A 230,686-nucleotide genomic window follows, 5' to 3' on the forward strand; every position below is an offset into this window, starting at 1 on the left:
AAAAACTGGCAGTATGGCCGTGACGGTGGTACCTGCAAAACGGTTAGCATTTCTGGCCGCCAGTAGCTATCTTGGGAGATAATCATTTTGTTCACGTTATGTTCAATTATCCCGGCCGGCTGATACTATGTTCCGCAGTATTACTCGCATCTTGTCATCAAACACCCGAAAAAAATTACGACACCTGGACCGTCTATAACGGCAGCAAAGAAGGACTCAAGTATTCTTCCCTTAACCAGGTAGATACGTCCAACGTTCAATTGTTGAAGCCCGTATGGGAGTATCATGCAGGCGATGCAGATACGATCAGTTCTTCGCAGATCCAATGTAACCCGATCGTCGTGAACGGCGTATTGTATGCCGTATCTCCACAACTTAAATTACTCGCACTGGATGCCGCTACCGGTAAGGAAAAGTGGGTATTTAATCCGTATAAGGATGCCGATGCTTCGTCTGTACACGCTTTGCGGGGTGTGAGTTATTGGGAGGAAGGGGAGGATAAGCGGGTGTTTTTTACGGCGGGCCCTCATCTCTTCGCCATCAATGCCAATACCGGTGCGCCCATCAACGCCTTTGCAGATAGTGGCCGCCTGCCTTTACACAGCGATTTGGGAGAAGCGGCGCGTGATCTGTTCGTCGTCACTACATCTCCCGGCATGATTTATAAAGATATGATCATCATTGGTTCGCGCGTGTCCGAGGAAGCCGATGCCGCACCGGGACACATCCGCAGCTACGACGTTCGCAGCGGTAAACTGCGCTGGATTTTTCACACTATTCCGCAGCCGGGTGAGGAAGGCTTCTCTGACTGGAAAGATCCGGAAGCGTATAAGTTTATCGGCGGCGCCAATGCCTGGTCGGGCTTTAGCCTGGATGAGGAACGAGGGATTCTTTTTGCGCCTACCGGTTCGGCCTCTTTCGACTTTTACGGTGGCAAACGCAAAGGCGCTAATCTTTATGCGGACTGCCTCTTAGCCCTGGATGCCAACACCGGTAAACGCCTCTGGCACTTCCAGGATATTCATCATAACATCTGGGACCGCGACCTGCCAGCGCCACCAGCGTTAGTAACGGTTAAGCATGATGGAAAAAAGATAGATGCCGTGGCGCAGGTGACCAAAGCGGGTTTCGTGTTTTTGCTAGATCGTGAAACCGGCAAACCGCTATTCCCCGTAGAGGAGCGCCCGGTGCCCGATACGGGTTTGTTGCCCGGCGAGGAGGCTTGGCCTACACAACCCTTCCCGGTGAAGCCAGCGCCGTTTACGCGCCATCACATGACTGAAAAAGATTTTAATTATTTACTGCCTGATTCTTCATTAGCGGAGGTGCGTAACCGTTGGTCGACGTTGCGTAAAGGACATATATTCATGCCTCCTTCCCGCGAGGGCACGCTCGTATTTCCGGGCTTCGATGGCGGCGCAGAATGGGGCGGGCCTGCAGTCGATCCTACGACGGGCATCCTGTACATCAATGCGAACGAGATGCCCTGGGTACTCACCATGGTAGATGCTAAAGAGAAGCCGTCCGGTAAAAAGGAAACGAACCTTGCCGCCGGCAAACGCCTGTATCATCAGAACTGTATGACCTGTCATGGTCCGGAAAGGCAGGGTGGTGGCAATTATCCGTCGCTTATCAATATAAAGGATAAATATACCGTGCCGCAATTCGTAGACCTGGTGAATAACGGTCGTCGCATGATGCCCGGCTTCAAACATCTGCCTGCAGAAGAAAAAGAAGCCATTGCCAGCTACCTGTTGGAAGTGAAATCGCAGCAGGGGCTGGTGTACAACGGTCCGCAGCAGCCCGCCGATACCTCGCGCGATTTGCCGTACAGCAGTACGGGTTATAATAAGTTCTTAACGAAAGATAAGTTGCCTGCGATCAGTCCGCCCTGGGGCACCTTAAACGCCATCAACCTCAACACTGGTGAATTTGTATGGCGCGACACCCTCGGCGTAGACCCGCACTTTGCTGATCGTGGTATTAAAACCGGTACGGAGAACTATGGCGCCCCGGTGGTAACAGCAGGCGGCCTGTTGTTCATCGCCGCCACGCGCGACGCAAAGATCCGTGCCTTTCATAAAGCCACCGGTAAACTGTTATGGGAAGCGCAACTGCCCGCTGCCGGCTACGCTACGCCCGCTGTGTACTCGGTAAATGGCAAACAATACCTGGTCATCGCTTGTGGCGGCGGTAAACTCGGTACTAAGTCCGGTGACAGCTACATTGCATTCGCACTGCCCTGATGTTCGTGAACGTGATGGCTTGTCCGAAACCGGACGGGCGATGTGTCGTAAATGAACGGGATGAGTTGCTAAGTGGTTGGTTTTGAGTACCTATTTGGATGGCATCATCCTTGAAATGTAAAGGCATCTCATCGGAAAGAATTAAAAGTGTTAAAAATTAAATTGTTGGAGGATGCTTCGGGCATCCTCTTTTTTTATTCAACATCCCAATCAAACACTTTCGCCTCCGCCTTCGTCTTCGATTGCTGCGCAAGGTCATATAGCTCCTTTGTCTTAACCGGCTGCTGTTTCGCTACGTTTTGTTGTTCACCCAAATCATAGCGCAGGTTGTACAGCTCCACTATTTCGGGTTCGCCTTTCTGTTTGATGCGTACCAGTTTCCAGTCGCCTTGCACCACGGCTTCCTTGTACACCTTTTCGTAAAACTGCCAGTATAAATGGTGATGCTGTTCCTGCTGCGGTTTGCCGGCAATGGCTTGCGTGAACGACAATCCATCGGTACCGCCGGGCACGCGGGCGCCGGAAAGAGCGCAGAAGGTGGGCAGGATGTCCCAGAAGGCCCAGATGTCGTTGCGAACAGCGCCTGCGGGTACTTTACCAGGGGCACGAACGAGTAAGGGTACACGAATACCGCCTTCGTACAGGTCGCGTTTAATGCCACGTAAAGGGCCATTGCTGTTAAAGTATTCAGGATCGGCGCCGCCTTCTTTGTGCGGGCCGTTATCGCTGGTGAAAAAGATGTACGTGTTATCGTCGAGTCCGAGCTCTTTTACCTGGGCCAGGATGCGGGCCACGTCTTCGTCGAGGCGGCTGATCATACCGGCAAATGCGGCGCGTGGTTGCGGTTGTGAGCGATAGCTGGCAGTGGGCGCAGCAACAAAAGGCGTTTCAGGACCGAACTTGCTGCTGCCATCGGGGTTCAGCCATCTTTGGATATAAGACTGCGGAACATGTAACTCTGCATGCGGAATGGTCAGCGGCAGGTACAGGAAGAAGGGTTTGTCTTTATTGCTTTTGATAAAACCCAATGCTTTCTGCATGATGAGATCATCGGTGTATTGCGTGCTGTCGATCGTTACGGGCACGCTTTTGCCTTGTTGAATTTCCACCAGGCTGCCCGTATAGTAACGATGCGCGAGTGTTTGGTTTAAATAGCCGTAAAAGGCATCAAATCCGTGCTTTTCGGGGGCGCCGCTGGTGTTCTCTTCTCCAAGTCCCCATTTGCCAAACATGCCCGTTGTATAGCCGTTGTTGCGTAACCGGGTGGCGATGGTGGTATCCTGCGCTCGCAAAGCTTCGCGACTGTTGCCGCGGATATAGGCATGGCCCATATGTTTGCCGGTCATTAACGCGCAACGACTGGGTGCGCAAACAGTATTACCTGCGTAGAAGCGGGTGAACTTCGTGCCTTCTTTCGCCAGCCGGTCGATGTTCGGCGTAGGTACTTTATGTGAAGGATTGTAGGAAGTCAGGTTGCCATAACCCAGGTCATCTGCAATGATGAAGATGATGTTGGGCTTTTTATGTTGTTGTGCATTTACGGCTGGTGCACAAAAGGCCAAAATCGCGGTGAAGAGAAGTAGTTTCAGGTTCATGAGGTCCGTTTTTCAATGCGCGGTAGCCCTGAAGATATATAATTCCAGGGGCAAATAAAAGGGCCGGGAGAACCCGGCCCTCGTGATTTTTAACCTTTCACTAAAACTAATCGGAATTTATGAGTACTACTTTTTAAGCTTGTAAACTTCGCTTCCTGCCAGCAGGAAACAGCCCAGACCAAAATCTTCGAAGTCGGGAATTTTGTCGTAGGCTACAGGCTGCCCGTCCTTAGGCTCTTTACCTGTACTCTGTACCCAACCCAGCTTACCGTCGGGATGCACGCAGTCTTTCAGCACAGCGCTCCAGGCTTTGGCAATAACGGGCAGGTAAGTCTTTTTGTCGATGATATTATTATTGATGCCCCAGGCCATGCCGTATACGAACAGCGATGTGCCGGTCAGCTCTTTGCCACCAAAGTTGTTTGCATCGTGCAGGCTCGCATTCCAGAAGCCATCTTCACGTTGCAACGGCATCAGGGCCTGCAGCATGTCTTTGTAATCAGTGAGGTATTCCTGGTAATGAGGATCAGACTCCGGCAATTCATTTAATACACGCGCCAGCGCAGCTACTACCCAGCCGTTGCCGCGGCTCCAGTAGCAGTCTTCGCCATTGGGTTCTTTGTAAGGCGGATCAAAATCTTTATCGCGCCACCAGAGTTTATCGGCGGGATTGTACAAGCCGTTTTCCCCATGTTTGTATTTCGTGTAGGCATACATCTCGTACATCTTACGGAAGTAGCCGGTATCCTTTGTTTCAACGCCCAGCTTTGTTAGCACGGGCATGGTCATTTGCAATGCATCGATCCACCACCAGGCGTCCACATTATCGGAGTTCTTTACTCTTTCCAGGCAGGCCTGTATGTCGCGGATGCGCTCAGGTTTACGATCTATGCGGTACAGATCGATGTAGGTTTGTCCGCAAGCCTGGTTGTCGGCATTATTGGTTTGCGTACCGCCCCAGAGGCCCCATTTATGATGCTCGCCCCATTGTACGGCGTAGTCATAATAAGCTTTCTTTTTATCCACGTTGTACAGGGCCATCAGTCCTTCGTAATACACGGCGCGCGTCCATAAGTTGCTGGGGCGTTCTTTCTTCACGAAAGTTACCTTACCCGGATCGGGCCACTTGTTCGCGAAGTATTGGTTAGTGAGGCGCAACGCCTTCAACGTCGCTTTTTTACCGGGAAGCGATTGTGCCGTGACGGTTACGGCAAGCATCATCGACAGCAGTGTATATGCAAGTTTTTTCATCGTTATTTTTCTTTCAGGTAATTGCTCAGTGAGCAGTCAGACAATTTTTTGATACCGTTCGCAACCACCTGTGCGTTCAGTTCCGCACCGGCCTTGCTGGTGTGGGTATGGTCGCCGTGAAACAGCGCTTTGACTTTCTCTTCTCCCAAACCCTGGTATTCATCAGCAATAAGGTTGTTAAGGTCTACAAAGGGTACACCTTCTGCAGTCGCGATCTCTTTCGCCCATTTGCCATAATCTTCGTTGCCGCGTTTTACTTTACCGTCTTTCCAGTTGTCGCGTGGAACAGGAGAACATACGATTGGCGTCGCGCCTTTCGACTTCGCATCGCGGATGTATTTGCGGAGGTAGTGGCCGTAGCTGTAAACGGTTTCGTGCTGCTTGCGGATCGGGTTGTAAATGTCTTTGCTTTCATTGCCGATGCCGCGAATGCTACCACGTGCACGAGCGGTGTCGTCGAGCGGACCCGCATCATTATGTCCGAACTGCATCATCACATAATCGCCCGGCTTAAGGGCTTCCAGCACCTTATCCCAGCGGCCTTCTGTAATAAACGTACGGCTGCTGCGACCACCGATCGCGTGGTTCTTAATTGCGATACGGGCCGTGTCGAAGTAAGGTGCTACCAGGCTGCCCCAGCCCCACTGGCCGTTGCCGCCGGAACCATCGCCGTTACGCACGGTGGAATCGCCTATAATGTAAAGCGTAGGTTTCGGCGCCATCCACATAAAGGAGGAAGCGACGAGCAGGATAGTGAGCAGTAAAAATGATCTCCTCGTATTCATATCAAAAACTATTTTTTCTTTTTCGTGTTGATAAGCTGGATGTTCGGCTTCGGTGGTGCCGGCATACCCTCGCCCATATGGAAGCCGGTATGCGGCGGCTGGTTATAGGCCACGTTCTGCCACGCAATGCTCAGGCGATATTGCGGATCATGCATCAGCGTATAGAATTTCCTGTCGGTCGGAATGTTGGTGGAGAAGATGCGTAACTCGTTGTTGTCTGTGGTACGATAAATCACCTCCTCGCGCCAGTCGCCGAGTATGTCGGCGGACAATACCGGGTTTGATTTTGTACCGTTGTTCTTAACGCAGTTAAACTTCGCCGCATCCAGCAGGGAAACAGTTTTACTGTTGATGTAATCCCATTTCTGTACATCGGTGCCGTTAAGTATTTCGCTTAACACATCGCCGTCCCAGTAAATACCCATGTTACAGGCCGGTGTGCGATCGGCGATCTTATTGCCTTTTGCATCGAACATCCCGGTAATGCCTGCTCCCGCTACCCAGCATTCGTAGCCCGGGTAACGCGGATCAATGTCCAGCGCCAGTCCGCGGCCGGGGCCTTCGCCATCATCGCCTGCTTTAATACTTGGTTTTTTCCAGAGGATCTCGCCGGTGCGGGCGTCGCGGAAGCTACAGCCGGCATCGTCGAAACGTTCCTGGATGTCGAATACTTCCAGCCCGGGGTGAGACGGATCGAGGTCGGTTACATGCAGCGCATCACCGTGACCAAGACCGGTAGAATACAGGCCGGTGCCGTTATCGTCGAGCGTCATGGCCCCAAAAATGATCTCGTCTTTTCCGTCATTATCTACATCTGCCACGGTAAGATTGTGGTTACCCTGACCGCGATACGCACGGTTCTTTCCACTGGCATCGTCGCTATCAAAAGTCCACACCTGCGTAAGTTTGCCATCCCGCCAGTTCCAGGCGGAGAGTACGGAACGCGTGTAATAACCGCGCGTCATCACCAGGCTCGGACGTTTACCGTCGAGGTAGGCCACACAGGCCAGGAAGCGGTCCATACGGTTGCCATATCCATCTCCCCAAATGCTTTTCAATTCTTCCGTAGTAGGGTTTAAGGAAGATGGGTGGCGTGCAGGAATGTAGTCTGTAGTCGCCAAAGCCGCGCCGGTAAGGCCGTCGAAGATGGTTAGGTATTCTGGTCCGGCCAGGATGTAACCTTTTTCATTGCGGTAATCTTTGGTAGAATCGCCGACTACCTTGCCTTTGCCATCGATCGTGCCGTCGGCTGTCTTCATGGCTATTTCCGCACGACCGTCGCCATCGAGGTCGTACACCATGAACTGCGTGTAATGTGCACCATCACGAATATTTTTACCCAGATTGATCGTCCATAGCAGTTTACCTTCCAGCGTGTAAGCCTGGAAGATAGGCGGGTCCGTAATGCCGGCTTGTGAGTTATCTTTCGCACGGCCCGTCTGATGCAGGACGATCTCGTATTTGCCATCTCCATCCAGGTCACCTACCGAGCCATCGTTCGGCGCGTAGCCTGCTGGCGTTTGCAGCGGAATGGAAAGGTAACGCTCCTTCTTCGTGCGAAATGTACCTTCCGCGGTGCCACGTTGTCTTAACTGGTAAGTATACAACTCGCCCGGCACGGCGGTCGTATCCAGCAAAGACGTTACGTTGGTAATGGGTGATTTGTTCAGTTTCTTAAATGCATTGCTGGATTCCATGCTGCGATATACATCGAACCCGATACCCGGATCGTCTGTGCCAAACAACCGCCAGCTGACAAAATAGCCTTTGTCTGCGGGCACGGCGATCAGTCCACGGTCCAGTTTTTCCATCTGCCTTTGTGCAGATGCTGGTGCCATGCAAGCCAGTAAAGCCGGTATTATCAGTAGTTTCTTCATGCCTTTGTGTTAATTTCTTAAAAGTGTGGCTGCCATCAGCCCGATTACCACATCATTTGTTATCGCGCGCAGCGTCACGGATTGCAGCGTTTTATCTGCCTGTAAAGGCATGTCCAATACCGTAGCTGCGCCACCTTGTACCGCGCGGGTAGAGAAGCCTTTGATCGCATCGTATTTTGGCGGATTGGTAGCAAATACACCTTCTTTCAGGTACAGCCTTTCCGGTGCCGGCGCGCCGGTAGTGAAGGCATAGCCATCGGTAAGATAGTTTTGCTCGATGGGCCACCAGTTCTCCGGGTTGCGCAGTTCCAGTGTATCTTTCGAGCCATCGGTATAATTCACTTCTACTACGCCGTTGCACATCCTGCTTTGCATCGGATTGGTGGAACCTGCCATCAGTAACCATACATGGGACGCTTTGCCTGTTAACGGCACCGTTGCCTGGTCGGGATAGTTATCCCACATCGATGTAAAGAGAACATTGCTTTTTAGTGTATCCGAAGGCGTTTGAAACGGTATGCCTTTAGTTGTTTTAACCTGGTTGTTACTGCCGGCGGCTTTCCGTAATCCACTGTCATCGATGTTCGCCGTGGCGTTTGGATAACACCAGTTGCCGATGCCCTGCGTAGGCAGCTGCAAGGTAGGCACAGCAGGCCTCGGCGAGAGATAACGTTGTTTGAATATGTTGCCCACTTTATCGTTAAAAGGGATCGAAACAGATTCGAATACAGATCGTTCATTGATGTTCGTTGCGATAAGTGGTTTGCTCACTGCGGCCACGTCGAAGTTGACAGGCTGCCACCAGGTAAAGCGGCCTTGTTTCAGTTGGATAAAGAAAGTTTTATTGCCGGTTCCTTTCGTTTGCGCTGTGAATTTACGCGCCTGTTGTTGTGGCGCTTCCAGGCATGATTGAGGATCGTACACTTTCAGGATATCTGCGGTGCGGGTATTCAACGCGGATTGATTGAATACTGGCACTTCCGGCTGTTGGCCTTTCCATTGTACTACTACGCTATACACCTTTGCCGGTGCTGCATTGATCACCAATAACGGGCGGCCGACGGTTGTTGTATGTATGGTTGCCTTGGCGGGTTTGCCATTTACGATTATCGATTCCCAGTCGTCTTTGAAAGCAGGAACCACCAGTTCCAGTTCCAAACTTCTGCCAAAGGTGGGTGTGATCGTATATGTTTCAGTATTGTTATTTCTTTTAAAGCTGAAGCTTACATCCGGTACTTGCAGCGAGGCGTCGTTCCACTCAGCGGGCAGTCCAGGCTGAACGCGCAGACGGTTATTTAACAGGTCGGGCTGTATGCCGAACAGGCCTTCTACCAGTGCACGCGCCGCCATGCCTACAGGGTCTGCAAAGTCGCGGTACAACTCTCCGCGCACGGCATCGTAAAATGATAACTGTTGAAAATTGCCCGGGGAAGCACCGAGGTACATACTTTCCAGCAGCGAGCTACGGAACAGCGAAAACGCATCTTCCGCACGATTGCCCTGCCAGTACGCCAATGCCGCATGCAGGTTCTCCGCCAACGCTACGTTATTGATCGACCAGGTGTAAGGTTGCCAGTTCGTGGTGCTTACGAGTTGCAGGTTGTTTTCATTCCACCCGGTAGCTTTCACCGGTATGTGCGGCAGTTGCGAACGAATGTACTGGAGGCTTTGCCAGGACTGGAAAGCATCCGGAAGTTGAGCATCCAATGCATGGTAGATCGTCCAGATGCCGGGCGTGGTGTGTACAAGCTGATTCCCTAACAGGTCTTTATACTCGGCATACCATCCTTTGTCGGACAGCCACAATTGTTTGCTTACGGCCGCTGCGATGTGCGTCGCTTCCTTTTCGTAAGGCGTCGCATCTTCACCAATCAGTTTCGCGAGTTGCGCTACGGTTTTATTTGCGCGATAGTTATAAGCTGAGGTATGTGTAACGCCGCCGCCGCTGTATTGCAATGCATCGCTGGCCCAAATGGCTGCGTATGCGTCATACAGGCCGTCATTATCGGCGTCGAAGTTGCGTTTTTCCCAGGCCAGGTGGCGCTTCAGCAGCGGCCATTGCTGGCGAAGGTAGGCGGTGTCGCCCGTCCAGTTAAAGTGGTTCAGTAACTGGTCTACAAACACCAGGTTCATATCGTAGTGATGCGCCCTGATGTCGCCATTCGGATTGCGGCAGATGTAGCCATCGCTGAATAATGCGTTGCCTACTTTCTCCTGCTGCCTGGCCAGGTTAAGGGCCGTATCGGCTACCACGCCTGTTACCGGTGGAGTAGTGATCTGCGATAACGCGTAACTGGAGAAGTGTTGCCTTGCCCGGTCGTGCCAACCTAGCGGATCGGCCACGTAAGCCCCGCGCCAGGCGTTGAGGCGCATGCGCCAGGCAACTGCCCCGTGCAGGTAGGTAGGCGCTTCCCAGATGGCGTCGCCGGCTACGCTGAGGGCGCCGCCCAGGGTGTTCAGGTATTTATCAGGTGTTTGCAGCTTAACCCTGGCAACCAGTTTTTGCCTTGCCGCTTCGGCTGCTTTGAACAGCGTTGGTAACGGCTGACTGATCTCTCCGGTGGTCAGTAGAAGGTATTGATCGTTCGTGCTGGCGGCGAATTTACCGGTTACGATGGGCGCCGCAGCGGCGTTATTTGTGTATATCGCATCCGGCGTAGTGAAGCTGGCGTCGGAGGTTCTTACCGGGCCGGGCATCTGTCCGTTGATGCGTTTACCGTTGGGGATGGTCAGTGTAAAACGATTACCGTTCAGTGTGTACTGATTGTCTTTACAGTTAGCCGCATGCAGGTAAAATACAGATTCCGGATCGGCACCGATATCACCGTCACGGCTAAACTTTTTACCGGTAGCGCCACCATAAGCCCACACGATTTCTACACCGTTAGTTACATTTTTAAAGTTCGTTCTGATGATCAGTCCTTCTGCATCGGCGAGCGCCAGTACCTGCAGTTGCACGCTGCCATTGCCTAACATCGGATCGGTGATCTCGTACAGCATCGCACCAGGGCGGTAAGTAGCTTTGATGTGTTGCGCTTCGGTGAGCCATTTGGTGCCGGCTTTTCCCATCAACCCTAATCTCAAATTGCCGCCCATGCCCGGGAGGTATAATGCAAATTCGGGCAGGTCGCCTGCTTCGGCCCTGAAGCCGGTATTGGTGCCGTACAGCGCCCGGTTAAAGCGTAGCTTCCCGTTCGTGCATACAAAGTCACTGCCCTCCGGCAGGTAGTGTACACTGCGGGGTTTATTATGCCACAGCGCCGGTTCCTGTGCCTGCAGCGTTCCGCAGGCGCAGCTTACCAGCAAAGTGACCAGATATCTTTTGGATCCCCTCATCTAAAACATCTTTTTTAATCCTTCCCATTTTACTTTCCAGCTACCGTCCTTCGGGAAGCCGATGTTCGTTCCTTTATCGGCATCTACACCGGCGCACATCATCGCGATGGCGCTTAGCAGTCCGCCGTTGCCAGGCAGGTAAATGGTCAGTCTTCCATCCTGGTAATTATGTCCGTTCTTTAAGTAAGTATTAGTGCGGATGGGCATCAATAATGCATCGATGGCCTTCGCCGGCTCGTGCAGCCTGGCGGCGGTCATGGCGGTTAAAGGGAAGTCCCAGCCCCAGGTATCGTCCCATTTCCAGATCTTCCAAACGAGTTGCAGGGTATTGCGCATCACGGTTGTATCGAGGCCATGGGCCGCAGGAATGGTGCTGTAAGCGCCCAGTACCGCCGGGTGGTCGGCGAGGTAACGTTCGTTGGTATAACAGTCTGGCGTGCTTTCAGTAGCCAGGTATACGCCGTTTTGTTGTGGCAGCGGCGCCAGTTTCTGCATCACCTCATCCCACTTCGGATGCCTTGGCAGACCGTCGCGTACGCGCCATTGCTGGGCTACGTCTAATGCCCAGTGCCAGTAAGCCAGTTCGTAGGTCGGGTTAAAGGTGCTCATGGCATCAAAACATTCCTGTGCGGGTATTAATCCGCGGCCGAGGATGTAATGCTTTTTATTGGCATCGTAAGCGGGGTAGGAGGCCATGAAGTCTGCCGTAGCATACAACAACTCTTTGTATTTATCCAGTACAGCTTTACCCGGTTTGTGGCGGTACAGCAGTTCGGCCATGTAGATGAAGTGTGGCTGCTGCCATATCAGGAACGACCCCACGGAGGAAGGTGATTCATTTCCCTCATGGTCCACCATCTTCTGCCATCTTAACCCATCGAAGTGCTGGCGCTGTGCCTGCGCTTTCGCTAAAGGTGCCGCTTTAAAATACCAGTCGAGACTGCGCTCCATCAGTTCCGGGCGGCCCCACAACGCGAAGTGTACCGCATGCCACCAGTGCATTTCCAGGTGGGGTTTGCCATACCAGCTGTTATAGGTCAGACCCGTTTCCTGCGGCGGATAAGGGCCCGAGCATTGCAGTTTGGTAAGGTATTGCGATAAGATGATCCTTCTTTCCAGTTCGTTGGCACGTTTGTCTTTGCTGCCGCTCAGGTCCACGGCACCGCCAGACTGCCAGAAGGCCTTCCAGCCTGCACGGCTGCTCTGTTCGGACTGCACATACGCAGGAACGACATCACTGCCCGCCGGCGAGAACATCGCTGTACATTCAAACTGCGGCACGTTGCCCGGCCTCAGAAACAGTTTGTTATTCTCCATCTGCAACGCGGCAGATTGCTTCCAGCCCAGTGTAATATGATAAATGCTGGTGTCAAGTGTTACTTTCAGATCGGCGCTGGTCGCTTTGGTGCTCAGTTCCACCTGGTGTTTGGGAGAGGCGAAGGTGTTGCCCACATCCTTAAACTGACCGTTCGGGTTAGGTACTTGTACTTGTATCTGCAACCGCTGCAAAGCCAGCAGGGGCGAGGTAACTTTAAAAGATACGGCATCGTGCTGCTGGTGGCCATAGGTGCTTACCTGTACGGGCTGCCCTTCCACGGTAAACGCGCTGCGCAATTCTCCCGTCCACATATCCAGCTGCTGGTTGATGTTCTTTATATCACTGATCCCCGCACGACTCCCATCTGCTTTTAAGATCACTAAAGCTACATTCCCTAACTGCAAACGGTGTGGGTTTACGCGAAAATAGTCTACGGCTTTTCTGTTGCGCTCTGGTTCTTTGATCTGTACCGCGTAGGGTATCGTTCTGCCTTCCAATTTGTACTCACGTAAGGTTTCGTCGAAGCGGTACTGCTCTGTGTTCGGGTAACTGTGCCAGCCCCATACGGACTGGGTGCCCAGGGGTACGCCATTGGCATATTCATCCGGAAAAGATTGAAACCCGGTAACGTCGGCAGTAAAGGCGAAGTTGCCGTTGCCAACAGTGAGGGATGCAAGGGTGTCTGCTTCGGTAAGACGTACGTTATGTCGGCGTACCAGGGCTTCGCGGTTAATGCGTTGCGCACTGGCTGCCAGGAAGCTGCAGGTACATAGTATCAGTAATGTGGTTCTCATGCGTGTACTTACTTGTTGGCCGGTGTTAAGGCACAGGCTGCAACATTTCCTTCCCGGTGGCTTTGTCCTGCATGACGGAAACAGGCGTTAATGTTACGTCCGAGAGTAGTCCTGCTGGTGCCGGTTGCCAGTTGGCTGCTGTAAACAGGCCGTCGGCTCCCCGGTTCTCCGCTTTCTTTGAAGGAAAGTTGGTGTTATAGAAATTCTTATAGTTGATGCCTTTCTTCTCCATATCGATAATGCGGTTGCGCATCCCATTGGTCACCACGATCTCCAGCTGGTTGTCGCCTTTTAAGGCGGTTACCGGTATGGTCAGTTTGTAGGTTGGACCTAACACTTTACCGATGCTTTTGCCGTTCAATATCACTTCCGCACTTTCCGATACTTTGCCCAGGTCTAACACCCAGGCCGTTGCAGTGGCCGGACCATCAGGCTTTTCGAAACGGGTGGTGTATTTCGCCGTACCCGAGAATTGTTTAACGCCTTCCTGGTCTGAGTCTGTCCACGCTTTGGGTGCCGACAGTGTAGCCGTTGCCGGTAATGCGGGGCCGCCTTCCAGGAACTGTAGCTGCCAGCTGCCTGCAATATTTTGCGGCGCGCCCACCGCCTGCACATAAGGGTACACGCTGCCCGTCACTGCCACATTCCCTGTTTTAAGAATGCAGCTTTCTCCCACCTCAAGTTGCAGCATTATTTGCATTTTCCCGTCCTGCCCCGTCCGGGTGCTGGCCAAACCAGCGCGTTCCTGCATAGGATCGAACAGTATGTTGTATTTGCCCGCTGCGGCAGGTGTAACGTAACCGTTAAAGCGGCTGGTACCGGTGTTGGTGATGAAGTATACGGTGCCTTCACTGGTAGCGCGTCTTACGAATTGCAGTCCTTGCAAACTTTCACTCCGTACGCGACCAGCTTCCAGTAACGCATCTATATCATTTCCGAGGATGATGCGGCCCTTGCCATATTTGGCTATGCCGTTTGCATCATACCGTATCTTCTCTTTTAAAGCTTTTAATTTAGTTTGATTGCTTTGGGCGTTGTGCAGTCCGGGCACATCGGCAGGCATGTTTTTGTAGAACAGCAGTGTTGCACCATTATTGGCCTGCTCCAGCAACTTCTCGAAGGTGACCAGGGGAATGTGCTGTACGTCTGCGAGTAAGATCGCCTGGTACTTACCGCCCGCTGACTGCAAATTGTTCTTTAGCGACAGCAGCTGTTTATCGGACACGAGGTCGAAGGTGTAGCCATGGGTAAGCATCTCTTCACCGGCATGCTGAAAGGCGGTTTTTTCAAAACCTTCCATCCCGTCGAAATGATGTAACATGTCCCGTCCCGGCTGGCAGTTCCTGTCATGGAAGGGGAAGTATAACAACACGTCATTGTCCGCGCGCCCTTGCTGTAAAAAGCTCTGGCAATGGGCTACATACTTGTTCAGTGCATCGAAGTCACGCCAGAAGGGATTGGAGGGCGTGAAGTGTACGGCCGCATAAAACAACCATCCCGGCCACGGACTATCGGTTGGCGAGTAGTTCGTGCCGTGATAAAAGATGTGGTTCACACCGCCGATAAAGTATTTGTCGACGGATTGTTTTACGTCGCCTAACGTAGACAGGAAGTGGTCGTCCAGCCAGGTGGCTGCTTCTGCGGAAGCTAATTGTTTGCCGGCGAAGCTGGCGGCGGAAGTCGCGAACTTGAAACGTAAGATGTCGGTACCTTCTGTTTCCGGGATGTCGATCGCCTCGTACAGGTCTAGTATGTTCGACGGTGATCCGTGGCTCTGGTTACGAATGAGTTTTTGTTTGGATTTTGCCCATCCATGCCAGGGCTGTGTGAACTTCTCCAGCAACAGTTCAGAAACGGTCATACGGTAATCGTACAAAACACGTGTATGCTTATCCGTCCCATCCTTCGCGAATAACGCCGGTAATTGTTGTTGCAGGTCGTAGCCGCGGCGCTGTTTAAATTCGGCGAAGAAGCCGGGCGTCCAGTTGGACTGACCACGCGCATCGTCCACTTCGTAAGAGTCATTGAAGAAGCTGCGCAGACCCGCCAGGCTGTGGCCTTTAAAGGCGGTGTCGAAGTGCCCCAGGTAATGTTGAATGGCGGGCAGCGAGAAGTGGTCGATGGCCATGCCTTCGCCGCCTGGCGCGGCACGTTCTACCATCTTACCATGCCAGCCCTGGAACAATGCGTACAGGGTTACGTCGCCGGTTGGCGTCCAGTTCAGTTTACCATTTGCGTCCACTTTGCCGGTGATGTCGGTGACGGCACCTTTGGCATCGTAGGCCAGCAGCGCTACTAACGGCAACGGTTTGCGAAAACGTACCTGGTCGATCGCCAGCTCCTGCAGGTTGGTGTTAGCGCTGATGGGCTCTAATACCTGCGGCGTTTGCGCAAACGGTTTATTGTTGGCGGAGCGGAAAATGGGTTCCTGTATAAACTGCACCGGCTCGCTGAGAGGCGTGCCGGCTTTTAGTGTGTAAGTTTTATAAGTGACATATTTACTCGCATCTGCATCCGTGACCCAGGGCCCGCCAAAGGGCCAGCCGGTGCCGGTGGCCATATCAATGCCCAGTCCCAATCGTTTGCCTTCCTGTAAGGTATAGTCCAGCATGTGCATCCAGCGGTCGGAAAGAAAAGGGATAAATAGTTTTTCCTGTCCTTTCACACCGTAAATCGGTGTTACTTCCAATCCGCCGAGGCCGGCCTGTTTATACTTTTCCATAGCGGAGGTTAAACCGCTTTCGGTCACCGCACTGCCTTCCCACCACCAGCGGGTCCAGGGTTTGGCGGTTTGTGTGATCGCCGGCCATTTCACCTGGGCCGAAGTCGTATTAGCAGCAAGCAGTGCGCATATGCACAGATGGTTCCATTTCAACATGTCGATAAGATACAGTTTAATCTTCTATAGATCGAATGGCAGATACCAATTCGCTTTGTTCATCAGTTTAGCTCTTACAGCGCCGGCATCCGCAACGCCGTCCTTTTGCAATTTTGCGTAGATCTTGTCGGCCAGGAAGCTCGGGTCGTTACGGCGTAATGCCACACGTAACAGGTCGGGCCAGCGGGTGCCTTCAAAGCCATCTTCCAGTGCTGTTTCTTTAATCAGATCGGTTTCGATGGTCATCAGGCTGTCTGCTGCAGGCACCGTGGTATTGACAACATTTGCTCTCGCCCTGATCCCGTTGTTACGGTACCAGTCTGCACGGAAGTAAGGTACACCGTTACTGCCGCTGTTGCGGGCGTCAAAGTTAAATGGGTAGGGTTCTGCCAGGCTGTTTTGATAGTTTGTCATGTCGGTAACACCACTTGGTGCGCCATAAGCATGGCCAATGCCCTGGTTCATTAATCCCCAGGCCAGCCGGTGTTTTCCTGCACGGTTAGCAGCTTCCGAGAAACGAAGGTGCAGGTGTGTCTGGCGGAACAGGAACCATTTGCTATCGCGCTGCAACAGGTTAAACGGTTGCTGCGTTTGCCAGCTCAGGTAGTTATACAGGTATTTCATTACCACGGGCTGACCACCGACATTCTGCCAGCTAAGCAGTCCGCGGGCGTCATAGGGCAAACCTGCTGCACCAGTCGTAGTCGCCGGTCGTTGCTGCTCATTGGCCCACATATCGATCGCCGCCTGCGAAGGTTTGATCAGGTAATCGCCACCGATGGGAGAGAACAGCTTCACAAACGGGTTGCCGGGTTTAAATTTGTTATCGAACGGCAAGGCCCATATCCATTCCCTGCGGAAGCCTTCTGTGTTCATGGCCTGCTCAAAGGTTACGCGCCAGCCGGTATTCCATACCAGGGAGGTCGCATCGCCTGCGCGGGAGTAGCTGATGTAATGGTCGTTGTCGTTATTCGAATCCCATCCTAACTTATACATCTGGTAGTAGGCGCCGCCGGGAGAGCCCACTGTAGCAGTTTCCATCACTTCCCTATACCAGGTGGCCGACTTAACATAGTTACCTTTCCAGAGATGCAGGTCGCCCAGCAACACTTTTTTGTTGATGAACCATTTATTGGTCGGGTAGCCGTCAACGCTGATGTTCAAGGTCGATCCGGTAGGGTATTCAGCTTTGGACGGCAATGCTTCTGTAAAGTTGATCAGCGAGTCCAGCAGCGCGTCGAATGGTACACGGGGAAAGTTCTTCTGGTCTTTGATCGCATCTACATTCTCCAATGCACTGGTCACATAAGGTATGTCACCGTAGTGAATGCCCAGTTGCAGGTACAGGAAGGAGCGGAGCGCGCCTACGTCTGAGTAGCGCTGATCATATTCTGCTTCATCCAGCTTTTTATCGCGGCGCATGATGTTGAAGTTTTTCAATACATCATTACAGTTGATGATCAGTTCATAGAACGGGCGCGGACTTGCATATGGATTACCAGGTGTTACACTGTGTGTGCTCATCTGGCGGAGATGCTGGTTCGCGTTGATGGTATAGTTCATCATGTCTGCACGCAATTCGTTCAGCACAATGTATTGCTCCGCCAGCAACTGGAACTTGCCGTAGAGGCCCACGATGGCCGCATCCGCATCATATACGTCGCGATACATCTGGCTGATGTCCAGTTGATCTTTAGGTGGTACGTCGAAAATCTTTTTGCACGATACGGAACCGATGGACAATGCCGTTGCCAGTAATATCGCTTTTATTTTAAGTTGCTTCATGATCGTAGCAATTGTTCTTTAAGTTGATAATGTTACAGCCCTATTCTTACGCCCAGTGTAATGTTACGATACAGCGGATCGAGGCCCATGTCGATGCCTTGTGCAAAGAGGCTCGGGCCTGCGCTGAACTCGGGATCGAAGCCTTTGTATTTGCTGAGCGTAAACAGGTTGTTACCCGTGGCATATACAGAAGCGCTCTTCAGGATCATGTTCTTTAACGGGATGTAGTATTGGAGGGACAGGCTGCGCAGGCGGAAGTAAGATCCGTCTTCTATCCAGCGGTCAGAGAAGCGGCCGTTGCCCATCGGGTCGCCCCAGGTGGCTTTCGGTGCGGCGCCGGTCTGGCCATCGTAGCGCCAGCGGTTGTTTACGCTCAGCAGCTGGTTTTCCACACCTGCTGCAGCCTCCAGGCGGGCACGCGTATAGTTGTAAACGGAGTTGCCTTTGCTGAAGGTAAACAACGCATTCAGCTCAAAGCGGTCCCAGATTACGCGGGTATTAACACCACCGGTGTAATCAGGCGTAGGGTTGCCGATGTTTACGCGGTCGCTGGCATCGATTATACCATCGTTATTTACATCTTCGAAGTGTACGTCGCCTGCAGCGAAGCTGGTAAAGCTGCCATCATTGTTTCTTTTACGCAGGTTAGCGGCATCTGCCTCAGCCTGTGTGCTGAACACGCCGTTTGATTTGTAACCGTAGAACTGCGAAGCAGGGTAACCATCGATGGTGAGCAAGGTAGCGCCAGCATATTCGGTTTCAATACGACCGTTCGGTACGGAGGTAACGCGGTTTTTATAGGTGCTCATATTCACGCCCACATCCCATTTCAATTTGGGACGGTTTACAACGCGTACGTTCAACGCAGCTTCGTAACCGGTAGTTTTCATGCCGCCGTTGTTCGTCAGGATGGTGGCAAAACCGGTGGGAGAAGCGATGTTCTCGTACACCAGCATGTTGCTGGTCCTGTTCTGGAACACGTCTGCACTCAGGCTCACCCGTTCGTTAAACAGGGCCAGGTCCAGACCAGCGTTCAGTTTCTTTACCGTTTCCCATTGCAGTGCGGGGTTGGCGATGCCGTTACGCACCAGGCCCTGCATGCCTAACAGGTTTTGTGAACCGTAGGTCTGTCGGGCAGTGTAGTTGCCGATATCATCGTTGCCGGTAAGACTGTACGTAGCGCGCAGTTTCAGCAGGTCGATGGAAGAAGATTGCATAAAGTCTTCGGAAGAAATGAGCCATGCCGCGCCGATAGAAGGCATTACAGGCCAATGGATACCGCTCATCGCGATGCCATTCTTCGCTTCCCTGCCAAAGCGGGAGGAGCCGTCAGCAGCTACGTTAAACGACAGGAAGTATTTATTCAGGAAGCCGTAATCTGCATTCAGGTAAACGCTCATCCAGTTCCATTCGCCGATGCCGCCGCCAATCTGCCTTAAAGCAGCCAGGCCGTTCTGCACACTCACCAGTTCGTCGGTAGCGGAGTTGTAACCCAGCGCGTAATCCTGTTCTGCCGTGTTTTTCTGGTAACGCAGGCCAAGGTTAGCGCTGATGTTATGAGTGTTGTTGATGTTCTTTTTATAGCTGATGCGGCTGTCGCTGTACATGGAGTAAATGCGTTTCACCTGCGAGCCCAGCCTGTTTCTGGCGATGGCGTTGGAGAGGGTGTCCTTCGCCACACCGGTACTTGGCACAAAGATGTTCTCTCTCACTTTATCGTACATCACACTGAACAAGGTACTCGCGCTCCAGGAATCATCGAAGTCATATTTAAAACCAAAGGAGCCCAGGAAGCGGTAGTAGCGATTGTAAGCCTGCATGTTGTTGATCACTGCCGCAGGGTTGCTGATGCCCAGGGTGTCTTTGTCTGCCAGGTTCGGGCTGCGTACACCTTCCGCGTTTACGACGTGTGTGGTAAGGAATGGTGATTTGATCAGTGATAAATAGATCGGCGCGGTCTGATCCGCAATACCCTGGTCTTTCAGGTTTTGCTCATTGTACGTAAAGGCCAGGTTCGCATAACCGGTAAACTTACGGGTGAAGTTAAACTCGGCGTTAAAGCGGGTATTGTAGCGGGAAAGATCGGTCGTTCTTACAGTACCCTGGTTGTTGGTAGCACCCACGCTCAGGCCGTAAGTAGCGATGTTATCACCCCCGGTTACTTTCAAATAATAGTTGTTGGTCATGCTGCCCTGGAACACCTGGTCCTGCCAGTCGGTATTGTAGTGATAGCTGGCATAGTCCGGGTTCGACGGATTGTCGTTCATATAAGGCAGTGCAGCGATCTCGGTGCTGGTAAGGCCTTTGCTTTGCAGCATTTCGCTGAGGTAAATGCGGTAGTCGGCGGCGTTCATGACAGGCAGCCTTTTAGGTGCGCTGTTATAGCCTGCGAATGCACCAAAACTGATGCGGGTCGCCTGTTCCTTGGCCCTCGACGTCGTAATCAGGATCGCGCCATTCGCACCTTTGGTACCGTAGATAGAAGACGCGTCGCGGATCACCGTAACGTTCTCGATATCCTTCGGATCGATGAGGGCCAGCGGATTCGTATAGTTGTTCGCGATGATGCTCTGTCCGTAATCATTGTTATCGTACAACATATTATCGATCACGATCAACGGCTTGTTGGTCGCATATAAGGAGCTGGCACCGCGCAGGAACAGGTTAGCGCCTGCACCCTGTACGCCCGAGCGGCGGATCGCATTAAGACCGGGTATACGGCCCTGCAGCATCGCATCCGGTGTTTCGGAGTGTTGCACCCAGGGATCTACGTTATATTGCGTGACAGAGGCGGTTACATTGGTTTTAGGTACGTTGCCTGTAGGCAAAGTAACCGTTTCGCTGAAAGACTGGTGACTCACATCCTGCAGGCTTACGCTGATCGACTTGCGGCCTTTCAGCGGCACCTGGCGGGTGTCGTAGCCTTCGCCGCTTACGATCACGGTGGCGCTCAGCGAGGGTACTTTCAGGGAAAACTTACCGTCCGTATCGGTGATGGCGGCGGAAAATTTGTCTACTTCCACACGGATGCCCGCCGCCGGTTTACCGGTGGCCGCGTCTTTTACAACGCCGCTCAAAATCGGCACTCCATCGCGCTCCACTGCCTGCCTGGCCGCGCTCTCCGGTTGGGTCTGCGCTGCCGCAGATCCCGCCGCCAGTACAAATGCAACCACAAGGATCGTCTTCATCGGGAATTTTTTATTGGTATAGTGCATTGATATCAGTTTAAAAAACGGGTTCCAGCCTGATGTAATCACACACCAGCAGGTTTGCGTTTGCGGCGGTGGAGTTAGCTGCTGTTAAGTAAATAGTGAACGATGGTTGATATTGGCTCATAGTAAACTCACCCAGGTATACTTCCGAATAGGTGTTCGGCGTAACGGTCACGTAAGGCAACAACATGGTCGTTGGCTCTCCGATGGATACTTTCTGTGTAAAGTTTACGGTGATAATATTATCGTTCGCCGCTACCCAGTAGGCTTTAAATTTCATGCTGGGCACGTTGTTAATTACATACCCCAGGCTGAACTGCGCTGTACCATGACCATTCGCCACCACATCGCGGAAGGGCAGGCCGGTAAGGGTGTTGATACGATCGCGAACGTACATGTTGCCGCGTTTCTCTGCGGTAATGAAACGCCAGTTTTCTCCCTCTACCCGGTATTGTTTGAACTTTTCCGAAGGTTTCACTTCGGCTTTGGTCATGATGTACACATTGCCGTTGCTGGTTTTGATCGTTTGTTTGATGGTTAGTTTGCTTACTGGCACTTTCACATTGAACTTCGATAACAAGGTGTCCGGCAGGTCGGCGTCGCGGTAGAGGGTGTCGCGGGCGAGGTCTTTTACCACGGTCCATTGTGCGAAGAGGGCGGTACTGTCTGCAGTGCTGCCAGTGGTGTAAGGCAGGAACTTGGCCACTTCCGCGTCCCAGGCAGCATCTTCCAGCACGAACAGGGAGAAGTTTTTACTTTCATCACGCAGATCATACACGTTTTGCCAGAAGAGGTTCGAGCGGATGGAATCGGTGCCGGGTTTGTAAACGGGCATACCGGTATTCGGATCAATGCCGATCTGTTCTGCATTGGTGGCATCAAACACATTACGGAACAGCGACAACAGGTAGGCCTTTTGTTTGGCGGGAATAGCGGCGTTGTTTTCCAGCGTTTGCCAGGCATTGGCGAGCACCGGCAAAGGTTTGTCGATGATCTGCAATACGCCGTTCTTCACTTGTTTGTCGGCAGCTGTAATGGTCGCCTGTTCTATCGTTTTGCCTTGGAAGTTCGCGTACTTGCCGTTCAGGAACGCAATACGGTGCTGCGTGGTGGCCTGTGCCGAATACTGTGATTGCAACGCAATGTGGTTCTCGATAAAACGGTTCAGTTTCGCGGTGTCGCTTACAATGCCCGCATCCAGGTTGGCCAGTGCGTCGTTGGTCGGCGCAAATACGGTAAATGTTTTAGAAGAGGATAATACTTTGTCGTAGCCGGATTTCGCCAGCAGCTCCGCAAACTTGCTCAGCGAAGCTTCGGATTGTATCTGGGCCAGCAGGGTGTTGGACAGGGAAGCATCGTTGAGGGCGTTGTGTTCGTCCCACTTCTCGCAGCCCGTCACGGCGGTGGCGCCCAGTGCGATAGCCAGTAATATTTTATAGATGTTGATGCGCATTGTTCGTTTGTTTTCTAGTTATACTTCTTAGACCCGTCTGTAGCAAACTTCGGCAGCAGCTGGTTGTCGTCAACCGGGATGATGTGGATCATGTCGAGGTAGTTGTTGTTCTGCGTGCCGCTGATCGGGATAATGCGGATCAACTGGCGCTGTGTGGTTTTAAACTCATAAGTACCTACCAGTTTACCTGCGTAGTTAGAGTCGGCTGAGTACGCACGGGTTTCGGTATACTGTTTCCAGCCGATGGCTTCCAGCTCGGTATCGCTGCCTTTCGGACGCAGCTCGGTGAAGTTGAACGTACGTGGCATCAGTTCGCCGTTAACGGTCACCTGGCACAGCTGGTTGGAGCTGGATGACTGTTTACTGCGGGAATAACACATCCATATTTTATACTTGCCTTTTACAATAGGTGGCGTTACCATTTCCCACCAGATCGGGCGGTTGGGCAGGCCCAGTGGCAATTGGTTTACGTCGTTGTTCACGGCATAACGGCCAACGCTGTTGGTGGAGTTGTAGTAGTAGGTAAAGGTATTAGTACCCGCCAGCGGACCCCATCCCCAGTAAATATCTTTCAACGGCTGATCGGCCTCTGTTTGCCTTCTGAAGTCAAAGTTGGCTTTGCGGTAGTTGGCCGGCATCTTCATGATCTCGGTAAAGGTGCTCACGTCCCAGTATACAGCTGTTGGTGGGCGGTACTTAGCGGTAAAGTGACCGCCTGCATCGTGCCAAACGCCATTGCTGGCAGCGTTGTCGCTCACATCGCGGATAAGGGTTACGCCTTTTTCCAGCACGCCGTTGAACATGTCTTCATTCAGAATTACTTCTGAATTGATAAGTTGCGTGCTCACCACTTCCTGCGGTTGCAGGGTCTGGTGGGCAGATGTAGAAATGATATCACCCAGGAACTTCACACCGGTGAGGATGTGATACGCTACATAAATATGCAGACTGTCAGCCGGGTTAGTCGGATTGCCGGTGTTGGAATATTTTGCTTTAAGATCGGCGTAAGAATGAATGCCGCTGTCGGCCAATACCCGGTTGCTTTCTGCGAGCAGTGTCATCCAGCGTTTGCTGGTATCTGCATCCACTGTGTTCAGTCGCTCGTACAAACCGGTTTCTTTGATCGCCTGTACAAAGATGGAGAACTCCGGTTTGGCTTCCAGTTGTTTGGCCAGGGTGGTAGTAGAAGGCTGCAGTACATGGTCTATCTCGTGGATGAAGCCGTTGCCTACACGCACGTTCGATTTGATCACCAGCGCCTGCCTGTTTACGATAAAGCTGGAGCTGCCGCCTTTATTGCTTACACCGGTAATGAGGTATTGACCGTACAAGGTTGGTACCGGCAATTTACCGTCTTTAAAGGAAGTAGTCGTCAGCGTATCCATGATCAGGTGGAACTGTACGATGCTTTTCAATGTTTCAATATTGGCAGCTTCCACGCTGGAGAAGCCCGATTGTGTGAGCCAGGTCTTTACCGCGCTGTTGGTCGGTGCGAAGAAGGTGTAGGCGCCATAGGCATTCAGGAACGCGGAGGTCTCTGTACGGTCCAGCACCTGTTTGAACAGGGAGAAGGAGTCTGGGTATTTTTCCAGGTAGCCAACTATGTTCACATCTCCTGTAGTCTCTATCTTAATCTCCATCTTCTGGCACGATTGCACCACTGCAAAGGAGAGGAGCAGACTAACCGCTACGAGGTATGAAAGTTTATTTTTCATAACAGGGGAATTAATTATTTATAGAAAGGATTTTGTACCAGTAATGTGTTCGATTGTATCTCATACAGGAAGATCGGGAAGTAAAGGCTGTTCTCGTCTCTCAGTGTATTGAAAGCCACCTGCTGCCTTTCCTTCGGGATGCTGATCGATACCATGTCCAACAGGTAGCGGCGGTTCAGGAAGTTGTTACGTTTTGCGTTGCGCAACACATCGTACCAGCGTTTACCTTCAAAAGCAAATTCACGTTGGCGTTCAGCAAGAATAAATTCTTCCATGTTCTCCTGGCTGGTAGAGTCCATAGAAAGACCAACTTCCAGTGCGTTCGCGCGGTTGCGGATGTTCATTACCAGGCGGGAAGCTTCCAGCGGCTGATTCAGCTGGTTGATGGCTTCTGCCTTCATGAGTAATATATCTGCGTAACGATAAAAGATCCAGTGTGCAAAGGATTGTTCCTGTGAGCGCAGCTCGGTGCCGGCATCATTCGCGCCGATGTATTTCCAGATGGTGGCATCGTTGGCGCGGAGGGAGCAGCCGTCGCCGCGTTTGTCTTCCTGCGGTGGAATGTTGGTCGCATCCTGTCCAAACACCATTTCCATCAGGTGCGGAGCGGCGCCCCAGCGGCGGGTGCTGATCAACATCATCGGGTGAAAGCTGTTGGTCTTCTGGGCGCTGAATTGCAGTTCAAAAATGCTCTCGGCAGAATTGCCCCTGTAGTACAACGCATCAAACAGGGAGGTGGTAGTACCCACCAGTCCGAAGTTGCCGGAGTTGATTACCTTGTCGCACTCGTTTGCGCATTGCTGGTATTTTTCACGCCACAGGTACACGTCTGCCAGGATAGCGTTCACCGTATAACGGGTGGCGCGGCCTTTATCGCGGTCGATGTTGCCATAGGTAGTCGGCAGCAACGGCTCGGCAGTAGTGAGATCCAGTTCAATCTGGTTCAATACGCTGTCGGCACTGCTCTTCGCCAATGGCTTAATATCCTCGTCGCTGATGGTAGCCGTGAGTTTTAACGGTACTTCTTTAAAGGTGCGCACCAGGTAAAAGTACATGAGCGCGCGGATGGTACGGGCTTCGCCGATCGCCCTGTCCAGGTGTGCCTGGGTGAAGGTGTTATCGTTCTTCAGCACGCCTGGTGCCAGCTCAATAACGGTATTGCAATAGTTGATGGTTTCGTACAGTGAACGCCAGTTGCTGAAAGCATTGGTGGGCAGGATGTTCCAGTTCACAATATCAAGCTCACTCGAGGTGGCTCTGAAGCCGGGAGTAACCATGTCGGTACGGGCTTCGCCCCAAATGAACAGGTATTCCGGTAAAGGGGGCAGGCCAGTGGTGCCGCTGCCGAGCATGGAGGCGTAAATGCCTGTCACCGCAGCGTCCACCTGTTCTTTCGTTTTCCAGAACTCCTCACGCACGATGCCGTCCTGCGGTTTCAACTCCAGCCACTTGTCGCAGGAGCTGAGGCCGAGCGTTGCCGCCAATAAACATGTATATATCAGTTTGTGCTTCATTTTCGCTTCTTTTTTTGAGTTAGAACCCAGCTACCAGGCCGATGGTGAATATTTTTGCAGGTGGCGTCATCGAGTAATCGTACGCAATCCTGAACGGATCGGAGCCGGTGGCGGTTATCTCGGGGTCCTGACCGGTATAACGGGTAAGGGTAAACAGGTTTTCCGCAGTTACATATGCGCTCAGGTTCTTCATCTTCAGTTTGTTGTTCACGAACTTAGGATCGAAGGTGTAGCGGCCGGTAATGGTACGGAAGCGCACGAAAGAGGCATTCTCCACATAACGATCGCTGCCCAGCCAGTTGTAACCGCCGTTGATCAGCGCACGCGGAATGTCGGTTACGTCGCCTTCTTTGCGCCAGCGGCGTAATACCGCGGTGCTCTGGTTGTCGAAGAAGTACATATTGGTAGTGTTCATCTTCGTACCGTTGATGATGTCGTAACCTAACCTGAAGTTGAAGAAGGTAGAAATAAAGAATTTATTCTTCCATGCGAACGAAGGACCGAAACCGCCCGACAGCTTAGGGTTGCTGTTACCAAGGTATACAACGTCCATATAGTTGATGTTGCCGTCGTGGTTAATGTCTTCATACATCGCGTCGCCCGGCTGGAAGGTGTAATCCAGGGTAGGGTAGCCGAAGCGGGTATATACCACCTGGCCGGTAGGGCCCAGTATCGGTTTGCCATCCGGACCTTTCGCACGGGTAGCTTCTCTGTCGGTGTATACGCCTTTGTAACGGTAACCATAGAACGAACCGAAAGGATTGTCGATCTGTAACAGGCGCATATACTCACCCAGCCTGGTTACATCGCCTTGTGTGCTTGGATAGAACTCGGAGATCTCGCGGATGATGTTTTCGTTACGGGAGATGTTCAGGTTAAAACCGATGTTCCAGTCCTTACGTTTGATTGGTGTGGTCCACATCGCTACTTCCCAACCCTGGTTGTCGAGCGTACCCACGTTCATGTTCACGCCACTGTAACCGTTGTAGGAGCCGATCTGCAGACCGTTAAAGAACAGGTCTTTGGTACGGTTGCGGTATATATCCACATCTGCTCTGAAACGACCGCCCCACATAGAAATGTTACCACCGATGTTGCTGCCGTGAATGGTTTGCCAGCGGAGGTTTTTCAGTTCCATCGTTGCCGGGAATACGCCTGCTTCGCCCAGGTAGCTCCAGTTGTAGGTAGCGTAACGGTTGTAGAAGGTATAGTCGTAACGTGGTGCCTCGCCGCTCTGGCCATAGCTGGCGCGGAAGCTGAGGTCATCCAGTATTTTTATCTTGTTCAGGAAGTTTTCTGCAGACAGCCTCCATCTTACCGAGATGGAAGGGAAGGTGCCGTAACGGTAGTTCGGGCCGAAGCGGGAGTTACCGTCGCCGCGGATCGTTGCGTTCACAATGTATTTCTCTTTCCAATCGTATTGAGCAGTAATTACCGCGCCAATTGCACGTGTTTGCGAAATGCCTGAAGCTGCGTTCAGCTCCTGGTTCTGTGTACGTGAAGGTGCGCTCGGATCAGTAATCAAAGAAGATGCTGTGTTAGAGGTCATCAGCTCCTGGCTTACTGCCTTCGCATCACTGCCAATCACGCTCAGGAAGGTGAGCAGGTGATGGTCCGGATTCTTGAACTGTGGAGTGTATACCAGATCGAACTTGGTAACGATGTTGAATACATCAATGTCGCCGTCGTAAGCACGGTTTACCACTGTTTCTGTATTCGGGCGGCCAGTGGCGATTTGTGGCAGGAAGCTTTTATTTTTCGTGTTGTTGATGTCAAACTGAACGTCCATGGTGGTTTTCAGCACGTCTTTGATGATGTCGTAGTTGAGCTGGAACCTGGGTATCACCCTGTCGCCACCAACGGTATACTTGGCTTTATCGGCCATGGCTACCGGGTTAAAGATACGACTATAAGTACCCTGGATGTTCGATACCGGTGAGAAGTAGTTAGGCGTAAGGTTGCCGTTTTCGTCATATTCAAAAACGCTCATGTTCGGCATCTTAATATACGCCATACCGCGGATCGCACCGTCTTTGTCGCTCAGGTAGCTGCGCTGCAGGTCGCTGTGCGTGTACGCGATGCTGGTGAATATGCGGATCTTTTCAGAAATGTAATAGTCAAGGTTGATACGTGTGCTGATCCTTTTAAGGCCTGTACCCAGTGTGGTACCTTTTTGGTTAAAGAAGCCGGTAGAAGCAAAGTAGCGGGCTTTTTCACCACCACCACTCATGCTGATATTGTGGTCCTGCAGGTTACCTACCTGTGAGATGGCATCAATCCAGTTTACGTTGTTGCTGTAGTTATGGTACCAGTAAGGATCGTTCGGGTCGTAATTGAACTCGCGTACGGTGGTAGTGTTTAATGGCAGGCCGGTACGGTTCATAAACGCCTCGGGGATGAGGGTAGAGTACTGGTCGCCGCTCAGCAAAGGCAGCGCTTCCGGCAGGTAAGACTTGGAGCCTTTAAACGTATACGTAATGGCAGGTTTACCAATGTTGCCACGTTTAGTCGTGATCACCAGTACGCCGTTCGCTGCGCGGGAACCCCATACTGCGGTGGCGGCCGCATCTTTCAGTACGCTGATGTCTTTGATATCTGCCGGTGAAATGTTCAATAACTGTGCATATCCCTGCTCGTCTGCTGCGCCAAAGTTAAAGTCGCCGGGGATCTCTGTTTCCAGGGGCATACCATCTACTACGATCAGTGGGTTACCGGTGCTGCTGATCGATGATACACCACGGATACGGATGTTCATCGCTGCTCCCGGATCGCCGCTCGTAGCAGTAATATCCACACCGCTCAAACGGCCCTGCAATGCCTGGTCAATACTGGCGGCCTGCATCTCTTCCAGTTCTTTCGCATTGATCTTCGCGATCGAGAGGGTGGAGTTACGTTCCTTGATGGGTAGCATACCATTGTTGGTCATACGACCACCCATGATTTCCACCGTGTTAAGGTCCGTGCTGCCGCTCACCATCTGGAAGTTAACGGTGGTGCGGCCTTGCAAGGTTTGTGAGTTGGTACGGTAACCGATGTAGGAGGCGGTGATCTTGTTCTTCAGGTTACTTACGCGTAACACGTAGTTGCCTTCCACATCGGTGGCGGTGCCTTTAATAATACGGCCATCGGCATCAACCTCGGCAACGGATACCCCAATGAGGGCGTCCTTTGTTTTGGAGTCGAGCACCTTCCCTTTAATGAGGGTGCCTTCCGCCGGGGCCTGCGCCTGCGCAGCGGCGGTGTAAATGCCGAGCAGCGCGCATATGCAAGCTATCTTTTTTATAAAATTCAGCATAGCAGAAATGTTATTCTTAATATTTTAAATAGTTGTCGATCAGGTGGATCACGCAACGATTGCTCAGGAAGTTACTTTGTGCCAGTATGATGTTGGATTTGCGGCTATGCGCATCCGTAAGTACCATGGCGTTGCGAACGGAATTGTCTACGAACACGCCACCTGGCTCGCCGGCATTATTGCGGTACAGCGTTTCAAAAGATCCGCTTTCAATACCGTCTGTCGCTACTGTCTTCTTGTTCAGGATGTGATTGTAGATAAACGAGTTCACCTTTTCTTTATCTGCCAGTGATGCCGGGTTAAAGGCCGGTGCGGCAGGTGTGCCTGGCAGTAAGCCATCAGCCACAGCCTGTGAGATCGCTGCATTGTTCGGAACAAATACGGTGTAGAAAGTACCGGCTGCCACGTTCAGGATGTCGCCATTGGCTGCGGTATAAATGCTGGAGTTTCTCAGGAACTGCCAGAAGTAGTTATGCTGAGAGCCAGCGGCCGTGCCCAGTTTCTCAATATGCTTGCCGATAACGGTTTCAGAGAAATTAAGTACGCGGTTGATGTTGTTCGCCGTGCCGTTCTTTGCTGTTTTTTTCCATACGAGGTTGGCAACATTGCTGCTATCCAGGTTGCCAGCCGCCCAAACGGTATTGTTCTGGAATTTCACAAATTCGCCGCCATAGGAGAGGGCTACGCTACCGTTCTGCAGGTCAGCCAGGTCTACACCCGGGATCACATGGAGGTTGATCACACGCAGCAGGCGCACCAGGGCGGAAGAGCCGGTAAGGTGTGAGCCGCCGTTCGTTGGAATATAACGCCATTGCAACGCGGGGTTGTTATCTACTGTAGGATCTACGAAGAAACCGGCTGCGTTAAGGGTCGCGTTATTTATCAGGAAGATGGAAAACTTCTGGTGAATGTTCGAGATCTGGAATTTTAGTTCCTGGTTCAGCAGGCTTGTCATCATCGAGAACTGCGGGTCCAGGTAAGCTTTTCCGTATACGCTGGTGAACACGTTCGCTTCCTGCACTTTATTGGTGCCGTAGAAGAAGCCGTTGCTCAGTATTTTACGGTCCACTACGTCGGTGTTGGCGTTAAAGCGCGCTTCCTCACCCACGTAGTTAAAGGAAGTAGCGAACTGGCTGGGCCATACCGCTGTTTGCCACATGTGTGCGTTTACGAAATCGACTACTACCGGCAGCGGCAGCGACTCCAGGTTGGCGTAGTTTTCAAGCAGCACGCTGTTTAGGTAAGCAGTAAAGGCCGCATTGTTCGGAACAAACATGCTGTAACAGTTCTGCTGACCATCGTTATCCGTCATCTTTAAAAAGTTCTCGTTATTGGGTGAGAATGCGATGTTGGGAGCGTAAATTTTGATATATACGTTTTCGTTACCTCCATGCAGGAGCCTGTAGTTGTTCGTAACGGTCGGGTTGATGGCATACGCCAGCAGGTAACGGTCGAACAGTCTTTTAAATTCGCTGTAGTCGGGATTTTTAGTGATATACTCGTCTATCCCCGGCAGCGCGCTGATCACGTGGTCGATCACGTGAACGATACCGTTTTCCGCTGCAATGTCCTGCTCTGTTACTTTGGCATTTGCCACGTTAAAGCCGGTGTACTGCGTGTTCGGGTAGAAATAGTTATAATCGGCAGCGGTAAGTGTTTTACCTGCCATGAAGTTGGATACGAAGTAAGGTATGTACTTGTTGTTGTAATCTGCATCTACGTAATACGATGTACCGTTGTTGTTACGGTTGCTGGCGATCATTTTAACGGTTTGTCCGTCTGCGTTAACGCCATCATACACACCCTCATAGTACGCAGTACGGCGCCTGAAGGCTACGTTGGGTACCCAACCGGTGTTGGCCTGGTAGTCGCCGAGCCTTTCTCTTTTGAAGGCGTTGTACACCAGGCAGTAGTTAACGATTTTGCGACAGGCTACGCTGTCCATAGCCGCTACGCCGCTAATGTTGTTCTCTTTAAAGTACGTGTCGAAGGCCGAATCAGTGGGCGCAAAGAAGGTCCAGTAGCCGGCGCCGGATAAGGTCCTTTTGTAACCGGCTTTATCAATGGCGGCCAGGAGGGTTTTAAAGTTACCCTTGCTTTCGAGCACCTGGTAAATAGGCGGCTCCAAATTGTCGGGGCGGCCATAATACTCATCCCAGGCCTTCTTTTTACAGCCGGCGGCCAGCATGGTAAGGACAGCGAGTAATACTAATCTGTAAGACAAGTTTCTCATCGTGGATCAAGAAATATTTATTGATGAAATTTTTATCGGTAATATCAGCTGGCAATAACCGCTGTTGGTTCCGGGAATGAAATCCGGCATAATCGCAGTGCCGGAAAGGGATAAAAATGAATATGCATTGTCATCAGTTTTTGCTTTTTCCTGCTACAGTAACTGTCGCGCGAAAATCATAACGTAAGTAATAAGTTTAATAACGTGTTCTTCCTCTCTTATCAGTCTATAACCCTTTACTGTATTGGTTTTTATAATGTCGTCGATTTCAGTTGGTTGTTGGGCATTTCACTTTTTTCAGCCACTCAGTGCGCCAAACATAAAGCTTTTGATGGGCATTTGTTTTAGCATTTACGCAATCGTTTGCGTAGATTTTTTCCTGTGTCTTCCAGCGGTATTTTTTTTATGCTGCATGTCGGTGTGTATGCCTTATTGGGCCTGAGTTTAGGCCGGGATGCATTACCTTCCATGAGAGTAAGTTGACGGCGATTTGATCCTGGTTGCTTTTTGCCACTTTTTACGGACTTTTGTCGCACGCGAAACAAGTCCTATATATACCCATAAATTTATCTCTTTTCGGGGGATGAACTGTCCTGCCCCATCCTGTTATTGCCCAATCAGCGCGGAATTCGGCGTAATCAACTGTCGGAATAACACTTAAACAGGCTGCAGCAGTGCAAATGCAGCCTCCGGTAAATTGAAACAATTTGCCGAATTATTGAAACATATTGCATAGCGCAATACGGATTAAAACGCTTCCTTTATGCACCGGCTGGTTGTTAGGAAATTGCTGATCCACGTTATCAATTCGAATTGCATCGTATATCCGTCCACGCTAACCTTTCCCGGGTACCACATTATCAATCTAACAAAGCAATTTTTAAGATGAAGAAATTCTCGACGATCTTTTTGGCTTGCAGCCTGTTTGCCGCCACTACCGCAATGTCGCAAAAGAAAGAACGCGCCGTTTGGAGTAAAGAAAAAGCGAATACCTGGTATGCTAAGCTGCCATGGCTGGCGGGTGCCGACTACCTTCCTGCCAACGCCATCAACCAGCTGGAGATGTGGCAGGCCGAAAGCTTCGACAGTGCGCAAATCGACAAGGAGCTGGCATGGGCCGAAAGTATTGGTATGAACGTGATGCGTGTATACCTGCACCACCTCGCCTGGCAGGTAGATCCCGCGGGTTTTAAGAAGCGGGTGGCCACTTACCTGGATATTGCGGGTAAACACGGAATCAAGACGGTGTTCGTGCTGTTCGACGATTGCTGGAACAATACTTACAAAGCGGGCAAACAACCGGCTCCTAAACCGGGTATACACAACTCCGGCTGGGTGCAGGACCCCGGCATGCTGGCCTTCATGGACCTGAACTATGTGGCCGGACTGGAGAAATACGTGAAAGATGTATTGCAGTCGTTCCGCAACGACCAGCGCATTCTCCTGTGGGACCTGTACAACGAACCGGGTAACTCGGGCCTGGGTAACCACAGCATGCCGCTGCTGAAACAAACGTTTAGCTGGGGCAGGCAAATAGATCCATCGCAGCCTTTATCTGCCGGTGTTTGGCGCCTCGACCTGAAAGAGCTGAACGAGTTCCAGCTGCAAAACTCGGATGTGATCACTTATCACAACTATCACACGCCCGATGTGCACCAGCGCTGGATCGACTCCTTCCTGGTACAAACCGGTAAACCGCTGATCTGTACAGAATACATGGCCCGCACCCGCGGCAGCCGCTTCGATAATGTGATGCCGATGCTGAAAAAGCAAAAGATTGCTGCCATCAACTGGGGCTTCGTGGCCGGTAAAAGTAATACGATCTACGCCTGGGATACCCCAATGCCTGATGGTGCCGAACCGAAAGTGTGGTTCCACGACATCTTCCGCCAGGATGGTACGCCATTCGACCAGAAAGAAGTAGACCTGATCAAGCAACTCACCGGGAAAAAATAACATCGTGATAAAAAGGATGATGATGTGGGCGCTGATGCTCACCCCTTTCAGCAGTATGGCCCAACAGCCGTTGGCGCCCCTGAAATACGAGCCGCTACCCCTGGGCGCTATTCAACCCCAGGGATGGCTGCTGGACCAGCTGCACATCATGAAGACCGGCGCTACCGGTACGTTGGACGAATATTACTGGAAGGTAAAGAATGATAACGGCTGGTTAGGCGGCAAGGGCGACGGCTGGGAGGAAACGCCTTACTGGCTGGATGGTGCTGTGCCTTTGGCCTACCTGTTAAACGACGCGGGCTTGAAAAAGAAAGTGCAGGCCTACATTGACTGGTCTCTCGTCCACCAGCGCCCTTCCGGCTTTTTTGGTCCGCTCACGAAGAATGAGCGTGCCGGTAAAAAGACGGAAGATGATTGTGCCAATGGCGAAGACTGGTGGCCACGGATGGTGATGCTGAAAGTATTACAGCAGTACTACACCGCTACCAACGACAAACGTGTGCTCCCTTTCATGACCAAATATTTCCGCTACCAGTTGAACAGCCTGAAGACCTGCCCCATCGGCAAGTGGACAGACTGGGCCACGGCGCGCGGAGGTGATAACCTGCACAGCATCTACTGGCTGTATCGCCAAACCGGCGATGCCTTCCTGTTAGAACTGGGCGACCTCGTATACCAGCAAACCACGCCCTGGACACGCTACTTCGGCGAACGTAACTGGGTAATGGAGGCTGCCGCACAACAAAACGGGCAGGCCTGGATGGACCGGCATGGCGTGAACGTAGCCATGGGTATTAAGCTGCCCGCCATCTACCACCAGGCGAAAGGCGGTCATGTTTACCTGGATTCGCTCCGCACCGGTTTCAAAGACATCATGACCCTGCACGGCCTGCCACACGGCATGTTCTCGTCCGACGAGGACCTGCACGGCAATGATCCCCAACAGGGCATAGAACTCTGCGCAACCGTAGAAACGATGTACTCCCTGGAGGAAATACTGTCTATCACCGGCGAGCAGTCCTGGGCCGACGCCATTGAACGCATGACCTTCAATGCGCTGCCCGGGCAGATCACCGACGATTTCATATCGCGGCAATACTTCCAGGTGGCGAACCAGGTACAGGTGACGCGTGGCGTGTTCCAGTTTTCGCTGCCCTTTAACCGGGAAATGAATAACGTGTTTGGTCCATACGCCGGTTACACCTGTTGTACCGCGAACATGCACCAGGGCTGGACGAAATTCACCGCTAACCTGTGGTACGCCACGCCCGATAAAGGACTGGCGGCACTGTTGTACAGCCCGAGTAAAGTAACTGCCAAAGTCGGCAACAACGCCGTACCAGTAACCGTTACCGAACAAACCGATTATCCTTTCGGTGACCGGATCAGCCTGACTGTAAATACCAAACAATCCGTCACCTTCCCGCTCAGCCTGCGGGTGCCTGCCTGGTGTAAACAGGCAGCTGTGCTGGTAAACGGCCAGGCCTACGGCAAAGCCACTGGTGGTAACATGGTACGAATCGAGCGTACCTGGAAAAACAACGACAAAGTAGAACTGCAACTACCGATGGAAGTGACCACCAGCAACTGGGCGAAGAACTCCCGAACAGTTGAACGCGGCCCGCTGGTATATGCGTTAAAGATTGAAGAGGAGTGGCGTAAGGATTCCATTAAGGAAGAAGGCGTTTATTACCAGGTGTTGCCTAAAAGCGACTGGAACTATGGCCTTCCCCGCGAAGTGATCAAAGACCCCGCGAAGTTCCTGGAAGTAAAGACCCGCGCCATGCCTTCCAGGTTCGTATGGAACGCCACCAGTAGTCCCGTCGAAATCGTTACCAAAGGCAAAAAGATACCTGAATGGAAGATCGTCGACGGTGTGGCCAGGCAGCCTGTCACCACCCGCGAGGACGTATACCAGGGCAAAGTAGACCCCACGGAACACCGTATTACCCTGATCCCGTATGGCTGTTCGAAGCTCAGGATCGTGGCGTTTCCGGTGGTGCCGTAAACTATTATATCGTGAATGATGCGCCGGCGTTTCCTGATGGAGCGCCGGCTTTTTTATGCTGTAAATAGAGGTGTGCAAATCGCCCCCTTCAGGGGTGGTGTTCCGACACTGAACCATCACCCAACCATCACTGAACCATCACCCAGCCGTCCGGACAGGCGTTTCCTTCCGCGAGGAATGGTTGTTGACACGCCTGGCCCTGCACTCAAGTTGAAGAGTGCGACGCAACGGGCGCTCCATAGTACTACTATAGCTGATGCCAATACTCATTCATCAAACGCTTGCAGATGTGCCGAAAGGATGATAACTTTTGCCCCCGATAACAAAATTGATACAATGAAGAGATGCGTATTAGCCATGCTGGCACTGCTACCCACGGGCGTGCTGCTGGCCCAGGAACCCATTGTTGCCTCCACCGAACACCTGCAACTGGTGTTTGCGGTAGATAAAGGCAAGGTGTTCCAGACTTATTTCGGCGAACGACTGACCGATCCCAAAGATGTAACCCAGTTACCCAAACGGCACGAAGCGTACATCACTGCCGGTACCGACAACCTGTTCGAGCCCGCCATCCAGGCGCTGCATACGGATGGTAATCCCTCGCTGGACCTGCGTTACGTGCAAACGGAGCGCAAGATAAAAGACGGCGTAAATACCACGATCATCCGTATGAAGGACCCGAAATATCCTTTCGAAGTGGCCCTTCACATCGCTGCCTACATGAAGGAAGACGTGTTTAAGACCTGGACAGAAATCCGCCACCAGGAGAAAGGCGTCGTAAAACTGAGCAACTATGCCTCGGGCATGCTGCATTTCGACCGGCAACATTACTATCTCACCCAGTTCCATGGCGATTGGGCGGAGGAAATGAAGATGCAGGAAGCGGAACTGACGAGCGGCATCAAGGTGTTGGATACCAAACTCGGCACCCGTGCTGCGATGTACCAGTCGCCGTTCTTTATGCTGTCGCTTAACGAGTTGTCGGGCGAAAAGCATGGTGAGGTAATTGCCGGCGCGCTGGCCTGGACGGGCAACTTCCGTTTTGCTTTTGAGCTGGATGAACGCAACTCCCTGCGCGTAATTGCCGGTATTAATCCATATGCTTCCGAATACCCGCTGGCGCCAAATACGACGTTTGAAACGCCCGGTTTCGTGTTTACGTACTCCGCCGCCGGCCGCCAGGGACTGAGCGACCGCCTGCACCGCTGGGTAGCCCGTCACGCTGTGCTGGATGGGGATAAAGAGCGGATGGTGCTGCTTAATAACTGGGAAGCCACGTTCTTCGACTTTAATGAATCTAAGCTGTCGACCCTCTTCGGTGAAGGGCACGACCTGGGTGCTGACCTCTTCCTGCTGGATGATGGCTGGTTTGCCAATAAATATCCCCGCAACAACGACGCTGCCGGCCTGGGCGACTGGGACGTGAACCGTACCAAACTGCCTAACGGCATTGGTCAGCTCGTGAAAACCGCGGAAGGCAAGGGCATTAAGTTCGGCATCTGGCTCGAACCTGAAATGGTGAACCCCAAGAGCGAACTCTATGAAAAACACCCCGACTGGATACTGAAGCTGCCAAACCGCGACGAACACTATTACCGCAACCAGCTTGTGCTCGACCTGGTGAATCCGAAGGTGCAGGATTTCGTGTACGACGTGGTCGATAAAACCCTGCGCGAAAGCCCCGGCATTGCATATATAAAGTGGGATTGCAACCGTATGATCACGAATGCATACTCACCGTACCTGAAAGGAAACCAGGCTACCCTGTACATCGATTACGTACGCGGTTTGTATAAGGTGCTCGACCGCGTGCGCGCCAGGTACCCACATCTACCCATGATGTTATGCTCCGGCGGCGGCGCCCGTGTGGACTTTGGCGCTTTGCCTTACTTCTCCGAGTTCTGGGCCAGCGACAATACAGATGGGGTGGAGCGTGTGTACATGCAATGGGGATACAGCTACTTTTTCCCATCGTTTACCGTTGCCGCACACGTTACGTCCTGGGGTAAACAGTCGCTGAAGTTTCGTACGGACGTGGCGATGATGGGCCGACTGGGTTACGATATTGAGTTGGATAAACTCAGTGAAAAAGAACTGGCGTTCAGCCGCAAAGCCGTTGCCACTTACAAGCAGCTGCAACCCGTGATCGCCCATGGCAGCCTGTACCGCTTAGTTTCTCCCTACGCAGAGAACCGCGCCGTGCTGATGTATGTAAATGAAAATCGCGGTAAGGCCGTGTTATTCGCCTATAACCTGCATACCCGCTACCGTGAAGACCTGCAGCTCGTAAAGCTCGAAGGGCTCGATCCAGCGAAGCGTTACCGCATCCGCGAAGTAAACCTGGAAGGGGAGAAGTCGCGTTTAGGGGTCAACGACAAAGTGTACTCCGGTGATTACCTGATGAAACAGGGCGTGGCCGTATCACCGGGAGAGGCCTTGCAAAGTGCGGTGTTGGAGATTACGGCGGAATGATAAAGCGCCGCCCGGGTGTTTGGGATGCCCGGGCGGTTATCTTTTACGCTCCCGACCTCGCAAACTGCGCCTCCGCCAACGCCCTTATCTCCTTCACTCCCAACACCTTCTGCTCCGATCCCCGTATCACCGAATTGATCATCGCCAACCCCAGTTCACGCAGCGTACCAAAGCCCGCTGGCGCCAGTCGGCGCATCACCGGGAATAACCAGTTGATATATTTATAAATAGCGGTCGCGTTCTTCAATCCGGGTGTCGGTTTCATAAAACCGGGGCGGAAAAGGTACACTTGCCGGAAAGGTAGTTTCGCCACATCATTTTCCGTTTTGCCCTTCACTCTTGCCCACATGCTGCGGCCTTTTTCGGTGCCGTCGGTCCCTGCGCCGGACACATAACAAAAAGTCATATCCGGGTTTTGTTGTGCCAGGATGCCAGCCACATGTAAGGTGAGGATGTAGGTCTTTTGATAGTACTCCGCCTCCTTCATACCGATGGAAGATACGCCCAGGCAGAAGAAGCAGGCGTTATAGTCTTTCAGCTGCGGCGCGATGGGGGTAATATCATAAAAATCTGTATGAATGATTTCTGTGAGTTTTGCATGCGTTATTCCGCACGGACGACGATTAATCACGAGTACTTTTTCCACCTCTGGATGTTGCAGGCATTCGTGTAAAACGCCTTCGCCCACCATACCGGTAGCGCCTGTAATGATCGCGCGAATCTTTGTGTGAATAGGGTTCATAGCTTTAAGTTACGCCGTTCCGGTGGCACGGGCAAATGGCACTTTCTTTGCGGAACTGTTAAAATAATGTCAAGCTCTGAATTCTATGATATCTATCATGTATTTTAGCTTAAATCATCGGTAATTTTACAAATACAATGAAACGGTTAATATCCATATTACTTCTCTTCTTCTATCTGCCACTGAGCTACGGCGCAGGGCTGCAGGTAGTTGGCGGAAAGATTGATGTGGATATTGAAAATACCGGGAGTAAAGAAGAAAAGACTGGCACAGAGATCCTGACGAACGAACACCATGTACAGCAACAGCTGAAAATGGTGAAGAAGACACAATCGCAAGCCGCTGTTAACGAAGTTCCGCGTACGCACGTGGCCTTCGTTAGCACCAGCAACGGATGCACACCAACATCCGTCATCCTCCCGCAATCGCCGCTATACATATGGCATTGCGTTTTCCGTCTATAGTATCCCACTATTACATCCACCACCACACATGCCGCATACCTATACGCGGCGTACGTTTTCAATTTGTTTGACTTTCAAAAATCTTCAACGATGAAAAAAAGAATCTTCGCAGCAGCGATGATCGCTGCTATGTTTGCAGGTACTGCAGTTATGGCCCAGAACGGACTGTATATGACGGGACAGGATTATGTTAAGAAGAATGCCGTGGCCAAAGACAAAATCCAGGCAGAACAGGTATTTAACCGCTCTAAGATCAAAGTAACGAAGAATGGTGAGTCCACACAGCTCGACAAAAGCCAGGTATTCGGTTACCAGGAAAATGGGCAGGATTACCGCTTCTTTAATAACGACGCATATAAAATCATAGATAACGACCAGTTCCTCCTGTACAGCCGCCTGGAGCATATCCAGAACGGTAAAGAGCGCACGAAAGAAACGCGCTACTACTTTAGTACAGAGGCTGGCACCGCCCTGCTTCCGCTCACGAAAGCCAACCTGAAAAAGGCTTTCCCGGATAACAGGTCGTTCCATGACCTGCTGGACCTCCAGTTCCGCAGCGACAAGGAACTCACGGCTTACGATAGCTTCCATAAGCAGTACAAGGTGCAGTCACTGTACCAAACTGCTGCCAATGGTGCGTTACAGGCCATCAACAGGTAACCCACAGTTGTTGTTTTTAGTATAAAAAGCCATAACGGGCTGTTCTTTTGAACGGCCCGTTTTTCTTTTGCACCAGCAGTAGCCCCTTTCTTCAGCCCCCGTTGTGTCACTCACTTCAACGGCAAGTCCCTCATCGCCGTCACGCGTTTCGTCGTACACGCTTCGCCTTTCCCTTCGCCGTCACGCGTTTCGTCGTACACGCTTCGCCATTCCCTTCGCCGTCACGCGTTTCGTCGTACACGCTTCGCCGTCCCCCTTCGCCGTAAGCTCACTTCGTCGTCATTTCTACCGAAGGGATGCAAACATCCGCTCCAGTCTTCGCACTGGTCTTCCCACAATTCTCTTAACTTTACGTTATGGCAAAGGCATTTCTCTTCGACTTTAACGGCACGATGATCAACGATATGGAATATCATACCATCGCCTGGTTTGATATCATCAACAAAGACCTGCAACATCAGCTCTCCCGCGATGCGGTGAAGAAAGAGATGTACGGTAAAAACAACGATGTGCTCATCCGCATTTTTGGTCATGACCACTTTACCGAAGAAGAAATGAACCGCTGGTCGCTGGAAAAGGAACGTCGTTACCTGGAGGCTTATTCCCCTTACGTAGAATGGATTCCCGGCCTGGCACACTTCCTCGATTCGGCCCACCTGAAAGGTATTCCCATGGCGATCGGTTCGGCTACCATTACATCCAATATCCTGTATGTGCTGGAAAAACTCAACGCCGGCGACTACTTCCGCGCAGTCATCAGCGCCGATCATGTGACCTACAGTAAACCGCATCCGGAAACCTTTCTTAAAGCCGCCGAAGCATTAGGTGTCGCGCCCACAGACTGCATTGTGTTCGAGGACAGTCCCAAAGGCGTGGAGGCTGCCGCCGCGGCAGGTATGTATGCCGTGGTGCTTACTACCATGCATGAGGAGGAGGATTTTAGGGGTTTATCGAACATTCTTCGCTTTATCAAAGATTACAACGATCCGTACATCAGGACGTTAGTGGGCGAGTAATACCATCCGCCAAAAAAATACCCTTTTATGCAAACGTTTTACTATTTTAGTCAGGACGGCTATACCTATAGCCTCACCACGTTATGCTGAAGCGCGTTTGAGCATGCTACGAAAAGATCAGCGTCATATTTAGGGAACACTAACATCAGATACTATGAAAGGTCGTAAGCACTACCTGCTCCTATTTGTATGCCTGACAGCGCCCTTGCTGCTGGCAGCCCAGATCACCCCGCGCAACCTGTTGCAGCGCTATTCGCCTGAAACAGTCGCCGCATCACTCATTCCACGCGATAAATGGAAACCATTTCCCAATACGCCCGAAGCCTGGAAAGCACAGCTGCCCGACAGCGTATTGGATCAATTGGTGAAGGCAGGAGAGGGCTGGCTCAAAAAAGACTTTAAACAGATACCGGCTTCCGTGGCTATCGAGTTTACCCGCAATGGCAACCGCAGCCGCTACGAAGCGCTTTCTTTCCCGAAACGTAAACAGCTCTGGGACCTGATGATCGCCGAGTCGATCGAGGGCAAGGGTCGCTTCAGTAACGATATTATGAACGGCGTATGGTCGATCTGTGAAGAAAGCTTCTGGGGCGCAACGGCGCACCTGGGCGGACAGAAAGGTGGTAACGGTCTTGCCAATGTAGAAGATCCCATCGTAGACCTCTTCGCTGCTGAAACAGCCTCCATGCTCGCCTGGACCGACTATTTCGCCGGCGCCGCCATGGAGAAATCTTCTAAGTTCCTACGGCCACGCATCTACTACGAAGTAAACCGCCGCGTACTGAAACCGATGATGACCGCCAAATACGGCTACCTCGGTGGTGGTAATCCCAACGCGGTATTGAACAACTGGGCGCCCTGGGTGATGAGCAACTACCTCACCGCCAGCCTGCTTCTCGATAAAGAAGAAAAACTGCGTACTGATGCCATCGTTCGTTCCATGAAAGTCACCGACCAATACATCAACGGTTTGGGTGCAGATGGTAGCTGCGATGAAGGTCCCAGCTACTGGTTCGCTGCCGGCGCCTGTGTATTCGACGTGCTCAATCTCATGGACGATGCAACGGGGGGTAAAGTAAACATCTACAAAGAAGACATCATCCAGAAGATGGCGTCTTACATCTATAAAACCCACATCCGCGACGACTACTTCATTAACGTAGCCGACGCTCCTGCTAAAATGAAGCCCGATGGTCTTACCCTGTTCCGCCTCGGACAAGCCATGGATGATGAGAAGATGACCGCCTTTGGTGCCTGGGCGTACCAGCGCTACGGCAAAGCCGAAAACAAAAGCGGCAGTGGCAACCAGAACCGCTGGCACTGTATGCGTTACCTCTATAATCTCGGCGCCGTAAAAGCCTGCACCGCCGCAACTGCTGCAGAACCAAACGTAAAAGATGTATGGCTCGCCGACGTACAACTCATGGCCGCCCGTGATGGTGATAAATACTACGTAGCCACCCATGGCGGTCATAACGCTGAAAGCCATAACCACAATGACGTAGGCGATTTCATCGTATACGCTTACGGCCAGCCGCTGATCATTGATGCAGGCCGTGGTACTTACACTGCAAAAACGTTCTCCCCTAACCGTTATGAACTGTGGTTTAACACTTCTCCGTATCATAACCTGCCTACTATCAACGGCATCGAACAACAGGCCGGCCGTAAGTTTGAAGCCACACAGGTAAAATACGAAGGCGGTAAATCACCCGCCCTAAATATGCACCTGGAGAGTGCCTACCCGAAAGAAACCGGCCTCAAAACATGGCAACGCAGCGTAAAACTCGACCGTGGCAAAGGCATCGTCATCGCTGATACTTATAGTGCCGACGCGGCCCTCAAAAGCCTCACCCAGTCCTTCATGACGACTTGCGACATAGAACTGGCAGCCGGTAAAGTCATCTTCACATTGCCCGATGGTAAAAAAGCAGAATTGTCTTACGACAACAACTATTGGACTGCCGCGCAGGAAGACATCGCCCTTAAAACCGCCGAAGACGAAGTCTTCAAAACCGCCTGGGACGGCCGCCCGATCCGGCGCATCCTGCTCACTGCGAAGAAACCCGGTGCGCAAGGTAAATTCACTTACACGATCAGGTAAACGCTTTGGTATAAATTGGAAGGAAAGCAAGCCGTCCGTCCGCGTCAGCGGCGGACGCTTGTGTTTTTAGGAAATAGGACTATTTTTATACTATGCACCCAGTCCTCCCTATACTTTCCGAACGTGCCGGGGGCGCTTGCGCGGAGGAGTTGACTTAGTGCCCCCTTATTACATCGACACATGCCATGGAAAAATTGCCAGTTTTAAACTTTAAGTACCGTGGTAGCTATTATGCTTACCTGGTGTTTTGCACACTAGTTGTGTTGGTCTTGGTGTATAAGGGCATCTTGTTAAAAGGCGACGTTTTTTTTCTAATGCTATCGAGCTGCCTGCTGGTATTTCTTGTCATCGTAACTTACCTGCGAATGTTTGCTGGGGCCGTCCTATCGATTAGTAGCAAAGGTGTGCGATACAAAAAGGTATTTTATCCCTGGGATAAGATCAAGTCGTATCAGGTAGTAAGGGAGCATGACAGGAGGTATCTGCAGGATTTCCTGCTGCTGCGGGTGCATGACAGGCGTGACGATCTGAGGGTTAACCTGGGCGATCTTCGTATACAGGGCTTCATGGAGGATATTATCGCCCCTTACGCCGCGATACACGGCATCCGCTGCCAGTATAAGCCAGATCGTTAATTTTCCTGATTCGGCGGTCATTCTATCAACATATTATTTAACTTGCTCCCGTTTAACAATCGACGGTATGAAGTTCGGCGTGGCCCGGAGCACCTTTGTTGCATTGGCTTTTTTCCTTTTCCCTGTCATTACCTCCGCCCAGGATTCCGGGCGGGTTAAGTTATTAGTGCGTGTTTACGAAGATAACGATGGCATTAAATTCGGTCGCAAGATCGCGGATGGTGGTTATACCAACGGTACGCGGCTGGATGTGTTTTATGTGAATAAACGCAAGCCACATTTCTTCCTCGATAAACTGGCGCCGGGCTTTGGGGGCAATGCGGTATATGCGAGCAGCTGGGGGGCTTTCCAGGTGATGATCACGCCGCTGAGTGTGGGCGAGCCTGCCTATAAACCGGTCGATTATCCTTATAGCGGGGCGCTAACGGTTCACCATTCGATGTATGCTTTTCGTCCGGATAAAAAGGACGGGTTTCAAACGGAGTGGGTATTGGGCGTGATGGGGCCACCTTCGCTCGCGAAGCAAACGCAGAAGATGATCCACGGCTGGTTCAATTTCACCCGGCCGAGGGGCTGGGCATACCAGTACCGCACGGACCTGCTGTTGAACTACAATCTTACTTACGAAAAGCAACTCACGCATGTAGAGAAAGGCTTTGAAGTCATTGCCGGCGGCAAGGTCAATGCAGGTACTATGCTTAACGCGGTGGAAACGCATGTGCTGCTGCGTACGGGCAATATGTCTCCCTACTTCGACGGACTGCTCGACCAGTACGCGCATAAAGAACATGCGCAGTTTTATATCAACGCTAAACCTTCCGTACAATACGTCGTGTACAACAGCCTGCTGCAAGGCGGCCTGTTTTCCGACGATGTATACGTCGAACCCGCAGTGCGCGAGGCGGCTGGCAATGCTGTTCGTCCGCCGATAAGGCGTTGGCTGGCAGATGTAGACATCAGCGCGGTGCTTAGTCTCAAACGATTCGCGGTCAGCTTCTCACAAAAGTTCTCCACGCCGGAGTTTGAAGGACTGCCCGCACAGAATGTAGGTAACATTTCACTTTACCTTGGATTCTGATCCGTTCCCCAAGGGCCGTCCGTAACCAAAGAAACTGCGCCGTGCAGATCACCGTAAGATATCCAAACAAAAAAGGCGGCTCAGTAAACGAGCCGCCTTTTTTGTAAAAAGTTAATTCTCCCCAAACCCTTCTTCCTTCTCTTTTGTATCAATCTTCTGCTGGTTCAGGCGGTAGTTGAGTGTCAGCGTTAACTGCCTGGCCCGCCACTGGAAATCGGAACGCGAGTAATAGGTTTCGGAGTCGGTCATGATGTCGGTAATGGCCCTTCTGCGGCGTGTGTTCAGCAGGTCGCGTACGTTGAAGGTGAGGGTGCCTTTATCTTTAAGAATATCCTGCGCCAGACCTAAGTCGATGGAATACTGGGCGAGGTCTTTACCCTGCGGGGTGATTCTCGGTGCCTGGTAGTTCAGCGACGCCTGGAAGTCCAGGCTCTTAAAGAAGGTCATGCGGGAGGTGGTGCGGTTAGTCATCGTGGTGGTGGTCGCATCCAGGTTTCTGCCCAGGTAACTGCCATTGGAAATGGCGTGGTATACGTTGGCGCTGGTATTAAACTTCCACCAGTCGGCGAGGGTAAGCGAAAGGTTGAACTCTATGCCTATGTCGTCGCGGGTGCTGAGATTGATCGGACGGATGTTCGTGATGCCGGTGGTGCTGTCCAGGTCGTTGTAACGATATACGACGCCGGTTTTATGGCGATAGTACACGCTGGAAAGGATCGAACCTTTGTCCCACTCGAGCAGGTGCCCCGCATCGATAGAATGAGCGTATTCCGGGTCGAGGTTGGGATTACCGACGAAATATACGCGAGGGTCCGAGAAATCGGAAAACGGCGTTAGATCGCGGTAATTCGGACGGTTAATGCGATAGCTGTAACTAAGTTGCAGCGTATTGGCTTTATCCAGCTGGTAAGATAAACTCGTGCTCGGAAATACGTTGAAGTAATTACGGTCGTTGATTTCATTGGTTTTGAGCAAACCGGTGCTGATATCTGACAACTCACCACGTAAACCCAGCTGGTAGGAGAATTTGCCCACCTTACTCCCAAACATCGCATACGCGGCGTAAATGCGCTCCTTGTATTCCATGTTGTTATCGAAGTCGCCCAGTGGCGTCCAGGCGGTATTGTCGAATTCTTCCACGAGGAAGTCGTTCGTTACGGTGCGCAGCGTGCCTTTAAACCCGGCTTCCAGCTTCGCATCTTTACCAAATGGATGGATATAATCTGTTTGCAGCAGTAAGGTTTTTTCCCAGGTGGGATTGTCGGAACGTTGCAGTTCCAACGCAGCACCGTTCAGCACAGGACTGGTGCGATACATCGATTTCTCAATATCGCCGCTGCTCGTCCACTTGGCATCTGCCGTCCATTCTCTTTTATCGTTATTAGCGTATTTCTTGCGGAAACTGAGGCTGGCTTCGGTGTTCTCTTCACGGGCGTCTTCATCGTTCACACGCAGGCTGGAGTTCTTGATCTGCATATCATCCACGAAAAAATCATCGTATCTGAGCCTGTTCACATTTTTCTCTTTACCGCCGGAATATAACACAGAACCCGTAAGCGTAGTGTAGTCGTTCAGGTAATAATCCAATCCCGCCATAATATTAGCGCCCAGGTCCTCACGATCGCGTGTGCTGCGCTGCGTATAATAGTAAGCGGTATCCTTACTGCTGAAGCGGTTCGATGAATTACCGCTACCAGGACCTTTCCTGTTGTTGATGCCGAAGCTGGAGAACAGGTTTACTTTCTCGTTACGGTAGTTAATGCTATAGGCCGCGCCCAGCTGCTGCGGATAACCGAGCGTACCGGTAAAGTTGCCGTTAAAGCCGCGGGTTTTATTTTTCTTCAGGATGATATTGATCACCCCTGTTTCACCTGCTGCGTCGAAGCGGGAGGAGGGATTGGTCACCACTTCGATACGATCGATCATTGCGCCCTGTAAGTTGCGCAGCGCGTCGGTACTCTTAATCCCGGTCAATGCAGAAGGTTTACCATCGATGAGAATACGCACGCCCTGGCTGCCACGCAGCGCCACGTTGCCATCAACATCCACGGTTACGGAAGGCACGTTGGCCAGTACTTCCGAGGCGTTGGCACCAATATTAGCCACATCCTGGCTCACATTGTACACGCGTTTGTCCAGCTCCAGCTCCATGAGTTTTTTCTCACCTACAATTTCTACCTGCGACAATGTTTTGGAACCCACTTTAAGGGTGATGGTACCTACGTTTACATCTTTGTTGAGGTTGATGTTGTTTACGTAGTGATCTTTATAAGACAGTAAACTGATCTTCAGAAAGTATTTGCCAGCGGCCGCTTTGATGCGAAACACGCCTTTTTCATCTGCTACGGCGCCTGTCACCTGGGAGGAGTCCTTACTGCGGAAAAGTACAGCGGTACTAAAAGGCACGGCTGCGCCTGCATTGTCTTTGGTACTGCCTGTCACGGTAAACTGCCCGGTCTGTGCCACCAATAGGGTTGTTGGGAAAAGCAATACTAATAGTGTAATAAATCTGCGCATATCAATAGTCACTTTATAATGTAGGCCAAGCCGAAAGTTACGCAAACACGGGCGGGCAGCCCTTGTAAACTGGTTGAGCGGTAAATTAAAGGCCCCGCAGGAGAGCGGGGCCTTGTCTTGAATGATGTTCTCCGGGAACATACCGATCACAAATAAACAGTCTTTTACGGCAGTGTTGTTAGGTTTACGCTGGGCGCAACACCTGTAGCCGTACGTGTAAAGCTTTGATTATAGCTCACATAGCTCGAAAAGAAGCCGCCATTACGCAGGTAGAATTTACCAGCCTCCAGTCCGCCTGCATAGTCGCGGCGCTGGTCGTTGGTGGCGGTAGCGTCTGCTGTGAAATTGGCGGTGGTAAGTTCTATCCAGGTGCCGCTCGTATTGCGGATCCATTGGTTGCCATATAACGCCCTGCGGCCCTGGTAACCTCTGACGTCGGAGAAACATTCGAGGAAGGAGTGCGTGCCTGTCAGGTAAGTAACGGTGTTCGGCCGCTTCCAGGTGGCCAGGAAACGCCAGGTGCCTGTTTCCGGTGTGTAAATCCAGGACGAAAAGAGGGTGGCGCCGGCGCCGTCTGGTTTTGCCTGGGTGAGGAAGCGGTAGGTGGTGCCGGCCGTCCAGTTAAACAGCAGGTAGCTTTGTCCGCCTGTGCCCTCGCCGCCGAAGGTATTATCTACCACGCCGGTGCCTTTGCGCACGAGGGTAGTGGTCCCTACGCTCGGGTCCCAGATGGAAAACAGTACGCGTCTTTCAGTAGCGCTGTTCACCTGTATACCGAAGTAGCCACCGTTAAAACCATTGGCCATGTAGTAGGAGCCGATCTTGTCTTCGCCAGTAGGTACGGTCAGTTCACTGTACATCCACTCTGCCGTGTTACCACTCGGAACAGGATAGCCCAGGTGTACCGACGGACCTCGTCTCGACCAGTAATAATTCGCTGCATCGTTGGCGTACACCACGTTGCTGGCAGTTGCACCGCCGCTGATGACGATGTCGGACACATCGCCAAAGTAACTGCCGGTTTTACTTACGCCCTGCAGGTCTACTTTGATGTAACCCGCACTGCCAACGGTTACGCTGCCAATAGAATGGGTGGCGTAGTTGCTGCCGGTGATGGTTTTATTGAACACGGTGCCATTCACCGTCACTTTTATATTGCTGCTGCCGCTGGGCGCAACTTTTGCGCGTACCGAGACATTTAAAGTGCCTGTAAGTCCCAGCCGGAAGTATACGCTGGTAATGCTGCCGGCATTGGTCCAGTTACCCAGGCCGTTACCGGTAATTACTTCCCCGCTGCCGCCGGCGATGGTGGTTACAAAGCCGTTGCCGGCGAGGGGTACATTGTAGCTGGCGGCTGGCGGCAACACGGCCGCATCGTCTATCTCCGCTTGCTCATCACGTTCCTTGTTGCACGAAAACAGCAGCGTGCATAACAGGGTCACGCTATATATGAAGGGTAGTTTCATTTCGTTGTTCGTTTAGATGATGAATGTTACATGACGTGTGATCGGACATGGCCCACGAAGAACATGGTTATTTTTCTTTGGCGGTAAATACATTGATTTCCGCCAGGAAAGTGTTCGCCGTAGGGCCTGTGAGTGCAGTCATTTTCAGGTAACGATACGCCGTAGCCGATGACACGGCAAAGCTTTGCGGCGTTTTGGTAGCGCCAACAAAAGCGACGCTGTCGCGCAGCATGGTCCAGGCAGTACCGTCTACGCTGCCTTCCAAACGGAAGCGGGTCATGCCATTGGCGTTATTCTGCCGCGCAGTAATATCCACCGAAACCATTTTGATGGGCGTTTGCATATCGATGCTAAGCCAGTGCGGGTAGCTGGAAGTAACGTCGCAGTATGCGGAATGCCAGAAGGTGTTGATGTTGTTATCCAATACCAATGCTGCGCCGCCGGGCTCGCAGGTGGTTTCCTGGGTAGAGGCGGTAATGGTCCAGGCGGTACGGTCTGCCGCGCCAATGGTGGAGCGGTCTTTGAAAGTAACCGCCTCCGGTTTGCCGCAACCTGCTAAACAGGCGGCGGAAATCAGTATAAAGAGAAAATACTTTTTCATGTTGATGCGGATTAAGGGTTTTGTGTGAGGTTTTTGTTCACCAGGCGCTCGCGGTTCGGGATAAAGAAGATCACGCGGTTGTCAGTGGGTTGAATGGTTTGGTTCACATTGGTGTTAGGCGTGTTATTTAACGCATGTGTACCCGGGTAGTCGCGTACCAGTGGCCTGTTATTGCGAAACAGGTCGTACGGGCGCTGGCCTTCAAAGGCAAATTCCAGTCTTCTCTCTTCCAGTACGACATCGAGCACTGTTTTACCTGCGGCTGCTACGCTGGCCAATGTGTGCAAAGCCGCACCGCTTAATCCCGCACGCTGACGGATCGTATTTACATCATCCAGCGCCATCTGTAACCCTGCGCCGCCAATCTTTGCATTTGCTTCGGCGCGGTTCAGGTACATTTCTGCCAAACGCAGGTACACCGGGGAACTCAGGTTGGTCAGTCCTTCCTGGTAGTTGTATTTGTTGATGTAATACATTGGCGTTCTCGGGTTCAGTTTGGTGTTCAGTGTTACGTTGGCAACGGGCACTGTATAAGGGTATTGCACCACGCCGGTAGTGGTATAAGGCGTAATGAATGCATGCCGCAGATCAGCCGGGTTTTTATCCAGGAAGTTCACATACTGCTGCGAAGCGTAAATCTCTCCCCAGCCTGTAGCACCTTGTCCGCCTTCGCTATAGTACATCGAACCAATGGCATTAAAGTCACGGTTCTCTGTTTTAATGTGACGGATGCAGAAGATCGTTTCTTTGTTATCTTCCGGCACGCCCCTGAAGTAGCTGGTGTACGCGCTGCCCTGCAACAGGTTGTAACGGCCGGAGGTCAGTACTTTATCCGCATACTCGATGGCCTTCGGGTTGTCACCTTTGTAAAGGTACACGCGGCTCAACAGGGCATACGCCACTTCTTTCGAAGCGAAGTTATTGTTCTTCTGCGTGGTCATCAGTTCCGCTGCTTTCTCTAAATCCGCGATCACAAAGTCGTATACCTGCTGCACGGTAGCGCGGCCTGGAAATTCTTCTTTGGTATCTTCCTTCACGATAGGAACTGCTTCGTTGCTGCCGTTACCCTGTGTATACGGGCGGCCGAATACGCGACAAAGATTGAAATACATCATCGCGCGGAGGTACAGGTTTTCTCCTTTTAACTGGCGCAAGGCGGTAGTCGATTCATCCGGCACAAAAGCAATCACGCGGTTGGCGGCATTGATCACGAAGTAAGACTGCTGCCAAACGTTGTATACGTGCGACATGTCCACCAAATGGGTGTAACGATAGGCGTTGGAAAGTGCATCGGATGATGCTTGTCCCTGTGCAATATTATCGCTCGGGTATTCTGACAGGAAGTGGATGCTGCGTACGTAAGTGGGGTTCTTCAATACGGCGTAAGTGCCAATGGAAGCGGATTGTACATCGTCTGCATCGTTCAGCGCTTCTTCTTCCGACTTGGCGGTAGAAGGCTCAAAGTATTTTTTGCAGGAAGCGGCGCCCAGTAACAGCGCGCTGCCTATCAGTATCGTTATTAACGTGTTCTTTTTCATGTTTGCTGTTTTTAGAAGCCAATACTCACACCTAACATAAATTTCTTGCTGATCGGGTATTTCGTGTCGGAGTAACCGCCGGAAACATTTACCTCCGGATCGGTACCGGAAAAGCGCGTGCCCGTCCACAGGTTATCGCCGCTAACAAATACTCTGGCATTGTTGATCCGCGCACGGCGCAGGAAGTCGGCCGGCAGATCGTAAGCCAGCGTTACGTTACGCAGGCGTACATAACTGCCATCTTCCAGGAAGCGGGAAGAAGGTTCGTTAGCTGCCTTGTTACCACCCAGCAAAGGTTTGGGATGCGTAGCAATATCACCTGGTTTGGTCCAGCGGCTCCATCCTTCTGCCAGTACCATCTGGTTGTAGCTGTCGTAAATACCATCAGAATCAAAGAACTGGCGCATGTTGTTCATCACGTAGTTGCCGTACACAAAGTTCATAAAGGCACTTAAGCTGAATCCTTTGTAGGAGAAGGTATTGAGCATACCACCCGTAAATTTCGGGGCAGATGAATTGCCGGTATATTGCAGGGTGGCAGCGTTATAGGAGTTGGTATAGGTGAGATATTGTTTACCGTCAGCATCGGTTACGATCTTCTCCCACAGCGGATCGCCATTGGTAGGATCTACTCCCGCCCATACGCGCATGTACCATTTGTCCATATCCTCGCCCAGGCCCACCGGTTGCGCCGCACCCGGACTCGCAAACTTATCGCCCATATTCAGTTTAGTCACTTTGTTACGGTTAGCGGCCAGGTTAAAGTTGGTTTCCCATTTAAACTCACCCACCAGGTTGCGGGTAACGAGCGTTACTTCCACACCTTTATTGTTGATGGAGCCAATGTTTTCCAGTACCGAAGTGTAACCGCTCGTCAGTGGTAACGGGCGGTACATCAGTAATGACTTCGCACGTTTGTCGTACACATCTACGGTGAGGTTAATGCGGTTGTAGAGGCCTAATTCCAGGCCGAGGTTATTGGCCATGATCTTTTCCCAGGTAAGGTTGGGATTCGCTTTCTGAGAAGGGTAGGAGCCTGTTTGTCCTGCATAACTGGCCGTCTGATCGTACATGTACAGACCGAGCGCCTGGTAATCATCGGCTGGCGGATTGCCTACCGTACCATGGCTTACGCGCAGTTTCAAAAAGCTGATGGCGTTGTTCGTCCGTAAAAAATTCTCCTGGCTCAGTATCCACGAAGCGCCTAACTGGTAAAAGTTACCGCCCGGATTGTTGTTACCGAACTTAGAGGAAACGTCGTGTACGAAGGAGCCAATCAGGAAGTATTTATTGGCAAAGTTGTAATCACCTTGCACCAACGACTTCTGAAAGCTGTATTCGTTACGGCCGCCGGTAGGACTGTTCTTCACTTCCGTAGCGGTGGACATGGCCGTCATGCCTGCAGGTAGTCCGCGACCGGATACGCTGTTCACATCGTACAGCCTTTTCTCTGCTTCCCAAACACCTAAAACAGACAGGTTGTGATCGCCAAAGCTGTTCTCGTAGCGGGCGCGGTTAGAGGTCAGTAGTGTACTGGTAAAGTCAATATCGTTATACAAAACACCCAGGTCCGCAGTGCCTTCTTTGGTACGGCGATCGTTGTAACTCATGCTTTTTGCGTTGCGCAGGGAAGTACGGTTGTAGGAGGAGATCGTGATATGTTTGGTTACGGCGTAATCGAGGTTCAGGTCGCCATTCATATTGAATACGCGGCCGTTGGACTGGTTGTATTGCAGCGAGTACAGGAAGTTGTGCTGATCGCGGCCAAGCCAGCCACCATTGCCGGGGAAACGGATGGAGCCGTCGGTGTTGTAGGGATTGTCCCATGGCAGGTTGATGTACGCGCTGTAAAGCGTGCTGCTGTGATGTGCGTTGTTTTTTGTGTAGATGCCGTTGAGTAACACCGCCATCTTTAATTTATCGGTCAGTTTATGTTCGATGTTCGTACGGAAGTTATACGCCGTTCTGCTGTTTTGCAGCAACACGCCTTCTTCTTTGTACAGGTTGCCCGAAACATAAAACTGCGTTTTATCCGAACCGCCGCTGGCCGACAGGGTGTAGTTCTGCACCAGTGCGTTACGGGTGGCCACGTCGAACCAGTCGGTGTTGGTTTTGAGTACGCTGTCGGCCCGGGTGGTAAAAGTTTGCTGGTAGTCGTACAACTGCTGGGAGTTCATCAGTTTAAAATTACCATTGGTCGCTTTGGCAAACCCCGTGGATGCGCTTACATCGATCCTGGTTTTACCTGCTTTACCCGATTTAGTAGTGATGATGATCACCCCATTTGCTGCACGGGAGCCATATAAGCCGGTAGCTGCCGCATCTTTCAGAACAGTAATAGAGGCCACGTCAGTTGGGTTGTAAGAGCCCCCGATGTTACCGTCTACTACGATCAGCGGAGCGCTGCCCGCCGAAATAGTGCTTTGTCCGCGCACCTGTATGGCGCCTGAAACCGTCGGGTCGCCGGAAGCGCCCGATACTACAACGCCCGCCGCTTTACCCTGCAACATGTTCGTCACACTGTTGGAGGTCACGTCGCGTAACTGGTCGCCGGAAACGGTGCTTACTGCGCTGGAGAGGTACTTTACGTTTTTGGTGGAGTAACCTACGACTGTTACTCCTTCAATATCTTTACTGAATGGTTTAAGCTGGAAGTTGATGGCGGTTTTACCTTTTACCGCTGCTTCCTGCGATGCAAACCCGATATAGGAGATTTCAAGTACGCTGTTTTCGGCGATATTGGCCAGGCTGTAAACGCCGTCGGAGTTGGTAGTCGTACCGCGGCTGGTACCTTTTACCTTGATGGATACCCCCGGTAGCGGGTTACCGGCATCGTCCGTAATACGTCCGCTGATCTTTACATCGGCGGTGTCGGCCAGGTTGATTTTGGGTGTAGCGCGGGAAATGATGATCACCTTGTTTTCGATGCTATAGTCAAGCATTTGTTCTTCCAGTACATCTTTCAGGAACAGCTCCAGCGGCTCGTTCACCGCGTTTACCGTTACGTTGCCCTTGTCGCGCAGTATGCTGCGGTTGTAGAAGAAGGCGTATCCTGTTTGCTTTTTTACGACGTTCAGCACTTTGCTTAACGGCACATTGCTACCCGAAAAGGTAACGCTTTGCGACCAGGTTTTGGCGCTCACGTGCATGCATGCGGCAAATAGTAGAAAGGTGATCAGTTTCATTGTTCTCAGCAACATTTGCAACTGCCGGCGTTCTTTTAGCGATAGTTCCGGCAGTTTTAGTAATTCAGATCTGGTTGTTGGCCAGGCCGCCCGTATATGGGCATGCCGGTCCTGCTTACAAAAAGTGTAAAAGTTCATACTTTTGTAATGGTTTAAGGTGAATGGAATAAGAAATTGTCCTGGAAGACTTTTTTTAAGAAATTGACCATAACCGCGTTCGGGGAGGTGCTGCAAACACTTCCCCGTTTTTGGTTACGCCAACTTGTTTACTTTGCGATCATCAATAAATGGAACATAGATTACATTAAACGTTATAATACGCTCCCTGCCTGCCATAGCGGCGGGATGTCGGTTGCACTGTAATGGTTAATTATTTTGCTAGTCTGCTAACACAATCAGTTTGTTGCCTTCTTCTATCCTGAACTTTATTTCGACTTTGGTTAATATCTTGGTTACCTGCGATAACTGGAGGGTATTGGGTAGCTCTCCGTCAAATATCGTCTCCGGTATTTTTCCCTCATAAATCACTTTCAGATCGTACCACCGGGCGAGTTTACGCATCACTTCGGGCAAGGTCGCACCCTGAAAACTGATCATCCCGTTCTTCCACGCAACTGCTGCATCCATATCTGCATCATTCTTTAGGGAGATATTGTTACCCGCCACGCTTGCCTGCTGCCCGGGACGCAGTACTTTCACCGCACCGCCGCTGCGTACGTTAACGCCACCTGTTAACAGGGTAGTGGTAATGGCCGTTTCATCTTCATAAGCATTGATGTTGAAGCTGGTGCCTGTCACCTCTACCTGCGTATTATTCACAGTAACGATAAACGGCCGCTTTGCATCCCTGGCTACTTCGAAATACACTTCGCCGCTCACCTCTACCAGTCGCTGCTCACCACTGAATACAGTCGGGAAACGCAGCGAGGAAGCCGCATTGAGCCATACCAGCGAGCCGTCGGGCAGTACCAGCTGGAACTGGCGGCCCCGGGGGTGGTCATGGTATTATATACAACTTCGTTTGCTGCCGCTGCATCATACGATACCTGGCCGTTACTGAGCGATACCTGTGTGCCCTGCTGGTTGGCGATTACGCCGTTGTTCAGCGAGTCCAGTACAATCGTTTGCCCGTTCGCCAGGGTGAGTATAGCACCCTGACGGCCAGGCGCTACGTCGTGTGTAGTGGATGCCTGTACAACTGGCTTAACAGGAGGTGGTTGGTTTAGCTGATAACCAAGTGCGCCCGCCAGAACCACTGCAACAGCAGCCGCCGCCCACCAGTAACGACGCATGGAGCGTACTTTAGCTGGCTCACCGCGTCGCAGGATGTTGTTCACCATGGCGTCTTTCGCTTCGGTGTTCAGTGTTTCTTTTACCTGTAACCTTTCCCAGGCCTCCTTCATGAGCGGCGACAGTGCATCGTCCGCGTCGTGCTGCGCCAGTAAGGCATGCAGCTCGTCTTGTTCGGCAGGTGTAGCATCCTGCTGCACCCAGCGTTCAAAAAGGTATCGGAGTCTGTTTTCTGGTATCAGCATAAAATGGTATCGTATATGGAACAACAGGAAATTAGAAAAGGGGCTACCGCTACAAAAGATTTTTTTACAGTAGCAGGAACAGGCAGCAAAGCAGCAGGTGATCGGCCCGCGCAGTCACGTATTCCGCGATAGATTGGTTGGCATATTGCAGGTACTTCTTCACGGTTTCGCGGGAGATGCCCATTTCGCCGGCGATCTCCTGGTACTTACGACCCTGCCGGCGGCTCAGTATCCATACTTTTTGCTGTTGCGGCGGTAATTGCGCGATGGCGCTTTCTATCAATCCCAATACCGGCTCATGGTCCGGCGTGTCGGTGTCTGCAATGTCGGTCTGTAGGGCCTCCCAGGCCTGCTGGCGTTTACGCTGGCGTAGTGCCTTCTTCAGCGCGTTCAGGGCCTGGTTGCGGGAGATGACAAAAAGATAAGCCGGTAAGTTACGGATGCCAGCCAGCGTTTCGCGGGTGGTCCATATCTGCAGGAAGATGTCCTGCACGATTTCTTCTGCGGTTTGCGTACAGCGGGTAAGTTGATAAATGTAGTTGTGCAGCGGATCGGCCCAGGTGTGCAACAACTCACGAAACGCGTGCTCATCTCCCTGGGAGACGCGCAGCAACAGATCCTGGTTATTATCGTGTGCGTTCGACGGCAATTACGTATTCGCGGTTTCTGTAAACATAAATAAAAAGAAGGGGATCGGCGCGGAAAAATTAGTGTATCGATTTACTCGAGACCTACCACAAACTGCTCATCCAATACCAGCTTGCCATCCACCGCGCCTTCGCGGCCCGGCACCACCAAACCTTTGATCTGCGTGGTTTTTCCTTTCGTGACAAGATCGGTTACCTGTTTATCACTCAGTTTTTTACCCAGCACTTCGAACGGCAGTTTAAACCCACATATTTTGAAGTTGGCACAACCGTAAGCCGTGTTGCCTTTCTTGAGCAGGTGCGCTTTACACTTCGGGCAGTTCAGTTCTTCGATGGATACGGTTTTCTTCGGTTCACGGGGTTTGGCTTCTTTTTTAGGCTTCTCTTCCGGCGGCGGTGGCGCAGCAGTGACGGTAATCGTTTTGTAAGCGCTCGTCTTCACTTCCCGCGTAAGGTCCATTACCATCTGGATCAGTTCCTGTTTAAAGGTTTCCATCTGGTATTCCCCTTTCTCGATCTGGCGCAGTTTACGTTCCCATACGCCGGTCAGTTCCGGGCTTTTCAGCAGTTCGGACTGGATCACATCGATGAGGTCCATGCCGGTTTGAGTGGCGTAGATGTTCTTCTTACGCTTTTCGATGTACTTGCGGCGGAACAAGGTTTCAATAATGTTCGCACGCGTAGAGGGGCGGCCAATGCCGTTGTCCTTCAACAGCTCGCGCATCTCTTCATTATCCACCTGTTTACCGGCGGTTTCCATGGCGCGCAGCAGCGAGGCTTCTGTGTAGGGCTTAGGGGGCGTGGTTTTGCCCATATGCACGCGCGGTTTATGCGGACCGCTTTCGCCTACGACGAAAAGCGGCAGTACTTTTTCTTCGTCTTCCTCACCTTCCTTTTTCTCCTTCACATCGTTGGCGTACACCTCTTTCCAGCCCGGCTCCAATATCTGTTTACCCGTTACTTTAAATTCGATCTGCCCCACTTTACCAAGTACCGTCGTATTCGAGATCTTACACTCCGGGTAAAAGGCTGCGATGAAGCGACGGGCCACCAGGTCGTAAATACGTTTCTCCTCCATGGGTAATCCGCCGGGATACACGCCTGTTGGGATGATCGCATGGTGATCGGTTACCTTTTTATCGTCGAATACGGATTTAAGTTTCGGTATCGGTTTGGCGAGAATAGGCGCCGTTAAGGCAGCATACGGCGTAAGGTCGCGCATAATGCCTTCTATCTTCGGATGCAGGTCTTCGGAAAGGTAAGTGGTATCTACCCTGGGATAGGTGACCAGCTTTTTCTCGTAAAGGTTCTGGATGTGTTTGAGCGTTTCATCCGCCGTAAAAGCGAATTTCTTGTTCGCCTCCACCTGCAGCGAGGTAAGGTCAAATAGTCTTGGGTTACCTTCTTTACCTTCTTTTTTCTCGAAGGAAGTGATCTCGAATGGATGTTCCTTCAGGTACGCCAGTCCTTTATTGGCCTTTTCGGCCTGTTTAAGGCGGTCGATCGTAGCGGTGAACTCCGTGTCGCGATATATCGTCTTCAGTTCCCAATACTCCTCCGAAACGAACGCGTTGATCTCCTTTTGCCGCGCGACGATCATCGCGAGGGTAGGGGTTTGCACGCGTCCGATGGAAAGGATTGTTTTGCCTACGGCGAATTTTTTGGTGAAGAGGCGGGTGGCATTCATGCCGAGCAGCCAGTCGCCGATGGCCCTTGCGCTGCCGGCGGCGTACAGGTTGTTGTACTGGTCGGCATCTTTCAGTTTATCAAAACCTTCTTTGATGGCCTGTTCCGTCAGCGACGATATCCATAATCGCTTTACGGGTGCCGTGCATTTTGCTTTCAGGAGCACCCAACGTTGTATGAGTTCTCCTTCCTGGCCGGCGTCACCGCAATTGATCACTTCTTCGCTGCCTGTCACCAGTGTTTCTATCGTCTTAAATTGTTTCTCCACCCCTTTGTTGTCGATCAGTTTAATGCCGAAACTGGGTGGTATCATGGGCAGGTCTTCCAACCGCCAGTAACGCCATTGCTCGGTATAATCATGCGGCTCCTTAAGGGTGCAGAAGTGCCCGAAGGTCCAGGTTACCTGGTAGCCATTGCCTTCATAATACCCGTCCTTGCGCTGTTTAGCGCCGAGTACTTCTGCTATATCTTTGGCTACACTGGGTTTTTCTGCAATACAGACCTTCATCGTTGTTTCATCGTGTTGGGGGCAAATGTCGTAATTTATAGGGATTGAACAAATTGGAATCGCCGTCCTGCGTATTTCTAACGGCGCTGGCGACTGGGGCTGAGACTACACACGTAGGTTACTTCCCTTTGGTCGCAATGACGATGTATGGTGCAAAAAAAATGCCGCCACCCCTAGAGGTGACGGCGGGCGTATTAATCGAAAACAACAACCTTGATTATTTCCACACAGATCCGTTGCGCACTTCCTCAGTGGCTTCTTTCACGATGGTATCCGATGCCTGCAGATCGCCGAATATCTCGACCTTTTTGTCGGCTTCACGGCCTTTCTTGATTGGCACCCATTCTACTTTTTTATTATTCACTTTGATAACGAATACCCCTTCTGAAGAGGTGAGAACGGCGCTGGATGGCACTACGTAGGCACTGTCCGTCGCGGGCAGGGATACCTGCAGTTCGGCGACCATGCCGGGTAACAGCTTTTTATTGGTGTTCGGCACGTCCATTTCTATACGTTGTGAGCGCAGGCGATTGTCCAGCGCGCCGGCGAGGCGGCTTACGTTTGCCGAGAACTTTTGGCCGGGTAAGGACTTCACACTAAAATCGATCTTGCTGTTTTTGTTGATGAATACGGAGTACACTTCCGGTACGGCTACTACCAGGCGTAAGTGGTCCTGCTCCTGTAAGGTGAGCATGGGCTCTTTGGCGTTCGGGCCTACGAAGGCACCTGCACTTACGTTCCTGGACGTGATCACGCCATTGAAGGGTGCACGTATTTCGAGATAGTTACGGTTGTCACTGATCTCCTTCTGTGCGGCCTTAGCTGCCTGTAACTGTGCGTAGTCTGCCTGCTGGCGGGCTTTCGCAATATCCAGGTCGTTAGGCGAAATGGTGCCCGGTGTTTTACTCGTTTCCAGCAGGCGGTCGTAATTGGCTTTGCTGGCGGTATATAAAGCCTGTAAGGCTTGTAAGCGGGAGTCGGCGCCGGATAACTGGGCGCTGATTTCCGGGGCTTCCAGCACGGCCAGTAACTGACCGGCTTTTACTTCACTGCCCACGTCCACGTTCAGTTTCTTTACGAAGCTGCTCACTTTTGCGTACAGGTCCACCTGCTGAAAGGCGATCAGCTCACCGGGCAGGTTGAGAGAAGTGGAGATAGATCCTTTTTCCAGGGTAATGGTTTCTTTTACCGGTTCGGTGGTAACTTCCGCTTTGTTCGCCTTGCTCTCGGACGATCCGCAGCCCACCCATGCCACTGTTGCGGTAATAAGGATGGCAGCCGGTAACATGAATTTCCTACGCATTTGTCTGTGTATTTTTATCTGATAAAGATGAGATGTAATGTGTGCTTTCCTCGTCCGTTGGATCGAGCGAAAGCGATTGGGTAGATGTTTTGCCCTGTACCCACGCAAACACCAGCGGTAACACCACCAGTACGGCAAAGGTAGAGAATATGAGTCCACCGATTACTGCGCGGCCCAGCGGCGAAATCTGGTCGCCGCCTTCGCCGTGACCGATGGCCATAGGTAACATACCCATCAGCATCGCTACGGAGGTCATGATGATCGGGCGTAAACGCAGCGCCGCAGCTTCTCTTGCTGCTGATAACGCGTTGCCGCTATGCTTACGCAGCTGCTCGGCATTCGTGATCAGCAGTACCGCATTCGCAATCGATACACCTACCGACATAATGATACCCATGTAAGACTGCAGGTTCAGCGTAGAACCGGTTAAGGTCAGCATCAGGAGGGAGCCTAATACCACCGCCGGCACCGTTGTAAGTACCACGAACGATACTTTGAACGACTGGAAGTTAGCCGCCAGCATGAGGAAAATTACCACGATGGCTACGAGCAGGCCGTTTTGCAGACTACTGAGCGTATCGTTCAATACCGTGCTTAAACCGATACGGTCGATGAACAAACCACGGGGCAATTCGCCCAATGAGGCCAGTACTTTATCCACGTCGGCACTCGCCGTGCCAAGGTCGGTCTGGTACAGGTTGGCAGTAACGGATAAGTAAGGCACAGCGCCCAGGTTATCGTTCTCGCCATTGATCGTATCCACGCTAATCGTTGCTACGTCACTTAATATCGGGCGGGCCGAATTACGCAATACCGGTATCTCGCCTAGCTGATCTTCTGACGTCATCTGGTTCAAAGGCACTTGTACCTGCACGCTGTAAGGCTGACCGGCTTTCTCGTCTATCCATGTATTCTTTTCTGTATAACGGCTGGAGGAGGTAGAGGCAATCAGCGAGCGGGAAATGTCATTCACATCCACCCCTAACTGTGCCGCCCGTACGCGGTCGATATTAATATTTAGTGCAGGATACTTGATCGGCTGTGCGATTTGTACGTCGCGCATATAATCGATCTGCTTCAGTCCGGCCAGTACCTTATTCGCATATTCAGCATTGATCTTTTTGTTTTTACCGGCGATGCGCACCTCGATCGGGGTGGGAGAGCCCTGGCTCAGTACTTTATCCGTCAATTCTATCGGTTCGAAAGAGAGTTTCACATCGGGCATCGCTTTCTTCACCCTGGCGCGGATCTTATCTTTCAGATCGTCCATGTTATGATGATAGTCCTTCAACGCTACCTGGAACACCGCTTCGTGCGGGCCCGCAGTGAAAGTATAGATAGGCGATACGGAGAACAGCGCCGGGTGCTGACCCACATACACGGAGGAAATAGAAATATGTTCTTTGCCTACTTCTTTTTCCAGTTCATCCAATACCGTAATTACCTTTTGCTCGGTACGTTCCATCCTGGTGCCGTCCGGCGCGCGCAGGCGCAGCTGGAACTGGCTGGAGTTGGTGCGCGGTAACACGTCCTTACCGATCACATTCAGCAACAGTACGGCCAGGCCGCTGATCACCAAAATATACAATACGGTAATTGGTTTACGCAGTGGCATTAGTCTGTCACTAAAGCGCATGAACCGGTTACGGAAGCGTTCGAAGCCACTGATCTTGCCGTCGTTGTTAAAGTCTTCGCGTTCTACCAGTACCTTCTTCTGATCAAATGTATCTTTCTCCGATTCTGATGAAAGGCCGGATGCTGCCAGTACTTCTGCATCCGTAGCACCTTTTTTGTGATGCGATTTCATGATCCAGTTGGCCATTACCGGTACGAACGTTTGTGATAACAGGAAGCTGATCACCATGGAGAAGCCGATCGCCAAAGCCAGCGGCAGGAACAGTGCGCCCGGGATGCCCGTCATCGTAAACGCCGGCGCAAACACCGCGAGTATACAGAACAGGATCAGCAGTTTCGGGAAGGCGATCTCTTTACAGGCGTCCCAAATGGCCAGGGCCTTCGGTTTACCCATATCCAGGTGCTGGTGAATGTTTTCTATCGTTACCGTACTCTCATCCACCAAAATACCAATCGCCAGCGCCAGACCACTTAATGACATGATGTTGATCGTTTGCCCGAAAAGCTTCAGGAACAATACACCGGAAATAATGGAAGTAGGGATCGTTAATATCACGATCAGCGCGGCACGGCGGTCGCCGAGGAATAACAGTACCATGAGGCCGGTCAGCACTGCACCGATCACGCCTTCGCTCACCAGGCTTTTTACGGCGTTGATCACGTATACTGACTGGTCAAATTCATAAGTAAGTGTCACATCTTCCGGCAGTGTACTCTGTATGCGTGGCAATGCCGCTTTCAGGCCTTTTACCACATCCCAGGTAGATGCGTCGCCAGATTTGGCGATGCTCACGTATACCGAACGTTTGCCATTTACCAGGGCGTAACCCGCGGCTACGTCGGCTCCATCCTTTACCGTGGCCACATCCCGCAGGTAAAGGTTTTGTACCCCGCCCTTAAAAATGGGAATGGTCTCAAAATCTTTCAGGTCGCGGATAGTATTGTTCGTAGGTGTAATGTAGTTCTGATCACCGATACGCACGTTACCCGAGGGGGCGGTCTGGTTATTCAGTTTAATCGCTTCCACGATCTGGTCGGGGGTGAGGTTGTGTGCACGCAGCATTTCCGGATCTACGTTGATCTCGATCGTACGCGGACTACCACCGAACGGCGCCGGTGAAAGCAGACCGGGTACGGAAGTAAACATTGCACGTACATAGATGTTGGCGAAGTCCTGCAGTTCGTTGTTACTGCGGGTCGGACTACTCAACACCAGCTGCCCAACCGGAAGCGAAGACGCATCGAAGCGGATCACGAACGGCGGTTGAGAGCCGGGCGGGAACGCCGCCTGTATCCTGTTGGCCAGCGCACTCACTTCCGCTGCCGCCTGTGCCATGTTGGTACCCTCGTAGTACGACAGCTTCATGAGGGTCAACCCCTGCACGTTTTTAGTTTCGATACTCTTGATGCCGTTGGCGAAGAGTAATATGTTTACGTATTGTTTGCCGAAGAAAGCCTCCATCTGGTCGGGCGTGTAGCCGCCGAATGGGTGGGCGATATAGATCACGGGCAGGTTCATTTTCGGCAGGATGTCGATCTTGATGTCCCGCACCGCCGATATACCGAAGAAGAACAATCCTGCCACCAATACCATGATCGATATGGGCTTACGGAGTGCTAGTCGAATTAGGTTCATGGGTCCTTCAGTTAAAATTCATTCGTAAATATGGATAAATTGCCAGTCGATGCCGCTTTGAGTAACAATGCCTGCCATACATTGGCGAAAGCAATGTCTCTGTCTGTCTCCGCGCGGTTAAGCGTGTACAGCGCCTGCGTTACATCCACGATGGTATTCAGTCCGTTCCGGTACAATACCGAACGTTGTGTAAACGCATCGGAAGAGGAGCGTACCTGTAAAGGCGCTTCGTTATATGCCGCCAGCGCGTTCTTCATCTTCACACCGGCAAGGTCTTGCTGGGCCTGTAATTGCTGGTTTACCAGTTCGGCTTCGTAACGCATGCCTTCCGACACCTGGTGTTGTGCGGTTACCTGCTGGCCGGCGCGTAATATGCCGGTGAGGTTCCAGGTGACACCAACGCCGAAAAGGTAGTTGCTGCGACTGGGTTTTACGCCCTCCCAATATTTATGGTTATAGGCAGTTTGATCCGTTGCATACAAGTGACTGAAGCCGGAGGCGCGGGTCTGTATCACGCTAAACAGCGTAAAATTCGGGTACTTTAAGGTGCGGAAGTAATGCTCCTGCTCCTGGCTTACCCGTAAACGGTTCGTGTAAAATTGTAACAATGGGTGTTGGGCAGATACCGAATCTGCGGATACCACATTGCCCGGTATACGCGTGATGAACAACGTGTCGAGTGTAAACTGCTGCTGTGGCGGTATGCCCATCAGGAGTGATAACTGGTTTGCCCGGTCTTGCTCCACGTCCTTAGCGCGGATCAGTGCGATGCGGGCGTTGCTCACTTCTGCGTTGGCGAGGGAGCTGTCGACCCCGGCAATTAAGCCGTTGCGCGCTTTGGTAGCCACTACCAGGCGGAATGTATCGGCGCGGGCCAGGTTGTTTTCCTGTGAGCGGGTGAGGCGCTGGGCGGCCAGCAGGTTGAGGTAAGCAGATACGACGCGCACCTGGTGCTGGAACTGCTCCTGGTCCCTGTCGCTGGCATCTCTTTCTGCAATCCTTTCGGCAGTGGCGATACGTTCGCGTACTTTACCGAAGGTGTAGAAGTCCCAGTTAAGGTTGGCCAGGTACAGCGCGCCGAAGGCCGCATTCCAGTTCTGTTCTGCCAGCGGTAAGCCGGAAGAGGCCACGCCGTAACCGCCGAAGCCGTAAGCCGGACCGTTTTGTCCGTTCACCGTACCATAGTCTTGTTGTGCCGACAGCACAAAATTCGGCAAAGCTTCTTTCCTCGCCTGGTTAACAGAGGCGCGGGAAGCATTGGCGTAGGCGGCTTTTGCTTTAATACTGTTGTAATTCGTAAGGGCCGTTTCTAATGCATCTTTGACCGTGAGGACCTGTGCAAACAATCCTTTTGTGAGGAGAAGAAAGGCTGTGCTAAGGATAAATTTTCTGTAACGCATTCTAATCACATGGCTTAATCCAGTGCGAAATAAATCCATCTGCCTAACTTCTCATAGCTACAAATGACCAATTCAATTCGTCATTATGCGGGCGGCAAAATCCAATTCAAACCGTTACTTTGCACCTATCTAATCGAAAAATACGCTCGTTTTGAAACTGGGTACAAAAAACATCCTGGAGCAAAAGTGGCTGCAGGAGCTGATTATATTGGTTTTTACCTTCGTGTTGTTCTCTATGAACGACTGGGTGCTGATCACCACCTGGGTAAAGTTCTGGAAGGGATGCGTGTACTTTTTAGTACTGTATTCGCATGCCCAGATCAACCGCTTTTTATTGCTGCCGATATTGTTGAAGCAACATAAGCCGCTGGTATATACCCTGTCGGCCATCATACTCGCCCTCATTTTTGCCGGCGTACTACATGGCGTGGCAGATGAATGGCTGTATAAAAACTGCTACCTGTACAAGTCCGTTAAGCAGGACACTTACCTATATCACCTCGCCACCATCGTTGCTACTTTTATTTGTGTGATGGGCCCCGTGTTGTTACTGCGTTACTACCGGGAACAAAAGAAAAAAGGGCAGGAGCAGAAACTGATCGCAGAAATGCAGCTCGATCTTCTACGCAGCCAGCTTAACCCCCACTTCCTTTTTAATACCTTTAATACTTTATACGGCATCAGCCTGCAATTCCCGAAACGCGCCCCCGATCTTATTATGCAGGTATCTACGTTGATGCGTTACCAGCTGGACAGCTCCCAGAAAGAAATGGTACCGCTGAACGAGGAGTTGTCATTCATCGAAAGTTATATCATGCTCGAAAAAGAGCGCATCGGCTATCGCTGCGATATCGGTTATCACCAGGATATAGATGTGGAAGGCGATTATCGCATCGCTCCTATGTTGCTGATCGCGTTCGTGGAGAACGCATTTAAGCACGGCACAGGCGCTATCGACGCGTGTTTTGTGCATATCTTCGCAGAAGTAAAAGACCGGGTGTTTTCTTTCAGGATCGTGAATTCTATCCCGAAAAAGAAAGCAGTCGTACCATCTACCAAAATAGGCATTCGTAATACCATTGAGCGGTTGAATATCCTGTACGCCGGCCAGTATGAGCTGGAAATCGGCGAGCAGGGAGAGGAATATATCGTGGATTTTAAACTCCGGTTATAATGAAGAAGTCGTGTATTATTGTGGATGATGAACCTGCGGCGCATTACGTGTTGATGAGCCACCTCAACCAGGTGCCCGACCTGGAGGTGATCGGACAGTTTTATAACGGCATAGAAGCGCAGCAGTTCCTGGAATTTAACGAGGTAGACCTCATGTTCCTCGACATTAATATGCCTGAAATTACCGGCCTCGATCTGCTCAGGCATTTATCGCATCCCCCTAAAACCGTTTTAACTACCGCTTATTCCGAGTTTGCGCTGGAGAGTTACGACTACGGCGTCATCGACTACCTGATGAAGCCGATCTATTTCCCCCGCTTCCTGCTGAGCGTCGATCGCTTCTTCAGCTACTACAATGTAAGCGACCGTGGCAGCGTGGTGGTAGCTCCCAGTTCCCTCGCCGTAAAAGTCGACGGCGTGATGGTCGACATTGACCTGAATGAATTGCTGTACACCCAAAGCCTCGGCAACTATGTAAAACTGTTTACCCCCAATAAAACCTACCTCGCCTCCATCACCACCAACGACCTCGAACATAGTTTACCTGCTGCGAAGTTCATGCGCATCCACAAATCCTACATCGTATCCATCGACAGGATTGCCGCTTACGGAAAAGACTATGTGCAGATCAATGATTTCAGGATGCCGGTAGGCATTACCTACCGGCAAAAGCTGATGGAAAAGATGAACGGGTAATATTATTTACGCCCTAATACCCTCAACATTTTTACGTGACTAAGCAGCGCTTTAAACAAGTTTGGCTGCTCATGATACGGCAGGCCAAACTCCTGCGCCGTACTGCGTACAATAGGCGAGAGGCGTGCATAGTGCACATGGCAGATATGCGGGAACAGGTGATGTTCTATCTGGTAATTAAGTCCGCCGATAAACCAGGTAAGAAAACGGTTGCGGGGGCTATAGTTGCTGGTGTTTAGTAATTGATGCACCGCCCAGTTGTTTTCCATCTGCTTTTTGCCACCTTTATCGATGACAGGTTCGGCAAAGTCCGAACTCTCCATGATATGCGCCAGCTGGAAGATACTGGCCAGTGACAGGCCCGCAATGACGTGCATTACGACGAATCCCAGTACGACCATCCACCAGGCGAAGCCAGAGAAGAGAATCGGCAATGCGATCACGTATCCGAAATAGAACATTTTGAAGATGCTGAGGTAAGTAAGCGCTACAGGGAGTGTTGTTTTCTGTTTTACCAGCAAATCGTGCCGCTCATAGCGAAGTAACTGGCGGAAGTCTTTGGCTGTCATCCAAAACAGCGTCATAGCCGAATACAGCACCCATGCGTAGATAAATTGCAGGCGGTGGTACGGCTTCAGTTCTGCGCTGGGCGAAAAGCGAAGGAATGTGGTAGGCGTGATGTCTTCGTCCAGCCCGTTTAAATTGGTATAAGTATGGTGTAAAACGTTGTGCTGTATCCTCCAGGTAACGGTGTAACCACCGATCACCTCCAGGATATGACTCATAAAAGCATTCACATTTTTGCGACTCGAATAGGTGCCATGATTAGCATCGTGCATCACGGAAGTGCCGATGCCTACCACACCGAGTCCCATCAGCGCCCACATACCGAGAAATGCCCATACACTGCCGTCTGTAAATCCCAGCACCAGGGCGAGATAAGGTAATATATACAACAGTATCATACAAACCGTTTTTACCCACATGCCGGGATTTGCATACCGGGATATGCCACGATTGGAAAAATACTCATCTACTTTCATCTTAACACGATCGGCAAAAAGGTTAGTGTCCTTGGACGCGAAACGCACGATCTCTTTCTTTTTCCGGATACTCATTTGGATAGCTTTTATTGTTTGTAAAAAGGAACTGAATGGCATGCGATCAGCCATTAACTTTTGGGGTAGGAATAATTATGATTAGTCTCGGGAAGGGAAGAAAAATAATATTCGTACAAGAAATGAAAACACGCTATAAGCGCTACAACTTAAAGGTACGTGAAATAATCGGGATACCCGCCCATTATTTCAGGCGGGCTTATCTGTGTGTGTTAGAAATGGGCTGGTCTAACGACCAGCCCTGCTTCGTTTTACGTCCTGATCTCTATTAAAAAGTTTTCGAAAAGCTGAACCCGAAACTACCGCTGGAATACGTCGGCATAATGAAGGTAGTCGCTGTTGGGTTGTCGCTTTTAAATATCTTGTTCCTGATCTTCGGATAAAGGTAGTAAGCGAGGTCGGTAGAAAGAATACCTACACCTGCGCCAGCCACTACGTCGCTAAACCAGTGTTTATTATTTCGTATACGCATATACCCTGTAGTAGCCGCCACCGCGTAACCTGCGATGCCGTATAAGGGCGATACCTCACTAAATTCCCTTCTTAACAACTCCGCCCCCGCAAACGCGTTGGCCGTATGCCCGCTAGGGAACGAACTGAAATTGGACCCGTCCGGCCGATGTTGCTGCGTGAGCCGCTTAGTCGTGAATACGGTCGCGTTCATAATTGCCATCGACATGCCGAAGATCATCGCCCTGTCGCGCAGGTTGTTCTTTCCTTTCACCCCTGCCACGTCTAGCAAAAAAGCGCCCGCCGCCGGTGTGAACTGCAATACATTATCAATCTTGGTGCGCCTGGGTAGTTCCTCTGTGTAGATTTCCTCTTTCATATGGAAGTCAATATTCCTTAAGCCCCCATCACTGGCCGCCGCTACTGCGCCAAAAACTACCATGGTAGCCGGTACCAGGAACGCTCGCCTGGAAAACGGCTTTTCCGCCGGCGTTTGTTGCATCTTCCACTTGATCGTCGGGCGCAGGATACTGTCGGGCAGTTGGCCGGACTGGCACCTGGCCGCACCGGTTCCGGTGAGTACGAAGAGTATAAGGACTGAAATCGATTTTCCGCTCATATGGTATGTTCGTTCCGATAACGAGGTATAAGTAGTCTGTATTGTTTAATGGAATGTTAAAGTAGAGGCAGGCGTAATGATCCCTGCAAAACGCGACGGTTATATATAAAGGCGACTGGCAGCGCCTGCCTGACGCCTTCCAAATCGCTATATTCAAACGGTAACTAAAGGGCAACGAAAGGGGTAAGCGAACCAAATCCTATTATTTTACGTTAATATAGTATCAAATTGCCCCATTTATGATCAGGAAGAACTTTAATGCCATATCCAGCGGGTGTTCCGGTATTTTCGCCAGGCAGGTGATGCAACGCATTCGCCGTGGCCAGGAGGAAGTGTGTAAGGTACCCGTGCGCCGCCCCGGCCCCGGCACCCCCAGGCAGGCCGAGGCCCGGAAACGTTTCGCGGACGCCAACGAGTATTACCGTAAAGTGCGCCGCCAGCCCGCCCTGAATGCACTGTATGAGCGCTCAAAAACTCAGCGGCTAAGCGTACAAAACCTCTGTGTCGGCGATTATTTTCACGCGCCTGAAATTCTGGAGGTAGATACCAGCACTTATACCGGTATGCCCGGCAACCGCGTGCTTATCCGCGCTACGGATGATTTCTGCGTGAAGTCTGTAAAGGTATCCGTATATGATGCAGAGGGCGTAATGGTAGAAGAAGGAGAGGCCTTTCAACTGGGGGATGCGGAGTACTGGGAATTTACCGCATCGTGCATGAACATTGGCGGCGGGTACTTCATCGTATCGGCAAGCGACTGGCCCGGTAACATCACCAGCATAGAAGTGCCCCTGGCCGCCGCGGTCGCCGAGGTGTTCGCAGCGCCCGCGGAGGATGTTCCACCCGTGAGGATGAAACGTGCGGCTTATCGTTCGAATGCGGTTCGTAATGCGCCGGGGAGGAGGCGGGATAGGGATTGGCAGCCGTTGATAGTGCGGCGGGAATGATCAGGCCACTAATACTCCACAAACGCCTTATCCGCATAACACCATAACCACCGCTCCCCGGGTTCCGCCGAGGCGATCACCGGATGACCGCTGCGGTGAAAGTGTTTCGTGGCGTGTTTCATCGGGGAATCGTCGCAGCAATGTGTTACGCCGCAGGTTTGGCAGGTGCGCAGGTGTACCCAGTCGCTGCCGGTTTTTATACATTCTTCGCATACGCCTTCCTGGCCTACTTTTACTTCGGTGATCGCTTCTATATGATTACAGGGTGCCTGTTGGGCCATAATAGTTATTTTACTTCCGCCAGGAATTTGTGTACAAAACTGATGGCCATCGAGCCTTCGCCTACTGCGGCTGCCACACGGTTCATGGCGCTGGCGCGTACGTCGCCGGCAGCAAAGATGCCCGGGCAGCTGGTCTCCAGCAAGTAAGGATCGCGGTTCTGCTTCCACACGCGGGCGAAGTTGTCGTAGTTCTTTAACTCACGACCGGTTTCGATAAAGCCTTTCGGATCTTTGATGATGTCCATCTTAATCCAGTCGGTAAAGGGTTTAGCACCAATGAAGATGTAGAGGGCACCGGCTCTTTCGGTAGTGGTGTTGCCGGTCTCTATTTCGCGGATCACCAGTTCTTCCAGCCTGTCGGTGCCGCGTGCTTCAATGATTTCGGTCTTAGGCCGTACGACGATATTGTCGGTACCGGCGATCTGGTCGATCAGGTAAGATGACATGGTGCTCGACAAATCATCTTTACGAATAAGGATGTATACGTTCTGCGCGAACTTCGAAAGGTACATCGCTGCCTGTCCGGCGGAGTTGCCGCCGCCTACCACGAACACGTTTTGTCCCTTACAGGCAGTAGCTTCGGTCATAGCGGCACCGTAGTAAATGCCGGCACCGGTGAAGTCGGCGATGCCTTTGGTGTCTAGTTTACGATAGTCTACACCGGTAGTAATCACGATGCTGCGGGTGTTGATTTCCCGATCGTCGTCGAGGATGATCTTGTTATAACCGCCGCTTTGTTTAATGTCTTTTACCGCCTGCGGCGTGATAAATTCTGTACCCAGCCGGGTTGCCTGTGTAATCGCACGGCGGGTAAGTTCAGCACCACTCAGGCCCGTAGGAAAGCCAAGATAGTTCTCGATGCGGGAACTGGTACCTGCCTGTCCGCCCGGGGCACGACGCTCGATGAGCAGTGTTTTTAAGCCTTCGGACGCACCGTATACGCCGGCGGCAAGGCCTGCCGGTCCCGCACCGATGATCACCACATCGTACATGTCATGCTTGATCTGCGGATTCAACCCTACTTTAGCCGCAATGTCGCCAATGGAAGGTTTGCAGAGATAGGAGCCGTCGTCCATGAACACAACGGGCAGACTGTTATTATCCAGTTTATTGAGTTTCAGCAGGCGCTGGCCTTCTTCCGAGTTCTGTATGTCCAGCCACTGGTAGGGGATGAGGTTGCCCGCCAGGAAGTCCTTCACCGCATGCGAATCGCGGGAGAACTGGTAGCCAGTTACTTTGATGCCGCGGAACTCCGGGCGGTACATGCCGCGCCATTCATCGAGCAGCTCGTCGATCACCGGGTATAATTTCTCCTCCGGCGGGTCCCAGGGCTTAATGAGATAGTAGTCCAGCTGTACCTGGTTGATCGCCTTAATGGCCGCTTCGGTGTCTGAATAGGCGGTAAGCAGTACACGTTTCGCATCCGGGTAAAACTTCCGGGCGTGCTCCAGAAAGGTTACGCCGTCCATTTCGGGCATGCGCTGATCGGTGAGGAACAGGGAAACGGTTTCCCCTTTGTTCTTCAGTTCCAGCAGGCTGTCCAGGGCTTCCTGCACGATGGTGGTGCTGAGAATGCGGTATTCTTCGCGGTACTTGTTCTTCAGGTCGCGTACGATGGCGCGCAATACCTGGGCGTCATCGTCTATACAAAATATGATTGGCAGGTTTGTCATGTCTCTTTTTATCCTTTAATGGGAAGGGATACCCAAAAGTTGGTGCGGCCGGGCACCGATTCCACTTTGATGGCTCCCTTATGTTGTTTTACGATCTGGTTCACAATATCAAGCCCCAGGCCGGTGCCTTTACCAATTGATTTGGTGGTAAAGAACGGGTCAAATATACGACGGCTAATTTCAGGAGGAATACCCGGGCCGTTATCAATAATGTGCACTTTGATACAATCGCCGTCACGTTCGGTCTTAATTTCCAGCACGCCCTTGCCGTTCACTTCCATCGCATCCACCGCGTTATCGATCAGGTTCGTCCACACCTGGTTCAGTTCCCCGATCATTGCGTTGATGGGCGGCAGGTCTTTATCGAACGCCTGTACCAGCTGGATGTTGTTTTTACGCAACTTGTACTGCAGCATCGTAAGGGTATTGGTAAGCCCATCGTGAATGTTGCTCTGCTGGCGGGCATTGCCCTGGTCCATGTGGGTAAAGGTTTTTACCGATTGCACCAGTTTGGAGATGCGCTGGGAGGCTTCTTCAATATCTGTCACCATCCTTTCGGTTACCAGGTTTTTGTTGATCCAGTTAAGGATCGCGCTCAGGTCTTTCTCCGAAATATGTTTCTTGAATGTTTCCAGGTGAGTGAGGGTGAACCCGAACTCCACGAAGTTCTCTGCAATGTCCTGCGCATTCTTTACGTTGAACTGCGATAGCCAGTCGTACATATCGTCCTCTTTGCCAGAACGCTCCATCATGGAGAGCGTAGCTTTATGCTGATGATGGCCGATTACCTCGAACATCACGTCCCTTACCAGGTCTACATCCTCGGGCCGCATCTGTACGCTGATCACTTCTTTAAAATACTCCGGCATGGCCTGCAAGTGTTGTTTCAGCGACACAGCACCACGTACCACAGCCGAAGCGGGGTTGTTCAGTTCGTGCGCTAAGCCTGCGGATAGTTTACCCAGTGCGGTCATTTTTTCATTCTGGAGCTGATTGGCCGTCAGGTCTCTCACGCGGTCGGTCATCACATGTACCAGTACCTCCGTCAGTTCAAAACGTTCGCAGATCATCTCCCGTACCTGTGGTAATGGCAGCGACATCAGCTGCGTATCTTCCACAGCCTGACCGCTGGCGAACGTGTGTGTAGCGCGCGAAAAGGGGAGGTAGCCCGTAATCGTGCCCGTACCCCAGGTAGCGATCTCCCGCTGCTGGTTGTCCATGGCAATAAATACGAATATTTTTCCCTTGATGATGATGACCAGCTTATCCAGCGCATCGCCTTTTTTAAAGGCGTAGTCGCCCTGCGGCACGATCCGGTGTTCGCTGTTGTCGATCAGCCACTGCAGCTGCTCGCTGGGTACATTCCTGAGTACGTCTATGTTTTGAAGATGTTCGCTGGTTACAGGTATCATATCGCTTAAAGTTAGTCAATATTCAGGCTAATCGGTAATAGCGGCAACGGTTGCTGTTCAGAAGGCGCGAATTGGGATATAAATTCTATGAAATGTACAAGTACAAACAAAGTGCGGGCGCGCATCATTGCACGCCCGCACGGCTCATATATCGATCATCACTGCACTTAACTGTTAAGGAATACCGAGGGTCTCATCATCGTCCGGGTTCTTGTCGGTGCTGTAGGCATTGTTCTCCTCATCTTCCGCCCCTGCATTCTCGAACTGGTCATCGTCTTCCTGCCCCGGCACGTCGAGGTCGTCGCCGGTGTTATCGAAGCCGAATCCTTTTTCATTGAGAATGTCGCCGTCTTCATCCACACTGTCGAGCCTCGCACGGCGCAGGTCGGAGGCGCCTTCGTCGCCCGGTGTTTCATTGGCGGCACGGTCGAGCAAATCACGTTCGGTATTGGTAACGTTGCTGTCGTCGTTGGTTACATTTTCGTCGCCGTTCAGGTCGTCGAGCAGGCCTTCGCCTTCTTCATCGGCAGATGAGGCGGTGGTATCTGCCAGTTCGCCTAATGGCGGCACGTGTACATGTTCCTGCCCGGGGATGTCGCGTACCTCCGGCAGCTCGATGGATGTTTCTTCCGGCTCCAGGTGTTTGCGGTCGCGGTCATTATCGGGGAGGTCGGTATGTTGAAGTGGGTTTTTCTTTTCCATGGTCGTGTGTTTAATCAATACCATGAAATACTATGCCACAAACTCAAACGTGAATGATCTCCTGTGGCCAGGCGATTACTTTTACGCCGGGTGAATAATGCGTGCGGGCAACGGTTTTATGAGTGAGGTGGAGGTTTCCCAATTTGTAACTGATATCCACTTCCTGTACACCGGGCTCTTGCAATGCCCATTCAGGATGATGGACATGAAACTCAAAAACTTTATCTCCCTTCTGCAGCATGAGGTAGTATCGCTCAGTCAGCCATTTATCCAGTTCCGTTTTATGTTTCACCGCTTCCCCGGGCGTATAACGCACCCGCAAATGATTTCCCGTGCGGGGATTCTGCACGTCGTACTGCCCGGCCTCCCGCGAAATGGCAGACCGCTCGTAAGGTAATCCCGAGAACCGCCGGGAAATGTAGGCGGAAAAGGCATTCCCTGCTTCCAATGAGAAGAAATACACGCCCTTGTTAGGTCCGTTCGTTACATAGGTGCGCAGGTTTACTTCATGAAAATCAGACACAAAGGAGAGTGGTGGCAACAGGCGGGGGCGAACCTGCATCATGGTAAAAGGCACCAGCGATATCCAGGCCCTGCCTTCAAATAAATCCAGTCTCAGTTTGGGGGGCAGCAGCGGTGTTACTTCGGCGGGGTCGAGCTGCCAGTGGAAAAACAGCACCTGGTCCCACTCCTGGTACCACTGCCATTCATTGCCCGGGAACTGCACCTGTGGACGATGTTCCACCATTTCCCGGATCCTGTTTGCCTGGGTATTCAACATGGATAGTAAGTTTGATGCAATTATACGCAATTCTCATGCAAGCCTTCTGTGGCACAGTATCTGATTTCACTACCATGAAACAAAACATGCAGATTATGGAACCGATACCCTTGATAGCATTGATTCTACTGGCCTCTGCCATTATATATTACCTGGTATACCGCGCTAAACGTAAAGGCGGCGGCGAAGATAAGCTGATCAATACCGACAGGCCCCCGCTGAAGACCGATGATGCGAAACCGGGCGGCGGTTTGCCCAGGGATACTTATTCCGGCACAGTAGATACCTGATTTTTGGGCAACGTGGATAATGTAATATGCTGTCACGGGCAGCTTTGGCTAAACCACGCCCCGATCAACTGCATTTAAGCACAGACCTGAACAAAAACGACAGGCGCCCGGTTACCGGACGCCTGTCGTTTTATATGTACAATTGAAAAGGTCTACAGCTCATCGTCATCTGCGCCACCTTCCATCAATGCGTTCTGAATTACCTCTGCATCTGCCTGGCGACGATCGGCCTGTCTTTCCTTCAGTTCGCGTACTTCTCTCTTCAGCACTTCTATACACTCACTTACGGCAGGTTCAAAATATTCCCCATCTTTCTTGGCAAACAGGTCGTTACCGGGGATGTGTAGCCTTATTTCGCAGGTTTTATTATCTGGTTTGCTGTCAGGTCCCAGGTAAAGGGTAACTTCTGTTTTTACCACTTTATCGTGTTTGATCGTTTGGAGCTTCTCTTTGATGAAATCTTCCAGGGCCGCCTGCGCTTTAAATCCTAATGACTGAATGATAATAGGTTCCATATCGATACTTTTTACGGGTGAAACGACACGAATTATGCCAGAAAAGGCGGTTTTATTCACGGATAAGCGGCATCAACTTATCAACCACATAATTTTAACAACCATTTGCAACTATTTGTTTCGTTGAGCGTCTTTAATATGGTAATATGCGCTAATGCTGTATGCCAGCAACAACTGTAATATCGGAACCACCCAAATCGTCAGTAAAACCAGAGACCAGCCCCTGTTCACCTGAACACATATAATACTGTATGAGAACAACAATCATCCTGCTAGCTTTGCTATGCTTCGGTATGTGCATGCCCCTCTTTGCCCAGCAACGTGGTAAGGTGTCGGTAAAGGTGCTGGACGAAGCCGGAAAGCCGCTGCCATATGCCGGCGTGGCGGTTAAGAAGTCGGCCGACAGCGCCCTGTTAAAGGGACAAATGAGCGATGCCGATGGTAAAACCCAGATCGATCAGCTGCCAGCAGGCCGTTACTTTGTACAGGTGACGCAAATGGGTTATGCTCCCCATAATACAACTGCTTTTGACCTGGGCGCCAGCCAGCAACTGGAGCTGCCCAATATTACCATGCGCTTATCCTCCAAAAACCTGAAGGAGGTAAATGTTACGGGCCAGAAGCCGTTCGTGGAACGTACCGAAGGCAAAACGGTATTGAATGTGGAAAGCAGTGTGGCTGCAGCCGGCAATAGTGTGATGGACTTGTTGCGCCGTGCGCCCGGTGTGTCGGTGGATAACAGCGATAATTTGTCGGTACGAGGTAAATCGGGGGTGACAGTGATGCTCGACGGCAAACTCACTTATCTCTCCAATGAAGCACTGGCCGAATTGCTGAAAAGTATGCCGGCAGAAACCGTATCTCAGATAGAAATTATTACCAGTCCCAGCGCGCGGTACGATGCTGCAGGCAGTTCGGGTATCATCAATATCAAAACTAAAAAGGGACAACTTACCGGATTGAACGGGACCGCCAATGCGAACGTAGGGGCGGGCCGCTATTGGTTTTACGGGATAGGGGGCAGTGTAAACTGGCGCACGAAACGTTTTAATGCGTTTGGGACCGTGAACTACGGTGACCGCCAAAGTTATAACACCCGCGAGCTGCACCGTATTACAGGCGGCGCGCAGCCTACACAATTCCGGCAGGATGTGTACCAGACGAACGATTTTCTTAACCGCTCCTACAAAGCAGGTGTCGATTTCTTCATTACACCGAAACAAACGATCGGCGTACTCACGAATGCGTCGTACAATGCCTTTTGGCGAAACGCACCCAGTGCCACAAAAATTTCTAACAAGGGCGCAGCGATCGATTCTATCCTGCATACGAGTGTGCGCGCTAATAATCGGTTTTCAAACACGACTTATAATCTTAACTACAAACTGAAACCAGATACGCTGGGCACAGAGTTTACCATCGATGCGGACTATGCGCATTTTCACAACAATATGCGCAACAACCTGGCCGATAGTATGGTGCAGGTTTCTTCCAGCGATGTTACGCAACGGAGCGCCATCAGCATGCGGCCTTACACTTACATCGATATTTATAGCATAAAGTCGGACCTGGTACTCCCGCTTAGCAAAACCATTAAAGTGGAAGCAGGAGTGAAAGCGAGTTTCGTGAAGGTGGATAATTACATGCGTTATGACTCGCTGCTGAACGGCGAATACGTACCCGTAGCCTCGCAGTACGACCAGTTTAAGTACAACGAAAATGTGTACGCTGCCTACTTTGTGTACAAGCAACAATTCAAAAAGACCGACTTCACCTTGGGGCTGCGCGCCGAGCATACGGAAGCGGACGCGAACTCCATTTCGTTAAAGAATCGCATCAAACGGAACTATTTAAACTGGTTCCCGAACTTTACCGCCGATCATAAGTTTTCGGAGAATCATAAGTTATCGCTGGCGTACTCGAAACGCATTAATCGTCCGGGTTACGGGATGCTTAATCCTTTCTACTTCTTCCTGGACAAGTTTACTTTCTTCCGCGGCAACTCTTACCTTACGCCGGAGTACACGCATAACACGGAACTGAGCTATATATTTAAAACGAAGTATATCGTATCCCTCGCATCGTCTGTTACTACAGACCTGATCGATGAATACCTGATACAGAACGATAAAACCAAGATTACCGTCAGCACGAACCGCAACCTCGGTACGCAGGTAAACTACGCGTTGAACCTGACGGCGCCTTTTGATCCGGCGAAGTGGTGGAACATTAACAGCAACGGCGCAGTGTACCATACCCGGTACCAGATAAGAGATACGACGAGCACCTTTTATACCAGGCAACTATCCTGGAACCTCAACATCACGAATACGTTTACGCTGCCTGCCGATATTAAGATCGAACTGGGCGCATGGTATGAGGCGCCCACTGTATATGGCATTTTTAAATCACAGGCAATGGGCGGCGTTTGGGGTGGTATACAAAAGGAGATCATGAAGAAGAAGGCCACGCTGAAACTGAACGTACAGGACATATTCGCTACGAACCGCTTCAGGGGTACGGCCGACTACGGTAACGTGTACCTGCGGGTGAATAACCGCTGGCAGAACCGCACCGCCAACCTGTCTTTCACCTACCGCTTCGGCAATACGAAGATTGAAGGTGCGCGGGAGCGAAAGACAGGTTCGGAGGAGGAGGCTAACCGTGCGGGTTAAGATTAGTCTTTCTTGAAAATCATCTGCCGGCCGCTTTGGGTGAGTGTAAAACTGTTCACCTGGTCTTTATCGTCGCGGTTAAATTTTATTTTGATGTGCTGCTCTTCGGCGTCATAAAAACTATCTTTTCCGTCGGCAGCCATCACTTTTTCATTCTGACCGCGTGGCACGGCATGCAGCTCGCCATTTTGCACGCTGAACATCACACTAAAACCATTTTCGGCGGTATAATTACCCTTGTATTGCTCCAGCAGCGCCAGGTCGACTTTTACAGATGGATTGTCTGCCGGCGGCGGTGCATCCAGGTAAATCGTTTTCCATAAACCATCCGTGATCGTATTTAATAGACTGTTAGATACGTTCGATAACAGTATAATACAGGCCTCATCTTCCGGTATACGACTGATCGTCGTGTTGAACCCGTGGATGCCTCCGCCATGGCCGATCTTACGTTTTCCTGCCACCGAGTCGATGACCCAGCCGAAGCCGTAATTGTTTAACACCGGCATGTAAGCCTGCGTAGCTGAAGCGGCGCTGATGATGCGGTTGGCCGACATCCCCTGGTGCCATTTGTATAAGTCGCCGGTGGTGGAATAGGCGGCACCCGCGGCGTAACTGATGCTTGAATCCACGATCGGTGCGCGCCTCGCCAGGGTAAAGTAGCCGGTTGCTTTTTCCCGCGATTTAAGCCTGGTGAAGTCGAAGCCTGTATGCGTCATTTTTAGTGGTGTGAACAGGTAGCGACGGGCGGCCTGGTAGTAAGGCATCTTCGTCACATCCTCGATAATATAGCCTAACAACATATAATTCGAGTTCGAATACTGGTACTTACTGCCCGGCGAAAATTCTAACGGTTTGTGCTGAAACAATGCCAGCATGCTGTCGCGGCTGAAGTGTTTTTCGATCTGGCTTTGCATGAAAACCCGATCGTTCGTGTAATTGAAAATGCCCGAAGTATGCGACATGAGTTGCGCAATGGTGATGCTGTCGCCCTTTGGATAGGAGGGGAAGTACTTACTGAGCCGTTCGTTTACGTTCAGCTTTTTCTCCTCTTGCAGTCTGAGAATGATGGTAGACGTGAATTGTTTTGTGATAGAGCCAAGCTGGAAAATACTGTTCTCGTCATTCTTGACCAGCTTCGCTGAATCGCGGAAGCCGTAGCCTTTGGTAAGGACGACGGTACCCTTGTAGGCGACGAGGGCCGATCCGTTAAACTGTCCTTTACGGGCATAGTAATTCAGTACCGTGTCTAGTTTGGCAGACAGGTTTTGCGCAGAGGCAAGCGTTGCCAGGCATAGCCATAACAACAGCAGCGATGATCGCTTCATGGTAAAAAGGTTGTTTGGGTTATTAGTAAGTAAGCAGGATGGAAAACTTACATAATCGTTGTAAAAATAGGATAGTATTATGTACTATGCAATACATAGTAGCGATATTATGAGGCATCTTATCGAGTGGCAGGGTGGTGGTCGTTGAAGGGTGTGACACAACGGCGGGTGAGCAGGGCATCCGCCGTTGGTCTCATCATGATTTATTTTCCCGTTTCCGCATGTGGCGCGTCTACCGGTTTGGATTCGGGGGAGCCTTTTTGCCGCAGGAAGATGGAGAGGATGACTATAGCCGCGACGGATAGAAATTCGCTTTGCCAGTTCTGGAACGATTCGAACCAGAATTTGGAATTTAGCAGGTATTCAGACACGCTTTCCAGCGGTTTGCCCTGTTCGGCCTGTTCGATGTTAAATGTGTCCATGCTGCCCTTAAAATGCAGTACGAACGACACCAGGAACAAGCCAAAGAAGGCGATGGACAACGAATTGCGGTAAAAGGCCAGCCATATACCGCCTTTGTTTACCGACCAGGGCGCATCGGGGCTAGGTACAGGTTCGCGGTCCACTTCTTCTTTCTCTTCGAGGGATTTGGACTCCGCCGATCCCTTTTGCCGCAGCCACACGGTGAGCAATACGTACATACCCATCTGCAAAAATTCACTTTCCCAGTTTTCGAACGTGGCCTCGATGAAGTGGGGGCTCGTCAGATAAGGGGCAAAGGCAATTTCCGCCTGTCCTTTTTCGGACAGTTCTTCATTAAATTGCAGCCAGCCTGTGTAGGCCTGTGCGCAAAGGCATATCAACAACATGGATACGAAGGCAATGGAGAGGCCGTTGCGGTACCACCAGCTATTTTTTTTCATGGATACTTACATTTTGAAAGGCCGGCAATTACGCCGGCCCCTTCATTTATGATTGGAACAGAAAAGGTGTTAAGATTTGCGGCGTGAAGCGGCCTTCTTTTTAGGTGCGGCCTTTTTAGCGGCGGCTTTCTTCTTTGGTGTCGCTTTTTTAGCAGCGGCTTTCTTTTTCGGAGCAGCCTTTTTAGCGGCGGCTTTCTTTGGCGTTGCTTTCTTAGCAGCAGCCTTCTTAGGTGCCGCTCTTTTAGCGGCGGCTTTTTTCGGTGTCGCTTTTTTAGCAGCGGCTTTTTTCGGCGTTGCTTTCTTGGCAGCAGCTTTCTTCGGTGTTGCTTTTTTAGCTGCAGCCTTTTTAGGCGCTTTCGCTCCTTCTGAACGGGCTTCGGAGAGGCCAATGGCGATCGCCTGTTTAGGATTGGTTACTTTTTTGCCGCTACGACCGCTTTTCAGCTTGCCTTCATGCATTTCATGCATGGCGCGTTCAACTTTGCCACCGGCTTTTTTACTGTACTTTGCCATAACATTTGAATTTAAGGTTAGTAAGCAACTGATGCATTCCATTCCTTTTCAGGTGCTGGCCTGCAAATATATCTTTCTGGCTGTAGCCTTCATTATAAAGGGGGTACGGTGCACGCACCTTTGTAATTATATGATAAAAGCTGTGCCACCTCTTCCTGCTGATGAGGTTAAACCTGCTGTGGGCGCTTGTTTCAGCAGGGTTTGCCGTAGAGGATTACCTGCGCTCTGCCATAAAAAGATGTGGAGAAATACATGCAACACGGGGCGCAACGTTCGGCTACGAGCGGCTTTAGGCATCGGGGAATAACTTTTGTTCCAGATACACTATGCGAACACCTTGGTCTTTATCAATAATTGAATATCTGAAGAGAGAAGAGCAGGAAGTATTAATCGGGCGGCGCGTCCGTAATATGGAGTTGCAAGTATTGAACAGTGGTGAAGCGTTGCTGGCTTCCATAAAGCTCGGTAAATCTCATTTGTGCTGCGCGATGGCGTACGCGCCTGGTGGCGGCTTGCAGTTGAAACGGATGCTGGAAGAGGGCGACAGGTATGTTTTCTTTCTTTCGTCTCCAATTGGCGACATGAAGGTCACTTTAGAGGTGACGGATGAGGAGCAGCAGTTGTTGCATTACAACTGTGAACTTACGCCTGCCGCGCCTTTATTTATTCCGTTCTGGCCGCGCGATGTACATGTGTTGGATGAACGGGGCGATGGTACAGTACATGTTAAACAGGTAGGTGCCCGCTCGGGCGTGACTTTCGCTACGATGAGCCGGCCTGAGTTATTATGCATCTGCTACCAGCAAGATCTATCCATGCTCGGCGCGTATTGTGAAGAGATCGGCGTGCCTGCGCAAAATGCGGTGGGCGGCGACTGGCCGGAGTTTGGATTTTCGCTTCCACCGACCAAAGAAAAACCGCTACCGCCAGATAAACAGTTTGTCATCAGCGATGCCTATCTGCTTATCGATCAGCAGCCCGTACTGCAGGAGTTTGATCTGGCGCGAGAGTACCTGCGGGCCATTGCGCGCATCTATCTTCATATTGCACGGCCGGAAACAAAAATGCACGATTGGCCGTTGATAGTGAAACGTTCATTGCTCGGACTGGAACATCACCACGGCTGCTGGAATTTTGTGAGCCGCAACTTTTATCTGACGCCGTATGTCGGCGATTACAGCGGTGCACCCGAAATTATGGTGCAACTTGCAGTGTTGATGCCTTTGCACGATTACCGCAAATGGAGTGGCGAACCGCTCGCACTCATCGATTCGTTGGAAAAAGGTATTGGTGATTTTTACGACGAACGCCTGCGTACCATCATACGTTGGCTGCCGGCTGCGGAAGATCGCCTGACGGGTGACGAGGAGCAAAAGAAGCCCCGTGTAATGGATGCATGGTACCTGCATCACCCGCTGCTTAATTTGTCGCGTATGGCAAAGATGGGCAATAAGTCGGCCGAACGTTTGTTTATCGGTTCGCTCGATTATGTGATCAAAGTAGCGCATCATTTCAAATACCACTGGCCGGTATTTTATAATGTAGATACGTTGGAAGTGATAAAGGCGGAAACCGCACCAGGCAAAGGTGGAGAGAAGGATGTAGCGGGCATTTACGCACATATCATGTTGCAGGCCTGGGAGCTTACCGGCGACAAACGATACCTGCGGGAAGCAGAGAAAGCAGCGATCACACTCACCGATTTCGGCTTCGATATGTTTTACCAGGCAAACAACACCGCCTTTTCCGCCGGCGCTATGCTGCGGCTGTACAAGGTGACCGGTAAAAAGCGGTTCCTCGATCTGAGTTATCTCTGCATCGCCAACCTGTTTAAAAACATGCGGCTGTGGAATTGCAACTATGGTCATGGTAAACACTATCCTACTTTCTTCGCGCTTTATCCGCTGAATGACGCACCGTATACCGCCGTTTATGAGGAGCAGGAAGGCTTTGCAGCCATACATGACTTTTTACAACAGGCAGAAGGGGTAGATATTATGCCGGCAGTTTCGCTATTGCTGGCAGAGTATGTGAGATTCCTGATCTATCGCGCAGCCTACTACTTCCCGGTTATGCTGCCGGAAGAGGTGTTAGTGCCAAAACCTAAAGCAGGCGAGCTGGATAAAGAACTATGGGTCGCCATCGAGGACCTGCACGACGGCTTTGAGCAGTCGGGCAGCGTAGGGCAGGAGGTATATGGTGCGGGGCTGGCCTTCGGCATTGTGCCCAGGCATTACCTGAAGTTGCCCAATGAAACCTTTACCATTTTCATCGATTACCCCACTACCGGGTTTGATGCCGGTAAGGGACGCTCCGTCAAATTCGGCGTGAAGGGATATAAACTGCTGAAATGCAGGCTGGCGATCATTAAAACGAGCGCTGCACCGTTGCCTGAGTTCAAGGTGCGCGGCAGCGACCAGGGGCTTATTACAGGCGGTTTAAACAGTGACGGCCATCTATGCTTTGATGTACAGGGTGACCAGGAAATAACAATTAACTGGACAAAAAACTAATTACCAGATATGACACAACCACTTACAGACCAGGCGGCGTATTTGCCTTATGGTATCAGGGGCAAAAGAGCGTTGATTACCGGGGGGACCACCGGCATCGGACGGGCCACAGCATTAATGCTGGCGGCTAATGGAGCCAATGTGATCATCCTCGGCCGGCATGAAAAAGAATTGAATGACACCCTGGAAGATTTTAATAAACAAGGTTTGACATCACAGGTGAGCGGCATCGTCGCCGATATCGCTACACGTGAAGGTATCGAGCAAACTTTCCAGGAGGTGGATGCACATCCGGAAGGACTGGATATTCTCGTAAATAATGCTGCATTAGCCTACCAGAGCATTGCGGACGGAAGCTACAGCGATTGGGAATACGTGTTGAAGACAAACCTGCTGGGCTACCTGGCCTGCTCTCACGAAGCTGCCAAACGCATGAAGGGCAAAGACGGTCATATCGTAAACATCGGCTCCATGAGCGCCGAAGTGCGGGAGGCCGGCAGTTCAGTGTACGTTGCTACTAAATCGGGCATAGAAGGCTTTTCCGCCGCTTTGCGGAAAGAGCTAAACCCTGAAGGTATAAAGGTGACGCTCATTGAACCCGGGGCAGTTGGTACGGACATGCAGCCTGTCTCCGTACCGGATCAGCGTGAAAAAGAAGAGAAAGGGGAGATGCTTAAAGCGGAAGATATTGCGGCTTGCGTGCTGTATACGCTTTGCCAGCCGAAACGTTGTGACGTGGTGTTGGTGCAGATACGGCCGCACCTGCAATTGATATAAATGAACGAGTAGGATTTCGCAGGGCTGGCAGGTAACCTGTGAGCCTTTGCTGTCAGCATCTACTTACGTTTCTTCAATCGCAGCAGTGCCTCCATCCTCGACTCTTCAGGATCTCCCAGTTTATCTTTCAGAATGGCCGCCGGCAGCAGCACATAACGGTGCAGCATCTGGTGGCCGGGCGTTTCCTTAATACGGGTACTTAAGCTGATGGCCATTTCGCGAATGATCACCTGCTTATGTACTTCGCCACTTTCCCGGACACGGCGCAGAAGGTTAAGCGATAGTAAGGCTAATATCGCCGTGATCGCAAAGAAGAAGTTCCATTGCTGCAGGTTGAGCAGGTAGATATCACGAAACTTACTGGGCGTTTTCCAGATGAACTCGAGCAGCAGCTGACGATGCTGGAAATAGTCTGCCATTAAGCCGCCAAGTAAAGGCGCCATGGCTGCGGCGAAAGCAACCGACATGTTTTTGGTGGAGAGGTAAATCATGGCCTGCCCACGCGGCGCCAGTTTGATACCAATATTGTTCAGGGAGAGGTTGATGCCGGCTGTAGACAAGCCGGTTACCAGGTGCACTGCGCCCAGTATGATCATCTTTGTAACAAAAGTAGATTCTTTGGCGATAAGTGCCCAGGTGATAAAGCATGCAATGTAAAGCGGGGCACATATCAGTATCACATTCTTGTTACTGAATTTATCGATGTATTTGCCCCATATGTTAAGGGAGAAGATGCTGCTTAGCTGCGAAAGGATGCCCAGTCCGATGATATAGGATAACGGAATTTCAAGCGTGCGTAACATGTATACGGTTACGAACGGTGTGGCGAGGCTGAGCGCAAATATCCAGCAGGCATTAAAGACGAGCAGCCTGCGGAAATTCTGATCTTTAAACGGCCGTTTCAACATGCCGAAAATATTCTCTTTTTCCAGCACCTGCTTAGGTTCAGGCGTCCGGTACAGTGCCAGCACACCCGAAAGTCCGAATATACCCCCCAGGAGAAATAAGGAAGTGTAAGTCTCTATCTCCCGCCCGGGATAATTATTCTTTACATATTCTGCTACCAATGCCGTACCTAAACTCAGTGTAACGTTCAACGTTTGCGTGTAGCGGGTACGCCGGGAAAAGAAGGAGCCCAGGATGTCGCCGGGTACCAGATCTTTCATCCACGAGTTCCAGGAAGCACCGGAAACGGAACCGAAGAAGTAGTGCAGGAACAGCAGGCAAAACAGCGTGTACAGGCTGGTACCTGTCGAAAACAGGAACGGTAACAGACCGATAATAACGATAGGCGTTCTGGCGAGTGTGGAGCATATCACAGCGATCGCGCGGCGGTTATTGAACCGCTGTACCAGCCAGATGGTCAGTAGCTGAAAGACATTCGTAAACGTAGGCAGCGCCGCCAACAAACCAATCTGGAAGTTAGTCGCACCCAGCCCTAATGCGAGGGCGGTCAGAATAGAGCCGGCTGTAAATACCACCATCGCTTCGGTGGCCAGTCCATCCAAAATTACCAGGTTAAGTCCCTTTTTAACCGCTGTTTCACTCAGGTGTTCGGAAGGTCTTAAAGACATGAAGCGTCGAGAAATAGTTCGTAAACAAGTTACGGCCGATTGCCCTTATCCCGGTGTTTCGATTGGTACACAAGAAAGAAAACAATGCCGATAATGACTGCAGCAACTGCAATAAGTGGGATTACCATAACAACAGGGTTTTCTGGTATTGTGAATTAGTTGGTCTGCGCACAAAATAAAGGCCCCGGTTGCAAATCAGGTAGTGTACCAAGATTTACGCCGGCCGGGACCTTCTTTTGTATGCCATAAAGTAGAATTACAATCAGGACTTGTCGGTATTGCTTTTGGGTTGACGGGGCCTTCTGGTAGCCTCGCCGCCTTTTTTACCAATACCTGCCATGTGCTCCCTGTTCATGCTCACAATACTGCCGCCTTTACGGCCGGCTTCGCGGGCTTCTTCAGGGGTGAAACGGTGTGCAACGCCCATGCGATGCGCAGCCTGGCCGCCTTTACTCGCGATACTTTTTTGTTTCGCTTTGTCCATAGCGGCAAAACCTCTCCGTGATTTGGGTTTTTCTTCTTTCTCTTCGTTTCCGTTTGTCTGTTTGCTGTCTGGCGTGGATGCATTCTGGTGAACAGACAATTGATCTTCAAAATTGATCATAGCGAGTGTGTTTAGGAAGTTAAGCAATAAATAGTTAAGCTAGATTAACATTAACATTTGATAACGAGTAGTAGTAGTGTAGTATGTGTAATGATTCCGCTGAAAAGGGGCAACAAACATGCCATTATAGTTGAATAGCAAAAAAACGAATTATATAAGCGCATAATCCAGAAATGGAAGGTATCCTAACGCAAAAACAGTGTAAAATTTCTACACTTCTACTGAGATATTTCCCCACTCCGGAATCCGCTTCTGGTAAGCTTTCAGACTATATTCTTGAATAAAGGATTATATACATGCTTTTTCATTTGATCAATCTGAACAATCTGATCGTACCACCATCCGCATTCTTTCTTTTTTTCGATGTTGTAACATGATTCTAATCCGCTCAAATCCAGTCTCCGCAATACTTTAGGGAATGCTTTGTGCGTGATATCCTGTCCGACACAAACAAATGCTTATGTATACACTTGGGATCAACGCGGCATTCCACGACTCCGCCGCGTGCATATTAAAAGACGGACAACTATTGGCAGCAGCGGAAGACGAACGTTTCACACACATCAAACACGGCAAGCGCCCCATTCCATTTTCTACGTATGAACTACCTTTTCACGCTATCGATTATTGCCTCAAAGTAGCAGGAATTCATCTTAAAGATGTTGATCATATCGCTTATTCTTTTGATCCGTTTATCCTGCTTGGCGACAAAGCCAAAAATGAGGAACTGATTGAATTACCGCTTCGTCCGTCATATGTGCCGAAGAACGAAAAGTGGTTGTCGCCCTGGGACCCGTTATTCCTCTCTTCCATTGTTAACGCCCCCGGACAACTGGTAGACGGCTATCCGCATCATTTGCAGCAACGATTTAAAGGTGCGTCGATTCATCCCTCGCAATGGCATTATGTCGAACACCATCTGTCGCATGCCGCCAGCGCTTACCTGCCCTCACCATATGAACAGGCAGCAGTCCTTACAATCGACGGCCGCGGAGAAAAAGCGACTACCACGTTCAATATGGGAGAGGGGAACGATATCCGCCGCCTGTCGCAGGTAGATCTGCCGCATTCACTCGGACTGCTATATGAGCAGGTAACCAGTCACCTCGGCTTCCTGCATTCTTCCGACGAATATAAGGTAATGGCACTTGCCTCTTACGGCAAACCTGTGTACGTAAAGGAGTTCCGGTCTATGGTACACCTGATGGACAGTGGCCTGTACCGCATCGATCACGAGCGGTTGGAAGAGCTGATTGGCCCGGCACGACAGCGGGGCGAAGAATTTGGTGACCGCCATTTCAATATTGCACATTCGTTGCAGGCGGTGTTGCAGGAAAGTGTGCTGGAACTCGCCACCTGGTTAAAGCGGGAAACGGGAGCGGAGCAATTGTGTTTCGCCGGCGGTGTAGCGCTAAACTGTGTACTCAATGCCTGCATCCGCGATGCCGGCCTGTTTAAGAACGTGTGGGTGCAGCCTGCAGCGGGCGATTCGGGCACCGCACTCGGCGCGGCATTGTGGGTAAATGCGCAGCAACAGGGTACGCAAGCCAAACGGTTTTTCATGGACCATGCGTACTGGGGGCCCGATTACCAGGATGAGGAAATTGAAGCGTTCCTGAAGTGGACCAAAACACCCTATCGCAAGCTGGAAAATGTAGCAGAAGAAACGGCAAACCTGCTTGCGGAAGATAAAATTATTGGCTGGTACCAGGGGCGCATGGAATATGGTCCAAGAGCACTTGGCAGCCGGTCTATACTCGCATCACCTATTCATGCGGATATGCAGGCGCGCCTTAATGAGGTGAAAGATCGTGAAGACTTTCGGCCCGTAGCACCAGCCGTGTTGGAAGAAGATGCGGGCGACTGGTTTGAAGGCGCATCCTACTCACCTTTTATGCTGTTTGTGTATAAGGTGAAAGAAGATAAAAAAGATAAGATCCCCGCCGTATGCCATGTGGACGGTACCGCGCGCATTCAAACGGTGAACAGGTCGCAGCATGAACGCTACTACGATCTCCTGAGGGCTTTTAAAGAAAAAACAGGTGTACCGGTGTTGATCAACACCTCTTTCAATACGTTGGGTAAGCCAATCGTATGTACGCCGAGGGATGCCGTAGAGTGCTTCTGGTCGAGCCCCTTCGATGCATTGGTGATCGGATCTTTCTTAATTGAAAAGAAAAAATAAGTGTATGAATATTACCGTGGTAGTACCTACCTACAAACGCCCCACTTTGTTGATGGAATGCCTGAAAGCACTTGCTAATCAGCATTTTGATAAAGAGGGTTTTGAAATTATGGTAGTAAGCGATGGCTCGGATATGCTTACGCGAAACGTGGTGGCTTCGTGGGAACAAACCAGTTTGCTAAACGTTTATTACCTCGCGCTGCCCGAAAAGAGAGGTCCCGCGGCGGCCCGCAACCTCGGTTGGAAGTCTGGCAGTGGCAGCCTCGTCGCCTTTACGGACGACGATTGTATACCAGACGTTAACTGGTTGCCAAACCTCTGGCAGTCTTATGTTGGCGGGGAAGTAGCTATTACAGGCCGCGTAATGGTGCCTTTATCCGGCACGCCCACCGATCACGAATCTAATACGGCGCATCTCGAAACGGCGGACTTCATCACGGCGAATTGTGCGATTTCCCGGTCGGCGTTGCAGCGTATTGGCGGGTTTGATGAAGCGTATACGATGGCCTGGCGTGAAGACAGTGATATGGAATTTAAGTTGTTGCAGGCAGGTACGCCTATCTGCAAACAACCGGCGGCGATCGTCGTGCATCCTGTACGCAAAGCGGCCTGGGGAAGCAGTCTTCGGGACCAGCGCAAAACGATGTTCAACGCTTTGTTGTATAAAAAGTTTCCCGGTCTGTATCGCCGGAAGATAGGGCAGCGCCCCCCCGCCTTTTATTACAGTATGGTGTTCGCGGCATTGCTGTCGCTGGCATTTTATGCGTCCGGCCAGGTGTTGCCGGGCCATGTGATGTTCGGCTTTTGGATGGTACAGTGGCTCCTTTTCAGTATACAGCGGTTAAGTAACACGTCGCGCCGGCCGCAGCATGTGTTGGAAATGCTCGTTACTTCCGCACTTATCCCATTTCTTTCGATTTACTGGAGCTGGTATGGCGCATACCGGTATAAAGTGCTTTACATCTGAGTATGCCTTTTTCTCATTCGACCATTCACCATATTACCGTATTTCGCGCGTTGCAGTTAGGCGATATGCTTTGTACCGTTCCGGCTTTACGTGCGCTCCGGCGTCACTTCCCGGAAGCGATGATCACGCTGGCTGGTTTACCATGGGCGGCCGGTTTTGTGCGCCGCTTTAATCGTTATGTAGATGCGTTCGTACATTTTCCAGGTTACCCGGGATTGCCAGAGCAACATGTATCACCGCAGGAAGTATTACGTTTTACGGAGTTGATGCAGGCCAGTAATATCGACCTGGTGTTGCAGATGCAGGGAAACGGCAGCATCGTGAACCCGATGATCGAACTTTGGGGCGCACGCCATACTGCGGGCTTCTGGCGGAAAGAGGACTACTGCCCGGACCCCGATACGTATGTGGAATACCCGGGTAATATGCATGAAATTGACAGGCACCTCCGCCTGCTCAGGCACCTCCATATCCCGAACGATGGAAGGGAGCTGGAGTTCCCGATTACGCTGGAAGATTTCGAAGCATATAACAAATTACAATTGGGTTTACGGCCCGGGCGGTATATCGTCGTACACCCAGGTTCGCGGGGCGATTGGCGGCAATGGCCTCCCGCACATTTCGCCGCAGTGGCCAACCGTTTTTACCGAGATGGTTTTAAGATCGTGGTAACCGGCACAGATGCGGAACGGCCGCTCACCGCAAAACTACTCGCACAGCTAAAGTTTCCTGCGATGGACCTTACCGGACGAACGTCACTGGGCGCTATGGGGTTACTGCTTACAAATGCTGCCGGGCTGCTCTCGAACTGTACGGGAGTGTCGCATATGGCGGCGGCCTTACGCACGCCCAGTGTGGTGATTAGTATGGACGGGGAGCCGGGCCGCTGGGCGCCGCTTAACCGTGATTTACATACTACGATCGACTGGCTCCGGCATCCGGATTTGGAATTAGTGATGGAAGCTGCAGATAATCTTGTGAAGAAAACGAAGTCGCAGATTTAAGCAGCTTGTTCGCGTAGGTGACGATATTGCAGGTATTAGCCTGTAACAGGCCGGTTTTAGGAAAATAGGCATACCCCATCGTGACGATCTCGTTCTGGCTTCTTTGGTGTTCAGGAACGTCAAAGTAAAGCACCTTCGACAGGGCGGTCCACGGGGTGTGTTGCGGATTGGTCATCGCATATAAGGCCAGCACCGGGGTACGTGTAGCCGCTGCTATATGCATCGGGGCGGTATTTACCGTGACCAGCAGCGCCGCCTGTTCTATCACCAAAATCAGTTCCTTCAGGGTAAACAAACCCGCTGCGGCCACCGCCCCCGTTTGACGGCATACATCTTCCACCTTGCTTTTTTCTGCCGCCGTACCGGTAAAGATCAACTGATGTTGCGTGAGTTCGCGCGCCGCAGATATCCAACCGGCTGTCGGATACTGGCGCCGTGGTTCGCTGGCACCCATGTGCATGAGTGTCCAGGGGAGGTCGGGATTCGCTCCTGCCTTGCGCAACTTTTCCTTTACCTGTGGAAGTAATGCATGATCAATAGGCACCCGTAGCTGATGGGATACACTTTGAGCACCGGCCGTCGCTACCAGGTCCAGATCTCGTTTTACCTGGTGACGGATGAAGCGATGCGGCTCCGGATCGGGAATCCAATGTGTGAGTAAAGCATATGGATTTTCGCGGCAATAAGCGAATCGATCCGGAATGCCCGCGAGATAGGCGAGCATCGCTGACGGAAGCGGGTTTTGGCTGTACACCGTAAAAATAAAGGCAACATCGAATTGCTGCGCTTTTATTTGCGCTACCAACTGAAAGTAGCGTTCTGCATCATCCGGTTGTGGCCCACTCACCCAGGCAGCATCCATCGCTAACACTTCGTCTATTTCCGGTAACAACTCCGCTATGGCTGCGCCCACCTGTGAGGTGAGCAGTGTGATCGTTGCCCCGAAGGTGCTTTTTAACGCGCTGATCGCGGGCTGGCTCATTAATACATCTCCCATGTTATCGGGTCGGATGCACAATATTTTTTTGAAAGGCTTGATCATATGTTCTATGCCAGTTTAAGAACAGGTTTTTTATGGATGCGGCTGATGATGCGGGTAGTCGAGCGGCCCGGAACCAGTGGCAATATGACCACTTTGCCCCCTAACTCTTTCACCAAAGGTGCCTCTGGTAGCTGCTCCTGCGTATAGTCGCCGCCTTTCACAAATACAGCTGGTTTAATGATTTCGATGAGGTGTTTGGGCGTATCGTCAGCCGCATCTCCAAAGGAAATGATATGTGTTACGCCCGCCAGTGCCGCCAGTACGGCAATACGGTCGGCGAGCCTGTTGATTGGCCGCGTAGGGCCTTTCAGGCGCGCAATGCTTTCGTCATTGTTGATGCCGACGATCAATACATCGCCCAGCTCACTCGCCTGGTTCAGGTAGCTTACGTGCCCGCTGTGCAGGATATCGAAGCAACCATTGGTAAACACGATCCTCCGTCCTTGCTGGCGGTACATATCGCAAAGATGTTGAAGGTCTTTAGTTGTAGTAAGATGTTTATCGCCGCACAAAAAGGCTGCGATCAACTCTTGCTGGAGACAATGCGCCGTATCACACTTCTCGATCGCTACCATCGCCGCCATTGCTGCAATCTCTGCTGCCTCCGCATGCGAACCGCCGCTCAGGACCGATAGGCTGAAAGCGCTGATGTACACATCGCCGGCTCCCGACACCTGTGGGTTGTTGACTGGCCGGGGTACAGATTGATACACGGGTTTATGGCGGTCAAATATCACTGCGCCTTCTTCATCCAGGGTGAGGGCGGTAATGCGTGCCCGGGTCCTGGCATACAGTGTTTTGCCATGTTCCATCACCTGGGCTGCGCGGCGGGTGTTCGTTGCGGGAAGGCCGAGCAACTTCGTGGCCTCGTAGTAGTTAGGCTTCAGCAGGTCGGGTTGCAGTACTTTGTATTTTTCCGGCTGTCGCGCATCTACAGCAATGAATCGTTTTAAACGCACATTGGCTGCTGCGATAGCATTGATCACGGCAGGAGAGAGCACGCCTTTTTCATAATCAGCAATAATAACAGCGTCTGCCTGCTCCATCAATTGGGGCAACAGTGCAATCAACCTTTGCTGGGTATCTTCCGAAGGAATGTCTTCTTGGCCTTTGTCGTACCTGGTGATGAGTTGCCTGCCCGCCATGACGCGTGTTTTTACAATAGTCTGCCGTTCCCCATCAATCACAAAACTGCACTGCACTTTTTTATCGGTAAGCAGCGTTCTTGCTGTACAGCCGTCTGCATCGTTGCCAACAATACAGCAGCAAGTGACTTGCGCGCCGAGGTAAGACAGGTTCGCCGCCGTATTAGCTGCCCCGCCAGGCACTATCGTGGTGTCATGAATGTTCACCACGGGTACCGGCGCCTCAGGGCTCAATCTGCTGCTACTACCTTTAAGATACACGTCCAACATCAGGTCGCCAATGACGAGGATGCGTTGTGCGCGGAAATTATCTATGATCTGATATACGCTGCTGTTCATATGCTAGGTTATTACCGGTTGAAAGAATGTGTGCCGCCGCCGCTTCCATATCGTCGGCAATAAAGCCAGGTATACGGTCGAGGCGCATGTCCCATTCAGTTTCATTGCCGTTGTCAATTAATATGGTTTGACAGCCTGCGCGGTTGCCCGCCTCTATGTCGTGTAAAATGTCGCCGACCATCCAGGACTGTGAAAGCTTTATACGAAGTTGCCTGGCCGCTTTAAAAAGCATGCCCGGACCGGGTTTTCGACATTCACAGATTTTGGAATAGGCTTTTATTTTTCCTGCGGGATGGTGTGGACAATAGTAAAATCCATCCAGTTTCACACCTTCCATCAACAGTAATTCATACAGTTTATCTTGTACACCTTGTATCGCATCTTCCGTAAAAAAGCCATGTGCAATACCTGCCTGGTTCGAAATAACGATTAGCATGTAGCCCGCTGCCGACAAGCGTTTTAGCGCCGTGCCCACCCCTCTTTCCAAAACGATCTTTGCCGGATCGGCGTTGTACGGTACATCCACGATCAGCGTGCCGTCTTTGTCAAGGAATATCGCCTTCCTCATACTGTAATCTCCTGGTTTTCGAAATCGGGCGTAGCTGTCTTTTGCCCGGCTCCGTAGAGTTTACGCTCGATTAAGGTGCAGAGGGAATGGATGACGTGCAGCTGTAATTCCTGTATCCGCTGTGTGCTGTCTGTTGCCACTAATACCGGTACATGCGCCAGTTCCAGCGCCGCGCCTCCATCTTTGCCGAGCAGAGCAACTACCATCATTTGTCGTTTGTGTGCAGCCTCCATCGCCAGTATCAGGTTTTCGGAATTGCCGCTGGTGCTGATCACGAAAAGTACATCGCCCTTCTGGCCATACGCGTTTACTTGCCTGGCGAATACATCGTTAAAACCAATGTCGTTGCTCCAGGCGGTGATAAATGCGGTATCAGCAGTGAGTGATATAACGGGTAATGCGTTTCGTTTCTTTAGTTCGAAGCGGCCGAGCAGTTCTGCCGAGAAGTGTTGGCTTTCCGCAGCACTTCCTCCATTTCCACAGACTAATATTTTGCGCCCATTTGCCAGCGCCCGGTGCATGACGTTAGCGGCCTCACGAACTTCGTTGCGTAAGCGCTTCTGGGTTTGTTGCGTGGTTTTTACTAGGCTTTCGAAGGCCTGGTCTATCAGTAACAGGTCCTGTCGCTCCTGGTCGCCGGCGTTATCATCGCGCGACAGTACTATCTTCCGGTAAATGCCGGCAGTAGCCACTGCTACCTGCTGCCAGGTAAACAGGCTGTTCACCCGGCGGATGGCGTTGGTGCCCATTTGATCTAGCAGTTCGGGTTGGGCAACTAAAGTGTTGATCTTTTCTGCCAGCGCTTCCGGATTATGTGGCGCTACCAGCAGGCCGGTCTTTCCGTCTTGCACGCTGTATTTTATGCCACCCACATCGGCGCCGATTACCGGTGTGCCGCATGCCATTGCTTCCAGTGGTGTGATGCCGAATGGTTCGTACCAGGGCGTGGTGATAAAAATGTCGGCAGCAGAGTAGTAGTATTTGATCTCGTCCCGGTTCTTCTTGCCGGTAAAAGTGATTTTATCCGCTACTCCTAATTCTGCCGCTAGTTTCTTAAGCCGCATCACTTCTGGGTCGTGGCCTTGTCCGGGAGCTGTTTCACCGCCCACGATCACGAGTCGCAACGGAACACCTGTATATTTAACATGCCTTAGCGCGCGGATCACATTGTCTACGCCTTTACGTGGCACCATTCTGCCCAGTTGCAGCAAAACAAATTCCTTCTCCGGTATTTTCAGGATGATGCGGGCCACTTGTTTGTTGATCGGGTACATCTCGTTCGGATTAAACCCGCAGGGAATCGTCACGATCTTATTTTCCGGCGCATGATAGTAGTGCATCAGGTCTTCTTTATCCTGCGGGCATTCCGCAACAATGTAATCTGCCTGGCGGATAATTTCTTCTTCTATCTGCGTTCGCTCGGGCGGAAAGCGATCCTGGCTGCCCTGGTGCATACGGCGTACATGTCCCAATGCATGAAAGGTGATCACGAACGGTATGTTCTTACGCGCCTTGATATCCATAGCTACTAGTCCCGACATGAAAAAGTGTGCATGCATCAGTTTGTATTGGCGATGGTTCGCATCCATGTATTGCAGCATTTGCTCGCGGAAGCCGGCCATGTAGGGTAGCAGATCTTCTTTGGGGATCACCGCTTTGGGGCCGGCTTCTATATGTACGATCTTAACTCCTCGTTGCCATTGTATGACCTGCGGGAGCTTGGGATTATCCCAACGGGTAAATATGTCTACTTCATATCCTCTTTTTGCGAGATTGCAGGCGAGTTCACCCACATATACGTTCTGCCCGCCGGCATCCACTCCGCCAAAGGAAGTGATCGGCGAGGCATGCTCACTGATAAATGCTACTCGTTGCTTCATAAAAAATAGTTAAATGGTTTCTTCTTCTAACACTGCGGTAACTTCCTTCCGTAGCGCGATTTGTTGTTCGAATGTGCGTTGCCAGTCGGCTGTGAACCGACCGATGTTAAAGCGTCTGCGTGCTGTAAGTTGCCCGGCTGCGCCTAATGTTGCAGCCAGCTCAGGGGCGTCGAGCAACAGTTTCATTTTTTGAATGAGGTAGTCGATATCAGTATGTAGATAACCGTTCTCGCCGTCTTTGATAACGGTGACAAGTTCTGTAGTAGCAAGACCAACCACTGGTACACCGTCCATCATCGCTTCTAACACCGCAAGGCCAAGGCTTGTATGCCGCGCGGGGTGAAAAAAGAAGCGATAACGGCTGCGGAACCCGGGTAACTGCGGATGTAACACCTCGCCCAGACCGATCTTTTCTGTTCCCATACCGGCAATGTCCAGCGGAATGTGCTGCTGTATCTGCTGCACAATATCCCAGCCCATCGTCCGACCACGTTGAGAAATGTTGTTGACGACAACGAGACCTTTAGCTATTTCGCCCGTGTAAGCAATACCGCTGCCCGTTACACCATGATCAATCACGGTGGTGGGTGTACGCTGACTGTTCCACATTAGTTTGTTGTAATGCGTGACATGCACGAGCAATACGTTTGGGTCGTCGACTACATGACGCGTGTTTACCGCGCTGCCAGCTGGTGTATTGTGTTCGAGGTAGATGGCCGGCAGCTGCCGCTGTTGCGGGCTGAGGATGTCGTACTGGTCCTGCAGGTAATTTTTTTCAGATTGAAAAAGAATGCAGTCGAACGTCATGTCTTTAACCAGCGAAGAATCTACTTCTATCACATTAGCGCCGAAAGGGAACGTTTCTCCACGTCCGTAATAACCTTCGCTGCGCGTGCTGTTGGGAATGTAGATTTCGTAGGGGCCTTGCGACAGATAATACAGGTAGCTGCCATGGATATGCCAGGTGAATACTCGGATAGTCATGTTGTTTAACGAATTAGTTGTGAGGCGTTACCGGATTCGGTTCAATAATAACACCAGTGCCAACAGCCGCGCTGCTGTACAAACACATCGCTATAGGCATGTAAACGTTTGTTCAAGCGGTTCTTTCTTTTTTCGCGCCAGTGGCGGATTTGGAGACGATCAGTCACATCTTTGGAGGTTGATGATGACTTTGTTGCTCATTGCAGGAACGCTTTTCTACAAAAAACAAAATACGCAAGAGATTGCTGAATGCCTTATTAGTAAAGGGTTTTGGCTGGCCCGGATATTGTCTTTTTCTCACATACCCCTTATTTTCTAACCCTGAACTGAAATTTTATGAAGAGAGACGGACATATGGAAAGCCTGTGGCAGGCAACAACAGGTAGTCGAACGACGCCATCTTATAACCGCGAACCGCAACCCGCACTTACTTACGACGTAGTGATCGTAGGTGCTGGTATGACAGGCGTTACGACCGCGTTACTGCTGCAGAAGAAAGGATTTAATGTATTGCTCGCAGAAGCGCAGAACGCCTGTTTCGGCACCACCGGCGGCACCACGGCGCACCTGAACACTTTGATGGATACGCCGTACCCCACCATGATCAAAAACTTCGGGGAAGCGCACGCCACCGGCGTAGCGACGGCGGTAAGGGATGCATTGCTGCACATTCGCGCCAACATCAGCGAATACAACATTGACTGCGGCTATAATATTGAAGACGCCTTCCTGTATGCGCAGGACGATCAGCAGGAGAAGGAATTGGAAGATATTTTACTTGCCACTAAAAAGGTGGGTATTGAGGTGGAGCAGTCTTCTGATTCACCCGTGCCGGTGCCATTTACGAAAGGACTGCGTTTTCCGGGCAACGCGCGTTTCCATCCCACCAGGTATGTGATGCCGTTGTTAGAGGAATTTATCAAACTGGGTGGAGAGTACCGCGATAATTGCAGGGTAACACAGGTAGAAGAGGCCGCCCGTCTCACCATACATACCACGCAGGGTGAGTTTTTTGCGCATCGTTTGATTTACGCTACGCATATTCCTCCGGGCGTAAACCTCCTGCACTTCCGTTGCGCGCCATATCGCAGTTACGCAATCGCTGTAGAGCTGGAGGATGAGGCGCAATACCCGGGCGGACTGGCTTACGACATGTATGACCCGTACCATTATTTCCGTACGCAGGAAGTGGACGGACAAAAGTACCTGATCGCCGGGGGAGAAGACCACAAAACCGGTCACCACGAAAATACAGAAACTTGTTTCATGCTGCTGGAAGCTTACGTGCGTACGCATTTCGCGGTAAAGCAAGTGGCTTATAAGTGGTCGTCGCAATATTTTGAACCGACGGACGGGCTGCCTTACATTGGTTTGCTGCCGGGCGCCAACAGTGATAATATTTACGTAGCTACCGGTTATGGAGGAAACGGCATGGTGTACAGTCACGTGGCTGCACTCACGTTTGCAGAAATGTTTATCGACAAACAATCGAATCTCGAAAAATTGTTCGATCCTAACCGCGTGAAACCGGTGGCAGGTTTTGCTAGCTTCGTAAAGGAATCGGCAGACGTGGCAGGTTTACTGTTCAGCAAATTGAAGCCACCTCCAACACTCGATACACTGGCCGATCTGGCTCCCGGGGAAGCACGCATCGTGAAATACGAGGGAACGAAACTCGCTGTGTATAAACATGAGTCCGGCGAATTGTTTATGACCAGTGCCGCCTGTACCCACATCCAGTGTGACGTGGCCTGGAACAGCGCGGAGAAGAGCTGGGATTGCCCCTGCCATGGCTCGCGGTTCAGTTACACGGGTGAAATGCTCACGGGACCAGCACGTAAGGACTTAAGCGACTACGATATGCAATCAGCAAAAATTACCTCCAAAAGTTAATCATCATAAACCTTATTTTATGGAACAAAAGAAACATGCAGGCGAATATGCACTCATTACCGGGGCCACCAGTGGCTTTGGATACGAGTTTTGTAAATTATTTGCAGAAGATGGATATAACCTGGTGCTGGTTGCCCGTTCGGACGAACGCCTGGCGCAGGTAGCAGAAGAATTACAAACTTTTTATGGTGTGATGGTAGTGCCCATCGCCAAAGACCTTTTCTATGCAGATGCTGCGCAGGAAATATTCAACGAAGTGAAACAGCGCGGCATCCATATCGATGTGCTGGTGAACGATGCGGGACAAGGCGAGTGGGGACACTTTGCAGACATTGCGCTACAACGCAGTCTCGATATTATCCAGCTGAACATCAGCTCCCTGGTATCACTTACCAAATTATTCCTCACCCCCATGCTCGAAAGAGGCAACGGTAAAATATTGCAGGTAGCCTCCGAAGCGGCTAAGTCCCCCATGCCGCTGTTGTCGGTCTATGCGGCTACGAAAGCGTTTGTGCTGTCCTTCTCTGAAGCATTGGCGAATGAGCTGGAAGGTACAGGTGTTACGGTAACGGCGTTGCTTCCCGGCGCTGCGGATACAGACTTCTTCCACAAAGCACATGCGGAAGCAACGGTTATTTATCGCGAGGAGGACTTGCAATCACCGGAAGAAGTGGCGCAGGATGGCTATAACGCGCTGATGAGTGGTGAGGCCAAAGTTATATCGGGCGCTAAAACCAGGATGCACGTGTACATGGCGAACGTAATGCCGGACGAAGCTAATGCGGGTAATATGCGTAAAAAGATGGAAGTGTCAAAACAGGAGAATGGGCGCGATGCCGCTACGCACCAGGCATCCCGCGAGGAAAGAGAAGAAATTACAAAACTTACGGGCGTTACCAGCGGCGACCGCGAGGAGCAACAATATGGATTTTAAATGGTGAAAACGAGGGCCGGTGATGTTTTACATTACCGGCCTAATTTTTTCAGGATCTCCTGCCATATCTTTCTCGCGGTTTGTTCCTGTTTGATGGTCAGCTTTCCGGCTTCCATCTCCACATTCCCATCCACATTGAATTGCACGTTGTCGGGCACTGCATCCACACTACCATTGCCCATATCTTTTGCAGATACATGGTAGGTAGTGGTTTGTTCATCTTTGTCAATATAAACGGTAAACCGGTAAGGCACTTCGTCGATGTATACGGTGATGATCGTTTGTTCCATAACGCTTTTTACATGATACGCTTAAAATCTGTACCAAAAAACATGAAACAGCTTTTACTCTTGTTGTTCACTGGTTTCGCCTTGTCGTCCTGCTACTCTATTCGTGGCTCGAAGGGGGCGGACAAACCAACGCCGATTCCACCCGGCAGGTGAATACAGCCGACGTGCTGTTGCCCGACGGTTATCATATCGAAGTAATTGCACAGGGATTAAACTACCCGACAGCCCTCGCACTGGATGATAAGGGCGGACTGTATGTGACAGAAGCCGGTTATGTGTATGGTGAGATATTTACCACACCACGGCTGCTCAAACTACAACAGAACAAGCCGGAAGTGATTTATAGCGGGGATAAGAATGGTCCGTGGACAGGCCTTACGTTCCATGATGGCGCTTTCTATATTTCGGAAGGTGGCCAAATGGAAGGTGGTAAGATTTTACGTGTTACGCCGAATGGCAAAGCCACCGTGATCGTTGATAGTTTACCCGGACAAGGCGATCATCATACTAATAATCCTGTCATCTGGAACGGATACATTTATTTCGGGCAGGGTACTGCCACGAACTCCGGGGTAGTAGGGCCCGATAATGTGGACTTTGGCTGGCTGACGCGCTTCCCAAAGTTTCACGATCTGCCGTGTGAAGATATTAAACTGGCGGGTGTGAATTACGAGAGCGCCAATCATCTCGGTAATGGCAAAGCTTTCACAGGCGCCTATATGCCTTTCAATACGGCTTCGCAGCCCGGGCAAGTGATCAAAGGTTGCATTCCCTGTTCAGGTGCGATCTTAAAAGTACCGATTGGTGGTGGTAAGATGGAAGTGGTAGCCTGGGGCCTGCGCAACCCGTACGGGCTGGCGGTAGATAAAACGCGAGGCAAATTATACGTAGCTGAAAATGCCGCCGACAACCGTGGCAGCCGTCCGATTTTCGGTGCGCCCGACGTGTTGTGGGAAATTAAACCCGGTACTTGGTATGGATGGCCGGATTATGTCGCTGGCTTGTCGCTGAAAGATCATAAGGGTTTTAAAGCACCGGGCAGCAGGCCGATACAGGCAGTGCTGCAAAGTGATCCGGGTGAGGTGCCAAAGCCGGCTGCCAGGCTGGGTGTGCACTCCTCTTCTAACGGTACTGCTTTTTCTACCAGTGATGCTTTCGGTTTTAAAGGAGAGGCCTTTGTGGCGCAGTTTGGCGACATGGCTCCCAATGTGGGGAAAGTATTGGCGCCAGTAGGTTTTAAAGTGGTGAGAGTAAATCCCGAAACGGGTGTGGTGACAGATTTTATCATCAACAAAGGAAAGAAGAACGGTCCCGCCAGCTGGCAGGGGCATCATGGACTGGAGCGCCCGGTATCTGTCACTTTTTCAGAAGATGGTAAAAGCATGTATGTCGTGGATTTTGGGATTATGCTGATGCACAACGGACAAGTGTTGCCCAAACCTAATACCGGCGTTATCTGGAAAATCACTAAAAAATCTTAAAACAGGAGGTTATGCAGAAGATCCGTTACATCTTATATATCGCTTTATTCGTTTGCCTGCAAACCGCCTGTAACCGCAAACGTACAGCTGGCATTGAGGGCAAGCCCGCTATCACCACCGATCGGCTGAAAAGTGGACAGGTGCTGTTCATGCGTTATTGTGAATCCTGCCATCCGGGTGCGAATGCAGGCCTCGGGCCTGGACTGAAAGCTACACCCGGCTTCCTGCAACGTTTCCAGGTGCGGCATGGCTTCGGTACAATGCCTGCATTCAAAAAAGACGTGTTGCCGAAAAAAGACCTGGATGATATTATTCACTATATAAAGGCACTGAAGAAAGCATAAAAAAAGTAAAGCCCGCGGGAACGAATCCCACAGGCTTATTCACACACCTACAACTGTTTGCAACACTAGGCTGCCGGCGCTACAGACGGTGGCATCAATTTATACACCACCGGCGTAACTATTCTTGATAATAAAGTAGAGCTGATGAGCCCACCGATCAATACAATCGCCAGTGGCGAGATGAGTGGATTGGTGGAAACGGCGATAGGTATTAAACCACCAATGGCTGTAAGCGACGTAAGCACGATGGGCAGGAACCGTACCTCGCCGGCCTCGCGGATCGCTTCTTCCAGCGATTTGCCCTGTGCCCGCAACTGGTTGGTAAAGTCTACCAGCAAGATGGTGTTCTTCACTTCTATGCCTGCCAGTGCGATCAGGCCGATGATGGCTACGAATGATAAGGAATTGCCTGTCGCCCATAATGCCAGTGCAGCACCCACCACACCTAATGGAATAACAGATAATACGATCACCGTACTCTTAAAGGTTTTAAACTCCAGGATCAACACCGCGATAAACAGGAATACCGTAACGATAATGATACTCATGAAGCCACCGAACGATTCCTGGCGGCTCTCAACTTCACCGCCCATCTCGTAGCTGTAGCCCGCTGGTAATGCAGTATTGTCCATTTTACCCATTACGTCAGCCACTACACGATCGACCAAAAATCCTTTCTTCACAAACGCCGATACAGATACTACGCGTTTCTTTTCCTGGTGATTGATGCTCACCGGCGAGGTTTCCAGCCTGAGGTCAGCTACCTGCGACAGCGGAACCGCGGTGCCTTGTGTATTGTTCACGAACAGGTTGTTAAACACGTCCATGTTGGCTTTGCCGGCCTTCTGTGACGTTACCAGTACCTCGTAATCACGCTCATTCAAATCATTATATACACCGAGGTTGATGCCTGCCACGGCCAGTCGCACAGTACGATCGATGCTGGCGGTAGCAATGCCTAACTGCTGTGCCTTTGCCTTGTTGATATCCACGCGGATGTCTGACTTTAACAGGTTAACCGGGTTGTTAATGTAAATCGTGCCCTCGGTTTGCTGTAACATCTTTTCTACCCGACCGGCCAGTAAACGCAGGCTGTCGAGATTGTCGCCGAACAGGCGTACCTCCACGGGGGCAGTCATCGGCGGACCTTGTTCAAAATTTTTCACTTCTACTTTTGCACCCGGATAAGGCGTCCATGCATGCCGCAGTTTTTCGATTAATGCTTGTTTCTCCGAAGGTTTAGTATGCGGATCTAACTGCACAAACACCTGCGCAAAGTCACTATGCTCGTTCTCCTGGATCTCGTTGTAATACACGCGGGGATGGCCTTTGCCGATGTTGCTCGCATAAAACTTCACTGCCTTTTCCTGGGCCAGGACGGCTTCTATCTTTTTCACAACGCCATCTGTATACGCCAGGTTCGATTGCGATGGCGCAATCACATTCACGAGAAACTGCGGCTTCTCCGATGCCGGGAACAAACTGAAACCAACAATGCCGAACACATAAATCGCACCTGCGAAAATGGCCACCGCGATGCCCAAAGTAATCAGCGGACGTGCCAGCGCTTTGTCCAGGAAGCGCGCATAACTGCCGTGGATCAGCTTTTTGAGTCCGCGCATGAACAGGTTGCCGTCCGGGTGACCGGTATGTTTCTTCAACAACCTGCTGGCCAGGAATGGGATGATCGTCAGCGAAACCGCCATAGACGCCAGTACGCTAAAGATCACACTCAGCGGCAGGCTGCGAATGAAGTCGCCTGCACCTTCCGGCATAAATACCAGTGGGATAAAGGCGATGATGAGTGCCGCTGTACAACCGACTACCGCAAGTCCGATCTGTTGCGTGGCCTTCAGCGTGGCTTCCATGCGGCTGTGGCCTTCGAGCATCCAGCGTTCGATGTTTTCTACTACGACGATACTGTCGTCTACGAGCAGTCCCAGTGCCACAACTAAGCCTACGATGCTGAGCTGGTTCAGGTTATAGCCGAACAGGTTGAGCAGCATAATGCCAATCGATAACGAAAGCGGGATGGAGATCATCACAATCAGTGCAGGGCGTTGTCCCAATGGGAGCAGGGTGATGGCCACGAGCAGGATCGCGATCAGGAAGTCCTTTCCAAGGCCGCCGAGACGCATGTTAACGGCATCTGCCTGGTCGAAGAATTGCACGGAATCAATATTGGCAGGTAACGTGGACTTAAATTTTTCTATAACAGGCTTGTATAGCTCTTGCGTTTTGCTGATGTTTTCGCCCGTTTTCTGTGCGGCGCTCACCATAACACAGCGGTGGCCATTCAGGCGTGCTTTGTATTTCTCATCCTCATAGCCGTAATACACTTTGGCTACATCTTTCAGGTAGATGTTTTTCCCGTTGATAGAATATACGATCGTATTGCTGATCTCGTCGATGGACTGGTAAGTGCCGCTTGTTTTTACATTGAAGCTGCGATTGCCGGCGTCGATGCTGCCACCAGGTATATTCACCATCTCATTTTGCAAGGCGGCCGTTACGGCCGAAGACGGTATCTGCATCTGCGAAAGCTTTTCCAGCGCCAGTTCAATCCGTACCTGCTGCTCCGGCAAACCGTGAATCTTTACTTCTTTCAGGGAAGGGATTTTTTCTAATTCGTCCTGCAGTTTTTCTGCATAGTATTGGAGTTTATCGCGCGGCGCATTCTCCGATACAAGCGCTACCTGCAACACATTCACGTCCGACGGTTGCTGCTTTTTGACCTCGATGCTCGCAATGTCCGCCGGTAGCTCACGTTGTTTGCTATTCACTTCGCGAACAAGTTCCTGGTACTTCTGGTCAACGTTGGAACTGTACTTGTATTCTACCTGCATGACGGCCACGCCGTCGCTGATTTTCGTACGAACTTTTTTAATGTCTTCGAGGCCATAGATCTGCTTCTCCAGCGGATCTACCACCAGTTCTTCCATATCCTTCGGGCTGGTGCCCGGATATACTACGATCACAGAGAACTGCGGCGCTTTCGTATCGGGATCTTCCGACCGCGGCATATTCAAAATGGTGGTGATGCCCAGTACAATGATCATGATGAAAATGATCAGCGTAAACTGGTAATTTTTTACGGCGTAGTTAGTGATTTTCATGATGCTGCGGTTAAGGAATGATGCGGATAGGTGATTGGTCGGTGAGATACGCGCTGCCTGAAATAATCAGCTGCTCGCCAGGCTTAACCCCACCGCTCAGCATCACCTGCTCTTTTTCAATACCAGCAATGGTTACGGGCACTTTGCGGGCAGTTTTGCCGTCGCTCGTCACAAATACAAATCCCTCGCTGCCATTACCGTCCAGCACGGCGTCGTACGGTACCGGCCAGGCGTTTTGTGCAACATTGGAACAATGGATCTTACATTGTCCGAACATACCCGCTGCTAGGCCTGTCGCCTGGGTTGCATCCAGTTTGATGTCTACGCTTAACGTGCCGCTCTGTACATCGATGCCTTCTGCTTTGCGGCTCACCGTTCCGTTTAATACTCTGCCTGGTAAAGCCTGAACGGTAACGTCGGCCTTGTCGCCGATTTTCAGCGCGGCCCAATCCCTGTCGCTAAGGCCTACACGGAGAAGCCAGTTGTTACCTGCCGCACCATTTGTTTGTAATACGGGCGTGCCGGCGTTTACGAGCTGACCGGCATTTGCGAGTTTATGCAATACAAAGCCATCTTTAGGCGCATGGATGGCAGAGTAGTTGCGGTTGAAGCGTGCGCTGTTCAGCTGTTGCTCTGCCAGTTGTAAAGCCGTTTGTGTGTTCTGCAGTTGTTCGAGCGTTGCTACACTATCTGCATACAGCCGCTGCGTACGTTGATGATCGCGTTGCGCTTTTTCATAACTCAATTGCAGTTGAGAAACCTCGGCGTTGATTTCGGTGAGGTGCAAACTGGCGAGCAGCTGTCCTTTACGAACGGCGTCGCCTTCTTTTACATAAATGTCACTGATAATGCCACCTGTCTTGAAAGACAAGTTGGTTTCGTCATCGGTCGTGAATTGTCCGGAAGCTACGATGTTACCTTCTTTGTCAGCGCCGCCGACAGGCATCACTTTCACAGGAATGATGTTCGTATCCTTAGCCACGTTGGTAGCCGGCTCGCTGCCGCAGGCGGCCAGCAATAAGGTAAGTGAAGATAGAAGCAGTGTGTGTTTCATATAAAATTAGTTTTGCGTAGTTAAAGGATAAGCCGCCTGTTCACGTTCCACGATGGCGGCAGCAGTTTGCAGCGCCGCCTCTGAAATGGCCAGCTGCAGTTGCGCCTGGGTGAGTTGATTTTGTGCGTCCAGCAATTCGATGTATAGTAACTGACCTTCGCGGTATACGATCTGCTGATCGCGGTAATAACGTTTGGCAAAGGCAAGCTGCTCGCCGGCAGCGCGGTAATTAAGTACCGCCGTATTATAGTTGTTCAGCGCCTGTCGCAGTTGTAGCTGCAGGCTTTCTTCCAGCTGCGCCGCCTGCGTACGAACGGACTGCACATCGATGGCCGCCGATTTTATCTTATGCTGGTTGCCGCGATTGGCAAACAGGTTCCATTGCAGGTTTACGCCCCAGAAGTAATAGCGGCTCTGATCATTGAACTTAAAACCTTCCGACTGGGAACCGAGATCTAAGAAAGTATTGACCTTCGGCAGCAAATAAGAGCGCTGCATTTTTTCATTGAGCATTAACGCATTGGTCGCCTTATTTACCTGTAAAATCTCTTCCCGTTGCTTGATAGCAGCGGTTTGCAGCACTGGTTGCAATTCCGCTTTTACGGTTGCAGCTTCCATCGTTATGCTATCTGTCAACTGCCGGTTCAGTAAAAAATTGAAATAGGCTTTCGCATTTTCCCGCTCGTTCACCGCACGGTTAATGTCGGCAGCGATCTTCTGCATCTCTGTATTGGAGCGGTATACAGCCGTGTTGTTGCGCGTGCCGTTTTTTACCAGACTCTCATTTACCCGAATGTTTTCTTTGATCAGCTGCAAGGCATTTTCATGAATGTTCACCGCCTGCGATGCCTGGTAGTACTGGTAGTAGGCGAGTTTGATATCCTTTACCAGCGCGCGTTTGTATACGTTCACCGCCGCTTCCTGCTGCGATAGCTGTTCCTGCCGGATTTTCTTATTGTAGTAAATCTCTGCATCCAGCAGCGGGAGCGTGGTGCGCAGCTTCGTGTCGTAGAAATTCTCCGGGTTCAGTTGAAACCGCTGGTTCTGCAATTGCGGAAACTGTTTGCTGCCGGTAAGGTCGTTAAGCGTGCTGTAAGCGTTGTTCAGCAGGTCGCCCAGTGGCAGATCGATGGAGCGGCCGCCTTTCGATGCGTTGTAACTGGCGAGCAGCGCTACGTTAGGACCGTACAAACTTTTGGCCTGTTGCAGGGCGAGCATCGACTTTTCCAGTTGAAAGTGTTGCTCCTGCAAGCCCTTGTTGTTCGCAAAGGCCTGTTGTATGTAGCCATCCAGTACCGGCTGCTGGGCATGTACCGCCGCTGCCGACAGCACACAAAGTGCTATTAACATCGGTACTTTAGTTAGTGTTGTCAACATAATGAACAGTGTTTAGTGATGTAGCAAAAAATAAAGGCCGTATGGCCTTTGGTATATAAACCCTGCAGGAGTTTACTTTTTAATTTGTGCGAGATAGGCCGCTGTTGCGGCATCCATGCTTTCTTTGATCATCTCTGTGCGGAGATGGGTCGGTTTAAACCGGCATTTAAGGTCGAGGCTCACCAGCCCGTGGGCGAAGCCCCAAACGGAAATCGCGCCGACTACGGCATCTGTAAAACGAATACAGTCATGGGCGATGCAGTCGTCCACACATTGCTTCAACATTTCGAAAGCATCGTCGCCATTGTCCCATCCCTCCGGATTTTCAACGGCATTCATCGGCGCTTTCATAATAAACATCAGGTCGTACAATTCCGGCTCTGCCTTGGCAAATGCCATGTAGCTCTCCATGATCTGGGTAAGCCTTGCAAACGGATCGGGAGCAAAATTAATCGAGCGAAAAGCCGCCGCGAGTTGATCAAAGGCGTCGCGCTGCGCATCCAGTAACAACTCGTCTTTATCCTTATAATAAAGGTAAAGCGTAGCCGGACTGTATTCAATCTTGTCCGCGATGTTACGAATGCTCACCTTTTCGTACCCTTCTTCCTTAAAAGTTTGTACTGCAGCGTCCACAATGCGTTTCCGCATTTCCGTCCTTTCTCTTTCTTTTCTTTCGCTGATGCCCATGATGAATGTTTACGATGCAAATATAATGAACAGTGTTTAGTTTTTCCAAATTTATCTAAGAAAAACAACTAAGTAATTGATTGTTAGTCTACTTCTCTTCCCTCTTCAGCCCCCGTTGTGTCACTCCCTTCATCCTCACCGCGCTTATCAGCGGGACAGCGGCTTCCTGATTAATTGTACATTAAATACAATAATCGATATCAAAATAAGTACATACGCCGACAATTGAATCATATTGATCTGCTCATGGTAATGAAAGATCGCCAGGTTAAAAGCAATGATCGGGTTGATGTATAACAGCATGCCGACGGTCGACGAGTTGATGCCTTTCAATGCATACAGGTTGAGGAATAACGGTACGATCGTAAAAAGCACCGCTATAACAGCAATCGACGTATAGAAAAACGCTTCCTGTGGTACGGGGCCGCTAAACACCGGGAAAAACGGCAGTAATATCAACGCTGCGAATATGATCTGTATGCTAAGGTTCAGGAATTTATCCAGCGCATTGTTGCGACGCTGTATGACGAGGTAAAGCGCATACGACAAGGCAGTAATTACCGCATAAAACAAATCCGGCAGACTATTGAACGACAGCATCATACAACTAATCGCACTTAACCCGACGGCTGCCCATTGCCACTTGTTGAGATGCTCTTTCAGGATCAGCGCGGCTAATACCGCCGTCAGGATCGGGCATACCAGGTAGGCCAGCGACGTTGCTTTCACGCTCACATGATTCATCGCATAAATGAAGAAAAACCAGTTGCCCGTCAGCAGCAGCCCTCCGCCCAAAGTAAGCAACGCTGTGCGTTTCCGTTCTTGTGGCGTCATCGATTTGATAATGATGCGACTCTCCCGTAACGTTCGGCGACGGATGAACAACCCAATGGCCAGCATCAGCGCGGCGCACAGAAACACACGGTAAAAGAGGATGTCGGCCGACAGGTAATGATGCAGGGGCTTCAGTACCAGGCTGAAAAATCCCCAGGTAGCAAACGCACAAATCGCAGCGATATAGTATTTCATGGGTGTCAAAGGTAAATTTTCTGTTTTTCATTTTCGCTTCATCTTCGGCCGGTAGTTTTGTTTTATCAAATTGATTCAATCACCTAATAAAACCGAAACACGATGAAAACGAAAGGATTAATCTTCGCAGCACTGCTCATATCTGGCGCCACTTTCGCCCAGGAAAAATCAGCGAGCGTTACCGTACAAGGCAACACTTCCGCGAGTGTCAGAAAAGGAAACGCCCAGGCGGAGTACAATACCAGCGCTGACGCGAATACGAAAGCAAGTACCAACGGTGCTACATCCGCTGATATACAAAGTGAAAAAACGGTCGATGCCGGCAGTGCAGCAGGTGTTCAGGGCCAAAAAACGGGCAACGCCATTAACGCCGGCGCATCCACGGCCAGCAACGTCCAGGTACAAGCCAGCAAGGCTGTCAATGCAGGCGCATCCGCCGCCAATAACCTTCAAGTGCAAACGGGCAACGCAATCACCGCAGGCGCATCCGCCGCCAGTAACCTTCAAGTGCAAACGGGCAACGCAATCACCGCAGGCGCATCCGCCGCCAATAACCTTCAAGTGCAAACGGGCAACGCAATCACCGCAGGCGCATCCGCCGCCAATAACCTTCAGGTGCAAACGGGCAACGCAATCACCGCAGGCGCATCCGCCACAAATGCTTTGCAATTGCAAACCGCCAAGGTTATCAGCACGACCTCCACTGTTAATCACACGTTAAAGTCCACAGCGAAAACATCCGCCCAGGCAGCTGCAACGGTAAATAAAACGGTGCGTATCCAAGCGGCTCCGGTGAAGGTGAACGCAATATCTACAACAACTGCAGGAATAAAACTTCATTAATCAACAGCAACAACAGGTTTTTGCCGGTGTAACAACTGGCGAAAATCTGTTATTTTTATGGCCATGGTGAAACTGACCTTACCTCACTTTATATTTGCCGCCAGCCTTTTCGCACTGCCTTTATGCAGCCACGGCGAAACAGGCGGCCTGCACGCAGGCATGCCCGCAGCGGCCGATACGTCGGTTACACCACAGCAGCCGCCCAAACCGGCCACAAAGAACAGTGAAACAATACCGGAGGTAAAAGTGCCGGACATCATCAAAGAAGTACCAAAGTCGAAGCGAAAACTTAAACCAATTGCCGTACCTACACCTGTACCGGTAAAACCGCTGAAAGTGATCAAGCCGAAAGTGATTAAAGTAGGTATTTAGCGGCCGGCTGAAAATGAATGAATATGAGAGCAATCATCACCTTGTCTATTATATGCGGCTGCACCGCCGGCGCCTTTGCGCAGTCTGACAGTGCCCAGGCACCAAAGAAAAAGACGACGCTTACCGTTGGCGTCAGCTACCTGAACAATGCCAATTACTACGGTCAAAAGGCGGAACAAAATATGCCTTATATATCGGCGTCGGCTTCGTTAAAACTTAAGCCGGGATTGTATTTTACCGGAACGGGCATCCGCCTGCTGAACGATTCCGGCAATGTAGTCTCAGCCTCCGCCGCCGGCATCGGCTGGGCATTTAATCTTGGTAAAAAACTCACCGCAGACTTAAGTTACAGCCATACTTTTTATCCTGCCAATTCCGCGTTCCTGCAAGCTTCCAATCCGGATAATTTCAGTGCATCAGTGGCTTACGAATACTGGATGACGACGGCCGTAAATGCAGATTATATGCGTGGGAAGGATCAATATGACATATTCACTTCGGTAAGTACGGAAAAACAGATCAACCTCGGAAGCTTCGGCCCGAACGACCTGATTACGCTTACGCCCAATGTAGACGTGACGGCCGGTACGCAGCATTTTTACCAGACTTACGTTGCCGAAAAACGCCTGCGTGACAGTCTGCTCGCCATCCTGTTACCCGGCTATCCCGCGCCGGAGCCGGAAACGACGACAGTTACCAATACAAGCTTCGATATTATTTCTTACAACCTGCGTTTGCCGCTCGCTTACAACCGGGCACATATGATGATTGAAGCGGCTTACCAGTTGTCGGTACTCGGCAAAAAGGCGCAAACAGGCGCCGGTACGGCTAATTCATTTTTCTCGCTCAGTTTTTATTACCAGTTCTGATTCATATGAAGATATTGATCATTGAAGACGAAAGGGCCATGGCGGCGGAAATGGAGGTGTTCCTGAAAAAGTCGTACGTGTGCGACCTGGCTTATAATGCCCGCCAGGGACTGCAAAAGATGGAAGAAAACCAGTACGACTTCATCCTGCTGGACCTTGGCCTGCCCGACAAAGACGGCCTGGTCGTATTGCAGGAAGCCCGAAAAAACTGCCCGGATGCATCGTACATCATCCTTACCGCACGCGGACAGCTCGAAGATCGCATTAAAGGGCTGGACTTGGGCGCGGATGATTATCTGCCTAAACCGTTTTCGCTGCTGGAACTGCAATCGCGGATGCAGGCCATTGCCAGGCGCAAGTTCGGATTGAGTGATAATACGGTGGAACTGGGCGACTTTAAGGTAGATCTTAATAAACGGGCGGTGTTTTTGGGACAGGAGGAAGTGGTGCTTTCGCGCAAGGAGTTCGACCTGTTAAGTTATATGTTGCTGCACAAAAACCGGCCGCTTACGCGGATGCAGCTCAGTGAACACATCTGGGGTAACTTCACCGATGATGATTACGATTCCAATTACATTGACGTACATATTAAAAACATCCGCAGGAAATTGTCTGCCTTCGGTTCGGTGGAATGGTTGCAGACGATCCGCCATGTAGGATATAAAATCAAGATATAGCTTGAAGCTATTTACCAAACTTACGCTGTTCATCACGCTGTCGAAACTGGCAGTGGTGGTGCTATTTGTGCTGCTGCTACCTGGTTTGGTAGACAGCATTGCCAGTCGTTATACCGACTATTACCTCAGCCAGCAAAAGAATAAGGTGTTGCAGGTGATCGATAAAAACGGGATCGATTATTACCTGGAAGGAGAAGCGGACTACGGCAGCTATACGATGTTAAAGGAGGAATACATCTCGCTGGAGCCCGTCGGTAAAAACATCCTGCCCGATACGATTGCCACGATGCGCAGGTTGGTGGAAGACGATACGCTCACTTACCGCATTCTCAGTCATGTGTTTTCGAACAACGGTAAAAGTTATATGCTGGAAGTTGGTAAAACCTCCGCCAGTATTGGTCAGTACAATCGTCCCTTGCAAAAGATGGCGCTATATGTACTGATCGGGCTTATCGTCATTACCATCGTTACCGATCTTATTTTCACGCGCCTGTTATTGAAGCCATTGGGTGTAATTATCCATAACCGATTGTTGAACCGCCGTTTTCCCTTCAAAGAAACTGCGCCGCCTATTCAAACCAGCACTACTGACTTTAAGTATCTCGACGCCTCCCTGGTGGACCTGATGACCCAAATCCGCGAGGCATTCGAGAAGGAGCGCGAGTTTACCTCCAACGCCTCGCATGAACTGATGACGCCTGTAAGCATTCTTCAAACCAAAATGGAAAACCTGCTGGGAGAAGGAGAGTTGCCGGAAGAAACAGAAAAACAGGTAGTCGGCATGATGAAAACCCTCAACCGGTTGAAGAAGATCGTCAACTCCCTGTTATTCATCTCCCGCATCGAAAATGACCAGTTCCCAAAGTCGGATACGTTTGCTATGCATACACTCGTGGAGGAAGTGATGGAGGAGCTTGATCACCGCCTGCCGGAGAAGCGCTTACAGTTTTCTGCCAGCATTTCTCGTAACGCTATCCTGCGCGGACTTAATCACGATCTTATTTTCCAGCTGATCTATAACCTGCTGAATAATGCGGTGCGTTATAACCGGGAGGGTGGTAGCATTCATGTAACAGACAGCTACAAAGCCGGTGAACCTTACCATTTATCATTGCAGGATACGGGCATTGGCATCCCGGAGCAGGAACTGGTGAACATTTTTAACCGGTTCAAAAAAGTGGAGAAGACGGGCAACGAAGGTTATGGACTCGGTTTATCGATCGTTAGTACCATTGCCCGCTACCATGATATCCAGATCGAAGTAACATCGCAGGTAGGAGAGGGCACCACTTTTACATTGGTCTTCCCGGAGGATCAGCTGGTTTGACCAGGGCTGCACCCCGCATTTACCCAGTTTCCCGGGCAGTCATAAATTCGGTGTTCGCGGTGGGCAATACTACACGCCCCAGGCCGTAATTACCAACCTTCTCGCACCACCATAGTCCCTGTGCTCACAAAGGTAAATGCCCTGCCAGGTACCTAGTAACGGTCGGCCGTTGTGTACCGGTATGAGCATAGAACTACCGAGCATCGCGGCTTTCAGGTGCGCCGGCATATCATCCGGCCCTTCATCATTATGAACATAATCGGGATCGTTCTGGGGGACGGCCTTGTTAAAGTAGGTTTCAAAGTCTTTGCGAACGGTAGGATCGGCATTTTCGTTGATGGTTAATGACGCGGAAGTATGTTGTATAAACACCTGCAGCATGCCGGTTTTGATTTCGCTCAACTGTGGCAGTGATTGTAATACTTCCGGGGTAATGATATGGAACCCGCGCTTACGGGCGCTGAGTTGTATGATTTGCTGGAACATTTTCATGCCGCTAAAATAGGTATTCTAAAAGCAACAGGGCCCGCAGGCCCCGTCGTATTTATTTTCCACGTTTAATCGTATTGTCAATCTTCGCTTTGCTAAAAGTCATTTTGTTTTCCCCTTCGCCGAGGTAGAGATGCTCGCCATCCAGCACATACGTTATCTTTTGGCCGGTGAGCAGCTTCAGGTAACGAGCTTCCACATCCGAGTTGGCGCAAGCCATTTCGGTAGACATCAGGGGGCCGAATACCAATTGCCCGTTCTCCAGTTTAACATCACCACCAAATCGGTTGCAGCCGCCATAGCCGTACACCTTGCCCTCCACCAGTTGTAATTCCAGGGTAGGACTACCTTTAGGCGACTCCTTCGGATCGATCGCCTGGTTGCCTATCTTCTCCAAAGCCCACAGCGTATTAAGGCGATATGCCCCCAGGAAATGTCCGCAGCCGGTGTATTGCTTATAATCAGTATCGCCTTTAAACTTCACATCTACTGTTACGCTGTACGCCGATTGCTCGCCCGACATGTCGTTCTCGCAGGTCTGGCGGAACAGCTGCACGGTGAGTGAGCCTTGTTCCGTTTCCGCATGATAGCGTGTTACAGGCGCATCTGCCGCCCGCTCGCCCTGGCTTGCCGGGGTCACGATCTCCGCACCATCCACGTTCTTAAAGTGCATCGACTTATCGAAATCTATTTCCAGCGACCAGAAAGGTTCGTTGCCACTGGCGGTGAAATCAACGGTGTTGGGCGTTTGTACGTTTGATAGCGTCGTTCTTTCCAGTTTATACTTCGCGGCGAGCGATGAGGTAATCGGTTTCGCATCTTTATCCAGCAACTCAAGTTTTTCACCACGAAAGGCAAGAAACTTGGTTTCACCCGCTACGTTATGCAGGGTAACCAAGCTGTCTGAGCTCATTTCCCAGGTGCCTTTGTCTACAAACGCATCGCCGGGTTTACCAAGGTAAATAGAGCGTTCGTAAAAGGTATCATTAGGTTGCAGTTGCAACAGGTAAGCGATGCCTTCGCAATCGGCGCAGGGTAATTCGCCTTTCCAGTTGGTGGCAGTGGCTTGCTTAAGCGCTTCCGGCGCAGGTTGGGCGCCGGTTTTCGGAGCACCGTTGTTGCAGGCCATCAGGCTGGCCGCGGCAAATAAGGAGAGGGTCCTTTTCATGTAACGTATTTTAGTTTCCGTATGCATAAAGATAAGCTGTTGTGCAAAAATATAGCCAGTCTCTGCATCGTATAATAAGACAATGATAACAAGGCATTTGTTCACTGATGACGCATGCATCTACCTGAAAAACTAAGCGAACGCCCGAAAAAATATGTAGATTTATCCCGCGTGAGTAACACTTTTTATACTGAATGATAGTACAACCCTTACATAACGAACCGGAGATGTTAAAAGACATGCAGGAAGGTGATGCTGCTGCTTTTACCGCTTTGTACCGTCATTACAGTCCGCCCATCTACACCGTTACACTTCGTATGGTAAAAGATCCCGGTGCCGCCCAGGAAATCATCCAGGACATCTTCTCCGACATCTGGAAAAACCGCGAAGTGTTGGAAATCGAGAATTTAGCCGCCTATCTCTATCGCGCCGGCCAAAACCGGGTACTTAACTTCTTTAAGAAACTCCAGCACGACCGCCAGCGGCTTGAAGACTTCCGGGTGTTTGCGGAAGAACATTACTCGCATATCGAAGAAGCCCTCCATTATCGCGAAAGCGCCGAGATGCTGCGTGACGTGTTACAGGATTTGTCGCCCAAACAACGGCAGGTGTACGAACTGTGCCGCATCGAAGGCCGCTCGTACAAAGAAGCGGCCGCTATTATGGGTATTTCCAGCCATACAGTGAAGGAATATCTCGTGGAAGCCAACAAACGTATCCGCGCCGGTTTTGGCAACAATCCCGCGCTGGTATTCGCTTTGCTTTACCTGGCCGCCGCCCGCCCGGTATTTTTTTAAAAAACTTAACTTTGCCTCCCCCTTTCTTCCATTGCCGTTGTCATATTAATAGATGGAACAACCTGGATTCTATATAAACCTGTTCAACAGGCTGCTGGAAGGCAATTGTACTGCGTCGGATACGGAGAAGCTGGTAAGTTGGCTGGGAAGCGAACATCCCGACCCGCTGGCTGCAGAACTTATCCTGCGTCAGTATGAACAATCGTCCGCAGACGTAGATCCGGCTGTAAGGCAGTTACTGGATGATATGCTGCCTGCTATCCTGGACGCACCACCCGCCAAAGTTGTTGCTATTCGTAAACGCCGTTACTGGCCAGCTGTTGCAGCTGCCGTTGTAGCGCTCGGAATCGTTGGCGCAGGTTTATTCTGGCAGCAGCGTACCAGCAAACCAACGGTGCAAACTGAAGATCAGCTGGTGATTGGTCCGGATGTGATGCCCGGCAGCAACAAAGCTTTGCTCACACTGGCCGACGGCCGACAGGTACCCTTAGACAGTACCGGCTCCGGCGCCTGGCAGCAGGGTGGGGCAGCGGTGAACCAGCAGGGGGGAGAACTGGTGTACGATAACAACGCCGGCGAAGTGGTGTACAATACACTTACAACGCCCCGTGGCGGACAGTTTCGCGTGGTACTGCCGGATGGCAGTAAGGTATGGCTCAATGCCTCGTCGTCACTGCGTTTCCCCGTGGCCTTCTCCGGAAAGGAGCGTGTAGTGGAGGTGGAAGGCCAGGCTTATTTTGAAGTAACGGCCAGCGCCGAACATCCCTTCATCGTAAATACGCCTGCAGGGCCGGTAACCGCTTTGGGTACGAGCTTCGATATCATGGCTTATAAAGATGAGCCGACAGTAAATACCACCCTGGTCACGGGAAATGTGCAGGTAAAAGGCAGTGGGGTAATCAATATGCGCCCGGGGTCGCAGGTGCAGGTGAAACCTGCTACGGGCGCGATGAATCTGAGAACAACAGTGAACGTTAATAATATAACAGCCTGGAAGAACGGCTACTTTATTTTCGATAACGATCCCATTCAATCGGTGATGCGCCAGATACAACGCTGGTACGATGTGGAGGTACGTTACGAGGGAACTATGGCAGAAGGACATATTAATGGTGAATTTCCAAGAGACTACACCTTGTCGGAAGTACTGAATATACTTATTACCAGCGGCGTGAATTGCAGGCTGGAAAATGGAACGTTAATAGTTAAATAGGACAAGCAGCCAACTGAGAAAAGTTAATTATCAATCAAAATCAAGAGAAAAAATGATCTGTGTATTGCAACAATGTATGACTGACCGAGTCTGGCGGTAATATCAACCTGTAAAAAATCGTCAGGGATACCACCCGTAAAGAAAAAGGCCGCAATGTTGGAGCATTACGGCCTGTGTCTGGGTGAGTAATCTCGTTTTGCGTAACTGTAATTCTCAAAACCAAACATTTCAAATCTATGCAATTTCTTGCAAACTGCAAGGCCAGGCCTTTTATGTACATAAGGGGTTTGGGCTCATTACGATGTACAGCACAAATACTGCTGATTATGAGATTAACTTTTTGCCTGATTTTAGGGTTTACCTTACAGCTCAGCGCCGCCAGTTATGCGCAACAGGTGTCAATATCCGCTAAAGACGCCCGGCTGGAAACTGTTTTCCGCCAGATAAAAGAGCAAACGGGTTACACTTTTGTATACCGCACCGAGTGGATGCAAAACGCCAACCCGGTAGATATTAGTTTGAAGAACGCTTCGCTGGACGAGGCGCTCAACCTGTGTTTCAAAGACCAACCATTTACATACGCGATCACGCGCCGCACCATCGTGCTAAAGCAACGGCAGCCGGGTACACCGGCCACGCCCGTTGTAGTAGCCGATCCGATCGTGGTGAAAGGGCAGGTGGTGAATGCGGATGGCGACCCGGTGCCGGGGGCTTCTGTGTTACTGGCCGGCGCCAAAAATGGTGTGGTAACCGATGCAAATGGTTACTTCTCGATCACTGCCCCTGAAGAGGGCGCAAAAATCAGGGTGTCGTTTATTGGCTTTGAAGACGCCGAGTTTAAGGCAAACACCAAAGGCAGCATTAAAATAAAACTGCAATTGAAAGACCAGAAGCTCGAGCAGGTGGTGGTAACGGGTATGATGAACCGCGATCGCAAAACGTTTTCCGGCGCTACGGCTATGTACACCGGCGAACAACTGAAAACGGTAAGCAACGTGAACGTGATCCAGGGCTTGCGTACGCTCGATCCATCATTCCTGGTACTGGAAAATAACCTGCAGGGCAGCAACCCGAATACCTTGCCTACTATCGAGCTGCGCGGACAAACGAGTATCTCTACTACGGCGCTGCGCGATGAATTTTCCATCGACCCGAATCAACCCTTATTCATTCTCGATGGTTTCCAGGCAAGCCTGCAACAGATCGTAGATCTCGATATAAACCGTGTGGCTTCTATCACTATCCTGAAAGATGCGGCGTCTACGGCGATTTACGGTTCAAGAGCTTCCAACGGTGTGGTTGTCGTAGAAACGATCCGTCCGAAATCGGGACTCACTTCGGTATCGTATACGAACGATATGACGTTCGAGTTCCCTGATCTGACCAGCTATAATCGTATGGATGCAGCGGAAAAACTTGAATTTGAGAGGCTTTCCGGTCGCTACCAGAACGGGCGTTTCGATAAAGCAGAAAGAAATCATTCGTTTTACCAGCCGCTCTATGCTTTCCGCCGTGCCGAGGTAGAGCGGGGTGTAAACTCTTACTGGCTCAGTGATCCTGTGCGCAACGGGGTGTCGCAACGGCACTCGCTGTACGTTGGCGGTGGCAACGATGCACTCACATTTGACATCGGGGGCAACTTCCGCAAGCAGGATGGTGTAATGAAAGGCAGTGGTAAGCAGGATTGGGGAACCCGCCTGAATCTGTCTTACCGGAACAAAAACCTGCGTGTGAACAACAACCTGTATGTGGCCGGCGTAAAATCCACCGAGTCTCCTTACGGTTCCTTTGCTACCTGGGTAAACATGAATCCCTATTACCGCAAGGCGGATGCTTCGGTGCCCAACCTGGAGGAGTTCTTCGATCAGACTACGGGCGAGAGTGGTTTTATCACCAACCCATTGTACAATGCCATGCTTGCCAGCTACGATCGCGGTCGCACACTCTCCATTACCAATAACCTGCAGGCGAACTACGACATCATGCCGGGGCTGCGGGCACAGGGTTCGTTACAGGTGGTGAAAAACACCAGTGAAGACAATACGTTCGTATCCCCACTCGATACCCGGTATCGCGAAACTTCGAATGAAGAAAAGGGGCAGTATACCATGAGGGGAGGCAACTCATTCTCTTATACAGCGGCAGGTCAGCTTACCTACTACAAAAACATCAACAAAAATACGTTCAACGTAAACCTGCGCGCAGAAATGCAGGAATCAAAAAACCGTTCCGAGGGCTTTACTGCGATCGGTTTCCCGGCGGCGAGCAATGGTAATCCGCGTTTCGCCTACGGTTTTAAGGAAGGCAGTGCGCCCAGTGCCGCCAGCAGCATGTCACGCAGAAATTCTCTGGTAAGCACTTTCGCCTATTCTTACGATATGCGTTACAATGTGGATGCTACTTTTTCTTATGATGGATCTACTGCCTTCGGTATTGCCAATCCTTACTCTCCGTTCTACTCCCTCGGGGGCAGCTGGAACATGGAAAAGGAACGATTCATGCGCGACCTGCCCTGGGTAAACTCCCTGCGCCTGCGTGCAAACGCCGGGTTGACGGGTAACCAGAACTTCAGTGCTACATCTTCTGTATCTACTTACAATTATACTGCTGCCTTTAATTACTTCGGTCAGGGTGTAACACTCACTACGCTCGGTAACCCGAACCTGAAGTGGCAGAACACCTTACAATACAGTGCTGGTCTGGACGCAAGCCTGTTCGAAAACCGTGTTTCCTTACAGGTGAACGCCTACCAGAAACTCACAGACCCACTGGTGGTGGCGATCACCCTGCCTTCCTCTACAGGTTTGAGTGATTATCCTTTTAACGCCGGCGACCTTACCGTGAGAGGCGTGGAGTTTACAGCGCGCGTGTCACCTGTCTTCAATCCCCGCGACCGTAAGGTGTGGACGATCGGCATTACGGGTTCCAAATACAGCCAGGTGTACGACCACTTCGATAACAGGCTGAGAGGCATGAACGAAAAACTGCGTAACAGCAATTCACTCACCCGCTACCGTGATGGCTATTCGCCGGACGATATATGGGCCGTACCCTCACTGGGCATCGATCCTGCTACCGGCCGCGAACTATTCCGCAAAATGGATGGTACGACCACATTTGACTTCGACTATGACGACCAGGTGGTGGTGGGTAACACCAGGCCGATGTTACAGGGCGTACTCACCAACTCTGTTACTTTCAAAGGATTGTTCTGTACCCTCAACTTTCGCTACATCCTGAACCAGGACATCTTTAATAATGTACTGTATAACCGTGTGGAGAACATCAGTATGGCCAGCCTCATCCAGAATAACCAGGATAAACGTGCTTTGTACGAGCGTTGGAAAAAAACCGGTGACCAGTCGGAGTTCAAAAGTATATCGATCACGGACTATACGCCGATATCATCCCGCTTTGTGCAGCGCGAAAATACATTCACCATGGAAGCGGCCAATATTGGTTACCAATTCCAGGACGCGCCATGGCTGAAGAAAGCCCGGTTGTCGAACCTGAAGGTGAGTGGTTATACGAACGAGATATTCCGCATATCCAATATCAGGCGCGAAAGAGGAACGGAGTATCCTTACGCAAGGTCGTTTTCCTTTAGCCTGACTGCCAATTTTCAATAATCGTTAAAGTTATATACGGATGATATCCAGGAACAAAATAACGCTTGTAGTGCTGGTGCTGGTGATGTTCAGCTCCTGTAAAAAATGGCTGGACGTGCAGCCCGAAGACAAGTTTACGGAAGATATGATTTATGCGAACGAGGAAGGGTTCTTGTCTGCCCTGAACGGCGTGTACATTCTCATGGCCGATAATAAACTGTACGGGGCCAGCATGACCATGACCACACTCGATCTCTTCTCTCAACGTTACTACAGTACTTCTTCCGAATCGCGCTGGCAGCAGTATACGAGGCTCAACTACCTCGATGATGGTGTGCGCGCTAACCTGCAGTCCATCTGGGAAACGTCGTACCTGTGTATCGCTAACCTTAATCGCTACCTGTACAACTTTTCCGTATACGGCAATAAGCTTAACCCGGCCGAACAAAGCTACTTTAAAGGACAGGCTTATGCACTGCGCGCCTTGCTGTACTCGGATCTGCTAAGGATGTGGGGGCCGCGTTACGTATCAGATTCCACCGGCTTATGCATTCCGCTGTACGATAAGGTAGGCGCGGACGTAGGTGAATACATGCCTGCCAACAAAGTGATGGATTTCATTATGAACGACATCGCCCAGGCGGAGCAAATGTTACAGGCCGATCCGGTGCTGATCAACGGCCACAAAGATGGCAACAACTTCCGCATGAATCTCTTCGCCGTAAAAGCGTTAAAAGCAAGGATGCAATTGTATCGTAATGATAAGGCGGGTGCGCTGGCAACGGCAAAGGAAGTGATCGCCCAGCAGGAAAAATTTCCATGGGTAACACGAGCCGCCGTAACGAGCAACCGCGATTATCCCGACCGTATCTTCGCTACGGAAGTGTTGTTCGGGCTGTATTCCAGGAGCATGTACGAAAACTTCGAGAACTTCTTTGCTTCGGATAATACCGTAGAAAATATCCTGGCGCCGCAAAGTGCCACCTACCTCGAAACCTTGTTCGAGAGCCAGGCAGATTTCCGTTACTCCTATTGGTGGCTGTTACCTTCTACTGGCGTAAACTTCCGGGTGCTGTATAAGTTTTCGGACGTGAACCTCAAAGACAGGTACGCCTTCCGTTTCATGATGCCGATGATTCGCATGAGCGAAATGTATATGATCGCAGCTGAGTGCGAGCCGGATCCTGCAGAAGGGTTGAAACATATCAATGCGATCCGCGCGCACCGCGGCTATGATGCCGACCTGGGCAGCGCTGCTAATCTCGATAACGAGATCAGGAAGGAATATATGAAAGAGTTTTTTGGCGAAGGACAGCTGTGGTTCTTTTACAAACGCAAAGGCATTACCAGTGTGGCCGGTGCCAATACGGCTACGGTGAACATTCCGTTAAGTGCTTACCGCTTCCCGCTGCCGGAGTCTGAAACCATCGTGCGGTAGTCGATTTGATCATAGTCTTTAAAATCAATATAAGATGAAAAATATTGTTACTGGTTTACTCATCAGCTGCCTGATCGCAACCGGTCTTGCAGGTTGCAGCGAAGACAGGCTCGATTTGTACAATCAAAACACAGAGGGCGCGAGCATTTACTTCAAGGAAAAGTTCGATAACCTTTCGGACCGCAACGCGTCCACACCATTTGAGAATAAATACATTACCATGGGCTACACGCCGCTTACCCTCACCGATACCATTATTATCGTGCCGGTGGCGTTCACCGGCCTGGCGGCGGATACCGATCGCACTTACGAAGTAGAGGTGATCGACAGCTTAACGAGCATGGAGCAGGGCGTGGATTACGAATTTATGAAGCCTTTCGTGATGAAGGCCGGCCGCTACATAGACACTATCCAGATTCGCCTGTTTCGCAGCCAGCGTATGAGAGATACTACGCTGGACCTGCGGCTCTTGCTGAAGGCGAACGGTAATTTCAATACGAACGTACCGTTAAAGATGAATTACGCGGGCACTTACCAGGGAAATGTGGTAACGTACGCCGTAAGCGCCAACGACATCACCGGTAAGCCGTTCCTCTGGACAAGCCCTACCTATAAAACCTTCACAGAGGGCTATTTCGGCACGTATTCCAAAACGAAACTGCTGTTGATGCTGGATGTACTTAATGTTAAGCTGGAAACCGTTACGATCGAGCCAACACCTCCCGCCCGCTTCAGTCTCGATTATTTCCTGGTGTGGAGCCAGTATATGGTGTATTGGCTGGGTAAAGAAAAAGGCGAAGGCCGTATTTACTACGACGAGTTTGGTGCAGAAATCAAAATGGGACCGAACGCGAAATAGGTTGTTTACATTTTAAAGATGCGATCATGAATTTTAAATGGATCAGATATATCGGTTGCCTGGCATTGGTCATCAGCTTTGCAACTGCCTGTAAAAAAGATTTGGGTAACTACGATTATAAAGACATTAACGAACTGGTTATCGCTAATATCCCGGATACGATGAACCTGGTAATCGGGCAGCGTTTTACCGTAATACCACAACTGGATTTTACAAAAGATACGGTAACTGCCCATTACACTTACCAATGGGCCTGTTACGATCCGCGCCAGGTAGATGCATATACCCTCAGGATCCTCGATTCAACTAAAACACTGGACATGGACCTGCCGCTGACTGTAGGTGAGTATATCATCTATTATACGGTAAAAGAAAAGGCGACCGGCATCAGCTGGCGGAAAAAGTTTATCGTCATAGTCACTGGTACGATTAAACGAAGGGGATGGTTCGTATTGTCTGACGTGGATGCGCAGTCAAAGCTCGATTATTTCGAGGAAGACATGGCGGCTCCGGGCACTTACGTGAAAGAGTACCGCAATTTACTGGGCCTGATAAAAGACCGTGTTACCGGCAAGCCTATCGAGATAAAAGGTAAGCCGAAGTTCCTGGAGGCGGTAACGAATACAGTGTTAGGTGTTACGGGTGCCAAAACGTGGATTTACATCGGCGCTGAACTGAGCGGTGAAAAAATCAACGTTACCGATGGCTTTACCTGGGAGAACCCGCTTTACTCGATCAAGAGCGAAACGGCGACGGGCGAACCGGCATTGCCTTCTATGGTGCGTGGCTACGCGCAGCAGGTATATGCTTTCGATAACGGTGAGGTCCACTTTTCTTATCCTGCGCAGCGTTACGTGTGGGGCATACCCATCAGCAGGCTGTCTGGCGGAGTACCTTTCAAAGTGGCACCGTCGTTTGCAATGGCTACCGGTGGCGTGGCGCTCTTCTATGATGCCACCAACAAACGTTTCGTACGGCATCTTTATAACACTTACCTGACCACCCTTACACCTAAACGTTTCGATCCAAACAATATGGATAAGGATGTCGTGTGGATGGGCTGGACCTCCGCGTTCGCCGGTCAGGCCATTGCGATCATGAAGGATGCGGCCGACAAGCGTTATCTCGCCAGGATGACCTTTACCACTGCGGGTACTTTCTCCGCAGATTCGCTGAAGGAGGTAAACATGACGGATCTCGCCGGTGCAGAGAATTTTGTAATGGACCACCAGTTTGGCTATTTGCTGTACAGCAAAGGCAGCAAACTATACCGCTATAACCTGGATACCGAGGAACTACAAATGATCAAAGATTATGGCAGTGGTGTGCAGATTACGATGCTGAAAAGCAGGATACTCCAGGCCCCACTCTGGTTCCAGGTGGAGGCGCGGCCCGACCTTTACAACAAAGTGCATCTCGAGCCATTGATCCTCGGTATTACCGTGGCCGTGTATGAACCGGCTAATCCATCAACTTCAGGAAAACTCGATGTAATAAAAATAAGTGGCACCCCAGGGGTATCTTATTATACCCTCACTGGTTTTGGTAAGGTGGTAGACGCAGTCTACACCAATTTGAACTAATTATTGTGATCAACCTGTTCCCCGGCATATGATGGCTTGCCATCATATGCCTTTTTTTATACCCCTTGGCATCCTGTACTATCCTGCTCCTGCATACCTCGTAAGATAAAATTTCCTAAGTTTAGGTAGCCAAAGCCGCCCATCCCTTGTCCAGTTCACGTTATAACGACCAATTGCTGCTCTCGCAAATAGCCGCCGGAAGCGAACCTGCCTTCTGTGCGCTGTTCGATCGTTATTGGCATAAGGTGTTCACCACGGCATTACTCTTCACCCGCTCCGAGCCTGTAGCGCAGGACATTGCGCAGGAGGTGTTCTTACAATTATGGCAACATCGCGAACGGGCAGCTACCATCGAAAAGGCGGAGAGTTACCTTTTTATCAGCGCCCGTAATCTCATTTTTAAGAAGATGAGCCGCCTGAAACTCGAAGATGCCTATCAACAATACGTTGCCGCGCAAGGTGTACGCCAGGCAGCACCGTCGACCGGCACCACCGAATACAAAGAACTGCATTCCCTTGTGGAAACGGCCATCCGCCGCCTGCCCCCACAGCAGCAAAAGGCCTTTCGGTTAAGCCGGGAAGGTGGGCTAAGTCATGAAGAGATCAGCGCCCGGATGGGGGTAAGCCGCGCGGCGGTGAAAGATTACATCGTCCGGTCCATTTCTTTCCTGCGGAAATACCTGCGCGAACAGGCCTTATTCTGGCTGTTCTAAAAGACCGGAAAAAATATTTTTATCCCGGCACTTCCTTTCTGCTTTTTCAGCGGTCTTTATATTACAGGCCAGCTTGTACGTTATGAAAGAAGCGGATTTTCAATCACTCATGGAAAAATACGTGGCGAACGAACTCACGAAACAGGAGTTCGATCAGCTATGGACTGCATTGCAGGAGCCGGGCCGCCGTGCTGCCTGGACGGCCTTCATGCACCAGGCCTGGGATGCCGCGGCATTCACAGAGCAGGGCAAGGCGGCGGCACTGGAGCAGCTGCTGCCACAAGTGCGAAAACGCCGCAGCGGTGTCGTAAAGAAACTCTCCTGGTGGGCCGCAGCCGCCTGTATGTTAAGCTTCGCCGCCGGCATCTTCTACTTCCAGGGCAAAAAAAAACTACCACCTTCCGGTCAGGTGGCCAGCGCCACGTCACCCAACACCGACATCCAACCCGGTCGTAACCGTGCCTTGCTGACATTGGCCGACGGCAGCATAGTGGAGCTGGACAGCACCGCCAATGGACTGGTAGGGCAGCAGGGTGGTACGAATGTGACCAAACAATCCAACGGCCGCCTGGTGTACGAGCAGCAGGGCGCCGCCGCAGAAAATATGTACAACACGATGCGCACACCACGGGGCGGACAGTACCAGGTAGTATTACCCGATGGCTCCAGGGTATGGCTGAATGCTGCATCTGCCGTAACTTACCCCGTCTCTTTCGGTAAAAAGGAGCGAAAGGTGAAGATCTCCGGCGAAGTGTATTTCGAAGTAGCGGCGAACGCAGCCAACCCTTTTGTCGTACAAATAATGAGCGAAACCGGCGAGGAGAAAGGCGTAGTCACGGTATTGGGAACGCGGTTCAATATCAACGCTTATGACAATGAAGGCGCTGCCACCACCACGCTGCTGAACGGCGCTGTAATCGTATCCCGCCAGGAAGAGCGCAAGCAATTGCAACCGGGACAAAGAGCCGCGATGGGTAAGATCATAGAAGTGACGAGACCCGAAGACCTGGAGGGTGTAACGGCCTGGAAGGATGGCTATTTCAAATTTACACAGGCAGACATTGGCTCGGTGATGCGGCAGGCAGAGCGATGGTACGATATAGAAGTACTTTATCCCAAAGGTGCGCCCGATGAGATATTCAGCGGTACACTGCCCCGAAACGTAAACCTGACACAGTTTTTAGATATCATGGTATACAGCGACGTAAAAGCGACTATACGCAGCAGGCAAGTAATCATAGAACAGTAATCAATCAATATCTACCATAAACGGGTAAGACAAAAAAGCCGGAAGTACGGGGGTACTGCCGGCACGATGAGAACACCCGTATTTACAGCCAATTCAACAACCGTAGAACAGGGGAGCATCCCCAACAAACCACTAAGTTATGAAATTTAAATTCGGCAATTCCACTGAAAAGGGCCGCGCTGCGCTGCTGTTGCAAAGATGGCGGCCATCCGGAAAAACGATCTTGGTTATGAAGCTCACAACGATTTTGTTGCTTGTTGCCTTACTCCAGTTAAAAGCAGAAGGCTTTAGCCAGCAGATTACGCTGCAGGTTAAAAACGGCTCGCTGGACAAGGTGTTTGCCCAGCTGGGTAAACAAAGCGGGTATCACTTCTTTTTTAATGAAAGACTGATCAAAGACGCCCGCAAGGTATCTCTCAATTTACAGAACGCTACGTTGCAGGAAGCGCTGGACGCCTGTTTTACTGGCCAGCCCTTTAACTATGCAATTATTGATAAAACAGTGGTGGCCCGTAAAAAGACAGACCCGGGCCCCACGCCGAGGGCCGCTGCCGCGCCAGTGGTGATCACGATCAAAGGTCGTATCACCAGCGAAAAAGGCGAACCCTTGCCCGGCGCCAGCGTAAAGCTGAAAAACAGCACGAAAGGCGCTACGTCCGATGCAAAGGGCGAATTCTCTTTTACCATTCCCGATGGTACGGAAGTCGTGCTGGAAGTAAGTATGCTGGGCTACAAACTGCAAACGATTACGCCCTCCGATCCCGCAAACGTGGTGATCGTATTAAAAGAAGAAGCAACTACGCTCGATAACCTCGTGGTAATCGGTTATGGTACGGCGCGCCGCCAGGACTTTACCGGTTCGGTAAGCTCTGTGAAAATGGAAGGTTCGCCGCTCGCCAGTCTGCCCAATATGAACGCGCTGGAAGTACTGAAAGGCAACGTATCGGGCCTGAGCATCGGTGCGACCAACTCCGCCGGTGGACAACCTTCTATGGTCATTCGCGGGCAGAACTCGATCAGCGGTAATAATGATCCGATGATTATCCTGGACGGTGTAGTATTCCTGGGCAGCATCGGTGATATCAACCCTAACGACATCGCCAGCTTTGATATATTGAAAGATGCTACGTCTGCTGCGGCTTACGGTTCCCGTTCTGCGAACGGCGTAATTGCCATCACCACCAAAAAAGGTCGTATCGGTAAGCCATCCATTTCATTTAACACTTCTACCGGCTTCCAGACCTGGCAAAATGAGCCGGAGATGATGAGGGGCGAAGAGTGGCTGGAAGTGGTGAACGCCCGTAACCGCTACGCTCCCGGTTCTACCAACTGGCTGAAGGCGGGAGAACTGGCCAACCGGGCTGCCGGCAAAGAAACCGTTTGGCTGGATGAAGTTACCCGTACCGGTATTATCCAGAGCTACCAGGCGGCTGTTTCAGGCGCTACACAGCAAACGAACTATTACCTCTCTACTTCCTTCGATCAGAATAAAGGCATCATTAAAGGAGATGACTTTAAACGTGTTTCCCTGCTCGCGAAGCTGAATATGAACATTACTTCCTGGCTGGAAGTAGGGGCGGATGGTAGCTATACCAAACGTGACTATTCCGGGGTGGCTGCCAATATAGGCGAGGCGCAGATGATGTCGCCGTACGGTGTAATGTACCGCGACAGCCTCGGTAATCTAGAAAAGTACCCGTATACACAGGCGGCCATCAATCCGCTGTGGGGTGTGCAGGATGGTACCCGCGACAACATGGACATCGGCAACAACTTCCGCCTGAATGCCCATGCGCTGGTGAAAGTGCCGTGGATCGATGGGTTGAGCTATCGTGCTAACCTGGCGCTGAACCTGGATAAAGACAGGTCGGGCAACTTCTATTACGAGACTAACTTTGTCCAGGAAGGAGAAGGCATTGGCCGTTATTCGCCGTCTACCGTACAGGGCTTCCTGTCGAGGGCGAACGGCAATATCAATAACTACAGCAATTACAGCTACGTAATCGATAACATCCTCAACTACCGCAAAACATTTGGTAAACACAGTGTTGATGCAACGGCAGTGTATACACGCGATTACTTTAAGTACGAGTCGGAAAACTCAACCGGCTCCGACTTCCAGGCGAATGGTAATACAGCGTTAGGTATGTATGGTTTGCAGACGGCAACCGTGCAGCGCGCAACAGTAGATATATGGGAACGCGCCAATATCGGTTACCTCATACGCGGTAACTACAATTACAACAATCGCTATTTCCTCACCGGGTCTTTCCGTCGCGATGGGGCTTCTGTATTCGGAGCGAATAACAAGTGGGCAGATTTTGCCGCTGTGGGCGTGGCCTGGCGTATTACCGAGGAGGCGTTCATGAAAAACCTGCACTATCTCAATCACCTGAAACTGAAGTTTTCCTGGGGCCAGAATGGTAACCAGGGCATCGGCCCCTATGGTACCCTGTCGACCGTTGGCAACGGTGCGTCGGGCGGTGTGCGTTACCAGTTCTCAAATACAGGTAGCCAGATGTTTTATGGCCTCTTCCAGCGCGACCTCGGCAACTCCGACCTCGGTTGGGAAACAACAGAGTCCTGGAACGCGGGGTTCGAATCTTCCTGGTTTAACGAACGCCTGTTCGTAGATCTCGATATGTATAAAGGTAAAACTACCGACCAGCTCTTTACCCGCAACATCCCGGTGATGACTGGTTTTAAGACCATGCGCACCTCCATGGGCCAGGTAGATAATAAGGGCGTTGAAATAACGGTACGTTCCGTAAACGTTAAACATTCGGATTGGGGTTGGACTACCGCAGCAACTTTCTGGCTGAACCGCAACAAACTGGTGAAGCTGTATGGTGAAGACAGGGATGGCGATGGTAAAGAAGACGATGACGTGTCCAGCGGCCTGTTCATCGGTCAGCCACTCTACGCTATCTATGGCTATGAACAAATCGGTATCGTTCAGGAAAGTGATACCACTTACACCCGCCTCACCGGCGCCGCGCCGGGTTCGCCGATGTACCGCGATTTTGATAAAACGCCCGGCATCAGCGCTACCGACCGTAAAATACTCGGCTACGCCCAGGATAATTTCCGCCTGAGCATGAGCAATACGGTTAATTACAAGGAATTTGACCTGTATGTGATGGTCTCCGGCAACTTCGGCGGTAATGGTTATTATAAAAGGTCGAACGCCGCTGCTTACCTCACATCCGGTACCAGCCGCTTTAACGATAACATGACGTCCAAGCCTTACTGGACGCCCGAAAACAAAAGCAATACCTATCCATCTGCCTTCTTTTCCGGTGATGGCCGCTTCCTCGGACTGCAAAGCCGTACGTTCGTGCGTTTGCAGGATGTTACCTTGTCGTATCGCCTGAAACAAAGTTTGCTGACGCCATTGCGCCTCAACTCCGCGAAGTTTTTCGTGAGTGCCAAGAACCTGGCCACCTTCACCAACTGGTTTGGCGGCGATCCGGAAACAGGTACGCCTGTACGGGAGAATACTTTCCCCGTGCCCAGCACGTATTCCTTTGGCGCAAACATCAGCTTCTAATCACCTACAAATCAGATCAACATGAAACACACGATATATAAGATGAAATGGGCGCTGTTACTGTCGATGGCTACAGTGTCCGCCTGTAAATCAGATATGGATTTTCTGCGGGAACGACCTGCTACTTTTTATACAGTGGACAATGCGTTTTCTACCTCTTCGCAGGTAGACCAGGTGTTGGTATCTGTATACTCACAACTGCGCGACCTTTGGGCGAATCCGGCAGAAGAAGGCTGGATCATGGTGTTCCGCGGTAATGGTACGGATATGTATGATGTGCCCAGCATCCGCAGAGGCAGTTCCTTCAATAACTATGGTAACATCAACGCGGAGAATGCGGTGTTCTTCAACTGTTACAGCACCTGGTACCAGCTGATATCCAAAGCTAATATGGCATTGTACGCGGCCGACTTGTCACATATCACCTGGGCGTCTGATGCAGAAAAGGCCTATGTTAAAGCACAGGCGCGTTTCTTTCGCGCGTTCGCTTATCGTAACCTCGGCGAGTTGTTTGGAGGCGTTCCCCTGGTGACCGAAATTTTCAACACACCCCGTTTTGATTTCAAACGTAGTACCCGCATAGAAACCTACCAGTTCGCCATTGATGAACTGCTGGCGATCGAGAATGACCTGCCAGAAACCACCACCCGTGGCGGTAGAGTCGTAAGAGGTGCTGCACAACATAACCTGGCCGAATTATATCTGGCACTGGGCACGCAGCTAAAAGAAGAGGGCAGGGCCGCAGAAGCAACGACGGCGTTCACGCAGTCCATCGCCTATGCCAATAAAGTAATCGACGGTGGTACGTATTCGCTGATGAACGCCCGCTTTGGCTCCCGCAGAACAGAAGCACAGGGCAATGTATACTGGGATCTTTTCCAGGAAAACAACGTGAACTACCAGGATGGTAATAAGGAATGTGTGTGGGGCCTGCAAATTGATTATGCGGCTTACCGCACGGAGGACGGCAAATCGAAGCTTCCTTACTCCCGCGCATACAGCCCCGTGTTCCGCGATGGTGCCAAGGACCATCTTACCGGCACTGGTCCTGATGTAGGCGGACGTGGCGTATCGTTCATGATGCCTACGATGTATACCCGCGACGATATTTATAACGGCGCATTCAGCGGTGATATGCGTAATACCGATATCGTTTTCCGCCGTGTATTCCGGGGCAATGTGGCCTCATCGCCTTACTTCGGCGTGCCTATCCCATGGGATGTAATGTACTACGGCAGTGCGAATGCGACCACCAATATGAATAACCGCAGCCTGTGTTACCCGGTTTCCTGCAAAATTGCGACCGATAAATATACAGGTGTGGCTGATGGAGAGAACATGAGTAACTTGTTCCGCGATGACTATTTTATCCGCCTCTCCGAAACGATCCTGTTACGTGCAGAAGCCAAACAGCGTAACGGCGATAAGCCCGGTGCAGCTGCTGATATCAACCTGCTGCGCACCCGCGCACAATGTACGTACATGGTGTCGGCCGCCGATATGGACGATAATTTCAACACGATACTGGATGAGCGTGCCAGGGAATTGATCTACGAAGAATGTCGCTGGAACACGTTGTTGCGTATGGGTGGCACTATTGCTGTAGATCGTATCCGCAAATATGCCTACTGGCCGGAAGCGCAGGCTACGCTTACTTTTAACTACAACCTGTGGCCCATTCCGCAAACGGTGATAGATACGAATAAAGACGAACCGCTGGATCAGAACGACGGTTGGAAACGCTAACTACTTCAGAAGTCCGGGGTCTTGGCAGGCCCCGGCTTTTTAACTATTTTGACGACATGCTTAGAAGAGTATTGATCCTGTTTTTCCTGATTGGTATTGTGACAGTTGCAAAAGCGCAAACGTTGTTCACCCCTGATGGCCTGATGTGTGACCTGATCGCGAATGGCGGCTACCAGTCTGTAAATGGTTACCTGGCCCAGCCAGAGTGGAGCAAGGCAGCCTTTCTCGCCACTAACTCCGTCCGCATCCGTAATGCCCGCCCGGCTTTCAGCTGGATGCTGACCTCCGTAAAAAACAATACGATGCAAAGCGCCTACCGCATCCTGGTAGCCGATCATCCTGACAGCCTCGCGAAAAATACCGGTAACATGTGGGATTCCCGCAAGGTGTTGTCGCCACGATCTAATGCGGTATTGTATTTCGGTAAACCATTACGTGCGCATACGCTCTACTATTGGAAAGTAATGGTATGGGATAAAAACAGCGCGCAAAGTGCCTTCTCCGAGCCTGCTGCATTTTTTACCGACACGCTGCTGGCCGACTATGCCACCACCCAGTACCCATTGCAGAAAACCGACCAGTTCCCTGAGCGGTTTTCAGTAAGTGATACGATGGTGTTTGCAGACTTTGGCAAAGCGGCTTTTGGTCAGTTAAAGCTGGAATTAACGGGTACGGGCACACGCGATACCGTGGAAGTGCACCTGGGTGAAGCGATTACTGCCTGGGGTACGATCAATCGCCGGCCAGGTGGTACGATCCGCTACCAGCGGTACCGGTTGCCTTTGCGGCCGGGTACACACACGTATTATGTAAACATTCGCAAGGATGCGCGGAATACGGGTCCGCAGGCGGTATTGATGCCGGGTTACATCGGCGAGGTGTTGCCTTTCCGGTACTGTGAGTTGCGGAAGTATGGGCAGCCGATGGAAGAAACGCAGATCGTGCGAACGGCGGTGAATTACCCGTTTGATGAAACGGCGGCTTCCTTTCATAGTTCCGACAGCATCCTGAACCAGGTGTGGGACATGTGTTATTATACGATGAAAGCCACGTCCTTCGCCGGTATATTCGTTGATGGCGATCGTGAGCGTATTCCGTATGAAGCAGATGCGTACATCAACCAGTTAGGCTATTATGCTGCCGATCGCGAGTATACGCTGGCACGAGCGTCGCAGGAATACCTGTTGCATCACGCTACCTGGCCAACGGAGTGGATCTTACAATCGGTGCTGATGGCGTATAACGATTACCTATACACGGGCGACAGCCGGTCGGCCCGCCACTTCTATAACGACCTGAAGGCGAAACTATTGATGCCGCTGGAAATGCCGAATGGCCTGATCAGCACCCGTACCGGCAAACAAAATCCTGCCCTTATGAAAGCCATTCATTTTAATGGCGGGTTATTGAGGGATATTGTGGACTGGCCACATACGGGCATCTTAGGCCTGGCTAAGTCAGAAGGTGGGGAGACGGACGGCTTCGTGTTCCGTGATTACAACGCGGTGGTGAACGCTTACTACTATAAGGCTTTGCGGGATATGCAGTCGATTGCTGCCACGCTTAACCGCGATGCAGACGCTAAACTTTTTGAGACGAAGGCGGATAAGCTGAAAGACGATTACCGCAAACAATTCTGGGACCGCAAACAACGCGTGTTCATGGATGCGCCGGACACCTTACATGCCTCGCTGCATACGAATATGTTTGCGCTGGCCTTTGGACTGGTGGAAGATAGATACAAGGACGATGTAGCCTCGTTCATCCGCTCCCGTGGTATGGCCTGTAGTGTGTACGGCAGCCAGTTCCTGATGGATGCGGTGTACGATGGCAACGACGAAGCGTATGGCTTACAACTGCTCACCTCCACCGCCGACCGCAGCTGGTACAATATGATCCGCGAAGGAAGTACAATGGCGATGGAAGCCTGGGGTAACAAATACAAGCCGAACCAGGATTGGAACCATGCCTGGGGTGCGGTGCCGATCAATATCATCAGTCGTAAACTAATGGGTATCGAACCGTTAACGCCCGGCTGGGAGGTGTATCGCATCAAACCACAAACCAGCAGCCTGCAATTCGCTATCATCACCGTACCCACGATCAAAGGAAAAATCATTGCGCAGTATGAAAAGAAAGAGGAGGATTTCCTGATGACGTTGACGCTGCCGGCCAATGCCACCGCGCAAGTTGTGTTGCCTGCCGCCTTCGCCCGCGGCCGGTTCGAGGTGTACCTGGGCGAAGAACGCATCAAACCGGTGAAGAAGAACGGCGAATATATCGTCACCATTGCTGGTGGCGGCGCTTATAAATTATCTGTAGGTCCACGTTAATGTAATTGTTTATGCTGATGAATAAACGACTGGCCGGAGCATTGCTCATCGGTCTATGTGCCGCATGTTCACACCCCAGGCAACTTCCTGTAAAACCCGCTGCTGCTAATACATTAGAAGCCGGGTTTATTAATCCGCCCGACGAAGCAAAGCCCCGTGTATTCTGGTGGTGGCTCGAAGGCAATCAAAGCAAAAAAGGGATCGGGGCAGATCTGATCGCGATGAAGGCCGCCGGCATTCAAGGCGCCATCATCTTTGATGCAGGCTCCTCATCTTATAAAAATATGGAGAAAACCGCCAGCGGCCCTTCGTTCATGGGGCCGGAGTGGCAGGCATTGTTCCATCATACCTGTAAGATCGCCGACAGCCTCAATATGGAACTGAGCCTCAACATCGGCAGCGGCTGGAACGATGGCGGTCCCTGGGTGACGCCCGAACTGGCCTCGCAGAAACTGGTGTGGAGCGATACGTTGGTGGAAGGCGCGCGTACGATCGATATGCAACTGGCCATGCCGGCTAAGTTGTTCACCGATGAAAACAAACGGGTACATTATCGGCCCATCGTTACGCTGGCCGTGAAGTTGCACGATCAATATGAAAAGGTGCAGCGGCTGGAAAACTTCGAGATCAAAGCGGTGCATAGCATTTACAGCATTCCGTTTACAAAAAGTGGTTTAGGGTACGACTGGAATATTTTTATGAAACCCGAAGCATCGCCCGCGCATGAGGCGCATGCGGATGTGGAAGATGTGACGGATGTAAGCGATAAGGTAGATGCACAGGGCCGCATTCGCTGGCAGGCACCGGCGGGTAGATATTTACTGATGCGGTTTGGATATACGCCTACGGGCATTCATGTATCCACGCACAGCCCAGGGGGCGGCGGCCTCGCGATCGATTATATGAGCCGCGAAGCGATGGACCTGCAATATTTTAAGACAGTAGGGGTACTCACGCGCGGCAAAAAAGCCAACAGTCTCAAATACCTGCACGACGATAGCTGGGAGCTTGGTGCCAGCAACTGGACGCCGACTTTTGCGGAGGCCTTCAAAGCAGCTAATGGTTATGACATCTACAAGTACCTGCCCGTGCTTACCGGCCGCATCCTGGGTAACCGTGATGTGTCCAACAACTTCCTGTTCGACTTTCGCCGTACGATCGCAGACCTGATTTACACCAACCATTACCAACGTTTTGCCGACCTGGCCGCTAAAGACGGCATGGGTATCCATTCCGAAAGCGGCGGGCCACATCCCGCGCCGGTAGACGCTTTGAAGAACCTTGGATTAAACGCTGTGCCGATGGGTGAGTTCTGGATAAGGGCAAATACCCATCGCGTGGAAGCACATCGCCGCCTGTATGTAAAGCAGCCTGCATCTGCCGCCCATATTTACGGTAAACAGTTCGCACAGGCAGAGGGACCGACGAGCATTGGTCCGCATTGGGAAGAAGATTTTTATTACATGAAACCCACGCTTGACCGTGTGTATTGCGAAGGCCTGAACCGCCTGGTGATCCACACCTTCACACATTCGCCGGAAGAAGCGGGCAAACCCGGTAACGAATATTTTGCCGGTACACACTTTAACCCCAACGTCACCTGGTGGGCACAGGCGCCCGCATTCCTGCGATGGAATACGCGCGTGTCGTATATGCTGTCCCGTGGTTTGTTCGTGGGTGATGTGTGTTACTATTACGGCGATAATGTACCTAACCAGGTGCCGCTAAAACATATTGATCCGCAGCTGGGTGAAGGATATGACTATGATGTGTGTAACACCGATGTGATCTTACATCGCATGCAGGTGAAGGACGGTCGTATCGTATTGCCCGATGGCATGTCATATGCCGTTCTCGTGCTGCCCGATTGGGAAGTAATTACGCCGGAAGTGTTGGCGAAACTGGCATCGATGGTGCGGCAGGGTGCCACGATCATCGGCCCCAAACCTAAATCGGCTGCAGGTTTAAGAAATACGGCTAAAGACATTCGCCCGCTGGCAGACGAAGTATGGAAGTCTGTGCGCAACGATCGCAGCATCCGCGAAACACTGCTCGCCAAAAACATTCAGCCGGACTTTACTTACGAGGGCCGCAAACCCCATACGCTCATTGATTACATACACCGCAGTACACCTGATGCCGAGATTTACTATGTCGTAAACCGGAACGAGCGGCCGGAATACGTAAACGTATCATTCCGTGTAAACGACCGACAGCCCGAGCTTTGGGACGCTGACAAGGGCACCATAATATCACAACCTTTGTACACCACCCGCGACGGCCGCGTGCAAATGCCATTGTTCCTCGATCCGTTCGGATCAACGTTCGTCGTGTTCCGGAAAAAGGCCGGCGCGCACATGGTGCAGCTGCAAAAGGATGGCAAAGAACTGTTTCCGGCTTTACCTGCAGACACTTTCGACACAGCGCCCTTTATCGCCATGGAGAACGGCCGTATGTTGTGGACAGCGAACGGGCGGTATGTGTGGACAGGCAGCGATGGCAAAACACACAGCGCCGACCACCAGGTGAGCGCACAAATCATCGATGGCCCCTGGACGGTTCGTTTCGACAAAGCCTGGGGCGGCCCGGAACAAACGATCTTCCACCAGCTGATGTCATGGACCGATCACAAAGACGAGGGAATTAAATACTACTCCGGCACCGCCATCTATAGTAAAAAATTTACCCTGTCACCCACCAATAAAAGCATCTTCCTCGACCTGGGCGAGGTGGCTAACATCGCCGAAGTAACGATCAATGGCCGCTCTGCCGGCGTATGGTGGACGCATCCGTTTATCGCCGACGTCACCAGCTACCTGCAACCCGGCGAAAACAACATCGAGATCAAAGTCGTGAACCTCTGGCCGAACCGCATTATCGGCGATCAGCGCCTGCCCGCAGCGAAGCGTTTTACCCGCACCAACGTCCAAAAGTTCAAAGCGGACGACCCGCTGCGGACATCAGGTTTACTCGGGCCGGTGAAGTTGCATTTGAGATAAAATAGTATCAGGATGGAGCGTGATTTTCGGGTTCCGGGAGGGGCTGGATAACTCTCAGATAACTCTCATATAACTCTCAGGTAACTCTCGCATAACGCTAACATAACTTAAACACAGCCTAAATGTAGTGCTAAGGTATTTTTTTATGATGCAGTATTACCATAACGCGTGCGACTATCCGTACCTGACTTGCTATTTCCCGGCGGTTTAAAAAAGGCGACAATTGCGACATTTCGCGGTAGTTACGACATCAGGCGACACATGGCGACAGGTGCTGTTCGAAACGGCAAAAGCGGTTGTATCTTCGCAAAAAAAGCCGCACCTTACGGTACGGCTTTCTAAATATAACCATCTTAAAAGTTATGCGTTTACTGGCTTGCTCTCTTCGATCTTGAGTACCCGGCCGGTCCATTCACGGAGGTTATCGCACAGGGCGGGATCGGATGCGAGCGACTGACCGTAGGATGGGATCATTTCCTTCAGTTTGGCCTGCCATTGGGCTGACTTCATTTGCTGAGGGAAACATTTGTTCATGAGGTCGAGCATGATGGATACGGAGGTAGAAGCTCCCGGTGATGCGCCAAGCAGGGCGGCGATGCTGCCATCTGCCGCACTTACCACTTCGGTGCCGAATTCCAGGATGCCACCTTCTTCTTCGTCCTTTTTGATCACCTGTACACGGTAGCCGGCCACTTCCAGTTCCCAGTCTTCCAGTTTGGCGTCGGGCAGGAAGTCACGCAGGGCTTCGAGGCGGTCCTCGGGCGACTGGCGTACCTGGTCAATGAGGTACTTCGTGAGCGGCAGGTTATGTGCGCCGGCGGAAAGCATCGGGCGGATGTTGGCGAAACGGATGCTGAGGATCAGGTCGAGGAACGAGCCCTTTTTCAGGAACTTGGTCGTGAAGCCGGCGTAGGGGCCGAACAGCAGTTCCTTTTTGCCTTTGATGATCCTGGTATCCAGGTGTGGTACCGACATGGGAGGGGAGCCGATGGGCGCTTTACCATACACTTTGGCATAGTGCTTTTCCACCAGTTCCGGGTTTTTACATTTGAGCCACTGTCCGCTCACCGGGAAACCGCCAAAGCCCTTGCTTTCGGGGATCCTGGATTTGAGCAACAGGGGAAGGGAGCCGCCGCCGGCGCCGATAAATACGAAGCGGGATTTTACCAGCCTGCGTTTACCGGTGGCGAGGTCTTTCACCTCAATATACCAATGGCCATCTTTCTGGCGCAGTGTTTTTACGTCGTGGTTGAAGAAGAGCGACACCTTATCGTCCTGCTTCATTCTTTCGAAGATGTGACGGGTGAGGGAGCCGAAGTTCACGTCGGTGCCGATTTCCATGCGGGTGGCGGCTACCTTCTGTTGAGGATCACGCCCCTGCATGACGATAGGCATCCAGGAAGCCAGCTGCTGCTGATCTTCGGAGTACTTCATGTCGGCAAAGAGGTGACATGAAGTAAGCGCTTCGTGTCTCTTTTTGAGGAAATCTACCCCATCTTCTCCCCATACGAAACTCATGTGCGGCGTACGGCGGATAAAGGATTCGGGGAGGGAGATGTGATTGCTTTCGATCAGATAGGCCCAGAACTGCTTGGACTGTTCGAAAGATTCGGCAATTTTCACTGCCTTTTTGATCTCTACGGAACCGTCTTTGGCCTGCGGGGTGTAGTTCAGTTCGCAGAAGGCGGAGTGGCCCGTGCCGGCGTTGTTCCAGGCATCAGAGCTTTCGGCTGCGGCTACATCGAGTCGTTCGAAAACCTGTACCGAAATACCGGGTTCCAGTTCTTTCAGCATCATGCCAAGCGTTGCGCTCATGATGCCTGCGCCGATCAATACTACATCAGCTTCGTCCCTACCTGCGTTCGTGTCAATACTCATGATCAATTAAATAATTATTTCTCCAAAATATTGTGCCATGCTTTTTCCTGCTCTGCTTTGCCGATTCCGGCGCTGCGTTGTTCGATTTCAGTGCGTGAGGCCGTTGCCGGCCACCTGCCAATTACCTTTCAGTTCAATTTTTCCTAACGTGTCATATGCGTGGAACAAATAAAGAATGAAATGTGTCCTTTCGACACCAACTTTCATTTCTTCCGAAAAGTTGCAAAACCATCTATAATGGGATGCAAAATGTCGGTTGAAGGAATACTATTTTGAAAACCGATGCATTATAAATTGCAATATTTTAAATCTAAAGTGAAAATTCCAGGTTTTTTCAACGATGGTTGGTGATAAAAAGCCTTGGAACCGCAAAATTAATACTCATTAGGGAGTTCACCAATATATTTTATAATTATTAATGAATTTTGACTGATGGTTGATAAATTTTAACAAATACTAAGGTTAGGTAGATGATTTTCAATGGTCGAACTCTAGGTGCTGATTTTCAAGGCATTGTGTGTAGTGAGCCTAAACAATGCGGTAATGCGAAAAATAGCGTAATTTGCCGCGCTTGAAGCAGCCAATTATCTAAGACGATCCCAAATAAAAACAATTTTAAACTCCCCAAAATGGCAAAACGTGTGTATTACCTCTCTCCGGTAAAGCCCACCGCAAAAATAAGCTGCGAAGTAAAAATGCGTTCGCAGGCATTTAACACTTCTACGGCTAAACTGAAACGTTCCGGCTCCCAGGTAATTATCGGTCGTACCGGCAACAAAGGCGAACAGGCCGGCAGCGGCAATTTGTTCGAATCGCAGGTAGGCGTTACGCAGGACATTATCGGCAGCAAAGTCATTTTTGCGCATTCGCTCGATCTTGGCTTTGCGACCGACGACGACCTGAAGGTGATCCTGCAGGCGGCTACCGACGAAGAGTATGAAGCAAAATGGGCGGCGTACCTCAAGCTGGTAGAAGAAGAAAAATGGGAAGATGTGTTTGACATCCTGCGCCTTTCCATCAACTATGTTTTTCGCGGTGGCATCGACGGCGAGCAGTCATTCGAATATGATTACGACGATGTATTCGACCACAGCGACGATGGCATGGTGATCATCCTTTCCAAAGCGGTACAATTTGTTTATCCAAACCCCCAACTTTAACGATGCGCCGGATTATATGCAGCCTACTGATGCTCGGCAGCCTTACCGCCGCCGCACAGCAAAAACAGGAACTGGACCTCTCCAACCTCAAACCGCCCGTATCGCCCGGCTTTACGATACTGGACGTGAGCCCGGCCGCGATCGAACGACCTAAAACGATCCGCGAGTTTACAGTGTCTACCACGAGTTTATTCGACAATGGCCTCAGTATCCCGAAAAACTTCGCCTTCGAGTTTGCACCGGGTTGGATGTTGAATAACAAAGGCTATACATTTTACCAGATCACCGGGCTGAATAAAGTAGGGAAGGCGTTAAAGGAGAATGTGTTCTCCGATGCGAAGTTCGCCAGCCTGAGTATTGCTTCGGTGTATAACGAGGATTCCGTAAGTACGCCCACGCTGGCGGCTAACAGCAATCATATCAGTTACGGCGCGAAGGTGAACCTCATCAAAGTGTATGGTAAAAAGCGCCTGGCATTGATGAATATATTTTTGGAAGATGCGATGGATTCTACTTCCGCCGTGCTGGAAGATATCGATCCCGATGAACCGGCAGCCGGACAAGCGAACGCTTTACGGGCCAAAACAAAAGCCGCATGGGATAAACTGAAGGATCTCCGCTCTATCCGCCCGTTGTTCCAGATGCAATTCGCGGCAGCGTCTTCACTGGCGTTCCCGGATAATAAAGGCGGTCGTCATCAACGCACCGGTGTTTGGACGAACATTGGTTTTTCATTCCCCCTTACTAATTTAGGGAAGGATGCGACGCTCGAATCGGCCAACGCTTTCCTGTCTAACAAAAACTTCATCAACCTCATCGCCCTCGCGCGCTGCACGAATGCGAGCTTCGACAGCCTTTACCTGCCTGATAACCGCTCGGTGATCGACCTGGGCGCGCGGGCAGAGTTTGAGTTGGACCGGTTGATGATCGGGGTGGAATACGTGTACCGCAATGGCAACAACGACTTCGTTAAAACGGACCGTGTAGCCGGCATGATCGAGTACCGCATCTGGGAAAACCTGTATGTGGTGGGCTCTTTCGGGCGCAACTTCGGAGAATACAATAATGTGATCTCGATGCTTGGTTTAAATATGGGCTTTGGTAAACAGAGCGCTTATACGCCGTTTAAGTTGAGGTAACGTCTTTCGCGCGGCGTCATCGTATGTTGCGAACGCGGAGACTGGTGCGGAAGTTTGCTTCCCTGCGGTCGCAATGACGGTGGGGAGACGATCACACTTTGATCGTCATTGCGAGCAGCGCGAAGCAAACTTCGTGTGTAGTCTCCGCGTTAGGCATAACGTAGTTACTCCGCCCGCAAACTTTTCACCGGATTGGCCAGTGCAGCCTTAATACCCTGGTAGCTAATCGTCACTAACGTAATCGTCAGCGCGAACAGTGCCACCATGGCGATCGTAGACCAGGTGATATCCGTACGATAATCGTACCTGCCCAGCCAACGTTCCATCAGCAACCAGGCCGTGGGCGTGGCGATGAATAGGGCAATGCCTACGAGCAGCACGAACTCTCGCGATAACAGCGCCCACAGTTGTGCGATAGAGGCGCCCAGTATTTTGCGCACGCCGATCTCCTTCACTTTTTGTTCCGCCATGAATGTGGCCATACCAAACATGCCCAGGCAGCTGATGAAGATCGCGAGTACCGCAAAGAAGGCAGACAGTTTGCCGATGCGTTGTTCCGCATCGAACTTCTTCGCATACTGGTCGTCCACAAATGCATAACTGAATGGTGTGGCAGGATTATGTTTTTTAAAGATCTTTTCTGCAATGGCCAGTGCTTCCGCCGTAGTTTTGGCAGGATTCAGCCTGGCGTTGATCACACTGCCGCCGGAGTAACCTAAAGTAATAGCAGTACGGAATGCGGGTGCATAAGGTGATTCCATCACCATATCTTTAATTACACCAACTACATTATACGGCCGCCCGTCAATTTTCACCACTTCGCCTATGGGGTGTTGCAGGCCCATGAATTTCACGGCGGCCTCGTTTAAAATCATGGCCGACGAGTCGGAAGCGTATTCGCGCGAGAAATCGCGGCCCTCTTTAATCTGCCAGCCGATCGTTTTGCCGAAATCGTGTGTAGCCCCCATAGCTATGAAGTTACCCTGCGCACTTGGTTCCATGCCCCTCCACGTGTAGCCGTTGTTGATAGCATTAACGTCGGTGGTGGAGGCTGTAGAATAAGCCATTTCGGTAACCGCGCCGCTGGCCTTCATTTCATCGCGGATTACGGCAAAGTTTTTTTCCAGCTCAGGAGTGTTCATGTCAATAGCGATCAATCCCTCGCGATTGTACGCCGCCGGACGATTTTTCGCAAACCGGATCTGTTTAAACACAACGACGGTACCGATCATGAGCATGACGGATACCGCGAATTGCAGTACCACGAGTAGTCGTCGTGGCGTAACGGCGCGGTTGCCTGCCTTATAAGTGCCTTTTAATACTTTCACCGGGGCAAAGGAAGATAGATATAATGCAGGATAACTGCCGGCAAGGACCCCTGTCAGCACCGCGAAGCCCAGTCCTGTCAGCCAGAAGAGCGGAGACGGCAGGGGCAGCGTAACGCGCTTGTCGGCCACTTCGTTGAACAGCGGGAGACTGAGTTGTACGAGCACTAAAGCGATGGCGAAACTGATCAGCGCCAGTAAAATGGATTCCGAAAAAAACTGCATCAGCAGCTGGCTGCGCACAGATCCGATGGATTTACGGATGCCTACTTCCTTCGCTCGTTTCTCGGATCGGGCGGTGCTGAGGTTCATAAAATTGATGCAGGCGAGCAGCAATACAAAGGCACCGATGATGCCGAACAGCCAAACGAATTGTATGCGCCCGCCGGTGTTGAAGCCGTCTTTCCAGTCACCGTACAAATGCCATTTGCTCATGGGGTGAAGGAATATCTCCGGCTTAAAGGCCGCGTCATCCGCCCGTACTTTATGCAGTTTTACATCTTTTATTTTAGCAGATACTTTTTCCAGGTCGGCATGATCGGCCAGTTGTCCGTACGCGCACACGAAATTAGAGCGCCAGGGATTTTCCATTTCCCGTATCCAGGTTTGGGAACTCAGAAACAGTTCGAACGGCATGATTACCGACAGCTCGCGGAACGCGGTGTTGTAAGGTAAATCCTCGTAAACGCCTGTCACCTTTACAGTAAGCTGGTTGGCTACTTTTAATACTTTACCGATCGGGTCCTGGTCGCCGAACAATGCTTTTGCGGTGGATGCGGACAGCATTGCGGAGTGCGGGTCTGTGAGTCCGGCGCGGGTACCGTTCAACATATTCAGCGACATCATTTCCGGGAAGGCGGGTTCAAAGAAGCAGCTTTTGGCGCTGATGGCATTGTCCCCGTAATTAACTGAAAGCGTGTTCATCCACGAACTCATGACCACATGTTTAAAGTCCGGCCCATACTTCTGGCGTATCTCGTCGCCCAACAGGTAAGGCACCGCAGACTGTGTTCCCTTCACGCCGTTGAAGGTCTGGTGCTGCATGATGGCCACGATGCGGTCGTGGTTTTCGTGCGCGCGATTGAACGTTACCTCATCGTGCATCCATAGCCCGATGAGTAATGCTACGGCCATACCGAGTGACAGGCCCGCAATATTGACCAGCGAGAAGGTCTTATTTTTCAGGAGATTTCTCCAGGCGATTTTGAGATAGTTCTTGATCATGGTAAGCTGGGTTACGAACATCCTGCCAGTATGACCGGGTATTTGAAAATAGTGGATTATGTATGATGTAAATATAGCAAATGTCCGGATTTAGTACATCGATGTACGAAAGTGACAGGTTACCGGGTGCAAAACCTGCTTATCCGCCAGGGGCGGGGCGTGAAGCAGGGCGACTGACGGGCGGTTGCGGGGAAAAATGATAGACGGCTATTAGGATTCATTTTTACTTTGTATCATTATCAGTAATAAGGAAGCTCACACGGTATTTAAATGCAATCTATGAAATCGAAACAAGGTCTGTTATTGGTAGCAGCATTGGCGGCTGCCGTTACGTTATGTTCTCTTTCTCCCACGCAGGAATCGAAGGAACCAGGATTTAAGAACCTGAAGGTATTGTCGAAAAAGACGACTAAAAGGGAGATGGACAGTGTGATGCAGGAGTTTAAGGTAGCATTGGGCGTGCGTTGTAATTTTTGTCATGCCGCCAGCAAAGACGATCCGCGTAAGATGGACTTTGCCAGTGATGCGAACAGGCATAAAGAAATTACACGCGATATGATGCGGATGACGAACAGGATCAGCAAAAAGTACCTGGAAGTGACTTGTTACACCTGTCACCGCGGTAAAGAAGAACCGTTGCTGGCGCCAGAGCGGCCAATACGGGCGAAACGAAAAAGTAAACATTAAAACTGATACAAAAAACGAGTATGAACTCAAGACGATCGTTCCTAAAACAGGCCATGCTGGCCTCCGCTGCGTTAGCCACTCCTGGTATATTGCTGGCGGGCCCCAGGCGTAATCCACGTAAAATAGGCGCCAATGATAAAGTTAACCTGGCATGTATCGGCATCGGGAATCGCGGTGGCGAAATCATCAAAGAGTTTGCAAAAACCGGCCTGGCAAACATCGTAGCGCTTTGTGACGTTGACATGGGCGCACCGCATACGACCGAGGTGATGAAGATGTTCCCGAACGCACGTCGTTTCCAGGACTTCCGCGAAATGTTCGATAAGATGGGCAAGGAGATCGACGCCGTAACAGTAGGTGTGCCTGACTTCTCCCACTTCCCGATCACGATGATGGCGATTGGCCTGGGTATTCACGTTTACGTGGAAAAGCCGATGGCACGCACGTTCAACGAGGTAGAGCTGATGATGAAGGCAGCTGAGAAGCACCCGAAAGTGGTTACCCAGATGGGCAACCAGGGTCACTCCGAAGGCAACTACTTCCAGTTTAAAGCCTGGAAGGATGCCGGCATCATTAAAGATGTAACTGCTATTACCGCACACATGAACTCTCCCCGCCGCTGGCATGGCTGGGACCCGAACATAAAATCCTTCCCGCCGGCCGAGCAGTTACCCTCCACGTTAGATTGGGATGTTTGGCAGATGGCGACCAAAGGCCACGAGTATAACAAAGACTTCGTAAACGGTCAATGGCGCTGCTGGTACGACTTTGGTATGGGCGCACTGGGCGACTGGGGTGCACACATCCTGGATACCGCGCACCAGTTCCTGGACCTGGGGCTGCCAACAGAGGTAAATCCAGTGAAGCTGACAGGACATAATAAGTTCTTCTACCCGATGTCGAGCACCCTGGTGTTTAAGTTCCCTGCCCGTCAGAACATGCCCGCGCTGGACGTTACCTGGTACGATGGCGTCGATAACCTGCCGCCGATCCCTGCCGGCTATGGCGTTCAGGGCCTCGATCCAAACATTCCGCCGCCGAGCAACGGCCCGATCAAGGAAGCGAAACTGAACCCGGGTAAGATCATCTACGGTAAAGACCTCACCTTTAAAGGAGGCAGCCACGGCACCACGCTGTCGATCATCCCGAAGGAAAAGGCAAAAGAAATGGAGGGTAAACTGCCGGAAGTACCGAAGAGCCCATCCAACCACTTTAAGAACTTCCTGCTGGCATGTAAGGGCGAAGAGCAAACCCGCTCACCGTTCTCCGTGGCCGGTCCGCTCAGCCAGGTATTTTGCCTGGGCGTGTTAGCGCAGTGGACAGGAGAGAAGATCGTGTTTGATCGTAACCGCAAGGTGATTACCAGCAGTAAGAAAGCGAATGATTTATTAGTAGGCCCTCCGCCGAGAAAAGGCTGGGAGCAGTACTACAAAGTATAACTATCTTTAGGAAGCCGCAGCGATGCGGCTTCCTTCGTATCCACAATCATGTTTATGAGACGAATGTATCTTATTCCATTGCTGGCTGTTTGTATGGCCTGTGCTGCCCCGAAGGCGGGAGCGGGCGGTGTTAACACGGGAACACCGACATCCTCTGGCGGCCCATCGGGCGGTTTTAACACAACAACACCGACATCGGACAATACATCAGATGCCGGTGCTACGAGTTCCGCGGGCAATACACCAGGTGGCGGTGCTACGACTTCGACGAGCAACGCATCCGCAGGTGCCGGTGCTGCAAGTTCCACGAACGCATCTGCAGCTGGTGCTAACACTGCAACACCACCAACAGGCAACCCCGCCCCACTCCAAACCGGCGCGGACCAAACCGAAAAATACCTGCCTTACCTGAAAGGCAAACGCGTCGCCATCCTCGGCAACCAAACTTCCGTAATAGGCAACACTCACCTGGTGGACAGCCTGCAGTCACTCGGCGTGAAGATCGTTAAGGTCTTCGGCCCCGAACATGGCTTCCGCGGTAATAACAGCGCGGGTGTAGTGGTGAAGGACGAGGTAGACAGGAAAACAGGCATCCCGATCATCTCCCTGTACGGCGCAAAAAGGAAACCCAGCAAGCAAGACCTGGCCGACGTGGACGTGATGATCTACGATGTGCAGGACGTAGGCTGCCGGTTCTACACCAACATTAACGCACTTGCAGAACTCATGGAAGCCTGTGCGGAAAATAACAAAGAGCTGCTGATCCTCGACCGGCCCAATCCCAATGCTTATTTCATAGACGGCCCCGTGCTGGACATGAAGCTGAAATCCGGTATCGGTCAGTTCCCGATCCCTATCACCCATGGCATGACCATCGCGGAATTTGCGCAGATGGTGAACGGGGAACACTGGCTGCCGCGCAACCTGCAATGTAAACTGAAGATCATACCCGTAACGAATTATACGCACGACACCTATTACACGCTGCCCGTAAAACCATCGCCCAACCTGAATACACAGATCGCGATCATGTTATACCCGACCACCTGTATTTTCGAGGGCACGACGCTGAACTACGGCCGTGGCACCTACTTCCCGTTCTCCATCGTGGGCGCGCCGAAGCTGAAAGGCAAGTACGAATTTTCGTTTACGCCAGTCGGCATCAAAGGCATGTCGGAAACACCGCTTTATATGAACCAGGTGTGTTACGGCATCGATCTGCGTAAGACGGACTTGCAGCAGCTGTTAAAGGAAAAGAAGATCAACATCGCGCTGATCAAGGAGCTGTATGCAGCTTACCCTGACAAGAAAGAGTTTTTCGATTATACGATCAGCAAAGAGATCGGCAATGTAGATTTCAGAACGGGAGATGCGAAGTTCAGGCAGCAGATCATTGACAATGTGCCGGAGGAAGAGATCCGGAAAAGCTGGGAACCGGCTTTGAGTAATTACAAGCAGATGCGGACAAAGTATTTGATTTACCCATAAAAAAAAGGCCGGCACATTGCCGGCTTTTTTGCTGGAGAAAATCGTTTTTCGGTCAAACAAGGTGCTTTGCTTATCTTGCAGGAGATTGGCCACTAATTCAGAACATCCGAAGTTGCACCGGGCAGTACTCAGTAACGAACACCTTTTGGTGCGGACAGCCGCCGATGGCGATCAGCTGGCCTATGCGCAGCTTTACACCCATTACTACCCCAGTTTACAGGCAGCCATCAACTTCATTACCCAAAACAGCGACGAAACAGACGAACTGCTGCAGGAAACCTTTCTGCGCATCTGGAAGGTGCGGGAAAAACTGTTGCTGGTTAAGTCTTTCGAGAACTATGCCTTTAAGATCGCCCGCAACCTGTTATTCGACCAGCTACGGCGGCAGAAGGTGCATCTTCGGGCCATAGAAGCCCTGGCCCATCGTGCCGCGTCGCCCGAGCCAGATCATCTCGAATACAAGGAACTGCACGACCTGGCCACCGGTGCTATCGATCGCCTGGATCCCCAGCGGCGGGAAATCTTCCTTTTGCGTACAGAGGAGGGACTCAGTTTTGAAGATATCGCCGCCCGTTACGGGCTGGCCGTCGTAACGGTCAAAAAACATTATTACGCAGCCTATCACTCGCTAAAATCGCTGCTGGAGCAGCATGGCGGCCCACTTTCCCTCATTTTCCTCCTCTGGATCGGGAAAAAATAAAAAATCTGCAGAAAGGCGTATACGAATCGGCTGCTTCTTCGTCTGAAGTATACAAGCGCCTATATGACCGACCAAACAAAACTATCACTCATTAACAAATATAAAGCGGGTCAACTTACCGAGGAGGAAGAAGCGTCGTTCTTCGCCTGGTACCGGGAGGTGACCCTTGACGAACTGCATCAGCTGTTACAAATGGGCGACCAACCGCCTGCTTACCAGGAGGCAAGCCCGGAGTTCCTGGCCGCCATGCAGCAACGTTTGCAGGAGCCGGCCAAAGTACGTAAGCTGCAACCCCGCTTGTGGTGGGCTGCCGCAGCGGTGTTGCTGGTGGCCGGAAGTGTTTACCTGCTCCGTCCCGCAACAAAGCCGGTGGATGTAGTGGTGACAGCTTCGGCGGATGTGGCGCCCGGCAAAAACGGCGCGGTGCTCACCCTCGCCAACGGCCAGCAGGTATCGCTGGACAGTTTGGCTGATGGTGTTGTAGCCAATCAGCAAGGTACGAACGTAGTGATGCAGAATGGTAGTCTGCACTACCATGCAGATGAGGCAAGCGGCAGTGCTTATAACACGATCAGCACGCCACCGGCCCGCCAGTTCCGGCTCACGCTACCCGACGGCTCGCTGGTATGGCTGAATGCAAAAAGCTCCATTCGCTATCCAACGGCCTTTACAGGCGCGAACAGAACGGTGGAAGTAAACGGAGAAGCCTACTTCGAAGTAGCTAAAAACGCTGCCCGTCCATTCCGCGTACAATTAAAGAACGCGACGGTAGAAGTGCTGGGCACACATTTCAATCTCAATGCTTATGATGATGAGCCTTCGGTGCGTGCAACCTTGCTGGAAGGCAGCATCCGCGCGGTGAAAGGAACGGAAGGAGTAGTGTTGCAACCGGGGCAGCAGGCAGACATAGAAACGAGTATCAGGGTAAAAGAAAATATCAACACAAACCAGGTAGTGGCCTGGAAGGACGGCACTTTCAACTTTGACCAATTAGGAGTAGAAGAAGTAATGCGGCAATTGTCGCGGTGGTACGACATCGAGATCGTTTATGAGAAAGGCGTACCAGTGAACAAATTTTATGGGGAAATCGGCCGCAACCTGAACCTTTCACAGGTGTTAGACGGCTTAAAAGCATCGGGTGTGAATTTCAGAATAGAAGAAAATAAGCGGCTGATCGTATTGCCGTAACCAGTAAGGAGTTTTATCCCTAAAACCAAAACCGCTCTGAGGTAGGATTCAGAGCGGCGAAAGTCAGGGTGAACGATAGACAATTATTTAAGGGAAACTGTTTTTTCAATCAACCTAACCAATTGCAAGTTATGCAAAAAATTGCTTTGTAACCGGCAGGGCCGTGCTATGTCCGTATGCAGCATAGACCGCCACCGGTTCTCAACCAGATCTGTAAGTAACGAAGAGGCGAGGGGCCTCACAACCAAAATTCTGTTAGTGATGAAACTAACCATCTTACTTTTAACCGTTGCATTTATGGGGGTAAGTGCAAAAGGTGTTTCGCAGGCAGTGACGCTTTCCGGCAAAAACATCCGTTTAGAGAAAGCATTTGAAACCATCCGTACCCAAACGGGCTATCATGTGTTTTGTGATCTGCAGCTGTTGAAAGATGCGCAGCTCGTAAACGTATCCGCCACCAGCATGCCGCTCAACCAATTCCTCGACCTGATCTTTAAGGATCAATCGCTGGACTTTATCGTTCGGGAACAAACCATTTTCGTAAGCAAGAAAGTAAATGTACCGTACGTGGCGCCTGCACCCGCAGCCGTGCCGGTACAGGGTATCGTGACAGATGGCCACAATCCGTTGTTCGGCGCTACTATCAAAGTAAAAGGCACTTCCCGTTCCATTATCAACAAAGAAGATGGCCGGTTTGACATTACCGTGAATATAGGCGACGTACTGGTGATCAGTTACGTGGGCTTCAAATCGCAGGAGGTTAAGATCGCGAATAGCACAGATCTCACGATCGTACTACAACGCGAATCTATCGAGATAGATGCCGTGGATATTAAAGTATCTACCGGTTACCAGACGATCTCCAAAGAACGCGCCACGGGCTCCTACAGCGTGGTGACGGCAAAAGAACTGGAAAAGGTGCCTACGCCCGACCTGCTCGAAAGCCTGGAAGGAAAAGTGCCCGGCGTGCGATTCGATGTAAAATCGGGCATTATCCAGATTCGTACGACCAATACCTATGCAGCTGCCGGCAGCGAGCCGCTGATCGTGATCGACGGGTTTCCGCAGATACCTTCCGGTGACAGGCAGCGCCTTACAACGCGCAGCAATTCGGTGATGTCGAATAACGCGATCTTAAGTTCCTTTAACCCGAGAGATATTGAGCAGATCACTTTTCTGAAAGATGCGGTGGCTACGTCGATATGGGGTGCCCGTGGCGCTAACGGCGTAATCGTGATTGAAACGAAGAAAGGTAAAAGAGGTACTTCGCCGTCCATTAATGTATCCGCCACACTTGGCGTATCTAAACCTCCGGCCATGAAAGACCTGGACTGGATGAGTACTGCGGAATACGTAGACCTCGAATTGGAGATGCTGCAAAAAGGTTTCCTGATCGATGCGAAATCGCAGCCCGGCTACCAGTGGTCAATGTTGCAAACACCCAATCCGAGTGATGTGCAGGAATGGTATTACAAAGCCAAAAGAGGTGAGGTGACGCAGGCCGCGGCAGATGCGGCTATTGCTGCCATTGCGCAGCGTAGTAACTACGGGCAGATTGAAAAATACCTGCTCCGTAACGCAGTAAGCCAGCAATACAACCTGTCTGTTTCCGGCGCAGGCGACAACAGCTCCTATTATATATCAGGCGGCTACACGAACGATGCTCCGATCTATCGTGCTAACAAGTCGACGAATACGTTTGTGACGGCTAACTTTACGAACGACTTCTATAAGAAATATGTGAAACTGAGAACAGGGTTCGCCTACCAGGCCAGCAAATCCATCACCAACCTGTCTGCCACCAATGCGCTGAGCCAGTTTGGTACAGGCCTTCGTCCGTATGACATGCTGGTGGATGAAAGCGGCGATCGCATCCGTCGTTCGATCACCATGCGCGAAGAAGTGAACGACAGCCTGGTTCGCCGCGGCTACCTGCCCTTTACATACAACGCAATCGACGAGCTGCAATACTCCAGCGGCACTGCTACCGGCCAGCAGATACGCCTGACCGCAGGTTTGGCTATCAAACTTACGAATTGGGCGAACATCGATGTATCGGGCATGTACCAGCGCGTAAACACTAATAATAAGTACATTGACGAGGTAAACAGTTATGCCGGCCGCGTGTTGCTGAACACTTATACCACGTTGCATCCCACCACGGGTAAACCTGTGTACAATCTTCCTTACGGCGGCCGTTACGCACTCAACGATGGTACTGCCTATGATTACAACTTCCGTGGCGTGCTGAATATCAACCACAGTTTTAGTACCGATCATCAGCTGAATGCCATTGCCGGTGCGGAAATCAGGGAAACGTACAATAAAAATTACGGCACCACCCGTTATGGTTACGATGCAGATGCGAATAGCTTTGCAACGATCAACCCGACCGCACAGCTGCCCACCATGTTCGGCTGGTCGCAGCAACTGGGCGACAATGTGGGCGGCGTAGGAGAGCAGAAGAATCGTTACCTGAGCTATTTTGGTAATGCCGCTTATACTTACAAAAATCGCTATAACGTATCCGCCAGCGTGCGCTTTGACGACTATACATTGTTGGGCCTCGAGCGCAGCAAACGTGCGAAGCCGTTCTGGTCGGCCGGCGCCAAATGGAGCCTGGCCCAGGAAGCCTTCCTGCAGGGAGCTGCCTGGATGGATGCATTGGATGTACGCGTAACTTACGGTACCGGCGGCGCTGTGCCTTTGCTGGGTAACAACGTAACCATCATACAGCTGAACACAACGGATCCCAGTACGCAACTGCCCACCGGTACGATCGCTTTCCCGGCTAACCAGGAACTGGGATGGGAGCTGACGAAGACGCTGAACTTTGGTGCCGACCTGCGACTGCTTCAGAACCGTTTATCGATTACTGCGGATGCGTATATGAAAAACAGTGAAGGCATCATGGTGAGCCTGCCGTTTAATCCTACTTACGGTTGGGGAACGATGACTTTCAATACGGCTACACTTAAAAGCCATGGCGTGGAGTTCAGTATTTCGGGCAGACCGCTGAACGAAAAGAACTGGAGCATTCAGTCAACGTTCAACCTAGGCTATGGCAGAACGAAAGTAACCGACAGCCGTTATAAAAATACGGTAGCTAACAACGTGCTTTCCGGTGTGCCGGTAGAGGGCTACCAGCTGGGTTCGGCCTTCGTATACCGTTCAGCCGGATTGGATGATAAAGGACAAACGCAGATCTACGATCGGGATAACAAGATCATCAACAATACAACTAACCTTACCTCGGCCTTCACTATTAAAGACCTGAAGTATGCAGGATTGCGCGTAGCGCCTTATCATGGCGGCTTCTTCAACAACTTCCGTTACAAAAACTTCGACCTGGGTGTGCAGATGACTTACTACATGGGGCATATCTTCATGAAACCAGCCATTACCAATTATCCCAATTTCGCAGGCCAGTATTATGGTTCATTAGGCCGCCAGCAGGCTTTGGCTGAGCGTTGGCGCGAACCGGGCGACGAGGCGAATACCACGGTTCCTGGCCTCAGTAATGTAAACTTCAACAGTATTAACCGTTATGCCAATTCCGACAACCTGGTAAGAAATGCGAACAACATCCGCCTGCAACAGATATCTCTTGCTTATTCGGTGCCACAGCATCTGCTGCCGCGCGGTGTATTTAAAAGTCTTACTGCCAGTGCGAATGCCCGTAACCTCGGCCTGATCTGGAGAGCGAACAAAGACGGGATTGATCCGGAGTACGTGAACACCAACGGCAACTATTATTCGATGCCGCCGGTAACGAGCTTCCTGTTTAACATTAATGCAACCTTCTAAAGCCTGAGCAACCATGAAACAACTTATATATATCATAGCCGCGGCAGCGATGATCGCCACCGGATGCCGCAAATACGTAGAGATAGATCAGATCGGCAAACGAACGCTGACCTACACCAAAGACTATCGCGCCATCCTGGATAACAACTCACAGCTGGAAGCCGGCTTCTTCATGCCGATTTACTCCGGCGATGATACCCGCATTCTCGACTCCCTTAAACAGGTACAGCTGCTGGATATCCCGGGCAACGTATATTCCTGGCAGGCCCAGTACTGGGGCGATACTCAGAGTGACAGCGATTGGGAAAAGCTGTATAAAGCGATTTATACCTGCAACGAAGTATTGGCAGGTGTGATGGACAGCAAAAACGGTACAGATGCCGACAAACGCCAGTTGTACGCCGAAGCGCTCACACATCGTGCCTACGCTTACTGGTGCCTGGTGAATATTTATGGTCCGCAATACGATAGCGCCACGGCCGCCAAAGACCTGGGCGTGCCGGTATTGCTCACACCCGACTTGTTTACGCCGTTGAACAGGGCTTCTGTAGCGATCGTGTATGACCGCATTATTACTGATCTGAAAGCAGCGGCCGCCGATCTGCCAACGTTGCCTGATTACAATACGCGCCCGTCCAAAGCGGCAGTGTACAGCCTGCTGGCCCGTACTTACCTGATGACACGGGATTTTACGAATGCGCGCAGTTATGCGGAACAAACACTCGCACTGCAAAGTGGCCTGCTCGATTTGCGTACCTACCAAACCAGCGCAACAGGCTTCCCGTATCGCCTGGCAGATCCTGAAGTGATCTTTTCGAAAGTAAACGCAAACGCGTATCCCTTCGCCGGCGTACAACTGGATACTGCCCTGCTGTCGCTGCTTGGCACCAAAGACCTTCGGTATACGCTGTTCGTAAGGCCAGGTGCCAGCTTCTCACCGGCCTTTACCGGCTTCGGTTACTGGCGGCAGAAGTATAGCCGCGAAACGAACATGGTAACGCAGGGACCGGGTGTGCCAGAAATGATGCTGATCAAAGCAGAATGCGCGGCCCGTTCCAACGACGCGGCTACGGCGACGGATATACTCAATACGATCCGTACCAGAAGATTCCGCACCGCCGATTATGTAGCACTCACGCCAGGCACCGCACAGCAGGCGCTGGAGAACGTGGTGAACGAACGTAAACGCGAGTTCTTCGGCACGGGTCTAAGGTGGTTCGATCAGAAACGACTGAATAAAGATGCAGCTTTCGCCAGGACAGTCACCCGCCGCTTCAAAGGCGTAGAATACATATTGGAGCCTAATAGTCCCCGGTATACTTATCCGATTGGCACCAAGTACATTTTGCTGAACCCGGAAATTGAACAAAGCATCCGTTAATTAAAATCCAATCATAACCATGGCCGGCCCGGAAGAGCGTAACGACGCTCCCGGGGATGCCATGCTAAAAACGATCCTGAGATGAGAAAATGGTTAAGTATCCTGGCAACGCTGGCAACCGTTCATAGTGCCGCCAATGCGCAGGAAGACAGTGCCCGTTTAAGAGGCTGGGAAATCCCGGTGGCGGGTACCCCAATGAATCTTCGCTACTTCCCCGCGGGCGGTCCGCTGGAAGGCAAACAGCAGGTGAACGGTACCATTTACCTGTTCAATAACTATCACTGGCAGCTGGACGATGTAAATTTTACAAAGCATGGCAGCCAATGGACCGGCAGTTACCATGTGCCTGCAAACTGTGCGTTCGTCGCCATCAAGCTGACCGATAACGAGGGCAATGCCGATAACAATAACGACCGTGGTTTCGTAGCGACAGCCATTCGCAAAGAAGGTGGCCGCCTGCCCGGTGGTGCATTGGCCTGGGCTACGTTCCGCAAACCTTCCTTTAACAAAGCTCCCGGTGGTTACTTCGAAAAGTTCGACCTGAACAACGAAGCGCTGGAAATGTGGATCAGGAAAGAGATGCAGGAATTCCCGGACAGTATGCCGCGTTTCTTCGACAGTTACATCGCTATGCTGAAAATCAGTACGGGCGATGAGTTTGAAGAAAAGGCACCACGTAACCTGGAGAAGTTCGGCCGGTTCCACAATATAACCGAGGCAGGTTACAACACGATCTACAACGTTTACAAGTTTCAGCTGAAGAACAATGAAAAGGCCGATTCTATCCGCAAAGTGATATTGACGAAATACCCGAAAGGCAGCACGGCCCGTTTCCTGCGTTACAATGAAGTGTTTCTTGGGGGAGAGATGAATGAAGCGAAGATGGCGGCAATGGAACAGTTCCTGAAAGACTTTCCCATCAGCGAAGCAAAAAAGGATACGCCGTTTACGCAACACTACCAATATCATAACATCCAGCGTACCCTGGCAGCAGCCTATGTCGCTCGGAACGAAACGGCCAAACTCGCGGCGCTGGTGCCGGAAATGGATTTTACCACGCTTACGGAAGTGTACCATCATAATTTCGTGGGAGCGTTCCTGATCGGCAAAATTCCTATCGAAAAGTTATACGATAAGTCGGTTATTGTAATGACGGAGTTTCTCAAAAAGCGGAACGACCTCTCTTACATGGAAGACCGTTACACGCCAAAACAAGCATTGGCACTGGCCGCCCGGCAGGTGGACGAGAAGTTGGCCGTACACATCGGCATGCTCACCCGTAAAGGTGAATACAAAACAGCCGCTTCCCTGCTTCCTTACATTTCTGAAGCAGGCACTTATAAAAATGCAAGCCTCAACGAAGCGCGTGTGACCATCTTCGAGCGTATGGGCCGTAAAAAAGAGGTATTGCCTGCCATGGAAGCGAGTGTGCGGGCCAATGCAGCCACACCGGTTATCCTCGAAAAACTGAAAAAGTCTTACAAGGGCAAGGCGGACGCTTTCGACACGTACCTCACTTCGCTGAAACCTGCTGTGGATAAAGAGAAGATCAAAAGTGAACTGATAAACGAGCCGTACACCGCGTTTTCACTGGAAAACATGGAGGGTAAGCAGGTGAGCAGCGCCGATTGGAAAGATAAGATCGTGGTGATCGATTACTGGGCTACCTGGTGTTTTCCGTGCAAGGCAGCATTCCCAGGTATGCAGCTGGCAGTTAACAAGTTTAAGAACGATCCGGCTGTCGGCTTCTATTTCGTAGCAACGATGGAGCGTGGCGATCACTACAAAGCAGATATCAAAAAATATATCACTTCTTCCGGCTATACGTTTAATGTATTGTACGATGATGAGAACCCGGCCACCGAGGGCAAAGACCGTGTGTTTAAAAGCATGACGCCTGTTTTTAAATCTGCTGCTATTCCACGTAAAGTGATCCTGAAAAACGGGTTGATCCGCTATACATCCGAAGGGTACCTGGGTAGCCCGAGTGGTTTGGCAGATGAACTGTCATACGTAATTGAATTATTAAAAGCAGAAAAGTAATGAAGAAGTTAGTGCTTTTGTTCATTGCCGGCTGCCTCTCCGGCGGCATAGCCCTCGCGCAGAAGCCGGCATTGGATACCACGGCTTACAAACTGTGGAAACGGACGAGCCCCCCGGTAATGTCGTGGGATGGCAACTGGGTGGTGTACGGCGTCTCAGGTGATTATACGACGAAAGAAGTGCATCTCGTCAACATCGCTTCCGGTAAAAATACCATCATGCCCGGCATGTCCGACCCCACTTTCTTTAACCTGGGTAAGTGGATGAAGTATTCGGTAAACGATTCGTTGATGCTGATGCGAATGAAGGATGGTAAAAGGCTGCATTGGAAGAACAGTAGTTTTATTCTCACGGCAGATGCATCTCCCTTCGTTACTTATAGCAACCGCTCGCAACTCGTAGTGTGGAACGTGGATACGAATGATAGCACGGTGTTCGCAGGCGTAAGCCGGGTGACACTGTTCGACCAGGAACGTTCCGTTATTTATCAGCAGGATAAACAACTGAAAGCGGGCCCGTTAAAGGGTAAACATGCCGTCGTATCCAATGGAGAAGTGAGCGATTTCTCTTTCGATAAAGATAAGCAGGAGGGTACTTTTGTGGCTGGCGCGCAACTGTACTATTTTTCGCTGAAAGGCAGACAACCTCAGTTGTTACTGGACTTTAACGATGTAAAGGTGCCCGCCGGCTACCAATTACGCCAAAGGGCATACGAAATTACACCTGCCACCAAACAGATGGTGCTGGACATTAGTTCGCCATTCAAACAAAAGCCCCCGGCGAAAGCTGATCCTAACGCAGTAGATCTGGAGCTGTGGACCTGGAACGAGCCTGTGTCGCAGCGCCGGCAGCGGCGTGGTTCGGGCAGCCGGAGTGTAATGGACGATGCGAAATTTGTCTATGACCTGCAAAGCAAACAGCTGGCAGAAGCGGCCCCTGAGTTTACCGGGCAGTTTTATGCGCCGGGTGCTTCTTCCTTCGAGTATGTATTATATAGTGATCCATCGCCCTACAAATTGGAAGTAGACTGGGTATACGATGCGCATTTTGATATCTGGATGTCCAACATCAAAACAGGTGAACGTAAGCTGGTCGCCAAACACGGCCTCGAAAACCCGCAATGGAGCCCGAACGGCCGTTTCGCTGTGTTGTACGATCATGCCGAAAAGGCCTGGATGCTGCTGAACACGAAAGCGGGTAAATTCGAGAATGTGTCCGCCCAAATTGGCCACCCCGTTCACAAAGAGGATGTAGATATGGTGCGGTTGGAAACGTCTTATGGTTTGGCTGGTTGGCTGAACGGCGGCAACACTGCCGTATTCTACGACCGCTACGACCTGTGGGCCGTTGACCTTACCGGTGCGGAAAAGCCGCGCAGCCTGACGAACGGTTACGGTCGTGCGCACAACATCTCGTTCCGGTTGCTGAATACGCCTTATGGCGGCGAGTTGGATCTATCCAAACCCTTGCTGCTGCAAAGTTTCAACGAGCGTACCAAGTCCGGCGGCGTATACCGGCTTACGGCATTTAAGAAAGTGGACGCGTTAGTAGACGAGGCTGCGTACTCCGTAAAAGTGAATGCTGTTGCCGGTAATCGCAACGCCTTCCTCTTCACGCGCGGCAGCTTCTCTCAGTACCCCGATCTTTGGTGGGCCAATGGTAATATGCAGGCAGCCAAACGCCTGACGGACATTAACCCGCATCAACAGCAATACAGCTGGGGTACAGCAAAGGTGTTCGAATGGAAAAACACGAACGGTAAAGCCCAGCAAGGCTTGCTGTATGTGCCGGAGCACTATGATCCTGCGAAAAAATACCCGGTGATCGTCAATTTCTACGAGACGCATTCAGACGATTTGCACGAGTACTTCACCCCCCACTACAGCACCTGCACGATCGATATTCCGACTTTCGTGAGCAATGGGTATGTGGTATTTCGTCCGGATGTACACTTTGGTGTGGGCCAGCCTGGCGAGGATGCGACTAATGCCGTAGTGAGTGGCACCCGGGCGCTGATCGCCGCAGGCATCGCAGATAAAGATCGTATCGGATTACAGGGACATAGCTTCTCTGGTTTCGAAGTGGCCTACATCGCGACGAAAACATATTTGTTCAAGTGTGTGAACGTAGGCGCGGGAGTGGTAAACATGACTTACAACTATACCTCGATGCGTTCGAACGGCGCGCCCGGGCTGTTTAAGCCGGAGGTAGATCAGTATCGTATCGGTAAAACCATGTGGGAGGACAAAGCGGCCTATCTGCTTAATTCCCCCATCCTTAACGCCGATAAGATTACCAGTCCGCTACTGATCCTGCATAACGACAAAGATGGCGCAGTGGCCTTTACACAGGGCCTGGACTTATTTTACGCGATGCGTCGCATGCAAAAGCCGGCGTGGTTGCTGAACTACAAAGGGCAGAACCATACGTTAGAGGAATTAGGCCCCCAGCAGGACTGGACTGCCCGTATGACCCAATACTTCGACCACTATCTGAAGGGCAAACCTATGCCAAGGTGGATGAAAGAAGGCATTGGGGTGGATGATCGTAAGGTAGATATGAAGCTGGACTATTAATATTTCTCATAAACGAACAGGCTAACGGCCCGGGGTTGTTTAGCCCGGAGGCACTATGTAGATTTTGGTAACAGAAGCATCCCGTCCCCCTCAGGACGGGATGCTGTTTTTATATCTTCACAAATTCCACCCGCCTGTTATTCGCCTTACCCAATACCGTTTTATTATCGCCTACTGGTACGCTTGCACCCTTACCGTCTGTACTCAGCAGCGTCGCATCGATACCAAATTGTTCCACCAGGTAAGTTTTTACCGCTTCTGCTCTTTTCTTTGATAAAGCAACATTGGCGGCGGGTACGCCGTCTGCATCCGTATGGCCGACGATCTTTACTTTGAGTTCCGGGTTCTCCGTAAGCACTGCCGCTATTTCCTTCAGCGTACCATGTGAAGTCGCTTTGATCTTGTCGGAGTTCACGTCGAACAAAATGCCCGTCGTCGAAAACTTGCCGGTGGTTACGAGTTTAGAGCGCGTGTCGGGCAGGCCGGCAGCCACTTTGATGTTGCCTACCAGGTACTGGAACGCCTCGTCCGGAAAGCCGCCTGTCGTTTCCACGCGGAAGTACAACTGGTTAAAAGGCGTGCTGGTATTCACACCGCGAGGCAGGTCGAACACTTTATCTTCATTGATCCAGATACGCAGCCGGGTGCCTTGTACCGAAATGGCATAATGGGCCACCTTACGCAGCGTTGCACCATATTTGCTCACTTTCTTTTCTCCAAAAAAGGTTTCTTTTTTGTTTTCATAACTGTGGATGCGCGCCATCGTATTTTCATTCTCCTTAGGATCGATCTTTACAGAAAACGAGTTGTACTGGAACTGGTGCGTGAGGAAGGGGTTGGCACCCGGATCTTCTTTACCGGAAGCAAACAAGCCGAAGGTGAGTGGCGGCAGGTAGTAGCCCATTTTAGGGACTACGTTCAGCAACATGTCAAATTCTACGGTGAAGTTCGGGCCGAAGTCTTTGGCTTTCGTGCCACTCAGATAATTGCCGACCGCCAGGTGCAGCCATTTACTTTTATCTGCCATAGCAATCACGGAGCCGTTTGCATTAGTATTCCAGTTTACAGGCAATTCGCCCGTAGCATCGGAGGCAAAATCTTCGGCGTAAATCACCTTTTCACCAGGCACGAAGTCAAACCGGGAGTAAGTCGCCAGCAGGGTATCCTGGGCGTTGAGTGGCTGCCATAAACAGGCCAGCAGGGGCAAAATAATCAGTTTTCGCATATTGTCGGGGTTGTAGATGCAAAGCTATCTTTTCACTTAGGTAGAAAACGCAGTACTATCCTTAGGTTCATTAATTCAGTGATTCTACGGAGGCTGTAACCATTTGTGGTGGCCGTTTTAAGTGTGCTGTTCGGTGTCTGAAATGCAGCATTCGGGGGATCGGTTGCTGAAATCGGCGGATGAATAATTATGTTTCGTAAGTAATTATTTTTTGTACTTTAGTACAAACTGAGTGAACCCATCCACGTTGTAACATGATGCAGTATCTTCCACATAGTGAAAGTACCTTGTTACGCCTGCTTGCAGGTGGTGACCAGCATGCATACCAGCTCCTCTTCGAACGTTACTGGGACCCAATTTACTCCACCGCCTTAATACTGACCAAATCGCCATCACTGGCCGAAGATGTGGCGCAGGATGTGTTTACCATGCTTTGGGAAAAACGCGCGTCCATGGCTGCAGTGGAAAAGCTGGAGAACTTCCTGTTCATCGCCGCCCGCAACACCATCTACACCCGCCTGCGTAAACTTTCTTCCGGCAAGGCCTACCGCGACTACCTGCTGCAAACTTTCCGGGAAACGGAAGGGGCGGGGGTAGACGAGCAGGCAGAGTTCCGGGAACTGGAGCAGCGTGTGATGCACGTGATCCAACAGTTGCCGCCGCAGCAGCAAAAGGCTTTTAAACTGAGTCGCTTCGAGGGCATGCGCCACGAGGAGATTGCCGTGGCCATGGGTTTATCGCGGGTCACGATCAAAAGTTATATTGTGCAGGCCATCGCCACGCTACGTAAAGCGCTGGCTAACAATCCTTCCGGGGCACTTATACTCTTATGGGGACTTCTCTTTTGGGGCAGATAAAAATATTTTTACCCCCGGCACCTCCCTTCTTTATGTTGATGCGTCTTTAATCTGTAACCGGTATTTCACGTTATGGACCAGCACACATTTTCCGCTTTACTGGAAAAGTATCTCAACGACGACCTGAGCCAGGAAGAGCTTTCCCGGCTGCTGGACTCATTGCAGGACGAAAATCTCCGCCGGCAATGGGAATCTGCAATTGGCGGCATGCTCGCCAATCCGCAGCTGCACGGACTATCCGATCGTGCGCAGATGGACCGGGTGCGTAAGGCCATTCTCCGTAAACCACTTTATCGCAGACTGTTACCGTATGCCGCCGCCGCTGCCGTGTTATTCCTGGCTGCTGCCGGGCTTTTCTATATGAACGTTACGCCCACTGTCAAGCCGCTGATGCCCACGGCGCAACAAGCTCCGGCAGTTCTTCCGGGTGGTAATAAGGCCATGCTGACGCTGGCTGATGGCAGCCAGATCACACTTGACAGTGCCGGTAATGGTGCCATTGCCAGTCAGGGTAACGTACAGGTTATCAAACTGAATAATGGTCAACTCGCCTACCAGGCCAACGGCGCCAAACAGGCGGCCGGGTATAATACACTGGTAACGCCCCGCGGCGGCCAGTACCGCATTCAGCTGCCCGATGGTTCGGAAGTATGGTTGAACGCCGCTTCCAGCCTGCGTTTTCCTACGGTATTTGACGGGCCTGAGCGCGAAGTGCAGTTGAAGGGCGAGGCCTATTTCGAAATCGCGCAGAACAGTCAGCAACCTTTCAGGGTAAAGGTGGATGATATGACCGTACAGGTGTTGGGTACACACTTTAACGTGATGGCTTATGCGGACGAGCAGCATGTGCGCACCACTTTGTTACAAGGGGCGGTGAAGGTCATGCAGGGGAGCAGTTCCCTGCATCTGCGGCCGGGCCAGCAGGCGGAAGCGCGCGGTACACAGGCGTTACAGTTACGCGAAGGGGTGAACCTGGAGCAGGTAGTCGCCTGGAAAAACGGGTACTTCCAGTTTAACCACGAACCGTTAGAAGGGGTACTGCGGCAGATCGGCCGCTGGTATGATGCGGAAATAGTCTATGAAGGAAAAGTGCCCGACCGCGAATTTGGCGGACAAATATCCCGCAACAGCAGTATCACAGAAGTGCTTAAGATGTTAGAACTCACGAATGTACGCTTCCGGGTAGAAGGAAAGCGGATTGTCGTCACGCAATAGAATATCCGGTTTAAAATATGTCTACCGCCAGGGATCAACGCACGTTATCAGTAAGTAGAATTTCCAACATTAAGATCAACGCACGCTATCAGTAACTAAAAAAATATCCACCATGAAAAAGATCAACGCACAACATTAGGAACAAAGCCCATAAAAAACCGGAACCGATGGCCGTCGGTCCCGGCGAAATTTATCAGGGCAATCACCAGCTGTTAATTGGCATCTCCACGTCCACTGGCAAAAGCCGGGCGGGATTTTATTACCCTAACAAACCAAAATTATGCTTTTTAGTATTATTCATGCGCGGTATTTAAAAAGGCGCCCGTACGCACAAACACTGCTCGTTATGAAGCTAACCGTTTTACTCTTATTGTCTGCCTGCCTGCAACTCAGCGCCCGGGGTTACGCGCAGCAGGTTACGTTGTCGGAGCGTAATATATCCCTGGAGCGGTTGTTCCGCTATTTTGAAAAACAAACCGGCTACGGATTTTTCTATGATCATCAACTGATCGACAAAGCGCCGAAGGTAACGGTAGACTTTAAAAACACACCGCTCGAAAAAGCGATGGAAACCGCACTGAAAGATCAGCTGCTGGCCTATTCCATCGTAGGCAAAAATGTAGTCATCAAACAGAAAGACCTATACATGAACCTGGGACCAGTGAAAGTGCTGCTCCAGGATACGACGGTGAAAGCCGAAGGGCGCGTCACCGATTCGAAAAACGAACCTTTGCCCGGTGCTACCGTGGTAGACAAAGCCACGGGGAAAGGTACCGCTACCGATGTGAAAGGCTTCTTTTCCCTTCGGGTGGCACGTGGTGCTGTACTTACCATTTCTTACCTGGGTTACAAAAGTCAGGATGTACAGGTGGTAAATGCGCAGCCCATTGAAATACAGTTGGCTGACCAGGTGAATGTGACAGACGAAATTGTAGTGGTAGGTTATGGCACCGTGCGTAAAAGCGATCTTACCGGTTCGCTGTCGCAGGTAAAGTCTAAAGACATTACAGCTTTCCCCACTACGAACGTGATGCAGGCCCTGAATGGCCGCGCTGCCGGCGTAAGGGTAATGCAGAACGGTGGCGCACCGGGTGGCGGCGTCAGCATCAGGATAAGAGGTACGAACTCTATTCTTGGTGGCAACGATCCGCTTTATGTGATCGACGGATTTCCTTACAATGGTAATCCTACGTTCCTTCAAAACTCCGATATCGCCTCCGTCGAAATTCTGAAAGATGCATCTTCAACAGCTATCTACGGCTCCCGTGGCGCAAACGGTGTGGTGATGATCACGACCAAAAGCGGGCGTAAAAATGATTTTACTTCGGTAGATATCGATGCCAGTTACACACAGCAGATGGTATCTAAAAAGATGCCTTTGATGAACGCGCAGCAATACGCGTTACTGTATAACGAGCAGGCGAAGAACGACGGACTGGCACCTTATTTCACCCAACCGTATATCGATAGCCTGGGTGGCGTAAAAGGCACCGACTGGCAGGACCTGGTATTGCGTAAAGCACCTATCTACACCGTAAATGCTACTGTGAACGGCGGTACACAAAAAACAAAATTCTCACTCGGTACCAGCGCATTCCTGCAGGAAGGTATTATCCGTTCCAGCGACTACAAACGTTATAACCTGCGCGCCAACATCGAGCATGACATCAATAAAGTATTCACCGTATCGTTCAACAGCATTCTTACCCGCCTGAACAGCGCGCGCCAGAACTCAGGTTTGGGCAACCGCGGTAGCGACCTGATATCTGCCATGCTGATGGCGCCGCCTTCTGTAACGCCTTATCTTCCCAATGGTACGTATCGCAGGCTGAATACGGCTTATCCGTTTATCTCCAACGCAATCATCAACCCACTGGTCTTTATTAACGAACAGCGCGACGTGATTAAAAGCGATCGGGTATTTGCGAATGCAGCAGTGATGATTAAACCGTTGGATGGCCTGACCATTCGTCTTTCCGGCGGTATAGATAATATCAACGATCGCACAGACCAATACTCGAATATTGAGCCGACTGTAAACTCTGTAGGTAACGCAAATATCGCTACCACGCAGCAAACAGGTATGCTGAGCGAAAACACCGCTACTTATCAGAAGGAGTTTGGCAAACATTCATTTACCGCGCTGGCTGGGTTCACTTACCAGGATAACGTAACCACCAGCCTCAATGGCTCTGGTGCCGGCTTCCTGAGTGATGTGTTGGGCACTGGAAACATCCAGGGGGCCAGTACGCCAGGCATTCCGGGTAGTGGATATTCCAAATGGGTGCTGTTATCTTATCTCGGCAGGTTAAATTATACGCTGAATGATAAATACCTTTTCACGGCGAGCATCCGTCGCGATGGTTCTTCCCGCTATTCGAAACAGAACCAGTGGGAGAATTTTCCGTCTGCAGCCGTGGCCTGGAAAGCTTCTAACGAGGAATTTCTGAAGAAATCCGAATTGATTTCTGATTTGAAGGTGAGAGCGACTTACGGCCTCTCCGGTAATACATCGCTGGGTCCTTATCAAACGTTGAACCTCTTGGGGTCCAATAACACCATTTTCGGAGATGCGCTATTCGTATCCTACGCACCTGGCACCGTATTGCCCGGCGACCTTAAATGGGAAGTAACCCGCCAGATGGATATTGGTGCGGAAGTAGGTTTGTTTAAAAACGATTTGCGTCTGACATTCGACTATTATCGCAAGAAAACCGTGAACGTACTCAATACCGTATTCCTGCCACGTTCCTCCGGTTATCAAACCACACTGAAGAACGTAGGGGAGATGGAAAACAAAGGCATCGAACTGGGCATTGATGCGGTGATCCTGAAAAACGATGTAAGCTGGACAATGAACGGTAACATCGCGTTCAACCGTAATAAAGTTGTGAAATTGTACGATGGGCAAGACATTTACGGTAGCGCGTTCTACACCGGTTCGTTAAACGATGCCGTAAACCTGTTACGGGAAGGCGAGCCGTTAGGCGTATTTTACGGTTATAAAGAAATTGGTTATACCTCTACAGGCAACCTGGCTTATGAAGATGTAACGAAAGATGGCGCCATCAGTGCAGCCGATAAAATGATCATCGGCGATCCCAACCCAGACTTCATTTACGGCCTCAACTCCGTAACCAGTTGGAAAGGATTGGAGCTGACCGTATTCGTGCAAGGTTCGTATGGTAACGACATATTCAACCTGAACAAGGCATCCTCCATGGACCTTGGCATGGGTCTGAACCTCCCGAAGGAAGTATTCGAAGATCACTGGACAGCGGAGAATCCTAACGCGAAGTATCCGAAGATCAGTCGTACACTGTCGGCTAATATGTCGACCCGTTTCGTGGAAGACGGTACTTACCTGCGCTTTAAAAACATCCAGCTGGCTTACAACCTGCCTGTGAAGGACTGGGGCTGGAAAGGGTTTAAATCTGCCCAAGTATATGCCAGCGGCCAGAACCTGATCACGTTTACCAAATACTCCTGGTACGATCCGGAAGTAAATGCGTATGGAGGATCTAACTCTATTAACCAGGGTATCGATTACGCGATCTATCCAACGAATAAGTCTGTCACATTCGGCATCCGTTGCGGGTTCTGATTTGTTTTACCATATAATCATCTTGTATGAAAAGATATTTGATTTTACTATTTACAGCCGCAACGCTCACATCCTGCTCCGACCTGTTGGTGGAGGCGCCGCAGGCTATTGATGCCGGTGCTTTCTATAATACGCCTGCCGAAGTGGAGGCGGGCCTCAACGCGATTTACACCCCTACGCGCGGTTCCGGCGTAATGGGGGCGTTGTACGAATGTCAGCAGGAAATATATGCCGAGTACCTGTACGGTCGTGGTAGCCATGCGCCGTTGAACGACTATAACGGTCTCGATAATACGAACATTACCCGCACCGGCGATATGTGGGGCGCCTTTTACCAGGCCATCCGTAACGCCAATATCGTGATCCAGAAAACACCCGCGGGTACACAACTGACTGATCTGCAGAAGCAGCAGTACGTGGCTGAAGCCCGTTTCATGCGTGCGCTGTCTTACTTCTTCCTGGTGCGCAACTTTGCAGGCGTGCCTATCCGTACAGAAAATAATATGGATTCGCTGAACGTGATCCGTGCTACGCAGGCGGAAGTGTATGACTTTATGATCACCGATCTGCTGTCGGCGGAACAAAACTTGCCGGATAATCCCAGGTTGCTGGGGGCCCCGTCAAAATTAGTCGCTAAAACCGTGTTGGCAGATGTGTATATGAACGTTTACCAGTATGACAAAGCGCGCGATAAAGCGTTAGAAGTAATCAATGCGGGTAAGTTTTCGCTGGTGAAAGTGGCTGTCGCGAATGATTTTGATAAGATATTCGGCGCCGAAGCCAACGGCACGCCCGAAGAGATTTTTTATGTGAAATATTCCCGCACACCGGCTTCACAGGGTTTTCAATACCCGCAGTATTGCCACTATCCAGGCACGGCTTATTATAAGCCAGGCGGCTTTTACACCTTTTACAGCGATTCTGTACAAAATCCAATGCTCCGCAATTGGGACAAGGCAGATCTCCGCTATCGGTTTAACTGGTACAGCCAAACCTTTGGTCTTGGCAATACCACCGTACTGCTGAAAAAATTCAGTGATCCCGTAACAACGACTGCAGGTGGCAACGACTATCCGATGTACCGCTACGCCGATGTGTTATTATTTTATGCAGAATCTGTGGCCCAGGCAGCAGGCGCACCGAACGCGGATGCGATGGAAAAGCTGAACATGGTACACCGCCGCGCGTATGGCAAAGATCCGTTAATTGCTGATCCGACCGTTGATTTCAATCTGGCGGATTATGCGGGTAAGCAGGCGTTCATCGACCTGGTGATGAAAGAAAGAGGGTACGAAACTGTTGGTGAGGCGAAGCGCTGGTTCGATCTTAAACGTTTAGGCATTGCGCAGCAGGCCATTAAGGCGGCAAAGGGGAAAGATATGACCCAACGCCATTTATTATGGCCTATACCTGTTTCAGAAACGAACTATAACAAGTATATTGATCCTGTGAAAGATCAAAACCCAGGTTACTAATCAATCAATATAACAGAATGAATAAAAGATGGAATGTATTGTTGTGCCTCGCGCTGCTCTCCGGCAGCGTGACGGCGCAACAGGTAAAGCAGGTGGATATCTGCATTTACGGTGGTTCGTCTGCTGGTATTATCGCGGGCTACACTGCTAAAAAACTGAACAAAACCGTACTGGTGCTGGAGCCGGGCAAACGGGTGGGCGGTCTTACGACAGGCGGCCTGGGTTTTACCGATATCGGCAACAAGTACGCCATCACCGGTTTATCCCGCGACTTCTATCGCCGCGTGGGTAAACATTACGGCAAGTTCGAGCAATGGATTTTTGAGCCCAGTGTAGCACTCGCCACATTTCAGCAATACATCCGCGAGTCCAGCCTGGACATCCTTTACGACAAGCCCCTCGAAAGCCTGAAGAAGGCCAACGGGCAGGTGACAGAGATCAAGGCCGGCGACGTGATCGTTCGTGCCAAGATGTTCATCGACTGTAGTTACGAAGGCGACCTGATGGCGAAAGCCGGTATTTCGTATACGGTTGGCCGTGAGGCGAACGCATTGTATAAAGAAGATTTCAATGGCGTGCAAATGCACCAGAAGCACCAATTCCCGGACGGTATTGATCCGTATAAGACGCCAGGTAAACCCGAAAGCGGCCTGTTATGGGGCATCAGCAGCGAGGTCATGGCCCCGCAGGGCAGTGGCGATAAAAAAGTGCAGGCGTACAACTTCCGCATCTGCCTTACGAATCAGCCATCTAACATGATCCCGATTACGCAGCCCGCAGGATATGATGCGTCGCGTTACGAGCTGCTGTTACGCGTTATCGAAAAAACAAACCCAAAGAACCTGAACGCGTTCCTGAAGTTTGACCTGATGCCGAACCACAAGACCGACATCAATAACAACGGTGCTTTTTCTACCGACATGATCGGCATGAACTACGACTACCCGGAGGCTGATCACGCCACCCGTGCGAAGATTACAAAAGAGCATGAGTTGTATAATAAAGGCTTGCTGTACTTCATCGGCCACGATCCACGTATGCCCGAAAAGCTGCGTAAGGATATGCTGAACTGGGGCTACCCTAAAGATGAATACCAGGAGTTTGGCAACTGGTCGCCGCAAATGTATGTACGCGAAGCGCGTCGCATGATAGGTGCTTATGTGATGACGCAGGCCAACTGCCAGGGTAAAGAAGTAGTGAAAGATGGCGTTGGTATGGCCGCTTACACCATGGATTCGCATAACTGCCAGCGCATCGTGCATAATGGCATGGTGAAGAATGAAGGCGATGTGCAGATGGGGGGCTTTGGTCCTTACCCGATCGCTTACCGGTCAATTATTCCGAAAGCGGAAGATTGTAAAAATGTATTGGTGCCCGTATGTTTATCTGCCAGCCACATTGCGTACGGCAGCATTCGTATGGAGCCCGTGTTCATGGTGCTGGGTCAATCGGCCGCCACCGCCGCTTCACTGGCCATCGATAATAAACAATCTGTGCAGGATGTAGATATCAGTAAACTACAAGCCCTGCTGACCCAACGTCCGCTTGCTACCGGCGCTACCGCTGAAATACTGGTGGATAACGATGACGATGCGCAAGTCGTGCGTACCGGTAACTGGAAGCGTGAAACCAAAGGCGCCTACGGTCCATCCGTTCACCAGGCGGCTGCGGGAGAAAAGGCCAGCATCCGGTTTACGCCGGAGGTGTTGAAAACAGGCAATTATAAAATTTATACGTACGTGCCTAAACAAAGCGGCCTGTCTTCCAAAACCAATATTACATTGGCAGCAAATGGTAAAACTACCCCGGTAAGTTACACAGCAGCCTCCGTTCGGGTGGAGGGACAAACCTCCGGCGAATGGGTAGAGCTGGGTACGGTGAAGCTTACAAAGGGAGCGAAAGGTTATGTAGAGATTACCAACGAAGGTGCAGATGGCATTGTAGTGGCAGACGCTGTATTGTTTATTCCGGTACCGTAAACCCACGTTCACTGCGGTCTTAAAGATAGCGGGTGCCTTCTTGCGGGGGCACCCGCTTGTCTGTGGCATCCTTTCCCCCGAAAAATTATTATTTTTAACCCTGGTTTTAATTAAATGGTCAATTGTCCGGGCAAGGGTTAAATAACGAAAGTGAATTGTTGTCGAGAACCGCGGGTGGCGATGAGTACGCCTTTCGGGAACTAATGCTTGCTTATCAGCCCCTGTTACTTACCTACGTATACCAGCTCACCCGCTCCGAAAGTCATACGGAAGAGATCGTGCAGGATGTTTTCCTCAAGATCTGGATGGGTCGCGAAGCGCTCGAAGGGGTGCATCGCTTCAAAAACTATCTCTTTATCATTTGTCGCAACTACGCACTCGACCAGCTTCGCAAGCTGGTACGGGAACGCGAACTTGCGGCTGAATGGGAAACCGAGCAAGAGCATACGGCCGCCGGCAGCCCGGCAGACACCGACGAACAGGTGTACACCCTGCTCGATGAAGCCGTGAACCACTTACCGCCGCAGCAACAAAAAGTTTACCTGATGGCCCGCCGCCAGGGACTACCGCATGCCGAGATTGCACGGCAAACTGGCTTGTCGGTACTTACCGTCAAGAAATATATGAAGCTGGCGATCGCCGCCATTACCGAATACATCCGTTCGCGCCTGCCGGGCGTTTCGCTGGTATGGATAGCCATGCTCACCGGACTCGATATTATTTTTAAAAAAATTTCAGGAGCGATGGCCCCCCGGCCACTTTTTTTCCGTCTTTATTAATAGCAGCCAGATAGATTATGCAAGAGAAAGCGATCCAGGAATTATTCCACCGTTACATGAACGGCACTGCCTCCCCGGAAGAGGAGCAGCTGCTGAAAGCCTCGCTGCGTGAGCGTAACGATGAACATCGCCTGGAGCTGCTGGAAGCTGAGTGGGAAGGTTTAACACAGCCGGACGAGCGTTATGCGCAGTACGACGTGGAAGCCTCCTGGCGTAAAATTACGGCGCAACAGCCCGCGCGTGTGTTTACGATGCGCCGCTGGGCATGGGCAGCCGCAGCAGCTTTGCTCGTAGCGACGGGCGGCACGTACCTGTTAACGCGTGAGCAGCCGGTTCAACAGGTGGTGGTTACTGCACCAATGCCGGATGTGGCGCCTGGTACGAATAAAGCCGTGCTGGTATTGGCCGATGGATCTACGGTTAGGCTCGATAGTGCAGGCAATCAGGTGTTGCAGCAGGGCGCCACTACCGTGAAGCAACAAGGCGGCCAGTTAGTATATGACGAAAACGGAAGCGCTGCTTCTGTAACTTATAATACCCTGCAAACGCCCCGTGGAGGCTTATTCCGCGTGACCTTGCAGGATGGAACGAATGTGTGGCTGAATGCTGCATCGGCTCTCCGTTATCCCACCGCGTTTGTTGGTAAGGAAAGAGTGGTGGAGATAACGGGTGAGGCTTACTTTGAAGTGGCCCGGGATGTGCGCCGGCCGTTTAAAGTACAAATGGGAAAAGAGGCCGCTATTGAGGTCTTGGGTACCAGTTTTAACGTAAATAACTATGCCAGCGAAACCGCCTCCCGTACAACCCTGTTGAGCGGAGCGATCCGTGTAACGGCAGGCGGGCAGGCGGTTACTTTAAAACCAGGCCAGCAGGCCAGTCTGGCACCAGATATAAAGATTGCGCAGGATGCGGACCTGGGTAAGGTGGTCGCCTGGAAGAACGGCGTATTTGACTTTGATGATGTAAGTTTGCAGGATGCCATGCGCCAGATAGAGCGCTGGTATGATATAGATGTTGTTTATGAGCACGGAATACCGGGAATTGTTTTTGGAGGAAAATTACCTAGAAATATCAGCCTGAAAGAGCTGCTGGCAGCCTTAGAGGAGTCAGGCGTTCAGTTTAGAATAGATGGGGAAAAACTTATCGTAACAAATAAACAATAATCAATAAGCGGAGAATGCATAACAATCATGTTTTACATGATATAGGAAAGCTATGCCTAGAGTATAAAAAATCTGTCAACCAATAAAAAACCGGAAGTGGTCAGACTCCCGGTAAAGACTGATCAATTTAAAACGAGTAGTCTAGTCTCATTTTTAAACCTTCAATCAAATGCAATTTATGCAAAAAACTGCTATTGCGTCAGGGGCTTCCTATGCCCTGGACCATTCGGGGCCTGGTCAGGGTCTGAGTGGGTCAGCGGCCGGGAAGAAGCCGGGTGCTTTAACCAAAATCTTGTTAGTAATGAAGCTTACCTTCATTTTGATGACGGCATTTCTTTTACAATTGCATGCCAACACTTATTCGCAATCTGTTTCTATCAGCGTACGTAATGTGCCATTGAAACAAGTTTTTTCTGAGATAGAAAAGCAGACAGGGTTCACTGTTTTCTACAACCGTGATGTGCTGGACAATACACGCCCGGTAACGGTTTCCGTACAGAACTTACCGCTAAGGAATTTCCTGGACGTAAGCCTGGCTGGCCAACCTGTGGATTATATCATAAAAGATAATTTCATCCTGTTAAAGGAGAAGAAGGCAACAAGCGTAACCACGGCTCCCGTTGCCCAGCAGGCGATACAGGGGATGTTGAAAGACGAACGCGGACAACCGGTGCCCAATGCGTCGGTATTGCTGGTGCCCTCCCGCAGGGTGGCGACTACCAATGCGGCTGGTTGGTTTTCTTTCAATGATGTATCACCGGGTGAATACACTTTAGAAATATCGCACGTGAGCTTTCAGCGCATGACGCATAAAGTAACCGTGGGTAATGCGCCTATTACCGTGACGATCAATATGCGTGTAACGCAGTTGCAGCTGGAAGGGGTTACGGTGAGTACCGGTTACCAGCGCATTGATAAAAAACAGATTACCGGTTCCGCCACGGTCGTTACAGCGAAGGAACTTCAACAAAGTCCGGCGTTGAACATCATGGAACGCCTGGAAGGCATGGTGCCCGGCGTAGTATTCGATGTACGCACGAACACGATCAAAATGAGAACACCTAACAGTTATTCTACATTAGGCGCCGAAAGGATGCCACTGATCGTGATCGATGGTTTCCCTGCGCTGGAGAATACACTCGTCAGCAATCCATCTACCGGTATTGGTCGTACGGACAGGTCTACCAACAATTCTGTCATTAATAATATCAACCCGAACGATATCGAAAGCATTTCTTTCCTGAAAGATGCCGCAGCGGCAGCCATCTGGGGTTCCCGGGCAGCAAATGGCGTTATCGTCATCGAAACGAAAAAGGGTAAACAAGGTACGCCATCGGTGAGCCTTTCTACCGCCGTGAGCGTGTCGCAGCCTGCTGATCTCAGCAACCTGAACGTGATGAGCGCGAAGGACTATATCGAGTTTGAACAGGAGTTGTTCGACAAAAACTTCTTTGCCGATCCTTTTACCCACTGGCGTAACCAGGGTGTAAGCCGCGCACAGGAAATCATGTTCCAGGCGAAGAGAGGACAAATTACCACTGCGGAACGCGATGCCATGCTGGCTCAACTGGGACAGCGTGATAACAAAAAGCAGCTGCGTGATGTCATGCTGCAGAACGCTGTTACGCAACAATACGGACTGTCCGTATCGGGCGGCGCAGGTAATGCGGATTACTACATTTCCGGTAACTACGCCAATGATCGCCCGGTTTTTAAAGCCAACGGCACAGAAACCTATTTCGCGAACATGCGGGTGAATAACCGCTTCTTCCGGAATAAACTCACCATGTCGGTAAACATCGCACAAAATTATTCTAAAAGCGAAGTGAATAATGCCGCCGTAACCTCTATCAGTACTGGTTTGCAGGGCCTTCGTCCATATGAAGATATTTTCGATCAGAAGTATAATATGTTCTCGAAAGCAGTGACCGACAGCTTTACGCGTATGGGCTATTTCCCATGGTCGTACAATGCAGTGGATGAGCTGAATGCGAGCACCACCACTTATCGTAAAAACAGCAGCCGTATCAACGTGATGCTTACCGGTAAAGTAACCGATTGGCTCGATCTTGAAGCTTCCGGTACATACCAGCGCAACGGTACAACTGTTGATGAACTGGCGCGCGAAAACGCGTACAGCACTAAACACCTGGTAAATGAAGGTACTTCCCGCGAAGCAAATGGCCGCCTGACTTATGGTGTGCCTAAAGGCGCTATCCTGAAAACGAGTAATACGCTCATGCAGGATTACACCATGCGTTTCGGATTCAATTTCCACAAGCAATTTGGTGATGATCATAACGTGGGCCTCGTAGCTGGTAACGAATTCCGCGAAGCAAAAGGCGAGGGCTATACGCAAACGTTTTATGGTTACGACCTGATGGCGAGTAACTCGGCCGTGGTAAACCCGACGACGCCTTATAAAACGTATTTGTCTACACCTACAGTGGCGCAAACCAGGACATTGGGTTTTAGTGATAACATCATCAACCGCCCGATTACCCGTTACCTGTCGTACTACGCTGCCGGTAACTATGATTTCAAACGCCGTTACTTCCTGTCTGGTAGCCTTCGTTTCGATGACTATACAGAACTGGGACTCGAGAGGAGAAACCGTGCAAAACCTTTCTGGTCGGCAGGTGTGAAGTGGGACCTTACGCAGGAATCATTTATGGACGCTATCACACCGATCAACTACGCGGCGGTTAGGTTCACGGTGGGTACCGCTGGTAAAGTGCCTAGCAATGGTATCCCATTATCCCTGTATAACTATTCCGGTATCGACCAAAACAGTACGTTGCCTTACGGCTCTATCAGTCTCCCGGGCAACCCTGATCTGCGTTGGGAAACTTCCCGTACGTTCAACACAGGCCTCGACCTGCGTATGCTGCAGCAGCGGCTGCAGTTTACGTTCGATGTGTACCAGCGCCGTTCCAATGGTATCCTGGTGAGCATGAACGTGAACCCTACGTTGGGCTGGACGAACCTCACGTACAATACAGGTAACATGAAGAGCAACGGTTTTGAGCTGGCAGTGAGTGGCGAAGTGATTCGCACGAGGGATTGGAAATGGACGCCGTCATTCAACATCGCACATACTTCGACAAATGTGTCTGACGATCGCTTCGGTACACAGTTCGTAACCTCGCCTACTTATGCAGGACAAATCTCCGGTTACCCGGTAGACAGGATGTTTGCTTATCGTTGGGCTGGTCTGGATGATAAAGGTCAGGCGCAGATCTATAATGCAAAAGGTGAGATCATCAGTTCTCTGGCTCCTAAGCCTATCACCTTTGATGATCTGGTATATGTAGGAAATTCACAGGCGCGTACAACGGGCGGTTTAACCCAAACCGTTAGCTATAAGAAATTCACTCTTGTAGCCAGAATTGCTTATTACTTAGGTTATAAAATCATGTACGACCCGATCGATTCAAGAAGCCTGCCTACCGGCTCACAGGCCAGCGGCTATCTGAGTGCAGCGAAAGGTATGGTGAACCGTTGGCGCCAGCCGGGCGATGAAGCGCGTACGGACATTATTGGTATCAGCAATATCAACTTCAACTCTGTGAACTGGTTTGCGCAATCAGATATCAACGTGATCGATGGCGACAATATCCGTTTCCAGCAGTTAAGTCTGAGCTACGCGGTGGGCAATATCGGCACCTTTATAAAGAATGTGAATGTGGGAATAACCGCGGCAAATCTCGGCCTGATCTGGAAAAAGAATGATGTGGGTGTAGATCCGCAGTACATCTTTACCAGCCATTACAGCAGCCTGCGTCCGGCGCCGAATTACAACTTTTCCCTCAACGTTAATTTCTAACCAAGTCTGAACAATGAGAAAATCATTTTTGATATATACTTTCGGTGCCCTGATGCTGGTTGCAGCAGGTTGCCGTAAATACGTGGAGATCGATCAGCCCGGAAGACGAGTGCTGAAGCTGACCGCTGACTTTGATGCGTTGCTGAACAACACATTTATCATGAACAACGGCTATACCTTACCGCTGCTGATGAATGATGATATGGACATCGCCGATCCGATACTGCAACAACGTATCACCAACACCAACCGCATGGCTTACACCTGGTCCGAAAACCTTTACGGGGATTTGAACGATGCGGATTGGGACCGTTATTACAAGATGATCTATACCGCCAACCAGATCACCGATGCGGTAATGGAAAGCGAAGGTGGAACGGAAGATCAGAAGCGGGCTATTCATGCCGAAGCGCGTATGTTTCGGGCCGCCGCTTACCTGGATCTGGTGAACATTTATGCTAAACATTATAACGAAGCAACGGCTGCCACAGATCTCGGTGTGCCTATGCTGCTGAAAGCTCAATTCGAGGGCGTAGACATGCGACGCGCCACTGTAAAAGCCGTATACACACAAATCGTAAAAGATCTGGTGGAAGCAATACCGTTTTTGCCGTCGCAACCATTCCGCAACAACGAGGGGTCACAAATGGGAGCTTATGGTTTGTTGACGCGTGCTCATTTGTATATGGGAGCATACGATGATGCCCGCCGCTATGCAGATAGCGCACTGGCGCGTAACAACCAGTTGTTAAATCTGGCCCCATTCGTCAGCGGTGCATTCTATCCCACTAAGCAGAATAACCCGGAATATTTGTTTGCCAGGGGTATCAATACCAGCTTTTCCCACTTTACGATGAGTGCCTCATTGCAGGCATTGTTTACGCCACAAGACCTCCGCTGGCGGGTATACACCGTAGACGGTGGAAGCTATCCTATATCACCTGTATTTACAGGTAGAGGATATTTTCGTCAGCGCCTGGTGTTAGTAGGCGATCACGTAGGTGGTTTGCAGATCGGTCCGGATGTACCTGAGATGATGGTGACTAAAGCGGAATGCCTGGCACGCGCCGGCAAAACGCAGGAAGCTGTAGACGTTCTCAATGAGTTGCGGAAAAGCCGCTTCCTGCCAGCCGACTACCAGTTGCTGACAGCCGCCACGCCGGACGATGCACTACGTTTATCCCTTGAGGAAAGAAGAAAGGAAATGATGTGGAATGGTACCCGCTGGTTCGATCAAAAACGCCTGAACCTGGAAGCGCGCTTCGCACAAACGATGACGCGTGTTTACCTCGGTGAAACGTATACATTGGCGCCAAATTCCAACCGCTATGTATTCCCTATCTCCACTAAATACATTCAAATGAATCCTGAGATCGAACAGAATCCCAGGTAATCAAATCCTTATAATAGACTAATCATGCTTACAAGAAAATTGCCGCTGTTCGCATTGCTCACCGCATGTGCGATCATGGGAGCAGACAGCTCTGCAAGCGCGCAGAAACGGAAAAAGAAAAAAGGACAGACCACTGTTGCCGCTCCTGCCGCCAAACCTGCTGCAGACAGCACCCGCAAGAATCAGCCGCCAAAGGTGAAGAAGTATAGTGAGGTGATCACCAAGGATATGGAAACGCGTAAGGGCTTTCTCACCATCCATAAGAAGGACGAAAAGTACTTTTTTGAGGTGCCTTTTACACTGTTTCGTCGCGATATCATGACGGTGAACAGGGTGTCAAAAGCGTCTGTGGACATGCGTAACGGAGCCTCCGGCCTCGTGGGTGACCAGATTGGCGAGTCGGTGTACCGCTTTGAAAAAGGCCCCGGCGACCGCATGTTCCTGCGTCGTATTTCTTATACCGAATACACAAAGGATTCTACTTCGGATATGGCGAAAAGTGTAACGTTGAACAACGTGCAGGCCATCGCCATGGCATTTCCGATTGCTGCTTATAATAACGATTCCACCGCTGCGGTGATTGATGTGACTGACTTTTTGAACAGCGATAACAACATTCTTTATTTCGAGAATGATAAGCTGAAACAGCGGGCTGGTATGGGCGCGCAGCAGAACGATCGCAGCTACATCGAGTCTGTAAGAATTTACCCTACCAACCTGGAAGTGAGGGCGGTTAAAACGTATGCTGCCGGCATGAATCCTACGCACAGCAACTACACCGTGGAGCTGAACGCTTCGCTGGTATTGCTGCCAGAAGTGCCGATGCGCCCGCGTATTATGGACGAGCGTGTAGGCTATTTTACGAAGTCGCACCGTGACTTTGATGTTCATCCGCAAAGTGTAAAGGTGGTTAGTTACGCCGTTCGCTGGAGGCTGGAGCCCAAGCCGGAAGACGTGCAACGTTACCTGAAAGGCGAATTGGTAGAACCACAAAAGCCGATAATTTTTCATATTGATCCGGCAACACCTAAGAAATGGGTGCCTTATCTGATCGCTGGTATTAACGACTGGAACAAGGCTTTTGAACAGGCAGGTTTCAAGAATGCCATCATCGGCCTCGAAGCGCCAACCAATGAACAGGACAGCACCTGGAGCCTGGATGATGCGCGTAACTCCGCGATCATCTACCGTCCGTCTGCGATCGCGAACGCCATGGGACCAAACGTAAACGACCCGCGCAGCGGCGAGATCCTCGAAAGCCACATCTTCTGGTACCATAACGTAATGTCTATGTTACAGAAATGGTACCTGGTACAGTGTGCTACTTCCGACCCGCGCGCCCGCAAACCCGTTATTGACGACGCCCTGATGGGCGAGTTGATCCGTTTTGTGTCATCGCATGAAGTAGGCCACACCCTTGGTCTGCGCCACAACTTCGGCTCCAGCTCCACCGTTCCGGTAGAGAAACTGCGCGATAAACAATGGCTCGCTAAATATGGTCACACGCCATCTATCATGGACTATGCCCGTTTCAACTACGTAGCGCAACCGGAAGATAATATTGGCACCGAAGGGCTCTACCCACGTATCAACGACTACGACAAGTGGGCGATCGAGTGGGGATATCGCTGGAGGCCTGAATACAAAGATGAATGGGAAGAGCAGAAAGCGCTGGCCCGCATCGTTTCAGACAGCCTGAAAAACAACCACCGCTTATGGTTTGGTGGTGAAATGGAGCCAGATGATCCGCGTAGCCAGAACGAGGACCTGGGCGATGACGCCATGAAAGCGAGTGAATACGGTATCAAAAACCTGAAAAGGATTGTTCCGCAACTCGTAAACTGGACCAAAATCCCGCAGGAAGGCTTCAAGGAGCTGGAAGCCACTTACTCTGAAGTACTGGGACAGTACGGCCGTTACCTTGGTCACGTGACCAAAAACATCGGTGGCATTTATAATACTTATAAAGTGGCCGCCGATCCGGGCCCCGTATTTGTGCCGGTGGAATATGAGAAGCAGAAACGTGCCATGAAATTCCTGAACGACTACTTCTTTCAAACACCTGAATGGCTTAATAACCGCGATATATTTGAACGTTTGCCTTACTCGTTCGGTATGGAGTTCGCCAAAATGCAGGAAGAAGGAATTGACCTCCTGGTCAGCCGCAGGCGTATGAGCCACCTGATGGACCCAGTGTATAACAAGTCTGCCAGACAATACACCCTGGAAGAGTTTTTCCGGGATATGGACAAAGGCATACTTACAGAAGTATATGCAGGTAAAAACGTGGACTTCTACCGCAGGAACCTGCAGAAACTCTACGTGCTGCGCCTGATACAACAGGCCTTCACACAGGATTCAAAAGGAATGATCAGCATGGGCACTTACAATGTGGCCGGTTCCGACATGCAGGGCATTATGCGTGATGCATTAAGGCAGCAGCAGCAATTGTTCAAACGCCAGATGAAGAATATGGCTTTGGATAAAGTAACCCGTATTCACCTTACGGAAATGCACGACAGGATAGAAAAGAGTTTTGACGCGAAGAATTAGGTGGTGAATAGGATAAATCAAACAGCCGGCACATTTTTGTTGCCGGCTGTTCCTTTTTAAGCCTGATGAAGTTGCCTGTACACCAGCAGCGCCGCCGCCAGGTCTTCGATCGCCAGTCCGGCCGATTTAAAAAACGTGATCTCTCTTGCATCCTTTCTGCCGGGATGTTTGCCCGAACAAAGCTCCACGATATCTGCCTCCACATCTGCTGCTTCAATAATATTATTTTTCAGCGGGATGGCCAGCTCCCCACATTCATGCAGCGCGCCCGCCCTCGAATCCACGAATATCGACGATTTCATGATCGCCTCATCGTCTGCCTCGCGCGTATTTGGTTTGTAAGATCCTACCATGTCGAGGTGTTGCCCCTCGCGCAGCCAGGCCCCTTTGATAATCGGCGTTTCTGCCATAGTGGAGCAGGATATCACATCCGCCTCACGCACCGCTTCTTCCAGGTTCGTCACCACTTCTACAGGATCGCCCAGTAACGCCTGTAATTCATGCGCTTTCGCCTCATTACGGCCCCATAACATAATCTTCCGGTACTTGCGTACACTCGCATGTGCCGGCGCCATATAGCGGGCCACTTTGCCAGTGCCGACGATCAGGAGGGTAGCGGCTTCGTGATGCGCCAGGTAATCTGCTGCCAGCGCAGAAGTACAGGCCGTGCGGACGGACGTGAGCAGGGAGGCGTTCATGATGGCGAGCGGCTCACCGGTACGGGCGTTGAGCAGCGTATACAGTGCATGGATGCTCGGCAGCCCCGCTTCTTTGTTCGCCGGGGCGACGATCACCTGTTTAATGCCCATGTACTCGTGCGTCCAGGAGGGCATGAGGATGAGCGTATTGTCGTTGTAGAAGTGGTGATGCCTCAACGGCATGGTAAAGTCGCCGGAGAATGTCGCTCTTAAAGTCTGTATCAGGTCGGGGCAGTTGAGCGCCCGTTGAATATCGTTGTCGGAAATGTGCAGCATGCCGCAAAGATAGGCGGATTTAGTACGCGATACCCCCATTTTTGTCGTGTTATACCCCCGGAAATGTCTGCATCATCGCCTACTTTTGAATAAAGCTTAAATCATATGAGAACTGTAACTTTTGGCATGAATATAAGCCTCGACGGCTACTGCGACCACAACCTCTTCAGCCCCGATGAAGAAGTGATGGAATACTTTACCAGCACGATGGATGGAGTAGACCTGTATTTTTTCGGGCGCGTGATGTACGAGCTGATGTTTCCTTACTGGGATGATGTGGCGAAAGACCAATCCGGCTCACCGTCGGAAAATGAGTTTGCCCGCAGGTTTAGTGCGATCGACAGGGTAGTGGTGTCGCGGTCACTGGAAGTGAACGACCCGAAAGCACGTGTCATCCGTAGCAACCCCGTTGAGGAATTATCTAAACTAAAGCAGCAGCCCGGTAAAAATATATCGGTAGATAGTGTGAGCATGCTCCCCGACTTCATAGCGGCAGGCCTTATCGACGAGTTTAAGCTCGTCGTGCATCCGGGGCTGGCAGGTAACGGAAGGCTGTTATTACCGCCGGGAAGTCTTACCGAAAAGCTGGACTTGAAGCTCACGGAAAAGATACATTTCAAGTCCGGAAGTGTGGCCCTGCACTATGTAAAACAGTGAGCAAAACAAATTACTGATCGCGAAAGCCCATCGAAAGATGGGCTTTTTTCATGATTATTTGGCTATTTTTACCCGGACAGTCCTACTATGGTAGTTGTCGCCCTACTAGTCAGTAACCACATTACAAACGGCATAAAACCTACTGAATGAGATTATTAAAACAATGGACGACTATTACACCGATACTGGCCTGGGTCTTATTTTTCACAGGATTGGTCTACGACAGTAGCCTTTTTCAGATCATTGCAAGTGTATTATTGATTGGCAGCGTGATGGCTGCGGTGCATCATTCTGAAGTAATTGCACACCGGGTGGGGGAGCCGTATGGTACCATTATCCTTGCCGTGGCGATTACCGTAATTGAAGTATCCATTATTATTTCCCTGATGGTGGCTGGCGGTGATGAAGCGGCCTCACTGGCGCGCGATACCATCTTATCTGCGACCATGTTGATCCTTAACGGCATTGTCGGGCTTTGCTTGTTTTTAGGCGGCCTGAAATTCCGGGAACAGATCTTCACTAAACATTCAGCCACCATCGCACTTGTTTCGCTGATCGCTATCGTGATTCTCACCCTCGTTTTTCCTACGTTTACCACGAGCGTCCAGGGGCCCTATTACTCGACGCCACAGCTTGTTTTCGTATCCATCGCCTGCCTGGTGATCTATTCCTTTTTCCTGCTGGCGCAAACCCGCAGGCATCGTGAGTATTTTCTGGCGGAAGATGGAGTTAACGATGCGCATGCGATCGTTATTACGAATAAGCAGATGATCGTGAGCCTGGTATTTTTGTTACTTAGTTTAGGCATCGTGGTATTACTGGCCAAAACACTGTCACCCACGATCGAACGCATCGTAATCGGCTACCATCTTCCGAAAACATTAGTGGGGGTGATTATCGCCGCTGTGATATTACTACCGGAGGGCATTGCAGCTATCAACGCGGCCCGCAAAAACAAACTGCAAACAAGTTTGAACCTGGCTTTAGGATCGGCATTGGCAAGTATCGGGCTCACCATTCCCTGCGTCTCGATCGTGAGTACGTTATATGGCATGAATATCATTTTGGGGCTTGATATTAAGTCGATGATACTGCTCGGACTTTCCGTATTTACGGTGATGCTGTCGCTCGCCAGCGGGAGGACCAATATCGTCTACGGGGCTGTGTTGCTGGTGAACCTCGCGGCGTTTATATTTTTGATTATTCATCCCTGACGGGGATATAGCTTAGTGATAACGCCTCGCTTTAAGAAGAAGCGGGGCGTTCTTGTTAATCGACAAGTGGTGTTGTCCGCGTTACACTTATGGAAGCAATAATTATTCATGACTTTTAAATCTTGCCTTTCGTAGTCTCACGAATGCCACAACCATGCTGAAATATATAGTTGCCCAGAGTAGCGCGGTGAGCCAGAAGTTTATCCCAAAATCGCGATAGTAGCCCCAGCTTGATGGTAGGTAATCCCTGAATACGCCTGTCCATATAATGAATACGTTTTCCATCCTCACACAAATATTTAAGACCAGCACCATGAACAGGCTAAAGATCCAGTTTTGCCTTAATCTTGCTGACAAGGCAAATATAGATGTGACAGTCGTAAGTAAAATAGCGAGGATGAAGGGACCTTGTCTGTAAGAGAAGAATGTATAATCACCATCGGAAATTGCATTGTAATTCCTTATCAATTCTGAGAGCAGCGCTACAGATAACAAGAGGCCTGCACAGGAAGCTATAATATTTGCTGAATCGAAATACTGTATCGCTTTGTCCTTGGGGCGATGTGTAATTTTTGCGAATATTACGAGGATGAGCGTTGATAGGCCATACCCGCAAAAAAGGGATCGTAATATTTCAATGGTATTGGAAATTAGTTCCGTCATTGGATTTGAGGTAAATAATACTTATCTCAAAGTAAGTTCATTATTGCAACCCGCACGTATCCATTAGATATTGCAAGTCTTCGCAAAAAATGGAGAATAAAAAAAGCGCCACCAATCATTACGATCAGTGGCGCTTTTCCTTTGTACCCCAGACGGGAGTCGAACCCGTACGAGCGTTGCGGCTCACAGGATTTTAAGTCCGGCGTGTCTACCAATTCCACCACCAGGGTATCCTTCAAGTAAATGTAAACAAAAAATCCAAACCGACATTCAGTTTGGATTCTCCATTTAGAGCGGAAGACCGGGCTCGAACCGGCCACCCCGACCTTGGCAAGGTCGTGCTCTACCAAATGAGCTACTTCCGCATTTCGATTTAAGAACTTTCCCGTTTACTCGTAAGCCTATTGGCTTGTTTTTCATTGGGATTGCAAAGATAAGGATTGTTTCGAATTTGCAAAATCTTTTTAGAAATTTCCCACAATACCGCCTCCGGACGCTGGTTCACGGGCCGGAAAGCAAGTAGGGTTGCCAGGCATCACACCTGGCAACGGTTGTCAAAAATTCCCGGCAATCGTCTCCAGGTATTGCTCTATAGGCATGCTGTTCCGCATCACCATCAATGACTTGCCCATATCGCCTACGACGGTCCTGAACTGGTTGCTCTTGCGGGTGGCCAGACTGTCAATCACATCCACGATGTCCTGCGGGGCGGATAACTGGCTGGTGTCCCGGGTGGACATGAGGCTTTTGAGTTTGGAGGTAAGATCGTCGTACGCCTTGATGTCTGACTCATTACTCCAGGCAATGTTCTCCCGGAAGTTGTTACCCGTAGAACCACCCTGCTCGACCAATCTCAATTCTATACCCAATGGTTTCAGTTCATAATAAAGACCTTCGGTTAAACCTTCGAGCGCAAACTTGGACATGTTGTATAACGAACCAAGGGGCACAGCGGTGGTAACGCCCATGAAGGAACTGATGTTGATGAAAAGCCCGCCGCCATTGGCGCGGAAGTGGGGCAGGAAGGCGCGGATCACGTTGATAGGGCCTCTTGTGTTTACGGCGAATTGCCAGTCTATATCTGTTTCTTTCGCGAGTTCCAGCGCGCCGTAGGCGCCCATGCCGGCATTGTTTACGACAACGTCTATCTTCCCGAAAGCTGCTATGGCCTGCTCAACGGCCTCCTTGGCTTGTGCTGGAGAGGTAACGTCCAGGGGAAAGATGCGGATGTTGGGGTATTGGGTGAGTTCTGTTTCTTTCTCCGGGCTACGCATGGTCGCCACCACGTTCCAGCCCTGTTGTGCGAAGTGTTTTGCGGTAAGTTTCCCTAAACCGGAACTGGTGCCGGTAATGAATATTGTCTTTGCCATTTTTGTTTGTTTTTTGATAAAGCAAAGCTATCTCCAAAATTGGTATAACTTTGTAACCAGTATACAGGAGTATACCAAAACCAGCATCATATGGCTACAAAGCAACCTGTCAGAAACCAGGAAGAAGAAATTCAGGCGTTGCAGGATACGATCTACGTCATCGGCGGTAAGTGGCGCCTGCCCATCATTAACTCCATGTGCAACGGGAACAAGCGTTTCCGGGAAATACAGCGCAGTATTCCGGGCATCACCACGCGGATGTTATCTAAAGAACTAAAGGAAATGGAGCTGAATAAGATCATCATCCGAAAGGTGTATGATGCATCCCCGGCGTTGGTCGAGTACGAAACGACGCCTTATTGCAAAACGTTCAGCGATATTATTCTTGCCATGATCGCCTGGGGCAAAGCACATAAAAAGGTCGTTACCGGTAAGAATAAGCGATCTCTCCAGATCATCTAATCTCCCTCCAAAAAAAACTTTCCCAAAATCTAAAAGTTTAGTATGTTTGAACATTCGAACATGAGTTTAAGAATAGACCATAAAAGCAAATTACCGCTCCACGTTCAGGTAGAAGAACTGCTCAGAAGACTGATCAGCGAGCCGGAATACCAGAATGGCTCCTTCCTCCCTAAGGAAGTAGAGCTGGCTAACCGGCTGGGCGTTTCCCGCAACACGATCCGACAGGCCACGAATAAACTCGAATACGAAGGCCTGCTCGCCCGCAAAAAAGGCGTCGGTACCAAGGTTGCACAACGTCAGCTGTCCACGAGCCTGCAGGACTGGCAAAGTTTCACGAAAGAAATGTCTAAACGTGGTATCGCTACCTCCAACCTGTTGCTCACGTTAGACAGGGTAAGGGCAGATGAAAAGCTGGCTGGATTTTTTAATATTCCAATCGACACACCGGTTTGTAAACTCAGCAAACTGAAAGGGGTAGAAGAGGAGCCGATCGTTTACTTCGAAAGCTATTTCCATCCACGCATCACACTCGCAGATAACGATGATCTCAACCGCCCGCTTTACGAACTGCTGTCGGAAAAGTTCGATATTATCGTGGTGCGCTCCAGTGAACATATCAGCGCGCTGGCTGCCGGTACGGTGGCTAAGAAGCTGGCTGTCGATCCTAAATTCCCGGTATTGTTCCGCGAACGTTTTGTATATGATCCGGGTGACAGGCCCATCGAATATAATGTCGGTTATTACCGGTCAGATAAATTTACTTATTCCATAGAGATCAGATCCGAAAGTTGATCTGTTAAACGTCCTTTTCTTGTCCACGCAGGAAAAGGATATTTTTTTGTCAATTCTTAATATGTTCAAACATATGAACAATGAATATGTAATCGGGGCAGATATTGGTGGTTCACACATAACAGCGGCTTTGGTCAACTTGCATAGCGGCGCTGTAGTGGATGATTCGAAGGTAAAGGTGCCGGTAAACGCAGGTGCAGATGCCGATGATATTCTTTCCCGGTGGACAAGTGCGCTGGATGAAGTTTGCACTGCCGCAAACGGTCAGGTGGCGGCGATAGGCATTGCGATGCCAGGCCCCTTTGACTACGAGGGCGGCATCTCACAGATTAAGGGCGTAGCGAAATACGAATCCCTGTACGGCATGAACATCCGTACCGCATTACAAACCTCTGTTCCTTTCGCCGGCGATATTTATTTCGAGAACGATGCGTCCTGCTTCGCACTCGGCGAGGCCTGGTCCGGCGAAGGTGCAGGCTGCAGCAAAATGGTAGCGGTGACGCTAGGCACTGGTCTTGGGGGCACGTTCCTGCATAACAACCGCATTCAGCACGAAGGAGAAGGGGTGCCGCCGGAAGGTTACATCTACCATTTGCCTTATAAAGACGGTATTGCAGAAGATTACATCTCTTCGCGCTGGTTGCTGAACGAGTATCATCAGCGTACAGGCAACCGTCTGGCAGAGGTTAAGTGCCTCGGCGAGCTGGCGGAAAAGGGTGATGATACAGCCTTGCAGCTGTTCGCAGAACTTGGCCACACGTTAGGCGAAGTATTGCATCCCTGGTTAGCAAAATTCCAGGCAGAAAGAATGGTGATCGGCGGCAACATCCGTAAGGCACATCCTTATTTCTTACCTGCGCTGGACAAATGCCTGTCCGCACACGGTATCTCTACTTCTGTACACATATCCAACCGTGGTGAAAACTCAGCGCTTTCCGGCGCGGCCTGGATATGCAAATCAATTCTTGATAACATCAATGCGCGATAGAAAATGAACACGACCTTGAATTGGAGAAAAACGACTCAACCCCTGATGCCTGCCACTACGGAGGCTAAACAGCTTACGCCTGCAGGCACATACGACATTTACCCGTTTGCCAGCCTGGGTGCCGGCAACATCCATCGCGGTTACGCAAGCCTGGCCGAATGGATCATGGGACGTCAGGTGGTTTTGATTGACGGCTACATCGGTAACGACTGGGAGTACATCGGCAGCTCACTCGAGAAAGAACTCGCTGCAGCTGGTATGATCGTGAACATCGTATACACGTCCACGATGTTGAAATCACCCGCGGAGGTAGAAGCGCTGGTCGCGCCTTTCCTGGGAGAAAAAGGAGCGGTATGGGGCAAACGTGCAACGATCACATTAAGGGATCTTTTTGATGATGTGCAACTGAAAGGTATTGCTCCTGCGGCTGAAGGCACTACGCTGATCATCGGCACCGGCGCGGCGCTTACTGCTATCGATGCACCGGTGGTGTATATCGATCTGCCTAAAAATGAATTACAATACCGCATGCGCGCCGGTGTTGCCAATAATCTCGGCAAACACCACCGCGATGATAACCAGGAAACGTACAAACGTTTCTACTTCGTGGATTGGGTATTGCTCAACGCGCATAAACAACAGATCCTGCCACGCATCGAAGTGATTGCAGACGGCCAGTGGAAAGACCAGCTCACCTGGGCTACACAAGCCGCGGTAAGCCAGGGCCTGCAACAACTCGCGGGCAACGCTTTCCGCGTAAGACCCTGGTTCGAGGCGGGCGCATGGGGCGGCGACTGGATGAAGGAAAACATTCCGGGTCTCAATAAAGAAGAAGTAAACTATGCCTGGTCGTTCGAAATGATCGTTCCGGAAAACGGACTGGTTTTCGAAAGCGATGGCAAGTTGTTGGAAATAGCGTTCGACTGGCTGATGATGAAACACGCGAAAGAGGTATTGGGCCAGCAGGACGAGCAACGTTTCGGCATCGACTTCCCGATCCGCTTCGACTTCCTCGACACGTTCGATGGCGGTAACCTGTCTATCCAATGTCACCCGCGCCTGGACTACATCCGCGAGAACTTTGGCGAAACGATTACGCAGGATGAAACATATTACATGCTCGACTGCCGTCCCGGCGCGAAGGTATACCTGGGTTTCCAGGAAAATATTGATCCTGCGGCGTTCCGTAATGCACTGGAAGAAAGTGTAGCGACCAATCAACCGATCGATATTGAAAGATATGTGCAGGCGCACGAAGCACATAAGCACGAGTTGTTCCTCATTCCTAATGGTACAGTACACAGCTCGGGTAAAGATAACCTGGTGCTGGAAATCAGCGCCACGCCTTACATCTTCACGTTTAAGATGTACGACTGGGTACGCCTCGATCTGAATGGTAAACCAAGGCCGATCAACATTGATCATGCTTTTAAAAACCTCGACTTCTCCCGCAAAGGCGCGAAGGTGCAGGAAGAACTGATCTCCAAACAAACGGTGATAGAGAAAGGTGCAGACTGGCAATTGGTGCATGTGCCAACGCATGCGGAGCATTTTTATGATGTGCATCGCATCGAGTTTAACAGCACGGTAGATGTAGCCACCGATGGCAAGTGTCATGTATTGATGTTGGTAGAAGGAAAGTCGGTGCTGGTAGAGACTGCCAATGGTTTAAGGCAACGGTACAACTACGCAGAAACGTTTGCGATACCTGCCGCCGCAGGTTCTTACAGGATCATCAATGAAGGCGATGCCACCGCCAAAGTGGTAAAAGCATTTGTGAAATAGTATTGCGACCGCCCGGCAATAGCCCCGGGCGGTCATCACACAAAAGAAGAATTGTACGTATGAAAAAAGGAAATTGGATGCTATGGTTGCTGCTGCTGGTTACGGCATCGCAGGTAAGCGCGCAGCAAAAAGGAGAATTGGTGAGTTACGTAGATCCCCTGATCGGTACAGCGCATTGCCGCTGGTTTCATTTCGCGCCGGGTGCCGCACCATTTGGTATGGCGAAGCCTGGTCCGTCCACAAACGGCCACTATGGCAATCCTAACGGATGGGAAGCGGTAGGTTATGATTACAGGCATACGTCAATTGAAGGCTTCCCAAACTTTCATGAGTTCCAGGTAGGCGGCGTTTCGCTGATGCCGACTACGGGCCAACTGGTGACTACGCCAGGGGTGTTGGAAGATTCTATGTCGGGCTACCGCTCTGCGTTTGATCGTGCAGATGAACATGCAATGGCCGGTTACTACTCGGTATTGCTGAAACGTTACGGTATCAAAGCCGAAGTTACAGCAACGCCACGTGTGGCCTTCCAGCGCTTCACGTTCCCTGCAGGCAACGCCTCACACATCCTGTTCGATATCGGCAACAAACAAGGTGAGAGCGGAGAGGTGAAGGAAGCAAAGGTTTCTATGACACCAGATGGTCGCATCGAAGGCTATGTAATTACGCTGCCGGCTTATGTGCAGAAGTACCAGCGCGGAGCAGAAGTAGCGATGTACTTCACCGCTGTAGTAGATAAAAAGCCCACAGCGTTCGGCACTTTCCGTGGCGCTACGCAAACTGCGGGTGCAAGGGACGTGAGCGGACAAGGCGCAGGTATGTACCTCACATTCAACACCAGGAACAACGAAGCGGTAACGGTGAAACTGGGCTTGTCTTATACATCTATTGAAAATGCCCGCCTCAACTTGCAGGCAGAAGCAGCTACGATGGCTTTCGATCAGGCTAAAGAACAATCGCGTAAGCAGTGGAACGAGTACCTGGGCCGCATTACGGTTACAGGTGGCACGAAAGCGGATCTTACGAAGTTCTACACTGGCTTGTACCACGCGGTGTTAGGCCGCGGCCTGGCCAGTGATGTAAATGGGGCTTATCCTAAAAACACCGGCGGCAACGGACAAATTCCGCTTAACGCACAGGGTAAACCTGCACACAATCATTACAACACAGATGCCGTTTGGGGTGCTTACTGGAACCTCACGCCGCTGTGGGCGCTGGCTTATCCTGAATACTATTCCGACTTCGTGAGCAGCCAGCTGCTCGTATACAACGACGCCGGCTGGCTCGGCGATGGCATTGCCAACAGCAAGTATGTGTCTGGCGTAGGAACGAACTTCGTAGGCCTGGTAATGGCCGGCGCGTACAACTACGGCATCCGCGATTTCGATGTGGCTAAAGCTTATGCCGCTTCCCTGAAGAACGAACTGGGTTACGAGAATCGTCCCGATGGTGCTGGTAAAGAAGATGTGGAACGTTTCCGCAAATACGGTTATGTAGATCATATCGATCCTGCTCCCGGTCAATGGTGCTTTTCGGGCTCGCACACGCTGGAGTACTCTTTCAGCGCTTTTGCAGTGGCGCAGTGGGCGAAGAAGCTGGGTAAGAAGAACGATTACAACACGCTGCTGAAACTCTCCAACAGCTGGAAGAACATCTTCGATAACGAAAGCAAATACATGCGTCCCCGTTATGCCAATGGCAGCTTCGTGGGCAACTTCAATCCGACCGAGCCATGGCGCGGTTTCCAGGAAGGTAATGCGGGACAGTACTCTTTCTACGTGCCACACGACCCGGAAGGGCTGATCGCTAAAATGGGCAAGGCGGAGTTTAACAAACGTCTCGACAGCATCTTCACGGCAGCACAGCAAACAACGTTTGGCGGTGGTAAAACCATCGATGCGTTTGCTGGTCTGGCAGCGCCCTATAATCATGGTAACCAGCCCTGCCTGCAAATGCCATGGATGTTCAACTACTCCGGCAAACCGCATCTGACGCAGAAATGGGTAAGGGCCATCTGTAACGAGTTTTACGGTACGGAAGGTATTCACGGTTACGGTTATGGGCAGGATGAGGACCAGGGTCAACTGGGCGCCTGGTATGTGCTGAGCGCGATCGGGTTGTTCGATGTCCAGGGTGGTGCGGCAGCGCAGCCAATGATGCAGATCGGCTCTTCTATTTTCGATAGCGTAAGCATCAAACTGAATAAAAAATACTACAAAGGGGATAAGCTGGATATCGTTACACGCAACAACAGTGCGGACAATATCTACCTGCATCGCCCGACGTTCAACGGCAAAAAAGTACAGCGCAACGCTATTCCATTCGCAGAATTAACGAAGGGTGGCAAGCTGGAGTACGAACTGTCTAACCAACCAGCGGCCTTTTAAGGCCAAGGATTTTCGATAATGCATTCCACAACTAATCAAACAAAAACACAAGGCTTATGTTAGCTTATTGCCACGTTATTGCAGCAAGACTACTGCGAGCAAAAGGCAGCCTGGTAATGGCACTATTGCTGTTACTGGGTTTAGCCCATGGCGCGTATGCTCAAAATTCCCGTACCGTAACGGGCCGCGTTACGGATGATGCCACCAAAGAGCCGATACCCGGCGTATCGGTGTCATTAAAAGGCACCAATATTGGTACGGCCACGTCAGTGGAGGGTACCTTTACTTTAAACATCCCCACGGGTACAGACCAGTTCCTGGTGTTCTCGTCCCTGGGGTATACCGGCCGCGAACTGGCGCTGCCCGCTTCCGGCGCGGTGAATGTAACACTCAAAGTGGCCAGCAGCAACCTTTCCGACGTTGTAGTGGTAGGTTATGGTACGCAAAAACGTACGAGCCTGACTGGCGCGGTGAGCGTAGTGACGTCGAAAGACCTGGAAGGCAAACCTGTTACCAGCGCGGTGCAAGCCTTACAGGGTGCGGCACCTAACCTGATCATCCAGCAGAATGCAACGGAGCCCGGTGCTGCCATGAACATCAACGTTCGTGGTGTAAGTACCGTCAACAACAGCAGCCCGCTGATCCTGATCGACGGCGTGCCTGGTTCGCTGGACCTCATCAACCCCAACGACATTGAGAGTGTAAGTGTACTGAAAGATGCGGCTTCATCTGCCATCTACGGTTCCCGTGCAGCCAATGGCGTTATACTGGTAACTACAAAGACAGGCCGCCAGAACAAAGTGCCGCGTATTACTTACAACGGCTTGTTCGGTGCACAACAGCCCACGTTTCTCATTAAACCAGTAAGCGGCGTAGAGTATATGCAGTTGAAGAACGAGGCGCTCGTTAACTCCGGTCAAACCGCCCAGTTCTCCCCCGCACAAATCCGTGCGCAGGGCGAAAAGGGGTCTGAAAAATGGTGGATGGATGAAGTGTTGCGTCCGGCGGCGCTGCAACATAACCATAACCTGGGTGTGAACGGTGCAGTAGGTAAAGTGAACTACCTGGTATCGGGTGGTTACCTGGATCAGAACAGTTTGTATCGCGGTCCGGATTATGGCTACCAGCGTTACAACGCCCGCGCCAACCTCACCACGCAACTCGGTAAACTGAAGCTGGGCGGTAACTTCGCTTATGCCAAACAAAAGATTCGTGAGCATGCGTATTATTCCGACTGGTTGATCTCTACCGCGCTGCGTATTCCGCGCATTTACCCGATCAGGGATACCTCCGGTAACTTCTTCCTGGCACCTACTGCTTCCAACAACCCGCTGGCACAGCTGGAAAAAGGTGGTCGCAGGTTATATAATAACGACAGTTATAACTATATGGCCAACGCCGAGTACGCGCTTACCAAACACTTATCTGCCAAGGTGGTGTACGGTGCCGACGTACGCGTGAACAACATGGACGAGTTCCGCAAAACGATTGACTATGCGCCGTACTCCGGTTCCGACAACCAGAGCGCCCGCAGCATCAATCACTCCCGCAGCGTGCAGGATAACTTCCAGGCGTTGCTGAACTACGATCGTACGTTCAATGAGAAACACGAAGTGAAAGTGTTACTGGGTTATGCTACTGAAGGATGGAAAAACGAATACCGTCAGAGCCGCCGTATCAACGTAGACAATGTAACGGGCGACTCCATCGCAGGTACGCAAACGCTGAGAGGCTTTAACGATACCTACGATACGCGTATCGACCAGTGGGCGCTTAACTCCGCTTTCGGTCGTTTGAACTATGCATTTGACAATAAGTATTATGTGGAGTTCAACTTCCGTTATGATGCGTCCAGCCGTTTTGCGAAAGGTAACCGCGGCGCGTTCTTCCCGTCGTTCTCTGCCGCCTGGCGTATTACCGACGAGGCCTTCATGGAACCACTTAAAAAGATCGGCGACCTGAAACTGCGTGGTTCATGGGGTCAACTAGGTAACCAGCAGATCATTTCCAATTATGGTTACCTAAACGTATACACGACCATCAGCAATATGTATGGTTTCAACAACCTGCCGCAAGCTGGTGCTTCCTTCTCCGTGGGCAACCCGGTAATTACCTGGGAGTCTGCCAACTCGGCTAACATCGGTTTCGATCTGTCGTTGCTCAACAACCGTTTAACGGTGAGCTACGATTACTTCCATAAAATTACCGATAACATCCTGCTGCAACTGCCTGCTCCCGGCCTGTATGGCGCTACGCCTGCCTTCCAGAACGCCGGTAAGATCAAGAACCAGGGCTTTGAACTGGCTGTGAACTACCGCGCTAAAACTGGCGATTTCGATCACAACATCGGTGCTAACCTGGCCGATAACCTGAACGAGATCGTCGACTTCAAAGGCAGAACATTCATACAGGAAGGCGACGTGACCTACATCAACCGCGAAGGTTTCCCGATCAGTTCCTACTATGGCTACCAGGCAGCCGGCTTCTACCAAACGCCTGAAGACATTAAGAACAGCGCACGTCCTACGTTCGTGAACGACGTGAAACCGGGCGATATCAAGTATGTAGACCGCAACAAAGATGGTGTGATCGACAACAACGACCGCTTCGTGATGGGCAACCCGTTCCCGCGTTACACCTTTGGGTTTAACTATAGCGTGAACTGGAAAGGGCTGGATGCAAGCATCTTTATCCAGGGTGTGGGCAAAAGAAATGTGTACCTGCGTGGTGAAGGCGTAGAAGCGTTCCACAACAACTGGGATAACGTGTATTCACAGCACCTCGACCGCTGGACGCCAAATAATCCAAACGCAGAATATCCGCGCCTGACCATCGGTACGGCCTCTGTTAACAACAATGCCAATTCTACCTTCTGGCTCGAGAATGCGGCATATGCCCGTTTGAAGAATGCGCAGGTAGGTTATACTTTCCCCACCTCGCTCACTAACAAAGCGAAGCTGCAGAAAGTACGCGTATACCTGACCGGCCAAAACCTGTTCACCATCGCGAACATGAAGAGCGGCCTGGATCCGGAGATCACCGAGTTTAACAGCACCCTTAACCTGAATGCGCTCGGCAGTTCTACCAGCGGTCGTATCTACCCGCTTCAGAAAGTATGGGCACTCGGTCTCGATATCAACTTTTAACCACGTTCAATTATCAGTATATGAGTATTAAAAGATATTGTTCAATAGTGCTGGGGGCATTGCTACTGGGAGCAGCAGGTTGTAAAGACCTGGACCTGGGGCCTTCCTACCAGGATACGGACCTTACCTTCTGGCAAAAGCCGGATGCAGCGGAACAGACGTTGAATAACTGTTACGCCGGTATGTATTCCGCCGACTACTTTTTCTTTAACGAAAGCCTGAGTGATAATTCATTCAGCTCCAGCGCCGTGAATGGCGGCCAGGCACAGATCATTGCTGCCGGTGCGTACGATGGCCGTACCAACCGCGTAGCAGGAGAGTGGGCCTTCCATTTCGGAGGTATCCGCAACGTGAATAACCTGGTGGCCAACATCGATAAAGTACCTCAGCTCGACGCTGCGCTCAAAAGCCGTTACCTCGCAGAGGCCCGTTTTATCAGGGCTTACCATTACTTCCATCTTGTGAACTGGTATGGAGATGTGCCCCTGATCAAAGACGAAATTTCGTATGAGGGCAGCTTCCAGATCGCCCGTTCTCCTAAAGCGGAAGTGGTGAACTATATGCTCACCGAGCTGGATGCCATTACGCCTGTTTTACCGTTAAAAGGCGAGTATGCCGAAACGGACAAAGGCCGCATCACCCGTGGTGCAGCGGCTGCGCTGAAAGCACAGATACTGTTGTATGACAACAAGTGGGCAGATGCGGAAGCGGTGCTGAACCAGATCATGACGGGTACTTATGGCACGTACACGCTGTTCCCTTCCTTCAGTGGCATCTTCCAGCCGGAGAATGAGAACAACGACGAAGTGATCCTGGACTTGCAGTTTGTGCCGGTACAACGTACGCATTCCATGCAACGTTTCTTCCTGCCGTTTACAGAAGGTACGCTCATCACCGGTATGGCTCCTTCGCAGTCACTGGTGGATAATTTCATCATGACCAATGGTAAGTCGATCACCGAAGCCGGTTCCGGTTACAACGAAGCAACACCTTATGCGAACCGCGATCCCAGACTGGAAGCAACGATCATCCACGATGGCTCGTCTTTCGTGACCAAACGTGGCGAAACGGTGACTATCCGCACAGCCCCTGGTACAGGCGATAACGCGGTGGATAAATCCGACGCCTCCAAAACCGGTTACTACTTCCGCAAATACTACGATCGCACGGCAGACGGTAACAACAACTCAGGTCTCAACCTGATCCTGATCCGTTATGCAGACGTACTGTTGATGTACGCAGAAGCGAAAGCCATGCAGAACCAGCTGGACGAAGCCACCTGGAACAATACCATCAGGCTGATAAGGACCCGTGCAGGCTTTACGGACCCGGCTGCGCTCAATTTCTCGAGCTACAGCGGTATTGGTAATGCAGGACTGATAGAACTCGTGCGTCGCGAACGCAGGAGTGAACTGGCGCTGGAAAGTCAACGTGTATTCGACATCCGCCGCTGGCGCATCGCCGAAACCGTAATGAACGGTATTCTCAATGGTATGAAAGTAGGTAACAGCAACCTGGTAGTGGACCGCCGCGTATTCAACGCCGCCAGGCACTACCTGTGGCCCGTTCCGCAGGCAGATATAGAGATGAACAAGAACCTGCTGCCTAACAATCCAAACTGGTAATATTCCACACAAATTCCAATTATAAAAGCATTGATCATGATACGTTCCATCAAATCAAACATATACAGCCTGCTGGCCGCCACGTTGGCCATCACCACCTTCGCATCCTGCGAAAAGGATAAAGAGATCAACAGCAATATTTCTACAGTGAAAGAGCTGTACTATCCCGAAGTAGGCAAATACCTGAAACTGCAACCCGCTACCACTGCGGTAGTGAACTTCGAATGGAGTCCTGCAAGAGCGGAGGATGGCAGCCTGGTGATGTATGAAGTAGCCTTCGATACACTGGGGGGTGACTTCCAGCGGCCGATCTATACCGTTGCTTCTAACGGCAATGGTGTGCAGAATGCCTTATCACTTTCTCATAAAGTGCTGAATACAGTGGCCAGTAAAGCAGGCATCCAGCCTTCTACATCGGGCTCTCTGCAGTGGACGGTGATCGCCAGCAAAGGGCTGAACGAAAAGAAGGCAGAGGCTTCCAGGGTGATCGTGATCGAGCGTCCTTCCGGCTTTACCGAAATTCCGTCTAACGTATTCATCACCGGTGCTGCTACCGAAGGTGGTGCGGACCTGGCCAGTGCCAAACCGATGAAACTGAATGCCGACGGTGTTTTCGAGATCTTCACCCGCCTGAAAGATGGTGCTTACCAGTTCGTTGACCGTAACAGCGGTACGCCGGTAACTTATTCCATCCAGGGGACGCGCCTGGCAGAAGGTGGCGAAAATCAGCAGGCTGGCGACAAAGTATATCGTATCCGTCTCGACTTCGCTAACGCGGCTGCTGAAATGACGGAGATCACGGGTGTGGGTGTATTTGCATCTGCCTATAACCGTTCTGTGGGTAACCTCGCTTATGCAGGCAATGGTACCTGGACAGGCACCAATCTTCCGATCGCTTACTACGATTTCGGTAGCTGGAAAGATGATCGTTTCAAGTTCCAGTTGCTGACGGCAGACGCAGGTGGCACGCCAGGCGCAATGTTCTACGGTAGCGTGAATCAGTCTAACTCTACACCTCCCGATGCGAACACACCGGAAGCTTACTACAGCGTAGTGCCCGTAGATAATTCACAGTGGGATTTCACTTATAAATACCCGGCCGGTTCCGACGGTAAAGCAGGTGATTTTACACTGGAGCTGAATGCAGCGGGAGATTATAAATACAAGCTCACCGTACGCTAATCGTATCACCATTAAAGGTTTTCACATGAGATTTCTTGTTTTAACAATAGCCGCAGCGGCAGTGTTGCTTACCAGTTGTTATAAAACCCGGGAAGATGTGCCGGTGCTGGTGGATAGAGATACCACCTCCACAGACCTGACGTACAAAATGAAGGCACGCCAGGCGATGGACAATATTTATAGGTATTACAGTGCCGGTGGTACCGTATTCGTGCGCGAAAGTTACCCGACACAGCCCGGCGATCCTCGCTACGCTTACCTGTGGCCTTACTCTGCCATGTTCACCGGTGCCACCTTGCTGAAGCAGATGGGTTATACCGATGATGTGGCGCAAGGTTACTACACCAGTACCTTAACCGGCATGGAAGCGTATAAAGACGTTTCCCGTACACCGGCTGCCTACCAGTCAGTTCCCTTGAGCGAAGGCCTGGCCGACCGTTTCTACGACGATAACGCCATTACAGGTATCGATATGCTCGAAGCGTATCACTTAACGAAAGAGCAGCAGTTGCTGGATAATGCTAAGCTTTGCTACACCTTCTGCGCATCGGGCGAAAGTCCGGAAGCGGGTGGAGGCCTGTACTGGAACGAGGGAGTAAATAATAATCCGGATCACCGGGACTACATGAAGGCCACCAATGTGACCGCCCTTTCTGCCACGCTGGCGCTGCAATTATATCAGCAGGAAAAACAGGAGGCATATCTCACTTCCGCTAAACGCTGGTATAACTGGGTAAAACAGTATATGCTCGATCCGGTTGACAAAGGTTTCTGGAACTCCATTACCATTAAGGATGGCAGCATCAACTATGCAAAATGGACGTACAACTCCGGCGCCATGATCCAGAATGCGGCTTTGCTGTACAAGATCACGGGCGAACAGGTGTACCTCGACGATGCTAAAGTGTGGGCGCAAGGAGCGTACAACATCTTTACCCGCGAGGTAGCCAACCAGGGCCGTTTCTACACCGCTAACGATCCATGGTTTACGGCCGTACTGCTTCGTGGTTACCTCGAACTGCACGCGATCGACAAGAACAGCACGTACATCGATACGCTGGTAAGCAATGTCGATTACGCCTGGCAGCATGCCCGCCTGCCGGATACCTTCCAGTTTTATGAAGACTGGTCTGGCTCGGATTTAGGCAGATACCATTCCCTGCTCACCCAGGTGGCTATGGTGGAAATTTATGCACGGATATCTATCTGGAAAGCCGAAAAATAAGCAGTAAGCCCGTCCTGGTATCTTTGCCGGACGGGCTTTTTTTATATATGGAGATATGAGAAGAATGATTTTGAGTACGCTGTTAAGTTGCACGCTGTTATCTGCCTCCGCGCAGCAATTGCAGCCTGCCGCCGAATACCAGCGCAGGGCAGAGGAAATGTTTCACCGTGTATGGACGTTATACCGCGTACCGCAACATGGCCTTTTTTCAGAATATTATCCGCAGCAGCATAAGGATTCGCTTACCTACATGCAGGATGGCAACGTACAGTCCAAAGCCGTAAGTTATCTCTGGCCGCTTAGCGGCGTGGTAACAGCTTCCAATATGTTGATACGGTTGCCCGGTAAAAAGGCCGCCTATCAACCTTATGCAGATACTGCGATGGCTGCGATGTACGCGTACCGCGATACTACCCGTAACCCGACAGGCTACCAGGCTTATCCTGCTAAGTTTGAAAAGGTGGACCGGTATTATGACGACAATGGACTGGTAGCGATCGACTACGCAGAAGCTTACCTGAATACCCGCAATCCTGTTTATTTGTCCAGGGCGAAAGAAGTATTCGCTTTCATTCTCAGCGGCTGGACCGATGTGCTGGGTGGCGGCGTCACCTGGCTTGAAGGGCACGGCGATCAGAAACCTGCCTGTAGTAATGGCATGGCCACTTTGGCGGCGTTAAAGATTTACAAAGCCAGTGGTGATAAATACTACCTGCAGCAAGGCATTCGTTTTTACGACTGGATGCATAAACACCTGCGCGACTCGGCCGGTTTGTATGTGAACGATATTAAAACCGCTACAGGTAAAGTGAACCCGGTATATTACACTTACAATACCGGTGCTATGCTGGAGGCCGCCATGATGTTACATTCCATCACGCATGAAAAGAAGTATTTAACACATGCCCGTCAATCGGCCGAAGCCGCTTACCAGTATTTTGGTCAGCCACAACAAGGTATGCGCAGCGCGTTCTGCGACCTGCCCTGGTTTGCGACCGTTTTATTCCGCGGGTACGAGGCCTTGTACGAAGTCACCAAAGATAAAAAGTACCTTGCCGCCATCATCGACCGGGTTGATCACGCCTGGACGAACCGCGATCCGAATGGCTTAACAAATCACGATTGGAGCGAGCCACGCGACAATACCGGCAAGCCGAAGTGGTTGCTGGACGAAGCCTGTATCGCAGAGATTTACGCCCGTATGGCATTGCTCGATCTTAAATAATTAACTTATGACCCAGCCTCCTAAAACAAGCATATTTCAACTGGCACCGATCCTATTCGGTTTCTTCATTATGGGCTTTGTGGACGTAGTAGGTATTGCTACCAACTATGTAAAGAATGACTTTGGTCTGTCCGATACGTTATCGAACCTCTTGCCGATGGCCGTGTTCCTGTGGTTCCTGATCTTCTCTGTACCTACCGGTATGCTCATGAATAAGATAGGTCGCAAACGTACCGTGCAATTGAGTTTGGTGATTACAGGCATCGGGTTACTCGTGCCCCTGTTATCTTACACCTTACCCATCGTGCTGGCAGCTTTTGCTTTACTGGGGATAGGTAACACCTTGTTACAGGTGGCCTTAAACCCGCTGCTGACAAACGTTGTAAGCAAAGATAAACTTACCAGCACCCTCACTGCCGGGCAGTTTACCAAAGCAATATCCTCTTTTCTCGGTCCGATCATCGCGGCCTTTGCCGTAACGCAGTTCAATAACTGGCAATACCTGTTTCCCGTGTTTGCGGCTATCACACTATTGTCATTCCTCTGGCTGACCGCCACCCCTTTGCAGGAAGATAGCCGCAAAGAAAACACCTCCACCATCCGCGAGTGTTTCGCGCTGTTGGGTGATCCAAAAATATTCCTCTACTTCCTCGGCATCCTTACCCTGGTGGGGATTGACGTAGGCCTCAACGTATCCGGCCCTAAAATACTGATGGAGCGCACCGGTATGGAGCTGAAGGAAGCTGGTTACATCGCCAGCGTCTACTTCGTGTTCAAAACCGCCGGCACCTTCCTGGGCGCTATATTACTGGCTAAATGGTCTGCCAGACCTTTTTACATTGCCTCCGGCGTTGCTGCCGTAGCTGCGATGGTGTTACTACTCTTTGCTTTTAATAGTCCTGCTATTTATGTGGCCGTAGCTTTGGCCGGCTTTGCCTGCGCCAACATTTTTTCTATCCTCTTTTCGTATGCCTTGCAAAGAAAACCCGAACGTTCGAACGAAGTTTCCGGCCTGCTCATCATGGGCGTTTCCGGCGGTGCGTTGTTCCCGTTACTGATGGGTATTGCGTCTGATGCGGCTGGTGCACAATGGGGTGCGATAGTCGTGTTGCTGGTGTGTTGCGCGTATCATTGCGTGTTAGCGGTGAGGGAAAAATAGCTTATCTCACCAGTAAAGATGGGGAAGCGCTAATTGTGCCTTCTTTTGGGTTCTTTTTTGAACCCGGTAACATTTCCCAATTTATCCCCTATATTTGCAACGTCGTTACAATATGGGGCATACTAAACAGCTGAAACGCATATTATCAGTGTTAGCACTGGTACTGTACGGGTTTATGATAACTCCCGTATCGCTTTGGCATGCCCACGACCATGGTCATGAACAGACGATAACATCCGGCGACGACTGCCCGGTTTGTGATCACAGTTATACTCCTTACATCTCCACCCACCAAGACTGGAACTGCCAGTTGGTAGTTACCCGGTACTTTTACATCGACGCACACCCTGAAGGCATTGCCGGCCTGCCGGTGCATCATGGTAATACACGCGGCTCTCCCGTAGTGTAATTCCCTTCCTTTCCGGGAACGCTCCGTCGTACCGGTGGCATTTCCTGCCTTCCGGTGTATCACGGTAATACACGCGGCTCTCCCGTAGTGTAAGCTTTCCTTTCTTAAAACGATCCGTCGTGCGGACGGTGATGCTACGCTGCCATAGGCAGTCGTAAACCTGTACATTATTAAATCAAGCTTATGTCAATAGTATTAGAAGCCGTGCAGCTGACGAAAACGTATCAGCAGTATACGGCGCTGCGCGAATTATCTATCAGCATCAATGCGGGCGAAATATTCTGCCTGCTCGGACAAAACGGTGCGGGTAAAACAACCACCATCAACCTGTTCCTCGGATTCCTGGCCGCCAGCAGCGGTAAGGCGCTCATCAAGGGGGTGGAGGTAACGCCGGATAATGCCGCCACCAAAAATATGATCGCTTACATCCCCGAAGTAGTGCAGCTGTACGGCAACCTGAGTGGTATCGAGAACCTGGATTTCTTCAGCCGCCTGGCCGGATTTAAATACAGTACGGAAGAACTGGCAACGTTCCTCAACAAAGCCGGTCTGCAAACAGAGGCGCACAACAAGCGGCTGGGCGCTTACAGTAAAGGTATGCGTCAGAAGGTGGGTATCGCGATAGCGCTGTCTAAGAATGCAGACGTGATCTTTATGGACGAGCCAACGAGCGGCCTCGATCCGAAGGCGACGGCGGAGTTTACTGCCATCTGTAAAGAGCTGGCGGCCGAAGGCAAAACGATCTTCATGGCCACGCACGACATCTTTAATGCGGTAAATATGGGCTCACGTATCGGCATCATGAAGCAGGGCAGCCTGGTGCACGTTGTGAATACGGGCGGCATTACCGCCAATGAACTACAGGAACTCTACCTGGAAACGATCTAAGCTAACTTACCTACCATGAAACTAATTATCTTGCTGGCCACGCTGTTGATCACGTTCACAGTCGCTAACGGTCAGCATACGCTCAAAGGCGTCATCATCAATGAGCAGGGACAGCCTGTTCCCGGCGCTTCCGTCACCATCAAACAAAAGCCGGGCACCCGGATGGCTACAGCCGATACTTTGGGCCATTATATGCTGGAAACGCCTGTACCCGGCAAAGCGGAAATCATCGTCACCGGTATCGGCTATGAAACTGTGCATGAGTGGTTGAACCTGTCGAAGGATACGGAGTACAATGTAGCGCTGTACTCAAAGTCGGCGCAGCTGCAGGCGGTAGAAGTGTTGGGCCGTGCGGCAAGGAATTACAATAGTGACTATAGTTTTAGTGCCACGCGCACGGCGATCCTTAATAAGGATTTGCCGCAGGCGATCGGTACGGTGACGAAAGAGATCATGAAGGACAGGCAGGCGTTCCAGCTGGCGGATGCAGTGAAGGTGATACCGGGTGTGGTAGCGTCCAGCTTTTACAACCAGTATTCCATCAGGGGGATCAGCCAGAATGAGGAAGGGCAGATTGTGAACGGCATGCGTACGCGTCAATACTATTTCCTGCAGCCGCTTACGGCGAACATCGAAAGGGTCGAGGTGCTGAAAGGTCCGGCCAGTGCGTCGTTTGCGAGTGTGGACCCGGGTGGTAGCATTAACCTGGTAACGAAAAAGCCACTGGCTACGGAGCGTAAGGACGTGAGCCTGAGCGCCGGCAGCTTCAATACGATTCGCGGTACGCTGGACTTTACCGGTCCGCTGAATAAAGAAAAGACCTTGCTGTACCGCCTCAACGGTGCTTACCAGCGGGCGCAGAGTTACCGCGACCTGGTGCGCAACAATGCGTTACTGATCTCCCCTTCTTTCTCTTATATCCCGAATGATAAAACGGCCATCAACGTAGAGATCATCTACAGCGATATGGAAGGCAACCTAGATCGTGGTCAGCCGATATTTGGTGCGGTGGCAGGCAAGACTAATCTCGCCAGCACGCCCATCAGCCTGAACCTGGGTGCCGCCAGCGATCACTTTAAATCGAAAGAGTTTATCATCACCAGCACATTTACGCAAAAGTTCAGCGAGGCGATCAGTCTGAACGCAGCGTATATGAAACAAACCTGGGAAGAGGATTTGCAGGAGCATCGTACGACTAATGCCTACGCACCGGATATCAACAACCAGCCCGTCACTTCCATGGTGGGCATGCAGTTCGTGCAGCGCGCGCAACATTGGAATACAGATAACGTGAACGTTTACTTTAATTTCCGCTTTGCCACGGCAGCCATCAAACATGAACTGCTCGTCGGTTATGACCTCAGCAGCTGGCGGAAGATGATGGGCGGCGGCCAGAACGCGGCACGCGGCTACCTGCTGAAAGACGGCTCCATAGCCAGTTCCTTCGTGCCGGCCAATGCAGCCAATTACCAGACGATCACGTACAATGGCGCCACGCTGCCAAAGCCGAACGTCGCGCACTTCGACCTGAATAATCCGTCGTACACGATGCGTAATATCAATGACTACACGTTCAATTCGCGCGTAGTGATTCCATCCGCCTTAACAACTATCCACGCGCTGTATGTGCAGGAACAACTGCGCTGGCAAAAGCTCATTGTGCTGCTGGGGCTGCGGCATGACTGGTTCAAAGACATCACGAACTACAAAGCTAACCGGGAGCTGAGCTTTACAAATAGCCGGCTGCTGCCGCGCATCGGCGTTACGTATGCCGCCACCAAACAGGTGAATGTGTATGCTACTTATGTAGAAGGTTACCAGCCGCAGAGCAACACGGCTACGCTGCTGCCAAGTACTGGCAGTTACTTATGGACCGACCAGTCGGCCGCCCGCTTTAAGCCATTGATTAGCAATCTGAAGGAGTTCGGTGTTAAAACAGCATGGTGGAATGGCCGCCTGAGTGCCAATGCAGCCGTGTTTGAGATCAATCAGCAGAACTTATTGATGAACGCTAACCTGCCAGCCTACCCCGACTCGGTGGTCACGCGGGGAGCAGAGCGCAGCCGTGGCTTTGAGCTGGATATTACCGGCAGGCTATTGCCCAACTGGCAGGTGTACGCCTCTTATAGTTACATTGATGCGCGGATCATGGAAGATAACAATCCTGCCCTTAAAGACGCCCGCAAACAGAACACGCCTTACAATAGCGCCAACCTCTGGACGCGCTACGACTTTCGTAAAAACAGCCGCCTGAAGGATATAGGCATAGGCGCCGGCGTGCAGCATAACGGCGATCGGGTGCCCTGGTTCGACCGGTCTTTTAAAACACCGGCCTACACGCTGCTCGATCTTGCGCTTTACTACCATCCGGGCAATGGCAATATGCAACTGGCCCTTAACGTGAACAACGTGTTGAACGATACCTATTGGATCGGTGCGCAGAACTATCAGCGTTTGTTTCCCGGTGCGCCGCGGAATGCTATGCTGACTGCCACTTATAACTTTTAGACCATGAAGCAAACGAAGATTATAGCAGGACATTTCCTCAAGATAGTGATACGCAGCCGGGCCATGACGATCGTGTTCCTGGCATGGCTGCTGTTGGTGGCTTACGCTGCGATAACGGGTTACGAAACGTACACCGCTCAGCAGCAGATGCGCATCAACTTTCAACAACAGGCACGACAAAGCTGGGAAGCCAACCCGGATAAACATCCGCATCGTATGGCACATTTCGGCACGTTCGCTTTCCGCCAGAAACATCCGTTGAGTATGTTCGACTACGGCATGGAAAGTTATACCGGCAACGCCGTGTACCTGGAGGCGCATAAACAAAACACGGTGAACTTCAGTGAGGCCGGCTTTAGCACGGGCCTGCTGCGGTTTGGGGAGATCAGTCTCGCCATGTTGGTTCAGATCGTATTACCGTTGGTGTTGTTCTTTCTCGGATTCAACGCCATCGCGCAGCAAAAGGAGAATGGCACGCTGAAGGTGCTGTTAAGTCAGGGCGCGGGATTTCGGTCGATTATTTGGGGAAACAGCGTAGGCTTGTTTACGTTAGCGCTGATCTTCCTGTTGCCCGTTGTACTGGTCTTGCTCGTGCAACTCGCCTTACAATCCACGCTGCCCGCTGGTGGCGCGGTATGGGCACGCACGATCGGTTTACTGTTCGGCTGCCTGTGCTTCCTCTGGCTCGTCAGCGTAGTCGCGATATGCGTTTCTGCACTAAGCGCAAACAGCCGCTCCGCCTTACTTTCCCTCCTGGGGATATGGCTGCTCATGAGCATCGTGCTGCCTAAAACGGTTCAGGCCATTGGTAGCGCATTACATCCGGCACCCGGTAAGATCGAGTTCGATACAGCGGTGGAAAAGGACATACTGCAGATAGGGGACAGCCATAACCCGAACGACCCGCATTTTAAACGTTTAAAGGATTCTGTACTGAAGGCCCATCATGCAGACTCCGTACAGCAGCTGCCTTTCAACTATTCGGGTTTCCAGATGAGGGAGGGCGAACGGATGAGTGCAGAGGTGTATAACCAGCGCCTGCAGCAATTGTACGATGTATATGAGCGGCAAAACGATGTCAGTAATTATTGCTCGCTCATCGATCCGGTGATCGGTATCAAGAACATGAGTATGGCACTCGCCGGTACGGATTTCATTGCGTATCGCAGGTTCCAGGACCAGGCCGAAGATTACCGTTACCAGCTGGCCCAAACGATGAACGAGTTGCAGATGAAATACATCAGCAACAGCAAACCGAAGGACGATCATCCACACATGATCGGTAAGGAGCATTGGGCGGAGTTTGCAGACTTTACGCATACGTTCGAACCGGTAAGCGTTACGGTGAAGGCCGCCTGGCTGGCCTTTACAGCCACGCTGTTATGGTTCCTGTTAAGTTTTATCCTGATCCGTTTCACCGCTGTCAAAGCAAAAGCACTGTAAGATATGTACCGTTTAGCATTTAAGAATTTTATACGAAGCCGGTCGGTGGTGATAGCATTGGTGCTTTTCCTGTTCGTTGGACTGGTAAGCATTGTGATCGGCAAACAGTTCCTTGAAAAGCAACAGGTGTCGGTGGAAGCCGTTACCCGCCTGCAACAGGAACAGATAGAACGTAACGTGCAACACATTCCCGACCAGTTCGGCCTGCTGCTTTATTACCTGCGTTTCGCCTACATCAATCAGCCCGATCCCACGGCTGCACTGGCTGTTGGCCAGCAGGACGTAAACTCGTCTATCCAATATTTAAACATACGCGGCCTCGAAGGGCAGCGTTACGATACAGGTTTATACAATCCGTACAACCAGCTCACCGGCAACCTGGATCTCAGCTTCGTAGTACTATTCCTGTTCCCGCTGCTGATCATTGCCTTCAACTTTAATGTGTTATCGCAGGAAAGTGAACAGGGCACCTGGTCACTCGTACGGGTGCAGGAAAACAGGCCGTTGCGCTTTATCCTGCAAAAATTAAGTATCAGGCTGATGGTGGTGCTCGGACTCTTTTTCGTGCTGCTGTTACTTGCTGTTATCATTATCGGGCTACCGCTGAACGAGCGCCTGCTGGCCTTTGCGTCGACTGGTATATTGTACATCCTGTTCTGGACTGCCCTCAGCTTCCTGGTGATCGTGTTACGCCGGAGCAGCAGTATCAGTGCTCTCATGTTGTTAAGCGCCTGGGTGCTACTTTGCCTGTTGCTGCCTGCGATGGTGAACAACTATATCACCGCCCGCTACCCGGTGAAGGAAGCTTACAGCACCTTCATCAAACAACGCGACGGCTATCACACCAAGTGGGATACGAACGAAGACAGTACGATGAACGCTTTCTTTAAACATTACCCGCAGTTCCGTGAGTATGTGTGGAACAGTCCTAAGTTCAACTACATGTGGTATTATGCCATGCAACAGTTAGGAGATGATGAATCTGCTGCAGAAGGCAGAGCGATGCGCGATAAGTTGCTCGCACGACAAGCTTCTGCCGCGAATGCTGCATTGTTCTTTCCGACCATGCAGGCGCAGTTGCAGTTCACGGCCATCGCGGGTACGGACCTGGACAGGCACCTGGCTTACCTCGATAGTACGGGCGTGTTCCACGAACAAAAGAAGCTGCACTTCTACCCGAAAATATTTGGCGACAGCGCAGTGGTGAATGAGGATTGGTCGAAACATGTGCCGCAGTTCTTTACCGCCAAAACGCCTGTCAACTGGGGTGATATGGTCACTCCGTTCATCCTGTTCACCCTGCTGCTTGGTGTTGGCGGTGCTGTCATCTTCCATCGAAACGGTACCCGATGAAATATTGCCTGCTGTCTATGAGCTTGTTTTTCGCGCTGCAGCCGCAGGTGCGCGCACAACAGCCAGCGCCGGCCGAAAAGGTGCCCCGCTTGTCCGGCGTCACGGTACAGGCGGCCCGCCCGGCCGTTTCTGTGAACAAGGGAAAAATAGTATACAACGTGCAACAGGCTACTAACGGTGCCGGGCAAACGGCATTGGAGGTTTTGACGAAAGTGCCCGGCATCACCGTGGATGGAGAAGGAAATATTCAATTTGGCGGCAGCGCCGGTGTAAACGTAATGGTCAATGGTCGTATGACCTGGCTGTCTGGCCCGCAGCTGGCCAACTTCCTGAAAGGGTTAAGCGCCGAAGATATCGCCCGCATCGAAACCACGGTATCGCCGGGCGCCTCGCTCGACGCTGCCGGCAATGCAGGTATCATCAATATCATTACGAAGAAAAGGCCTGCCCAGGGCTGGGGTGTCGACCTGCGCAGCGCCATCAGCGCCGGTAAGTATACGATGACTAACCAGCAGATCGCTGTTCATGCAGGCGGCCGTCACCTCAGCGTGTATGGCTCCTTCGATTATAATACGCCGCATAAGTTCTTTACGAGAGAAGGCGGTAATGCGGTAGGACCTGAACAGCTGGAAAGGCAAACCACTACATCTCAGAAAATAAAATACTACACCTGGCGCGCCGGTGCCGAATGGAAACCCGCTGCCAGGCACACGATCGCCGTCAACTACCACGGCTACCTCGATGATTTCACCTGTTTGCATGAATCGTTGCTTCAGATTGGTGGATCCACTACCGCTTCGCAAAACAACATCGTAGAGCCTTATCACTATGACGCGGTCAATGCAGGGTATCGGTTTGATATTGATTCTTCGGGAAAGAAATTCACCGTAGATGCAGACTACACCAGCTATCGCAATTACTCTGATGCGTTGATGACCATGCAGTACTATCAACCTGATGGAAGTTTTCAGCGGGAAAATAAACTTGCTTCCTATCAACCCGGTTTTGTAAAGATCCGCTCCATCAAGTCGGACCTGGAACTGCCGTTCGGTCAAACTACGGTTAAAGCCGGACTGAAATTCGCGCATGTCAGTAATGATAACAACTATCGTTTTGACTCCGTGGTCAATGGTCAGCTAACGAATATCGCGAACATCAGCGATCATTTTCTGTATGAAGAACGCATCAGTGCCGCCTACATATCTGCTGCCAGGCGTTTTGATAAGACCAGCATCACCATCGGTTTACGCCTGGAGCATACAAATGCCGACGGCACTACTGCGAAATCGGGTGTCCTGAATAAATGGACCTACACCCAATTGTTCCCATCCCTGCTGATGGAACAAGCTTTAGGCGAACAACAGCAGCTCAGTTTATCCATCAGCCGCCGCATTAACCGCCCCGCCTACACCGACTTAAACCCCGTACGCTGGTACCGCGACGAATACTTTTATTACTCCGGCAACCCTGCCCTGGTGCCCGAACTGGCCTGGAGCGCTTCGGCCATCTATAGCCTGCGTAGCCGCTACATCTTTTCCCTGGTTTACCGTCGCAGTAACGACTATATGTCTGAGCAGCTGGCCTTCGACAACTATTCCCCCGCTATCAGGAGCCAGCGTGCCAACTTTGGCACCATGCAGCGTGTGGAGGCCACGGCCGCTGTACCTGTCGCCATATTGCCTGTCTGGCAACTGCAATTGAACAGTAACGTAAATTTTACCACTTACCCTGTGACGATGATCGCCGGTAACAGGCAGCTGTCCCAATGGGCCGCCGCTTTGTCCCTACAACAGGATATTTCCCTGCCGGTCGGTTTCAAAGTTTCCCTGGCCACCTATTATACCACCCGGGAAGTAAGGGGCATCTTCCGCACCGCCGCCATCTGGTACCAGGAAGCCGGCGTTAAAAAATCCTGGCTGCAAGGCCGCCTGAACACTATGGTGTCTTTTAACGACATCTTTGATACTTACAGGCTGCAGGGCCGCTCCGTATCCGATTTCACGAACTTCTGGTACAACGACAAACCCGACAGCCGCAGGGTGGGTGTGTCGGTGACGTACCGCCTGGGCGGTAAAGTGATGAAGGGGTATAACCGGAAAACGGAGGAGCAGGAGCGGTTGTAGATACGTAGATACGCTTGGTGCCCTCAATCTTTTCCTGTAAATTCATATAATCTTCCCCAACCCCTTTCAACCTAAAATCTATGAACGAAGCATTTCAGGAAAATACTTTGATTTGGCTGATGGTGTCAAGCGTTGTTGGAGGTATTATTGGTGCTGCTATCAAAGTTTTGAGCGAGAATGTGTTTACACATAATATAATCCAAAACCGTCAGGCACTTGATCATTTCAAAACCTATTCCTTTAAATTGCTCAAGTCGGCACAGGCACTGAATCGCAGATTAGATTTTATTATTAAGGACAATGCTAATGTTTATCGCTATGAGGATGAAAATTCGAAAATGAGCCTCTATTACGTATTCGCCACCTATTTTGGGTGGTCAAAGATTATTCAAGAAGATGCATTGGACAAGTTTCAGCGAATCCCTAAGAAGATGCGGCAATTTAATATTGCATTCCTTAATACCTTGAAGGGCCTTTCCGGTAATCAATACTTTACTGACATTTGTAAAGTGGAGGAAGTATTTGCCCGATCGGCGGTTGTTCCAAATTATTGTTTTACTGCCATTGGAGAATTGATGATGGCGAATATTGATGATAATAAAACATTAATCAAATCACCAGTGCTAGATTTCACCAGCTTCTGTATTCTTTATAAGGAGAATGAGGAATTTAGAAATTGGTTTATTTACATTGATAAACTATTGTCTGAGATAGAGTATAGCGATGATAATCTTGCTTGGAACAGACTATTAATCTTTTCAATCAGCCTAAAATTACTTATTAATTATTTAGATAAGAGAAATGATCTGACCGCGCCAATGCCGGATATTAACCACTTACAACTTCTTAGCCCAAAAGTAAAAATTAAGGTGCTTGATGATTTAAGATTATTTAGATTAAAGAAAATCGATCTGCCTAAATCACTCTCTAAACTTGCCTAGCAATTGCGACAATTCGTACGGTCGTTGTCAGTGCTTTCCAAGAGCTTAATGTCGTTGATTGTGTTCATAATATCGACTTCCAGGTGTAAATCTTAATCCGGATTATCTATTCCGGGTACAAACCTATTTTAGGACGTGACAAAAGCGTATAAGCGGTACCCAACCATCACCCAGCCATCACTGAACCATCCCGCCCGGTATCGGGCCATAAATAGTGAAAACCCGCGCTATCCCTTTGCAGATAAAGGTTTGATGCGGAAAATGTCAATTTGACCCTACTCCAAAGTACAGTTGCCCCTATCTCCCCAGGGCAACCTATGTCCGATCTTTGTCGAAAAAATGATCCAGCAAGATTTCAACGCCATATCCACTGGTGCCACCGGCATGTTCGGTAAGCAGGTAGTGATGTACATGCGCTACGGTAAAAAGATCGTCGCGAAGGCCCCGCGCAAACGTCCCGGTAAGGGCACGCCCAACCAGGAGCGAACCAAAGCCGATTTTACGAAAGCGGCGGGCTGGTCGGCCCGGGTGCGTGCAAATGCCGACTTAAACGCGCGGTATAAGGCAGGCCTTACTGGCGGCAAAAACGTTCATAACCTCGCCATTGCTGATTACCTGGTGGCTCCTGTCATCCACGGGGCGACCGTCGTGAAAGGCCGTGTCATCATTCATGCAACAGATAACTTCCGGGTGGCATCGGTAAAAGTGATGGTGTATCATGCCAACGGGGATTTATTGGAGGCAGGGCTGGCCGCAGAAGGAGCTTCCGGCCAGTGGACGTATAGCCCCCTGTCTTTGCCTGCGGGCTGTAGTATTGTCGTGGTCGCAACTGATCTGCCCGGGAATGAGTGCAGGTACGAGTGTACGTTGCCACAGAACGGCCAGCCCGCCTGGCGGGTAACGATGGTGCGTGTGGCGTGCCGGGAGGTGGTGCATGATGGGGTAGTAGAAACGGGATAGCAGATATCCGCTTCAGTTCGCGTTTGCAAAGCCCTGCCATGCTGGCCGGGTGTAGCAATCCGCCCGCCGCCAGGGCTCCCGTCGTAAGATGCCGGGCCAGCGGCAGCGGAGCAGCTTATCCAGCTTACAAAGCACCCGGGCAAAAGGCTCCGCCGCTTTGGGATAGGCTGTTATAGTTCTTTGACATATTGGAAAATAAACAAGACAAGGCGTTCTTTATATATATCATAAAGGGGGGCCACGGCTCCCCTTTATCTATACGCAGCCAGGTTAGGATAATCGGCGAGGTAGCACTATATTCGTCACAACCGAACAACTGAAAAGGGCTGCGGCCCGGTGTTAGAAATGAAGCGCAACCTGGATGATCTCTCGGATCAGGAACTTTTGGAGCTTGTCAAAAAAGCGGACCAGCCGGCCTTCGTCTGTATTTACAGGCGCTATTGGTCGGAGCTGTACCGTTGCGCTTTCCGCATTTTTCCTAATCAGCATACCTGCGAGGAACTGGTGCACGATGTGTTCCTGTACCTGTGGAATAAGGGGCGCGATACGGATATCCGCTCGCTGAAAGATTACCTGTATATCGCGGTGAAGAACCGGGCGCTGAACAGGATCAGGGCGGAAAATAACCTGCTCACTGAGGTGGACGATCATGCGCTTAACGCCACTTCTTCGCTACAGGCGGAGGAAAGGGTCAATTGCCTGGAGATCAACCGGATATATGACCAGGCACTGTCCGAACTCCCGGAACGTTGCCGTACGATCATGATCATGAGCAGGCATGAACATCTTTCTAACAAAGAAATAGCCGCCAGGCTTGATATTGCGCCTAAAACAGTCGAGAACCAGATCACCATCGCCTTGCGGCATATCCGTACGCGGCTGGGGGAGTACCTGGTGACTTTATTACTCTTCTCTCTATTGATCTGAAAATATTTTATTTCTTTTTGGGGGCACCGTGATTTTGCGGTGTCTTTACTTTAAAGCACCATTCATGAAAGGGACGAACGACGATTCAACAGCAAGAGGTGTTTCCGAAGCCATCGATCAACTCCGGGACAACCCTGTTCCCTGGAACGAGGCCTCCATGGGCAGCGAGAAGGCTACGGAAGAAAAGATCTTAAGCCGCCTGCTGTTGAGCATCAACGAAACCGGCAGCCGCCCGAAACGTATGGGCCGCCGCGTGTTCCTGTGGTCTGCCGCAGCAGCGGTGGTGGTGTTAGTGGCAACGGTGTGGTATCAACAAACCCGCACGGTCTACTATCCGCAGGTGTTGGTAGCTACCAAAGCTGCTCAGCGCGAAAAGGTGGTGTTGCCCGACGGATCAGAAGTATTGCTGAATGCAGGCAGCCGCCTGCAGTATCCCGAACAGTTCGGCCGCGACAAACGCGAGGTAACGCTGCTCGAAGGCGAAGCTTACTTCTCTGTCAAAGCAGATGCGAAAAGGCCCTTCATCGTTCAGGCGGATAGTACGCGCACAACGGTGCTGGGAACAACTTTCAACGTAAGGGCTTATCACTTTATCGGTGAGGTAACGGTAACGGTATCGAGTGGTAAAGTGGCCGTAAGCGCCACACAGGAGTTGATCGTAACGCCCGATCAGCAGGTAACCTACAGCAAAACAAAACGCGATCTGCAGATGAAAGCTGTCGATGCAGACGAGGTGCTGGGCTGGATAGATGGCAAACTGGTGTTCGCCAACGAAACGTTCGGCCAGGTAGCCGGCTTACTCGAAAATAAATACAATGTGAAGATCGTATTTGACGACCCTTCCCTTACCAGATATCACTTTACGGCCACTTTTGAGGCGACGGAAACGCTAAACGATGTGCTGGATGCACTCACGCTCACCAAAGGACTGGAATACACAGCGACGAACAATACCATTCATATTTTTCAATCTAAAATCTAACATTATCGACCAGACTGTCTGACATTCAACCAGGATCAACTTTAGCTATCAACCAAACGAGTCTAATTATTATCAACCAAACGACTAGTGTCGCAACGGGCCACCTGTGCCTATCACTTATTAAAACACTTGCATGCATATGGAAAATTATACGCGCAGCTTACGGCTGGTGTCTAATAGTCTGGGTATCATTCTTTCCTTTTTAGCGGTGATATTGCCATTTGCCGCCACTGCCCAAAACAACGGGGAAACGAAGGTGACGGTCAACTTCCAGAACGTTCCCCTGAAGCAGGCGCTCCGCGAGCTGGAGACGGCCGGTAAACTGAAGTTCGTGTACAATGACGAGTCGGTAACGCCTTACCGGGTAACGTTAAAAGCACAGAACGAACCGGTAAAACAGGTGCTCACACAGCTGTTGAAGTCTACCCGGCTGGAATTCCAGTTCCGCGACAACAAATGTATTATTATGGAAAAGAAGTCGGTAAGTTCGGTAAAGATGGGCGGTATGACGGCCGCCACACAAACATCGGTGCCGGCTACTACTTTATCTCCACGCAGGATTCGCGGCCGGGTGATCTCTGCCGAAACGAACCTGCCGCTGGCGAATGTATCACTGGGTTTCCGGGAGGCAGGCAACGCCGCCACCATGTCTGGCGAGAACGGTGAGTTTGCCATGACCTTTCCCGCGAATGCACGGATGCTCGTGGTGCGCCACGTAGGTTATGTGCAGAAAGAAGTGCCTATCGGTCCGGCCGATGAATACGTGATCAGCCTGGAGGTATCGCAGGAAAAACTGAACGAGGTCGTAGTGATGGGGCCTTTCAACCGGAAAGCCGAAAGCTTTACCGGTTCCTCCGCTACTTTTACGCAGGACCAGCTGCGCGCTGTGGGCAACCAGGATCTTATCCAAAGCCTGAAGGTGCTGGATCCGTCTTTTGTACAGATACAAAATAACATCGCAGGTTCCGATCCCAACACCTTGCCTAATCTTCAAATCCGCGGCAGCAGCAGTTTGCCTGGCTTGCAGGGTGAATACTCGAGCATGGCGAACATGCCGCTTTTTATCCTCGATGGATTTGAAGCTACCCTGGAAAGGATCTACGACCTGGACATGAACCGCGTGGCTTCTGTAACATTACTGAAAGATGCGACGGCCAAAGCGATCTACGGATCGAAGGCCGCTAACGGCGTAGTGGTAGTAGAAACGAAACGCCCGCAGGCTGGTAAACTGCGCGTAAGTTATACCGCCGATCTCAAACTCACCGTGCCCGACCTTAGCAGTTACAACCTCACCAATGCCACAGAAAAGTTGCAGGCAGAAGTGAATGCAGGCCGCTATAATGCTACGTATTATCACTCCGCACAAGCACTGGCCGAACAATACAACCAGATTTATTCGGAAGTGGTGCGCGGTGTGAATACGGACTGGCTGGCCAAGCCGGTACAAACAGGCGTAGGCCAAAAGCATACGGTATCGATCGAAGGCGGTGATGAATTTTTTCGTTACGGCGCCGATCTTACCTATAACGATATCAAAGGTGCCATGAAGGAATCGGACCGTAAAACGACTTCAGCCAACATCTTTCTTTCTTACCGTGTAAAGAAGTTTTTATTCCGGAATAACTTAACGGTGGGCTTCAACCGCAGCGACGATTCTCCCTATGGCTCTTTCGCGCAGTATGCCCGCCTCAATCCTTACTGGACGCCCTACGACGATAAAGGCAACCTGAAACGTGTACTGGGAACGTTCAGTCGCGGTACGGGTACGCCGGATACGTACTTTAACCCGATGTACGATGCATCTATCGGAACGAAGAACTTTTCACGCTACATCGATATCACCAATAACTTCCAGGCGGAGTGGAGCCTCGCGAAAACATTAAGGTTGATCGGTCGCTTTTCTTATAACCTGCACCAGACCAGCCGCGAAGACTTTTATCCTGCGAGCAGCACGCGGTACATTGACTACCCGGACTCCATGTTTTTCATGCGTGGCGACTACTCCATCACCGATGGTCGCGATGTATCGCTCCGTTCGGACCTCACGCTTAACTACTCCAAACAATGGGGCAAACACCTGGTATTCCTCAACATTGGCGGTAACATCGCTGACGTGAGCGGTGAAACACATGGTATGGCTGCGCAGGGCTTCCTGAATGATCGGGTAGACAATATCAGCTTCGCCAAACAATATGCCTTGAACGGCCGCCCGATGGGATCCGATGCCAAGTCGAGGGAAACGGGTGTATTATCAGCACTCAACTATTCTTACGACGATCGCTTTCTTACCGATCTCACTTACCGTCGCCAGGGCTCCAGCATCTTTGGTGCGGATAATAAATGGGGCAGCTTCTGGTCGGCCGGTTTAGGCTGGAACGTGCACAACGAGAACTTTTTCAAAAATATCACCTGGATAGATCAGTTGAAACTGCGCACCTCAACGGGTTATACCGGCAGCCAGAACTTCAATCCGTACCAGGCGATGTCGACCTATACCTACTTCACCGACACTTACTATGATAACATCGTGGGTGCGAAGCTGATGGCGCTTGCCAACAACGAGTTGAAGTGGCAGGAAACACAGGACTATAACTTCGGTATCGACCTGAAACTGTTTAACCGTTTCGGTTTACGTTTCGATTACTACATCAGCAATACCGATAACCTGCTTACCGATCTGCCATTGCCAGGTTCCACGGGCTTCCAGACCATCAAAGAAAATCTGGGTGGCGTACAGAACAAAGGCATTGATGCGACCCTGAGTATGAAGGTAATCGCGAATCCTAAAAACGGATCTTTCCTCAACGTGTTCGTAAGTGCGGGCGGATATAAAAACAAACTGGTACGCATCTCCGACGCCCTCAAATCACTGAACGATCAGCGTGAAGCGGCCAGGGCGGCTTCCGGCGAAACAGCGCCGTTCATCCGTTACAAAGAAGGCGAATCAACCACTGCTATTTATGCAGTACACTCATTGGGCATCGATCCTTCCACAGGTAAAGAAATCTTCCTGAAAACCAATGGCGAGAAGACGTTTGTATGGGACGCAAACGACCAGGTACGTTTCGGTGATTCTAACCCGCTGCTGAACGGTAGCTTTGGTTTCAACTCACAGTATAAAGGCTGGGGACTGAACTGTGCATTCATGTATCGTGTGGGCGGACAGTACTACAATCAAACCCTGGTAGATCGTGTAGAGAACGTGGACATCCAATACAATGTGGACAACCGCGTGTTCAGCGGTACCTGGACGAAGCCCGGCGACGTAACGTTCTTCAAAGCCATTACGCCAACGCCGAGCCGTACCAACCCGTCTTCCCGTTTCGTACAGGACATGAATGAACTCACTATGTCGTCCCTGAACCTGACCTACGATTTTAAAGATGCGGCCTTCCTGAAAAGAACGACCATGCAGCGTTTGCGCGTAACCATGTTTACGAACGACTTGTTTGTACTGTCGTCTGTAAAGGCAGAACGGGGCCTTAGTTATCCTTTCGCGCGCAACATTTCTTTTTCCGTTCAAGCTACCTTTTAAACTTGAAGCAAATGAAAACAAACATCATATTTCAGCGGGTGGCACCACTACTGGCCGTTCTGGTAACATTCGCCTCGTGTAATAAATGGCTGGACGTAAAGCCCGAATCACAAGTAAAGGACACCGAGTTGTTCTCTACCGAAACAGGGTTTAAAGAGGCGTTGTCCGGCGTATACAGTTCGCTTACATACGAGCCGCTGTATGGTAAAGAAATGACTTTTGGGTTGATGGGTGTACTGGGTTGTGAGTGGGATTACCAGAACTCGAGCTATGCAGCCGATAAAAGCTACACTTATCAATCCAGCGTGACCTCGCTTAACCGCATCGATGCGATCTGGAATGGTTTATATAATTCCATCGCCAACGATAATAAGATACTGGAGAACATCGACCAGCAGAAGTCTGTTTTCAGCGGTGTAAACTACCAGGTGATCAAAGGCGAGGCGCTGGCCCTACGGGCGTTTATCCACTTCGACCTGCTGCGTGCCTTTGGCGCCAGTTACGCCGAGAACCCGGATAAGCTGACGATCCCTTATGTGACGAGCAGCTCTAAAGCCATCTTCCCGCAGTTGTCGGTTACACAGGTGATCGATAAAGTGATTGCCGACCTGGTGGCTGCAGAAGAATTGCTGAAGTCGGACCCGATTTTCACCGGTAAGGTAGTAACTATCGCAGACGATAACGGTTACCTGATCAACCGCCAGGTGCATCTGAACTACTATGCAGTAAAAGGTTTGCTGGCACGTGTATATCTCTATAAAAGCGATTTCGTTAACGCACTGGCCAACGCAAAGGCAGTGATCGAGTCGACGAAGTTCCCGTGGGTGTCGGCTGCAGCGTTGAGCAACCGGTCAACGGCCGATCTAACCTTTTCATCGGAACACTTGTTTGCGTTGAACAATATCCGACTGGGTGTGATCTCGAACAACTCTTTCAGCAACACCGGCAGCAGTGTGTTTTACATCTACAAAGCTAGCCTGGGCGACTACTACAACAGCGCCGCCGAAGACTATCGTTACCTGCACTGGTTCCGCATCAACGACCTGGGCGACTACTACTTTAACATGTACACCCAACTCACCGATGCTTCGTGGCCAATGGCTTACCGAAACAAAATGCCGCTGCTGAAGCTATCCGAAATGCATCTCATCGCTGCAGAAAGTTTAGTGAAAGTCGACTTCGATGCTGCTGCCGGTCATGTGAACGAACTGCGGAAGGCGCGTGGCCTGGCTGCTTCGCCTATCAATGTAGCTGATTTCGATGCCGTGCTGGCACAGGAGTACAGGAAAGAGTTTATCGGCGAAGGGCAACTGTTCTTCTATCACAAGAGAAAGAACAATGCCGCCATTCCCAAGGCTTCCGGCCTGGACCTGATCGCCCTGAAAGGCTACAAACTGCCGATGCCGCTGGCTGAATATGAGAACGGTGTAAACCGCGTGGATAACCAATAAAAACGACATTCATGAATAGGATACTACTATTGCTGTTGATGACTATCACCTTCTTCTCCTGCCAGAAGTCATCTGAAATTACTTATAAGTCGGAGACAGATGCGGTGAACATCTGGTTAGGCACCTCGCTGTCTGCCAAACCCGACAGCATGGAATATAACTTTGCCTTTCGTCCGGCGGTGCCTACCGACTCCGTTGTTTTTACCGCCATGGTGCTGGGTAACACGACCGCGCAAGATCGCCGCTTTGTATTAAAAGCCATTGGTGGTGATACCAACCGCGTAAAACAGGGCGTGCATTACGAATTCGGCGACTATACGATCAGGGGTAACGGCTATACGGATACCTTTGCGATCTATATCAAACGTACCAACGATTTTAAGGTGAACGGCGCCCGCATTGTATTTGGCGTGTCCGAAACCGGCGATCTGAAAAGAGGACTGATCGAATCTTCTAAAGTAACCATTATCCTGAAAGATATATTTGCCAAACCGGCCCACTGGGACGTAGACCCGTATCCCTATACCAAACTGTCTACCTACTTCGGCGTGTACAGCAATGTGAAGTTTCAGTTCATCACCACCGTGATCGGGAAAGCGCCCATCTTCAGGGTGCTGAGCGCCGGTACATTGAAGGAGGGAGAAGTGGACTTCACGACGGTTACCTATTACAAGAACAGCTGCATCAAACAGTTAAATGTTTACAACGCAGCTAATCCCGGTAACCCGCTGAGAGATGAAAACAACAATCTTATCACCATCCCTTAACTGAATTATGAAAGTAACAGTCTATATAGGTTTGTGTTTAGCCATGCTGGTCGCATTTGGAAGCTGTTCCAAAGACCGGGGCAATTATGATTACATTCAACTGGATAGTATCAATATCGACGTGTCGGACCTGGCAGCTTCTTATTCCATGCTGCGTTTCGATACCCTCAAACTGAATCCCGTAGTGACTTACAAGGGAGAAGTGGTAAACCCGGCAGCACCGCAGTTTGAGGAGCTGAGCTTCGCCTGGGAAATGTATCCCAGTTCACTTAATCCATCTATCCTGGAAAAGTACACGCTCGACAGTACCATCGGCCTTAAAGCCATTATGGATAAGAAGGAAGCGATCTGGGAACTGTTGTTTACCGTTACTAATACAAAAACAAAGATCAAGGCCTTCGCCAAGTTCGCCGTCGCTATTACGCCATCGCTGGCAGAAGGCTGGATGGTATTGTACGAAAGGAACGGTCATACAGACGTAGGGATGATCGTCAACAACGAGATCAGCAAAACGGCGGTAACGTCCGAAAGAGTACTGCTCGACATCTATTCCAATTCGAACAATGCGCCGATGGCGGGTACGCCAGGCTCCATCATCTATTCGCTGGTGAACCTTACCGGTGCGCATAAATTATACATTCAAAGCGGGGGAGAAGCAGTGTCTGTGAACCCCAGCACTTTCGAACGTATCGATAACTTCGAGTCGATCTTCTGGACGACACCTGCGGTAAAGGCGCCCCAATTGGTACATGTAACCGAACGGAGAAAGGAGTTCATGATCAACAACAACCGACTGCACGTGATCGACTACACGATTTTGGGTAATGGTCGTCGTGCTTTTGAAGATGCGCTGACCGGCAACTACGGCAGTCTTGCGCCCTGGATGGCGACTACCTCCGGTGCGGCTTTCGATGCGGTGTTGTACGATCAGACCAACAAGAAGTTTATGAAAGTAGTGGCCCGTGGGAATGAACTGATACCGTTTACCACGGTGCAAAACCCTACCGCCGCCTTCGACGTGAACAACGTAGGCATGACCTTCAAGTTTGCCGACCTGGGCTGGAACTATTGGGAGCACTTTATCATGGCAGATGCAGCTGGCAAACACTTCCTGCTCACTGCCGATTTCAGGACCGGGGAAATTGCGACGATAGGTAAAGGTAAATACGATATGAGCAACAGCCCGGAGATTGCCGATGCCGTGGCGATGGCTACCGGTTACTACGGGGAAGTATGTTACTACAGTTCTCCCTCCAGCCTCTACCAATTCCGCTACACCGCTGGTATTACCGACAAACTATGGACGGTTCCCGCGGGAGAAAAGATCACAAACATTTCCCTGCAGAAGTATTACAACACCAACCCGGCTTCCGGCAGGTTCTACGATCCGAAGAACATCTGTAAAATATTATACATCGCCACCTATAACGAGCAAACCCAGACCGGCTCCGTTTACCAGATGCAGGTAAACCAGTCCAGCGGCGCTATCATACCCGATACGCAGAAGCGGTACACCGGTTTTGGCAAGATCAAAGAGATGGCCTGGAAACCTTTTATTATACTTTAATCGCAAACGGAAAATGAAACCAACATTATTAACCGCATTAGCAGTATGTGCCAGCCTGGCATCCGCGTTTGCCCAGGGCACGTACCGCATCACGGGTACACTGAAGAACCAGGGTAACGAGAAGATCGTGATCAATTATTTCGATGGGAAGGAAAACGTAACGAAGTCGGTAGATGCCGTTGACGGCTCCTTCACGCTGGAAGGCACAGCGCCCGAAACGCCCGTTGTTGCGCGGTTGAACACCAGTCTTGACAGGAACCTGTACCTCGGTGAGCGCCAGAACTCCATGGCCATTCCTGCCCAACCGCTGGATGTGGTGTTGAGCAAAGATTGTAAACTCACGATTACCGGCACCGCCGAAGATCTGAATATGGCTACCGTAACAGGCGATGCGTATAACGCCAGCTTCAACGCCCTGCGCGAGGCCGAACGTGCGAATTTGGCAGAAAGAAAAGAACTGCAACAGAACCTGATGCAGCTACGTAAGATGGGTGTGAAGGATGGTCTTGACGAGGTTGGCAAAAAGATGCTCACCAACTATCAGGGACTGAATGCGATCCATAAGAAGTTTATCAAAGAAAATCCGGCTGCTTACGCCAGCGCCTGGCTGCTCGCCCGCACGGCAAAAGAGTATTCACTCACCGAGTTGAAGGCGGCATATGAAGGATTGGATGCTTCGTTGAAAAGCAACAGCTTCGGTCAGGCCGTTGCTTCGCGGATCGAGATCGTGGCGGCTACTGCCAAGTCAGGCCCCGCGCCTGAGTTCTCCAAACCTTCTCCCGATGGCAACTTTATCAGCCTGTCGCAATTCAAAGGCAAGTATGTACTCATCGACTTCTGGGGCAGCTGGTGCGCACCTTGCCGCGCTGCCAACCCGCACCTGAAGGAGTTGTACGCTACCTATAAAGACAAAGGTTTTGAGATACTCGGCGTAGCAAGTGAAAAAGTAAGTGGTCAGAAAGAAGCAGAAACCTTATGGAAGAAAGCGATCCAGGCGGACGGACTTACCTGGCCACAAGTACTGAACAACGAGATCGGTATGAAAACGGACGTAGTGAAAATGTACGGTGTAGATGCGTATCCCACCAAACTGCTGATCGACCGTAGCGGTAATATCATTGCCCGCTGGCAGGGAGCAGAAAGCCGCGAGCTGGACGAGAAACTGAAATCTATTTTTAGCAACTAATGACAATGAAAGTATTCAACAAATACAGCTTGCTGGCCGCCCTGTTACTGTTCGCAGTAGCAGCCGGCGCGCAGGTGAAGAAACAGATCAGCATCACCGGCAAGGTACAATACCAGAACCCGGACATGCTGAAGAAATACAACATGGTTTGGCTGAAGAAAGGTTTGGGTGCGGCTGCCAAAACAGTTGACTCCGTAGTCGTGAAGCCCGATGGCAGCTTTAGTTTTAAACTGGCCGTGAGCAAGCCAGGCATTTATCAGCTGGACATCCTCATGTGGCAAACCACCGCGTTCTGGGCCGATCAGGATGTGGAAGTAGTCGCGCGTGGTTACGATACCTCCAAATACCAGCGCAAGAACTCCGGCTTCGTAAAGATGACGAGCAAGTCTGCCGGTACGCAACTCATCAACCTGGCGATGTACAACCGTTTCCTGGATGAAGAATTGCTGGGCGAACTGCTGGACGAGGGCTTTGCCGCGCAGAAGCGCCGTAGCGTAGATTCTGCCTGGTACGTATTTTACCGCAGGCAGATGCTATACCGCAAAGTCGAAGAGCAGGGTGCTGCAAGAGAACGTGCTTTGATAGAAGCGTCGATCAGCAATCCTGCATCGGTGTATTTGTTGGCAACGATGAATACCAAAAGAGATGCGCAGTTTGCGTTAACACAATTGGATAAGTTGCTCGCTGCTAATCCATCTTTCGAAGAAGCCCTGCTCGCCAAAAAAGAAATCAACGCCCGTCTCGCACAGGAGCGTGCACTGGCCAAAGGTGCTGTGCCGCCGAACATCGCCTACGCTAATCCCGATGGCAATGTGACTACGCTGGCATCTTTCAAAGGCAAATACGTAATTGTCGACTTCTGGGCAAGCTGGTGTGGCCCCTGCCGCAAATCCATTCCCAGGTTGAAGGAGTTATACGGCCTGTACAAAGACAAAGGTTTCGAGATTCTGAGCGTATCTGTGGACAAAGACAGTAACGCCTGGAGAAGAGCCATGTCGGAAGAACAAATGCCATGGTCGCAGGTGCTGAGCCCTGATATGAACAAAACCATGTCGGAGTTTATGATCCAGGGTATTCCCACCATGTTCCTGCTCGACAGGGAGGGTAAGATCGTGGAGAAGTTTACGGGATATAGCCCGAAGCTGGATGAATTATTGAAGGCGAAGATGGGGGCATAACCCTCGCAGGTTTTTTACAGCGCAGGCAGCCGGCTTTTCCGGCTGCCTGCGTGCTTTTATCCTTTCCTTTTAAACGATTTGCCGTCCCAAAACACTTCTTCCTGCGTTAATAACCACGTTCTGCCCTTATCATTGTTGCCCTGGTAAAACAGGTAAGTCCTGCCGTCTTTATCGTCGAATATATGCGGATGCCCGGACTCACTGCTGTTCCATTCGCCCGGTTTACCGTTTGGCAGAAAAGGCTGCTGCGACAGGCGCTGCCAGTTAATGCCGTCTTCACTGACCGCCAGCCCGATCTGCTGTGGCGCATTGTTGTACGCACCTGCATAAAACATGAACAGGCGGTTGCCGCGTTCAATAATCGACGCGCCTTCTATACATTCGCCTTCCCAGTCCAGCTGCGGATAAAGAATGGGTTTGCCGGCCGCCTGTTTCCACTGGTCGCGGTTAAAGTTCGTGTGTGCCGGTGCCGTGGCTACCCCGATCATCTGTATTTTCATCGCCGTGTCGCGGGTGGCGAAGTAGAGGAAGTACTTGTTGTTGAAGAACGCTACTTCCGCATCAATGGCCCGCCCGCTCGTCCAGCTGCCGGTGGGGTGAAAAATAGGATTGGAGCTGTTGCGGGTGAACGTAAGTCCGTCGGCCGACCAGGCATGGCAGATGGCATCGTTTTTCCCGTTGCCGTAAGTCTGGTAAAACAGGTGTACGGTATCGTTGCGTACAATGGCGCCGGGGGCACAGAGGCCCTTTTGCTCATAGGCTGCACCTGCTGCCGGCCGTATTTCACCCACCTTGTTCCATTGCACAAGGTCTTTGCTCTCGGCAATACCAATATTCCAGCCGGAAGCAGGGTTGTTGGCGAAGGGTGGAATAGAGAAGTACATCAGGTACCGCCCTTTGAAAGATACGACGTGCGGATCTTTGGAATAAGGAAGTCCCTTACGGGAAGTATCGCCGTACTTCATGACGAACTGCTGAGCGGTAGTCGTGGTGGCGCTGAGCAGGAATGCGCTAAGTAATAAAGCGTAGAATTTCATAAACGGATGGGTTGTTTTAAACCGGTGAGTAGTCGCCAGGTAAGATACATCGTGTTTTGATAAAATACAGAAGCGATGTGTATATTTGCTGCGTAGCCCGACGAAGGATTGGCGCGGAGCAAAGCAAACCGCATGCGTAACAGTTCAGCCTCACAAGAAAACTATACCCAATAAAATTTTCTCCGGTAAACATGTGTAAAAGTCCGCGTTGCCTCTGCCTGCTTATGTTGTTGCTGCTCGTTTCGGGACTGGCGGCAGCGCAGGCTAACCGTAACGGCCGTATTTCGGGCCGGGTAACAGATGCGGCCAGCCGTAAACCGCTTGAGGCAGCTACCGTGTCTGCGGTGCGGGCGAAAGATAGTTCCCTCATCACTTATGCCGCTACCAATGCCGAAGGTGTATACCGTTTAACAGGGTTACCCCTGGATCAGCCTTTCGAAGTATTTATCACCCGCCAGGGATATCGCGATACGGTGGCGGTATTTAAGCTCCCGGCCGCCCATCCGCACCTGGATAGTGTGAACTGGGCGATCGCGGTGCTGCCGATCGAATTAAAAGGAGTAAGTGTAGTGGCTCCGCGTGCACCCTTTACTTATCGAAAGGATACGCTGGAATTTCATGCCCCGGCTTACCCGGTAAAACCAAATGGTACCGTGCGCGACTTGATTATGAGGCTGCCGGGCGTGGTCATCGACGCATCGGGCGGCATCACGTTATTCGGTAAACGGGTAGACCGTATACAACTGGAGGGCAAAGACTTTTACGCCGGCGACTTGGATATGTCGGTAGAAAACCTGCCAGCTTATATTATCGAAAAGGTGCAGGTAGCGACCACGTATACCAAACTGGACGAACTAACACCCGGCCCCAAGAAGCGGTCGCAGAACCTCACCATCAACCTTACCCTGAAGAGTGATAAAAAGCAGGGCTTCCTGGGTAAAGCGTATGCTGCGGCCGGCACACAGGAGCGTTACAGTGGGGCGCTCTCCTTAAATCGTCTTGGAGGAAAGGTGCGTTTTGGCGCCTACGGACAAGCCGGGAACCTTGGGCAGGGCAACTATACCGGCAGCAGGGGGCGCATCCGTAATGAGTCGGTAAATATGACGTCTAACGTGGAGGTAGGAAAAAAAGCACATGTGGATGTTGACTACAGCATCATCCGCAATTCGATGTACACGGAAATGCAGTCGGAACGTATCAACTTTTTGCCGGATAGCAGTTTTACCAACAAGACGACTAACAATAATCAGAATGAAACCAGTGGTCATAACCTGAACGCCAGGATGAATTACGATGCCGATTCGCTTACGAACTGGAATTTCCAGTTGTCCGCTTCGTTCCGGAATAACGAATCTCTTGGCAATAACAGTGCTTCCTCGCTCAGTGAAGAAGGTACACTCATCAATGCTACCAATAGCCGGCGTAAAGACGCCAGCAAATCACAGAACCTGTCTTCCACTATCAGTTACCGGCGGATGACGCGCAACCGTAAAGGATCGCTCAACGCGCAATATGGAAGCTCGTTTAATCTCAGTGACGGAGATGGATTTCAGTATTCCATCAATTCGTTTTTGAAGAAACCATCCGATACGCTGGACCAGCGGTCATTTAACGATAACCTCTCGCAATCGCATACACTGAGCCTGGAATTGTCTTATATGTTGTTGAAAGACATATCCCTGGCCGGTGGGTACCGGTTCAATTATGCAGGCAATAACCAGCAGCGCGAAACTTTTAATGCTACACCGGCTGGCTACACGAAACCGGATTCGCTCTTATCTGCCCATAACCGGATGGACAATATTTACCAGCAACCTTATGTAAGCCTGGGATATCGCCTCAATAACTTTGGTATTACGTTAAACGGCGCCTGGAGTTTCCTGGACCAGCGCAGTAAATTCCTTTGGGAAGATTCTTCGGTCGTGATCAAACAACAGCAGTTCTCGCCGTCTGTTACCATCGATCAGAGTTTTGAATGGGGCAGTATCAATGTTTCTTACAACAATAGCACCAGCGCGCCGTCTCCTTATGAACGATCGCCGATTATCGACAACCGCAACCCGCTGGCCGTTATTATTGGTAACCCGTCGCTAAAGAGTACGATGGATCACAGTGCGTCCGTCAACCTCTCGATGTTTCAGCCAAAAAGCGGACTCGGAGGCAGTATTGCGCTGGACGGGTCGGTGACGCAGAACCAGATCGTGGAGGACATTAGTTACGATAGTTTAAGGCGGCAGGTCACCCGGTTCCGTAATACCAATGGTACGCAGAGCTTCCGGATGTCGGGCAATATGAACTCGGCCAATCATATCGGCAAATGGATGGTAAGGGGCGGCATTAACGCCAGCGTGTCTAACGGCAGAGATGTGAGTTACCTGGATGCAAAGCGCAACGAGGCCAGTCGCTGGAGTATGGCTGGTTCTTTGAACGGCGGTGCCCACCACAGTGAAGTGCTGGGTTTTAACACCGGCGTCACGTATTCCTGGAGCCGTTCGATCAACAGTCTGGAAGGTCTTAATACGGTGGAAACGCAGCAGGTGCAATACCTGGCCGCGGTGGACATACTGGGCATAAAAAAGATGGGCGGCAGCCTGCAGTATAACTATACGTTAAACAACCAGCTGCCGCCCGATATGGGCCGCCGCATGCATCGCCTGGCGGTGACGGTAGAGCGGCGGTTCCTTAAGAACGAGCGGCTTACGTTGATCGCCTCTGTCAGCGATCTGTTTAATAACCAGCAGAACGTACACCGTAACGTTACGCCCTCTTACGTGGAAAACCGCACGTCTAATGTACTGGGCCGTTACTTCCTGCTGCGTTTACAATTTAACTTCGACCTGTTGCATAAGGAGCGGAAAACATGGTTATAAACGCAGGCCGTCTGTAGCATCCAGCCGGGCGATGAGTCCCCAGCCGTAGAAGTAGTTGGAGAGGCCGACCAGTATTTCATTCTTTCCTTTCTTTAACGGCAGCTTCACCACCGTATTCTCGATCGTGCACCGACCCTGGGGGAACTTTTGCCCGGGCGTACCGAAATGGTTTTTATCTACATGTACCAGTTCGCCATTGACAAATAACCACATCTCATCGCTAAAACCCATATGCAGCAACCGGTCCTGCGTACTATCCGATTCAATAACCGTTTTTGCCCAGGCCAGCCGCCGGTTGCGGAAGTCGGTGGCACCGAGCGCGCGGGTAAGGTTCAGGATGCCGCGGTCTTCAGTAACGGATGGCGTCCATGTGGTCGTGCTATCGGGATAGTGAGGACTGACCTGGTTGCGGAACCTGGGTGCAACATCCTGTCCGAAAGGGAAAGGAAAGGCTTTACTCACCTGCCAGTTGCGCAGGTAGCGGGTATCGTTATAGGCAGATACGTAGCCTTTTACCGGGCTAAGGTCTTCAACGGCGTTGGGGGTGATCACCAGGTTGGCAAGGTAAATCTCACCGCCTGAAAATGCGATGCGGCCGCTTTCTGACGAGCCTTCCAGCGCAGGTACGATCAGTGCAGGCCGGGTCATGTCGTTTACATATGCCCGCATCTGTTTGCCTGATATCACTAACCTTACATGATTCCACCCCGGAATCCTGAGTGCCGCGCCGGCCTGGTACTCGTCGGTGAGGTCCCACAGGCTCATGCTGTCAATCATGGCGGAGTATTGCAACGTGACGCGGCTGTGCGGGGAGGTGGTGCCAAAGTAGCGCAGGTAAAAGTGGTCGGCGTTCCTGCCATCGGGCGAAATGCGGAACGTAATGCCCGGGAAGCCGTAGCCGAAGGCCGCGTCGAACTCGATGGTACCGTTGGAGAACTGCACGTTCTTCGGGATCAGTGGGGGCGCCTGTTTGATATGAACGGCTTTGTAGTTTTGATAGGTGATAAATTCCGCGCCGGCGGTATCATATTGCCAATGCGCAGGTTCCATCGGGATGTTGATCGCCTTACGGGGCGTTTGCGCCTGTGCTGCAATACCATGCAGGGTAACCAGGATAAGAATGGCGGATGTTTTTACGAATGTCAAGGTCATATTTTTTAACTTTAAGAAACGATGCAGGCAAGTTAAGTGTGCCCCGTGTAAAGCCTTCGTGCAAGTGTGCGCCAAACCTGTGCAAGTACATTCAAACATGCTTAAGTATTGATAATGAATAACAAAGGCGATACATACTACCTGTCCTTACTGCTCCGGCAAATGGAGCGCACCTTCGCCCGCGGGGCCAGTAAGGATTGGTCGAGTTACGATTTTGAGAAGCTGTCCGACGCGGTTTATGACCGTGCCCAGGTGCGCCTGAGCGTGACAACGTTAAAGCGGGTGTTCGGCAGGCTGAAGTACGACAGCGCACCCACGTTAAGTACGCTGAACGCCCTGGCGCAGTATGCCGCGGCGGAGGACTGGCAGGCGTTCAAGTTAGGTATAGCGGCCAGGGAATCGGAAGAAGACGGCACTGCGAAAGTTGGGGGAGTGAACGAAGCGGCACCCGCTGCCAATGGTTTGAACGGTGCCGCAGGTTTGAATAACGCTGTAACACCTGGTACTGGTTCCGAAGTAGCTTTACCGGCTGGTGGTTTAAATAACGTTGCAAGTTCGGAGCAAGTGGTTGCGCCCGGCAGTGCTCCGGCTGATAAGACGATACGACCATGGAAATCGCGGTGGATGCTCGCCGCCGGTGCCGCCGGTTTAATCGGCATTGCTGCGCTGTTAGTGTTTTTCCTGCCCGCAAAAGCACCATCTACTACTTACGATGCCGCGAACTTTGAGTTCAGTCTCAACAAGGTCATCGCCAATGGCGTACCCAACTCGGTGATCTTTAACTACGCCGCCCGCGAAAAGCCCGATTCGCTGTTCATTGTTCAAACCTGGGACATGTCGCGCAGAACGCGGGTGTCACCCGATCAGCATGCGCATTCGGCCATTTACTATTATCCCGGTTATTTTAACACCAAACTGATCGCCAATGACCAGGTTGTGAAAACGCAGGGCCTGTGGATCACTTCCAACGGCTGGTTGTGTTTGTTGGAACATGATCCGGCGCCAGTTTACTTCAAAAAGGAAGATTGCGAAAAGGATGGCGTAGTGGCGGTGACAGAAAATATGCTCGCAGACCATGCGTCGCTGCCACCACTTGTACGTTTCTTTAACCAGCGCGATATGGGCCTGTTAATGAGCGATCACTTCACGTTCGAAACGATGGTGAAAAACGATTTCGATGACGGGTCAAATGCCTGCCATCAATCGCAGGTGCTTATCCAGTGTAAAGATGATGTGATTATTATTCCACTGGCCGACAAATCTTGTGTAGGTGACCTGGTGTTGTACTTTTGCGGCTACCGGGTAGAAAGTAAGTTCGCTGACCTGTCAGGTTTCGGCTGCGACCTCACCGAATGGACTTCCCTGCGCGTGGAAACGGTGGGCCGGGAGGCAACGATCTATGTAAATAATAAAAAGGCACACCACTTAACCTTCCCCAACAAGCCTGCGGGCATCGTAGGTGTGCAATACCGCTTTAACGGCGCGGCGGCTGTAAAGGAAACACGGTTTGAGGCCGGTGCAAGGGTGTACGAGATGGACTAATATTTGCATCCTCTCTGCCAAAACATATCTTATGAAAAAGGAAACCGTAGCAAATGGCGCCCGTTTACTGCTGGGGGCCAGCCTCATATACGCCGGCATTAGTCATCTTACCTTTGCCCGCAAGGAGTTTCAGGCACAGGTGCCCGATTGGGTGCCGTTGAAGAAGGATGATACCGTGGTGTATTCCGGTGTTGCCGAAATCGCCCTGGGCAGTGCGTTATTGGTGGCACCGAAGAAGTACCGCCCCACAGTAGGGACCATCGCTGCCGCCTTTTTCGTAGCCGTTTTTCCCGGCAATATTTCCCAATACGTGAATAAACGAAGTGCATTCGGGCTGGATACTGATGCCAAAAGGTTGACCCGCCTGTTCTTTCAGCCGGCGCTGGTATACTGGGCGTGGAAGAGTACGCGGGCATCCGCGAAGAAGGCATAAACCCATCGTTGCGAAATTACCCTACCCATCTATAGGGTATTTTCGCTACTTTTATCCGGAGAATGCAATAACGCTATATTGTCAGGGGAAACAACAAATACCGACCAGGATCTGATCGCCAGGATCGCTGCGGGGTCAGAGGAAGCTTTGGGCCAGCTGTTTGAGCGATACTGGGAGCAACTATATTTATCCGCTTACCGCAAGCTGGCCGACGATCAGTTAGCCCGCGAAGTGGTGAATGATGTATTTATGGATATCTGGCGCCTGCGTGGACAACGAGACATTTCCAACGTGCCCGCTTATCTGGGTAAAGCTGTTTACAACCGCGTTATCAACAAACTTGTCGGGAAGAAGGATGTTTACTTCTTCGATATCCTCGAAAATCATGGCGCCTCCCTGTACGAGGCGGACCAGAACCTGCTGCAGAAAGACCTGATCGCGATGATCGGCGCCTGGATAACCACCCTTCCGGAACGCCGCCGCGAGATATTCATCCGCCACTATTTCGAACACCTTACTACCGCCGAAATTGCCGAGAAGATGGGCATCTCCCAAAAAACGGTACAAAATCAGCTGAGCGCCGCCGTGCAATATCTGCGCACGCATTACGGCCACCTGCTGCCTGCATTAATGCTAATGCAGTCATTCTTTCCCAGGAAATAAAAAAAGTTGGGTACAGGACGGGAAGATCGGCTTTAAAGCTTGTCTATATACCTAAACGCCTGTTGTGATTAAACCCGAATCAGAAGATATTATTCATTTTTTCAGGATGCTGGAACGGTATACTGCCGGTACGGCCAGTCCTGCGGAGACGGAGTTCGTGGAGCGCTATATGCAGCTGCTCGAATACCGGTCGCCGGCCCCGCCCGACTTTGCATCGACGAAGGATGATATAGGTAAGGAAATCAAAAACCAACTGTTTGATGCAATAGCCCAGGATACTGTGCGCCCGGCCATTCACCGGGTTCACTTCCTGCGGCGTTACTGGTGGGCGGCCGCGGCGGCCGTGGTATTGCTGGCCGGCGGTGGTTACGCCCTGTTACGTCAGCAACCGGTGCCACAAACGCAGGTAGCGGCTGTAGTGGACGTACAACCCGGCAAATCGGGTGCAATACTAACACTCGCCAATGGCGAACAGGTGCTGCTGGATAGTCTCGGTAACGGGCAGGTGGCGGTGCAGTCAGGCGCTACTGTGCATATACAGAATGGTGCGCTGCTTTATGACCAGCACGGCGGGGATGGTGCGGTGGCTTTCAATACCGTGTCTACACCGAAAGGCCGCCAGTTCCGGGTAATACTGCCGGATGGTACGAAGGTATGGCTGAACGCAGCCAGCAGTCTTACTTATCCCACGCACTTCGATGGCCGGGAGCGCCAGGTGACGGTAGCGGGGGAAGCTTATTTCGAAGTGGCGCAAATCGCGCAGCAGCCCTTCAAGGTAAAAGTAAATGATCGTACCGAAGTGCTGGTACTGGGTACGAGCTTTAACATCAATGCTTACTATAATGAAGCCGGCATATACACCACGTTGCTGAGTGGTGCGGTAAAAGTGACGAACGACGCCGCCGGTAAAGTGCTGCGGCCCGGCGAGCAGGCCGGTATATTGGCGGGAAGCCGCGATATAGCGGTAGCCCCGGTGAATACAGCGGAAGTGGTAGCGTGGAAGAACGGCAGCTTCGCCTTCGCGAATGCGGACATTCAAACGGTAATGCGGCAGCTGGAGCGTTGGTACGACATAGAAGTGAGGTACGAAGGAGCAATACCGGAGGGTACTTTCAGCGGGGAGATAGACCGTTCACTCACGCTTACGCAGGTGCTGAACGGTTTGGCGAAAACCCGCATCCGTTACCGGTTAGAGGGGGAGCATCAATTGATAATTCAACCATAGTGGTCAATAAAAAAAACCGGGTGCAAAGATTGGCGTCCTGTCCCGGTTCCGTTTTGTTTTTAAACAGGTGTCTTAAAAAAGCCTATTGTCAAACTTAAACAGCGTAAAAGTATGAAAAAATCAGTGGATTCCGTCCCGCCGGGACTTTAGCGAAGAACGAGTAATCAACCAGAATTAAACAGCCGCATACACTATTGATCCGGGGGCAAAGATTGGCGTCCTGCCCTGGCTATAGCCGATGCTGCGCTGCAAGGTGTCTTAACCGCATTGTTCACTTAAATTATCGGAATGCAAATGAAGGATCATTGCATCACGCTCCGCCGTGTGTCCAAAGGAAGGGCAGGAGCATCAACCAAAATTGAAAGAGCTATGAAATTAGTATCCATCATGCTGATGGCTTTTGCTTTACAGCTTAGCGCCAGGTCGATGGCTCAAACGATCAATTACTCCGGTAAAAATGTTGCCGTACAACAGGTGTTTGCTGCTATCAAAGCACAAACGAGTTACAAGTTTTTTTATCGTAACGAAGACCTCACCGGCTTAAACCATGTCACGCTCGAATTGAAGCAGGCATCGCTCGAAGAAGCGTTGCGAAAGGTATTGAACAACCAGCCGCTCGACTATTCCATAGAAGGTAACACCATCTTCATCACCCGTCGCCCCGAGCAAGTGACAGTCGGCATTCCCTACAGCGGTGTGCAGGAGATGAGGGGAGACGTGAAAGGAGTGATCACCGATATTCATAACAACCGCCTGAGCGGCATTACCGTTGTGGCGAAGGAAGGTAAACAAATGACCGTATCCGGCGAGCATGGTCAGTTTTTGCTCCGCAATGTAAAACAGGGCGACTCGA

158 protein-coding genes and 2 tRNA genes (2 of these 160 only partly in view) are annotated in these 230,686 nt (G+C 51.0%); 98 read left to right on the plus strand and 62 right to left on the minus strand.

The genetic code is table 11. From position 1 onward, the window contains the following. Both MKQ68_RS02865 and MKQ68_RS02870 read left to right on the plus strand, forming a co-directional pair. On the plus strand, window positions 1–66 hold the 3' portion of the coding sequence (locus MKQ68_RS02865) for a MerC domain-containing protein (protein WP_244845256.1). It extends 360 nt beyond the left edge of the window; 66 of the gene's 426 nt are visible here — the last part of the coding sequence; the start codon falls outside the window, past its left edge; it ends in the stop codon at window positions 64–66. A gap of 32 nt (window positions 67–98) precedes the next feature. Beyond that, window positions 99–2,246: an outer membrane protein assembly factor BamB family protein gene (locus MKQ68_RS02870; protein ID WP_264281995.1), complete on the plus strand. Its 2,148-nt coding sequence runs from the start codon at window positions 99–101 to the stop codon at window positions 2,244–2,246. A gap of 194 nt (window positions 2,247–2,440) precedes the next feature. Here MKQ68_RS02870 and MKQ68_RS02875 read toward each other — a convergent pair whose 3' ends face one another. From MKQ68_RS02875 to MKQ68_RS02940, 14 genes are all read right to left on the minus strand, one after another. Continuing rightward, window positions 2,441–3,841 (minus strand): arylsulfatase, encoded by a 1,401-nt coding sequence (locus tag MKQ68_RS02875; protein ID WP_264281996.1) that lies wholly within the window; start codon window positions 3,839–3,841, stop codon window positions 2,441–2,443. Window positions 3,842–3,967: 126 nt separating this feature from the next. Further along, window positions 3,968–5,092, minus strand: coding sequence for a glycoside hydrolase family 88/105 protein (locus MKQ68_RS02880; RefSeq protein ID WP_244845249.1), 1,125 nt, complete (start codon window positions 5,090–5,092; stop codon window positions 3,968–3,970). 2 nt (window positions 5,093–5,094) lie between these two features. Beyond that, window positions 5,095–5,877, minus strand: coding sequence for a rhamnogalacturonan acetylesterase (locus tag MKQ68_RS02885; protein WP_244845248.1), 783 nt, complete (start codon window positions 5,875–5,877; stop codon window positions 5,095–5,097). Window positions 5,878–5,885: 8 nt separating this feature from the next. Then, the gene (locus MKQ68_RS02890; RefSeq protein ID WP_264281997.1) at window positions 5,886–7,754 is read right to left on the minus strand and encodes a rhamnogalacturonan lyase; all 1,869 of its coding nucleotides are present in this window, start codon (window positions 7,752–7,754) and stop codon (window positions 5,886–5,888) included. Window positions 7,755–7,763: 9 nt separating this feature from the next. Then, window positions 7,764–11,090, minus strand: coding sequence for a DUF4450 domain-containing protein (locus tag MKQ68_RS02895; RefSeq protein WP_264281998.1), 3,327 nt, complete (start codon window positions 11,088–11,090; stop codon window positions 7,764–7,766). Further along, a complete protein-coding gene (locus MKQ68_RS02900) occupies window positions 11,091–13,202 on the minus strand; it encodes a hypothetical protein (RefSeq protein ID WP_264281999.1) in 2,112 nt (703 codons plus the stop codon). Between the two features lie 25 nt (window positions 13,203–13,227). Further along, window positions 13,228–16,080: a glycosyl hydrolase gene (locus tag MKQ68_RS02905; protein ID WP_264282000.1), complete on the minus strand. Its 2,853-nt coding sequence runs from the start codon at window positions 16,078–16,080 to the stop codon at window positions 13,228–13,230. A gap of 24 nt (window positions 16,081–16,104) precedes the next feature. Continuing rightward, a complete protein-coding gene (locus tag MKQ68_RS02910; RefSeq protein ID WP_264282001.1) occupies window positions 16,105–17,865 on the minus strand; it encodes a RagB/SusD family nutrient uptake outer membrane protein in 1,761 nt (586 codons plus the stop codon). A 32-nt stretch (window positions 17,866–17,897) separates the two neighbouring features. Beyond that, on the minus strand, window positions 17,898–21,053 hold the full coding sequence (locus MKQ68_RS02915; protein ID WP_264282002.1) for a SusC/RagA family TonB-linked outer membrane protein: 3,156 nt from the start codon (window positions 21,051–21,053) through the stop codon (window positions 17,898–17,900). 37 nt (window positions 21,054–21,090) lie between these two features. Beyond that, window positions 21,091–22,530, minus strand: a complete 1,440-nt coding sequence (locus MKQ68_RS02920) for a fasciclin domain-containing protein (protein ID WP_264282003.1) — start codon at window positions 22,528–22,530, stop codon at window positions 21,091–21,093. 14 nt (window positions 22,531–22,544) lie between these two features. Then, window positions 22,545–24,245, minus strand: coding sequence for a fasciclin domain-containing protein (locus MKQ68_RS02925; protein WP_264282004.1), 1,701 nt, complete (start codon window positions 24,243–24,245; stop codon window positions 22,545–22,547). 14 nt (window positions 24,246–24,259) lie between these two features. After that, window positions 24,260–25,759: a RagB/SusD family nutrient uptake outer membrane protein gene (locus tag MKQ68_RS02930; protein WP_264282005.1), complete on the minus strand. Its 1,500-nt coding sequence runs from the start codon at window positions 25,757–25,759 to the stop codon at window positions 24,260–24,262. 19 nt (window positions 25,760–25,778) lie between these two features. Then, the gene (locus tag MKQ68_RS02935) at window positions 25,779–29,054 is read right to left on the minus strand and encodes a SusC/RagA family TonB-linked outer membrane protein (protein WP_264282006.1); all 3,276 of its coding nucleotides are present in this window, start codon (window positions 29,052–29,054) and stop codon (window positions 25,779–25,781) included. Window positions 29,055–29,070: 16 nt separating this feature from the next. Then, window positions 29,071–31,287, minus strand: coding sequence for a fasciclin domain-containing protein (locus MKQ68_RS02940; RefSeq protein ID WP_264282007.1), 2,217 nt, complete (start codon window positions 31,285–31,287; stop codon window positions 29,071–29,073). Between the two features lie 885 nt (window positions 31,288–32,172). Here MKQ68_RS02940 and MKQ68_RS02945 point away from each other — a divergent pair. The 3 genes from MKQ68_RS02945 (at window position 32,173) to MKQ68_RS02955 (ending at window position 37,723) form a co-directional block, all read left to right on the plus strand. Continuing rightward, complete coding sequence (locus MKQ68_RS02945) at window positions 32,173–33,243, plus strand: glycoside hydrolase family 2 TIM barrel-domain containing protein (RefSeq protein WP_264282008.1); 1,071 nt, start codon at window positions 32,173–32,175, stop codon at window positions 33,241–33,243. Between the two features lie 4 nt (window positions 33,244–33,247). Further along, a complete protein-coding gene (locus MKQ68_RS02950; protein ID WP_264282009.1) occupies window positions 33,248–35,251 on the plus strand; it encodes a glycoside hydrolase family 127 protein in 2,004 nt (667 codons plus the stop codon). A 336-nt stretch (window positions 35,252–35,587) separates the two neighbouring features. Beyond that, on the plus strand, window positions 35,588–37,723 hold the full coding sequence (locus tag MKQ68_RS02955) for an alpha-galactosidase (RefSeq protein WP_264282010.1): 2,136 nt from the start codon (window positions 35,588–35,590) through the stop codon (window positions 37,721–37,723). Between the two features lie 43 nt (window positions 37,724–37,766). On the opposite strand, the gene MKQ68_RS02960 is transcribed toward MKQ68_RS02955, so the two are convergent. Then, window positions 37,767–38,465 (minus strand): NAD-dependent epimerase/dehydratase family protein, encoded by a 699-nt coding sequence (locus tag MKQ68_RS02960; protein WP_264282011.1) that lies wholly within the window; start codon window positions 38,463–38,465, stop codon window positions 37,767–37,769. Between the two features lie 137 nt (window positions 38,466–38,602). Between MKQ68_RS02960 and MKQ68_RS02965 the strand changes: the two genes are divergently transcribed. From MKQ68_RS02965 to MKQ68_RS02990, 6 genes are all read left to right on the plus strand, one after another. Next, complete coding sequence (locus MKQ68_RS02965; protein WP_244845218.1) at window positions 38,603–38,929, plus strand: hypothetical protein; 327 nt, start codon at window positions 38,603–38,605, stop codon at window positions 38,927–38,929. A gap of 90 nt (window positions 38,930–39,019) precedes the next feature. After that, window positions 39,020–39,589, plus strand: coding sequence for a hypothetical protein (locus MKQ68_RS02970; RefSeq protein WP_264282012.1), 570 nt, complete (start codon window positions 39,020–39,022; stop codon window positions 39,587–39,589). Between the two features lie 356 nt (window positions 39,590–39,945). Next, on the plus strand, window positions 39,946–40,605 hold the full coding sequence (locus tag MKQ68_RS02975; protein ID WP_264282013.1) for an HAD family hydrolase: 660 nt from the start codon (window positions 39,946–39,948) through the stop codon (window positions 40,603–40,605). Window positions 40,606–40,759: 154 nt separating this feature from the next. After that, the gene (locus tag MKQ68_RS02980; RefSeq protein ID WP_264282014.1) at window positions 40,760–42,709 is read left to right on the plus strand and encodes a heparinase II/III-family protein; all 1,950 of its coding nucleotides are present in this window, start codon (window positions 40,760–40,762) and stop codon (window positions 42,707–42,709) included. A 404-nt stretch (window positions 42,710–43,113) separates the two neighbouring features. Next, window positions 43,114–43,344 (plus strand): hypothetical protein, encoded by a 231-nt coding sequence (locus MKQ68_RS02985; RefSeq protein WP_244841957.1) that lies wholly within the window; start codon window positions 43,114–43,116, stop codon window positions 43,342–43,344. A gap of 67 nt (window positions 43,345–43,411) precedes the next feature. Further along, the gene (locus tag MKQ68_RS02990) at window positions 43,412–44,422 is read left to right on the plus strand and encodes a lipid A deacylase LpxR family protein (RefSeq protein ID WP_264282015.1); all 1,011 of its coding nucleotides are present in this window, start codon (window positions 43,412–43,414) and stop codon (window positions 44,420–44,422) included. Between the two features lie 111 nt (window positions 44,423–44,533). Here MKQ68_RS02990 and MKQ68_RS02995 read toward each other — a convergent pair whose 3' ends face one another. From MKQ68_RS02995 to MKQ68_RS03050, 12 genes are all read right to left on the minus strand, one after another. After that, window positions 44,534–46,939, minus strand: a complete 2,406-nt coding sequence (locus MKQ68_RS02995) for a TonB-dependent receptor domain-containing protein (protein WP_264282016.1) — start codon at window positions 46,937–46,939, stop codon at window positions 44,534–44,536. Between the two features lie 164 nt (window positions 46,940–47,103). Continuing rightward, window positions 47,104–48,405 carry a DUF3472 domain-containing protein gene (locus MKQ68_RS03000; RefSeq protein WP_264282017.1) on the minus strand — a complete coding sequence of 434 codons (1,302 nt, stop codon included), beginning with the start codon at window positions 48,403–48,405 and terminating at the stop codon, window positions 47,104–47,106. Window positions 48,406–48,472: 67 nt separating this feature from the next. Further along, on the minus strand, window positions 48,473–49,006 hold the full coding sequence (locus tag MKQ68_RS03005; RefSeq protein WP_244841954.1) for a discoidin domain-containing protein: 534 nt from the start codon (window positions 49,004–49,006) through the stop codon (window positions 48,473–48,475). Window positions 49,007–49,017: 11 nt separating this feature from the next. Then, window positions 49,018–50,544 (minus strand): RagB/SusD family nutrient uptake outer membrane protein, encoded by a 1,527-nt coding sequence (locus MKQ68_RS03010; RefSeq protein ID WP_264282018.1) that lies wholly within the window; start codon window positions 50,542–50,544, stop codon window positions 49,018–49,020. Window positions 50,545–50,555: 11 nt separating this feature from the next. Continuing rightward, on the minus strand, window positions 50,556–53,867 hold the full coding sequence (locus MKQ68_RS03015; protein ID WP_264282019.1) for a TonB-dependent receptor: 3,312 nt from the start codon (window positions 53,865–53,867) through the stop codon (window positions 50,556–50,558). A 240-nt stretch (window positions 53,868–54,107) separates the two neighbouring features. Next, a complete protein-coding gene (locus tag MKQ68_RS03020) occupies window positions 54,108–54,701 on the minus strand; it encodes a FecR family protein (RefSeq protein WP_349773815.1) in 594 nt (197 codons plus the stop codon). Beyond that, on the minus strand, window positions 54,611–55,264 hold the full coding sequence (locus tag MKQ68_RS03025) for a hypothetical protein (protein ID WP_264282020.1): 654 nt from the start codon (window positions 55,262–55,264) through the stop codon (window positions 54,611–54,613). Before MKQ68_RS03025 ends, MKQ68_RS03020 begins: the two co-directional genes overlap by 91 nt. A 64-nt stretch (window positions 55,265–55,328) precedes the next feature. After that, window positions 55,329–55,913 carry an RNA polymerase sigma factor gene (locus MKQ68_RS03030; protein WP_264282021.1) on the minus strand — a complete coding sequence of 195 codons (585 nt, stop codon included), beginning with the start codon at window positions 55,911–55,913 and terminating at the stop codon, window positions 55,329–55,331. Between the two features lie 71 nt (window positions 55,914–55,984). Then, on the minus strand, window positions 55,985–58,105 hold the full coding sequence (locus tag MKQ68_RS03035) for a type IA DNA topoisomerase (RefSeq protein WP_264282022.1): 2,121 nt from the start codon (window positions 58,103–58,105) through the stop codon (window positions 55,985–55,987). Window positions 58,106–58,322: 217 nt separating this feature from the next. Next, a complete protein-coding gene (locus MKQ68_RS03040) occupies window positions 58,323–59,408 on the minus strand; it encodes an efflux RND transporter periplasmic adaptor subunit (RefSeq protein WP_264282023.1) in 1,086 nt (361 codons plus the stop codon). Beyond that, window positions 59,401–62,679, minus strand: coding sequence for an efflux RND transporter permease subunit (locus MKQ68_RS03045; RefSeq protein ID WP_264282024.1), 3,279 nt, complete (start codon window positions 62,677–62,679; stop codon window positions 59,401–59,403). Before MKQ68_RS03045 ends, MKQ68_RS03040 begins: the two co-directional genes overlap by 8 nt. An 11-nt stretch (window positions 62,680–62,690) precedes the next feature. Next, on the minus strand, window positions 62,691–64,079 hold the full coding sequence (locus MKQ68_RS03050) for a TolC family protein (protein WP_264282025.1): 1,389 nt from the start codon (window positions 64,077–64,079) through the stop codon (window positions 62,691–62,693). Window positions 64,080–64,230: 151 nt separating this feature from the next. Here MKQ68_RS03050 and MKQ68_RS03055 point away from each other — a divergent pair, with 151 nt between their 5' ends. After that, a complete protein-coding gene (locus MKQ68_RS03055; protein WP_264282026.1) occupies window positions 64,231–65,253 on the plus strand; it encodes a sensor histidine kinase in 1,023 nt (340 codons plus the stop codon). Beyond that, a complete protein-coding gene (locus tag MKQ68_RS03060) occupies window positions 65,253–65,948 on the plus strand; it encodes a LytR/AlgR family response regulator transcription factor (protein ID WP_264282027.1) in 696 nt (231 codons plus the stop codon). Before MKQ68_RS03055 ends, MKQ68_RS03060 begins: the two co-directional genes overlap by 1 nt. A gap of 2 nt (window positions 65,949–65,950) precedes the next feature. Here MKQ68_RS03060 and MKQ68_RS03065 read toward each other — a convergent pair whose 3' ends face one another. Together MKQ68_RS03065 and MKQ68_RS03070 are read right to left on the minus strand one after the other, a co-directional pair. Next, window positions 65,951–67,066 carry a fatty acid desaturase family protein gene (locus tag MKQ68_RS03065; RefSeq protein ID WP_244841933.1) on the minus strand — a complete coding sequence of 372 codons (1,116 nt, stop codon included), beginning with the start codon at window positions 67,064–67,066 and terminating at the stop codon, window positions 65,951–65,953. A gap of 268 nt (window positions 67,067–67,334) precedes the next feature. After that, the gene (locus tag MKQ68_RS03070; RefSeq protein WP_264282028.1) at window positions 67,335–68,135 is read right to left on the minus strand and encodes a phosphatase PAP2 family protein; all 801 of its coding nucleotides are present in this window, start codon (window positions 68,133–68,135) and stop codon (window positions 67,335–67,337) included. A 239-nt stretch (window positions 68,136–68,374) separates the two neighbouring features. On the opposite strand from MKQ68_RS03070, the gene MKQ68_RS03075 reads away from it, so the two are divergent. Then, window positions 68,375–69,082: a hypothetical protein gene (locus MKQ68_RS03075; RefSeq protein WP_264282029.1), complete on the plus strand. Its 708-nt coding sequence runs from the start codon at window positions 68,375–68,377 to the stop codon at window positions 69,080–69,082. An 8-nt stretch (window positions 69,083–69,090) separates the two neighbouring features. On the opposite strand, the gene MKQ68_RS03080 is transcribed toward MKQ68_RS03075, so the two are convergent. The 5 genes from MKQ68_RS03080 to MKQ68_RS03100 form a co-directional block, all read right to left on the minus strand. Beyond that, window positions 69,091–69,363, minus strand: a complete 273-nt coding sequence (locus MKQ68_RS03080) for a UBP-type zinc finger domain-containing protein (protein WP_244841929.1) — start codon at window positions 69,361–69,363, stop codon at window positions 69,091–69,093. Window positions 69,364–69,368: 5 nt separating this feature from the next. Then, complete coding sequence (locus MKQ68_RS03085) at window positions 69,369–71,036, minus strand: FAD-dependent oxidoreductase (protein ID WP_264282030.1); 1,668 nt, start codon at window positions 71,034–71,036, stop codon at window positions 69,369–69,371. Between the two features lie 8 nt (window positions 71,037–71,044). Then, window positions 71,045–72,448 (minus strand): ATP-binding protein, encoded by a 1,404-nt coding sequence (locus MKQ68_RS03090; RefSeq protein WP_264282031.1) that lies wholly within the window; start codon window positions 72,446–72,448, stop codon window positions 71,045–71,047. A 174-nt stretch (window positions 72,449–72,622) separates the two neighbouring features. Then, entirely contained in the window at window positions 72,623–73,150 is a 528-nt protein-coding gene (locus MKQ68_RS03095) for a hypothetical protein (RefSeq protein WP_264282032.1), read from the minus strand. A 43-nt stretch (window positions 73,151–73,193) separates the two neighbouring features. Beyond that, window positions 73,194–73,931 carry a YqjF family protein gene (locus tag MKQ68_RS03100; protein WP_264282033.1) on the minus strand — a complete coding sequence of 246 codons (738 nt, stop codon included), beginning with the start codon at window positions 73,929–73,931 and terminating at the stop codon, window positions 73,194–73,196. Window positions 73,932–74,026: 95 nt separating this feature from the next. Between MKQ68_RS03100 and MKQ68_RS03105 the strand changes: the two genes are divergently transcribed. Next, window positions 74,027–74,221, plus strand: a complete 195-nt coding sequence (locus tag MKQ68_RS03105) for a hypothetical protein (RefSeq protein ID WP_264282034.1) — start codon at window positions 74,027–74,029, stop codon at window positions 74,219–74,221. 152 nt (window positions 74,222–74,373) lie between these two features. Here the strand turns inward: MKQ68_RS03105 and MKQ68_RS03110 are convergent, their stop codons facing one another. Then, window positions 74,374–74,736, minus strand: a complete 363-nt coding sequence (locus MKQ68_RS03110) for an HPF/RaiA family ribosome-associated protein (RefSeq protein WP_244841920.1) — start codon at window positions 74,734–74,736, stop codon at window positions 74,374–74,376. A 251-nt stretch (window positions 74,737–74,987) separates the two neighbouring features. Here MKQ68_RS03110 and MKQ68_RS03115 point away from each other — a divergent pair, with 251 nt between their 5' ends. Continuing rightward, a complete protein-coding gene (locus MKQ68_RS03115) occupies window positions 74,988–77,411 on the plus strand; it encodes an outer membrane beta-barrel protein (RefSeq protein WP_264282035.1) in 2,424 nt (807 codons plus the stop codon). A gap of 2 nt (window positions 77,412–77,413) precedes the next feature. Here MKQ68_RS03115 and MKQ68_RS03120 read toward each other — a convergent pair whose 3' ends face one another. The 3 genes from MKQ68_RS03120 to MKQ68_RS03130 form a co-directional block, all read right to left on the minus strand. Continuing rightward, window positions 77,414–78,739: a serine hydrolase domain-containing protein gene (locus tag MKQ68_RS03120; protein WP_244841917.1), complete on the minus strand. Its 1,326-nt coding sequence runs from the start codon at window positions 78,737–78,739 to the stop codon at window positions 77,414–77,416. 203 nt (window positions 78,740–78,942) lie between these two features. Further along, on the minus strand, window positions 78,943–79,602 hold the full coding sequence (locus MKQ68_RS03125) for a DUF6766 family protein (RefSeq protein WP_264282036.1): 660 nt from the start codon (window positions 79,600–79,602) through the stop codon (window positions 78,943–78,945). Between the two features lie 69 nt (window positions 79,603–79,671). Next, window positions 79,672–80,115, minus strand: coding sequence for a DUF6496 domain-containing protein (locus MKQ68_RS03130; protein ID WP_264282037.1), 444 nt, complete (start codon window positions 80,113–80,115; stop codon window positions 79,672–79,674). A 326-nt stretch (window positions 80,116–80,441) separates the two neighbouring features. On the opposite strand from MKQ68_RS03130, the gene MKQ68_RS03135 reads away from it, so the two are divergent. Further along, window positions 80,442–82,628, plus strand: coding sequence for a glycoside hydrolase family 88 protein (locus MKQ68_RS03135; protein WP_264282038.1), 2,187 nt, complete (start codon window positions 80,442–80,444; stop codon window positions 82,626–82,628). Window positions 82,629–82,637: 9 nt separating this feature from the next. Next, entirely contained in the window at window positions 82,638–83,405 is a 768-nt protein-coding gene (locus MKQ68_RS03140; RefSeq protein ID WP_264282039.1) for an SDR family oxidoreductase, read from the plus strand. A 59-nt stretch (window positions 83,406–83,464) separates the two neighbouring features. Here the strand turns inward: MKQ68_RS03140 and MKQ68_RS03145 are convergent, their stop codons facing one another. Together MKQ68_RS03145 and MKQ68_RS03150 are read right to left on the minus strand one after the other, a co-directional pair. Then, the gene (locus MKQ68_RS03145) at window positions 83,465–84,979 is read right to left on the minus strand and encodes an MFS transporter (protein ID WP_264282040.1); all 1,515 of its coding nucleotides are present in this window, start codon (window positions 84,977–84,979) and stop codon (window positions 83,465–83,467) included. 262 nt (window positions 84,980–85,241) lie between these two features. Then, window positions 85,242–85,583: a KGG domain-containing protein gene (locus tag MKQ68_RS03150; protein WP_264282041.1), complete on the minus strand. Its 342-nt coding sequence runs from the start codon at window positions 85,581–85,583 to the stop codon at window positions 85,242–85,244. Between the two features lie 460 nt (window positions 85,584–86,043). On the opposite strand from MKQ68_RS03150, the gene MKQ68_RS03155 reads away from it, so the two are divergent. Genes MKQ68_RS03155 through MKQ68_RS03165 form a run of 3 tightly spaced genes read left to right on the plus strand, consistent with a single transcriptional unit; the run spans window position 86,044 to window position 89,739 of the window. Continuing rightward, on the plus strand, window positions 86,044–87,768 hold the full coding sequence (locus MKQ68_RS03155; protein ID WP_264282042.1) for a carbamoyltransferase family protein: 1,725 nt from the start codon (window positions 86,044–86,046) through the stop codon (window positions 87,766–87,768). A 4-nt stretch (window positions 87,769–87,772) separates the two neighbouring features. Further along, on the plus strand, window positions 87,773–88,735 hold the full coding sequence (locus MKQ68_RS03160) for a glycosyltransferase family 2 protein (protein WP_264282043.1): 963 nt from the start codon (window positions 87,773–87,775) through the stop codon (window positions 88,733–88,735). A gap of 2 nt (window positions 88,736–88,737) precedes the next feature. Further along, window positions 88,738–89,739 carry a glycosyltransferase family 9 protein gene (locus MKQ68_RS03165; RefSeq protein ID WP_244841899.1) on the plus strand — a complete coding sequence of 334 codons (1,002 nt, stop codon included), beginning with the start codon at window positions 88,738–88,740 and terminating at the stop codon, window positions 89,737–89,739. On the opposite strand, the gene MKQ68_RS03170 is transcribed toward MKQ68_RS03165, so the two are convergent. From MKQ68_RS03170 to MKQ68_RS03190, 5 genes are read right to left on the minus strand one after another with little or no spacing between them, the layout of a single operon-like run. Next, window positions 89,651–90,781 carry a glycosyltransferase family 9 protein gene (locus tag MKQ68_RS03170; protein ID WP_264282044.1) on the minus strand — a complete coding sequence of 377 codons (1,131 nt, stop codon included), beginning with the start codon at window positions 90,779–90,781 and terminating at the stop codon, window positions 89,651–89,653. The two genes, MKQ68_RS03165 and MKQ68_RS03170, sit on opposite strands and share 89 nt — an antisense overlap. A 5-nt stretch (window positions 90,782–90,786) precedes the next feature. After that, a complete protein-coding gene (rfaE2, locus tag MKQ68_RS03175) occupies window positions 90,787–92,265 on the minus strand; it encodes a D-glycero-beta-D-manno-heptose 1-phosphate adenylyltransferase (RefSeq protein ID WP_264282045.1) in 1,479 nt (492 codons plus the stop codon). Further along, window positions 92,234–92,833, minus strand: coding sequence for a D-glycero-alpha-D-manno-heptose-1,7-bisphosphate 7-phosphatase (locus MKQ68_RS03180; RefSeq protein ID WP_264282046.1), 600 nt, complete (start codon window positions 92,831–92,833; stop codon window positions 92,234–92,236). Before MKQ68_RS03180 ends, rfaE2 begins: the two co-directional genes overlap by 32 nt. Further along, window positions 92,830–94,713 (minus strand): glycosyltransferase, encoded by a 1,884-nt coding sequence (locus MKQ68_RS25860; protein ID WP_264282047.1) that lies wholly within the window; start codon window positions 94,711–94,713, stop codon window positions 92,830–92,832. Before MKQ68_RS25860 ends, MKQ68_RS03180 begins: the two co-directional genes overlap by 4 nt. 9 nt (window positions 94,714–94,722) lie before the next feature. Then, entirely contained in the window at window positions 94,723–95,697 is a 975-nt protein-coding gene (locus MKQ68_RS03190) for a glycosyltransferase (protein WP_264282048.1), read from the minus strand. 336 nt (window positions 95,698–96,033) lie between these two features. Here MKQ68_RS03190 and MKQ68_RS03195 point away from each other — a divergent pair, with 336 nt between their 5' ends. Next, entirely contained in the window at window positions 96,034–97,590 is a 1,557-nt protein-coding gene (locus MKQ68_RS03195; protein WP_264282049.1) for an FAD-dependent oxidoreductase, read from the plus strand. Window positions 97,591–97,609: 19 nt separating this feature from the next. Next, window positions 97,610–98,524: an SDR family NAD(P)-dependent oxidoreductase gene (locus MKQ68_RS03200; protein ID WP_264282050.1), complete on the plus strand. Its 915-nt coding sequence runs from the start codon at window positions 97,610–97,612 to the stop codon at window positions 98,522–98,524. Window positions 98,525–98,556: 32 nt separating this feature from the next. On the opposite strand, the gene MKQ68_RS03205 is transcribed toward MKQ68_RS03200, so the two are convergent. Continuing rightward, window positions 98,557–98,814: a hypothetical protein gene (locus MKQ68_RS03205; RefSeq protein WP_244841879.1), complete on the minus strand. Its 258-nt coding sequence runs from the start codon at window positions 98,812–98,814 to the stop codon at window positions 98,557–98,559. 149 nt (window positions 98,815–98,963) lie between these two features. Here MKQ68_RS03205 and MKQ68_RS03210 point away from each other — a divergent pair, with 149 nt between their 5' ends. Together MKQ68_RS03210 and MKQ68_RS03215 are read left to right on the plus strand one after the other, a co-directional pair. Next, the gene (locus MKQ68_RS03210; protein ID WP_264282051.1) at window positions 98,964–100,295 is read left to right on the plus strand and encodes a PQQ-dependent sugar dehydrogenase; all 1,332 of its coding nucleotides are present in this window, start codon (window positions 98,964–98,966) and stop codon (window positions 100,293–100,295) included. A gap of 11 nt (window positions 100,296–100,306) precedes the next feature. Continuing rightward, window positions 100,307–100,639, plus strand: coding sequence for a c-type cytochrome (locus MKQ68_RS03215; RefSeq protein ID WP_264282052.1), 333 nt, complete (start codon window positions 100,307–100,309; stop codon window positions 100,637–100,639). A gap of 65 nt (window positions 100,640–100,704) precedes the next feature. Here MKQ68_RS03215 and MKQ68_RS03220 read toward each other — a convergent pair whose 3' ends face one another. From MKQ68_RS03220 to MKQ68_RS03240, 5 genes are all read right to left on the minus strand, one after another. Beyond that, complete coding sequence (locus MKQ68_RS03220) at window positions 100,705–103,755, minus strand: efflux RND transporter permease subunit (RefSeq protein WP_264282053.1); 3,051 nt, start codon at window positions 103,753–103,755, stop codon at window positions 100,705–100,707. Between the two features lie 10 nt (window positions 103,756–103,765). Further along, the gene (locus tag MKQ68_RS03225; RefSeq protein ID WP_264282054.1) at window positions 103,766–104,809 is read right to left on the minus strand and encodes an efflux RND transporter periplasmic adaptor subunit; all 1,044 of its coding nucleotides are present in this window, start codon (window positions 104,807–104,809) and stop codon (window positions 103,766–103,768) included. A gap of 6 nt (window positions 104,810–104,815) precedes the next feature. Further along, entirely contained in the window at window positions 104,816–106,186 is a 1,371-nt protein-coding gene (locus MKQ68_RS03230; protein ID WP_264282055.1) for a TolC family protein, read from the minus strand. Window positions 106,187–106,258: 72 nt separating this feature from the next. After that, a complete protein-coding gene (locus tag MKQ68_RS03235) occupies window positions 106,259–106,873 on the minus strand; it encodes a TetR/AcrR family transcriptional regulator (protein WP_264282056.1) in 615 nt (204 codons plus the stop codon). 147 nt (window positions 106,874–107,020) lie between these two features. Further along, window positions 107,021–107,902, minus strand: coding sequence for an EamA family transporter (locus MKQ68_RS03240; RefSeq protein ID WP_244841862.1), 882 nt, complete (start codon window positions 107,900–107,902; stop codon window positions 107,021–107,023). A 102-nt stretch (window positions 107,903–108,004) separates the two neighbouring features. Here MKQ68_RS03240 and MKQ68_RS03245 point away from each other — a divergent pair, with 102 nt between their 5' ends. Genes MKQ68_RS03245 through MKQ68_RS03265 form a run of 5 tightly spaced genes read left to right on the plus strand, consistent with a single transcriptional unit; the run spans window position 108,005 to window position 111,990 of the window. Beyond that, window positions 108,005–108,745, plus strand: coding sequence for a hypothetical protein (locus MKQ68_RS03245; RefSeq protein WP_264282057.1), 741 nt, complete (start codon window positions 108,005–108,007; stop codon window positions 108,743–108,745). Between the two features lie 57 nt (window positions 108,746–108,802). Further along, a complete protein-coding gene (locus MKQ68_RS03250) occupies window positions 108,803–109,117 on the plus strand; it encodes a hypothetical protein (RefSeq protein ID WP_244841859.1) in 315 nt (104 codons plus the stop codon). A gap of 23 nt (window positions 109,118–109,140) precedes the next feature. Beyond that, a complete protein-coding gene (locus MKQ68_RS03255) occupies window positions 109,141–109,986 on the plus strand; it encodes a hypothetical protein (protein ID WP_244841858.1) in 846 nt (281 codons plus the stop codon). 5 nt (window positions 109,987–109,991) lie between these two features. Next, window positions 109,992–110,663 carry a response regulator transcription factor gene (locus MKQ68_RS03260; RefSeq protein ID WP_264282058.1) on the plus strand — a complete coding sequence of 224 codons (672 nt, stop codon included), beginning with the start codon at window positions 109,992–109,994 and terminating at the stop codon, window positions 110,661–110,663. A 1-nt stretch (window position 110,664) separates the two neighbouring features. Then, window positions 110,665–111,990 carry a sensor histidine kinase gene (locus MKQ68_RS03265; protein WP_264282059.1) on the plus strand — a complete coding sequence of 442 codons (1,326 nt, stop codon included), beginning with the start codon at window positions 110,665–110,667 and terminating at the stop codon, window positions 111,988–111,990. A 69-nt stretch (window positions 111,991–112,059) separates the two neighbouring features. Here MKQ68_RS03265 and MKQ68_RS03270 read toward each other — a convergent pair whose 3' ends face one another. Beyond that, window positions 112,060–112,482: a secondary thiamine-phosphate synthase enzyme YjbQ gene (locus tag MKQ68_RS03270; RefSeq protein ID WP_264282060.1), complete on the minus strand. Its 423-nt coding sequence runs from the start codon at window positions 112,480–112,482 to the stop codon at window positions 112,060–112,062. Window positions 112,483–112,534: 52 nt separating this feature from the next. After that, a complete protein-coding gene (locus MKQ68_RS03275; protein ID WP_264282061.1) occupies window positions 112,535–113,647 on the minus strand; it encodes an META domain-containing protein in 1,113 nt (370 codons plus the stop codon). A gap of 194 nt (window positions 113,648–113,841) precedes the next feature. Here MKQ68_RS03275 and MKQ68_RS03280 point away from each other — a divergent pair, with 194 nt between their 5' ends. From MKQ68_RS03280 to MKQ68_RS03335, 12 genes are all read left to right on the plus strand, one after another. Beyond that, entirely contained in the window at window positions 113,842–114,444 is a 603-nt protein-coding gene (locus MKQ68_RS03280; RefSeq protein ID WP_264282062.1) for an RNA polymerase sigma factor, read from the plus strand. Window positions 114,445–114,496: 52 nt separating this feature from the next. After that, window positions 114,497–115,657, plus strand: a complete 1,161-nt coding sequence (locus tag MKQ68_RS03285; protein WP_264282063.1) for a FecR family protein — start codon at window positions 114,497–114,499, stop codon at window positions 115,655–115,657. A 326-nt stretch (window positions 115,658–115,983) separates the two neighbouring features. After that, the gene (locus MKQ68_RS03290; protein WP_264282064.1) at window positions 115,984–119,286 is read left to right on the plus strand and encodes a SusC/RagA family TonB-linked outer membrane protein; all 3,303 of its coding nucleotides are present in this window, start codon (window positions 115,984–115,986) and stop codon (window positions 119,284–119,286) included. 19 nt (window positions 119,287–119,305) lie between these two features. Further along, window positions 119,306–120,703 carry a RagB/SusD family nutrient uptake outer membrane protein gene (locus tag MKQ68_RS03295; RefSeq protein ID WP_264282065.1) on the plus strand — a complete coding sequence of 466 codons (1,398 nt, stop codon included), beginning with the start codon at window positions 119,306–119,308 and terminating at the stop codon, window positions 120,701–120,703. Window positions 120,704–120,737: 34 nt separating this feature from the next. Continuing rightward, window positions 120,738–121,562, plus strand: a complete 825-nt coding sequence (locus tag MKQ68_RS03300; RefSeq protein WP_264282066.1) for a DUF4843 domain-containing protein — start codon at window positions 120,738–120,740, stop codon at window positions 121,560–121,562. A 26-nt stretch (window positions 121,563–121,588) separates the two neighbouring features. Further along, window positions 121,589–123,145, plus strand: coding sequence for a PKD-like family lipoprotein (locus MKQ68_RS03305; RefSeq protein ID WP_264282067.1), 1,557 nt, complete (start codon window positions 121,589–121,591; stop codon window positions 123,143–123,145). Window positions 123,146–123,291: 146 nt separating this feature from the next. Continuing rightward, the gene (locus tag MKQ68_RS03310) at window positions 123,292–123,858 is read left to right on the plus strand and encodes an RNA polymerase sigma-70 factor (RefSeq protein WP_264282068.1); all 567 of its coding nucleotides are present in this window, start codon (window positions 123,292–123,294) and stop codon (window positions 123,856–123,858) included. Between the two features lie 82 nt (window positions 123,859–123,940). Beyond that, window positions 123,941–125,107: a FecR family protein gene (locus MKQ68_RS03315; protein ID WP_264282069.1), complete on the plus strand. Its 1,167-nt coding sequence runs from the start codon at window positions 123,941–123,943 to the stop codon at window positions 125,105–125,107. A 229-nt stretch (window positions 125,108–125,336) separates the two neighbouring features. After that, window positions 125,337–128,657: a TonB-dependent receptor gene (locus MKQ68_RS03320; protein WP_264282070.1), complete on the plus strand. Its 3,321-nt coding sequence runs from the start codon at window positions 125,337–125,339 to the stop codon at window positions 128,655–128,657. A gap of 21 nt (window positions 128,658–128,678) precedes the next feature. After that, window positions 128,679–130,403, plus strand: a complete 1,725-nt coding sequence (locus MKQ68_RS03325) for a RagB/SusD family nutrient uptake outer membrane protein (RefSeq protein WP_264282071.1) — start codon at window positions 128,679–128,681, stop codon at window positions 130,401–130,403. Window positions 130,404–130,459: 56 nt separating this feature from the next. Further along, window positions 130,460–132,736: an alpha-L-rhamnosidase-related protein gene (locus MKQ68_RS03330; RefSeq protein ID WP_264282072.1), complete on the plus strand. Its 2,277-nt coding sequence runs from the start codon at window positions 130,460–130,462 to the stop codon at window positions 132,734–132,736. A gap of 11 nt (window positions 132,737–132,747) precedes the next feature. Beyond that, a complete protein-coding gene (locus MKQ68_RS03335) occupies window positions 132,748–135,735 on the plus strand; it encodes a glycosyl hydrolase (protein WP_264282073.1) in 2,988 nt (995 codons plus the stop codon). Between the two features lie 360 nt (window positions 135,736–136,095). On the opposite strand, the gene MKQ68_RS03340 is transcribed toward MKQ68_RS03335, so the two are convergent. Further along, entirely contained in the window at window positions 136,096–137,613 is a 1,518-nt protein-coding gene (locus MKQ68_RS03340; protein WP_264282074.1) for a malate:quinone oxidoreductase, read from the minus strand. 629 nt (window positions 137,614–138,242) lie between these two features. On the opposite strand from MKQ68_RS03340, the gene MKQ68_RS03345 reads away from it, so the two are divergent. Next, entirely contained in the window at window positions 138,243–138,773 is a 531-nt protein-coding gene (locus MKQ68_RS03345) for a hypothetical protein (protein WP_264282075.1), read from the plus strand. Between the two features lie 2 nt (window positions 138,774–138,775). Then, on the plus strand, window positions 138,776–139,912 hold the full coding sequence (locus tag MKQ68_RS03350; RefSeq protein WP_264282076.1) for a hypothetical protein: 1,137 nt from the start codon (window positions 138,776–138,778) through the stop codon (window positions 139,910–139,912). Between the two features lie 164 nt (window positions 139,913–140,076). Here the strand turns inward: MKQ68_RS03350 and MKQ68_RS03355 are convergent, their stop codons facing one another. Further along, the gene (locus MKQ68_RS03355) at window positions 140,077–142,461 is read right to left on the minus strand and encodes an ABC transporter permease (protein ID WP_264282077.1); all 2,385 of its coding nucleotides are present in this window, start codon (window positions 142,459–142,461) and stop codon (window positions 140,077–140,079) included. Window positions 142,462–142,740: 279 nt separating this feature from the next. Here MKQ68_RS03355 and MKQ68_RS03360 point away from each other — a divergent pair, with 279 nt between their 5' ends. The 9 genes from MKQ68_RS03360 (at window position 142,741) to MKQ68_RS03400 (ending at window position 157,770) form a co-directional block, all read left to right on the plus strand. Further along, a complete protein-coding gene (locus MKQ68_RS03360) occupies window positions 142,741–143,148 on the plus strand; it encodes a c-type cytochrome (protein WP_264282078.1) in 408 nt (135 codons plus the stop codon). Between the two features lie 20 nt (window positions 143,149–143,168). Then, window positions 143,169–144,587, plus strand: a complete 1,419-nt coding sequence (locus tag MKQ68_RS03365; protein WP_264282079.1) for a Gfo/Idh/MocA family oxidoreductase — start codon at window positions 143,169–143,171, stop codon at window positions 144,585–144,587. Window positions 144,588–144,641: 54 nt separating this feature from the next. After that, on the plus strand, window positions 144,642–146,075 hold the full coding sequence (locus MKQ68_RS03370) for an exo-beta-N-acetylmuramidase NamZ family protein (RefSeq protein ID WP_264282080.1): 1,434 nt from the start codon (window positions 144,642–144,644) through the stop codon (window positions 146,073–146,075). An 85-nt stretch (window positions 146,076–146,160) separates the two neighbouring features. Next, window positions 146,161–146,775, plus strand: a complete 615-nt coding sequence (locus MKQ68_RS03375) for an RNA polymerase sigma factor (RefSeq protein WP_264282081.1) — start codon at window positions 146,161–146,163, stop codon at window positions 146,773–146,775. 63 nt (window positions 146,776–146,838) lie between these two features. Further along, a complete protein-coding gene (locus MKQ68_RS03380; protein WP_264282082.1) occupies window positions 146,839–147,963 on the plus strand; it encodes a FecR family protein in 1,125 nt (374 codons plus the stop codon). A 261-nt stretch (window positions 147,964–148,224) separates the two neighbouring features. Continuing rightward, the gene (locus MKQ68_RS03385) at window positions 148,225–151,770 is read left to right on the plus strand and encodes a SusC/RagA family TonB-linked outer membrane protein (protein ID WP_264282083.1); all 3,546 of its coding nucleotides are present in this window, start codon (window positions 148,225–148,227) and stop codon (window positions 151,768–151,770) included. 13 nt (window positions 151,771–151,783) lie between these two features. Next, window positions 151,784–153,151, plus strand: a complete 1,368-nt coding sequence (locus MKQ68_RS03390; RefSeq protein WP_264282084.1) for a RagB/SusD family nutrient uptake outer membrane protein — start codon at window positions 151,784–151,786, stop codon at window positions 153,149–153,151. Window positions 153,152–153,232: 81 nt separating this feature from the next. Further along, window positions 153,233–155,194 carry a TlpA family protein disulfide reductase gene (locus MKQ68_RS03395; protein ID WP_264282085.1) on the plus strand — a complete coding sequence of 654 codons (1,962 nt, stop codon included), beginning with the start codon at window positions 153,233–153,235 and terminating at the stop codon, window positions 155,192–155,194. Further along, window positions 155,194–157,770, plus strand: a complete 2,577-nt coding sequence (locus tag MKQ68_RS03400) for a S9 family peptidase (RefSeq protein WP_264282086.1) — start codon at window positions 155,194–155,196, stop codon at window positions 157,768–157,770. Before MKQ68_RS03395 ends, MKQ68_RS03400 begins: the two co-directional genes overlap by 1 nt. 109 nt (window positions 157,771–157,879) lie before the next feature. On the opposite strand, the gene MKQ68_RS03405 is transcribed toward MKQ68_RS03400, so the two are convergent. Next, window positions 157,880–158,995: an OmpA family protein gene (locus MKQ68_RS03405; protein ID WP_264282087.1), complete on the minus strand. Its 1,116-nt coding sequence runs from the start codon at window positions 158,993–158,995 to the stop codon at window positions 157,880–157,882. Window positions 158,996–159,249: 254 nt separating this feature from the next. Between MKQ68_RS03405 and MKQ68_RS03410 the strand changes: the two genes are divergently transcribed. The 10 genes from MKQ68_RS03410 (at window position 159,250) to MKQ68_RS03455 (ending at window position 177,839) form a co-directional block, all read left to right on the plus strand. Further along, a complete protein-coding gene (locus MKQ68_RS03410) occupies window positions 159,250–159,852 on the plus strand; it encodes an RNA polymerase sigma factor (RefSeq protein ID WP_244841784.1) in 603 nt (200 codons plus the stop codon). A 72-nt stretch (window positions 159,853–159,924) separates the two neighbouring features. Further along, on the plus strand, window positions 159,925–161,067 hold the full coding sequence (locus tag MKQ68_RS03415) for a FecR family protein (protein ID WP_264282088.1): 1,143 nt from the start codon (window positions 159,925–159,927) through the stop codon (window positions 161,065–161,067). Between the two features lie 346 nt (window positions 161,068–161,413). Continuing rightward, the gene (locus MKQ68_RS03420) at window positions 161,414–164,671 is read left to right on the plus strand and encodes a TonB-dependent receptor (protein ID WP_264282089.1); all 3,258 of its coding nucleotides are present in this window, start codon (window positions 161,414–161,416) and stop codon (window positions 164,669–164,671) included. Window positions 164,672–164,697: 26 nt separating this feature from the next. Next, window positions 164,698–166,146, plus strand: a complete 1,449-nt coding sequence (locus MKQ68_RS03425; protein ID WP_264282090.1) for a RagB/SusD family nutrient uptake outer membrane protein — start codon at window positions 164,698–164,700, stop codon at window positions 166,144–166,146. 17 nt (window positions 166,147–166,163) lie between these two features. Further along, entirely contained in the window at window positions 166,164–168,125 is a 1,962-nt protein-coding gene (locus tag MKQ68_RS03430; protein WP_264282091.1) for an FAD-dependent oxidoreductase, read from the plus strand. 155 nt (window positions 168,126–168,280) lie between these two features. Continuing rightward, complete coding sequence (locus tag MKQ68_RS03435) at window positions 168,281–168,904, plus strand: RNA polymerase sigma factor (RefSeq protein WP_264282092.1); 624 nt, start codon at window positions 168,281–168,283, stop codon at window positions 168,902–168,904. 17 nt (window positions 168,905–168,921) lie between these two features. Further along, window positions 168,922–170,067, plus strand: a complete 1,146-nt coding sequence (locus MKQ68_RS03440) for a FecR family protein (RefSeq protein WP_264282093.1) — start codon at window positions 168,922–168,924, stop codon at window positions 170,065–170,067. 301 nt (window positions 170,068–170,368) lie between these two features. Beyond that, complete coding sequence (locus tag MKQ68_RS03445; protein ID WP_264282094.1) at window positions 170,369–173,893, plus strand: SusC/RagA family TonB-linked outer membrane protein; 3,525 nt, start codon at window positions 170,369–170,371, stop codon at window positions 173,891–173,893. A gap of 13 nt (window positions 173,894–173,906) precedes the next feature. Then, window positions 173,907–175,286 (plus strand): RagB/SusD family nutrient uptake outer membrane protein, encoded by a 1,380-nt coding sequence (locus MKQ68_RS03450; RefSeq protein WP_264282095.1) that lies wholly within the window; start codon window positions 173,907–173,909, stop codon window positions 175,284–175,286. Between the two features lie 24 nt (window positions 175,287–175,310). Then, window positions 175,311–177,839: a zinc-dependent metalloprotease gene (locus tag MKQ68_RS03455; RefSeq protein WP_264282096.1), complete on the plus strand. Its 2,529-nt coding sequence runs from the start codon at window positions 175,311–175,313 to the stop codon at window positions 177,837–177,839. 56 nt (window positions 177,840–177,895) lie between these two features. Here the strand turns inward: MKQ68_RS03455 and lhpI are convergent, their stop codons facing one another. Further along, window positions 177,896–178,813, minus strand: a complete 918-nt coding sequence (gene lhpI / locus MKQ68_RS03460; RefSeq protein WP_264282097.1) for a bifunctional Delta(1)-pyrroline-2-carboxylate/Delta(1)-piperideine-2-carboxylate reductase — start codon at window positions 178,811–178,813, stop codon at window positions 177,896–177,898. Between the two features lie 105 nt (window positions 178,814–178,918). Between lhpI and MKQ68_RS03465 the strand changes: the two genes are divergently transcribed. Continuing rightward, a complete protein-coding gene (locus tag MKQ68_RS03465; protein WP_244841756.1) occupies window positions 178,919–179,470 on the plus strand; it encodes a dihydrofolate reductase family protein in 552 nt (183 codons plus the stop codon). A gap of 146 nt (window positions 179,471–179,616) precedes the next feature. Then, window positions 179,617–180,684, plus strand: a complete 1,068-nt coding sequence (locus tag MKQ68_RS03470) for a calcium:cation antiporter (protein WP_264282098.1) — start codon at window positions 179,617–179,619, stop codon at window positions 180,682–180,684. An 807-nt stretch (window positions 180,685–181,491) separates the two neighbouring features. On the opposite strand, the gene MKQ68_RS03475 is transcribed toward MKQ68_RS03470, so the two are convergent. From MKQ68_RS03475 to MKQ68_RS03485, 3 genes are all read right to left on the minus strand, one after another. Continuing rightward, window positions 181,492–181,577, minus strand: a tRNA-Leu gene (locus tag MKQ68_RS03475). A gap of 62 nt (window positions 181,578–181,639) precedes the next feature. Continuing rightward, a tRNA-Gly gene (locus tag MKQ68_RS03480) sits at window positions 181,640–181,712 on the minus strand. Between the two features lie 189 nt (window positions 181,713–181,901). Beyond that, the gene (locus MKQ68_RS03485) at window positions 181,902–182,717 is read right to left on the minus strand and encodes an SDR family oxidoreductase (protein ID WP_264282099.1); all 816 of its coding nucleotides are present in this window, start codon (window positions 182,715–182,717) and stop codon (window positions 181,902–181,904) included. Between the two features lie 90 nt (window positions 182,718–182,807). Here MKQ68_RS03485 and MKQ68_RS03490 point away from each other — a divergent pair, with 90 nt between their 5' ends. The 27 genes from MKQ68_RS03490 to MKQ68_RS03620 all read left to right on the plus strand — a co-directional run bounded on the left by MKQ68_RS03490 (window position 182,808) and on the right by MKQ68_RS03620 (window position 220,911). After that, window positions 182,808–183,179, plus strand: a complete 372-nt coding sequence (locus tag MKQ68_RS03490) for a winged helix-turn-helix transcriptional regulator (RefSeq protein ID WP_244841752.1) — start codon at window positions 182,808–182,810, stop codon at window positions 183,177–183,179. Window positions 183,180–183,239: 60 nt separating this feature from the next. Then, a complete protein-coding gene (locus tag MKQ68_RS03495) occupies window positions 183,240–183,971 on the plus strand; it encodes a GntR family transcriptional regulator (RefSeq protein WP_264282100.1) in 732 nt (243 codons plus the stop codon). A gap of 73 nt (window positions 183,972–184,044) precedes the next feature. Beyond that, window positions 184,045–184,959: an ROK family protein gene (locus MKQ68_RS03500; RefSeq protein WP_264282101.1), complete on the plus strand. Its 915-nt coding sequence runs from the start codon at window positions 184,045–184,047 to the stop codon at window positions 184,957–184,959. A 15-nt stretch (window positions 184,960–184,974) separates the two neighbouring features. Beyond that, window positions 184,975–186,744 (plus strand): class I mannose-6-phosphate isomerase, encoded by a 1,770-nt coding sequence (locus MKQ68_RS03505; protein ID WP_264282102.1) that lies wholly within the window; start codon window positions 184,975–184,977, stop codon window positions 186,742–186,744. A 59-nt stretch (window positions 186,745–186,803) separates the two neighbouring features. Beyond that, window positions 186,804–189,131 (plus strand): GH92 family glycosyl hydrolase, encoded by a 2,328-nt coding sequence (locus tag MKQ68_RS03510; protein ID WP_264282103.1) that lies wholly within the window; start codon window positions 186,804–186,806, stop codon window positions 189,129–189,131. A 56-nt stretch (window positions 189,132–189,187) separates the two neighbouring features. Continuing rightward, on the plus strand, window positions 189,188–192,277 hold the full coding sequence (locus MKQ68_RS03515) for a SusC/RagA family TonB-linked outer membrane protein (RefSeq protein ID WP_264282104.1): 3,090 nt from the start codon (window positions 189,188–189,190) through the stop codon (window positions 192,275–192,277). Between the two features lie 20 nt (window positions 192,278–192,297). After that, window positions 192,298–193,902: a RagB/SusD family nutrient uptake outer membrane protein gene (locus MKQ68_RS03520; protein ID WP_264282105.1), complete on the plus strand. Its 1,605-nt coding sequence runs from the start codon at window positions 192,298–192,300 to the stop codon at window positions 193,900–193,902. A 36-nt stretch (window positions 193,903–193,938) separates the two neighbouring features. Continuing rightward, window positions 193,939–195,084: a SusE domain-containing protein gene (locus MKQ68_RS03525; RefSeq protein ID WP_264282106.1), complete on the plus strand. Its 1,146-nt coding sequence runs from the start codon at window positions 193,939–193,941 to the stop codon at window positions 195,082–195,084. Between the two features lie 25 nt (window positions 195,085–195,109). Further along, window positions 195,110–196,309, plus strand: a complete 1,200-nt coding sequence (locus MKQ68_RS03530; RefSeq protein WP_264282107.1) for a glycoside hydrolase family 76 protein — start codon at window positions 195,110–195,112, stop codon at window positions 196,307–196,309. 55 nt (window positions 196,310–196,364) lie between these two features. Further along, entirely contained in the window at window positions 196,365–197,534 is a 1,170-nt protein-coding gene (locus MKQ68_RS03535; protein WP_264282108.1) for a glycoside hydrolase family 76 protein, read from the plus strand. 7 nt (window positions 197,535–197,541) lie between these two features. After that, on the plus strand, window positions 197,542–198,693 hold the full coding sequence (locus tag MKQ68_RS03540; protein WP_264282109.1) for an MFS transporter: 1,152 nt from the start codon (window positions 197,542–197,544) through the stop codon (window positions 198,691–198,693). A 94-nt stretch (window positions 198,694–198,787) separates the two neighbouring features. Further along, entirely contained in the window at window positions 198,788–199,102 is a 315-nt protein-coding gene (locus tag MKQ68_RS03545; RefSeq protein WP_244841728.1) for a hypothetical protein, read from the plus strand. 183 nt (window positions 199,103–199,285) lie between these two features. After that, window positions 199,286–199,990 (plus strand): ABC transporter ATP-binding protein, encoded by a 705-nt coding sequence (locus tag MKQ68_RS03550; RefSeq protein WP_264282110.1) that lies wholly within the window; start codon window positions 199,286–199,288, stop codon window positions 199,988–199,990. 15 nt (window positions 199,991–200,005) lie between these two features. Continuing rightward, window positions 200,006–202,498 (plus strand): TonB-dependent receptor, encoded by a 2,493-nt coding sequence (locus MKQ68_RS03555; RefSeq protein WP_264282111.1) that lies wholly within the window; start codon window positions 200,006–200,008, stop codon window positions 202,496–202,498. A gap of 3 nt (window positions 202,499–202,501) precedes the next feature. Then, window positions 202,502–203,941 (plus strand): ABC transporter permease, encoded by a 1,440-nt coding sequence (locus MKQ68_RS03560; RefSeq protein ID WP_264282112.1) that lies wholly within the window; start codon window positions 202,502–202,504, stop codon window positions 203,939–203,941. A gap of 3 nt (window positions 203,942–203,944) precedes the next feature. Then, a complete protein-coding gene (locus tag MKQ68_RS03565) occupies window positions 203,945–205,294 on the plus strand; it encodes a DUF3526 domain-containing protein (protein WP_264282113.1) in 1,350 nt (449 codons plus the stop codon). Window positions 205,295–205,311: 17 nt separating this feature from the next. Next, entirely contained in the window at window positions 205,312–207,417 is a 2,106-nt protein-coding gene (locus tag MKQ68_RS03570; protein ID WP_264282114.1) for an outer membrane beta-barrel protein, read from the plus strand. Between the two features lie 80 nt (window positions 207,418–207,497). Continuing rightward, window positions 207,498–208,358, plus strand: a complete 861-nt coding sequence (locus tag MKQ68_RS03575) for a hypothetical protein (protein WP_244841712.1) — start codon at window positions 207,498–207,500, stop codon at window positions 208,356–208,358. A gap of 339 nt (window positions 208,359–208,697) precedes the next feature. Continuing rightward, window positions 208,698–209,318, plus strand: coding sequence for an Ig-like domain-containing protein (locus tag MKQ68_RS03580; RefSeq protein WP_264282115.1), 621 nt, complete (start codon window positions 208,698–208,700; stop codon window positions 209,316–209,318). 384 nt (window positions 209,319–209,702) lie between these two features. Beyond that, window positions 209,703–210,245, plus strand: a complete 543-nt coding sequence (locus MKQ68_RS03585) for an RNA polymerase sigma-70 factor (RefSeq protein WP_264282116.1) — start codon at window positions 209,703–209,705, stop codon at window positions 210,243–210,245. 64 nt (window positions 210,246–210,309) lie between these two features. Further along, window positions 210,310–211,227, plus strand: coding sequence for a FecR family protein (locus MKQ68_RS03590; RefSeq protein WP_244841708.1), 918 nt, complete (start codon window positions 210,310–210,312; stop codon window positions 211,225–211,227). 139 nt (window positions 211,228–211,366) lie between these two features. Next, on the plus strand, window positions 211,367–214,762 hold the full coding sequence (locus MKQ68_RS03595; protein WP_264282117.1) for a SusC/RagA family TonB-linked outer membrane protein: 3,396 nt from the start codon (window positions 211,367–211,369) through the stop codon (window positions 214,760–214,762). Window positions 214,763–214,773: 11 nt separating this feature from the next. Next, complete coding sequence (locus MKQ68_RS03600) at window positions 214,774–216,213, plus strand: RagB/SusD family nutrient uptake outer membrane protein (protein WP_244841700.1); 1,440 nt, start codon at window positions 214,774–214,776, stop codon at window positions 216,211–216,213. An 11-nt stretch (window positions 216,214–216,224) separates the two neighbouring features. After that, on the plus strand, window positions 216,225–216,980 hold the full coding sequence (locus MKQ68_RS03605; RefSeq protein WP_264282118.1) for a DUF4843 domain-containing protein: 756 nt from the start codon (window positions 216,225–216,227) through the stop codon (window positions 216,978–216,980). Window positions 216,981–216,987: 7 nt separating this feature from the next. After that, window positions 216,988–218,547 carry a PKD-like family lipoprotein gene (locus MKQ68_RS03610; protein ID WP_264282119.1) on the plus strand — a complete coding sequence of 520 codons (1,560 nt, stop codon included), beginning with the start codon at window positions 216,988–216,990 and terminating at the stop codon, window positions 218,545–218,547. Window positions 218,548–218,560: 13 nt separating this feature from the next. Continuing rightward, window positions 218,561–219,733 carry a TlpA disulfide reductase family protein gene (locus MKQ68_RS03615; RefSeq protein WP_264282120.1) on the plus strand — a complete coding sequence of 391 codons (1,173 nt, stop codon included), beginning with the start codon at window positions 218,561–218,563 and terminating at the stop codon, window positions 219,731–219,733. A 5-nt stretch (window positions 219,734–219,738) separates the two neighbouring features. After that, window positions 219,739–220,911, plus strand: a complete 1,173-nt coding sequence (locus MKQ68_RS03620; protein ID WP_264282121.1) for a TlpA disulfide reductase family protein — start codon at window positions 219,739–219,741, stop codon at window positions 220,909–220,911. A 56-nt stretch (window positions 220,912–220,967) separates the two neighbouring features. On the opposite strand, the gene MKQ68_RS03625 is transcribed toward MKQ68_RS03620, so the two are convergent. Then, the gene (locus MKQ68_RS03625) at window positions 220,968–221,948 is read right to left on the minus strand and encodes a family 43 glycosylhydrolase (RefSeq protein WP_264282122.1); all 981 of its coding nucleotides are present in this window, start codon (window positions 221,946–221,948) and stop codon (window positions 220,968–220,970) included. A 191-nt stretch (window positions 221,949–222,139) separates the two neighbouring features. Here MKQ68_RS03625 and MKQ68_RS03630 point away from each other — a divergent pair, with 191 nt between their 5' ends. Beyond that, a complete protein-coding gene (locus MKQ68_RS03630) occupies window positions 222,140–224,818 on the plus strand; it encodes a TonB-dependent receptor (protein ID WP_264282123.1) in 2,679 nt (892 codons plus the stop codon). On the opposite strand, the gene MKQ68_RS03635 is transcribed toward MKQ68_RS03630, so the two are convergent. Then, window positions 224,813–225,970 (minus strand): hypothetical protein, encoded by a 1,158-nt coding sequence (locus tag MKQ68_RS03635; RefSeq protein ID WP_264282124.1) that lies wholly within the window; start codon window positions 225,968–225,970, stop codon window positions 224,813–224,815. The genes MKQ68_RS03630 and MKQ68_RS03635 overlap by 6 nt on opposite strands. Window positions 225,971–226,084: 114 nt before the next feature. Between MKQ68_RS03635 and MKQ68_RS03640 the strand changes: the two genes are divergently transcribed. The 5 genes from MKQ68_RS03640 to MKQ68_RS03660 all read left to right on the plus strand — a co-directional run. Then, a complete protein-coding gene (locus MKQ68_RS03640; RefSeq protein ID WP_264282125.1) occupies window positions 226,085–227,512 on the plus strand; it encodes a hypothetical protein in 1,428 nt (475 codons plus the stop codon). A gap of 31 nt (window positions 227,513–227,543) precedes the next feature. Then, window positions 227,544–227,945 (plus strand): DoxX family protein, encoded by a 402-nt coding sequence (locus tag MKQ68_RS03645; RefSeq protein ID WP_244841674.1) that lies wholly within the window; start codon window positions 227,544–227,546, stop codon window positions 227,943–227,945. Between the two features lie 78 nt (window positions 227,946–228,023). Next, entirely contained in the window at window positions 228,024–228,608 is a 585-nt protein-coding gene (locus tag MKQ68_RS03650; RefSeq protein WP_244841673.1) for an RNA polymerase sigma factor, read from the plus strand. A gap of 64 nt (window positions 228,609–228,672) precedes the next feature. Beyond that, window positions 228,673–229,833 carry a FecR family protein gene (locus tag MKQ68_RS03655; RefSeq protein ID WP_264282126.1) on the plus strand — a complete coding sequence of 387 codons (1,161 nt, stop codon included), beginning with the start codon at window positions 228,673–228,675 and terminating at the stop codon, window positions 229,831–229,833. A gap of 369 nt (window positions 229,834–230,202) precedes the next feature. Beyond that, window positions 230,203–230,686, plus strand: the 5' end (the start) of a protein-coding gene (locus MKQ68_RS03660; protein WP_264282127.1) for a SusC/RagA family TonB-linked outer membrane protein. It continues 3,083 nt past the right edge of the window; 484 of the gene's 3,567 nt are visible here — the first part of the coding sequence; it begins with the start codon at window positions 230,203–230,205; the stop codon falls past the right edge of the window.

The organism is Chitinophaga horti, assembly GCF_022867795.2.
In the GTDB taxonomy this organism is placed as follows: Bacteria; Bacteroidota; Bacteroidia; order Chitinophagales; family Chitinophagaceae; genus Chitinophaga; species Chitinophaga horti.

Coding starts and splice junctions, on each gene's coding strand:
- MKQ68_RS02870 (WP_264281995.1), top strand. CDS start 99: ATGTTCAATTATCCCGGCCGGCTGATACTATGTTCCGCAGTATTACTC.
- MKQ68_RS02875 (WP_264281996.1), bottom strand. CDS start 3,841: ATGAACCTGAAACTACTTCTCTTCACCGCGATTTTGGCCTTTTGTGCA.
- MKQ68_RS02880 (WP_244845249.1), bottom strand. CDS start 5,092: ATGAAAAAACTTGCATATACACTGCTGTCGATGATGCTTGCCGTAACC.
- MKQ68_RS02885 (WP_244845248.1), bottom strand. CDS start 5,877: ATGAATACGAGGAGATCATTTTTACTGCTCACTATCCTGCTCGTCGCT.
- MKQ68_RS02890 (WP_264281997.1), bottom strand. CDS start 7,754: ATGAAGAAACTACTGATAATACCGGCTTTACTGGCTTGCATGGCACCA.
- MKQ68_RS02895 (WP_264281998.1), bottom strand. CDS start 11,090: ATGAGGGGATCCAAAAGATATCTGGTCACTTTGCTGGTAAGCTGCGCC.
- MKQ68_RS02900 (WP_264281999.1), bottom strand. CDS start 13,202: ATGAGAACCACATTACTGATACTATGTACCTGCAGCTTCCTGGCAGCC.
- MKQ68_RS02905 (WP_264282000.1), bottom strand. CDS start 16,080: ATGTTGAAATGGAACCATCTGTGCATATGCGCACTGCTTGCTGCTAAT.
- MKQ68_RS02910 (WP_264282001.1), bottom strand. CDS start 17,865: ATGAAGCAACTTAAAATAAAAGCGATATTACTGGCAACGGCATTGTCC.
- MKQ68_RS02915 (WP_264282002.1), bottom strand. CDS start 21,053: ATGAAGACGATCCTTGTGGTTGCATTTGTACTGGCGGCGGGATCTGCG.
- MKQ68_RS02920 (WP_264282003.1), bottom strand. CDS start 22,530: ATGCGCATCAACATCTATAAAATATTACTGGCTATCGCACTGGGCGCC.
- MKQ68_RS02925 (WP_264282004.1), bottom strand. CDS start 24,245: ATGAAAAATAAACTTTCATACCTCGTAGCGGTTAGTCTGCTCCTCTCC.
- MKQ68_RS02930 (WP_264282005.1), bottom strand. CDS start 25,759: ATGAAGCACAAACTGATATATACATGTTTATTGGCGGCAACGCTCGGC.
- MKQ68_RS02935 (WP_264282006.1), bottom strand. CDS start 29,054: ATGCTGAATTTTATAAAAAAGATAGCTTGCATATGCGCGCTGCTCGGC.
- MKQ68_RS02940 (WP_264282007.1), bottom strand. CDS start 31,287: ATGAGAAACTTGTCTTACAGATTAGTATTACTCGCTGTCCTTACCATG.
- MKQ68_RS02945 (WP_264282008.1), top strand. CDS start 32,173: ATGAAGAAATTCTCGACGATCTTTTTGGCTTGCAGCCTGTTTGCCGCC.
- MKQ68_RS02955 (WP_264282010.1), top strand. CDS start 35,588: ATGAAGAGATGCGTATTAGCCATGCTGGCACTGCTACCCACGGGCGTG.
- MKQ68_RS02960 (WP_264282011.1), bottom strand. CDS start 38,465: ATGAACCCTATTCACACAAAGATTCGCGCGATCATTACAGGCGCTACC.
- MKQ68_RS02965 (WP_244845218.1), top strand. CDS start 38,603: ATGAAACGGTTAATATCCATATTACTTCTCTTCTTCTATCTGCCACTG.
- MKQ68_RS02970 (WP_264282012.1), top strand. CDS start 39,020: ATGAAAAAAAGAATCTTCGCAGCAGCGATGATCGCTGCTATGTTTGCA.
- MKQ68_RS02975 (WP_264282013.1), top strand. CDS start 39,946: ATGGCAAAGGCATTTCTCTTCGACTTTAACGGCACGATGATCAACGAT.
- MKQ68_RS02980 (WP_264282014.1), top strand. CDS start 40,760: ATGAAAGGTCGTAAGCACTACCTGCTCCTATTTGTATGCCTGACAGCG.
- MKQ68_RS02990 (WP_264282015.1), top strand. CDS start 43,412: ATGAAGTTCGGCGTGGCCCGGAGCACCTTTGTTGCATTGGCTTTTTTC.
- MKQ68_RS02995 (WP_264282016.1), bottom strand. CDS start 46,939: ATGCGCAGATTTATTACACTATTAGTATTGCTTTTCCCAACAACCCTA.
- MKQ68_RS03000 (WP_264282017.1), bottom strand. CDS start 48,405: ATGAAACTACCCTTCATATATAGCGTGACCCTGTTATGCACGCTGCTG.
- MKQ68_RS03005 (WP_244841954.1), bottom strand. CDS start 49,006: ATGAAAAAGTATTTTCTCTTTATACTGATTTCCGCCGCCTGTTTAGCA.
- MKQ68_RS03010 (WP_264282018.1), bottom strand. CDS start 50,544: ATGAAAAAGAACACGTTAATAACGATACTGATAGGCAGCGCGCTGTTA.
- MKQ68_RS03015 (WP_264282019.1), bottom strand. CDS start 53,867: ATGAACTTTTACACTTTTTGTAAGCAGGACCGGCATGCCCATATACGG.
- MKQ68_RS03025 (WP_264282020.1), bottom strand. CDS start 55,264: ATGCTGATACCAGAAAACAGACTCCGATACCTTTTTGAACGCTGGGTG.
- MKQ68_RS03035 (WP_264282022.1), bottom strand. CDS start 58,105: ATGAAGGTCTGTATTGCAGAAAAACCCAGTGTAGCCAAAGATATAGCA.
- MKQ68_RS03040 (WP_264282023.1), bottom strand. CDS start 59,408: ATGCGTAGGAAATTCATGTTACCGGCTGCCATCCTTATTACCGCAACA.
- MKQ68_RS03045 (WP_264282024.1), bottom strand. CDS start 62,679: ATGAACCTAATTCGACTAGCACTCCGTAAGCCCATATCGATCATGGTA.
- MKQ68_RS03050 (WP_264282025.1), bottom strand. CDS start 64,079: ATGCGTTACAGAAAATTTATCCTTAGCACAGCCTTTCTTCTCCTCACA.
- MKQ68_RS03060 (WP_264282027.1), top strand. CDS start 65,253: ATGAAGAAGTCGTGTATTATTGTGGATGATGAACCTGCGGCGCATTAC.
- MKQ68_RS03065 (WP_244841933.1), bottom strand. CDS start 67,066: ATGAGTATCCGGAAAAAGAAAGAGATCGTGCGTTTCGCGTCCAAGGAC.
- MKQ68_RS03070 (WP_264282028.1), bottom strand. CDS start 68,135: ATGAGCGGAAAATCGATTTCAGTCCTTATACTCTTCGTACTCACCGGA.
- MKQ68_RS03075 (WP_264282029.1), top strand. CDS start 68,375: ATGATCAGGAAGAACTTTAATGCCATATCCAGCGGGTGTTCCGGTATT.
- MKQ68_RS03080 (WP_244841929.1), bottom strand. CDS start 69,363: ATGGCCCAACAGGCACCCTGTAATCATATAGAAGCGATCACCGAAGTA.
- MKQ68_RS03085 (WP_264282030.1), bottom strand. CDS start 71,036: ATGACAAACCTGCCAATCATATTTTGTATAGACGATGACGCCCAGGTA.
- MKQ68_RS03090 (WP_264282031.1), bottom strand. CDS start 72,448: ATGATACCTGTAACCAGCGAACATCTTCAAAACATAGACGTACTCAGG.
- MKQ68_RS03095 (WP_264282032.1), bottom strand. CDS start 73,150: ATGGAAAAGAAAAACCCACTTCAACATACCGACCTCCCCGATAATGAC.
- MKQ68_RS03100 (WP_264282033.1), bottom strand. CDS start 73,931: ATGTTGAATACCCAGGCAAACAGGATCCGGGAAATGGTGGAACATCGT.
- MKQ68_RS03105 (WP_264282034.1), top strand. CDS start 74,027: ATGGAACCGATACCCTTGATAGCATTGATTCTACTGGCCTCTGCCATT.
- MKQ68_RS03110 (WP_244841920.1), bottom strand. CDS start 74,736: ATGGAACCTATTATCATTCAGTCATTAGGATTTAAAGCGCAGGCGGCC.
- MKQ68_RS03115 (WP_264282035.1), top strand. CDS start 74,988: ATGAGAACAACAATCATCCTGCTAGCTTTGCTATGCTTCGGTATGTGC.
- MKQ68_RS03120 (WP_244841917.1), bottom strand. CDS start 78,739: ATGAAGCGATCATCGCTGCTGTTGTTATGGCTATGCCTGGCAACGCTT.
- MKQ68_RS03125 (WP_264282036.1), bottom strand. CDS start 79,602: ATGAAAAAAAATAGCTGGTGGTACCGCAACGGCCTCTCCATTGCCTTC.
- MKQ68_RS03130 (WP_264282037.1), bottom strand. CDS start 80,115: ATGGCAAAGTACAGTAAAAAAGCCGGTGGCAAAGTTGAACGCGCCATG.
- MKQ68_RS03135 (WP_264282038.1), top strand. CDS start 80,442: ATGCGAACACCTTGGTCTTTATCAATAATTGAATATCTGAAGAGAGAA.
- MKQ68_RS03140 (WP_264282039.1), top strand. CDS start 82,638: ATGACACAACCACTTACAGACCAGGCGGCGTATTTGCCTTATGGTATC.
- MKQ68_RS03145 (WP_264282040.1), bottom strand. CDS start 84,979: ATGTCTTTAAGACCTTCCGAACACCTGAGTGAAACAGCGGTTAAAAAG.
- MKQ68_RS03150 (WP_264282041.1), bottom strand. CDS start 85,583: ATGATCAATTTTGAAGATCAATTGTCTGTTCACCAGAATGCATCCACG.
- MKQ68_RS03155 (WP_264282042.1), top strand. CDS start 86,044: ATGTATACACTTGGGATCAACGCGGCATTCCACGACTCCGCCGCGTGC.
- MKQ68_RS03160 (WP_264282043.1), top strand. CDS start 87,773: ATGAATATTACCGTGGTAGTACCTACCTACAAACGCCCCACTTTGTTG.
- MKQ68_RS03165 (WP_244841899.1), top strand. CDS start 88,738: ATGCCTTTTTCTCATTCGACCATTCACCATATTACCGTATTTCGCGCG.
- MKQ68_RS03170 (WP_264282044.1), bottom strand. CDS start 90,781: ATGATCAAGCCTTTCAAAAAAATATTGTGCATCCGACCCGATAACATG.
- rfaE2 (WP_264282045.1), bottom strand. CDS start 92,265: ATGAACAGCAGCGTATATCAGATCATAGATAATTTCCGCGCACAACGC.
- MKQ68_RS03180 (WP_264282046.1), bottom strand. CDS start 92,833: ATGAGGAAGGCGATATTCCTTGACAAAGACGGCACGCTGATCGTGGAT.
- MKQ68_RS25860 (WP_264282047.1), bottom strand. CDS start 94,713: ATGAAGCAACGAGTAGCATTTATCAGTGAGCATGCCTCGCCGATCACT.
- MKQ68_RS03190 (WP_264282048.1), bottom strand. CDS start 95,697: ATGACTATCCGAGTATTCACCTGGCATATCCATGGCAGCTACCTGTAT.
- MKQ68_RS03195 (WP_264282049.1), top strand. CDS start 96,034: ATGAAGAGAGACGGACATATGGAAAGCCTGTGGCAGGCAACAACAGGT.
- MKQ68_RS03200 (WP_264282050.1), top strand. CDS start 97,610: ATGGAACAAAAGAAACATGCAGGCGAATATGCACTCATTACCGGGGCC.
- MKQ68_RS03205 (WP_244841879.1), bottom strand. CDS start 98,814: ATGGAACAAACGATCATCACCGTATACATCGACGAAGTGCCTTACCGG.
- MKQ68_RS03215 (WP_264282052.1), top strand. CDS start 100,307: ATGCAGAAGATCCGTTACATCTTATATATCGCTTTATTCGTTTGCCTG.
- MKQ68_RS03220 (WP_264282053.1), bottom strand. CDS start 103,755: ATGAAAATCACTAACTACGCCGTAAAAAATTACCAGTTTACGCTGATC.
- MKQ68_RS03225 (WP_264282054.1), bottom strand. CDS start 104,809: ATGAAACACACACTGCTTCTATCTTCACTTACCTTATTGCTGGCCGCC.
- MKQ68_RS03230 (WP_264282055.1), bottom strand. CDS start 106,186: ATGTTGACAACACTAACTAAAGTACCGATGTTAATAGCACTTTGTGTG.
- MKQ68_RS03235 (WP_264282056.1), bottom strand. CDS start 106,873: ATGGGCATCAGCGAAAGAAAAGAAAGAGAAAGGACGGAAATGCGGAAA.
- MKQ68_RS03240 (WP_244841862.1), bottom strand. CDS start 107,902: ATGAAATACTATATCGCTGCGATTTGTGCGTTTGCTACCTGGGGATTT.
- MKQ68_RS03245 (WP_264282057.1), top strand. CDS start 108,005: ATGAAAACGAAAGGATTAATCTTCGCAGCACTGCTCATATCTGGCGCC.
- MKQ68_RS03250 (WP_244841859.1), top strand. CDS start 108,803: ATGGCCATGGTGAAACTGACCTTACCTCACTTTATATTTGCCGCCAGC.
- MKQ68_RS03255 (WP_244841858.1), top strand. CDS start 109,141: ATGAGAGCAATCATCACCTTGTCTATTATATGCGGCTGCACCGCCGGC.
- MKQ68_RS03260 (WP_264282058.1), top strand. CDS start 109,992: ATGAAGATATTGATCATTGAAGACGAAAGGGCCATGGCGGCGGAAATG.
- MKQ68_RS03270 (WP_264282060.1), bottom strand. CDS start 112,482: ATGAAAATGTTCCAGCAAATCATACAACTCAGCGCCCGTAAGCGCGGG.
- MKQ68_RS03275 (WP_264282061.1), bottom strand. CDS start 113,647: ATGAAAAGGACCCTCTCCTTATTTGCCGCGGCCAGCCTGATGGCCTGC.
- MKQ68_RS03280 (WP_264282062.1), top strand. CDS start 113,842: ATGATAGTACAACCCTTACATAACGAACCGGAGATGTTAAAAGACATG.
- MKQ68_RS03285 (WP_264282063.1), top strand. CDS start 114,497: ATGGAACAACCTGGATTCTATATAAACCTGTTCAACAGGCTGCTGGAA.
- MKQ68_RS03290 (WP_264282064.1), top strand. CDS start 115,984: ATGAGATTAACTTTTTGCCTGATTTTAGGGTTTACCTTACAGCTCAGC.
- MKQ68_RS03295 (WP_264282065.1), top strand. CDS start 119,306: ATGATATCCAGGAACAAAATAACGCTTGTAGTGCTGGTGCTGGTGATG.
- MKQ68_RS03300 (WP_264282066.1), top strand. CDS start 120,738: ATGAAAAATATTGTTACTGGTTTACTCATCAGCTGCCTGATCGCAACC.
- MKQ68_RS03305 (WP_264282067.1), top strand. CDS start 121,589: ATGAATTTTAAATGGATCAGATATATCGGTTGCCTGGCATTGGTCATC.
- MKQ68_RS03315 (WP_264282069.1), top strand. CDS start 123,941: ATGAAAGAAGCGGATTTTCAATCACTCATGGAAAAATACGTGGCGAAC.
- MKQ68_RS03320 (WP_264282070.1), top strand. CDS start 125,337: ATGAAGCTCACAACGATTTTGTTGCTTGTTGCCTTACTCCAGTTAAAA.
- MKQ68_RS03325 (WP_264282071.1), top strand. CDS start 128,679: ATGAAACACACGATATATAAGATGAAATGGGCGCTGTTACTGTCGATG.
- MKQ68_RS03330 (WP_264282072.1), top strand. CDS start 130,460: ATGCTTAGAAGAGTATTGATCCTGTTTTTCCTGATTGGTATTGTGACA.
- MKQ68_RS03335 (WP_264282073.1), top strand. CDS start 132,748: ATGCTGATGAATAAACGACTGGCCGGAGCATTGCTCATCGGTCTATGT.
- MKQ68_RS03340 (WP_264282074.1), bottom strand. CDS start 137,613: ATGAGTATTGACACGAACGCAGGTAGGGACGAAGCTGATGTAGTATTG.
- MKQ68_RS03345 (WP_264282075.1), top strand. CDS start 138,243: ATGGCAAAACGTGTGTATTACCTCTCTCCGGTAAAGCCCACCGCAAAA.
- MKQ68_RS03350 (WP_264282076.1), top strand. CDS start 138,776: ATGCGCCGGATTATATGCAGCCTACTGATGCTCGGCAGCCTTACCGCC.
- MKQ68_RS03355 (WP_264282077.1), bottom strand. CDS start 142,461: ATGATCAAGAACTATCTCAAAATCGCCTGGAGAAATCTCCTGAAAAAT.
- MKQ68_RS03360 (WP_264282078.1), top strand. CDS start 142,741: ATGAAATCGAAACAAGGTCTGTTATTGGTAGCAGCATTGGCGGCTGCC.
- MKQ68_RS03365 (WP_264282079.1), top strand. CDS start 143,169: ATGAACTCAAGACGATCGTTCCTAAAACAGGCCATGCTGGCCTCCGCT.
- MKQ68_RS03370 (WP_264282080.1), top strand. CDS start 144,642: ATGAGACGAATGTATCTTATTCCATTGCTGGCTGTTTGTATGGCCTGT.
- MKQ68_RS03380 (WP_264282082.1), top strand. CDS start 146,839: ATGACCGACCAAACAAAACTATCACTCATTAACAAATATAAAGCGGGT.
- MKQ68_RS03385 (WP_264282083.1), top strand. CDS start 148,225: ATGAAACTAACCATCTTACTTTTAACCGTTGCATTTATGGGGGTAAGT.
- MKQ68_RS03390 (WP_264282084.1), top strand. CDS start 151,784: ATGAAACAACTTATATATATCATAGCCGCGGCAGCGATGATCGCCACC.
- MKQ68_RS03395 (WP_264282085.1), top strand. CDS start 153,233: ATGAGAAAATGGTTAAGTATCCTGGCAACGCTGGCAACCGTTCATAGT.
- MKQ68_RS03400 (WP_264282086.1), top strand. CDS start 155,194: ATGAAGAAGTTAGTGCTTTTGTTCATTGCCGGCTGCCTCTCCGGCGGC.
- MKQ68_RS03405 (WP_264282087.1), bottom strand. CDS start 158,995: ATGCGAAAACTGATTATTTTGCCCCTGCTGGCCTGTTTATGGCAGCCA.
- MKQ68_RS03410 (WP_244841784.1), top strand. CDS start 159,250: ATGATGCAGTATCTTCCACATAGTGAAAGTACCTTGTTACGCCTGCTT.
- MKQ68_RS03415 (WP_264282088.1), top strand. CDS start 159,925: ATGGACCAGCACACATTTTCCGCTTTACTGGAAAAGTATCTCAACGAC.
- MKQ68_RS03420 (WP_264282089.1), top strand. CDS start 161,414: ATGAAGCTAACCGTTTTACTCTTATTGTCTGCCTGCCTGCAACTCAGC.
- MKQ68_RS03425 (WP_264282090.1), top strand. CDS start 164,698: ATGAAAAGATATTTGATTTTACTATTTACAGCCGCAACGCTCACATCC.
- MKQ68_RS03430 (WP_264282091.1), top strand. CDS start 166,164: ATGAATAAAAGATGGAATGTATTGTTGTGCCTCGCGCTGCTCTCCGGC.
- MKQ68_RS03440 (WP_264282093.1), top strand. CDS start 168,922: ATGCAAGAGAAAGCGATCCAGGAATTATTCCACCGTTACATGAACGGC.
- MKQ68_RS03445 (WP_264282094.1), top strand. CDS start 170,369: ATGAAGCTTACCTTCATTTTGATGACGGCATTTCTTTTACAATTGCAT.
- MKQ68_RS03450 (WP_264282095.1), top strand. CDS start 173,907: ATGAGAAAATCATTTTTGATATATACTTTCGGTGCCCTGATGCTGGTT.
- MKQ68_RS03455 (WP_264282096.1), top strand. CDS start 175,311: ATGCTTACAAGAAAATTGCCGCTGTTCGCATTGCTCACCGCATGTGCG.
- lhpI (WP_264282097.1), bottom strand. CDS start 178,813: ATGCTGCACATTTCCGACAACGATATTCAACGGGCGCTCAACTGCCCC.
- MKQ68_RS03465 (WP_244841756.1), top strand. CDS start 178,919: ATGAGAACTGTAACTTTTGGCATGAATATAAGCCTCGACGGCTACTGC.
- MKQ68_RS03470 (WP_264282098.1), top strand. CDS start 179,617: ATGAGATTATTAAAACAATGGACGACTATTACACCGATACTGGCCTGG.
- MKQ68_RS03485 (WP_264282099.1), bottom strand. CDS start 182,717: ATGGCAAAGACAATATTCATTACCGGCACCAGTTCCGGTTTAGGGAAA.
- MKQ68_RS03490 (WP_244841752.1), top strand. CDS start 182,808: ATGGCTACAAAGCAACCTGTCAGAAACCAGGAAGAAGAAATTCAGGCG.
- MKQ68_RS03495 (WP_264282100.1), top strand. CDS start 183,240: ATGAGTTTAAGAATAGACCATAAAAGCAAATTACCGCTCCACGTTCAG.
- MKQ68_RS03500 (WP_264282101.1), top strand. CDS start 184,045: ATGAACAATGAATATGTAATCGGGGCAGATATTGGTGGTTCACACATA.
- MKQ68_RS03510 (WP_264282103.1), top strand. CDS start 186,804: ATGAAAAAAGGAAATTGGATGCTATGGTTGCTGCTGCTGGTTACGGCA.
- MKQ68_RS03515 (WP_264282104.1), top strand. CDS start 189,188: ATGTTAGCTTATTGCCACGTTATTGCAGCAAGACTACTGCGAGCAAAA.
- MKQ68_RS03520 (WP_264282105.1), top strand. CDS start 192,298: ATGAGTATTAAAAGATATTGTTCAATAGTGCTGGGGGCATTGCTACTG.
- MKQ68_RS03525 (WP_264282106.1), top strand. CDS start 193,939: ATGATACGTTCCATCAAATCAAACATATACAGCCTGCTGGCCGCCACG.
- MKQ68_RS03530 (WP_264282107.1), top strand. CDS start 195,110: ATGAGATTTCTTGTTTTAACAATAGCCGCAGCGGCAGTGTTGCTTACC.
- MKQ68_RS03535 (WP_264282108.1), top strand. CDS start 196,365: ATGAGAAGAATGATTTTGAGTACGCTGTTAAGTTGCACGCTGTTATCT.
- MKQ68_RS03540 (WP_264282109.1), top strand. CDS start 197,542: ATGACCCAGCCTCCTAAAACAAGCATATTTCAACTGGCACCGATCCTA.
- MKQ68_RS03550 (WP_264282110.1), top strand. CDS start 199,286: ATGTCAATAGTATTAGAAGCCGTGCAGCTGACGAAAACGTATCAGCAG.
- MKQ68_RS03555 (WP_264282111.1), top strand. CDS start 200,006: ATGAAACTAATTATCTTGCTGGCCACGCTGTTGATCACGTTCACAGTC.
- MKQ68_RS03560 (WP_264282112.1), top strand. CDS start 202,502: ATGAAGCAAACGAAGATTATAGCAGGACATTTCCTCAAGATAGTGATA.
- MKQ68_RS03565 (WP_264282113.1), top strand. CDS start 203,945: ATGTACCGTTTAGCATTTAAGAATTTTATACGAAGCCGGTCGGTGGTG.
- MKQ68_RS03570 (WP_264282114.1), top strand. CDS start 205,312: ATGAGCTTGTTTTTCGCGCTGCAGCCGCAGGTGCGCGCACAACAGCCA.
- MKQ68_RS03575 (WP_244841712.1), top strand. CDS start 207,498: ATGAACGAAGCATTTCAGGAAAATACTTTGATTTGGCTGATGGTGTCA.
- MKQ68_RS03580 (WP_264282115.1), top strand. CDS start 208,698: ATGATCCAGCAAGATTTCAACGCCATATCCACTGGTGCCACCGGCATG.
- MKQ68_RS03590 (WP_244841708.1), top strand. CDS start 210,310: ATGAAAGGGACGAACGACGATTCAACAGCAAGAGGTGTTTCCGAAGCC.
- MKQ68_RS03595 (WP_264282117.1), top strand. CDS start 211,367: ATGGAAAATTATACGCGCAGCTTACGGCTGGTGTCTAATAGTCTGGGT.
- MKQ68_RS03600 (WP_244841700.1), top strand. CDS start 214,774: ATGAAAACAAACATCATATTTCAGCGGGTGGCACCACTACTGGCCGTT.
- MKQ68_RS03605 (WP_264282118.1), top strand. CDS start 216,225: ATGAATAGGATACTACTATTGCTGTTGATGACTATCACCTTCTTCTCC.
- MKQ68_RS03610 (WP_264282119.1), top strand. CDS start 216,988: ATGAAAGTAACAGTCTATATAGGTTTGTGTTTAGCCATGCTGGTCGCA.
- MKQ68_RS03615 (WP_264282120.1), top strand. CDS start 218,561: ATGAAACCAACATTATTAACCGCATTAGCAGTATGTGCCAGCCTGGCA.
- MKQ68_RS03620 (WP_264282121.1), top strand. CDS start 219,739: ATGAAAGTATTCAACAAATACAGCTTGCTGGCCGCCCTGTTACTGTTC.
- MKQ68_RS03625 (WP_264282122.1), bottom strand. CDS start 221,948: ATGAAATTCTACGCTTTATTACTTAGCGCATTCCTGCTCAGCGCCACC.
- MKQ68_RS03630 (WP_264282123.1), top strand. CDS start 222,140: ATGTGTAAAAGTCCGCGTTGCCTCTGCCTGCTTATGTTGTTGCTGCTC.
- MKQ68_RS03635 (WP_264282124.1), bottom strand. CDS start 225,970: ATGACCTTGACATTCGTAAAAACATCCGCCATTCTTATCCTGGTTACC.
- MKQ68_RS03640 (WP_264282125.1), top strand. CDS start 226,085: ATGAATAACAAAGGCGATACATACTACCTGTCCTTACTGCTCCGGCAA.
- MKQ68_RS03645 (WP_244841674.1), top strand. CDS start 227,544: ATGAAAAAGGAAACCGTAGCAAATGGCGCCCGTTTACTGCTGGGGGCC.